This window comes from Chromobacterium sp. IIBBL 290-4 (assembly GCF_024207115.1).
GTDB lineage: Bacteria > Pseudomonadota > Gammaproteobacteria > Burkholderiales > Chromobacteriaceae > Chromobacterium.
Map to the genome: position 1 here is coordinate 2,214,102 of NZ_CP100128.1, position 230,686 is coordinate 2,444,787.

196 protein-coding genes, 7 tRNA genes, 3 rRNA genes and 3 pseudogenes (2 of these 209 only partly in view) are annotated in these 230,686 nt (G+C 59.2%); 139 read left to right on the forward strand and 70 right to left on the reverse strand.

Translation table 11 applies throughout. From position 1 onward, the window contains the following. Window positions 1-980, reverse strand: partial view of an SDR family NAD(P)-dependent oxidoreductase gene (locus NKT35_RS10185; RefSeq protein WP_371926477.1) — the 5' portion only. 40 nt of this gene lie to the left of the window's left edge; the window shows 980 of its 1,020 coding nt (coding positions 1-980); its start codon is at window positions 978-980; its stop codon lies off the left edge, out of view. Window positions 981-1,167: 187 nt separating this feature from the next. On the opposite strand from NKT35_RS10185, the gene NKT35_RS10190 reads away from it, so the two are divergent. From NKT35_RS10190 to NKT35_RS10285, 20 genes are all read left to right on the forward strand, one after another. Further along, window positions 1,168-1,407, forward strand: coding sequence for an acyl carrier protein (locus NKT35_RS10190; protein ID WP_254300979.1), 240 nt, complete (start codon window positions 1,168-1,170; stop codon window positions 1,405-1,407). After that, entirely contained in the window at window positions 1,373-2,605 is a 1,233-nt protein-coding gene (locus tag NKT35_RS10195; RefSeq protein ID WP_254300980.1) for a beta-ketoacyl synthase N-terminal-like domain-containing protein, read from the forward strand. The genes NKT35_RS10190 and NKT35_RS10195 overlap by 35 nt, the downstream gene beginning before the upstream one ends. Window positions 2,606-2,620: 15 nt before the next feature. Beyond that, window positions 2,621-3,889: a hydroxymethylglutaryl-CoA synthase family protein gene (locus NKT35_RS10200; protein WP_256493444.1), complete on the forward strand. Its 1,269-nt coding sequence runs from the start codon at window positions 2,621-2,623 to the stop codon at window positions 3,887-3,889. Beyond that, a complete protein-coding gene (locus NKT35_RS10205) occupies window positions 3,886-4,653 on the forward strand; it encodes an enoyl-CoA hydratase/isomerase (protein ID WP_254300981.1) in 768 nt (255 codons plus the stop codon). The genes NKT35_RS10200 and NKT35_RS10205 overlap by 4 nt, the downstream gene beginning before the upstream one ends. A gap of 63 nt (window positions 4,654-4,716) precedes the next feature. Next, window positions 4,717-5,451, forward strand: a complete 735-nt coding sequence (locus tag NKT35_RS10210) for a polyketide synthase (RefSeq protein WP_254300982.1) — start codon at window positions 4,717-4,719, stop codon at window positions 5,449-5,451. Between the two features lie 17 nt (window positions 5,452-5,468). Then, window positions 5,469-9,113, forward strand: a complete 3,645-nt coding sequence (locus NKT35_RS10215; RefSeq protein ID WP_254300983.1) for a beta-ketoacyl synthase N-terminal-like domain-containing protein — start codon at window positions 5,469-5,471, stop codon at window positions 9,111-9,113. Continuing rightward, on the forward strand, window positions 9,110-9,964 hold the full coding sequence (locus tag NKT35_RS10220) for an alpha/beta fold hydrolase (protein ID WP_254300984.1): 855 nt from the start codon (window positions 9,110-9,112) through the stop codon (window positions 9,962-9,964). Before NKT35_RS10215 ends, NKT35_RS10220 begins: the two co-directional genes overlap by 4 nt. 149 nt (window positions 9,965-10,113) lie before the next feature. Further along, entirely contained in the window at window positions 10,114-13,212 is a 3,099-nt protein-coding gene (ileS, locus tag NKT35_RS10225) for an isoleucine--tRNA ligase (RefSeq protein WP_254300985.1), read from the forward strand. A gap of 49 nt (window positions 13,213-13,261) precedes the next feature. Further along, window positions 13,262-14,113, forward strand: coding sequence for a 4'-phosphopantetheinyl transferase family protein (locus NKT35_RS10230; RefSeq protein WP_254300986.1), 852 nt, complete (start codon window positions 13,262-13,264; stop codon window positions 14,111-14,113). A 61-nt stretch (window positions 14,114-14,174) separates the two neighbouring features. Beyond that, on the forward strand, window positions 14,175-15,542 hold the full coding sequence (locus NKT35_RS10235) for a cytochrome P450 (protein ID WP_254300987.1): 1,368 nt from the start codon (window positions 14,175-14,177) through the stop codon (window positions 15,540-15,542). After that, window positions 15,539-16,495 (forward strand): VOC family protein, encoded by a 957-nt coding sequence (locus NKT35_RS10240; protein WP_371926478.1) that lies wholly within the window; start codon window positions 15,539-15,541, stop codon window positions 16,493-16,495. The genes NKT35_RS10235 and NKT35_RS10240 overlap by 4 nt, the downstream gene beginning before the upstream one ends. Beyond that, on the forward strand, window positions 16,486-17,841 hold the full coding sequence (locus NKT35_RS10245) for an ANL family adenylate-forming protein (RefSeq protein ID WP_254300989.1): 1,356 nt from the start codon (window positions 16,486-16,488) through the stop codon (window positions 17,839-17,841). Before NKT35_RS10240 ends, NKT35_RS10245 begins: the two co-directional genes overlap by 10 nt. Continuing rightward, a complete protein-coding gene (locus NKT35_RS10250) occupies window positions 17,838-18,590 on the forward strand; it encodes an SDR family NAD(P)-dependent oxidoreductase (RefSeq protein WP_254300990.1) in 753 nt (250 codons plus the stop codon). Before NKT35_RS10245 ends, NKT35_RS10250 begins: the two co-directional genes overlap by 4 nt. Beyond that, entirely contained in the window at window positions 18,584-18,907 is a 324-nt protein-coding gene (locus tag NKT35_RS10255; protein ID WP_254300991.1) for an acyl carrier protein, read from the forward strand. The genes NKT35_RS10250 and NKT35_RS10255 overlap by 7 nt, the downstream gene beginning before the upstream one ends. Before the next feature lie 15 nt (window positions 18,908-18,922). Beyond that, window positions 18,923-21,184 carry a beta-ketoacyl synthase N-terminal-like domain-containing protein gene (locus tag NKT35_RS10260; RefSeq protein WP_254300992.1) on the forward strand — a complete coding sequence of 754 codons (2,262 nt, stop codon included), beginning with the start codon at window positions 18,923-18,925 and terminating at the stop codon, window positions 21,182-21,184. A 163-nt stretch (window positions 21,185-21,347) separates the two neighbouring features. Beyond that, window positions 21,348-21,566: a hypothetical protein gene (locus tag NKT35_RS10265; RefSeq protein WP_505190914.1), complete on the forward strand. Its 219-nt coding sequence runs from the start codon at window positions 21,348-21,350 to the stop codon at window positions 21,564-21,566. 12 nt (window positions 21,567-21,578) lie between these two features. After that, on the forward strand, window positions 21,579-21,938 hold the full coding sequence (locus tag NKT35_RS10270) for a Rieske (2Fe-2S) protein (RefSeq protein ID WP_254300994.1): 360 nt from the start codon (window positions 21,579-21,581) through the stop codon (window positions 21,936-21,938). A 21-nt stretch (window positions 21,939-21,959) separates the two neighbouring features. Further along, entirely contained in the window at window positions 21,960-23,552 is a 1,593-nt protein-coding gene (locus NKT35_RS10275) for a class I adenylate-forming enzyme family protein (protein WP_254300995.1), read from the forward strand. A 16-nt stretch (window positions 23,553-23,568) separates the two neighbouring features. Then, complete coding sequence (locus tag NKT35_RS10280) at window positions 23,569-25,629, forward strand: alpha/beta fold hydrolase (RefSeq protein ID WP_254300996.1); 2,061 nt, start codon at window positions 23,569-23,571, stop codon at window positions 25,627-25,629. Then, window positions 25,626-27,005 carry an aromatic ring-hydroxylating oxygenase subunit alpha gene (locus tag NKT35_RS10285; protein WP_254300997.1) on the forward strand — a complete coding sequence of 460 codons (1,380 nt, stop codon included), beginning with the start codon at window positions 25,626-25,628 and terminating at the stop codon, window positions 27,003-27,005. Before NKT35_RS10280 ends, NKT35_RS10285 begins: the two co-directional genes overlap by 4 nt. Here the strand turns inward: NKT35_RS10285 and NKT35_RS10290 are convergent. The 3 genes and pseudogenes from NKT35_RS10290 to NKT35_RS10300 form a co-directional block, all read right to left on the reverse strand. After that, window positions 26,970-27,734, reverse strand: a complete 765-nt coding sequence (locus NKT35_RS10290; RefSeq protein ID WP_254300998.1) for an acyl-homoserine-lactone synthase — start codon at window positions 27,732-27,734, stop codon at window positions 26,970-26,972. The genes NKT35_RS10285 and NKT35_RS10290 overlap by 36 nt on opposite strands. 479 nt (window positions 27,735-28,213) lie before the next feature. Further along, window positions 28,214-28,376: pseudogene (locus NKT35_RS10295) on the reverse strand (IS1380 family transposase); the annotation flags it as partial. Window positions 28,377-28,559: 183 nt separating this feature from the next. Next, a complete protein-coding gene (locus tag NKT35_RS10300; RefSeq protein WP_254300999.1) occupies window positions 28,560-28,715 on the reverse strand; it encodes a hypothetical protein in 156 nt (51 codons plus the stop codon). 1,352 nt (window positions 28,716-30,067) lie between these two features. Between NKT35_RS10300 and NKT35_RS10305 the strand changes: the two genes are divergently transcribed. Next, window positions 30,068-30,946: a helix-turn-helix transcriptional regulator gene (locus NKT35_RS10305; protein ID WP_254301000.1), complete on the forward strand. Its 879-nt coding sequence runs from the start codon at window positions 30,068-30,070 to the stop codon at window positions 30,944-30,946. Window positions 30,947-30,979: 33 nt separating this feature from the next. Then, window positions 30,980-32,494, forward strand: a complete 1,515-nt coding sequence (locus tag NKT35_RS10310) for an amidase (protein WP_254301001.1) — start codon at window positions 30,980-30,982, stop codon at window positions 32,492-32,494. Between the two features lie 857 nt (window positions 32,495-33,351). On the opposite strand, the gene NKT35_RS10315 is transcribed toward NKT35_RS10310, so the two are convergent. The 3 genes from NKT35_RS10315 to NKT35_RS10325 all read right to left on the reverse strand — a co-directional run bounded on the left by NKT35_RS10315 (window position 33,352) and on the right by NKT35_RS10325 (window position 34,776). Then, window positions 33,352-33,428, reverse strand: a tRNA-Met gene (locus tag NKT35_RS10315). A 35-nt stretch (window positions 33,429-33,463) separates the two neighbouring features. Continuing rightward, a tRNA-Met gene (locus NKT35_RS10320) sits at window positions 33,464-33,540 on the reverse strand. A gap of 78 nt (window positions 33,541-33,618) precedes the next feature. Continuing rightward, window positions 33,619-34,776, reverse strand: coding sequence for a class I SAM-dependent methyltransferase (locus NKT35_RS10325; protein ID WP_254301002.1), 1,158 nt, complete (start codon window positions 34,774-34,776; stop codon window positions 33,619-33,621). A gap of 85 nt (window positions 34,777-34,861) precedes the next feature. Here NKT35_RS10325 and NKT35_RS10330 point away from each other — a divergent pair, with 85 nt between their 5' ends. Further along, entirely contained in the window at window positions 34,862-35,620 is a 759-nt protein-coding gene (locus tag NKT35_RS10330; protein WP_254301003.1) for a pteridine reductase, read from the forward strand. A gap of 17 nt (window positions 35,621-35,637) precedes the next feature. Here the strand turns inward: NKT35_RS10330 and NKT35_RS10335 are convergent, their stop codons facing one another. Further along, on the reverse strand, window positions 35,638-36,369 hold the full coding sequence (locus tag NKT35_RS10335) for a hypothetical protein (protein ID WP_254301004.1): 732 nt from the start codon (window positions 36,367-36,369) through the stop codon (window positions 35,638-35,640). A gap of 153 nt (window positions 36,370-36,522) precedes the next feature. Here NKT35_RS10335 and ttcA point away from each other — a divergent pair, with 153 nt between their 5' ends. From ttcA to NKT35_RS10420, 17 genes are all read left to right on the forward strand, one after another. Further along, window positions 36,523-37,488, forward strand: coding sequence for a tRNA 2-thiocytidine(32) synthetase TtcA (ttcA, locus tag NKT35_RS10340; protein WP_254301005.1), 966 nt, complete (start codon window positions 36,523-36,525; stop codon window positions 37,486-37,488). Further along, entirely contained in the window at window positions 37,478-38,278 is an 801-nt protein-coding gene (locus tag NKT35_RS10345; protein ID WP_256493445.1) for a polyamine aminopropyltransferase, read from the forward strand. The genes ttcA and NKT35_RS10345 overlap by 11 nt, the downstream gene beginning before the upstream one ends. Window positions 38,279-38,498: 220 nt before the next feature. Beyond that, window positions 38,499-39,803, forward strand: a complete 1,305-nt coding sequence (locus NKT35_RS10350) for a nucleotide sugar dehydrogenase (protein WP_254301006.1) — start codon at window positions 38,499-38,501, stop codon at window positions 39,801-39,803. A 92-nt stretch (window positions 39,804-39,895) separates the two neighbouring features. Next, entirely contained in the window at window positions 39,896-40,960 is a 1,065-nt protein-coding gene (locus NKT35_RS10355) for a Gfo/Idh/MocA family protein (protein WP_305883474.1), read from the forward strand. Between the two features lie 54 nt (window positions 40,961-41,014). Next, window positions 41,015-41,551 carry a DUF4337 domain-containing protein gene (locus tag NKT35_RS10360; protein ID WP_254301007.1) on the forward strand — a complete coding sequence of 179 codons (537 nt, stop codon included), beginning with the start codon at window positions 41,015-41,017 and terminating at the stop codon, window positions 41,549-41,551. Between the two features lie 14 nt (window positions 41,552-41,565). Continuing rightward, window positions 41,566-42,144, forward strand: a complete 579-nt coding sequence (locus NKT35_RS10365) for an acyltransferase (protein WP_254301008.1) — start codon at window positions 41,566-41,568, stop codon at window positions 42,142-42,144. A 113-nt stretch (window positions 42,145-42,257) separates the two neighbouring features. Further along, window positions 42,258-43,355 (forward strand): DegT/DnrJ/EryC1/StrS family aminotransferase, encoded by a 1,098-nt coding sequence (locus NKT35_RS10370; protein ID WP_254301009.1) that lies wholly within the window; start codon window positions 42,258-42,260, stop codon window positions 43,353-43,355. A 5-nt stretch (window positions 43,356-43,360) separates the two neighbouring features. After that, window positions 43,361-44,632, forward strand: coding sequence for a lipopolysaccharide biosynthesis protein (locus NKT35_RS10375; protein ID WP_254301010.1), 1,272 nt, complete (start codon window positions 43,361-43,363; stop codon window positions 44,630-44,632). Then, window positions 44,629-45,210, forward strand: a complete 582-nt coding sequence (locus tag NKT35_RS10380) for an acyltransferase (protein ID WP_254301011.1) — start codon at window positions 44,629-44,631, stop codon at window positions 45,208-45,210. The genes NKT35_RS10375 and NKT35_RS10380 overlap by 4 nt, the downstream gene beginning before the upstream one ends. Then, window positions 45,203-46,285: a glycosyltransferase family 4 protein gene (locus NKT35_RS10385; protein ID WP_254301012.1), complete on the forward strand. Its 1,083-nt coding sequence runs from the start codon at window positions 45,203-45,205 to the stop codon at window positions 46,283-46,285. The genes NKT35_RS10380 and NKT35_RS10385 overlap by 8 nt, the downstream gene beginning before the upstream one ends. A gap of 3 nt (window positions 46,286-46,288) precedes the next feature. Continuing rightward, on the forward strand, window positions 46,289-47,398 hold the full coding sequence (locus tag NKT35_RS10390) for a glycosyltransferase family 4 protein (RefSeq protein ID WP_254301013.1): 1,110 nt from the start codon (window positions 46,289-46,291) through the stop codon (window positions 47,396-47,398). After that, window positions 47,395-47,823, forward strand: coding sequence for a hypothetical protein (locus NKT35_RS10395; protein WP_254301014.1), 429 nt, complete (start codon window positions 47,395-47,397; stop codon window positions 47,821-47,823). The genes NKT35_RS10390 and NKT35_RS10395 overlap by 4 nt, the downstream gene beginning before the upstream one ends. Window position 47,824: 1 nt before the next feature. Next, window positions 47,825-49,054: a glycosyltransferase family 4 protein gene (locus NKT35_RS10400; RefSeq protein WP_254301015.1), complete on the forward strand. Its 1,230-nt coding sequence runs from the start codon at window positions 47,825-47,827 to the stop codon at window positions 49,052-49,054. A gap of 422 nt (window positions 49,055-49,476) precedes the next feature. Then, a complete protein-coding gene (locus NKT35_RS10405) occupies window positions 49,477-50,640 on the forward strand; it encodes a DegT/DnrJ/EryC1/StrS family aminotransferase (protein ID WP_254301016.1) in 1,164 nt (387 codons plus the stop codon). Beyond that, window positions 50,637-51,305, forward strand: a complete 669-nt coding sequence (locus NKT35_RS10410; RefSeq protein WP_305883475.1) for a sugar transferase — start codon at window positions 50,637-50,639, stop codon at window positions 51,303-51,305. Before NKT35_RS10405 ends, NKT35_RS10410 begins: the two co-directional genes overlap by 4 nt. Beyond that, window positions 51,302-51,769: a GNAT family N-acetyltransferase gene (locus NKT35_RS10415; RefSeq protein ID WP_254301017.1), complete on the forward strand. Its 468-nt coding sequence runs from the start codon at window positions 51,302-51,304 to the stop codon at window positions 51,767-51,769. The genes NKT35_RS10410 and NKT35_RS10415 overlap by 4 nt, the downstream gene beginning before the upstream one ends. A 2-nt stretch (window positions 51,770-51,771) precedes the next feature. Continuing rightward, the gene (locus NKT35_RS10420; protein ID WP_254301018.1) at window positions 51,772-53,652 is read left to right on the forward strand and encodes a polysaccharide biosynthesis protein; all 1,881 of its coding nucleotides are present in this window, start codon (window positions 51,772-51,774) and stop codon (window positions 53,650-53,652) included. 33 nt (window positions 53,653-53,685) lie between these two features. On the opposite strand, the gene NKT35_RS10425 is transcribed toward NKT35_RS10420, so the two are convergent. Continuing rightward, window positions 53,686-54,282, reverse strand: a complete 597-nt coding sequence (locus NKT35_RS10425) for a hypothetical protein (protein WP_254301019.1) — start codon at window positions 54,280-54,282, stop codon at window positions 53,686-53,688. Window positions 54,283-54,360: 78 nt separating this feature from the next. Then, window positions 54,361-55,503, reverse strand: coding sequence for a GGDEF domain-containing protein (locus tag NKT35_RS10430; RefSeq protein ID WP_254301020.1), 1,143 nt, complete (start codon window positions 55,501-55,503; stop codon window positions 54,361-54,363). A 149-nt stretch (window positions 55,504-55,652) separates the two neighbouring features. Here NKT35_RS10430 and NKT35_RS10435 point away from each other — a divergent pair, with 149 nt between their 5' ends. The 5 genes from NKT35_RS10435 to NKT35_RS10455 all read left to right on the forward strand — a co-directional run bounded on the left by NKT35_RS10435 (window position 55,653) and on the right by NKT35_RS10455 (window position 59,592). After that, window positions 55,653-56,561, forward strand: coding sequence for a LysR family transcriptional regulator (locus NKT35_RS10435; protein WP_254301021.1), 909 nt, complete (start codon window positions 55,653-55,655; stop codon window positions 56,559-56,561). 138 nt (window positions 56,562-56,699) lie between these two features. Continuing rightward, window positions 56,700-58,103 carry an aspartate ammonia-lyase gene (aspA, locus tag NKT35_RS10440; protein ID WP_254301022.1) on the forward strand — a complete coding sequence of 468 codons (1,404 nt, stop codon included), beginning with the start codon at window positions 56,700-56,702 and terminating at the stop codon, window positions 58,101-58,103. Between the two features lie 151 nt (window positions 58,104-58,254). After that, window positions 58,255-58,611 carry a hypothetical protein gene (locus tag NKT35_RS10445; protein ID WP_254301023.1) on the forward strand — a complete coding sequence of 119 codons (357 nt, stop codon included), beginning with the start codon at window positions 58,255-58,257 and terminating at the stop codon, window positions 58,609-58,611. Between the two features lie 62 nt (window positions 58,612-58,673). Further along, window positions 58,674-58,913 carry a DUF2164 family protein gene (locus tag NKT35_RS10450; protein ID WP_254301024.1) on the forward strand — a complete coding sequence of 80 codons (240 nt, stop codon included), beginning with the start codon at window positions 58,674-58,676 and terminating at the stop codon, window positions 58,911-58,913. 97 nt (window positions 58,914-59,010) lie between these two features. Continuing rightward, entirely contained in the window at window positions 59,011-59,592 is a 582-nt protein-coding gene (locus NKT35_RS10455) for a YdcF family protein (RefSeq protein WP_254301025.1), read from the forward strand. 93 nt (window positions 59,593-59,685) lie between these two features. On the opposite strand, the gene NKT35_RS10460 is transcribed toward NKT35_RS10455, so the two are convergent. Then, the gene (locus tag NKT35_RS10460; RefSeq protein WP_254301026.1) at window positions 59,686-60,045 is read right to left on the reverse strand and encodes a 50S ribosome-binding protein YggL; all 360 of its coding nucleotides are present in this window, start codon (window positions 60,043-60,045) and stop codon (window positions 59,686-59,688) included. A gap of 119 nt (window positions 60,046-60,164) precedes the next feature. On the opposite strand from NKT35_RS10460, the gene NKT35_RS10465 reads away from it, so the two are divergent. Next, complete coding sequence (locus NKT35_RS10465; RefSeq protein ID WP_254301027.1) at window positions 60,165-60,737, forward strand: HutD/Ves family protein; 573 nt, start codon at window positions 60,165-60,167, stop codon at window positions 60,735-60,737. Window positions 60,738-60,786: 49 nt separating this feature from the next. Here the strand turns inward: NKT35_RS10465 and ubiD are convergent, their stop codons facing one another. Next, window positions 60,787-62,262: a 4-hydroxy-3-polyprenylbenzoate decarboxylase gene (gene ubiD, locus NKT35_RS10470; protein ID WP_254301028.1), complete on the reverse strand. Its 1,476-nt coding sequence runs from the start codon at window positions 62,260-62,262 to the stop codon at window positions 60,787-60,789. A 146-nt stretch (window positions 62,263-62,408) separates the two neighbouring features. On the opposite strand from ubiD, the gene NKT35_RS10475 reads away from it, so the two are divergent. From NKT35_RS10475 to NKT35_RS10495, 5 genes are all read left to right on the forward strand, one after another. Next, window positions 62,409-63,020, forward strand: coding sequence for an OmpW/AlkL family protein (locus NKT35_RS10475; protein ID WP_254301029.1), 612 nt, complete (start codon window positions 62,409-62,411; stop codon window positions 63,018-63,020). A gap of 492 nt (window positions 63,021-63,512) precedes the next feature. Continuing rightward, entirely contained in the window at window positions 63,513-64,598 is a 1,086-nt protein-coding gene (locus NKT35_RS10480) for an ABC transporter ATP-binding protein (protein WP_254301030.1), read from the forward strand. Between the two features lie 3 nt (window positions 64,599-64,601). Further along, on the forward strand, window positions 64,602-65,495 hold the full coding sequence (locus tag NKT35_RS10485) for an ABC transporter permease (protein WP_254301031.1): 894 nt from the start codon (window positions 64,602-64,604) through the stop codon (window positions 65,493-65,495). Continuing rightward, window positions 65,488-66,282, forward strand: coding sequence for an ABC transporter permease (locus NKT35_RS10490; protein ID WP_254301032.1), 795 nt, complete (start codon window positions 65,488-65,490; stop codon window positions 66,280-66,282). Before NKT35_RS10485 ends, NKT35_RS10490 begins: the two co-directional genes overlap by 8 nt. A 159-nt stretch (window positions 66,283-66,441) precedes the next feature. Further along, window positions 66,442-67,506, forward strand: a complete 1,065-nt coding sequence (locus NKT35_RS10495) for an ABC transporter substrate-binding protein (RefSeq protein WP_254301033.1) — start codon at window positions 66,442-66,444, stop codon at window positions 67,504-67,506. 68 nt (window positions 67,507-67,574) lie between these two features. Here NKT35_RS10495 and NKT35_RS10500 read toward each other — a convergent pair whose 3' ends face one another. Continuing rightward, window positions 67,575-68,210 carry a pyrimidine 5'-nucleotidase gene (locus NKT35_RS10500; RefSeq protein WP_254301034.1) on the reverse strand — a complete coding sequence of 212 codons (636 nt, stop codon included), beginning with the start codon at window positions 68,208-68,210 and terminating at the stop codon, window positions 67,575-67,577. A 398-nt stretch (window positions 68,211-68,608) separates the two neighbouring features. On the opposite strand from NKT35_RS10500, the gene NKT35_RS10505 reads away from it, so the two are divergent. The 5 genes from NKT35_RS10505 to rrf all read left to right on the forward strand — a co-directional run bounded on the left by NKT35_RS10505 (window position 68,609) and on the right by rrf (window position 73,812). Beyond that, window positions 68,609-70,144, forward strand: a 16S ribosomal RNA gene (locus NKT35_RS10505). Window positions 70,145-70,236: 92 nt separating this feature from the next. After that, window positions 70,237-70,313: transfer RNA gene (locus NKT35_RS10510), tRNA-Ile, on the forward strand. Between the two features lie 12 nt (window positions 70,314-70,325). Continuing rightward, window positions 70,326-70,401: transfer RNA gene (locus NKT35_RS10515), tRNA-Ala, on the forward strand. A gap of 258 nt (window positions 70,402-70,659) precedes the next feature. After that, window positions 70,660-73,551, forward strand: a 23S ribosomal RNA gene (locus NKT35_RS10520). A 146-nt stretch (window positions 73,552-73,697) separates the two neighbouring features. Next, window positions 73,698-73,812: ribosomal RNA gene (gene rrf, locus NKT35_RS10525) — 5S ribosomal RNA — on the forward strand. The 16S, 23S and 5S rRNA genes sit together here with 2 tRNA genes alongside, the layout of an rRNA operon. A 139-nt stretch (window positions 73,813-73,951) precedes the next feature. Here the strand turns inward: rrf and NKT35_RS10530 are convergent. Both NKT35_RS10530 and pdxR read right to left on the reverse strand, forming a co-directional pair. Further along, window positions 73,952-74,443 carry a 2-thiouracil desulfurase family protein gene (locus tag NKT35_RS10530; RefSeq protein ID WP_254301035.1) on the reverse strand — a complete coding sequence of 164 codons (492 nt, stop codon included), beginning with the start codon at window positions 74,441-74,443 and terminating at the stop codon, window positions 73,952-73,954. Beyond that, window positions 74,440-75,891, reverse strand: coding sequence for a MocR-like pyridoxine biosynthesis transcription factor PdxR (gene pdxR / locus NKT35_RS10535; RefSeq protein ID WP_254301036.1), 1,452 nt, complete (start codon window positions 75,889-75,891; stop codon window positions 74,440-74,442). Before pdxR ends, NKT35_RS10530 begins: the two co-directional genes overlap by 4 nt. Before the next feature lie 90 nt (window positions 75,892-75,981). Between pdxR and NKT35_RS10540 the strand changes: the two genes are divergently transcribed. The 3 genes from NKT35_RS10540 to NKT35_RS10550 all read left to right on the forward strand — a co-directional run bounded on the left by NKT35_RS10540 (window position 75,982) and on the right by NKT35_RS10550 (window position 78,622). Then, window positions 75,982-76,374, forward strand: coding sequence for a rhodanese-like domain-containing protein (locus NKT35_RS10540; RefSeq protein ID WP_254301037.1), 393 nt, complete (start codon window positions 75,982-75,984; stop codon window positions 76,372-76,374). Then, complete coding sequence (locus NKT35_RS10545; protein ID WP_254301038.1) at window positions 76,364-77,101, forward strand: GNAT family N-acetyltransferase; 738 nt, start codon at window positions 76,364-76,366, stop codon at window positions 77,099-77,101. Before NKT35_RS10540 ends, NKT35_RS10545 begins: the two co-directional genes overlap by 11 nt. A 75-nt stretch (window positions 77,102-77,176) precedes the next feature. Beyond that, a complete protein-coding gene (locus tag NKT35_RS10550) occupies window positions 77,177-78,622 on the forward strand; it encodes a hypothetical protein (protein WP_254301039.1) in 1,446 nt (481 codons plus the stop codon). 56 nt (window positions 78,623-78,678) lie between these two features. On the opposite strand, the gene NKT35_RS10555 is transcribed toward NKT35_RS10550, so the two are convergent. Then, window positions 78,679-80,034: an aldehyde dehydrogenase family protein gene (locus NKT35_RS10555; protein ID WP_254301040.1), complete on the reverse strand. Its 1,356-nt coding sequence runs from the start codon at window positions 80,032-80,034 to the stop codon at window positions 78,679-78,681. 154 nt (window positions 80,035-80,188) lie between these two features. Beyond that, a complete protein-coding gene (locus NKT35_RS10560) occupies window positions 80,189-80,986 on the reverse strand; it encodes a LuxR family transcriptional regulator (protein WP_254301041.1) in 798 nt (265 codons plus the stop codon). Window positions 80,987-81,651: 665 nt separating this feature from the next. On the opposite strand from NKT35_RS10560, the gene NKT35_RS10565 reads away from it, so the two are divergent. Continuing rightward, entirely contained in the window at window positions 81,652-82,617 is a 966-nt protein-coding gene (locus tag NKT35_RS10565) for a LysR family transcriptional regulator (protein ID WP_371926481.1), read from the forward strand. 29 nt (window positions 82,618-82,646) lie between these two features. Here NKT35_RS10565 and NKT35_RS10570 read toward each other — a convergent pair whose 3' ends face one another. The 10 genes from NKT35_RS10570 to NKT35_RS10615 form a co-directional block, all read right to left on the reverse strand. After that, window positions 82,647-83,426 carry a GGDEF domain-containing protein gene (locus tag NKT35_RS10570; protein WP_254301043.1) on the reverse strand — a complete coding sequence of 260 codons (780 nt, stop codon included), beginning with the start codon at window positions 83,424-83,426 and terminating at the stop codon, window positions 82,647-82,649. Between the two features lie 67 nt (window positions 83,427-83,493). After that, the gene (ubiT, locus tag NKT35_RS10575; protein WP_254301044.1) at window positions 83,494-83,922 is read right to left on the reverse strand and encodes a ubiquinone anaerobic biosynthesis accessory factor UbiT; all 429 of its coding nucleotides are present in this window, start codon (window positions 83,920-83,922) and stop codon (window positions 83,494-83,496) included. Beyond that, window positions 83,909-84,838, reverse strand: a complete 930-nt coding sequence (locus NKT35_RS10580; RefSeq protein ID WP_254301045.1) for a U32 family peptidase — start codon at window positions 84,836-84,838, stop codon at window positions 83,909-83,911. The genes ubiT and NKT35_RS10580 overlap by 14 nt, the downstream gene beginning before the upstream one ends. 14 nt (window positions 84,839-84,852) lie before the next feature. Beyond that, window positions 84,853-85,857 (reverse strand): ubiquinone anaerobic biosynthesis protein UbiU, encoded by a 1,005-nt coding sequence (gene ubiU / locus NKT35_RS10585; RefSeq protein WP_254301372.1) that lies wholly within the window; start codon window positions 85,855-85,857, stop codon window positions 84,853-84,855. Between the two features lie 91 nt (window positions 85,858-85,948). Then, complete coding sequence (locus NKT35_RS10590) at window positions 85,949-86,317, reverse strand: type IV pilus modification PilV family protein (RefSeq protein WP_254301046.1); 369 nt, start codon at window positions 86,315-86,317, stop codon at window positions 85,949-85,951. Next, window positions 86,314-88,116: a hypothetical protein gene (locus tag NKT35_RS10595; protein ID WP_254301047.1), complete on the reverse strand. Its 1,803-nt coding sequence runs from the start codon at window positions 88,114-88,116 to the stop codon at window positions 86,314-86,316. Before NKT35_RS10595 ends, NKT35_RS10590 begins: the two co-directional genes overlap by 4 nt. Continuing rightward, window positions 88,113-88,721, reverse strand: a complete 609-nt coding sequence (locus tag NKT35_RS10600; protein ID WP_254301048.1) for a prepilin-type N-terminal cleavage/methylation domain-containing protein — start codon at window positions 88,719-88,721, stop codon at window positions 88,113-88,115. Before NKT35_RS10600 ends, NKT35_RS10595 begins: the two co-directional genes overlap by 4 nt. After that, on the reverse strand, window positions 88,718-89,227 hold the full coding sequence (locus tag NKT35_RS10605) for a GspH/FimT family pseudopilin (protein WP_254301049.1): 510 nt from the start codon (window positions 89,225-89,227) through the stop codon (window positions 88,718-88,720). The genes NKT35_RS10600 and NKT35_RS10605 overlap by 4 nt, the downstream gene beginning before the upstream one ends. Further along, window positions 89,224-89,664, reverse strand: a complete 441-nt coding sequence (locus NKT35_RS10610; protein WP_254301050.1) for a type IV pilin protein — start codon at window positions 89,662-89,664, stop codon at window positions 89,224-89,226. Before NKT35_RS10610 ends, NKT35_RS10605 begins: the two co-directional genes overlap by 4 nt. Window positions 89,665-89,769: 105 nt before the next feature. Next, window positions 89,770-90,153, reverse strand: a complete 384-nt coding sequence (locus NKT35_RS10615) for a SirB2 family protein (protein ID WP_254301051.1) — start codon at window positions 90,151-90,153, stop codon at window positions 89,770-89,772. Window positions 90,154-90,286: 133 nt separating this feature from the next. Here NKT35_RS10615 and recC point away from each other — a divergent pair, with 133 nt between their 5' ends. The 10 genes from recC (at window position 90,287) to NKT35_RS10665 (ending at window position 106,240) form a co-directional block, all read left to right on the forward strand. After that, on the forward strand, window positions 90,287-93,484 hold the full coding sequence (recC, locus tag NKT35_RS10620) for an exodeoxyribonuclease V subunit gamma (RefSeq protein ID WP_254301052.1): 3,198 nt from the start codon (window positions 90,287-90,289) through the stop codon (window positions 93,482-93,484). Then, the gene (recB, locus tag NKT35_RS10625) at window positions 93,481-97,032 is read left to right on the forward strand and encodes an exodeoxyribonuclease V subunit beta (protein WP_254301053.1); all 3,552 of its coding nucleotides are present in this window, start codon (window positions 93,481-93,483) and stop codon (window positions 97,030-97,032) included. The genes recC and recB overlap by 4 nt, the downstream gene beginning before the upstream one ends. Before the next feature lie 86 nt (window positions 97,033-97,118). After that, on the forward strand, window positions 97,119-98,603 hold the full coding sequence (gene pap, locus NKT35_RS10630; RefSeq protein WP_254301054.1) for a polyphosphate:AMP phosphotransferase: 1,485 nt from the start codon (window positions 97,119-97,121) through the stop codon (window positions 98,601-98,603). A gap of 13 nt (window positions 98,604-98,616) precedes the next feature. Next, window positions 98,617-99,324 carry a transporter substrate-binding domain-containing protein gene (locus tag NKT35_RS10635; protein WP_254301055.1) on the forward strand — a complete coding sequence of 236 codons (708 nt, stop codon included), beginning with the start codon at window positions 98,617-98,619 and terminating at the stop codon, window positions 99,322-99,324. Between the two features lie 32 nt (window positions 99,325-99,356). Beyond that, complete coding sequence (recD, locus tag NKT35_RS10640; RefSeq protein WP_254301056.1) at window positions 99,357-101,057, forward strand: exodeoxyribonuclease V subunit alpha; 1,701 nt, start codon at window positions 99,357-99,359, stop codon at window positions 101,055-101,057. Between the two features lie 98 nt (window positions 101,058-101,155). Next, window positions 101,156-102,037, forward strand: coding sequence for an NUDIX hydrolase (locus NKT35_RS10645; protein WP_254301057.1), 882 nt, complete (start codon window positions 101,156-101,158; stop codon window positions 102,035-102,037). Between the two features lie 453 nt (window positions 102,038-102,490). Then, a complete protein-coding gene (locus NKT35_RS10650) occupies window positions 102,491-102,700 on the forward strand; it encodes a hypothetical protein (protein WP_254301058.1) in 210 nt (69 codons plus the stop codon). Window positions 102,701-102,840: 140 nt separating this feature from the next. Continuing rightward, a complete protein-coding gene (locus NKT35_RS10655) occupies window positions 102,841-104,703 on the forward strand; it encodes an ABC transporter ATP-binding protein (protein ID WP_254301059.1) in 1,863 nt (620 codons plus the stop codon). Between the two features lie 47 nt (window positions 104,704-104,750). Beyond that, entirely contained in the window at window positions 104,751-105,293 is a 543-nt protein-coding gene (locus NKT35_RS10660) for an NUDIX domain-containing protein (protein WP_254301060.1), read from the forward strand. Window positions 105,294-105,313: 20 nt separating this feature from the next. Then, complete coding sequence (locus NKT35_RS10665; protein WP_254301061.1) at window positions 105,314-106,240, forward strand: LysR family transcriptional regulator; 927 nt, start codon at window positions 105,314-105,316, stop codon at window positions 106,238-106,240. A 1-nt stretch (window position 106,241) separates the two neighbouring features. On the opposite strand, the gene NKT35_RS10670 is transcribed toward NKT35_RS10665, so the two are convergent. The 3 genes from NKT35_RS10670 to NKT35_RS10680 form a co-directional block, all read right to left on the reverse strand. Then, window positions 106,242-107,441 carry an MFS transporter gene (locus NKT35_RS10670; protein WP_254301062.1) on the reverse strand — a complete coding sequence of 400 codons (1,200 nt, stop codon included), beginning with the start codon at window positions 107,439-107,441 and terminating at the stop codon, window positions 106,242-106,244. Continuing rightward, window positions 107,432-108,679: an ATP-grasp domain-containing protein gene (locus tag NKT35_RS10675; protein WP_254301063.1), complete on the reverse strand. Its 1,248-nt coding sequence runs from the start codon at window positions 108,677-108,679 to the stop codon at window positions 107,432-107,434. The genes NKT35_RS10670 and NKT35_RS10675 overlap by 10 nt, the downstream gene beginning before the upstream one ends. Before the next feature lie 331 nt (window positions 108,680-109,010). Next, window positions 109,011-109,087, reverse strand: a tRNA-Arg gene (locus NKT35_RS10680). A 156-nt stretch (window positions 109,088-109,243) separates the two neighbouring features. Between NKT35_RS10680 and NKT35_RS10685 the strand changes: the two genes are divergently transcribed. Further along, window positions 109,244-109,969, forward strand: a complete 726-nt coding sequence (locus NKT35_RS10685) for a c-type cytochrome (RefSeq protein ID WP_254301064.1) — start codon at window positions 109,244-109,246, stop codon at window positions 109,967-109,969. A gap of 268 nt (window positions 109,970-110,237) precedes the next feature. Here the strand turns inward: NKT35_RS10685 and NKT35_RS10690 are convergent, their stop codons facing one another. After that, entirely contained in the window at window positions 110,238-112,262 is a 2,025-nt protein-coding gene (locus NKT35_RS10690; RefSeq protein WP_254301065.1) for a UvrD-helicase domain-containing protein, read from the reverse strand. A 121-nt stretch (window positions 112,263-112,383) separates the two neighbouring features. Here NKT35_RS10690 and NKT35_RS10695 point away from each other — a divergent pair, with 121 nt between their 5' ends. The 4 genes from NKT35_RS10695 (at window position 112,384) to NKT35_RS10710 (ending at window position 116,875) form a co-directional block, all read left to right on the forward strand. Beyond that, entirely contained in the window at window positions 112,384-113,217 is an 834-nt protein-coding gene (locus NKT35_RS10695; protein ID WP_254301066.1) for a symmetrical bis(5'-nucleosyl)-tetraphosphatase, read from the forward strand. A gap of 87 nt (window positions 113,218-113,304) precedes the next feature. Next, the gene (locus tag NKT35_RS10700; protein ID WP_254301067.1) at window positions 113,305-114,708 is read left to right on the forward strand and encodes an MBOAT family O-acyltransferase; all 1,404 of its coding nucleotides are present in this window, start codon (window positions 113,305-113,307) and stop codon (window positions 114,706-114,708) included. A 14-nt stretch (window positions 114,709-114,722) separates the two neighbouring features. Next, window positions 114,723-115,715 carry an SGNH/GDSL hydrolase family protein gene (locus NKT35_RS10705; protein WP_254301068.1) on the forward strand — a complete coding sequence of 331 codons (993 nt, stop codon included), beginning with the start codon at window positions 114,723-114,725 and terminating at the stop codon, window positions 115,713-115,715. Continuing rightward, window positions 115,712-116,875: an SGNH/GDSL hydrolase family protein gene (locus NKT35_RS10710; protein WP_254301069.1), complete on the forward strand. Its 1,164-nt coding sequence runs from the start codon at window positions 115,712-115,714 to the stop codon at window positions 116,873-116,875. Before NKT35_RS10705 ends, NKT35_RS10710 begins: the two co-directional genes overlap by 4 nt. Before the next feature lie 4 nt (window positions 116,876-116,879). Here NKT35_RS10710 and NKT35_RS10715 read toward each other — a convergent pair whose 3' ends face one another. Both NKT35_RS10715 and mutM read right to left on the reverse strand, forming a co-directional pair. Further along, complete coding sequence (locus NKT35_RS10715) at window positions 116,880-117,698, reverse strand: lysophospholipid acyltransferase family protein (RefSeq protein ID WP_254301070.1); 819 nt, start codon at window positions 117,696-117,698, stop codon at window positions 116,880-116,882. A gap of 53 nt (window positions 117,699-117,751) precedes the next feature. After that, on the reverse strand, window positions 117,752-118,567 hold the full coding sequence (mutM, locus tag NKT35_RS10720; protein ID WP_254301071.1) for a bifunctional DNA-formamidopyrimidine glycosylase/DNA-(apurinic or apyrimidinic site) lyase: 816 nt from the start codon (window positions 118,565-118,567) through the stop codon (window positions 117,752-117,754). A 93-nt stretch (window positions 118,568-118,660) separates the two neighbouring features. Between mutM and NKT35_RS10725 the strand changes: the two genes are divergently transcribed. From NKT35_RS10725 to NKT35_RS10775, 11 genes are all read left to right on the forward strand, one after another. Beyond that, window positions 118,661-120,421, forward strand: coding sequence for a tetratricopeptide repeat protein (locus tag NKT35_RS10725; protein WP_254301072.1), 1,761 nt, complete (start codon window positions 118,661-118,663; stop codon window positions 120,419-120,421). Next, entirely contained in the window at window positions 120,418-120,960 is a 543-nt protein-coding gene (gene lolB, locus NKT35_RS10730) for a lipoprotein insertase outer membrane protein LolB (protein WP_254301073.1), read from the forward strand. The genes NKT35_RS10725 and lolB overlap by 4 nt, the downstream gene beginning before the upstream one ends. A 44-nt stretch (window positions 120,961-121,004) precedes the next feature. After that, window positions 121,005-121,859: a 4-(cytidine 5'-diphospho)-2-C-methyl-D-erythritol kinase gene (ispE, locus tag NKT35_RS10735; protein ID WP_254301074.1), complete on the forward strand. Its 855-nt coding sequence runs from the start codon at window positions 121,005-121,007 to the stop codon at window positions 121,857-121,859. A gap of 6 nt (window positions 121,860-121,865) precedes the next feature. Continuing rightward, a tRNA-Gln gene (locus NKT35_RS10740) sits at window positions 121,866-121,940 on the forward strand. A gap of 89 nt (window positions 121,941-122,029) precedes the next feature. Next, entirely contained in the window at window positions 122,030-123,013 is a 984-nt protein-coding gene (locus NKT35_RS10745) for a ribose-phosphate pyrophosphokinase (RefSeq protein WP_254301075.1), read from the forward strand. Between the two features lie 61 nt (window positions 123,014-123,074). Next, window positions 123,075-123,362, forward strand: coding sequence for a 50S ribosomal protein L25 (gene rplY / locus NKT35_RS10750; RefSeq protein WP_254301076.1), 288 nt, complete (start codon window positions 123,075-123,077; stop codon window positions 123,360-123,362). A 94-nt stretch (window positions 123,363-123,456) separates the two neighbouring features. Continuing rightward, entirely contained in the window at window positions 123,457-124,038 is a 582-nt protein-coding gene (gene pth / locus NKT35_RS10755; protein WP_254301077.1) for an aminoacyl-tRNA hydrolase, read from the forward strand. 64 nt (window positions 124,039-124,102) lie between these two features. Next, window positions 124,103-125,194, forward strand: a complete 1,092-nt coding sequence (gene ychF / locus NKT35_RS10760; RefSeq protein ID WP_254301078.1) for a redox-regulated ATPase YchF — start codon at window positions 124,103-124,105, stop codon at window positions 125,192-125,194. 117 nt (window positions 125,195-125,311) lie between these two features. After that, window positions 125,312-126,277, forward strand: a complete 966-nt coding sequence (locus NKT35_RS10765) for an IS1595 family transposase (protein WP_254293992.1) — start codon at window positions 125,312-125,314, stop codon at window positions 126,275-126,277. A gap of 104 nt (window positions 126,278-126,381) precedes the next feature. Next, complete coding sequence (locus tag NKT35_RS10770) at window positions 126,382-127,155, forward strand: transporter substrate-binding domain-containing protein (protein ID WP_254301079.1); 774 nt, start codon at window positions 126,382-126,384, stop codon at window positions 127,153-127,155. A gap of 73 nt (window positions 127,156-127,228) precedes the next feature. Then, entirely contained in the window at window positions 127,229-127,891 is a 663-nt protein-coding gene (locus NKT35_RS10775) for an amino acid ABC transporter permease (RefSeq protein WP_254301080.1), read from the forward strand. Between the two features lie 57 nt (window positions 127,892-127,948). On the opposite strand, the gene NKT35_RS10780 is transcribed toward NKT35_RS10775, so the two are convergent. Further along, entirely contained in the window at window positions 127,949-129,712 is a 1,764-nt protein-coding gene (locus NKT35_RS10780) for an AMP-dependent synthetase/ligase (RefSeq protein WP_254301081.1), read from the reverse strand. Window positions 129,713-129,945: 233 nt separating this feature from the next. Here NKT35_RS10780 and NKT35_RS10785 point away from each other — a divergent pair, with 233 nt between their 5' ends. Together NKT35_RS10785 and NKT35_RS10790 are read left to right on the forward strand one after the other, a co-directional pair. Beyond that, window positions 129,946-131,091, forward strand: a complete 1,146-nt coding sequence (locus NKT35_RS10785) for a trans-sulfuration enzyme family protein (RefSeq protein WP_254301082.1) — start codon at window positions 129,946-129,948, stop codon at window positions 131,089-131,091. A 20-nt stretch (window positions 131,092-131,111) separates the two neighbouring features. Beyond that, window positions 131,112-132,167, forward strand: a complete 1,056-nt coding sequence (locus NKT35_RS10790) for an NAD(P)H-dependent flavin oxidoreductase (RefSeq protein WP_254301083.1) — start codon at window positions 131,112-131,114, stop codon at window positions 132,165-132,167. Here NKT35_RS10790 and NKT35_RS10795 read toward each other — a convergent pair. Then, on the reverse strand, window positions 132,158-133,099 hold the full coding sequence (locus tag NKT35_RS10795; protein ID WP_254301084.1) for an isoaspartyl peptidase/L-asparaginase family protein: 942 nt from the start codon (window positions 133,097-133,099) through the stop codon (window positions 132,158-132,160). The two genes, NKT35_RS10790 and NKT35_RS10795, sit on opposite strands and share 10 nt — an antisense overlap. A gap of 67 nt (window positions 133,100-133,166) precedes the next feature. Between NKT35_RS10795 and NKT35_RS10800 the strand changes: the two genes are divergently transcribed. Further along, on the forward strand, window positions 133,167-133,574 hold the full coding sequence (locus NKT35_RS10800; RefSeq protein ID WP_254301085.1) for an NUDIX domain-containing protein: 408 nt from the start codon (window positions 133,167-133,169) through the stop codon (window positions 133,572-133,574). A gap of 28 nt (window positions 133,575-133,602) precedes the next feature. After that, window positions 133,603-134,394 carry a ferredoxin--NADP reductase gene (locus tag NKT35_RS10805; protein ID WP_254301086.1) on the forward strand — a complete coding sequence of 264 codons (792 nt, stop codon included), beginning with the start codon at window positions 133,603-133,605 and terminating at the stop codon, window positions 134,392-134,394. 3 nt (window positions 134,395-134,397) lie between these two features. Here the strand turns inward: NKT35_RS10805 and NKT35_RS10810 are convergent, their stop codons facing one another. Both NKT35_RS10810 and NKT35_RS10815 read right to left on the reverse strand, forming a co-directional pair. Next, window positions 134,398-135,012 carry a LysE family translocator gene (locus NKT35_RS10810; RefSeq protein ID WP_254301087.1) on the reverse strand — a complete coding sequence of 205 codons (615 nt, stop codon included), beginning with the start codon at window positions 135,010-135,012 and terminating at the stop codon, window positions 134,398-134,400. A gap of 15 nt (window positions 135,013-135,027) precedes the next feature. Then, on the reverse strand, window positions 135,028-135,588 hold the full coding sequence (locus tag NKT35_RS10815) for a GNAT family N-acetyltransferase (protein ID WP_254301088.1): 561 nt from the start codon (window positions 135,586-135,588) through the stop codon (window positions 135,028-135,030). A 135-nt stretch (window positions 135,589-135,723) separates the two neighbouring features. On the opposite strand from NKT35_RS10815, the gene NKT35_RS10820 reads away from it, so the two are divergent. After that, window positions 135,724-136,350: a LysE family translocator gene (locus NKT35_RS10820; RefSeq protein WP_254301089.1), complete on the forward strand. Its 627-nt coding sequence runs from the start codon at window positions 135,724-135,726 to the stop codon at window positions 136,348-136,350. Window positions 136,351-136,479: 129 nt separating this feature from the next. After that, window positions 136,480-137,403, forward strand: coding sequence for a sensor domain-containing diguanylate cyclase (locus NKT35_RS10825; protein ID WP_254301090.1), 924 nt, complete (start codon window positions 136,480-136,482; stop codon window positions 137,401-137,403). A 54-nt stretch (window positions 137,404-137,457) separates the two neighbouring features. On the opposite strand, the gene NKT35_RS10830 is transcribed toward NKT35_RS10825, so the two are convergent. Together NKT35_RS10830 and NKT35_RS10835 are read right to left on the reverse strand one after the other, a co-directional pair. After that, on the reverse strand, window positions 137,458-139,716 hold the full coding sequence (locus tag NKT35_RS10830) for an arginine/lysine/ornithine decarboxylase (protein WP_254301091.1): 2,259 nt from the start codon (window positions 139,714-139,716) through the stop codon (window positions 137,458-137,460). Between the two features lie 405 nt (window positions 139,717-140,121). Beyond that, window positions 140,122-141,630: a phospholipase D-like domain-containing protein gene (locus tag NKT35_RS10835; protein WP_254301092.1), complete on the reverse strand. Its 1,509-nt coding sequence runs from the start codon at window positions 141,628-141,630 to the stop codon at window positions 140,122-140,124. Between the two features lie 282 nt (window positions 141,631-141,912). Between NKT35_RS10835 and gltB the strand changes: the two genes are divergently transcribed. The 6 genes from gltB (at window position 141,913) to groL (ending at window position 152,555) form a co-directional block, all read left to right on the forward strand. Beyond that, window positions 141,913-146,361, forward strand: a complete 4,449-nt coding sequence (gene gltB / locus NKT35_RS10840) for a glutamate synthase large subunit (RefSeq protein ID WP_254301093.1) — start codon at window positions 141,913-141,915, stop codon at window positions 146,359-146,361. Window positions 146,362-146,431: 70 nt separating this feature from the next. Continuing rightward, window positions 146,432-147,850 (forward strand): glutamate synthase small subunit GltD family protein, encoded by a 1,419-nt coding sequence (locus tag NKT35_RS10845; protein WP_305883476.1) that lies wholly within the window; start codon window positions 146,432-146,434, stop codon window positions 147,848-147,850. A gap of 65 nt (window positions 147,851-147,915) precedes the next feature. After that, window positions 147,916-148,773 carry a glycosyltransferase gene (locus NKT35_RS10850; RefSeq protein ID WP_254301094.1) on the forward strand — a complete coding sequence of 286 codons (858 nt, stop codon included), beginning with the start codon at window positions 147,916-147,918 and terminating at the stop codon, window positions 148,771-148,773. Between the two features lie 691 nt (window positions 148,774-149,464). Beyond that, window positions 149,465-150,412 (forward strand): MraY family glycosyltransferase, encoded by a 948-nt coding sequence (locus NKT35_RS10855; RefSeq protein WP_254301095.1) that lies wholly within the window; start codon window positions 149,465-149,467, stop codon window positions 150,410-150,412. A gap of 164 nt (window positions 150,413-150,576) precedes the next feature. Next, window positions 150,577-150,864 (forward strand): co-chaperone GroES, encoded by a 288-nt coding sequence (gene groES / locus NKT35_RS10860; RefSeq protein ID WP_254301096.1) that lies wholly within the window; start codon window positions 150,577-150,579, stop codon window positions 150,862-150,864. A gap of 47 nt (window positions 150,865-150,911) precedes the next feature. Further along, window positions 150,912-152,555, forward strand: a complete 1,644-nt coding sequence (groL, locus tag NKT35_RS10865; RefSeq protein ID WP_254301097.1) for a chaperonin GroEL — start codon at window positions 150,912-150,914, stop codon at window positions 152,553-152,555. A gap of 106 nt (window positions 152,556-152,661) precedes the next feature. Here the strand turns inward: groL and rfbC are convergent, their stop codons facing one another. The 11 genes from rfbC to rfbB (NKT35_RS10920) all read right to left on the reverse strand — a co-directional run bounded on the left by rfbC (window position 152,662) and on the right by rfbB (NKT35_RS10920) (window position 165,665). Then, window positions 152,662-153,207, reverse strand: a complete 546-nt coding sequence (gene rfbC, locus NKT35_RS10870; RefSeq protein WP_254301098.1) for a dTDP-4-dehydrorhamnose 3,5-epimerase — start codon at window positions 153,205-153,207, stop codon at window positions 152,662-152,664. A 61-nt stretch (window positions 153,208-153,268) separates the two neighbouring features. Continuing rightward, window positions 153,269-154,156 carry a glucose-1-phosphate thymidylyltransferase RfbA gene (rfbA, locus tag NKT35_RS10875; protein ID WP_254301099.1) on the reverse strand — a complete coding sequence of 296 codons (888 nt, stop codon included), beginning with the start codon at window positions 154,154-154,156 and terminating at the stop codon, window positions 153,269-153,271. Window positions 154,157-154,172: 16 nt separating this feature from the next. Next, window positions 154,173-155,078 (reverse strand): dTDP-4-dehydrorhamnose reductase, encoded by a 906-nt coding sequence (rfbD, locus tag NKT35_RS10880; RefSeq protein ID WP_254301100.1) that lies wholly within the window; start codon window positions 155,076-155,078, stop codon window positions 154,173-154,175. Continuing rightward, window positions 155,075-156,142 carry a dTDP-glucose 4,6-dehydratase gene (gene rfbB / locus NKT35_RS10885; RefSeq protein ID WP_254301102.1) on the reverse strand — a complete coding sequence of 356 codons (1,068 nt, stop codon included), beginning with the start codon at window positions 156,140-156,142 and terminating at the stop codon, window positions 155,075-155,077. The genes rfbD (NKT35_RS10880) and rfbB (NKT35_RS10885) overlap by 4 nt, the downstream gene beginning before the upstream one ends. Before the next feature lie 72 nt (window positions 156,143-156,214). Continuing rightward, the gene (locus NKT35_RS10890; RefSeq protein ID WP_254301107.1) at window positions 156,215-157,141 is read right to left on the reverse strand and encodes an NAD-dependent epimerase/dehydratase family protein; all 927 of its coding nucleotides are present in this window, start codon (window positions 157,139-157,141) and stop codon (window positions 156,215-156,217) included. 24 nt (window positions 157,142-157,165) lie between these two features. Next, window positions 157,166-160,645, reverse strand: coding sequence for a glycosyltransferase (locus tag NKT35_RS10895; RefSeq protein WP_254301108.1), 3,480 nt, complete (start codon window positions 160,643-160,645; stop codon window positions 157,166-157,168). Next, entirely contained in the window at window positions 160,645-161,979 is a 1,335-nt protein-coding gene (locus tag NKT35_RS10900) for an ABC transporter ATP-binding protein (protein WP_254301109.1), read from the reverse strand. The genes NKT35_RS10895 and NKT35_RS10900 overlap by 1 nt, the downstream gene beginning before the upstream one ends. Beyond that, entirely contained in the window at window positions 161,969-162,760 is a 792-nt protein-coding gene (locus NKT35_RS10905; protein ID WP_254301111.1) for an ABC transporter permease, read from the reverse strand. The genes NKT35_RS10900 and NKT35_RS10905 overlap by 11 nt, the downstream gene beginning before the upstream one ends. Before the next feature lie 40 nt (window positions 162,761-162,800). Continuing rightward, the gene (gene rfbA / locus NKT35_RS10910; RefSeq protein ID WP_254301113.1) at window positions 162,801-163,679 is read right to left on the reverse strand and encodes a glucose-1-phosphate thymidylyltransferase RfbA; all 879 of its coding nucleotides are present in this window, start codon (window positions 163,677-163,679) and stop codon (window positions 162,801-162,803) included. Between the two features lie 16 nt (window positions 163,680-163,695). After that, window positions 163,696-164,601 (reverse strand): dTDP-4-dehydrorhamnose reductase, encoded by a 906-nt coding sequence (gene rfbD, locus NKT35_RS10915; RefSeq protein WP_254301100.1) that lies wholly within the window; start codon window positions 164,599-164,601, stop codon window positions 163,696-163,698. Continuing rightward, window positions 164,598-165,665 (reverse strand): dTDP-glucose 4,6-dehydratase, encoded by a 1,068-nt coding sequence (rfbB, locus tag NKT35_RS10920; protein WP_254301102.1) that lies wholly within the window; start codon window positions 165,663-165,665, stop codon window positions 164,598-164,600. The genes rfbD (NKT35_RS10915) and rfbB (NKT35_RS10920) overlap by 4 nt, the downstream gene beginning before the upstream one ends. Window positions 165,666-165,986: 321 nt before the next feature. On the opposite strand from rfbB (NKT35_RS10920), the gene NKT35_RS10925 reads away from it, so the two are divergent. The 8 genes from NKT35_RS10925 to NKT35_RS10960 all read left to right on the forward strand — a co-directional run bounded on the left by NKT35_RS10925 (window position 165,987) and on the right by NKT35_RS10960 (window position 172,701). Then, complete coding sequence (locus NKT35_RS10925) at window positions 165,987-166,733, forward strand: Nif3-like dinuclear metal center hexameric protein (RefSeq protein ID WP_254301374.1); 747 nt, start codon at window positions 165,987-165,989, stop codon at window positions 166,731-166,733. 113 nt (window positions 166,734-166,846) lie between these two features. Beyond that, window positions 166,847-167,431 carry a ubiquinol-cytochrome c reductase iron-sulfur subunit gene (petA, locus tag NKT35_RS10930; protein ID WP_254301114.1) on the forward strand — a complete coding sequence of 195 codons (585 nt, stop codon included), beginning with the start codon at window positions 166,847-166,849 and terminating at the stop codon, window positions 167,429-167,431. Window positions 167,432-167,445: 14 nt separating this feature from the next. Then, window positions 167,446-168,789 carry a cytochrome b gene (locus NKT35_RS10935; RefSeq protein ID WP_254301115.1) on the forward strand — a complete coding sequence of 448 codons (1,344 nt, stop codon included), beginning with the start codon at window positions 167,446-167,448 and terminating at the stop codon, window positions 168,787-168,789. A 17-nt stretch (window positions 168,790-168,806) separates the two neighbouring features. Further along, a complete protein-coding gene (locus NKT35_RS10940; protein WP_254301116.1) occupies window positions 168,807-169,571 on the forward strand; it encodes a cytochrome c1 in 765 nt (254 codons plus the stop codon). Window positions 169,572-169,712: 141 nt separating this feature from the next. Next, complete coding sequence (locus NKT35_RS10945; RefSeq protein ID WP_254301118.1) at window positions 169,713-170,378, forward strand: substrate-binding periplasmic protein; 666 nt, start codon at window positions 169,713-169,715, stop codon at window positions 170,376-170,378. A gap of 137 nt (window positions 170,379-170,515) precedes the next feature. Beyond that, window positions 170,516-171,118 (forward strand): glutathione S-transferase N-terminal domain-containing protein, encoded by a 603-nt coding sequence (locus tag NKT35_RS10950; protein WP_103318420.1) that lies wholly within the window; start codon window positions 170,516-170,518, stop codon window positions 171,116-171,118. A gap of 9 nt (window positions 171,119-171,127) precedes the next feature. Further along, window positions 171,128-171,556: a ClpXP protease specificity-enhancing factor gene (locus tag NKT35_RS10955; RefSeq protein ID WP_254301119.1), complete on the forward strand. Its 429-nt coding sequence runs from the start codon at window positions 171,128-171,130 to the stop codon at window positions 171,554-171,556. 179 nt (window positions 171,557-171,735) lie between these two features. Then, window positions 171,736-172,701: an IS1595 family transposase gene (locus NKT35_RS10960; RefSeq protein WP_254293992.1), complete on the forward strand. Its 966-nt coding sequence runs from the start codon at window positions 171,736-171,738 to the stop codon at window positions 172,699-172,701. A 66-nt stretch (window positions 172,702-172,767) separates the two neighbouring features. Here the strand turns inward: NKT35_RS10960 and NKT35_RS10965 are convergent, their stop codons facing one another. Further along, window positions 172,768-174,078, reverse strand: coding sequence for an ammonium transporter (locus NKT35_RS10965; RefSeq protein WP_305883477.1), 1,311 nt, complete (start codon window positions 174,076-174,078; stop codon window positions 172,768-172,770). 28 nt (window positions 174,079-174,106) lie between these two features. After that, window positions 174,107-174,445, reverse strand: coding sequence for a P-II family nitrogen regulator (glnK, locus tag NKT35_RS10970; RefSeq protein WP_071112246.1), 339 nt, complete (start codon window positions 174,443-174,445; stop codon window positions 174,107-174,109). Between the two features lie 313 nt (window positions 174,446-174,758). On the opposite strand from glnK, the gene NKT35_RS10975 reads away from it, so the two are divergent. The 6 genes from NKT35_RS10975 (at window position 174,759) to NKT35_RS11000 (ending at window position 178,881) form a co-directional block, all read left to right on the forward strand. Further along, on the forward strand, window positions 174,759-175,046 hold the full coding sequence (locus NKT35_RS10975) for an accessory factor UbiK family protein (protein WP_254301121.1): 288 nt from the start codon (window positions 174,759-174,761) through the stop codon (window positions 175,044-175,046). Between the two features lie 148 nt (window positions 175,047-175,194). Next, window positions 175,195-175,635, forward strand: a complete 441-nt coding sequence (locus NKT35_RS10980; RefSeq protein ID WP_254301123.1) for a GNAT family N-acetyltransferase — start codon at window positions 175,195-175,197, stop codon at window positions 175,633-175,635. A gap of 27 nt (window positions 175,636-175,662) precedes the next feature. Next, on the forward strand, window positions 175,663-177,177 hold the full coding sequence (locus NKT35_RS10985) for a YifB family Mg chelatase-like AAA ATPase (protein ID WP_254301125.1): 1,515 nt from the start codon (window positions 175,663-175,665) through the stop codon (window positions 177,175-177,177). Window positions 177,178-177,240: 63 nt separating this feature from the next. Then, complete coding sequence (locus NKT35_RS10990) at window positions 177,241-178,002, forward strand: SPOR domain-containing protein (RefSeq protein ID WP_254301127.1); 762 nt, start codon at window positions 177,241-177,243, stop codon at window positions 178,000-178,002. A 33-nt stretch (window positions 178,003-178,035) separates the two neighbouring features. Beyond that, the gene (locus tag NKT35_RS10995) at window positions 178,036-178,650 is read left to right on the forward strand and encodes a thiol:disulfide interchange protein DsbA/DsbL (RefSeq protein ID WP_254301128.1); all 615 of its coding nucleotides are present in this window, start codon (window positions 178,036-178,038) and stop codon (window positions 178,648-178,650) included. A 154-nt stretch (window positions 178,651-178,804) separates the two neighbouring features. Continuing rightward, window positions 178,805-178,881: transfer RNA gene (locus tag NKT35_RS11000), tRNA-Met, on the forward strand. A gap of 219 nt (window positions 178,882-179,100) precedes the next feature. On the opposite strand, the gene NKT35_RS11005 is transcribed toward NKT35_RS11000, so the two are convergent. The 3 genes from NKT35_RS11005 to NKT35_RS11015 all read right to left on the reverse strand — a co-directional run bounded on the left by NKT35_RS11005 (window position 179,101) and on the right by NKT35_RS11015 (window position 180,882). Beyond that, window positions 179,101-180,270 (reverse strand): acyltransferase family protein, encoded by a 1,170-nt coding sequence (locus NKT35_RS11005; RefSeq protein ID WP_254301130.1) that lies wholly within the window; start codon window positions 180,268-180,270, stop codon window positions 179,101-179,103. A 32-nt stretch (window positions 180,271-180,302) separates the two neighbouring features. Next, window positions 180,303-180,527, reverse strand: coding sequence for a hypothetical protein (locus NKT35_RS11010; protein ID WP_254301131.1), 225 nt, complete (start codon window positions 180,525-180,527; stop codon window positions 180,303-180,305). Between the two features lie 61 nt (window positions 180,528-180,588). Further along, the gene (locus NKT35_RS11015; RefSeq protein ID WP_254301133.1) at window positions 180,589-180,882 is read right to left on the reverse strand and encodes a hypothetical protein; all 294 of its coding nucleotides are present in this window, start codon (window positions 180,880-180,882) and stop codon (window positions 180,589-180,591) included. A 151-nt stretch (window positions 180,883-181,033) separates the two neighbouring features. Here NKT35_RS11015 and cyoA point away from each other — a divergent pair, with 151 nt between their 5' ends. The 5 genes from cyoA to cyoE are packed head-to-tail and all read left to right on the forward strand — an operon-like array spanning window position 181,034 to window position 185,885. After that, window positions 181,034-181,972, forward strand: a complete 939-nt coding sequence (cyoA, locus tag NKT35_RS11020; RefSeq protein ID WP_254301134.1) for a ubiquinol oxidase subunit II — start codon at window positions 181,034-181,036, stop codon at window positions 181,970-181,972. Window positions 181,973-181,978: 6 nt separating this feature from the next. Then, on the forward strand, window positions 181,979-184,021 hold the full coding sequence (cyoB, locus tag NKT35_RS11025) for a cytochrome o ubiquinol oxidase subunit I (RefSeq protein WP_254301136.1): 2,043 nt from the start codon (window positions 181,979-181,981) through the stop codon (window positions 184,019-184,021). 15 nt (window positions 184,022-184,036) lie between these two features. Further along, window positions 184,037-184,648: a cytochrome o ubiquinol oxidase subunit III gene (gene cyoC / locus NKT35_RS11030; RefSeq protein ID WP_254301137.1), complete on the forward strand. Its 612-nt coding sequence runs from the start codon at window positions 184,037-184,039 to the stop codon at window positions 184,646-184,648. Then, the gene (gene cyoD, locus NKT35_RS11035) at window positions 184,648-184,968 is read left to right on the forward strand and encodes a cytochrome o ubiquinol oxidase subunit IV (protein ID WP_254301138.1); all 321 of its coding nucleotides are present in this window, start codon (window positions 184,648-184,650) and stop codon (window positions 184,966-184,968) included. The genes cyoC and cyoD overlap by 1 nt, the downstream gene beginning before the upstream one ends. Before the next feature lie 11 nt (window positions 184,969-184,979). Continuing rightward, on the forward strand, window positions 184,980-185,885 hold the full coding sequence (cyoE, locus tag NKT35_RS11040) for a heme o synthase (RefSeq protein WP_254301140.1): 906 nt from the start codon (window positions 184,980-184,982) through the stop codon (window positions 185,883-185,885). Window positions 185,886-185,938: 53 nt separating this feature from the next. Here the strand turns inward: cyoE and NKT35_RS11045 are convergent, their stop codons facing one another. The 15 genes and pseudogenes from NKT35_RS11045 to tssJ form a co-directional block, all read right to left on the reverse strand. Beyond that, window positions 185,939-187,513, reverse strand: coding sequence for an ABC transporter substrate-binding protein (locus NKT35_RS11045; protein ID WP_254301142.1), 1,575 nt, complete (start codon window positions 187,511-187,513; stop codon window positions 185,939-185,941). Window positions 187,514-188,190: 677 nt separating this feature from the next. Then, window positions 188,191-188,805 (reverse strand): hypothetical protein, encoded by a 615-nt coding sequence (locus NKT35_RS11050; protein WP_254301144.1) that lies wholly within the window; start codon window positions 188,803-188,805, stop codon window positions 188,191-188,193. A 298-nt stretch (window positions 188,806-189,103) separates the two neighbouring features. Then, window positions 189,104-190,111 carry an ankyrin repeat domain-containing protein gene (locus tag NKT35_RS11055; RefSeq protein ID WP_254301145.1) on the reverse strand — a complete coding sequence of 336 codons (1,008 nt, stop codon included), beginning with the start codon at window positions 190,109-190,111 and terminating at the stop codon, window positions 189,104-189,106. A gap of 1,000 nt (window positions 190,112-191,111) precedes the next feature. Beyond that, window positions 191,112-191,747 carry an Imm43 family immunity protein gene (locus NKT35_RS11060; protein ID WP_254301147.1) on the reverse strand — a complete coding sequence of 212 codons (636 nt, stop codon included), beginning with the start codon at window positions 191,745-191,747 and terminating at the stop codon, window positions 191,112-191,114. Next, the gene (locus tag NKT35_RS24160) at window positions 191,729-193,279 is read right to left on the reverse strand and encodes an AHH domain-containing protein (RefSeq protein ID WP_505190941.1); all 1,551 of its coding nucleotides are present in this window, start codon (window positions 193,277-193,279) and stop codon (window positions 191,729-191,731) included. Before NKT35_RS24160 ends, NKT35_RS11060 begins: the two co-directional genes overlap by 19 nt. Before the next feature lie 123 nt (window positions 193,280-193,402). Beyond that, window positions 193,403-194,149: pseudogene (locus NKT35_RS24305) on the reverse strand (hypothetical protein); the annotation flags it as partial. 40 nt (window positions 194,150-194,189) lie between these two features. Continuing rightward, window positions 194,190-194,753, reverse strand: coding sequence for a hypothetical protein (locus tag NKT35_RS11070; protein WP_254301150.1), 564 nt, complete (start codon window positions 194,751-194,753; stop codon window positions 194,190-194,192). 110 nt (window positions 194,754-194,863) lie between these two features. Continuing rightward, window positions 194,864-195,490, reverse strand: coding sequence for a hypothetical protein (locus NKT35_RS11075; protein ID WP_254301152.1), 627 nt, complete (start codon window positions 195,488-195,490; stop codon window positions 194,864-194,866). Between the two features lies 1 nt (window position 195,491). Then, window positions 195,492-196,190, reverse strand: coding sequence for an AHH domain-containing protein (locus NKT35_RS11080; RefSeq protein WP_254301154.1), 699 nt, complete (start codon window positions 196,188-196,190; stop codon window positions 195,492-195,494). Window positions 196,191-196,205: 15 nt separating this feature from the next. Beyond that, window positions 196,206-197,405, reverse strand: a complete 1,200-nt coding sequence (locus NKT35_RS11085) for a hypothetical protein (RefSeq protein ID WP_254301155.1) — start codon at window positions 197,403-197,405, stop codon at window positions 196,206-196,208. 1 nt (window position 197,406) lies between these two features. After that, window positions 197,407-200,223, reverse strand: coding sequence for a type VI secretion system Vgr family protein (locus NKT35_RS11090; protein ID WP_254301156.1), 2,817 nt, complete (start codon window positions 200,221-200,223; stop codon window positions 197,407-197,409). A gap of 18 nt (window positions 200,224-200,241) precedes the next feature. Beyond that, window positions 200,242-200,718, reverse strand: a complete 477-nt coding sequence (tssE, locus tag NKT35_RS11095; RefSeq protein WP_254301158.1) for a type VI secretion system baseplate subunit TssE — start codon at window positions 200,716-200,718, stop codon at window positions 200,242-200,244. Continuing rightward, a complete protein-coding gene (gene icmH, locus NKT35_RS11100; protein WP_254301160.1) occupies window positions 200,715-201,416 on the reverse strand; it encodes a type IVB secretion system protein IcmH/DotU in 702 nt (233 codons plus the stop codon). The genes tssE and icmH overlap by 4 nt, the downstream gene beginning before the upstream one ends. 7 nt (window positions 201,417-201,423) lie before the next feature. Then, window positions 201,424-202,770: a type VI secretion system baseplate subunit TssK gene (tssK, locus tag NKT35_RS11105; RefSeq protein ID WP_371926483.1), complete on the reverse strand. Its 1,347-nt coding sequence runs from the start codon at window positions 202,768-202,770 to the stop codon at window positions 201,424-201,426. Between the two features lie 45 nt (window positions 202,771-202,815). After that, the gene (gene tssJ / locus NKT35_RS11110; protein WP_254301164.1) at window positions 202,816-203,349 is read right to left on the reverse strand and encodes a type VI secretion system lipoprotein TssJ; all 534 of its coding nucleotides are present in this window, start codon (window positions 203,347-203,349) and stop codon (window positions 202,816-202,818) included. Window positions 203,350-203,725: 376 nt separating this feature from the next. Between tssJ and NKT35_RS11115 the strand changes: the two genes are divergently transcribed. The 22 genes and pseudogenes from NKT35_RS11115 to NKT35_RS11225 form a co-directional block, all read left to right on the forward strand. Next, complete coding sequence (locus NKT35_RS11115; RefSeq protein WP_254301166.1) at window positions 203,726-204,373, forward strand: M15 family metallopeptidase; 648 nt, start codon at window positions 203,726-203,728, stop codon at window positions 204,371-204,373. Between the two features lie 57 nt (window positions 204,374-204,430). Beyond that, on the forward strand, window positions 204,431-208,186 hold the full coding sequence (gene tssM, locus NKT35_RS11120) for a type VI secretion system membrane subunit TssM (RefSeq protein ID WP_254301167.1): 3,756 nt from the start codon (window positions 204,431-204,433) through the stop codon (window positions 208,184-208,186). A 14-nt stretch (window positions 208,187-208,200) separates the two neighbouring features. Then, window positions 208,201-209,214: a type VI secretion system-associated protein TagF gene (gene tagF / locus NKT35_RS11125; RefSeq protein WP_254301169.1), complete on the forward strand. Its 1,014-nt coding sequence runs from the start codon at window positions 208,201-208,203 to the stop codon at window positions 209,212-209,214. Between the two features lie 37 nt (window positions 209,215-209,251). Further along, a complete protein-coding gene (gene tssB / locus NKT35_RS11130) occupies window positions 209,252-209,767 on the forward strand; it encodes a type VI secretion system contractile sheath small subunit (RefSeq protein ID WP_254301171.1) in 516 nt (171 codons plus the stop codon). After that, window positions 209,764-211,242, forward strand: coding sequence for a type VI secretion system contractile sheath large subunit (tssC, locus tag NKT35_RS11135; RefSeq protein ID WP_254301172.1), 1,479 nt, complete (start codon window positions 209,764-209,766; stop codon window positions 211,240-211,242). Before tssB ends, tssC begins: the two co-directional genes overlap by 4 nt. 62 nt (window positions 211,243-211,304) lie before the next feature. Further along, window positions 211,305-211,802 carry an Hcp family type VI secretion system effector gene (locus NKT35_RS11140; protein ID WP_254301173.1) on the forward strand — a complete coding sequence of 166 codons (498 nt, stop codon included), beginning with the start codon at window positions 211,305-211,307 and terminating at the stop codon, window positions 211,800-211,802. Window positions 211,803-211,880: 78 nt separating this feature from the next. Continuing rightward, complete coding sequence (locus tag NKT35_RS11145; RefSeq protein ID WP_254301174.1) at window positions 211,881-212,318, forward strand: OmpA family protein; 438 nt, start codon at window positions 211,881-211,883, stop codon at window positions 212,316-212,318. Window positions 212,319-212,422: 104 nt separating this feature from the next. Next, window positions 212,423-215,176 carry a type VI secretion system Vgr family protein gene (locus NKT35_RS11150; protein WP_254301175.1) on the forward strand — a complete coding sequence of 918 codons (2,754 nt, stop codon included), beginning with the start codon at window positions 212,423-212,425 and terminating at the stop codon, window positions 215,174-215,176. Further along, window positions 215,173-215,967 carry a toxin Tle1 chaperone Tla1 gene (gene tla1 / locus NKT35_RS11155; RefSeq protein ID WP_254301176.1) on the forward strand — a complete coding sequence of 265 codons (795 nt, stop codon included), beginning with the start codon at window positions 215,173-215,175 and terminating at the stop codon, window positions 215,965-215,967. The genes NKT35_RS11150 and tla1 overlap by 4 nt, the downstream gene beginning before the upstream one ends. Further along, a complete protein-coding gene (locus NKT35_RS11160) occupies window positions 215,964-216,512 on the forward strand; it encodes a DUF3304 domain-containing protein (protein ID WP_254301177.1) in 549 nt (182 codons plus the stop codon). Before tla1 ends, NKT35_RS11160 begins: the two co-directional genes overlap by 4 nt. Before the next feature lie 39 nt (window positions 216,513-216,551). Next, window positions 216,552-217,103, forward strand: a complete 552-nt coding sequence (locus tag NKT35_RS11165; RefSeq protein ID WP_254301178.1) for a DUF3304 domain-containing protein — start codon at window positions 216,552-216,554, stop codon at window positions 217,101-217,103. A 39-nt stretch (window positions 217,104-217,142) separates the two neighbouring features. Further along, window positions 217,143-217,694: a DUF3304 domain-containing protein gene (locus tag NKT35_RS11170; RefSeq protein WP_254301179.1), complete on the forward strand. Its 552-nt coding sequence runs from the start codon at window positions 217,143-217,145 to the stop codon at window positions 217,692-217,694. 296 nt (window positions 217,695-217,990) lie between these two features. Continuing rightward, the gene (locus NKT35_RS11175; RefSeq protein WP_505190915.1) at window positions 217,991-219,787 is read left to right on the forward strand and encodes a T6SS phospholipase effector Tle1-like catalytic domain-containing protein; all 1,797 of its coding nucleotides are present in this window, start codon (window positions 217,991-217,993) and stop codon (window positions 219,785-219,787) included. Window positions 219,788-219,856: 69 nt separating this feature from the next. Then, complete coding sequence (gene tssF, locus NKT35_RS11180; protein WP_254301181.1) at window positions 219,857-221,716, forward strand: type VI secretion system baseplate subunit TssF; 1,860 nt, start codon at window positions 219,857-219,859, stop codon at window positions 221,714-221,716. Then, on the forward strand, window positions 221,680-222,699 hold the full coding sequence (tssG, locus tag NKT35_RS11185) for a type VI secretion system baseplate subunit TssG (RefSeq protein ID WP_254301182.1): 1,020 nt from the start codon (window positions 221,680-221,682) through the stop codon (window positions 222,697-222,699). Before tssF ends, tssG begins: the two co-directional genes overlap by 37 nt. Before the next feature lie 15 nt (window positions 222,700-222,714). Then, window positions 222,715-223,431, forward strand: a complete 717-nt coding sequence (locus NKT35_RS11190; protein ID WP_254301183.1) for a tetratricopeptide repeat protein — start codon at window positions 222,715-222,717, stop codon at window positions 223,429-223,431. A gap of 29 nt (window positions 223,432-223,460) precedes the next feature. Then, window positions 223,461-226,100, forward strand: a complete 2,640-nt coding sequence (tssH, locus tag NKT35_RS11195) for a type VI secretion system ATPase TssH (RefSeq protein WP_254301184.1) — start codon at window positions 223,461-223,463, stop codon at window positions 226,098-226,100. 12 nt (window positions 226,101-226,112) lie between these two features. Next, a complete protein-coding gene (locus tag NKT35_RS11200; RefSeq protein WP_254301185.1) occupies window positions 226,113-227,549 on the forward strand; it encodes a hypothetical protein in 1,437 nt (478 codons plus the stop codon). Further along, the gene (locus NKT35_RS11205; RefSeq protein ID WP_021477958.1) at window positions 227,546-227,809 is read left to right on the forward strand and encodes a PAAR domain-containing protein; all 264 of its coding nucleotides are present in this window, start codon (window positions 227,546-227,548) and stop codon (window positions 227,807-227,809) included. Before NKT35_RS11200 ends, NKT35_RS11205 begins: the two co-directional genes overlap by 4 nt. 9 nt (window positions 227,810-227,818) lie before the next feature. Next, window positions 227,819-228,901, forward strand: coding sequence for a type VI secretion system protein TssA (tssA, locus tag NKT35_RS11210; protein WP_254301186.1), 1,083 nt, complete (start codon window positions 227,819-227,821; stop codon window positions 228,899-228,901). A 135-nt stretch (window positions 228,902-229,036) separates the two neighbouring features. After that, window positions 229,037-229,294, forward strand: a pseudogene (locus tag NKT35_RS24170) (contractile injection system protein, VgrG/Pvc8 family); the annotation flags it as partial. 240 nt (window positions 229,295-229,534) lie between these two features. After that, window positions 229,535-230,686, forward strand: the 5' portion of a protein-coding gene (locus NKT35_RS11225) for an IS256 family transposase (protein WP_254293804.1). It continues 75 nt past the right edge of the window; 1,152 of the gene's 1,227 nt are visible here — the first part of the coding sequence; the start codon lies at window positions 229,535-229,537; the stop codon falls past the right edge of the window.

Sequence of the window (230,686 nt, forward strand, 5' to 3'; positions counted from 1 at the left end):
ATGCTCTGTTCGAGTGGCCGGAACGGAATGCGGAATGTGCTTGTGACGCGACTGTCGTCGAATTGGTGACGCACGCCGAGACTTTGTTTTAAGTAGCGCCATGATACTTGGCGATTGAACGGGGTCGATAAGTACATAAGCCAGTCGGGTACGCTGGTGTGCGGTGCCTTCGATTCGGGAAAGTGCTTGCGGATTGCGCATGACAATTCCTGCATCGAGCATGGCGTGCCTGGTACTATGAATCGACCTTGGATAGCCTCGTCCAGGGCCGCGTGGGCGTGCAGTTCTGCAACGTCGCGCACATCGACGAAATGGAAGTGCAGATCAGGGCAGGCGCGAGTTTTGCCGCTGTGAAGGTCTTTGAGGATGCGGATGCTGCCCGTGCCGTGGCGCGCGTCGTGAACCGGTCCGACGATGATGGACGGGTTGAAGCAGACCAAGCGTCGCCCCGCATGGGCCGGCAACTGAAATGCCTTAAAGAGCAGCGACTCGGCGGCGGTTTTCGAATACCAGTAGGGATCGCTCTCCTTCAGCGGCTGATTATTCCAATCGCTTTCGCTGTAATGGTGCCCAGGGAGGTTGCGGCCGGACAAGATCGCTGCCATCGATGAAGTAAATACCAAGGCGCGTACCCGAGACGATTTCTCAATGCTCGACAAAATGTTTTCCGTGCCTTGAATATTGACGGCAAGCGTCCTCCGCCAGATTTCCGAGTCGGGCCGAGCGTTGGTGCTTACCTCGGCCGCACAGTGAATAACGGCGTCGCAATCCGCAAATGCTTGGTCGAAGGCGCCTGGTTGATGCAGATCGGCCTCGCGGATTTCAAGACTGCCGCTTGCTACCGAGGCGGCCAGTCGCTCAAACAGGCCAGTCCTTTTTCTAACAAGCGCAATGACATGACAGTCGCGTGCCAGCAGCGCCAGCACGACATGGCTGCCAAGGAAGCCGGATGCCCCCGTGACGCAGATCCTTCTAGTCAATTTCTTCCCTTCCGATAGTGTGGAGCGCCGGACAAACCAGCTGCAAACAGCTTCACATTTACCTCGAGGGATTGGGGCGTTCTACTAGCAGGTTTCATAGGTTTCGTTGGTCGTGGGATCAAGTAAATTAGTCCGGCTAGAGAGGTCTGCGCGTTGGCGCTGATAATGCTATTCATTGGGCGACGATATGACACAAAATGACGTTTTCAATCTCATGGTCAAGCACACGCGTGAAGTCCTTCCTTGGCTTCAGGAGCATGAGTTTCATAACGACGTTCGCTTGGTCGACCTGGGCGCAAACTCGGTAGACCGCGTTGAGATTGTGGTTATGACGCTTGAAGCTCTTTCTCTGAAATTGCCGCTTGTCGCCACGCAGAAGGCGCAAAACCTCGATGAGCTTGCCGCCTTATTGCATGCGCACTTGTAAGCCGGGTGACGTGCTGGTCAGTGGCGTCGGAGTTACCAGCGCTATAGGTCAGGGGCGAGAAGATTTTCTGAGCGCACTTTTCGAGGGACGCCACGCCTTCGGTGTGCTGAAGCGCACCGGGCGGCAGGAGGGCGATACATGCTTTATCGGCGCCGAAATCGAGGCTTTGCAGACTCTGCCGGGTGTCGATGAGCAGAGAATGCGCGGCATGTCTTTTTCTGCCGAAGTGGCCTTGGCGACCCTGACGGAAGCCTGGCAAGACGCAGCGCTTGACCAAGTTGATCCTGAGCGTATCAGCTTGGTGGTGGGCGGCTCGAATTTTCAGCAGCGCTTCCTTGCGACCTCCATGCCGGGATCGGCGCGTCCGAGCTATGCCCTGCATTTCATGGATACCGACTTGAGCGGTGTTTGTTCCGAACATTTCGGCATTCGTGGTGGAGTCCATACGATCGGTGCCGCCTCGGCCAGTGGCCAGCTTGCCGTGATCCAGGCCGCGCAGGCGATCGTGTTGGGGGGGGTGGATGCCGCGATTGCGCTGGGACCGGTGATGGACCTGTCTCACAGGGAGTGTCGTGCCTTCCGCAGTTTGGGCGCAATGGGGTCTGATCGCTTCGCTGACGCGCCCGATCAGGCTTGTCGTCCGTTCGACCTGGCGCGCGATGGTTTTATATTCGGGGAAGCCTGTGCTGTCGTAGTGCTTGAAAGTGAAGAGAGCGCCGCCCGCCGGAGCGTTCGTCCTTACGGCAGGTTACGCGGTTGGTCCGCGCGCTCAGACGGCAATCGCAATCCCAATCCATCACTTGACGGGGAAATGCGAGTCATCCGCGAGGCGCTGGCAAATGCGGAGGTGCCCGCCCGCTCGATAAATTACATCAACCCTCACGGCAGCGGGTCGGTGTTGGGCGACCGGATCGAGCTAGAGGCGCTTGCTGGTTGTGGTTTGAGCCATGCCCCGATCAACGCGACCAAGGCCTTGACCGGGCATGGCTTGGCGTCGGCTGGCATTGTCGAAATCGTCGCCACCCTGTTACAGATGCGGGCCGAGCGCCTGCACCCGACCCGCAATCTAGAGCGTCCACTTAACGCTTCCTTTGCTTGGGTCGGGCAACATTCCGTTGCCCATCGCATTTCGCATGCGTTGAGCCTGAGCTTTGGCTTTGGCGGCATTAACACGGCCCTGTGCCTCGGACAACCTTGAAAGTGATTCCGCAAAATGAGTGTCACCGAAGTCGGCATTGAAGCCATGAATGTATACGGGGGAGGGGCATTTCTCGATGTGAGACGTCTTGCAGAGCATCGCGGGCTCGACCTCAAGCGTTTCAACAATTTGATGATGGAGCAGAAAAGTGTCGCGCTGCATAGCGAAGATCCGGTGACATTTGCAGTGAATGCTGCCAAACCCTTGGTCGACGTTTTGACCGACGAAGAAAAAAATCGGATTGAGCTGGTGATCACATGCACCGAATCGGGAATCGACTTTGGCAAGTCGATCAGTACTTATGTCCACGACTACCTCGGTCTCAAGAAAAACTGCCGGGTTTTTGAGTTAAAGCAAGCATGTTATTCGGGCACTGCCGGTTTCCATACCGCAGTGCAGTTCGTTCTCTCCCAAGCATCTCCGGGGGCTAAGGCTCTAGTCATTGCCGTCGATCTTTGTCGTTTTCTGATGATCGGGAAAGAAGGTGCCCAAGCCCCGGAATGGGCATTCTCCGAGCCCAGCGGCGGCGCAGGCGCAGTAGCCATGCTCATCAGTGACCGCCCTCGCGTGTTTCGTCTGGATGTCGGTGCCAGCGGATATTACAGCTATGAAGTGATGGACACCTGCCGTCCGGAGCCAGACAGCGAGGCTGGCAGCGCCGATCTTTCCTTAATGTCGTATTTGGACTGCTGCCAGCAGGCTTTTATCGAGTATCAGAATCGTGTCGAAGATGTCGACTATATGCGCGATTTCCAATACCTGGCTTTTCATACGCCATTCGGCGGCATGGTCAAGGGGGCGCATCGGACGATGATGCGTAAATTCGCGCCGATGGCGCCTGGTGAGATCGACGCAGATTTTGAGCGGCGAGTCGCCGCAGGTCTGACTTTTTGTCAGCGCGTCGGCAACATCATGGGAGGAACAGTGTTCCTCTCTTTGGCGGGCATTATTAGCGAAGGTGACTTCAGTTCGCCCCGCCGGATTGGTTGTTTCTCTTACGGCTCCGGCTGCTGTTCGGAATTTTTCAGCGGCTCGGTGACGGCGGAAGGGCAGCGTTTGGTGCGCGAGCGGCTGATCGCTAATCAACTTGACCGTCGCTATGCTTTGTCGATCGAGGAGTATGAGTCGGTTCTCGAGGGCAATCATGCCGTACGCTTCGGCACAAAAAACATGGAAATCGACTGTCCAATCACCAAAAGCGCCTCCATGGCCGGCGCGGTTGCTGGCAAGTTGCTATTGACGAGAATTCAGAATTACCACAGGGAGTATGCGTTTCAGCCGTGAGCTACCAGACGATTGGATTCAGGATAGAAGGGACAGTGGCGTTTTTGACGCTCAACCGTCCGCATGCCGCTAACACCATGAATCGCCTCATGGTCGAAGAATGCCTTGATGCGCTAAAAATCTGCGACGAACGCGCGGTGGTGGTCGTGCTCGAAGGCAGTGACGACGTATTTTGCCTGGGTGCCGATTTTCATGGTCTGCGCGAGCAAGTGGTCGGTGGCGTGGCCGAGGCGCATCAGCCGGAGTTGTTGTACGAAGTGTGGCAGCAGCTGACGCAAGGCGATTTCGTGTCGATCGCACACGTCAGGGGGCGAGCCAACGCAGGGGGCGTGGGGTTTGTCGCCGCCTGTGACATTGTTCTCGCCCGAAGCGATGCACAGTTCAGTTTATCGGAGCTAATTTTCGGGGTGATTCCGGCCTGCGTGTTGCCGTTCTTGATACGGCGGGTCGGATTTCAGCGCGCGCACTTTCTGACCTTATCAACCCAAGCTGTTTCAGCTGAGCAGGCATGTCTTTGGGGGCTGGTGGACGCGGTCGACTCAGATAGCCAGGCTTTGTTACGCAAACAACTGCTTCGTCTGCGGCGGCTGTCGAAATCGAACGTTGCCGAATACAAGTCCTACATGAACCGGCTGGCAACCTTGCCGTCTGATGCCAGGACGATAGCTATCGAACAAAACGTCAAGAGTTTTGCAAGCGGGCAGGTTATCGAGAATATTTGCCGCTACGTGGAGCACGGTACATTTCCTTGGGAAACGCATTGACTTCAATCCGACGCGGCTTTGACGGTGCGTCATGGTGAAAGATGGATCAGAGTGGAACCAGTCGTGAGTTTTGAGAATAGGGGGAGCGGTGTTGTCTTGTTGACGATGCAGGATCGCGCGCACAAGAACACGTTTTCGCCTGCGTTGATCGGGGGGTTGCAAAGTGCTTATCGCCGAATTGAGGAGGAGGACCGGCACAAGGCAGTGGTGTTGACCGGCTACGGCCCCTACTTTTCGTGCGGTGGCACCCGCGAGGGGCTTTTGGCCCTGAACGATACCAATGGCCACTTTACCGATGCGGACGTTTACACCTTAGCCAGCAATTGCAGAATTCCGGTGATTGCCGCTATGCAAGGCCATGCCATTGGTGGAGGCTTGATCATGGGTTTGTTTTGCGACATCGTGATTCTGGGACGGGAAAGCCTTTATGCCGCCAATTTCATGAAATACGGCTTCACGCCAGGCATGGGCGCGACCTATATCATGCCTGAGAAACTCGGAATGAGTCTTGGCCATGAAATGTTGCTTAGCGCGGCCAACTACTCCGGCGCAACCTTGGAGGCGCGCGGGGTGCCGTTTTCTGTGCTGTCGCGCAATCAGGTGCTGGCGCATGCCCTGGGCATCGCGGCAGAACTGGCCGACAAGCCGCGTTTATCATTGATGACGCTGAAACGTCATCTCAATCGCAAGTTGCAAGCGGCATTGCCATCGATCATCGAGCAGGAGCTGGCCATGCACGCGCTCACCATGCACCAGCCCGAAGTGCGCCACCGGATTTCGACCTTATTTGATAGCTGAGAGGAAGAAAAACCGTGATGCCCAAATCCATACTTGAGGCTTTGCGCGACGGGCGGATCACGCTGGATGAGGCCAAGCGCCATCTGAAGGCGGCGACCGAACCGGAGCTGCTTGGGAAGCATATCATCGGACCCGCGCGCGAGGAGCTGGCTGCCAAGCAGGGAGACATCGCCATCATCAGTCTTGCCGGACGCTTCCCGGGAGCGGCGGATGTCGAGACATTTTGGGAAAACCTGAAGGTGGGGGCGGATAGCATCATTCAGGTTCCCAATAGCCGCTGGCGAGAGGCCGATTACTATTCTCCGGACAAACATGCGCTAGGGCGTAGCTATTGCCGTTGGGGCGGATTTATCGAAGATGTCGATCGTTTCGATCCGATATTCTTCAAGATATCCCCACGCGAAGCGATGCTGATGGATCCGCAGGAGCGGATTCTACTGGAGGTGGTATGGACACTGTTCGAACATGTCGGTTACACGCGCGCACGTTTGCATGAACGCTACGACGGCGCAGTCGGGGTGTTCACAGGTTCGATGTATCAGCAGTATCAGGCATTCGACACCGATCCAGACAAGAAGGCCACCCTCGCGGTGTCTTCCCATGCGAGCATGGCGAACCGGGTCTCCCATTTTTTCGACTTGCGTGGTCCCAGCATCGCCGTCGACTCCATGTGTTCCTCTGCGGCGACGGCGATTCATCTCGCTTGCGAGAGCCTCAGGAGTGGCGCTTGCCAACTGGCGGTCGCTGGGGCTGCCAACCTAACTATTCATCCATATAAGTATGTGGCGCTGAGCCAGGCACAGTTGCTGGCCAGAGATCCATCGGTCAGGGCATTCGGCGACACGGACGGTTTCCTGCCTGCGGAGGTTGTCGGTGCGGTTCTATTGAAGCCGTTGGCGCATGCCCTGGCCGACAATGACCCTATCGTGGCAGTTATCAAGTCGACGTCGATCAGCCATAAAGGCTATACCCCCGGTTTCAGCGTGCCCAACTCAGATGCCATGGCCGACCTGATGCGGCATAACCTCGCATCGGCCAGGGTGGCGCCGGAGGCTGTCGACTATGTCGAGTCGTCGACCTCAGGGGCTCCGTTGGGAGATGCGGCAGAGTTCGCTGCGCTACAAGCGGTCTTTGGCGCACGCGACCCCGGTTTGCGTCCATGTGTCGTTGGTTCAGTCAAAGCGAATATTGGACACCCGGAAGCTGCCGCAGGCATAGCCCAGATTATCAAGGTAGCGTTGCAATTACGGCACCGGCTATGGGTGCCGAGCATCCATGCCCTGCCGCTCAATCCGAAAATCCGATTCGACGGCGGGGCGCTGCGTCTGCTCGACCGACTTGAGTCCTGGCCTGCGCCACCAGGCGCTGCGCCACGTCGGGCTGCCATCAATACCTTCGCGGCAGGCGGTTCCAACAGTCATATGATTCTTGAAGAGTACGTCGAGGAAGCGGACCTGGAAGGCGCGGACAAGACGCCCGGCGCGCGCCTGTTGGTGTTTTCCGCGGCAAGCGACGAACGTCTGGTCGCCGTGCTGAGTGCGATGCGTGAACATCTGCAAGCTCGGCCTGAGGTCGACTTTGCTGACTTGGCCTATACCCTGCAACTGGGCCGTGAGTCCATGGTGTCCAGGTTGGCCATGGCCGCGGACGATGTCAACGCGGCGGTCGCCAAACTAGAGGCTAGTATCGAGTGCCTCAAGGGCATACGTAAAGAATGGCCGGCGCGCTGTCACTTTTTTAATGTGGAGAGCGAAGCGGAAGATAGAGATGCGTCAGCGCGGGTCGTAGGTGGGCTCGATGCGCTCGCATATCGATGGGTGCGTGGGGAAGTGGTGGATTGGCAGTCGTGCCATACCGGCTGGAGCGGTCCGCGGGCGCGCCGCTTTCTTTCCTTGCCGACCTATCCGTTCCAGAAAGTACCTTGTTGGGTGCCGGAGGTGCGAAGCGAGTCTGAGCCGACAGTTTCAGTAGCGGCGGAAACACAGCCAGAGCGGCATACCGGCGCGAATCTGACCCAGAAAGCTTCGATTCGCGAACTGGTGCTGTGTCACTTCGGGCAATTGCTGCAGCTCGATCCTCAGACGGTGTCGGTACAGCGTGCGATGACCGATTATGGCCTCAACTCGGTGACCAAACTTGTGCTGGTATCGATGCTGTGCAACACATGCGATTTTCTGGACCTGGGCCGTGATGGTGGTCGCCTCGCTGAGGCCGTGACTGTTGCCGAATTGATCGAATACGTCGGAGCGTTGTACGTGCCCGAGACTTCCTCCAGCAACACGCAGGTGCGCGGCATGGCGGAGGGGCATGGCGAGCTGGGTAAGGAATATCTTGATTACGTCGTGCCAGACATGCTGGGAAATTACCGCTGCAAGGGTTATGCGTTTCAGGTGGCTGACTCGGATTGGCCCGATACGCCAAGCACCTCCTCTCTGGTTGATGGGGCTGTCGTGGTCGGGGGAGGACCGGCCGGGCTGATCGCCGCGCTGGCGCTCAAGCGCGGGGGAGTCGACCAAGTGGCGGTCGTCGAGAAGCGAACCGTTTTCAATCGCATGCAGATGATTACGCTGTATGAGCATACCCTGCCTTATTTGAAGCGCGCGGGCATTTTGGATGCGATTGTGGCGCGCAGCTCCAGTATTGGAAACCACGATTTTTTTGCCAAATTTCTTGGGCAGCGGACGAAATACTATGCGCGAGCGATTTCCCGTGGAGTGCTTGAGCATGTCGATGCAGATATTGACTACACCAAAGAATGGATTCGCAATGGCTTTGTCGGCGAATCGGTGATGGCCATCTCGCTGGCGGATTTGCAGGATGTGCTGATGCAGCAAGCCTTGGCGCAAGGTATTCACTTCATTGCGGATGCGGAGGCTACAGTCGTTGCCCATGATACGGATAGTGAGCGCTACCGGCTTAGGCTCGATCATTCCAGGGGAAGTTCGATCACGCTGGATCCAGAGCTGATTGTAATCGCCGACGGCGTGAGAAGTCGGAATGCCCAGGCTGCGGGAGTGCGCTATCGGGATGTGGCATCGCCGAAAGGAGTCGAAAACTGGTACGTCTTTCATTGCGCTACTGACAGAAGAGAGTCAGCCCTGTGCTACGAATTTGACTTCAATCGCGAAGGAGTGCTTGAAAACTGTGCCTTCGGATTGTTCTATCCGAAACGGAGTGAGTTTGGCGTAGCGCTCTATATGCGGCAAAACGACCCTCCGTCGTTGGCGCTATTGCAAGATAAGGCGGCTTTTTTCGCTGCTGAGCAACAGGCAAGCTTCGAAGGCATTCAGTGGGTCACGAATCGAATTCCCGTGCGATTTACCGCGGCTGACCGACTGGCCATGGGCAACGTGCTATTGGTGGGCGACGCGGCGGGAACTGGCTCGCCCATCGCCGGCTTAGGCACGGGGCTGGCGATTTCTGCCTACGGCTGGGGGGTAGAGGATTATTGCCGCCGTGCGGCGAAGGATAGAGCTGACGCCATCCTCAGCTACCAGGATACCGCCAGCGAGTATGTCACGACTTGGCATGTGCGCTCGCAGCATATTTGGGGGGATATCGACGCATTGCCCGGGGCCGTGACTCGCAAAGCGGACTCCAGTCGAGTGCTGGAAAGAGCCAGTCGGAAGCGATTTGGCATGAATGGAGAAGGCGTGGCATGAAAGTAAAGACTCACGATGGATTGTACCTTGACGTGATGGCGACCGAGCAGGCACATCGGACAACCGTAGTGTTCGTCAATGCCTTGGGAATCGCCAGTGCCGTGACTGAGCACCTGGCCCGGTCACTGTTCGCAAGTGGTCTGAATTTCGTTACCTGGGATCGGCGTGGTCTGCCGGGGCCGTATGACGAACGTTACCGCCAGTATTCCTTGCAAGATCAAGTGTTCGATTTGTCCGCCGTGATATCGCGCCTCGCGCCCAAGAATGTAGTCATTTCTGCATGGTGCACCGGTATTCAGACTGCTTTGGCGTTCGCCAAGGGCAAGACAGAGAAAGAGCTATGTGGACTTGTATTATTCAACAGCCCAAATTACTTCGGTAGCCGCTATAGCGGCGTGTCTGGCGACGCGATCGGCAAGGTGAGTCGTATTCTGGTCGAGGACGAATCCAAGCTTGATTTTCTCTACCACTCGATTTTCGCCAATAACACCGATCAGGTGGGGGCAAAAATCACTGGATTGAGTGACCGTCGCCTGCAACAGCTGGTGGAGGCGCCGTTCAAAAGCGGGCCTGAGGTTTTGCTGCGTTACGCGCACCTGATTCATGGCTCATCGAAGTCCGAGGTGACGAATGAATGGTGCGCCGACATCGTGGCGCCGATCCATATAGTCGGAGGATGCGAAGACTCCATGGTTGCATTCCAGGATTCGGTTTCCTTGGCAGGGATCATGCCATCTGCCACGGTGGAAGTCATTGCTGATTGGGGGCATTACCATTTGTTTAGCGATACGGAGAGGGTGGCGAAGATATTCACGTCTTTCTTGGCCCGTGGCGCCACTACTAGCCACTAGTCTCTATAGAACCGATGTATTGACAAAATAATGCGATGAATTTGTTATTGTGATGCAATGCCCAATTTGGATATGTGTGGAATTTTACGTATGCTTATGAGATTCAGGATATTGTATGGTTACAGTATTTATCTATAGGTAAGAAATCGATGAGTAAGGAAGTGAGCAGTTCAGTGAATTTCCCCAAGATGGAAGAAGCGGTGCAGGCGCGCTGGGAACGCGAGAAGACGTTCGAGAGGTCAATTTCCCAACGCGAGGGCAAACCGGTCTACGTCTTTTACGATGGCCCTCCCTTCGCCACCGGCTTGCCGCACTATGGTCACATCTTGACCTCTTACATCAAGGATGTCATTCCGCGCTACCGAACCATGCGTGGACACCAAGTGCCACGCCGCTGGGGGTGGGACTGTCATGGCCTGCCGGTCGAATTCGAGGTGGAGAAGGCATTAGGCTTTAAATCGAAACGCGAGATTCTCGATTACGGCGTGGGCAACTTCAACCAGGCCTGCCAAAACCTGGTGCTGAAATATGCTGATGAATGGCGTGCTTTCGTGAACCGCATGGGGCGCTGGGTCGATTTCGACGGTGCGTATAAGACCATGGACAACGATTACATGGAGTCCGTGTTGTGGGGGTTCAAAACCTTGCATGATCGGGGCCATGTCTATGAGGGCAGCAAGATCGTGCCGTACTGCGCGCGCTGTCAAACCGTGCTGTCCAATTTCGAGGCGCGTCTTGACGATGCATTCCGGCCCAAGCGTGACATGTCGGCCTACGTCAAGTTTCCTGTGATCGGCGCTGATAAAACCTATTTCGTTGCCTGGACCACCACGCCGTGGACCTTGCCGTCTAACGTGGCGCTGGCGGTGTCGGCCGAGATGACCTATGTTTGCGTCGAGCATGGTGGGGAGCGGCTGTGGATGTCCGAGGAAAGCATTCCTCGGGTGCTTGATGATGATTTCGGCATAATTGAGCGTTGCTCGGGAATGGAGCTGTCTGGGCGGCGCTTCTTGCCGGTGATCGGTCATGCCTATGACCCCGAGGGGCATCCGGTATTGACCGCCGGCTTCGTAGTGCCGGGGGACGGTTCGGGCATCGTTCATATTGCACCCGCATATGGTGAGGAAGACGCCTCGCTTGCCGCGAAACATGGCCTGGCGGCGCCCAATCCGGTACGCGACGACGGTACGTTTTCCGAAGCCGTTGCGGCGTATGCCGGCCAAAATATTTTCGACGCGTCGCCACGCATCCTATCCGATCTGGAGCAGGCCGGAACCCTGTTGAAGCAAACGCTCATCGAGCATAACTACCCGCATTGCTGGCGTTGCGATAATCCGTTGATCTACCGCGCGGTCGAGTCTTGGTTTGTGCGGGTGTCCGCGTTTCGTGATCAGCTGGTTGAAAACAACGCGCAGATCAATTGGATCCCGGAGCATGTGAAGGAAGGGCGCTTCGGTGATTGGCTTCGCAACGCACGCGATTGGGCGGTGTCCCGCAACCGTTTCTGGGGGGCTCCGATCCCTGTTTGGCGCTGCGATTGTTGCAATAGTGTCGAGGTGCTGGGCAGCATCGCTGAGATTGAGGCGCGCTCGGGCAGGAAAGTTCACGATCTGCACGTACCACACATCGACGAGCATCGCTTCGCCTGCAAGTCGTGCAACGGTACTATGAGCCGCGTTTCCGGAGTGTTCGATTGCTGGTTTGAGTCCGGCTCGATGCCTTTCGCCAGCCGGCATTATCCGTTCGAGAACAAGCAGGAATTCGAACAAGCGTTCCCATCCGACTTCATCGTCGAATACCTAGCCCAGACGCGCGGCTGGTTCTATACACTTGTGGCGATTTCCACTGGTTGCTTCGATTCGCATCCATTTAAGAATGCAATGTGCCATGGAGTCATCTTGGCCAAGGACGGACGCAAGATGTCCAAGCGCCTTAAGAACTACCCCAATCCGATGGACTTGATGGATACCCACGGCTCGGACGCGTTGCGGGTGGCGTTGCTGGCATCACCAGTGTGTCGGGGTGAGGACATAAAGTTCAATGAGGAGTCGGTGCGCGACGTGGTACGCCGCTACCACTTGTTGTTCTGGAATTGTATGCATTTTTATCGCACCTTCGCCGAAATAGACGGCTTCAAGCCGCAAGGGTGCTTGGACAAGGCTGGCGATGACGTTCTGGACCACTATCTGCTGCACGAACTGGCATCCATGCAGGCGCAGATAGAGGAATGGATGGAAGAGATCGATTTCGCCAAGATCTATGCGCGCATCGAGCTGTTCATAAATGTACTGAGTACCTGGTATCTACGACTGAACAAGCCACGTATTTGGCGCGAGGGGTTCGACGACGACAAGCGTCAGTGTTATGAGGTGCTGCACTATGCCTTGTCAACCTTCGCCAAGCTGATCGCGCCCTTCATGCCGTTTTTGGCCGAAGCTGTGTATGCCGAACTGGGGTACGAGGAATCAGTTCATTTGCAACATTGGCCCGAGGCTCTCACCGAATACGTATCGCCGAGCCTGGCGGAAGAAATGGGTAGCCTTCGTAGCCTCGTTGGCTGCGTGCGCAACATTCGCGAAACCCATGCCATTTCACAACGGATTCCATTGCAAAGCATCCGCGTCGCCGGCGTGGGGCAATCGGTGCTTGAACGCTATGCGAAGTTCCTCCAGGAAGAGCTAAACGTCAAACAGGTTCATTGGGAGGCGGATGGTTCGGAATGGACCGAGGCCTCCGTGGTGCTGCGTTACCCGCTGCTCGGTAAGCGTTTGGGCGGCAAGATGAAGGAAGTGGCGGCTACCGTGCGCGCCGGCGAATACGTTGAGACGGAACACGGGACGTTGTTGGTGGCCGGAGAGGAAATCCAAGCCGATGAGTTCGAACGGCGTCTGCTAGTGCGACCGGGACGAAGCGGGGTCGGTATTTTCGAAAATGCTGTGGTCTGGCTCGATTTGACCATCACGCCCGAACTGCGGCATGAAGGTGCTGCGCGCGAGCTGAATCGACGACTGCAGGACTTGCGCAAAAAGGCAACGCTCGGCTACTCAGAACGCGTCGAGGTGGCGGTGATCGGCGGTGGAGCGTGCACCGACCAGATACTTGAGAGCCACGAGAGTTGGCTCAAGGGGCAACTGCTGGCGGTCAATATTCACCGTAGTCATATGGAGGATCCGCTGGTGAGTAACCAACTAGAGCTGGTCGATGGCGAGGATGTCATGATCCAGCTGCGGCGGGTGGCATGCAGTTGATCTGGATGGCGGGCGTGCCAGTCGGGCGCCCGCTTGTCCGAGGCGTGGGATGAATGCTGCCCTGGCTTTGCCCGAAAATCACATCCACCTTTGGTTGTGCCTGGACGCATCGATCAACGATCCTGACTGCCTGGAATGCTGCGAGCGCATGCTGGACAAACCCGAGCAAGCGAGGCGGTGGCGTTTTCATTTTCCCAAGCATCGTCATCAGTTTTTACTGACCCGGGCATTGGTGCGTTGCGTCCTGTCTTGCTATACGGATGTGCGGCCAGAGGAGTGGACGTTCATTCAGGACGCCTACGGCAAACCGGCGATTGCTGGACCCGAGCAAGATCAACCGCTGCATTTCAACGTTTCCCATACCGACGGACTGATTGTCGTGGCGGTGGCGCGCCAAGGCACGGTTGGCGTCGATGTGGAGAACCTGCGACGAGAGGGATCAACTTTCGAACTCGCTAACAGCTTTTTTGCTGTTCCAGAGCGCGAATGGCTGCGCGCTTTGCCATCGGCTGACAAGCCCAGGCGTTTTTTCGAGCTGTGGACGCTGAAGGAGGCCTACGTCAAGGCGCGGGGGCAGGGCTTGTCCATTGCCTTGGATTCATTCCATTTCAGGCTTGACGCAGACGGCGGCGACATCCTTTTCGACGCGGCGGATAGCGACCCGTGCCGTTGGCATTTCTGGTCGTGGTCCTTATTCGGCGATTATCGGTTGGCGCTCGCGGCGATGAGTGACAAGGCAAACGTGTTCCAGGTTGAGGTTGCTGGAGCGGTGCCGGCCCTTGCCGGTGACGCCGCTGGACGTGCGTTGGGCGGCGTGCTGCCCGCTACTTCTTTTCCTATTTTTTCACCGTCAGACATGGCTTTGCTGGGCGCATCCAGGCTGCGCGCCTATCAAGAGTGATAGGTTGAAGGGCAAGCGAATTCAGCTATGCTCATCGCGCATTGTCTGATGGAGAACATGAATGTCGTCATGTCCGGGACATGTTACGCTCGAACCCGAGCGTCTCCCCCCACCGGTGGTTAAGGGCTGGCCGTTGTTGGGCTCGGCATTTCCTTTGTTGCGCGATCCGCTTGGATTTCTACGCCGTGCTCACGAAGAGCATGGCGACATTTTCATGGTCAAGGCGCCCGGGATGAGCCTCGTTGTGCTTGCCGGAATGGAGGCCAACCGTTTCATTGCCGAGCGGGGACGGGAGTGCCTGAGTTCCGCCAAGTTCTGGCAAGGAACACTGGATGAGATGGACTGCCCGCATTCTTTTATTGGTGTCGATGGGGAGGTTCATCGCTTCCAGCGCGCGCTGATGAAGCCCTTGTTCGCACGCACGGCCTTCAACGAGCGTATCTCCAAATTGGCCGAGATTTTCATGAGCGAAATCCGCGAGGGCTTCGGCAAGCGCCAGCTCGTGTCGCCGCTATTTCGCTACGTGGTATCGCGGCAGATCGGCGGTTCTTTGCAGGGGTACTTGCCAAGCGCGGAAGAAGTCGAGGCACTGATGCACTATCAAACGACGGCAATGAATGTCTGTTCGTTGAAGAAGTGGCCTCGCTTCATGTTGAAGTTGCCGAAATACCGGCGCGCCAAACGCAAAGTACAAGAGTTGGCTGACCGCATCATTCGCCAGGCCGATCACAACGGCGATTCCACCGGTTATTTTCAGACGCTGCGCGAAAAGGGGCAGAAGGTCAAACCCGAGTGGTTTACTCCGGGCGATCTGCGCAACCACGCAGTAATCTCTTTTCTGGCCGGCATCGATACTGTCGGCGCGACGCTCAGCTTTGCCCTGCTCGAATTGTTCAAGCAGCCCGAGATGGTCCGCCTGCTGCGAGCGGAGGTCGATGAAGTGTTCCAACGTGGCCTGCCCGACGCCGATGCCCTGGAGCGAATGGAAAAAGTCAACAATTTTGTGCGGGAAATCCTGCGTGTCTATCCAGCGGCCTTCGCGCTCAGACGCACTGCCACGCGCAATTTCGATTTCCAGGGTTATACCGTCGGGTGTGGACAGGACATCATCTTGTTCATTACCGCGAACCATACCAATGCAGCTTGGTTTAAGGAGCCGGATCGATTTGACATCGCACGTTACGAGGCACCGCATTGCGAACATCGGGTAGGTGGTGCCTGGGCTCCCTTCGGTCGTGGTCCACACACCTGCATCGGCGCTGGGCTGGCCAATATATTGCTGACGCTGAATCTGTCACTGTTCCTGTTTCACACTGAAATCATTCCCGACTGCGACTTGAGCAAGGTGTCGATGGACTACTCCAACCCGACAGCTGGATTGAGCAAGGGGTTTGCGATCAAATTTACTCCGCGGCGCGCCTCCTCATGAGGCAGAGACAACCCTCGCTTTGCCAGATCGCAATCGTGACAGTCGACGCGGTGCGCAGCAGGCGTTTTTATTGCGCACTGCTCGATTTGCGGCCAACTGGCGAGTTTCCCGTTGTAGGGTCGCGTGCCGCGAGCTTGTTCGAGCTGCCGCACATTCGCGCAACCAATCACTGGTTGGCCGGATCGAGGCAGTTTTTCCAGATCGAATTATTTGAATTCGAGGAACCGGAACCGAGCGCTACTAACCCTGGACAAGGGTACAACTGCATTGTCGTTGAGGTGGCTGACGCCGAATCGACCATATGCTCACTCGCAAGCCAGGGTCTGCTAGCGGCCGAAGGAACGTGGTTGTGTCCATGCACGGGACATGCCTTGTTACGAGATCCAGACGGCGTGTTGATCGAATTGATAGGAGGAGGCAGGCAACGGAGCACGAGTGGCAGGGTGGTTGGTGTCAGGGCCGAAGCCTCGGAGCCTCAGGATGCGCGCCGCTATTTCGTAGAGGCATTGGGTATGCGCCCGGATGGTCCCGAGTCCATGCGGCTGTATGCCGGCGAATACTGGCTCGAATTGTCACCGCGTGCCGCCGACTCGGCTCACTGTTCACAGCCGCCTGCGCTGGCGCGTCCTGGAATAATGAACATCGCTTTGGGCATGCGTCAGCCGGCTGACTTTTGGGCGGTCTACCGTCGAGTGCTGAAGCACGGTTACCGCTCAGCGACGGAGCCGATCGGCAACGGCATTTCCCACGTAGTCTATGTCCGGACCGAGCATGGCTTGTCGGTCGAACTGCTGCAATTACCGGCGTTTCTAGACGCAGTGTGGGGATTCGCCCGCCCAGGCTTGTGCGCACGCCTGGCTCAATGGGCGATTCGCGCGCTTGCGCGCAGCAACGCTGTGTGCGCTCGACCAGCAAATTTCGAGAGCATGCGGAAGGAAAAGGTATGGATGTAAAACGTCAATGGTTGGTGCCGCGCTTACGCTCGTTTAACTCGCGTATGGCGTTGATTGCTGACTGCCGCCACGACACCTACGAGGATATCGCGACGGCGCTGGAACAGTGGCTGACACTACTCGATGCTCAAAAAGTCATGCAGGCCACGGTGGTGGTCAACGGCGATTATTCCTGTGTGGTGATCGGCGCGATACTGGCGCTGTATTTGCGTGGCTGCGTGGTGGTGCCGCTCTATCTCGCAGACCAGGCAAAGATTGATGAAGTCGCTACGCTGACTCGGGCAAGATATGTGATCGGGGAGGTGAATGCCTTCGATTGCCGCTCCATCGAGATGGATGGCTCCGTGCCGCCCTTGATCGAGCGGTTGTTCGCGGCTAATGAGTCCGGGTTGATTTTGCTCAGTTCCGGGAGCACTGGCGTCCCAAAGGCGATGTTGCTCAGTCTCGACCGGCTGTTCGCCCGCTATGTCGACCAAGATGAATTCTCCCCGATGATCACTGCGGCCTTTTTGCTGTTCGATCATGTCGGCGGGTTCAATACCTTGATCTATTCGTTGTTTAACGGCGGCACACTGGTCAAGCTCAATTCGCGTGATCCAGGGCACGTCTGCGCCCATATCGAGCGCCACAAGATCGAGCTGCTGCCTGCGACCCCCACTTTCCTGAACATGCTACTGATCGGCGGTCGTGACCGCGAATACGACCTTGGCAGTCTCAAATTGATCACCTATGGCACCGAGAGCATGCCGCAATCCACGCTGGATAACGCGGTCAAGGCCTTTCCGGGGGTTCGTTTGAAGCAGACCTATGGCATGAGCGAACTCGGCATCTTAGCCACCCGCTCCGAAGCTAACGATTCGCTGTGGATGAAAATAGGTGGTGACGGCGTCGGCACGCGCGTCGTCGACAACGTGCTTTGGGTGAAAACCAAAACCGCCATGCTCGGTTATCTCAATGCCGCGTCGCCGATCGACGAAGATGGTTGGTTGTGCACCGGCGACGTGGTCGAAGTGCGTGAGGAATATTTCAAGGTTTTGGGCCGCGAGGGCGACATGATCAACGTGGGCGGCCTGAAAGTGGTGCCGGCCGAGGTTGAAAGTCATTTGCTGTGCCTTCCGTTCGTCAAGGACGTCGTGGTGTGGGGCAAGCATAGTCCGGTGACCGGCAAGATTGTGGCTGCCACGGTGCTGACCACTGAGCCGATGGACGTTTCTGAGGCGAAGAGGCAAATCGTTCTGCACTGTCGTGAGCGGCTGGAGCCATTCAAGGTGCCGAAATTCATTGAATTCGCCGAAGGGCAGTTGCATAGCGAACGATTCAAAAAAGTGAAGGTGAGACCCCAATGAACACGGAAGCTTTGGCGTCCTACTCTGACCAGGACAAGGGCGTGATCATAGTGAGCGGCGGCAGCCAAGGGCTGGGTTGCGCTATTGTTGAGCGTCTTTTGCAATCCGGGTATCGCGTGGCAACGTTCAGCCGCCGTTGTACGGCAACCGTCGAGCGATTGGTGGATCTCCGCGGTTTTTTTTGGCAATCGGTCGATTGCACCAACTATGCCTCGCTTAAGCGTTTTATCGACGAAACCGAGCAACGGCTGGGCCGACTGTCCGGCTTGGTGAACAATGCTGCGATGGGCGTAGACGGCATTTTGGCAACGATGCCGCTCTCCGACATCGATCGGGCCCTCGATATCAATCTTAAGGGACAGATTTATCTGACCAAGCTGGCCGCGGGCAAGATGCTGAAGGGGCGAGATGGCGCTATCGTCAACATTTCATCGATCAATGCGGTTCGAGGCCACTCGGGGCTCGCGGTTTATAGCGCGACCAAGGCGGCGCTCGACGGCATGACCCGCAGCCTGGCTAAGGAGCTGGGCCCGAAAGGTATTCGCGTCAATTCGGTGTCGCCGGGCTATTTCGCCAGCGACATGGTCAAGACGCTCAGTGAAGACACTCTGCGACGCATTCAGCGTCGGACGCCGCTTGGCCGCCTGGGCACACAAAAAGAAATTGCCGAGCTGGTGCTGTTTCTGATCAGAGATGGTTCGTTTATTACTGGACAGAACATAACGATCGATGGGGGATTCACATGCTAGGAAGTTTTAATTCCAATGATATTTGGGCTGTCGTCGAACGGGAACTGACCACTATCCTGAGAAACAACGGCAGCACCCCGAACGAACTGGAGCCGGATACTCGGCTTGGCGAGATCGGTATCAGCTCGCTCGACTTGGCAGAGCTTATTAGCAATCTCGAAGACGCCTTCGGCGTTGATCCCTTCGCAGCCAAGGTGCCGATCACCAGCATTGTGACGATTGACCAGTTGTGCGCCGCTTATGCTTCATTGCTCGACAGCACCACCGCGCCTGGTGACATGCTGGACGCCGAGTTGCGGGCGTTGCGCGCGCAATGAGGTGGGGAGTGTGCAATGCATGACGCAGACCTAGCGATTGTTGGCATGGCGTGCCGTTTTCCAGGCGCGCGTAACAAGGATGAATTTTGGCGCAATTTGTGTGCCGGTGAGGAGTCGATCCGTACGTTGGACGATGCTACCTTGACGGCTTCGGGCGTGACGCAAGAACAGTTGCAAAGTGCCACCTATGTCAAGCGCAGTCCTGTACTCGACGACATCGACGCCTTTGATGCCCGTTTTTTTGGCATAAGCGGGCAGGAAGCGGCCCTGTTGGATCCCCAGCACCGCCTGTTCTTGCAAGTGGGATATGAGGCGCTTGAAGATGCCGGTTACGTGCAAATGGCACAGCAAGGGCTAACGGGCGTGTATGCGTCCGCGGGCGGCGTCACCACGAGCTACTTACATAACTTGGGGGCATCGTTGAATGGTGTGCCGCAAGGCACTGGAAGTTTGCTCCATCTCGGCAACGACAAAGATTTCCTGGCGACGCGCCTCTCCTTTAGACTGAATTTGACCGGACCTGGCTTGACGATTCAGACGGCGTGTTCGAGCGCCTTGGTGGCGCTGCATACGGCTTGCGGCGCCTTGCGTCTCGGCGAGATCGAGACGGCCCTAGTTGGCGCGAGTTGCGTGCGCGTGCCACATCTTGTCGGTTACGACAGCGCCGAAACCCCTCTGTTGTCTGCGGATGGATACTGCCGGGCATTTTCGGACGAAGCATCCGGAACCGTATTCGGTAGTGGCGTGGCCGCCGTGATTGTGCGGCGGCTCGCGGACGCTTTGCGTGATCGGGATCATGTCTATGCAGTGATCAAGGCGACCTCGATTAACAACGATGGAGCAGCCAAGATCGGTTACACCGCTTCAAGTGTGCCCGGACAGGCACGCACAATGGTGCGCGCCATGGCCAAGGCAGGGATAGACGCGGATCGGATTGGTTATGTCGAATGTCATGGCACGGCGACGCGGGTCGGTGATCCTTTGGAAATCAAGGCATTGGAAAAAGCCTTTCGTTTGGATACCGATGCGAAGCGCATCTGCGCAGTAGGTAGCGTCAAGACCAATATCGGGCATTTGGAGCAGGCAGCCGGCATGGCCAGCCTCATCAAGGTTGCGCTGATGTTAAAGCACCGGATGTTGGTTCCGTCGTTGAATTTCCTGCGGCCCAATCCGGCGATCGATTTCGATACCTCTCCTTTTTGGGTCGTCAATGAGGCCGGCCATTGGGCGGTGAAGGCGGGTGAGGCTCCTGATAGCAGGATTGCCGGGATCAACTGCCTGGGCATAGGCGGGACCAATGCGTTCGCCTTGCTGGCGGAAGCGCCCGATGCCGATGACGTGTGCGTTTCTGATGGTGAGCTCGAGCAAGACGGACTGGTGTGCCTGTCCGCGCGGACTCTCGAGCAGCTGCAACATTATCTGTCGCGTTTGGCCGTGTTTTGCCAGGAGCGTCCGGAGCTCGATAAGGCGGCGTTGTGCCACACCATCAATATCAGCCGCAGCCACCATAAGGTCAGGTTCTGCGGCGTGCTGGGCGCCGCAGACGATGCAGGTGCGTTTTTTAGCCTGGCTGCGCCTAAGGACGACGGACCTGCCCGCCCTAGGGGCATCCGAGAGGCCGTCTATGTCTGCAACCCGTCGCGGGTGTCGAAGGAAAGCGAAATGCACGCTTTCTTGAGTCTCCCGCGCCATGGAGCGCTGCGCGCAGCCTATCACGCTAGCGAACGACTCATGTTGAGCAGGCACATGTGGTGTCAGAACGCGTATGCGCAAGCGGTCTACCGTTCCTTGGCTTTTGAGGCGGCGCTGTATCGACAGATGCAGGGCTGGGGCCTGCGTTTTAACCAGGTGCGTGGTGTCGGTTTTGGGATGTACGTGGCGGAATGGCTAGATGGTAAAACGGAGGCGGACAAGTTGCTGGATCGGCTGGATAAAGAGATCGAGGCGATCAGCCGTGCCGCGTCCGATATCGATCACATGCCGTTGCCAGGGGTGACGTCCGTGGAAGCGGGCGATGTTTCGTACGAAGAAAGCAAACGTTATGTTGTTTATCGCGAAGGTCCTTGTACGAGCGGGGGTGGCGACGGTGTACTGTTGGCGCTTTGCGAGAATGACGGCTGTCTGACGCCGTCGAGCCTGCAAGCTTTTCTGTGCCGGCATCTCGCTTTGGGGTTTGATATTGATTGGCAGGCCTATTACCGTGATGAACCCGCTGACAAAATTCCACTGCCTACCTATCCCTTCAGCACCGAGCGCCACTGGTATGGTTCTGACTGAGCGTACTTGCCGAACACGGCATTATTCCACAGCCCCATGGTGGGTGTGACCTCCTAAGGCTGCTAGCTTGTGGTTCTTTTTTCCTGTTGCGAAGATGAATGCCTAATGAATGATTTGGGCGGAATGTGCAATGGAGATAACACCGGAGATTGTCAGGAGGGCGTTGTCGTTTGTGGTTGATACGCCGGTCGACATCGCTGGGGATGTGCCCTTGATCGAGTCACGACTCAAGGTGAACTCCCTGGCGATGATGGCGTTATGCGCCCAACTGGAGCAGATCGCCCAGGTCAAAATCCCACAGTACGAAGCCATGCGGCTCTACGCTGGCAGCATCGATCAGATTGTGTCCTGGTTCGAACGCAATCGTCGTGAGATGTCTTGAGCGAGGATGAGTATGGATATGCAAGCACAAAGGTTTATTGTGGTCGCGTGCCAAGAGGATGTAGACGAAGGCAGATTGATCGAAGTGACGGTAGGCGAATATCAAGTGCTGCTTGGGCGAACCGGGCAGGGCTACTTTGCTGTCGAGAATCGCTGCCCTCACCAAGGTCGGCCTCTGAGCAACGGCTTGATCCGTAACGGACAGATCATCTGTGCATTCCATGGCGCCAAGTTCGACCTGGATACGGGCGCAGCGCGTGGGCCGTATACCCGCTGCTCCCTGCTGACGTTTGACGTTCGATTGCGAGATGGTGAAATCGCCGTGAGTGACGGTCCAAAGCGAGATGTCACCGCGCAAATCGGAGCGAATTAAGCGCAAAAAGGGGACGAGAAGATGCCGCACTTTTTTCACGGACAAGCAACCAACATCTGTCATCGACTTAAACATATTTGCCAGCTAAACGGCGAGCGCGCAGCCCTATGCTTCCCCGACCGCGATTCGGGACGGTTGAGCTATGCGCAGTTGTTTCGCTCGATCACCGAAGCCGCATACCGGTTACATAGCTTTGGCATCGGTACCGGCAGCCGGGTGATGCTCTGCCTTGATAATCAGCCGGAACTGGTGGTGTTGGCCTTTGCCTGCGGCTATTTGGGTGCCGTGGGGGTGGTGGCCAACAATCGCTTAGGCAAGGACGAACTCGACTATCAACTGCGCGACGCTCAGGTCGGCCACGTAGTAACGAGTTCGGACTATCTCGCGCTTTTCGAGGACCATGCTCACGACCTTGATTATAAGGTAATCGTGTGTGATGGGGAGAACGCACGAACCGCAGGGGCACTGCCGAAACTGCCGCTAGTCGAGAACTTAGCTGCCTCGACGCGAGTATGGCCGATCGTCGAAGTGTCACCTTCGAGTCCAGCGCTGATTTTCTATACGTCGGGGACCACCAGCCATCCCAAGGGCGTAGTAATTTCTCATGCGCTGATCAGCTGGGCTGCCGATCGTAACATCGCAAGCCTGGGGGTGGGGGCGTCGGACGCGACTTTGGTGTTCTTTCCGCTGCATCACACTCTCGGGTTTTCATATCAGTTGCTTACTTCGCTGTTTTCCGGTGGGCTGACGGTATTGCGTCGCGTGTTCAATCCTGCGCGCTTTTGGGATGACGCCGAGCACTTCCAGTGCACCTGGGCGGCGATCTTGCCGTTCGTGTGCCACGCCTTGACCGCCTTCCCGATTCCCGAACGCCATTCCTTCAAGTTTTGGGGATTTCCGAGTCGCAACAAGGAAGTCGAAGTGGCCTTCAAGGTACGCACCACCGGGTGGTGGGGTATGACCGAGCTGTTTGCCATAGGTTGTGTCACAGCACACGACGGCGATGATCCGAATTATTCGGTAGGCTCACCAGTACCCAATATACGTTATCGCTTGGCTGATACGGTACCCGAGGGTGGGCCGTTCGACGCTGTCTTGAGTGGCGAATTGCAGATCGCCGGCGAGTCAGGACAAAGCTTGTTCTCTGGTTATTTGAACAAACCGGAAGAGACGGCTCAGGCTTTCTCCGAGGACGGTTGGTTCCGAACTGGTGACAGATTCTTCCAGAGCGCGGAAGGAATTCTGTTCTTCGACGTGCGCCTCAAGGACATCATCAAGGTCGGCGGAGAAAATGTTTCTTCCGCCGAGATCGAATTTGCTGCCTTCAGCAGCGGCTTGATAAAGGAGGTCGCGGTGATCGCCGCGCCGGACCCCCTTTGGGTCGAGGTTCCAGTGGTCTTTGCCGTGCTTAATGAGCAGGGTCGGAGCGACGAGGCGAGCGCGCGTGTTCGGATCATGGACACCTGCCACCAGAGGCTGGCCGATTTCAAACAGCCGCGTCATGTGTTTTTTCTAGATGACTTCCCGCGAGCGGGCATGGGGAAAATCGCCAAGAATGTGCTGCGCGGCATGGTAGACCCCCAGACTCTGCATTCGAGGGTGGGTGTGGCCTGACATGGGAAACGATGCGATGAGCAAAATCTATCTGACCGGGGGAACGGGGTTTCTCGGCAGCCACTTTATCCGCAACCACCTCTTAAGTGGGGTGTACGAGATCGAATGTTTGGTACGGGGGGCTAGCGACGAAGAATGCATGCGGCGCATCCACGAAGCCGTGCATCGTGCTGATGATGATTATGTAACGACTGAGGTATTCCACTGGGACCAGCTGAAGGTGATCCGGGCGGACATCACGCAGGAGCTGTCCGGGGTCGACCGGGCCTTTCTTAAATCGCGCTCGGGCGCTGCCGGCGCGACCTTTTTTCACTTCGCCTCCTCATTAAATTTCGAGGAAAAGAACCGGGCGGTGATCTACGACCATAACATCAATGGTTTGACCAATGCCTTCAAGGTCGCGGCGGAGCTGAAATGCGCGACCTTCTTTTATATTTCCACCGCTTATACGGTGGGTAGGCATTCGGGCGCGGTTGCGGAGACGCTGCACTACGGCCATATCTTCAACAATTATTACGAGGAAACCAAGTGCGCGGCCGAGCACCTCGTCGACCGTTTGTGCCGCGAGCACGGCATGCGCTTGGTGATTGTCCGCCCCTCCATCGTAATCGGGCCATCACAGACGCAATCGACCGGAGGCAGTAAAACTGGGCTTTACGGTTTCATCCGAGAAATGCATCGACTCAAGCGCACCCTGAGCGCTGGGGGTGAAGTGCGCATCGCAGGCAATCCCGAGGCCGGGGTCAATCTGGTGCCTGTCGACTGCTTATGTCGGGATATTTTCGCCATCTTCAGCGATTTGCCGGATAAGGGTGGAATTTACCATGTAACCGCCGAGAGCAATATCAATATCTCTCGCCTTGCCGATATGATTTCCAGTGCGCTCGACATCAGCGGCTTGCGGGTCGATTGGGTCGATGATGACACGGCGTCGGCGGTAGAAAAGTTGTTGGCGAGAAAAACAGTGTTCTACAACTCGTACATGCAAAGCACCAAGATGTTCGAGCGGAAGCTCGGCAAGGGTTGTTCGCTTTCGCTGGAAGAGGTTGAAAACTATGTGGCACAGGGGGTGGCAGCGCAGACGTCGAAAGGGCCGGTGGTCGAAAAGCGCCACATCGTGGTGACACCGGACCGGGTGCCGCTGAATGTCTGCGTAACCGGCCGTGCCGATGGCGAGGCCGTGGTATTCATCAATGCGATCGGGATGCCGGCGGAAATTTCCGTCAACCTACGCGCGGCGTTGCAAGACAAATACCGTTTCATCACGTGGGAGAGCCGCGGCATACCCAGTGTGGTTGACGATGTCGATCATCTCGATGTCAGCATCGATGCCCATATTGATGACTTTGCCCATTTATTGGCACATTTTGGCATTCGCAAGGCTCATGTGATCGGTTGGTGCTCCGGCGCCTATATTGCCTATCATGCGATCCCGACGCGGCTGATCTCAAGCCTGACGCTGATCAACGGGGCCTTTGGCCTGTCCGATGCGTCTCACCACGAAACTGCTTTCATGCGAAATTTGCGCCAAGTGTTGCCTTTGATCGCGGGGTCGCGCAGCGATGCAGAACGTTATCACTCATCGTTTTTTGCGCGCCCAGTCTCGCACGATGCCGAAGCGAATACCGTCAGCCGACAATCATCGGAAATTCTCGACGCCACAGATCCTGACCTCATCCATCTGACCAGCAGGCCGTTCGAATCACCTGATTCACTTTACCGCTATAGCCGCGTCATTACCGCATTGCAAGTCGGCGGCCGTGCCCTGCATCAGGGCGAGCTAGGCGTACCTTGTCATGTCATCACCGGTGCGTGCGATGCAGCCGTGAGCCCTGAAGAGTCGCGTCGATTGGCCGCCGTTCATGCCGATGCGGTGTATTCAGAGATCGCGGGCATGGATCACTTTGGCGTGTATAACAATCCGGCCCTGATGCAGGCGGTGGCCATTTTCATCGAGAAAGCAGAGGCTCCGGATGCCTTGGATCGCCGCAGACGCTTACGAACGAGCGCGCGATTGACACCTTTGCCGCCAGTGGCTCCAGGCTTACCTGGGATAACGATTGTGAGGGAAGAATGAGCGAACAAGATTCGAGCGCATGTGCTCTACAGCGGCCGATTTCTTACCAGCAGGTGCTGGATGCCGATATGGGTCCCATCCCCGCCGATATGAGGGAGAGTCATCCTTTGGGAGCTGGCGAAATGCATATCGACCGGCACGTGTATACCTCGGTGGATTTCCATCAGCGCGAGATGGACAAGATGTGGAGTAAGGTTTGGCAGATGGCTTGTCGTGAGGAGCAGATACCTGAAGTGGGTGATCTGCTGGTCTACGAACTAGGTAATTATTCATTTATCATTGTTCGGACCGAGGATCGGTCGATCAAGGCTTTCTTCAATAGCTGCCGTCATCGTGGCCGCAAATTATGTTCCGAAGACACCAACATTCGCGAAATCCGTTGCCCAAGCCATGGATTTAGTTGGTCCTTGGATGGCGAACTCCTGCACGTGCCGGCCAAGTGGGACTTCGAACATATGGACAAAGCTTCGCGTCGACTGTTGGAAGTGAAAGTCGCCATCTGGGCGGGCTTCGTGTTCATTAACATGGATCCGGCGTCTGAGCCGTTGGAAGTTTATCTCGAAGTGCTGCCGACCGAGTTGGAAGGCAATCGTTACCAGAGCAAGTATATCGCCGCACATAGCCAGCATATTTTGCCGGCTAATTGGAAGACGGTAATGGAGTCCTTCATGGAGGGCTTGCACGCGGCGGAAACTCATGGGCATGCTTGGGCGCACTTGAGCGACATTCTTCAATACGATATTCGCCCAGGAGCCCGCCACGTCAGCCGCAGTTTTCACGCGGTAGGTTTGCCGGTAGGGGAGGACAAGCCCGCACTGAGCGAACAGCAGATCATCGACCAATTCCACCGTAACGTCGCCAATGGGCGTGCGGTCGGTCCCGCGCCAAGGCTGGTGGAAGGGACGACGGCGCGGCGCTATATGGCGGACGTTATGCGTTTACAGCACAAGCTGAAGACCGGTATCGATTGCGATGACCCTTCCGATGCCGAGGCGATCGATGTGCTGCAATACAGCCTGTTTCCGAATCTCATAATGTTTAGGGGGATTTCGCTGCCTCCGGTCTTGCGCTTTAGACCTAACAAGAACGACCATAACAGCTGCATCTTCGATCTGTTCTATTTAGTGGATGTGCCAAAGGGAGGGATGCGGCCGGCACCCGCCGCGACCATTCACATGGGGCCAGATGATACGTACGAGGCTGCCGGCGTATTGCCCGATTGGTTGGGGTATATCTACGACCAAGATATGGACAACATCAAGAACATGCGCGAGGGACTCAAAGCAGTGAATGACGATCCTTTAGTGCTAAGTGCCTACCATGAATCCCGAATTCGCCATCTACATGCGACGCTGATGTCCTATCTTGAGAGGTAAGGCGTGCAACGACGGGCGGGTCTGTGTGTGCAGCGAGCGGTCGACGTTGATCCAGAGCGCGACCGCCTTGCATGATCCGATGCGCAACGGCGGTCCGATCCGCTCGATAGAGACATTAGCAGATCGCAGCATACGTTCCACAGCCGTTGTCGTTACGGTGACATAGAAATCAATCCCCTTGTCTTGAGCATGACGCAATACGGCGTAGATCGATTGCAAGACAAGTTCTGAAAAACCGAAGCCTTGGGTTGGGGTCTCCGCCTGGACGATAAAGCGGCTTAGTTCCCAGATGTTGGGGGCACAAGGTGCATGTTGACCGGATAGCAGACTCGGAAAGGTGTCTTTCAGCATGTACTCGCCCTCCGTGCTCAGCAAACGCCAACATCCGCTCACGGCATTGTGCTCGTCCCGCATGATCAGATAGTACGAATCATCGTGGTCGTACTGATCTATTTCCATGCTGTCCGTAACCTGGACATCCCATCTTTTGTGTTCGTAGAAAACCTTGGCCCTGAGGCGATACATCTCAGCCAATTCGGTCGGTAGAAATTCGGTTTTCGCCGCGATTCTGATTTTAGTCACCATTTGCATGCATAACGTTGTAAAATATGCAAAATGTATTTTTAAATGTTCGAGCTGAAAACTATAAGAATTGCTAGTGCCAACATCCGCAAAAACATGAAAAAATGCAGTAGTCATATTGCGTGCAGCGCGTAGAAATGCCAACATGCATACTTGCAAAGTTCATGACAATGGCAATAAACATGCCGTTGTCGTTAAATATTCATATGGCATATATATTGCATCTGAACCGATGACTGGAATGTCATGTGTGAAGAGGTGCTCGTTAATTCGTGGATGAACCCCTAATGTTCGGTCGCGTGCGGCAATTTGGCAGGCACAGGCATGTGGCTGCACGCAGCGGTCTGCCGTTTCCCGCTCCTACCCGGTCGGTGAACGTATGCTGCCCGCCGCAAGGCTTCAATAGCTAATGGCAAGCGAGATGACACACTTATTGCAAGCGTGTGCCAATAACGCCTGAATCCAATTCCGCAAGGATCATTACTGCAAGCCCCGGCACCAGGACCAGGTCGTGCGCATGACTGAGCAGCCTTCTGCGCGTAGGAGATTTTCTGCAGAACCGTCTTGATCCAGCGGTGTTTGGAACTGTGGTGCTATGGGGCATTGGATTCCAACAGTGTGCGCTAGCCGTTCAAACGTAACACATTATAGGCCAGCATCGTCATGGTCTGCGCTAGGTCGTTGCTCTGCGAACTTGCGGGAAGGAAGCCGTTCGAGATCCAGATCGGTCTTGAACTCGGAGTGGAACTGCTTGTGTGTGCCGTGCCACTGGACTGGTCGCTGGCAATGATTTCATCATCCGGCCAATCGAGCGTCATCTAGCATCCCTCTAGCTCCGACTAGGGCAACAGAAGTTGCAGGCAGCAGCGGCCGATGGTGCGTTCGTCCAGCCGTATCATGCAGCGTAGCTTGTAAGTTGTTTTGGCGTGACGGCGCTTCAGGTAGTGCTGCGCTTACCGGGGCGTGCTCGACTCAGGAGGTGGCCAGGTCGGCCAGCCAGGCATGGTGGCAAGCATCGGTTCCGTAACCACGTGAGTTCCATAAACGCAGCAAGTAGAAACCGCTGTCGGTACGCTGCAGAAGGCGGTGCTTGGTGAGCGCCTGGGCGCCTGGAAGGACGCGTTGCAAGGTGTAATCGGTCTCCGTTTCCGAGTGCTGGGAACCGAGGCGCAATTCGAGCCCATGGCACAACTTCCTGGGTAAGATAGGCGGCGATCTGAGCATAGTCGTCAAAGCCGGCGTAGGTGAGGCTGACTCCTTCTTTTTTGGTGTCGGAGTTGTAGAGGGTGAACACGTCCTGATCGAGCTGGATGTGCTCGCCTTCGGCGGTAATCAGAGCGCGGGTGTATTTGAGCGACAGTACGTTGGATTCGTCCATTGTGCCAAAGAGGCCGTCGGCGGTGGCTATTGTGTTGATGCGCTGGCGCAGGGGCAGACTTGACGGTGCGCCAGACAGACAACACGCCAGCATGAAGAAGCGGTCGCGTCGTAGCGGCGCGATATCGTTGAAGTCGGATTTGCTGATGCGCAGCAACCGACATCGGCGGTCAGGGCAGAGCCGGGCAACTAACTAGGTACGGGGAACCGAGGGTTGAGGTGTTGGGCAAGCTAGGCGCCGCGCTTGAGATGATGACAGACCAAGGCCAAGCCGGCGTGCGAGGTCGTCGAAAGGCAGTATGCGGACATCCAGTTGCGGCATTCGATGCACCCATTGGGGGAGGCGGCGGAAAGCCAGATGATACAGGTGCCACAAGGCCTCATGACGCGAGGATCACGGGCGGATTCATGTAACAACCGTTCCTGATGATCATTTTTGCGTTCCCAATAGAGGAAGACGGATCACCTGCATCGAAGGTGTTTGAGAATCAAATAAAACTTCCCATTATCCATGATATTACCCGGTTTTTTTGTAGTTGAAATTTATGTGGTAATGGTGTGGTTTGTGCTGAATTTCAGCCTAATACCAGGCTTTTAGGCACTATTAGTTCTGGTCGTGCAATCTGTGTTTGGGAGGGCGTGGGTGGTGGTGTTAGGCGGCAATATTGATCATTGCAAATATTTTTGTGCCATTGGTGTGCGTCACGATTAGTTTATGCCTTTGCTGGGGGTATACCCTTCAGTACTAGGGGCGGTAGGCCTCCATTAAAGGCTTATTTCTAAGTTTTATTGATGCTACTTCTAATGCTGGATACTGTCGATTTTGAATTTCTTGGCCCAAAAAGATATGAAATTTTCAGTGAGGCCGGTTTCTTGCACGCCATACGGGAGGCGTGGTGTTGGCGGCTCGGTCTTCGGGCAAGTGGATGGTGGTGAAGAAGTGATCGAGTACGACCAGCATGGAGAGTATCAAGGTGGCGATCTCAGAACACCAAAGATGCACTCGATGGTAAAGGTAGAACGACGGGTGAAATTAGTGGCTTTATGGCGGTGGCGCTGAGTAAAGCGGTCGGAGGTGATCAGATTTTATAGATTGAGTTGGAATGCAGGGGCTGCACTCATGGGTTATTGATGCCGATGGTTGGATTGGAAAGACGTATTTTAACAGTGGCGCGCATACGAAATGCTGTTCTCTCGGCGATGCGGTGAGAGGGGGCGTTTTGATAGGTCATATCAGGACAAATTTCTTAGGTAAGAAATACATGGAAAGCCTGAATAAGCTCTATGATTTACTGAGTAGCAATGATTTCGGATCTTGGAGCAACAAAATTTCTCTTCTGGGACAGGAGTGCGGATTTCCAAGCTTTTTATTTGGCGTCAAGGCGAACAAGGTGGCCTCTTTTTCCACCTCGTTTATCTGTAGTAATTATTCGCTAGATTGGCGAACTCGCTACGATCAATCGGGGTTCCACGAAGTGGATCTCACGGTTGCGCATTGCTTGAAAAGCGCATTGCCGTTTTTTTGGGACGCGCATGTCTTCAAAAAGCAAAAGCAACGGGAGTTTTATGAAGAGGCGAGTCATCACGGACTGCGCGCCGGGGTCTGCTTCCCGCTTCATGGTGTTCATGGAGAATTTGGCATGATGTGTTTTGCAACCGATACAGATTTAGATGGCGCTCAGCTGAAAAACGGCATGCTGGCGCCTTTATCGCTGATCAGGGATTTTGTGTACGAATCTCATGGCAGATTTCATGCAAAATCCAATTGTCATGGAGAGGTGACGCAGTTAACTCCTAAGGAGTTGGAGTGCTTGAAATGGATCATGATAGGTAAAACATCGTGGGAGATCTCTCGTATCTTCTCTTGTTCTGAGGCGACCATTAATTTCCACGCATCGAATTTGATTAGAAAGTTCGGCGTTCAGTCGCGTCAGCACGCAGTGATCAAAGGCATTCAGCAAGGGCTGATTTCTCTTCCTTAAACTCCTAAATAGGAACAGATTTGGACGAGAGCCATGTTTTTATTTCCCGAATACGAGCAACTGGATGGCGTCGGCTTGGCTTCGCTCATCCGCGAGGGCAACATGTCTCGACAAGAAGCGCTTCAGGCCGCACTGGAACGCATTGAAGCATATAACCCTCTCTTGAATGCGGTTGTACACAGACTAGACGAACATGCGCGCGCGCAATGCACGCAGCCGTTGCCAAAAGGGCCGTTGGCTGGTGTGCCGATTCTGATCAAAGACCTTCTTGCGGACATCGCCGGCTGCCCGACGTGGAACGGCTGCCGTTTGTTCAACGGCTACATTGCTCAGGCTGACACCGAGCTGATCCGGCGCTATCGCCATGCTGGCTTGATCTTTACCGGCAAGACTGCCACCCCGGAACTTGGTTTGCACCCGTACACCGAGTCGGATATGACTGGTGCCACGTATAATCCCTGGGACCTCTCACGCACACCGGGCGGTTCCAGCGGCGGTTCGGCCGCTGCCGTGGCCGCCGGCATGGTGCCGATCGCACATGGCAGCGACGGTGGTGGCTCGATCCGAATTCCGGCTGCCAACTGCGGTCTGTTCGGCTTAAAACCGAGCCGCGGGCGCTCCCCCTGCGGGCCGACCTTTTCAGAGATTTGGCAAGGCCTGGTGAGCGAGCATGTGGTGACGCGCAGCGTGCGTGATAGCGCAGCCATGTTGGACATTCTGATCCAAGGCAAGGATAACGGTGATGCTTATCACTGCCCAGAACCGAGAGAACAGTTCTTGCGGCAATTGGATACACCGCCTCATACCCTGCGCATCGCTTTTACCGCAAAGCCGTTTCTCGGCGGAACGCTACATGATGACTGCCGCGCTGCACTTGAACACTCGCTGAAACTGCTGGAACAGCTGGGGCACCACGTGGAGGAGGCCAGCCCGGAGCTGAGTTGTCCAGAAGAAATGTGCCGGGCCATGTTGGTTCTGGTGTGTGGTGAGATGGCCTGTCTCGTGCGTAGTGCTCCACATCTTTTGAGGCGCAAGGCGGACTATCGAGACTTCGAGCCTGGTAGCTGGTCGCTGGCGTGCTACGGCGAGTTGCTATCCGCCGGCGAGTTCGCTTCCATGCGGGCTTTCGCGCTGCAACAAGGACGTATTATGGCGAACTTCCATCGGCAATACGACGTGCTGGTGACTCCAGTGATCAATCAGCTCCCCGCAACGATTGGCGCATTGCGGTTGCGCCCGCTGGAACAAAAAATAGCTCGTCTTCTGCTCGGCCGGCTTGGTCTGAGCGGCATTCTGAAAGTGGGTGATCCTCTAATAGCAGCCTCGCGTCAAATTATGGAGTACATGGGGTGGACTGTGCCGTTCAATATGAGTGGACAACCGGCGATGAGCGTTCCGCTTTATTGGAACCGGCAAGGCCTGCCGATCGGCACGCAATTTGTCGCCGCTCATGGCCAAGACGGCCTGCTGCTGCGTTTGGCGCGGCAGATGGAAGAACTGCAACCGTGGTTCGAGAAGCGTCCGGATAGGAGCGGAGCGAGCGGTTGACGGGGAGCCTTGCTGCTTGGTGCCTCTGTCCATATAGAAAGCATGTTGAATGGGGCTGACACTATATCTCTCTCCTGAACAGACCCTGAGGTTGAGGTGATCGGAGTACTTTGTCCCCTTTCACGCCAGGCCAGTGCGCCGGGCTTTTTATGCCCAGGAGAGTGTGATGGCTCATCTCATCGAAACCATGGCCTATGTCGACGAAACGCCCTGGCATGGCCTCGGCAACCAACCGATCGCCCAGCAACCCCTCGAAACCTAGCTCGCCGAAGCCGGCATGGCCTGAACCATCAAGCAGAGCGACGTGCTGTTCAAGGTTACGTCCGACGACCTGCACATCCGATCGCATACCGACGCCAAGGTGCTGTATCGCTCGGATACTGACAGGCAACACGCGGCACCGCGACTGCACCGGATAGGCGTCGTATCCTGTCGATTCAAGCGCAGCACCGCAGTATTCACAGAGCCCTCGCGAGCGGCGGATATAGAAAAGTGAGGATTGAGTTGCGTTCCGAAATCTGATGTCTTTGGTGTGGGGGGGCTTGTAGGAGCTGACTGCTTGGGAGGGCAGTCTGGGTCGCATCCGTGCCTTGAATGGCTAGGTCGTGGATGTTGAAAGGCGTTGATGGTTTGCAAGTACATACCAAGTACACGGCGTTGGAAAGACACAAGACGAACGCTGCTGAGTTGACCTCAATCTGCATCGGATGATGGTGAATCAGGACCTTAATTGTGGACCTTGAGTGTGTTCCATGACGTCATTTGAGGGGTGTGGGAGTGGCGAGTTCGTTGCCGTGATGTATGTGCTAAATGTAAAAAAGCCCTTGATTTCACTATGAAAATCAAGGGCTTGTATTTGGTGGCGAATCAGGGACTCGAACCCCGGACCTGCGGATTATGATTCCGTCGCTCTAACCAACTGAGCTAATTCGCCGAGAGAACCCGCTTGCGCGTTTTCTCGTCAAACTGTGGTGGCGAATCAGGGACTCGAACCCCGGACCTGCGGATTATGATTCCGTCGCTCTAACCAACTGAGCTAATTCGCCACGTTTCGATGCGGCTGCACCGAGACGCGAACTATACTGAGCGGCCTTTTCGCTGTCAAGCTAATCTTCGCAATTTTCTCACAGCGTGTAGCAGCGGTCGCCGCGGGCGAAACCGAGCCAGTCGATGGACACATCCTTGCCGAAGCCTATCGCCTTGAAGGTTTCGCCCATTTCCTGCGGCGACAGCAGCCGCTGCGCCGCCTTGGCCACCGGCAGATAAGCCTTCACGTCGTTGGCGTCCAGCGTTTGCAGCCGCTCGGCCAGGCCGCAATTGATCAGGAACTGCGCCTGGCTGGTGTAGCCTATCAGGTCCAGGCCGGCGTCTATGCCGCTTTGGGCGACGGCGCTGAAATCCACGTGGCAGGTCAGGTCCATCAGGCCGGGCAGGTAGAAGGGGTCTTGCACCGTGTGGTGGCGATAGTGGCCCAGCAGCGTGCCCATGCTGCGCTCGGGCAGATAGTATTCGGCGGCGGCGTGGCCGTAGTCGATCATCAGGATGGCGCCGCGCGTCAGCGCGCCGGCCACGGTGGCGATGAAGCCGCGGTTGGCCAGGCTGATTTCGGTTTCATAGCCGGGGATGTCCGGCAGCAGCTCGGCGGCCAGTTCGGCCAGGCGCGTGTCGGCGAAGCCGTGGTCTTCGTAAGCGAGCGCGCCGTCGCGGATGGTGACGCCGCGTTGGCGCAGCTGGCGGTTTTCATCGCGGAACACCATCTCGCAGGGCATGGCGTCCAATAATTCATTGCCGATGACGATGCCGTCTATGCTGTCCGGCAGGCGGCTGGCCCATTCCACGCGGTCGGCCAGCTGCGGCAGCGCGGCGCGGATGTTTTGCCGCTGGCGGCCTATCAAGTCCGGCGACAGGTCCAGGATCACATACTTGCTGGGCAGCTGATTCAGCGCTTCCAGTTCGGTCAGCAAGTCGATGGCCAGTTTGCCGGTGCCGGCGCCGAATTCGTAGATGACGCCTGCTGTCTGCGGCAGCAGCTCCGCCAGTTGCCGGGCCAGGCATTGGCCGAACAGCGGCGTCAGCTCCGGCGCGGTGATGAAATCGCCCTCCGCGCCCAGTTTGCGGCTGCCTGCGGCATAATAGCCCATGCCCGGCGCGTAAAGCGCCAGTTCCATATAATGCGAAAAGGGTATCCAGCCGCCGGCTTCGATAATCGCGTCGCGGATGCGGCCGCACAGGGCCTGACTGGTGGCCAGCGCTTCGGGGCTGGCGGCGGGTAGGGTGGTCATCGGTATCGTCCTGCTACAATGTGGCGGGATTGTGGTGCAAACCGTTCCGTTCGGGAAGGGCGGACGGCCATTCTTTGAGGAAGCCATGCTAACAGAGCAAAAACAAGATGAGCGCGTGATTCTGATTACCGGCGCGGCCAAGCGGGTGGGCGCGGGCATCGCCCGGCAGCTGCACGCGCGTGGTTTGCGGCTGGTATTGCATTACCGCGGCTCGCGCGGCGAGGCCGAGGCGCTGGCCGCGGAGTTGAACGGCAAGCGGGAAGACAGCGTCAGGCTGGCGCAGGGCGATTTGCTGGACGCCGCCGCCTTGCCGGACTTGGCCGCGCGGGCGGTGGCGGCTTTTGGCCGCATCGACGGGCTGGTCAACAACGCCTCCAGCTTTTTTCCGACCGAGCTGGGCCAGATAGACGAAGCCGCCTGGCACGACCTGATGGGCAGCAATCTGAAAGCGCCGCTGTTTCTGAGCCAGGCCCTGGCGCCCGAGCTGACGCGCCGCGGCGGCGCCATCGTCGGCATTTCCGATATCCATGTCGATAGGCCGATGGCGCGCCACGTGGTGTACAACCTGGCCAAGGCCGGCCACGCGCAGCTGATCCGCAGCCTGGCGATAGAACTGGCGCCGGCGGTGCGCGTCAATGGCGTGGCGCCGGGCGTCAATCTGTGGCCGGACGGCGATGAGTCGTTCGGCGCGGCGGTGCGGGCCAAGATAGAGGAGACGATTCCGCTGCAGCGCACCGGCGTGCCGGAAGATATCGCCCGCGCGGTGGCTTTTCTGCTGCTGGACGCCTCTTACGTCACTGGCCAGATCCTGGCGGTGGACGGCGGGCGCGGCATCGTGCTGTAAGGCGGAGTCCCTGCGGCCTACGCCGCCTTGGCGGAGAGGCGGTTTTGACGAGCGCGGCCCCATTCGCGGCGCGCCGCGTTCCAGGTCAGGACCATGCCCGACAGCGCGAAGGCCAGCGCCAGCAGCGAGGCGGCGCGCAGCAGCGCGTTGTTGAAGTCCTCGCCTGCGCTGTAATCCATCACGTGCAAGCGCCAGAAAAAGTCGTGCAGCACCCATAGTTCATTGCGGGCTTTCAGATATTCGCCGCTGGCGCCGTCGAAATACAGGCGGGTGCGCTGCCAGTCGTCGAAGGAGGCCTGCCATACGTTTTTCTGGCCATACAGCTCGTCGACCATGCCCAGCCGCACTTCGCCGGCGGCTATCTTGCGCATGGCGTTCAGCTTGCCCTCGCCGCGATACAGCTGGCGGGCGAAGCGGGAAACGCTTTCAGCGTCGGCGATGGGCAGCGCTTTGCCGCTGGAGGCGTCCAGCAGCAGCGTGGCGTCGCCGACCTTGGCCTTCCAGGCCGGGCCGCGCGCGCTGACGAAGCTGTCGATGTCGCGGGCCTCGGCCGGCAAGGCTTGCAGCGACTGCCGCCAGCCGGCGGGCAGCGCCACCTTGGGCGCGGATACCACCGCGCCGCTTTTGGTCAGGCTGTTGAATGGGATCAGCGCGAAGACCGCGCCGCCCAGTATCCACAACAGCAACTGCGCGAACATCAGGTAGGACAGATAACGGTGCGCCTTGAAGGCGAAGCGGACGAGTTTCATGGTTTCTGGTTCTGAGCGGGTGGGGCGGAAACTATACGGGAGCGGCCAGGGCCGGCCGCTGCGGCAAATTGCCGCAGCGAGGCTGCGATAGCCATGGCGGAGGCGGGCGATTCGTAATAAAATCGCCTGTTTTTCAATTTCTTAGCCGTACCCATGTCCGAACTGAACGCCGCGCTCGACGACAAGGCCAAGAAGGCCGCGTTTGAAGGCAACAAACTGGCCAAGCGCCTGCGCCACCATGTCGGTGACGCCATCAATGATTTCAATATGATCGAAGAAGGCGACCGCGTGATGGTCTGCCTGTCGGGCGGCAAGGACAGCTACACCCTGCTCGACATCCTGCTGGGCCTGCAAAAGTCCGCGCCGATCGACTTCTCCATCGTCGCGGTCAATCTGGACCAGAAGCAGCCGGGCTTCCCCGAGCACGTGCTGCCGGAATACCTGCAGTCCATCGGCGTGGAGTACCGCATCGTCGAGGAAGACACCTATTCCATCGTCAAGCGGCTGGTGCCGGAAGGCAAGACCACCTGCAGCCTGTGCTCGCGCCTGCGCCGCGGCATCCTGTATCGCGTGGCGGACGAGCTGGGCGCCACCAAGATTGCGCTGGGCCACCATCGCGACGACATCCTGCACACGCTGTTCCTGAATATGTTCTACGGCGGCAAGATGAAGGCGATGCCGCCCAAGCTGGTGTCCGACGACGGCCGCCACATGGTGATCCGCCCGCTGGCCTATTGCCGCGAGAAGGACATCATCCGTTACGCCGATCTGAAAGCGTTCCCGATCATTCCGTGCAATCTGTGTGGCTCGCAGCCCAATCTGCAGCGCCAGGTGGTCAAGGAAATGGTCAATGACTGGGACAAGCGTTTCCCCGGCCGCGTCGAGAGCATGTTCCGCGCGCTGCAGAACGTGGTGCCGTCGCATCTGGCCGACACCAAGCTGTACGACTTCGCTTCGTTGAAGACCGGCGACGCGCCGTTCGCCGACGGAGACACCGCCTTCGACAAGGAAGAATTCCGCGACCCGACGCCGGATGCGGACGATGCGGAAGCGGCGCCGAAAAAGCGCACCTTCAGCATCCTGGATTCGCGCGGCAAGGAGAGCGGCTGTGGCGCGTAGGGCCTTGCACCCGTTCCGCCGCCGCGTGCGGCCGGCGGTGGAAGAAATGCCGGAAGTGGAAATCTCGGAAGAGGGCAATATCCGCTCGCTGCACCTGGGCTCGGAAACGATACAAAGCTCGATGGATCTGGAAGATCCGCCGGACCTGGTGCTCAGCTACAGCCGCGCCATGATGGGTTTTCTGTTGTGGAACGACGATCCCAAGCACATCCTGCAGATCGGCCTGGGCGGCGGCTCTTTCGCCCGCTTCATCGATGAATATCTGCCCGATGCGGTCAGCGTGGCGGTGGACATCAATCCGCAGGTGATCGCGGTGGCGCGCGCCTTCTTCCAGTTGCCGGAGGAAGGCGATTTCTTCGAGATCGTCGAGGCCGACGGCGCCGACTACGTGAAGATCTTCCGCGGCTCCACCGACGCCATCCTGGTGGATGGTTTCGACGGCCTGCAGATCGTCGACGCGCTGACCACCGAAGACTTCTTCGAAGACTGCAAGCGGGCCTTGAGCCCCAAGGGCGTATTCGTCACCAACTGGTGGAGCGGCGACAAGCGCTACCAGAATTTCATCGAACGCTTATTGAACGTTTTCGAGGGGCGGGTGATCGAACTGCCTGCCGCCACCCACGGCAACGTCGCGGTGATGGCTTTCCGCCAGAGCCCGAGCCTGACGCAGTGGGAGGCGCTGAGAAAGCGCGCCGACGAGCTGGAAACCCGTTTCGGGCTGGAGTTCGGCGAGTTCGTCAACCGGCTCAAGCAGACCAACCAGCAGACCGCTGGCCATCTGCTGATCTGAGACAGCGCAACTAAGCCTCGAAAACCGCGCGGCGGTTACGTTTGCTTACCTTTCCGGCGCGGCAACGCGGCGTATAATGCGCCATTGCACGCGCCTGGGGCGCAGCTTTCGGGCCTGCGCCCGGGTCAGACGTGGCGGCGTGAACGCGCAAAATTCGAATGACCGGGCGGCAGACGGGCGTCTGCCGCTCAAGCTTTTACATCCTGTTGGGACATTCATCGTGAAGCAGCAACTGCTTAATCGTATCGCGGACAAATCCGCTGTGATCGGCATCGTGGGGCTGGGCTATGTCGGCCTGCCGCTGATGCTGCGTTTCGCCGAAGTCGGCTACAAGGTGCTGGGCTTCGACATCGACAAGAGCAAGGTCGATGCCTTGATGGCCGGCAAGAGCTATATCGAGCACATTTCCGCCGAGAGCATCGCCACCGCCCGCGAGCGCGGCTTCGAAGCGACCACCGATTTCGCGCGCGCCGGCGAAGCCGACACGCTGATCCTGTGCGTGCCGACCCCGCTGAACAAATACCGCGAGCCGGATCTCAGCTTCGTGCTGGACACCATGGACAGCCTGGTGCCTTATCTGCGCGAAGGCCATCTGGTATCGCTGGAATCCACCACCTATCCGGGCACCACCGACGAAGAGCTGCTGCCGCGCATGGAGTCGCGCGGCTTCAAGGTCGGCGAGAATGCCTTCCTGGTGTTCTCGCCGGAGCGCGAAGATCCGGGCAACCCGAATTTCACCACCCGCACCATCCCCAAGGTGTGCGGCGGCTACAGCCCGGCTTGCCAGGAAATCGGCGTGGCGCTGTACAGCGCGGTGATCGACAAGGTGGTGCCGGTGTCGTCGACCCGCGCCGCCGAAATGACCAAGCTGCTGGAAAACATCCACCGCGCGGTCAATATCGGCCTGGTCAATGAAATGAAGATCGTCGCCGACAAGATGGGCATCGACATTCACGAAGTGATCCGCGCCGCGGCCACCAAGCCCTTCGGCTTCGTGCCCTACTATCCGGGCCCGGGCCTGGGCGGCCACTGCATCCCGATCGACCCGTTCTACCTGACCTGGAAAGCGCGCGAATACGGCGTCAACACCCGTTTCATCGAACTGGCCGGCGAAGTGAACAGCGCCATGCCCGATTATGTGATCTCGAAAGTGGCTTCCGCGCTGAACCTGCGCAAGAAGGCCATCAACGGCAGCCGCGTGCTGGTGCTGGGCATCGCCTACAAGAAGAACGTCGACGACATGCGCGAAAGCCCGTCGGTGTTCCTGATGGAAAAGCTGCGCGACCTGGGCGCGGAAGTGTCCTACAGCGACCCGCACGTGCCGGTGTTCCCGAAGATGCGCGAGCACCACTTCGAGCTCTCCAGCGTGGCGCTGAGCGCCGAGTCCATCGCCAGCTACGACTGCGTGCTCTTGGCCACCGACCATGACAAGTTCGACTACGAGCTGATCAAGTCCAAGGCTCAACTGGTGGTGGACAGCCGCGGCAAGTATCTGCAGCCGGCCGACAACATCGTTAAAGCGTAAATCTTTGCCGCGCAATCGGCGGAATGGGCGAGAGGCGGGTTTGGCCTCTCGCGCTTTTCACCGGCTTCGCGGCTGATTCATAAGGTTTCACCATGCACACCCTGCACCTCCCGCCGATCACCGACCGCAAGATCCGCTTCGCCCTGGTGGGCTGCGGCCGCATCGCCAACAACCATTTCGGCGCGCTGGAAAAGCACGTCGACCGCGCCGAGCTGGTCGATGTCTGCGATATCGATCCGGCGGCGCTGGCATCGGCGGTGGAGCGCACCGGCGCCCGCGGCCACAGCAATCTCACCGACATGCTGGCGCAGACCACAGCCGACATCATCATCCTGACCACGCCGTCCGGCCTGCACCCGACCCAGAGCATCGAGTGCTCGGAAGCCGGCTTCCATGTGATGACCGAAAAGCCGATGGCCACCCGCTGGGAAGACGGCCTGGAAATGGTCAAGGCCGCCGACAAAGCTAAAAAATATCTGTTCGTGGTCAAGCAGAACCGCCGCAACGACACGCTGCAGTTGCTCAAGCGCGCGATGACGGAAAAGCGCTTCGGCCGCATCTACATGGTCAACGTCAATGTGTTCTGGACCCGTCCGCAGGAGTATTACGACGCGGCCGGCTGGCGCGGCACCTGGGAATTCGACGGCGGCGCCTTCATGAACCAGGCCAGCCACTATGTCGACCTGCTGGACTGGCTGATCGGCCCGGTGGAAAGCGTGCAGGCTTACACCGCCACGCTGGCGCGCAATATCGAGGTGGAAGACACCGGCACCGTCAGTGTCAAGTGGCGCTCCGGCGCGCTGGGCAGCATGAACGTCACCATGCTGACCTACCCCAAGAATCTGGAAGGCAGCATCACCATCCTGGGTGAAAAGGGCTCGGTGCGCGTCGGCGGCATGGCCGTCAACGAGATCCAGCACTGGGAATTCGCCGAGCCGCACGCGATGGATGAAGACATCAAGGCCGCCAGCTACGCGACCACCAGCGTCTACGGTTTCGGCCACCCGCTGTATTACGACAATGTGATCAAGACCATGCGCGGCGAAGCCACGCCGGAAACCGACGGCCGCGAGGGCCTGAAGTCGCTGGAGTTGCTGATCGCGATGTATCTGTCCGCCCGCGACGGCCGCCGCGTCAGCCTGCCGCTGGATTATTGATGATGGATGGCGGCCGGCTCCTTGGAGCCGGCCTTGTTACGTCGATATGGGTGAATGATGGCGGAAGAAAAGAAAGAACCCTGGCTTAATTATTTGGCGCTCACCACGGTCATCCTGGCGGTGTGCGCCACGCTGTCCACCTTCAAGGGCGGCGGCTATTCCACGCGCAGCGTGATCGCGCAGCAGCAAGCCTCGGACCAGTGGGCCTATTATCAGGCCAAGGGCATCAAGGGCAATCAGTACGAGATCGAGCGCGATCGGCTGAAGCTGGAACGCGATACCCTGGGCCAGGCCGACGAAGCCAAGCGCCAACGTTACCAGGCCGCGATAGACGAAGCCGACAAGCGCGCGCAGCGCTATGCGTCCGAGCGCAAGCAAATCGAGCTGAGCGCCCGCAAGCTGGAGGACGAACGCAATCTGGCGCAGCGCCAGGGCAAGCCCTTCGGCGTGGCGGTGATCTTTCTGCAGGTGGCGATCCTGATTTCATCCATCGCCGGCCTGTTCAAGCGCAAGCGCATCTGGCATGCGGCGCTGCCCGTCGGCGCGCTGGGTCTGCTGTACTTCGCCGACGGCTTTTTTCTGATTTTCTGAGCAAGGTTGCATCCATGGAATACACCGTTCACTCCACCGCCATCGTAGACGAAGGCGCCAGCATCGGCGCCGGCACCCGTGTCTGGCACTGGGTCCATATCTGCGGCGGCGCCAAGATCGGCAAGGGCTGTTCCTTCGGCCAGAACGTGTTCGTCGGCAACGACGTGCTGATAGGCGACAACGTCAAGGTGCAGAATAATGTGTCGATCTACGACGCGGTGACGCTGGAAGACGACGTGTTCTGCGGCCCGTCCATGGTGTTCACCAACGTCAACAATCCGCGCAGCCACGTCAACCGCAAGAACGAATACCGCCGCACCGTGGTGAAGAAAGGCGCGTCTATCGGCGCCAACGCCACCATCGTCTGCGGCCACACCGTGGGCGAGTACGCCTTCATCGGCGCCGGCGCGGTGGTGACGCGCGACGTGCCGGCTTACGCGCTGATGGTGGGCACGCCGGCCAAGCGCATCGGCTGGATGTGCTCCTGCGGCGAGCGGCTGTCCAACGACATCGGCACCCACTCTTGCCCGGTGTGCGCCATCCATTACGAAGTGGGCGGCAATCACTGCACGCCGATCCGCGTCGAAAATTAAACAGCAAGGGCGGATGCCGCGCTGGCGCGGCGGGCGTTCGCCAGGTTTTGCCGCGCAATATGCGCAATCCGCGCGCGACAATTTTCAAAATATTGATTGGGGTTGATCCTCTTATGTCCATCCAGTTCATCGATCTGAAAGCGCAATACCAGCATCTGAAAGCCGACATCGACGCCCGCATCCACGCGGTGCTGGATCATGGCCAGTACATCATGGGGCCGGAAGTGAAAGAGGTGGAGGAGCAGCTGGCCGCCTACACCGGCGCCAAGCACGCCATCGGCGTCTGCGACGGCACCAAGGCGCTGCTGATCGCGATGATGGCGCTGGGCATCGGCGCCGGCGACGAAGTGATCACCACCCCGTTCACTTTCATCGCCACCGGCGAGATGATCGCGCTATTGGGCGCCAAGCCGGTGTTCGTCGATATCGACCCGGTCAGCTACAACCTGGACCCGAAACTGCTGGAAGCGGCGATCACCCCGCGTACCAAGGCCATCATGCCGGTCAGCCTGTATGGCCAGGCCGCGGACTTCGACGCCATCAACGCCATCGCCGCCAAGCACGGCATCGCGGTGATCGAGGACGGCGCGCAGAGCTTCGGCGCCAGCCAGAACGGCAAGAAGTCGAGCAATCTGTCCACCATCGGCTGCACCAGCTTCTTCCCCAGCAAGCCGCTGGGCTGCTATGGCGACGGCGGCGCGGTATTCACCAGCGACGACGCGCTGGCCAAGAAAATCCGTGAAATCCGCGTCCACGGCCAGGACCGCCGCTACCACCATCCGGTGATCGGCTTGAACGGCCGTCTGGACACCATCCAGGCCGCGGTGCTGCTGGCCAAGCTGCCCAGCTTCGCCGACGAAGTGGCCGCCCGCGAACGCATCGGCGCGCGCTACAGCGAGCTGCTGAAGGACGTGGCGCGCGTGCCGGTCATCGGCGCGGGCAATACCCACGTCTACGCTCAGTACACCATCGAGGTGGACAACCGCGACGCGGTGCAGGCCAAGCTGAAAGAGCTGGGCGTGCCGACCGCCGTGCATTACCCGATTCCGCTGCACCTGCAGCCGGCCTTCGCCCATCTGGGCTTGGGCGAAGGCAGCTTCCCGCATTCCGAAGCCGCCGGCAAGCGCGTGATGAGCCTGCCGATGCACCCCTTCCTGACTGAAGAAGCGCAGGATGCGATCGTCGAGGCGGTGAAGAAGGCGCTGGGCTGAGGGGCATGCTGACTTTGTCTTCCCTGCGTTTGCCTAAAAGCGGCTTCCTGCGCCACATCCTCACCCTGGTGACCGGGGCGGCGGTGGCGCAAGTGGTGCCGTTGCTGGCCTCGCCGCTGATCACCCGCTTGTATGATCCGCACGAGGTCGGCATCCAGGCGGTGTATGTGTCGTGGATGTCGACGCTGGCGGTGCTGGCCACCGCCCGCTACGAGATGGCCATAGTCTTGCCGGCCAGCGAAAAGCAGGCCAGCAATCTGATGGGCCTGTCCATTTTGTTCTCGACCGCGCTGGCGATGCTGATCGTATTGCTGGTGCTCAGCGGCGGCCACGCCCACATCGCCGCCCATCTGGGCGCGCCGGAGCTGGAGCCGTGGCTGGCACTGCTGCCGCTGTCGGTATTGCTGGCGGGCCTGATGCAAGCCTGGACCAACTGGAACAACCGCCATCGCCGCTACCAGGCCAACGCCAATGGCCGGATGGCGCAGTCTTTCGGCATGGCCGGCGTGCAGGTGGCGGCAGGCTGGCTGGGCGCCGGCGCGGGGGGGCTGATTCTGGGCCAGTTCGCCGGCCAAGTGGGCTCTTTGCTGGCGCAAGCCTGGACCGATCTGAAATCGCGCTTCGGCTGGCGGCGTGAGCTGAGCCGCCGCGACATGCGCGAAGCGGCGCTGGCCTATATCGAATTTCCCAAGATCAACGCGCCGCACGCGCTGAGCACCGCCTTGCTGGACTCCGCCACGCTGGCGGCGCTGACCGTATTGGCCAGCACCTCGGCGGTGGGTTTCTACGGCCTGATGATGCGGGTGCTGAAGCTGCCGGCGGCCTTGATCGGCCAGGCGGTGGCGCAGGTGGCCTACCGCGAGCTGGCGGAGGCGCGCAATCTGGGCAAGCCCTTGCGTCCCATCTTGCGCAAGATGATGTTGATGCTGTTCGGCCTGTCCTTGTTCCCCTTCCTGGTCATCCAGATTTTCGGCGAGCCCTTGTTCACCTTGGTGTTCGGCGCGAAATGGGCCGAGGCCGGCCGCTACGCCGAAGCGATGTCGCTGTACATCCTGTTCCACTTCATCGCCTCGCCGCTGGGCATGGTGCCGCCGGTGATCAACCGGCAGCGCTTCGCTTTCATGTTGTCGCTGGTGCAGGCGGTGCTGTTCCTGGGCACGCTGTGGCTGGGCTTTAGTTTGTGGCAGGATGCCGTTGCTACGTTCCAGCTGGTGTCGGTCGTGATGGCCGGCTACTTCATTGCTTACTTCACCTGGCTCTATAAGGCGGCGAAATGAATTGGAATGGACTGCTCAGCCGGATCCGCTTCCGGCTGTCGGCTTGGGTGAGGCCGCGCATGGTGTATGGTTTTCGCCGCGGCGACGGGGTCTTCCTCAAGCGCACCCGCGTCTCCAATATGACGCGGATCGAACATATCGACAAACTGATGGTCGAGGACAATGTCTATATCGGCCATTTCAATCTGGTGGACGCCTCCGGCGGCCTGTACATAGGCGAGGGCTGCCAGATCACCAATTATGTGTCCTTGCTGACGCATTCCAGCCATGTGGCCATCCGCTTGTATGGACGCGAGTATCTGGATCGCGGCAACCACGCCGGTTATCTGAAGAAACCGACCAAGCTGGGCAAGTATTGCTTCCTCGGCCCGCACTCGGTGTTGATGCCGGGGGTTACTCTGGGCAAGGGCAGCATCGTGTCGGCGTATAGCTTTGTCCAGGCCGGCGACTATCCCGATTTCGCCATCCTGGCCGGCAATCCGGCGCGGGTGGTGGGCGATACCCGCGACGCCGACGCCGAATGGCTGGCGCAATATCCGGACCTGCATCCGCTGTACGAGGCCTGGGCCAATGACTGACAAGATCGCCCGCCTGCTGGTGGTGGGCTCGGCTTCCATTCATACCTGGCGTTTCCTGTCCGGCATCGCGCCGCATGTGGATGAGTTGTACCTGGCTTGCAATGGCGAGCTTCCCAGCGACAAGCGGCCGGCCAATCTGAAGGGCGAGCTGCGGGTGGATTTCAGCCTGAAGGCGCTGTCCAGCGCCGGCAAGCTCAAGGCCTGGATCGCCGCGGTGAAGCCGGACGCGGTCCATGTCCACCAGGCCAATAGCGTGGCCTGGCATGCGCGCCGCGCGCTGACCGGTTCTGACATTCCCATGCTGTTGACGGCCTGGGGCTCGGATGTGCTGCTGCTGCCGGATCAGAACCCGCTGATGCGCGCCATGGTGCGCGGCAATCTGCAGGCCGCCGCCGCCATCACCTCTGATTCCTTGTACATGGCGGCGAAAATCCGCGAGCTGGCCGGCGATTGCAGGATCTCTCTGCTCAATTACGGCATAGACGCGCTGCCGCCGCAGCCTGTCGTCGCCGCCAAGAAAAAACAGCTGCTGTCCTGCAGGCTGCACAAGCCGCTGTACCGAATCGACGCCATCCTCAAGGGCTGGGCCGAGGTGGAAAGCAGCGGCCGCTGCGGCGACTGGAATCTGGTCGTCGCCGCCAGCGGCAGCGAGACCGACAATCTGAAACAACTGGCGGCATCGCTGGGTCTCAAGCGCATTGAATTTAGCGGTTTTGTCGACAGCGCCACCTTGGGCAAGCTGTATGCCGACTCCCGCGTCTTCGTCAGCGTGCCGCGTTCCGACGCCACCAGCATCAGCCTGCTGGAGGCGATGGGCCATGGCTGCCTGCCGCTGTTGTCCAATCTGCCGGCCAACGGCGAATGGGTTATAGACGGCCTCAACGGCGCCATCGCCGAGGACGTGAGCCGGCTGGGGCCGCAACTGCTGCGCGCCATGGAACAGGCCGAAAACGACGCCGTACTGTCGCGCATCGCCGAAACGAATCGCGGCCTGGTGGCGGCCAAGGCGCTGCATCAGGCCAATATGGCCGGCTTCGCTGATTTGCTCCGCGCGCTGGCCGCGCAAAAGGTTTAAAAAATGAAAATTGCCCACCTGACCTCCGCCCATCCGCGCCACGACATCCGCATCTTCGTCAAAGAATGCTGCTCGCTGGCGGCGGCCGGCCACGAGGTGACGTTGATCGTCGCCGACGGGCAGGGCGAGGAAATCCGCAACGGCGTGCGCATCCACGATGTCGGCCCCAAAACCGGCGGCCGCTTCTCGCGGATGACCGGCACCGTCAAGCGCGTTTACCAGGCTGCGCTGCAGCTGCGGCCGGACGTGGTGCATTTCCACGATCCGGAACTGATTCCCGCCGGCGTGCGCCTGAAGCAGGCCGGCATCAAGGTGGTGTACGATGTGCACGAGGATGTGCCGCGGCAGATCCTAGCCAAGCACTGGATACCGGGCGCGGTGCGCCCGCTGGTGTCCGGCGGCTTCGAGACGCTGGAAGACTGGGCGGCGCGCCGCTTCGACGCCATCGTCACCTCCACCCCGCATATCCGCAAACGCTTTGAAAAGTTGGGCGCCAACGCGCTGGACGTGTGCAACTTCCCGATACTGGAAGAGCTGGTGCGCGACACGCCGTGGGAAAGCCGCCGCAATGAAGTGTGCTATATCGGCGGCATCAGCCGCATCCGCGGCATCGAGCCCATCGTCGCCGCCTTGCCGGACACGTCTACCCGCTTGAATCTGGCCGGACCGTGGAGCGAGAGCGATCTGCGCGCCAAAGTGACGGCTCAGCCGGGTTGGGCGCGCGTCAACGATCTGGGCGTGCTGGATCGCAAAGGCGTGGCCGAGGTATTGGCCAAGAGCAAGATCGGCCTGGTGACGCTGTTTCCGACGCCCAATTACGTGGATGCGCTGCCGATCAAATTATTCGAATACATGGCTGCCGGCATGCCGGTGATCGCCAGCGACTTCCCGGTGTGGCGCGAGATCGTCGACGACGCCGGCTGCGGCCTGCTGGTGGACCCGCAGGATGCCGCCGCCATCGCCGCCGCCGTCAATGAACTGCTCGGCGATGAAGAACGGATGCGCAAGCTGGGCGAATCCGGCAAGCGGGCGGTGTTGAACAAATACAGCTGGGCGGCCGAGGCCGACAAGCTGGTCGGTCTATATCGCCAGTTGGATGGGGCTGGCCGATGAAACCGCGTTCGGTATTGCTGCCCTTGCTGCTGGTGCCTTTGGCCGCCGTGCTGCTGTTTCAAGTTAATCACGCTGTGGCCGGCATTGCAGCTTCGCCGCTGATGATCGCGGCTCACCTGATGTTGGCCGCGTTGTTGCTGCTGCCTTTGTGGTTAAACAAAGTCTGGCTCGGCAATGCACTGGCAGTGGAGGGGTGGCCGGCGATCCAGGCCCGCGGCAAGGCGAGGTTCATTTTGATTTTCGGCGTGCTGGGCCGCGGCGTGCCGCTCACCCTGTTTATTTTCGGCATGTCGTCGGTGGCGCAAAGCAAACCAGCGCTGTCGATGGGCCCGGCACTGTTGTTCTGGCTGCTTTTGGGCGCCTGGTTCGCCCACACTCAATGGCGGCAGCTGGAGCGCGCCAACAAGACTCAAGACAAGCAATAAGATGCGTATTCTCTATATCAATCACTACGCCGGCAGCCCGCGCCACGGCATGGAATTCCGCCCCTACTACTTGGCGCGCGAATGGGTGCAGGCCGGGCACGAAGTGAACATGCTGGCGGCCGATGTGTCGCATCTGCGCCAGACCCATCCGCAGGTGGATGGCAAGTATCAAGACGAAGACATCGACGGTATCCGTTACACCTGGTGCAAGACCCGCCCTTACCAGGGCAACGGCATTGGCCGGGTGCTGAACATCTTCAGCTTCCTCGCCAAGGTGATGGGCCTGTCCAAGCGCTATCTGAAAGAATGGAAGCCGGATGTGGTGATCGCCTCATCCACCTATCCGCTGGACACCGTGCCGGCGGCGTGGATCGCCAACAAGACCGGCGCGCGGCTGGTGTACGAGGTGCACGATCTGTGGCCGCTGACGCCGGTGGAAGTGGGCGGCATGTCGCCCAAGCACCCCTTCATCCGCCTGCTGCAATGGGCTGAGGACTTCGGCTACAAGCGCGCCGACACCGTGGTGTCGATGCTGCCTTGCGCCAGGGATTACATGATGGCGCACGGCATGGCGCCGGAAAAATACGCGGTGATTCCCAACGGCGTGGACGTCAGCGAATGGCAGGGCGAGGCGCAGCCCTTGTCGGCCGAGCACCGGATGCGCTTGGCCGAACTCAAGGCGCGCGGCCGCTTCATCGTCGGCTACGCCGGCGGCCATGGCCTGGCCAACGCGCTGGATTATCTGCTGGAGGCCGCGGCCTTGATGCAGGGCGCGCCGGTGACTTTCGTGTTGGTGGGCGACGGCCCTGACAAGGAAGCGCTGGTGGCGCGCGCGGCCGAACTGAAGCTGAACAATGTGATGTTCCTGCCCGCCATCGCCAAGCGCAGCGTGCCGGCCTTCCTGGCCGAATGCGACGCGCTGTACATAGGCTGGCGCAAGCTGCCGATCTACCGCTTTGGCATCAACCCGAACAAACTGTTCGATTACATGATGGCCGGCAAGCCGGTGATCCACTCGGTGGAAGCCGGCAACGACATGGTCAAGGATGCCGGCGCGGGCTTGAGCATAGGCGTGGAAGACCCGGCCGTGATCGCCGACGCAGTCAAGCGCATGGCGGTGCTGCCCGTGGCCGAGCGCGCAGCGATGGGCGTAGCCGGCAAGGCCTATGTACTGGCCAACCACGATTACGCGGTGCTGGCGCGGCGCTTCCTGGCGGCGGTGAAGCTGTGATTTTGGCGTAGAGCGGAAGCCCGCTGCGCGGGCGTTCCGCCGATGTTGCCATGTAGGATGGGCAATGCTTGCATTGCCCACGCGGTCATGGCAATCCACTCAAACATGGTTTGGTGGCGCGAATAAAAGATTAGCCTTACTCCAGCCTTCATCGCAGGGAGGAGGAAGGGCGTTTGCTCGTTGACTGGGCTGGAGAGGCAGAGTCAGGCCTGTTCAGTGAATAGCCAGAATAGTTAGTGATATGACTCAATGCGCGTGGGCAAGCAGAATCCGCTTGCCCACCCTACGGTCGAGCGATGTAGCGTGGGCAATGTTTGCATGCCCACGCGAGAGACGAGATTTTGCAAGCCGGGCGCGATGGCGCGCGGCGATGGACATGGACGGCGGCCGAGCGTGGCCGCGCTAAGACGAAAGACTGAGAAATGAGCGAACAAAAATTCCTGCCGTTCGCCTTGCCGGACATCGGCGAGGAAGAGATCAACGAAGTGGTCGACGCGCTGCGTTCCGGCTGGGTCACCACCGGCCCCAAGACCAAGCAGTTCGAAGCGGATTTCGCGGCCTTCCTGGGCGACGGCGTCGAGGCGATCGCGGTCAACTCCGCCACCGCCGGCCTGCACCTGGCGCTGGAGGCTATCGGCATCAAGGAGGGCGATGAAGTGATCGTGCCGTCCTACACCTTCACCGCCACCGCCGAAGTGGTGCGCTACCTGGGCGCGCACCCGGTGTGCGTGGACGTGGACGCCGCGACCTTCAATATCCGTCCGGACGCGATTCGCGCGGCGATCACCGCTAAGACCAAAGCCATTATCCCGGTGCACTTCGCCGGCCTGGCCTGCGACATGGACGAGATCATCGCCATCGCCCGCGAGCATGGGCTGAAGATCGTCGAAGACGCCGCCCATGCTATGCCCACCTACTACAAGGGCAAGCTGATCGGCACGCTGGATTCCGACGTGACGGTATTCAGCTTCTACGCCAACAAGACCATGACCACCGGCGAAGGCGGCATGGTGGTGTCGAAACACAAGGACATCATCGCCCGCTGCAAGGTGATGCGCCTGCACGGCATCAGCCGCGACGCTTTCGACCGCTACGTGTCCAAGACCCCGGCCTGGTTCTACGAAGTGGTCGCGCCGGGCTACAAGTACAATATGCCGGACACCGCCGCGGCGATGGGCATCCATCAGTTGAAGAAGATCCGCGGCTTCTATGAAAAGCGCGAAGTCATGGCCCAGCGCTTCGACCGCGAGCTGGCCGGCCTGCCGCTGATCCTGCCGGCGCGCGCCAAGGATGAGGGCAGCAACCACGCCTGGCACCTGTACCCGGTGCGCCTCAAGCCGGAAGCCGGCATCAGCCGCGACGACTTCATCGCCAAAATGGCCGAGAAGGGAATCGGCTGCTCGGTGCACTTCATCCCGCTGCACCGCCAGCCGGTATGGCGCGACGGCTACCAACTGGCCCGCGAGCAGTTCCCGGTGGCCGACGCCGCGTTTGAAGCTGAAGTGACGCTGCCGCTGTACACCAAGATGACGGACGATGACCAGAGCCGCGTCATCGCCGCCGTGCGCGAGATTCTGGGCGCATGAGCGAGCGGCTGGACAAAGAGGGCGGCGAGCTGTTGCCGCCTTGCTGCCGGCCGCGCCGCCATGGCTCGCGCTTGCTGAAGCGGCTGTTCGACATCGCCGCTGCCGGCGCGGGTCTCGCCGTGCTGGCGCTGCCGCTGATGGCGGTGGCGCTGTGGGTGAAGCTGGATTCGCCGGGGCCGGTGTTCTTCCGCCAGGTGCGGGTGGGGCGGGGCGGCGCGCTGTTCCGCATCCACAAATTCCGCACCATGCAGGTGGACACCGAGCGCCAGGGCCAGCTGACCGTCGGCGCCGACAGCCGCATCACCGGCGCCGGCCGCATCTTGCGCAAGACCAAGCTGGACGAGCTGCCGCAGCTGCTGGACGTGCTGTTCGGCGACATGAGCCTGGTCGGCCCGCGGCCGGAAGTGCCCAAGTACGTGGCGCACTATCCGGACGAGGTGAAGGACATCGTGTTGTCGGTTCGCCCCGGCATCACCGACTGGGCATCGATCAAGATGATCGATGAAAACGAGATACTGGGCCGCGCCGCCGATCCGGAACGCGCGTATATCGACGAAGTGCTGCCGGAGAAGCTGGGCTACTACGTGCGCTATGCCGAGACGCATAGCCTGTGGGAAGACATCCGCATCATCGTCGCCACCTTGATGAAGATCGTGAACCGATGACTTATTTCATCCGCAGCGCCGAAGCCCGCGACGCCGACGCGCTGGCAGGCATTTATCTGGACTGCCGCCGCGCCATGGATTACGCGCCCTTGGCGCATGACGATGCGGCGGTGCGCGCCTGGTTCGCCGGCGCTTTGCTGCCCGCCGGCGGCGTCTGGCTGGCGGAGCAGGGCGGCGAGATCGCCGGCTTCGCTGCTTGCTCCGAGCTGGATGGCCAGTTTTGGCTGGATCAGTTGTATGTCGCCGCGAGGCATCAAGGCGCGGGCATCGGCCATGCTTTGATGCAACAGGTGTTGGCGGGGCGCACGCAGTCTTGCCGCTTGCACGTGTTCCAGGCCAATGCCGGCGCGCGGCGTTTTTACGAGCAGCACGGCTTTGCGCTGCTAAGCCTGGGCGACGGCCAGGATAACGAGGAACGCTGTCCGGACGTGCTGTATCAATGGCGGCCGGATGGGAAAGAATGACCATGTTTGAAAAACTGCTAGCCTTCTCCCGACACAACAAGATGGCGATGCTGGCGCTGATGGACACATTGCTGTTGCCGCTGGCGCTGTGGAGCGCGGTGTTCCTGCGCCTGGGTGGTTATTGGGACCCCAAGCTCAATCCGCACCTGTGGATCTTCATCGTGCCGCCCTTGTGGGCCATCCCCATCTTCATCAAGCTGGGCCTGTATCGCGCGGTGCTGAAATACCTCGACGACAAGATCATCCTCACGGTGTTTTCCGGTGTCACCTTGTCGGTGCTGGTGTTGCAGGCGGTGATACAGATGTTCCAGATCTGGGCGATGCCGCGCACCTCGGTGATCATCTTCTGGGTGTTCGCCATGGCCTATATCGGCGGCAGCCGCTTCCTGCTGCGCGGCCTGGTGCGGCGCATCGACGCCACCGAAGCGCCGCGCGATCCGGTGATTATCTACGGCGCCGGCCAGGCCGGCGTGCAACTGATGCTGGCCTTGCAAGCGGGCCGCGAATACCGGCCGATGGCCTTCGTTGACGACAACCCGGATCTGCTGCGCCGAACTTACCGCGGCGTGGCGGTGCATGCGGCGGAAGAACTGCCGGCGCTGCTCAAGGACACCCGCGCCAAATGCATTCTGTTGGCCATGCCCTCGGTCAGCCGCGGCCGCCAGCGCGAGATCCTGGAGTCGTTGGAAAAACTGCGGGTGACGATCAAGCGGCTGCCGGGCATGGCCGATCTGGTGTCGGGCGAAGCGAGAGTGGAAGAGCTCAAGGAAGTGGAGATCGAGGACCTGCTGGGCCGCGATCCGGTGCCGCCCAAGGCCGAGCTCTTGGCGCGCAATATCCGCGGCAAGGTGGTGATGGTCACCGGCGCCGGCGGCTCCATCGGCTCGGAACTGGCGCGGCAGATCGTGCGCAACCAGCCCGCGCGCATCGTGTTGTTCGAGCTGTCGGAGTTCGCGCTCTACAGCATCGACCAGGAGCTGGCGCAGCTGGCGCCTAAGATTCCGCGCACGCCGCTATTGGGCTCGGTCACCGACTATGAGCGCCTGAGCCAGGTGATGCGCGCCTTCCAGGTGGAAACGGTCTACCACGCCGCCGCTTACAAGCATGTGCCGATGGTGGAGCACAACCCGGTGGCCGGCATCGTCAACAACGCTTTCGGCACCGACACCACCGCCCGCGCGGCGGAGGATTGCGGTGTCGACACCTTCGTGCTGATTTCCACCGACAAGGCGGTGCGTCCCACCAATGTGATGGGCGCCACCAAGCGGCTGGCCGAGCTGACGCTGCAAACCCGCCACGCGCGCGGCAGCCGCACCCGCTTCGTGATGGTGCGCTTCGGCAATGTGCTGGGCAGCTCTGGATCGGTGGTGCCGCTGTTCCGCCGCCAGATCAAGGCCGGCGGCCCGATCACGCTGACCCACGCCGACATTACCCGTTACTTCATGACCATACCGGAAGCGGCGCAACTGGTGATCCAGGCCGGCGCGATGGGCGACGGCGGCGACGTGTTCGTGCTGGACATGGGCGAGCCGGTCAAGATCATCGATCTGGCCCGCCGCATGGTGCATTTGTCCGGGCTGGAAGTGAAGGACGCGGATCATCCGAATGGCGACATTGAAATCCGCGTCACCGGCCTGCGTCCCGGCGAGAAGTTGTACGAGGAGTTGCTGATAGGCGACAACGTGCAGGCCACAGACCACGCCAGAATCATGCGCGCCCAGGAATACCACTTGTCCGAAGCCGAGATGGCGTCCTTGCTGTCGCGCCTGCAAGACGCCTGCCGTCAGTTGGACGCGCCGACGGCTTTCGCGCTGATGCAGGAGGCAGTGCACGAGTTCCAGGCGGGCGAGGCCACGCAGGACTGGGTGACGCAGCAAGGCTGAGGGCTTCCCCTCTCCGAAAACGACGGCTGCAAGCTACCACTTGCAGCCGTTGTCTTTATCCAGCGTCTTGTACAGGATGACCGGAATGGCCAGCAGCCCGCCGCTTGAGTAAGCATGGGCGCAGCTGGGTTTTTCGGCGCGGTCGATTGCCTTTGCCAACTTTTCCTTGGCTGGATCGGCTGGCAGCGGTTTGGCGTTGGGATTTTCAGCTTCCAGTTGCCGTATTTGCTGACGTAAGGCGCCCATGGTGAGCCGCGGCTCGCTGGCTGCGGCGCTGGCATCGCTCTTGCCTGGCTTGCCCGCTGCGCTGGGCTCCGCTAATGATGAGCGCTCTTTATGCTGCAAGCGCCGGGCATGATCAGGCGCCGATTTGGGCATGGGCTCGCGCGCCGGCGCGGCTTTCGGTGTCGATAAGGGCGTGGGCGCCGCGCGCGAGGGTTCGGCGGCCGGCGAGGGAGCAAGCGTGATGGGCTCGATCCGCACCAGCATGGGGATCTTGTTGTCAGGCAGGCGCACGCGCAGGCTATCCAGCGCCATCAAGGCGAGCAAATGAGCCAGCAGGCTCAGATAGATGGCGATGGCGCGCGGCGTGAGCGGCGTGAATGACTGTTCGGTGATTCTTATCGGCATGGGGACAAATTATGACTTGGTCATTATTTTGTCAAATATAGCTTGGGGCCGATTAGCTGCTGCAAGTTCCCCTCTGCTTCAACATTCCGCCGCGATCAACCGGTTCCTGCCTTGCTGTTTGGCGCGATACATGCGGATATCGGCGATTTCCACCAATTGCCGCCAGTCCTGGCAGCCTTCCTGCTGCCATTCCGCCAGGCCTATGCTGGCGGTGAGCGGCCGTCCGTCCGGACGCTCGCCCAAGCCGCTTTCCTGCAGCCGCGCGATCAAGGCGCGCGCCTGATGCAGGCTGGTGCCGGGCAGCAACAGCAGAAACTCCTCGCCGCCCCAGCGCACCAGTACATCGCTGCGCCGCAGCTGGCTGTCGAGCTGGGAGGCGAAATGGCACAGCACCCGGTCGCCGGCTTGATGGCCGTAGCGGTCGTTGACGTCCTTGAAATGATCGAGGTCGAAAAAGGCCAGGCTCAAGTCGGGCCGCTGCCGCTGCGCTTGCATCAGGGCCAGGATTTCTTCGCCGCTGCGGCGGGAGAATACGCCGGTCAGCGGGTCGCGCACCGCTTGTTTGACCAGCACGATGATGTAAGCCAGCTGGCTCACGCCGGCGATGGCCGCTACGCCGGAGAGCAGCGCCAGGAGCCATAGCTCGCCTCCCAGCGTGGCCCAGTTGGCGGAGTAGGGCGACAGCAAGTGCGTGAGCAGAAAACCGACCAGCACCGGCAAGGCGAACAGAGCGCTTTCCAGCAAGGCGAGCGGGAACACAGCCAGGCCGGCCAGCAACACGAAGGGCAGATAGGCATAGCCCGCGCCGATGGCGGCGGACAGGCCGCTGAGCTGGAAGTGGAACAGCAGCCAGAGCGAGGCGACATAAAACACGGTGGGGATGGCGAATAGCCAGGCCATGGCGCGATAGGCCGCCATCATCGTGGCGTTGTGATGATGGCTGCGGGCCAGCGCCACAAAGGCCGCGCTAGCCGCCACGCGCAGCAAGGCCAGCGGTTGCCATAGCCCGGCGGGCAAGGTGAGGAGATCGACCAGGATCCACAGCGGCGTCAACAGCGCGAACAGCGTGGCGATCATCCGGACGCGGCCGATCAGGATGTGCCCGCGCCTATGGCTGAGCAAAGGCGCGTGCCCGAACGGCGCAACGAGTTGCAGGCCTTCATCGGCGTCGATTTCGCCGGGAATCAGGCCCAGCAGGGTGTGCCACAGATTGAGCTTCATCGAGTGCGTAAGGGTTGCCGTGTGAATATCATCGCACTTTTTATACTTGTGCGTATTGGGTTTAGTTTAGACCATTTTTTAATCATGGATATTGAGGATGTCGGGCGGGCCGGGTGTAATATCTGAGCCGTTCAAGGAGAGACTCAGGCATGGAAACGCGCTGGCTGGAAGATTTTCTGGTATTGGCCGATACCGGCAGTTTTACCCGTTCGGCAGAATTGCGGCATCTGACCCAGCCGGCATTCTCGCGCCGCATCCGCGCGCTGGAGAGCTGGATGGGCGCGGACCTGATAGACCGCACCACCTATCCGACCAAACTCACCGCCGCCGGCAAATTATTGCAGGAGCAGGCGGTGCCTTTGTTGGCCCAGCTCAACACTACCCGCACCATGCTGCGCGGCCTGCAGCCCTTGCCGCAGGGCACGCTGGAATTCGCCGTGCCGCACACGCTGTCGTTTTCTTATTTTCCCAAGTGGTTGACCGAGGTCGAAGATGGCTTCGGCCAGCTGTCCTGCCGCCTGCAGGCCAGCAATGTGCACGACGCGGTGCTGGCCTTCGTCGAAGGCGGCAGCGATTTCCTGATGTGCTATCACCATCCCAAGCAGCCGGTGGAGCTGCACGACGCGCGCTATGGCGGATTGCGCCTGGGCGTGGAGCGTTTGCGGCCGTACTCGCGCGTGGAGGCCGGCGAAGCGCTTTACGTCTTGCCGGGCCATCCGGATGCACCATTGCCCTTCCTCGGCTACGCCAGCAATGCCTATTTCCGGCTGATGAGCGATTTGCTCTTGGTCAGCGGTCCGCAGCCGGCGCATTTGTCGCTGCGCTATGAAACGGATATGGCCGAAGGGCTGAAGCAGATGGCCCTGGCCGGCCACGGCCTGGCCTTCCTGCCGGAAAGCTCGGTGGCGGCGGAGTGCCAGGCCGGCTTGCTGATGCCCGCCGGCGGCGACGAATGGAGCGTGCAAATGGAGATTCAGCTGTATTGCGATCTGCGCCACGCCAAGCCGGAGCAGGTGGCTTTGTGGGCGTATTTGAGCGAGCGCTACCCCGCGGTGTGAGGCGGGGCCTGGGTTTGGCATGGTTATGCATTTCCTGCATAACCCCATCCGCATTCGGAATTGGTCAAGCCGGCGGGGCAGGCATACAGTGCGGGGCATTCCAGGCCGCGCATGACGGCCGCCCTGAGGAGAACGCAGATGACCACCCGCATCGAACATGACCTGCTTGGCAACCGCGACGTGCCGGCCAGCGCCTACTGGGGCGTGCATACCCTGCGCGCCATCGAGAATTTCCCGATCACCGGCCAGACCATAGGCAGCTACGGCGACCTGATCCGCGCGCTGGCCTGCATCAAGCAAGCCGCCGCCCAGGCCAACCGCGACCTCGGCATCTTGGAGCCCAAGCTGGCCCAGGCCATCGTCGATGCCTGCGAAGAAATCCGCTCCGGCAAGTTGCATGAAGAGTTCGTTGTCGATGTGATTCAGGGCGGTGCCGGGACCTCCACCAATATGAACGCCAACGAGGTGATCGCCAACCGCGCGCTGGAGCTGCTGGGCCACGCCAAGGGCGAGTACCAATATCTGCACCCGAACGAGCACGTCAACCTGTGCCAGAGCACCAACGACGTCTATCCGACCGCGCTGCGCCTGGCTGCCTTCTGGGGCGTGTTGAAGCTGGTGTCGCGGATGGAAGTGCTGCGCAAGTCCTTTGAGGACAAGGCCGAGGAGTTCAAGGACATCCTGAAGATGGGCCGCACCCAGCTGCAGGACGCGGTGCCGATGACGCTGGGCCAGGAATTCCAGACCTATTCCGTGATGCTGGGCGAGGATGAGCAGCGCCTGAAGGAAGCCAGCGCGCTGATGCTGGAAATCAACCTCGGCGCCACCGCCATCGGCACCGGCATCACCGCACACCCGGACTACGCCAAGCTGGTGTGCCTGCACCTGTCGGAACAGGTGGGCTGCAAGCTGATCACCGCGCCGAATCTGATCGAGGCCACCCAGGACTGCGGCGCTTTCGTGCAGCTGTCCGGCGTGCTCAAGCGCGTGGCGGTCAAGCTGTCCAAGACTTGCAACGATTTGCGCCTGTTGTCGTCCGGCCCGCGCGCCGGTTTCGGCGAGATCAATCTGCCGGCGCGCCAGGCGGGCTCGTCCATCATGCCGGGCAAGGTCAATCCGGTGATTCCGGAAGTGGTGAGCCAGGTGGCCTATGAAGTCATCGGCAACGACATGACCATCACCATGGCCGCCGAGGCCGGCCAGCTGCAGCTGAACGCCTTCGAACCGGTGATCGCCTACAGTCTGTTCCGCAGCGCCGGCCATCTGGCCAATGCCTGCGACACGCTGACCGAGCACTGTGTAAAAGGCATCACCGCCAACTGCGAGCGCCTGCGCCAAAGCGTGGAAAACTCCATCGGCCTGGTGACTGCGCTCAACCCGGTGATCGGCTATGAAGCCGCCACCCGCGTGGCCGCCGAAGCGCACGCCAACGGCAGCAGCGTGGCCGAGGTGGTGCTGGCTCATGGCTTGCTGACCCGCGCTCAGCTGGACGACATCCTGCAACCGGAAACCCTGACTCAGCCGCGCTGGGTGACGCTGTAAACCGAATTCGTTTTTCTCCTTTGTTTGACTCGTGATTCCCGGCGCCTGGTGCGCCGGTTTTTTTTGCCTGTTTCACTGACTGCTGTCGATTGCGTTCAAGCGGGCAGGGTCGTATAACATTATGGTGCGGTGCACAATAAAGGAGCGGGTGATGCGCGATCTACTGTGGTGGAGCTGGGGATTTCCCGCGCAGCTATGCAGCAGTCTGCTGCAGCAAGAGCGCTGTCAGCGGCAATATTGGCGTTCCAGCCTGTTTTACGGCGCGCGCGTATGCCTGAGCCCTGCGCCCTTGCCGGATAAGTTGGCGCGCCTGTCTCGACGCGGCTGCGCCGACGGCATCTCTCTTTGGCATGACAGCTGCCCGGCGGGTTTCGAGTTGCTGCGGCAGACATGCGCCCACCTGGACGCCGATGGGAGGAGCCTGGCATGGCAGCATTGTCTGACGCGTTGCCAGCGGATTTGCCAGGACAGTCTGGTTGAGCTGGGGCGCGCGTGGTCGCATTGCTGATCCCGGCGCTAGCCGTTGCGTCGGCCGCTGAGGGATAATCGCTCTTTTTCGTGGAGCGCGACGTGGCCAATTCCTTCAAATTGGGCGAATCTCAGCTGCACTATCTGGCGCCGCGGCTGCAGGCCTATATGAACGAACAGCTGGGCGTGGAGCTAGGCGGTTTCGACGCGCGTTTTCTGCTGGATTTCCTCGCGGAAGAGCTTGGGCGCGAAATCTACAACAAGGCGCTGCAAGACGCGCAGGCCGCGCTGGCGGCCAGAATGGAAAGCCTGCAAGCGGCGATTTGGGAGCTGGAGCAGTAAGAGATGGCATGTTCGGACTGACCATGCAGTTCAATTGCGGTTACAATCGACCATCCTATCTTTTCATGCTGTCGTACCGATGCTCTATCTGCGTTTGATGATAAAAGGTTTTCTATTGGCGGTGCTGGCGGTGGCGCTTGGCTTCGCGTGGATAGCCTGGAGCATTGCCGATTACGGCAACGATGCTGACGAACCCAATGCCGACGCGGCGCTGGTGCTGGGCGCCGCGGCTTGGGGCAACAAGCCCTCGCCGGTGTTCCGCGAGCGCATCAACCATGCGGTCAAGCTGTACCAGGGCGGCAAGGTGCGCTGGATCGTCTTCACCGGGGGCACGCCGGAGCCGGGTTATCCGGCCGAGGCCGATGTGGGGCGCGAGTTCGCCGCCAAGCTGGGGGTGCCGATGACGGCGATGCTGGCGGAGAACCAATCGCGCACCACTTGGCAGAATCTGTCGAACTCCCGCGATCTGGGCAATCAGTTCGGCATCCATTCCTATTTATTGGTCAGCGACCCCTTGCACATGCGCCGCGCGGTGCTGATGGCCAACGATCTGGGCCTGCGCGCCTATCCCGCGCCGACGCAGTCCAGCCGCTTCAAAACCTTTTCCAACTGGTCGCGTTTTCTGGCGCGCGAGACCTGGCTGTATGTCGGTTATCGGGTGTTCCGCCAGCTTTCCTGAGAATTGTGGATAATTTCTGAATTTATCAAAATCTGTGGATAAAACAAAAGCCGGCGTTTGCCGGCTTTTTTGCGTCGAACGGGATCGCTTGGATCAGGCCGCGTGCCACAGGTCGATCAGTTCGCTGGCTTGCAGCGACTTCACTTCCGGACGGCTTTCCAGCCAGGCGACCAGATCGCCGCGCAGCGTCTCGTCGATCTGCACGCCGCTGATCGGGAAGGCCACGCCTTCCAGGCGATTCTTGCCGTCGAAATGGCCGCCGAAGCTGATGCCGGCTTCGTCGAAACGGGTCAGCCAGCCGTCCAGCAGCGCGTCGGCATCGGCCGCGTCATGCAGTTCGGCGATCAGGTGGAAGCCCAGTTCGCGGAATTCGCCGACGCGCATTTTCTTGCGCTGGCGGGCGTTCAGGCGTTTCAGGCGTTGGGCGGAGTTCGGGTTGCGCGGGAGAGCCATGGTGAATCCTTAGTTCTTCAAATCGGGCGATCATAGCAGGTTTTTGCTGGCGTTCCGGTTAAGATGATCTGGAGAAGCCGCGTCATGCGCGCGAACGGGACCAGACGGGAGCCAACCGGATGCAGATTTACACCATAGACGATTTTCGGCCCATGCCCTGGGCCAATGGCGGCGGCGAGACGCTGGAGCTGTTTAGGTTGCCGCATCCGCGCCGCCAGGACGCTTTCGCCCTCAGGCTGTCGGTAGCGGATGTCAGGCAGAGCGGGCCTTTTTCGCATTTTGCCGGCGTGGACAGGCAGTTGGGCCTGCTGGAGGGCGCCGGCATGGAGCTGGCGCTGGCGGATGGCCGCGTTTTGCGTCTGGACCAGGCTGGCCAAGTCGTGGCGTTTACCGGCGAAATCGACATAGCCTGCCGCTTGCTGGATGGCCCGCTGCGCGATTGCAATCTGATGTTGGCGCGGGACTGGGGACGAGGCGAGTTGAGCCATGCGGCCTGCGAGGCAGGCGAAATCCTGGAGTGGGAAGCCTGCGATCTGAGCCTGATCTATCTGCATCAGGGGCGCTGGTCTGCAGAGGGCGGCGAGTTGCCGAAAGAATGTTTGTTGCTGGCGGAACAGGAAACCGTCCGTTTAGAGGCCTTAAGCGCGGCCGCCTATTGGCGAGCGGACGTGACGCTTCATTCCGCAGCCTGAAGAACAAAGCCGGCCGCGAGGGCCGGCTTTGTCGCAGAGGGGGAGAGCGTCATAGCCCCAGCTCGCTCCACAGCGCGTCTACCCGCTGTTTGACGGCATCGTCCATCACGATGGGCGTGCCCCATTCGCGGTTGGTTTCGCCCGGCATCTTGTTGGTGGCGTCCAGCCCCATCTTGCCGCCCAGGCCGGAGATCGGGCTGGCGAAGTCCAGGTAGTCGATAGGCGTGTGGTCGATCAGGGTGGTGTCGCGCACCGGGTCCATGCGGGTGGTGATCGCCCAGATCACTTCCTTCCAGTCGCGGGTATTGACGTCGTCGTCCACCACCACGATGAACTTGGTGTACATGAACTGGCGCAGGAAGCTCCAGCAGCCCATCATCACCCGCTTGGCGTGGCCGGGATACTGCTTCTTGATGCTGACGATGGCCATGCGGTAGCTGCAGCCTTCCGGCGGCAGGTAGAAGTCCACGATCTCCGGAAACTGCTTCTGCAGAATCGGCACGAACACCTCGTTCAGCGCCACGCCCAAAATGGCCGGCTCATCCGGCGGCTTGCCGGTGTAGGTGCTGTGGTAGATGGCATTTTCGCGCATGGTGATGCGATCTATGGTCAGCACCGGGAAGCTGTCCTGCTCGTTGTAATAACCGGTGTGATCGCCGTAGGGGCCTTCCATCGCCATATCGTTGGGGTGGATGTGGCCTTCCAGCACGATTTCCGCGCGCGCAGGCACTTGCAGGTCCGATCCCAGACATTTCACCAGCTCGGTGCGGCTGCCGCGCAATAGGCCGGCGAACTGGTACTCGGACAACGTGTCCGGCACTGGCGTCACCGCGCCCAGTATCGTTGCCGGGTCGCAGCCCAGCACCACCGCAACCGGATAGGGGGCGTCCGGGTTCTGCTGGCGGAATTCGCGGTAATCCAGCGCGCCGCCGCGGTGGGCCAGCCAGCGCATGATCACGCGGTTCTTGCCTATCACCTGCTGGCGGTAAATGCCGAGATTCTGCCGTTTCTTGTTCGGCCCGCGCGTGACGGTTAGGCCCCAGGTAATCAACGGCGCTACATCGCCCGGCCAGCAATGCTGAATGGGTAATTTTTCCAGATCGACTGCCGCGCCTTCCCAGACGATGTCCTGGCAGGGCGCTTTTTTGACTTCTTTGGGCGCCATGGACAGCACCTGCTTCAGCAGCGGCAGCTTGTCCCAGGCATCCTTCAGGCCCTTGGGCGGTTCCGGCTCTTTCAGATAGGCCAAGGTCTTGCCTATCTCTCTGAGTTGCATCACATCTTCGGCGCCCATACCCATCGCCACCCGCTCGGGCGTGCCGAACAGATTGGCCAAAACCGGGAAGCCATAGGTCTTGCCATCATGGCTCGCTTGCTCGAACAGCAAGGCGGGGCCGCCGGCTTTCAATACCCGGTCGCCGATTTCGGTCATTTCCAGATGCGGCGAGACCGGCGTCCTGATGCGCTTCAGCAGTTGTTTTTCTTCTAGTTGGGAGATGAATTCCCGGAGATCGGCATATTTCATGATTGTTTCATGATCTGGCGCAAAGTTGGAATAAGGGGGCTTGGCTAATCTGCCTTCGGAGGTCGCACGCTACTGCCGGCGGGGGAAGCTGTCAACGCTGGGAGCGCATCAGGCGGCAAATTTTTGTATGTAATGGAGAACAGAACATGAAGAAGCTCGCACTCGCCGCCATGATCGGCATGATTTCCGCCAGCGCGTTTGCCGCCCAAGGCGACATTCTGGCTCGTTTCCGCCTGATCGACGTGGATCCGTCCGCCAGCTGGAGCAATTCCGGCGCGCTGCCTGGCTTGTCTGTGGATGCCAAGAGTTCGGTTGCACCTGAATTAGATTTCACCTACATGATCACCAACAATATCGGCGCGGAGCTGATTCTGGGCACTTCCCGGCACAAGATCACCGCCAATGGCGCGGATATCGGCAAAGTCTCGGTGTTGCCGCCGACGGTGACGCTGCAATACCATTTCGCGCCTGAGGCTACGTTCCGTCCCTATGTCGGCGCAGGTCTGAACTACACCCGTTTTTATGATAATGGTTTGAATGCAGGCGGTTCCACTCCGCTGAATGTGAAGAACAACAGCTTTGGCCCGGCGCTGCAAGCTGGCGCGGATATCGCCATCAACAAGAGCTGGTTCTTCAACGTCGATGTGAAGAAACTGTGGGTGCAGACCGATGTGACCGTCGCGTCGAATGGCGCCAAACTGGGCACTCTGCACGTAGATCCGTGGGTCTTCGGCGTGGGCATCGGCACCAAGTTCTGATTCGGATCCAAAAGGATAGCCAGGACGCCTGCGGGCGTCCTTTTTTATTTTCTGGAAAGGGAAATTCTGAATATTGAAATGCTGTTGACATTTATTGCGAAGCGGCGAATGCTGGGATGTGAAGCAAACGCCTGTATGGCGCAATGCGCTTGGCTTTGAACATTCGCACGCCGGGCGTGGCATATTCTGCCAAGCCTCAGTCCCGCTTAGGGCGGCAAAGCTGGCTGGGAAGTTGGCGCAAAGATTGTTCTAGATATATTTGTTGTCAAAATACATCATTTTTGATGACAAAAAAAATTGATTTTTCATGCGCTCCACCTACATGTTTCGCTCTTTTTTCCATTGAAAAGAGCAACTTATCCCGAATAAATCTGTCCGGATTCGATAGGTGGGGAAAAATGCGCTGAGGTCTTGAATTTACTAGGGATTTCGGCGGCCCCGAAAACGGTTTTTTTGTTAAAATGGCGCCCTTTTTCGTGGCGGGGAAGATCAATGGCTCTCCTGGAAATCAAAAATGTGGTCAAACGCTTCGGCGACTTCACGGCTGTCAACGACGTCAGCCTGTCGGTCGAAGCGGGCGAGTTCTTCACCCTGCTGGGACCTTCCGGCTGCGGCAAGACCACCTTGCTGCGCATGCTGGCCGGTTTCGAGCAGCCTGACGCGGGCCAGATCCTGCTGGATGGCAAGGACATGTCGCAGGTGGCGCCGGAGAAGCGCCCGGTGCATACCGTGTTCCAGAGCTATGCCTTGTTCCCGCACATGACGGTGCGCGAGAACATCGCTTTCCCGCTGAAAATGGCTAAATGGGATAAGGCCAAGATCAATGCCCAGGTGGACGAGTTGTTGGAGGACGTGCGCCTGACTCAGTTTGGCAGCCGTTATCCGCATGAAATGTCCGGCGGCCAGCGCCAGCGCGTGGCCATCGCCCGCGCCCTGGTGGATAGGCCCCGCCTGTTGTTGCTGGACGAGCCCTTGTCCGCGCTCGACGCCAAGCTGCGCGAGGAAATGCAGATCGAGCTGATCAACCTGCAAAAAGAAGTGGGCATCACCTTTGTCTATGTCACCCATGATCAGGGCGAGGCGCTGGCGCTGTCGCACCGCATCGCGGTGATGAGCCACGGCAAGGTGGAGCAGTTGGATGCGCCGGAAAAGCTGTACAGCTTCCCGAAGAACCGTTTCGTCGCCGACTTCCTCGGCCAGTGCAATGTGCTGGACGGCGTGGTCAAGGCGCTGCATGGCGATACCATGACAGTGGCGATCAAGGGCTGCGGCGACGTGAAGTGCCAGGCTGTGGCCGGCGTCAAGGAAGGCCAGCAAGGCTGGCTGGCGCTGCGTCCGGAAAAAGTGAAGCTGGACAAGGAATTGCCGGACCTGCCGGACGAGGCCTATTTCAAGGGCCGCGTGCACGATTGCCTGTATCTGGGCGACGTGACCCTGTATGTAGTGGAAGTGGCCGACGGCGTGATGGTGGAGGCGATGCAAGCCAACAATATTCCCGGCGTCGCCAAGTTCTTCGATAGCGGCGATATCGTCGAAATCGCCTGGCGCTTCGACGCCGGCAGCTTCCTGACGGAGTAAGCGATGGCCATCCGTGATCGTTTCGGCAAGTGGGCGCTGTCCTGGCCCCCCTTGCTGTACTTGGTATTGTTCTTCCTGATTCCGTCGCTGATCATGCTGGTGGCCGCGTTCCGCCAGCCCGGCGACTACGGCGGCCTGGCGCCTATCTTCACCATTGAAGACGGCCAGCGCGTCTGGCAGCTGACGCTGGACAATTTCCACCGCCTGGTGGAAGAGCCGCTCTACCTCGAGCTGTTCGTCAAGTCGGCCGGCTATGCGCTGACCACCACCGTGGTGTGCCTGCTGATGGCTTATCCGCTGGCCTGGCTGATCGCCCGCTCCGGCAAGAAGTACCGCGACCTGATGCTGCTGTTGGTGATCCTGCCGTTCTGGTCCAATTTCCTGATCCGCATCTACGCCTGGATGATCATTCTCGGTCCGCAGTCGGCGCTGACCAAGGCGCTGAACACGGTGTTGACGGCGCTGGGCTTCGAGCCGGTGCGCCTGCTGTTCACCTCGTTCGCGGTGATCGTCGGCCTGGTGTATGTGCATCTGCCCTTCATGGTGCTGCCGCTGTACGCCAATCTGGAAAAGCACGACATGGCCTTGCTGGACGCGGCGCAGGATCTGGGCGCCAACGCCTGGCAGCGCTTCTGGCGCGTGACCTGGCCGCTGAGCCTGCCCGGCGTGTTCGCCGGCTCGGCGCTGGTGTTCATCCCGGCGCTGGGCATGTTCGCCATTCCAGACATCCTGGGCGGCACCGAGTCCATCATGATAGGCAATCTGATCAAGCAGCAGATTCTGGATACCCGCGACTGGCCGTTTGGCTCGGTGCTGTCCATCATGCTGACCGGCGGCGTGTTACTGATCGCTGCCTTGGGGGCCGTGGTGGCCAGAAGGGGGAAGGGCCGTGGCTAAGAAACAATCCAAATGGCTGTGGGCTTCCGCTTCGCTCACTTATCTATTCCTGTACCTGCCGCTGATCATCGTGGTGTTGTACTCCTTCAACGATTCGCGCCTGAACGCCGAATGGGTGGGCTTCACGCTCAAGTGGTACCAGAAGCTGTTCCATAACGAGAAAATGCTGACCGCGGCCGGCAACTCGCTGCTTATCGGCATCATCGCCAGCTTCTTCTCCACCATTCTGGGCACGCTGGCCGGCATCGCGCTGCATCGCTACAAGCTCAAGCTGCTGCCTTTCCTGGTGCTGACGCCTATCGCCATTCCGGAATTGCTGATGGGCGTGTCGCTGGTGATCTTCTTCGTCATCGTCAATCAGCTGATCGGCATTCTGGAGCTGGGCTTCATCACTATTCTGCTGTCGCACATCGCCTTCTGCATAGGCTTCGTCGCCATCGTGGTGCGGGCGCGGATGCAGGGCATGGACGACAGCCTGGTGGAAGCGGCGCGCGATCTGGGTGCCACGCCGTTCCAGGCTTTCCGTCTGATCACGCTGCCGGTGATCAAGCCCGGCATCATCGCCGGCGCCTTGATGGCCTTCACCTTGTCCATCGATGACTTCGTGATCACCTTCTTCACCGCCGGCGCCGGGGCCAGCATGTTGCCGCTGGAAATCTATTCGATGATCAAGATTTCGGTGACGCCGGAAGTGAACGCGGTATCCAGCTTGTTGATGCTGCTGACGCTGGCTTTGATCGTCATCGCGTCCAAGGTCTCGCCCAGCGCGCTGCGGGCAAACAGTTAAAGGGTGGAGGTTGCCACCCGGCCGAAAGGCCGAATGGGCGGCAAGTTTGTGTTGCGATGCAATATGATCTTGCCGTCGCCGCCGGGGCTGGACGGCTCTGAGGGGATGCCGTCCGGTTTGTAGCAATACTCACATGCTGTGCAATACAAAGGAAACAAGATGAAGAAGATTCTCGCCGTGATGGCATTGGCAGCCTCGACCCAGGCATTTGCCGCCGAAGAGCTGCATCTCTACAACTGGAACAACTATCTGTCCGAAACCGCGGCCAAGAACTTCGAAGCCTACTGCAAGTGCAAACTGGTGCAGGATTACTACGGCGACAACGAAGAGCTGTTGGCCAAGCTGGCCGCCGGCGCCAAGGGCTACGACATCGTGGTGCCGACCGGTTTCGCGGTGGAGGCGCTGATCAAGCAAGGCAAGACGCAGCCGCTGGACAAGGCGCAGCTGCCTAACTTCAAGAACCTGAACCCGGGTTATCTGAACAGCTTCTTCGACAAGGGCAACAAGTTCTCCGCGCCGTACGCCTTCACCACCACGCTGATCGGCTACAACGAAACCAAGATCAAGCAGCTGGGCCTGGGCGACAAGGTCAACACCTGGGCGCTGATTTTTGATCCGGCGCTGCTGTCCAAGGTCAAGGGCAAGGTTACCGTATTGGATTCGCAGCGCGAGCTGGTGTCCGCCGCGCTGATGTATCTGGGCAAGCCGGCCAACTCCACCAATCCGGCTGACTGGAAAGCCGCCAAGGACGTGATCCTGAAAGCCAAGCCGTACTGGGCCGCTTTCAATAACCAGTCCTATATCAAGGAGCTGACGGTCGGCAACATCTATGTCGCCTTCGGCTACTCCAACGATATGTACCAGGCGCAGCAAGATGCCAAGAAGGCCAAGCGCGCCTTCGCGCTGAACTTCAGCCTGCAGAAGGAAGGCAATACCTTGTCGCTGGATAACTTCGTGGTGCTGAAGGACGCCCCGCGCAAGGATCTGGCCTACAAGTTCATCAACTTCATGCTGGATGGCAAGAACGCCGCCGGTCTGACCAACGAGATGGGCAACGGCAACCCGAATGCTGCCGCCGGCAAGTTCATCAAGACCGAACTGACCAAGATCCCAGGCATCCTGCCGACCGCCCAGGATCTGCCGCGCCTGCAGCAGCTGCATGATCTGAACGCCAAAGACCGCCGCGAGCTGAACAAGGTCTGGTCCGAAATCAAGCTGAAGTAAGCTGCGCCGCTTGTTAAATGAAAAGCCGGGAGAAATCCCGGCTTTTTCTATAGATATCGACGGCAGGCTCAGCTTAGATTGAGGCGCTGCAGTTGCGCAATCTTGTCTATCCGGTAATCCACATGGGCGGGCTTGCGCGCTTCCTGGCTGACCCAGACCGTGGTCATGCCCATTTCCTTTGCGGTGAGCAGATTGGGCAGCGAGTCTTCCACCATGATGCAGCGGGCAGGATCAAGCCCCTCCTTGCTCAGCACTGTCTGGAAGGCATGCAGATGGGGCTTGGGAATATAGTTGAGCCGCTCCACGCCATAGATGGATTCGAAATGATGCTGGATGCGCATCTTGTCCAGAATCCCTTCCACATAATGTTGCGGCCCGTTGGACAGAATGATCTTGCGGCCGGGCAACGCGCTCAGGCTCTCGGCCAGCCGCTCTTCGAATTGCAGCCATTGAGCCAGCACTTCCAGAGGGTGGGTCTCAATCAGGAAGTGCTGCGGATCGATGCCATGGTTGGTGGACAAGCCATGCATGGTCGCGCCGTATTGCGCCCAGTAGCGGGAGCGCAGCGCGGTGGCCTCCTCTTCATTGATGTTGAGGTGGCGCATCATATAGCGGGTCATCAGCAGATTGATGTGGGCGAAGATGCCGCCGCTGGCATGGTGCAGGGTGTCGTCGAGATCGAAAATCCAGGTTTTATGACTCACGGTAAGGCCAAATCTGCCAAAAGGTGGGCTGACGATTATCCAGCGACTGCGGTTTGCCGGCTAGGGGAGAGGCTTCAGTAAAATTCTTTGACTTCAGTTTCTTTACAAATCAGTAGCTTGTCGCGCTTGTGCGCAGAAAGTTCATTTTTTCTCGCAAAAGGTGTTGACGACCCCAAGGCTCGGGCGTATAGTTCGCCTCCTCAGCTGACGCAGCGAACGAAACAGCGGAAACGAAACGGTTTCCGAGGTGACGAAAACTGCACCGGCACTGCTCTTTAACAGAACGAATAACCGATAGGTGTAAGTGCTTGGTGAAAGCCAAATACTTGCACTGCAAGAGACAAGAGATACTTGTTTATTTCTTTGAACTTGCGTGCCAGAAAATTTGCTATGAGATTGAACTGAAGAGTTTGATCCTGGCTCAGATTGAACGCTGGCGGCATGCTTTACACATGCAAGTCGAACGGTAACAGGGTGCTTGCACCGCTGACGAGTGGCGAACGGGTGAGTAATGCATCGGAATGTACCGTGTAATGGGGGATAGCTCGGCGAAAGCCGGATTAATACCGCATACGCCCTGAGGGGGAAAGCGGGGGATCGAAAGACCTCGCGTTATACGAGCAGCCGATGTCTGATTAGCTAGTTGGTGAGGTAAGAGCTCACCAAGGCGACGATCAGTAGCGGGTCTGAGAGGATGATCCGCCACACTGGGACTGAGACACGGCCCAGACTCCTACGGGAGGCAGCAGTGGGGAATTTTGGACAATGGGCGCAAGCCTGATCCAGCCATGCCGCGTGTCTGAAGAAGGCCTTCGGGTTGTAAAGGACTTTTGTCAGGGAGGAAATCCCGCTGGTTAATACCTGGCGGGGATGACAGTACCTGAAGAATAAGCACCGGCTAACTACGTGCCAGCAGCCGCGGTAATACGTAGGGTGCAAGCGTTAATCGGAATTACTGGGCGTAAAGCGTGCGCAGGCGGTTGTGCAAGTCTGATGTGAAAGCCCCGGGCTCAACCTGGGAACGGCATTGGAGACTGCACGACTAGAGTGCGTCAGAGGGGGGTAGAATTCCACGTGTAGCAGTGAAATGCGTAGAGATGTGGAGGAATACCGATGGCGAAGGCAGCCCCCTGGGATGACACTGACGCTCATGCACGAAAGCGTGGGGAGCAAACAGGATTAGATACCCTGGTAGTCCACGCCCTAAACGATGTCAACTAGCTGTTGGGGGTTTGAATCCTTGGTAGCGTAGCTAACGCGTGAAGTTGACCGCCTGGGGAGTACGGCCGCAAGGTTAAAACTCAAAGGAATTGACGGGGACCCGCACAAGCGGTGGATGATGTGGATTAATTCGATGCAACGCGAAAAACCTTACCTGCTCTTGACATGTAACGAACTTGGTAGAGATATCTTGGTGCCCGAAAGGGAGCGTTAACACAGGTGCTGCATGGCTGTCGTCAGCTCGTGTCGTGAGATGTTGGGTTAAGTCCCGCAACGAGCGCAACCCTTGTCATTAGTTGCCATCATTTAGTTGGGCACTCTAATGAGACTGCCGGTGACAAGCCGGAGGAAGGTGGGGATGACGTCAAGTCCTCATGGCCCTTATGAGCAGGGCTTCACACGTCATACAATGGTCGGTACAGAGGGTTGCCAAGCCGCGAGGTGGAGCTAATCTCAGAAAACCGATCGTAGTCCGGATCGCACTCTGCAACTCGAGTGCGTGAAGTCGGAATCGCTAGTAATCGCAGATCAGCATGCTGCGGTGAATACGTTCCCGGGTCTTGTACACACCGCCCGTCACACCATGGGAGTGAGTTTCACCAGAAGTGGGTAGGCTAACCGTAAGGAGGCCGCTTACCACGGTGGGATTCATGACTGGGGTGAAGTCGTAACAAGGTAGCCGTAGGGGAACCTGCGGCTGGATCACCTCCTTTCTAGAGAAGGCGATTGCCAAGTACTTACAGCCTATCGGTTATTTGTGTTAAGGGCATTGAGGTTGTGGAGTCCACGATCTCTAAAGTCAACTGGGTTTGTAGCTCAGCTGGTTAGAGCACTGTGTTGATAACGCAGGGGTCGTAGGTTCGAGTCCTACCAGACCCACCATTTGACCTGTTTGGGGGATTAGCTCAGTTGGGAGAGCACCTGCTTTGCAAGCAGGGGGTCGTCGGTTCGATCCCGTCATCCTCCACCACTCCAGTGCAAACATAATCACTCTTGAGAGAGTGTGATTTTGTTTGCGTTGAAAATACGCCCGATCTTTAACAAACTGAAGAAGCCGAATATATATAGACGGCGAGATGAAAACATGGAGTTAACTCTTCATGTCGACAGATCGTCATCTTGGGTATTTGATTGTATCTAAGGCTGCGTCGCCATATCAAAAGGGGCGGTGCAGTCGTCGCACAAACACTCTCTATTGTCGCAGTAATTTAGGTTACTGAAATGATAGGGTCAAGCGACTAAGTGCATCTGGTGGATGCCTTGGCGATCATAGGCGATGAAGGACGTGTAAGCCTGCGAAAAGCGCGGGGGAGCTGGCAATAGAGCTTTGATCCCGCGATGTCCGAATGGGGAAACCCACCGTTTAGGCGGTATCCCAGACTGAATACATAGGTCTGCGGAGGCGAACTCAGCGAACTGAAACATCTAAGTAGCTGAAGGAAAAGAAATCAACCGAGATTCCGTAAGTAGTGGCGAGCGAACGCGGAACAGCCTGTATGTGTTATGAGTTGCGTTAGTGGAAGGTTCATGGAAAGGACCGCCGTAGTGGGTGATAGCCCCGTACACGAAAACGCATCGCAAGAACTAGGCATACGACAAGTAGGGCGGGACACGAGAAATCCTGTCTGAAGATGGGGGGACCATCCTCCAAGGCTAAATACTCATGATCGACCGATAGTGAACCAGTACCGTGAGGGAAAGGCGAAAAGAACCCCGGGAGGGGAGTGAAATAGAACCTGAAACCGGATGCATACAAACAGTGGGAGCGGACTTGTTCCGTGACTGCGTACCTTTTGTATAATGGGTCAGCGACTTACATTCAGTGGCAAGCTTAACCGAATAGGGGAGGCGTAGGGAAACCGAGTCCGAATAGGGCGTCTTAGTCGCTGGGTGTAGACCCGAAACCGAGTGATCTATCCATGGCCAGGATGAAGGTGCGGTAACACGCACTGGAGGTCCGAACCCACTAGTGTTGCAAAACTAGGGGATGAGCTGTGGATAGGGGTGAAAGGCTAAACAAACTCGGAGATAGCTGGTTCTCCCCGAAAACTATTTAGGTAGTGCGTCAAGTATCACTTCCGGGGGTAAAGCACTGTTATGGCTAGGGGGTCATTGCGATTTACCAAACCATGGCAAACTCTGAATACCGGAAAGTGCGAGCTTGGCAGACAGACAGTGGGTGCTAACGTCCATTGTCAAGAGGGAAACAACCCAGACCGCCAGCTAAGGTCCCAAATGATCAGTTAAGTGGTAAACGAAGTGGGAAGGCCTAGACAGCCAGGATGTTGGCTTAGAAGCAGCCATCATTTAAAGAAAGCGTAATAGCTCACTGGTCGAGTCGTCCTGCGCGGAAGATGTAACGGGGCTCAAACTGATAACCGAAGCTGCGGATGGGCGCGTAAGCGTCCGTGGTAGGGGAGCGTTCTGTAGGTCTGTGAAGGTGTGTCGAGAGGCATGCTGGAGATATCAGAAGTGCGAATGCTGACATGAGTAGCGATAAAGCGGGTGAAAAGCCCGCTCGCCGAAAGCCCAAGGTTTCCTACGCAACGTTCATCGGCGTAGGGTGAGTCGGCCCCTAAGGCGAGGCTGAAAAGCGTAGTCGATGGGAAACGGGTTAAAATTCCCGTACTTTTGTGTAGTGCGATGTGGGGACGGAGAAGGTTAGGTCAGCAGACTGTTGGAATAGTCTGTTCAAGCCGGTAGGCGTGAGGGGTAGGCAAATCCGCCCTTCTTTAACGCCGAGAAGTGATAACGAGGGTCTACGGACCTGAAGTGACTGATACCACGCTTCCAGGAAAAGCCACTAAGCTTCAGCTACACAAGAACCGTACCGCAAACCGACACAGGTGGGCAGGATGAGAATTCTAAGGCGCTTGAGAGAACTCAGGAGAAGGAACTCGGCAAATTGATACCGTAACTTCGGGAGAAGGTATGCCTGTTGGGGTGTAGTGATTTACTCACGAAGCTTTGACAGGTCGCAGAGAATAGGTGGCTGCGACTGTTTAACAAAAACACAGCACTGTGCCAACACGAAAGTGGACGTATACGGTGTGACGCCTGCCCGGTGCCGGAAGGTTAAGTGATGGGGTGCAAGCTCTTGATCGAAGCCCCGGTAAACGGCGGCCGTAACTATAACGGTCCTAAGGTAGCGAAATTCCTTGTCGGGTAAGTTCCGACCCGCACGAATGGCGTAACGATGGCCACACTGTCTCCTCCTGAGACTCAGCGAAGTTGAAGTGTTTGTGAAGATGCAATCTCCCCGCTGCTAGACGGAAAGACCCCGTGAACCTTTACTGTAGCTTTGCATTGGACTTTGAACAGACTTGTGTAGGATAGGTGGGAGGCTTTGAAGCCAGGACGCTAGTTCTGGTGGAGCCGTCCTTGAAATACCACCCTGGTGTGTTTGAGGTTCTAACCTTGGTCCGTGATCCGGATTGGGGACAGTGCATGGTAGGCAGTTTGACTGGGGCGGTCTCCTCCCAAAGTGTAACGGAGGAGTTCGAAGGTTACCTAGGTACGGTCGGAAATCGTGCTGATAGTGCAATGGCAAAAGGTAGCTTAACTGCGAGACCGACAAGTCGAGCAGGTGCGAAAGCAGGACATAGTGATCCGGTGGTTCTGAATGGAAGGGCCATCGCTCAACGGATAAAAGGTACTCCGGGGATAACAGGCTGATACCGCCCAAGAGTTCACATCGACGGCGGTGTTTGGCACCTCGATGTCGGCTCATCACATCCTGGGGCTGTAGCCGGTCCCAAGGGTATGGCTGTTCGCCATTTAAAGTGGTACGTGAGCTGGGTTCAAAACGTCGTGAGACAGTTTGGTCCCTATCTGCAGTGGGCGTTGGAAGTTTGACGGGGGCTGCTCCTAGTACGAGAGGACCGGAGTGGACGCACCTCTGGTGTACCGGTTGTGACGCCAGTCGCATCGCCGGGTAGCTAAGTGCGGAAGAGATAACCGCTGAAAGCATCTAAGCGGGAAACTTGCCTGAAGATGAGACTTCCCTGGAGGCTTGACCTCCCTGAAGAGTCGTTCGAGACCAGGACGTTGATAGGTCGGGTGTGGAAGCGCTGTGAGGCGTGAAGCTAACCGATACTAATTGCTCGTGAGGCTTGATCCTATCATTTGAGTGGCTTAGCGTACGGATCTTGGATTCGTATGATACTGAGCGACGAGATAGAGTGTGTGCGACACAATTAAATACCGAATATTCAGAATCAGAGAGCTTCTCTGGTTCAGGCTTCTTTAAGTTTGTACAAGTTTATGTCTGGTGGCCTTAGCGAGATGGTCCCACGCCTTCCCATCCCGAACAGGACCGTGAAACATCTTAGCGCCGATGATAGTGTGGCCTTGGCCATGTGAAAGTAGGACACCGCCAGACGCCCCATTCGAAGCCCAGCTCAATCGAGCTGGGCTTTGTGCATTAGCGCGCCGGAAGCGCGATGCCTGCCATGCCATTCTCGACGTGCCCGACGCTTGCCCAACAAAAAGCCCCGCTGATCCAGCGGGGCTTTGGCGCTTCAGTTTCGAACGTTTTGGGCAAGCAGCTCTTGCCATTCCTCTTCATTCCATACCCTCACGCCATTTTCTTCCAGCAGGGCAGCGGTGACGCCTTGCCCTGAGCGCAAGGTCTTTTCAAAGTTGCCATTGTAGATTTGGCGATTGCCGCAGGAGGGGCTGTTGGCCTTCAGCAGCGCGGCATGGCAGCCATGCTGTTGCGCGATGGCTAGCGTCTGCTCCGCGCCGGATATAAAGGCCAGGCTGATGTCTTCGCCTGCGGCGGTTTTGACTCGCGCTTGCCGTTTCAATACTTGGCAACCGCTGCCGCCGCTTATCTCGGCTGGCGGACGCGGAGTGGGGAGGCCGCCCAGGCATTCCGGACAGACTGGAATCAGTTCGAAAGCTTGTTGCAACGCCGCCCATTTCGTCTCTGGCATGGGTTTGGATTGGCCATCATAGCGGACGGGCTGGCCAAGCAGACAGGCGCTGATCAAAAGCTTGGTTTGTTTCATTTCAACCGTGTTTCCAATAGTTGGGCCAGCGTTTGCGTAGCGGGAAGAATGCGCTCATCGGGCACGCCCGCATAGCCCAAGACTAAGCCATTTCGGTCCGGCGCGCTCTGGTAGTGCCTGGCCAAAGGTCTTAGCCATAAGCCTTGCTGCGCCGCGGCCAGTTGCAACTCCCATTCATCGAAGTGTTTGGGCAAGCTGGCAAGCAAGTGCATGCCGGCGCCGCCGCCTGATAGCGGCAAGGAATCGCCCAGCAGGCTCTGAACGGCATGTCGCAACAACTGTTGGCGGCGCGCATAGATTTCCCGCATGGCGCGGATATGATGCGCGAAATGGCCGCGTTCGATAAAGTCCGCCAAGGCGGCTTGCTGCAGATAATGGGTCTCTCCGTGCAATCTGGCCTGGCATTGCCGAAATGGCTCGACTAATTCCGGCGGCAATACCAGATACCCCAGTTTGAGCGCGGGAAACATTACTTTGCTGAAGGTGCCGAGATAGATCACGCGGTTATCTTGATCCAGGCTTTGCAAGGCGGCCAATGGATTGGCTGAATGGCAGAATTCGCCATCGTAATCATCTTCGATGATCCAGCAATCGTGTTGCCGCGCCAAGTTGAGCCATGCTACCCGGCGAGATAGGCTCATGACTGCGCCGGTAGGATATTGGTGGGCCGGCGTGGCATAGATCAGGCGAGGAGTCGGCGCTCTGCTTGGAAGCGCCATGCCCTCCTCATCTACGGCTATGGGATGACTGATCAGTCCGGATTCCAGCATGGCGGCTTGGGCGCCGGCATAGCCAGGTTCCTCCAGCCACACGGCGTCGCCGGCATCGGCCAGCAATTTTGCGATGAGGGCAAGGCCGGCTTGGCTGCCGCTGGTAATCAATATTTGTTCCGGCTTGCATTGGACCGAGCGGGTCAGGAATAAATATTCGGCCAGAGCGTGGCGCAGCGCGGGCAGTCCGCCTTCACGCTGATAGTGCATCCATTCTTGCGGCGCGGTCCGTTGGCTGCGCGACAGGCACTTTTGCCATTGTTCGATGGGAAATAGCGCCAGATCTGGCTGGCCAGGAATGAAGGCGCCCATCTTGTTATGGGGAAGCCTGCTGGCTTCATGCAGGCTTGCGCCGCGGCGGGAAAGGGGGCGGCGCGGCGCTCTGAGCGCGCTTGGCGCCCGTGTCGCCGCAAAGGCCTGGCAGACATAGGTGCCGGAGCCGTGCCGGCTTTCCAGATAACCCTCGGCGCTGAGTTGCTCATAGGCGGCCAGCACGGTATTGCGGCCTAGTTTCAGCTCCTCGGCCAGCTGTCGGCTGGCCGGGATGGCGCTGCCGGCTTGCAATCGGCCATGCCGTATCAACTCCTTCAAAAGGCGATACAGTTGGCGCGACAGATTTTCAGTCAGCTTGCGCTGCAGCTTGGGTTTCAGGAAGGCGGAAAGCCAGTCTTGATTCAAAGTGGTTCCATTCGATTTTCAAATGTGGCGCTTTTTGATGGACATGCTCAGGCGTAGGATAACAGCATTTCCAGCGCAAGGAGCGATAGCATGATCAGTCAGGAAGCATTTTACGCAGCCAAGCTGGCGTATGAGATTGATGCGGCGGATGTGGCCTACGCCTTGTCGGAGGGCGATGCAAGCCTGGTGTTGGTGGATGCGCGCAGCGCCGAGGCCTATGCGCATGAAACCATTCCCGGCGCCCTCAGCCTGCCTCATCGCTTGATGGCCGCGGACAGCACGGCGCACTTGTCGCGAGAACTGACCTATGTGACTTTTTGCGACGGCATAGGCTGCAATGGCTCAACCAAAGGGGCGTTGAATCTGACGCGGCTGGGCTTCAAGGTGAAGGAACTGCAAGGCGGCATCGATTGGTGGAAGCGCGACGGCTACGCTACCACCCGCGATGCCGGTTGCGGCAAGGAGGTATGCGATGTTTGCTGATTGGAAACAACTGGTCCAGCCCGGGGAAATGAATGCGGCTGGACAGATGGTCGGTCTGCCCGTTCCTGGCTGGAGTGGCGCGCAGCGGCCGGAGCGAGTTGCGCTGGATGGCGCTGCTTGTCGAGTGGAGCCGCTGGATATGTCCAGGCATGGCGCGCAGTTATATGGTGCTTTGCACCAGTTGCCCGGCGGCGCCAACTGGACCTATCTCAGCCACGGCCCGTTTTCTCAGCAGGAATGGCTGGCCTGGGTAGAGGAAAACGCAAGACTGGACGATCCGCTGTTCTATGCGATTGTGGATAAGCGCGATGGCGTGGCGATAGGTTTGTGCAGCTATCTGCGCATCGCACCGGCGGACGGCAGCATTGAAGTCGGTTTTCTTAACTTCTCTCCGCGCTTGCAGCGCAGCCGCCTGGCGACGGAGGCGATGTATCTGATGATGCGCCACGCTTTCGAACTAGGCTACCGCCGCTACGAGTGGAAATGCGACGCGCAGAACGCGCCTTCGGTCAAAGCCGCCTTGCGCCTAGGTTTCACATTTGAGGGGCTGTTCCGCCAGGCGCGCACCAATAAAGGCCGCAATCGCGATACGGCTTGGTTCTCCATTCTGGATCATGAGTGGCCGGCGCGGCGGCAGGCCTTGGAAGCTTGGTTGCGCGATGATAATTTCGATGCGGCAGGATGCCAGCGCCACAGCTTGGCGCAGATTGTCGCTTCTCTGTCCTGAAATCCGACACTAGGCTTCAAGGCGATGTGTTGCGGCGCTACAATAGATGGCTGTAAACGTAGATAGTGTCGCCTGATGAAATCTTTGCCGCGCAATGCCCGAGTGAGGGGCGAGCCCTTTTTGCCCAACCGCTTCATTTTTGGTGACGCGGTGGATGATCAGGGCCTGGAAAACACCGAGTACTTGGTGCATACCGAGTCTCCCGCCTTTGTTTGCCGTCTGATCGGCAACGACGATACCGACTTCCCCGGCCGGGAGAAGGAAGACCTCGCCAGCGCCATGCTGTATGACGAGGAAGAGAGCCTGACCGTCTATGTTTGCAATCTGCGTTTGCGGCTGTTCGATTTCAATTTTTACGATGAGGTCGAGCCCAGCGTGGGCGAGCTGCAGGATATCTGCGACGAGGCGATGCGCGTGTATCAGCAATTGCACAAGGCTTATGCCGAGCGCGACGCCTCCGGCCCGCCGCCGCGGGAAATGCGTTCAGGCCCCACCAAGCCGCTGCCGCCGGGGGAGCGCCAGCAGGCGATCAGCAAGCTGGTGGACCAGGCGCGGCAAGCGGTGGGCAAGCCGGTAGAGGAAATGCAGCTGGGAGCAGCGGTGCAGTTGGCGTTGTTGCAAGGCGACCAGGCGGTGTTCACCGAATCGCAGCTGCAACTGGTGTCCGAACCCGCCGCGCGTCAGCTGCTGGTGAATCGCGCGCGCGACGCTGTCGCCTTCCCCGAAGTGTTCCGCAAAGACGGCACGGTGGTGTCCTTCGAGCTATGGGCTTTGCCGTTAGCCTTCACGCGCGCCCAGGGCGGCGTGTGGTGGCACTTCCCGCGTTTGGAGCAGTTGGAGGTGGCGCTGGCCGATGCGCTGGAGGTGCCGGAGAAGTCCATCTTGTGGATTTCGCCGACGCTGTTCACCGTGGACATGTTGAATGAGCGCGGCTGCCAGGATTTGGTGCAGCTGGCGCCGGTGATGGATGCGGGCTGCGATTTCGCGCCGCTGGATCCGGAAGCTTCGCGCGCCACCTATGAGGCCGCCCGCAAAACCCAGGATCCGCAGCTGGTGATGTCCTGGATTCCTTTCCTGGTCGAACGCGGCGCTTTGCCCATGGATAAGGCGAGAAAGCTGGCGCGGCGCGCGCTGGATGCGTCGATGCCTTTGGTCCAGCAGGCCATCGCGGCGGAAATGGAATACGGCGAGGCGGAGCTGTTCGCGCCGCTGCCGTGGTGGGAAGCCTTGAACAGCGGCATGCGCGCCTGGAACCGCAAGCGGCTGGGCGTGTCGGTCGCCTTGTTGGCGGCCACTCAGGGCGGCATCGAGAAGTTGGAAGCCATTGCCGAATACCAGCCGGAAATCCAGGGCTTCGAAGTGGCGCTGCGCGTGAAGGGCAGCGAAGAGATCGCATCCCGCGTGCCCTGGCTGCTGGTGCCGGATGTAGCGCCGGACAAGGATGCCGCTTGGCGCGATCTGTCGGACTGCCTGAAAGAGGCTGGCATGCCGCTGTCGCAAAGCGTGGCGCGCTTGCATTGAGGCGAAGGTGTTGTCTAAGCGAGAAAAGGGGCCGTCTGGCCCCTTTTGCTTGATGCCTACTTCTGCCAGTAGGTTTTGATGTTGACGAACTCATATAGCCCGAACTCAGACAGCTCGCGGCCATAGCCCGATGCCTTGACGCCGCCGAAAGGCAATCTCAAGTCGGAACTGGTATGGCGGTTGATGAAGACGCTGCCGGCCTCGATCTGCCGGGCTAAGGTCCAGGCGCGCTCCTGGTCTGCGCTATAAATGCTGGCGCCCAGGCCGAAGGGCGTGTCGTTGGCGATGCGAATGGCGTCGGCTTCGTCTGTCGCGCGCAGAATGCTGGCGACCGGGCCGAACACTTCCTCATGGTAGACGCGGCAAGCCGGATTCACGTGGTCCAGCACGGTTGCGGGGTAGAAGAAGCCCGGCGTATGCGGCATCTGGCCGCCCAGGCGCAGCGTCGCGCCGTTCTGGCAGGCATCCAGCACTTGGGCGTGCAGCGCTTCGCGCAAGTCCGCGCGGGTGAGCGGCGACAGCGTGGTGGCCGGATTGCGCGGGTCGCCGGAGCGCAGCGCCGCCGCCTCTTGGCAGAAGGCGTCGACAAAGGCGTCTGCGATCTCCGGCACGACAATCATGCGCTTGGCGGCATTGCAGCTCTGTCCGGCGTCGCGAAAGCGCGAATTCGCGGCATCGCGCGCGGCGGCGGCGACATCGGCGTCTTTCAAGACGATGAATGGATTGCTGCCGCCTAATTCCAGCACGGTCTTCTTCAAATGCTTGCCTGCCAGCGAGGCGATGACGCGGCCGGTTTGCGTCGAGCCGGTGAAGGCGACGGCATCGCTCGCGCGGATGGCATTCTCTACCAGGTCGGGCGTTATCCACGCCATATCCAGCACTTTCAAGCCGGTCTGATGGGCGATGTCGAGCAGCAACTGGCTGCTTTGCGGCACGGAAGGGGCGGGCTTCACCAGGCAGGCATTGCCAGCCATCAGGGCGGGAATGGCGAAGCGCAATACCTGCCAGACGGGATAATTCCAGGGCATGACCGCCAGCACCAAGCCCAAGGCTTCGAAGGCGACGCCGCTGCGGCTGGCCTGAGTGGGAATGTGCAGCGCTTGGAGCAATTCCGGTGCCAGCTCGGCGTAGTAGCGGATCAGCTGCACCGACTTGTCAATTTCCGCTAAGCATTCCGCCGTGCGCTTTCCCACCTCCTGGGTGACGAGATCGGCAAGTTGCGCCCTGTGGGCCGCTAAATGATCCGCTAGCCTCAGCAGGCTTTCTGCCCGGCGTTCGACCGATAGCGATGCCCAGGCGCTTTGCGCCTCGCGGAGCTGCCGCAGCGAAGCGCTCAGCGGGACTTCCGTCCAGGCGGTTCTGGTATAGGAGACATCACCGGTATTGGGGTCGCAACTGATAAAAGCGGACATGTTCAGGAATGGGGAGATGACTAAATGTCAGTTATTTTAACCTTTGCGGAGCGGATGGGCGCAAATGGGTGAAGATTGTTTGATATGCCAAAACAGCAGTTCAAGAACGCGCCAGGCGTGGCTTGCGCTGGATGCGCGCGCGGCAGACGGCTGTTTACTCGTTGATGACCAAGGCCGGGCTCAGCGCAAGATGCATGCCCAGCACGATCGCATGCGTGCGGTTATTGGCGTTAAGCTTTCGTATGACGTTGGCGACGTGGAATTTAACCGTTCTTTCGCTGATGTCTAGGATGGTGGCGATTTCCCAATTGGTTTTGCCGCGGCTCATCCAGTGGAAAATATCATATTCTCGTTGCGACAGCGGCATGTTGCCCGGGGAGGCTGGCGGGAGGTTGGCAACGCGCACCGCGGCTTGATGCAAGTGCGGCGTCAGGCTGTTCAGCATGGAGATCAAGGTTGCGTTGCGGCCGGATTCTCGGCCGGCTAGGCATAAAATGCTGCCCAGACGGTTGCGCTCAGAGGCGGCGCTGAAGGTCACGCCGTTGGCCATGCCATGATGAGTGGCCTCGGCGATGAAGCGTTTCTCATTTTCTCCCTTCGCCCTGCTGAAACGATCTTCCCAGATGACGGGGCCTTGTCCCAGGTGCAGGCGCAGCACCGGGTCGTGTTGCGCGTAGTTTTCGTTGATGTATTGATCCAGCCACTCGGCGGGGTAGCTGACGTTGATTATCCTCTCAAGCCTTTGCAGCTGGTTCTGGCTGTTCAAGCGGCCCAACGCCAGCAATAAGCGTTCAGCGGTGGCTGGGGCCAGGACTTGCTCCAGAAAGGCTTTCAGCTCTTGTTCTGTCTCGATGTGTCCCACCAAGTGGATCCATTCCAACAAGGTCCACTGCTGCGACGAGGTCAGGCCGGTCGGGAGCGGTCGAGCATTGATGGTTTTATTGATCGCCATATGAGGGATTCCTTGAGGAGGATATGCATGGGTTGCATAGTAACGCACATGCTGGGCGCATGTAAGAATTCCGCCAGCAAATGCATAGTGCATTGTTGTTTTTTTTGCATAAATTATACCTAAGACCAATCGAAATAGATCCTAGGAAAAATACTGATAATTCATCAGCTTGTTTTCGTGGCGATCATTTGTTACAAGTTGTTACGTGGATGCTGATTGAAATTGTTTGACTTTTTACTGTCTGTTCTTGCTATTGTTGCTATTTTAAATAAGTGCTTACTTTAGCGTGAAGTTGTTTGATTCTTCTGCTAAGGGCCTGCCGGATTTGTGGCGCAAGCTCAAGGAATTCAGGCTAAGTTGTAAGCAATAACTAACAAATGCTGGCACCGCGGCGCTTTAAAGCGCATAATTGGAAAGCATAAAACATATAACAGTATCCTGGAGCCTCCGCTTGGAGAGCCAGGTGTGGTGGGGAAGTGGGATCGACAGGCGGCGTGAGCAGAAAACTGAGCAAAATTTAAATTTAAATATATCCTTCAATATTGAACAGGGTTCGTGTAAGCTTTTTTAAGAAAAACAACACAATCCTGGTGATGGGATTAAGGCTGCTTGCTGGCGCCGTTCATGGCTGAGCCAGCATGGCCCGTTCAGGAATCGTTCCGCTTATGGATACCTTAAAAGCACTTATGGTCTTCATGACCACGGCTGAAAACGGCAGTTTTTCCGATGCCGCCCGCAAGCTCGGCGTATCGCCGGCAGCCATCAGCCAAAGCATCGCTCGTTTGGAGCAAGAGCTTGAAGTCCGCCTGTTCAACCGGACGACGCGGCAATTGACCTTGACCGAAGATGGACGCCGTTTCTACGCCCAGTGCCGCGGGCCGGTCAACAATCTGGACTCCGCGATCAACCAGCTGAAGGCTAGCCGCGATGAGCCGGCAGGCCATTTGCGGGTCAGCATGCCCAATTCCTTTGGCCGGCGCTTCATTCTCCCCATCATGGGCGAATTCTGTGAGCGCTATCCCAAAGTACGGGTGTTTTTCGGTCTGGATGACCATTTCAGCGATCTGATCGAAGACGGCTATGATGTCGGCGTGCGCACCGGCATGATGCCGGACAGCCGGATGGTAGCGCGCAATCTGGCGCAGATGCCGCTTTACGTGGTGGCTTCGCCCGAGTATTGGGACAGGCATGGCCGTCCGACCTCGCCGGAAGAGTTGTCAGGCTACGACTGCATCAATTTCCAGTTCCCGACTTCGGGCCGTTTGTTCAAGTGGGAGTTCGACCGCAAAGGTGAGCGCATTCCGTTGGAAGTGAATGGCACTTACACGCTGAACGATATGGAAGCCGTGGCCGAGTTGGCCAGGCTGGGCATGGGCGTGGCGCAGCTTCCCGGCCATGAGGTGGTGAATTTGATCCGCAGCGGCGAGCTGGAACCGGTGCTGACCGATATGGTATCGCTGGAGCGCTCCATCTATATCTGTTTCCCGCACCGCGATCATATCGCGCCGCGCACCCGCGTTTTCGTCGATTACGTGGTGGAAAAGCTGTCCGATCATCCGGACATCCTCTGCGATCTGCCGGGGCTGGATTTGTCCGCCAAGCGCAGCGCGATCCTGCAAGGCGCGCTGTAAAACAGGAAAGCATGATCGAAAAGCCGGCTTCAGCCGGCTTTTTTGTATGGCGTCGTCGAAAACGCCGCTTCGCCGTGGAGTTCGCCCAGCGCGCGATTGCGGCCGCTCTGTTTGGCGGCGTAGAGGTAGGAGTCGGCTCGATGGACCAGGCTGTCCGGCGTGTCGTCGTCGCGGTAGGTGGCGACGCCTATGCTGGCTGTGACTTGCGCGACCGGAACAAAACAGGTCGCCGCCAACATTCTCAGGATATCGTCGGCAAACGATAAGGCGCCTTCCTGGCTGGTTTCCGGGCAGATGACGATGAACTCCTCGCCGCCCCAGCGCGCCACGGTATCCAGTTGGCGGGCCCGGTGTTGCAGCACCTGGCCGAAGTTGTGCAATACCTGATCGCCGATCAAGTGCCCATGCTGGTCATTGATGCTCTTGAAGTGGTCCAGATCGATCAATAGCACGGAATAGGCGCGCCCCGAGCGCAGGCTGCGCTCGGTTTCCTTTAGCAGCATGCGATTGCCGCGGCGGCGGTTGGCCAGGCCGGTGACATCGTCGCGCTCGGCCTGGCGGTGCAAAGCCTTGAGCAGGACCCTGGCCTCGCGCAAGCGCCGGACGGCGAAAACCGACATTGAAATCGCCAGCGTGAAACTGAGCAACATGAGCTCGTCCATCTGCGATTCCGGATGGTGGTGGAACCAGGCATCCAGCTTCTCGAAGAGGTCCAGATCGCTGAAGAGCCAGAAGCTGGCGAGATTGATCAGCAGGATGACGGCCAGCTCCATCCAGATCCGTCGCTTGCTGTACGGCCAATGTTTCATGATGCCCCTGCGCGATGCCAGCCTAGTTTCTTGCTAGCCCATCGCGGCTATCGGGGCAAGGGATGGTTCAGACGGCCATCATCGACGCCAGCGGCGTCTGGCTCCAGTCCACGCTGTCCAGCAGATTCTTGACGATCAGCCCCAGCTCGGTGTCGCCTTCAATGCTCAGCTTGCGTTGGAAAAACAGCGTGTCCGGATCCTCCTCGCGCCGCAGCATGCGGACAAAGTCGCAGCATTGAGCCGACAGCGTCAGGTCCGCCGCGCCGGCGCTGGAGGCGAACTTTACCGCATCCGCCGTGATTTGCAGCGTGACGCCGGCATCGCGAAAATGGATGGCGATGCGTTTGCCGGCCAGCGTCTCCATGTCGGCGGGCAGCGCGCCGCGCTTGAGCAGCAGGTTCAGCGTTTGGGCCAGCAGCCAGCTGGGCGGCAGAACGGGCAGGCGGCTAAGCAGCGAAGCCGCCATCGGCGGCAGGGTCAGATCAGGCGTGCGCATGGGGTGAGCTTTCCTGTGGTTGGATGCCGGCTTGGCCGCGCCAGTAGCCGTCTATCAGCCCCTCCGGCGCCAGATGGCTCAGCTCGGGCGCCGGGGCGCCGGTTTCGTCGTCAACTGCGAGACGGAAGGCCTGGGCGATAGCGCCGGTGCCTTGCGTTTGCGGACTGATGCGCGCGCGGCCCACGCCCATCTCCCGCATCTCACGCACATGCGGCAGCAAGGACTGGCAGCCGCCGGACAGCGTCTGGATGCCGTTCAGCGCCAAAAACGGCTGGCCCTCGCGGGTGGCCAGCGGCAAGCCGTCAGGATGCTCCAGGCAGCGGAACTGGCAGTCGTCCTTGTTCAAGTTGTAGTGGCGGGCGGTGAAGCAGCGCGAGGACAGCGCCAGCGGCAGCTTGCCCCAGGCGAAGACCTCGGTCTCCAACGCCAGCTGTTGGCGGTCCGCTTCCGCCAGCACGCCTCGCAGCGTGTCGCGATTCATTTCCACCGGCGGCAGCCAGCGATAGGCGCCCAGTTTTTGCATGACGGCCAGCGAGTCGGCGTTGTAAAGATTGAGATAAGGGCCGGCGACGAAGGGCAGCCGTTTTTCATGCGCCAGGCGGGCCGCGCCCAGGTCATTGGCCTCGATGGCCAGCGCGCCGTTGTCCACCAGCTTGCGCAGCCGTTTCAGATCAGACTCGCTCTCCAGCAGCGCCTGGCAGGACAACACCACCTCGCGGCCGGTCGTCGCCAGGTCGGTGGCCAGCGACAGCCAATCCTGGCTGCGCATTTGCTGGCGGCGGCTGCAGACGACCTCGCCCAGATATATAGTGTCCAGCGGCCACTCGGTCGCCTCGGCGTAAAAGCGCAGGATATCGTCCCGGCTCCAGAAGAACAGCACCGGCCCCAGGGCCAGCTTGAGGGGAAGGGCGGACATGCGGTTTTCCATGATCATTTCCAGGGGCGGTCGAAAGCGCCCAGCGTCTGCTGGTGTCCTTCCGCCACTTTGTCCAGCGTCTGCTGCCAGACCGGCAGCGGGCGGAAGCGCTGGCCGTCGCGGCCGGCGGCGTTCAGCGCCTCGCGCAGTGCGCGCGTCACCTGGGCGACATAAGCCGGGCTGCGCTGCCTGCCTTCCACCTTGATGGCGGACACGCCGATCTCCAGGAGCTGCGGCAGCATGGCCAGCACGTTCAGGCTGGTGGGTTCTTCCAGCGCGTAGTAAGTGTCGCCTCGCACTTCGAAGCGGCCTTTGCACAAGGTGGGGTAGCCCGCTGGCTGGTCCGGTTCGTAGCGGTCGATCAGGATGCCGCCCAGGCGGGCGTCCAGCCCCTTGGGCTGGCTCTGCCATTGCACGAATTTAGCCGGCGAGCAGACGCCGTGGGAGTTGGGCGATTCGCCGGTGGCGAAGCTGGACAGCAGGCAGCGGCCCTCCACCATCACGCACAGGCTGCCGAAACCGAATACTTCGATTTCCACCGGGCTGTTCTCTATCACCCGGCGCACCTGGTCCAGCGTCAGCACGCGCGGCAGCACGGCGCGGCGGATGTCGAACAGCTCATGGGCGAGGCGGATGGCTTCGTAATTGGTGGCCGATCCTTGCACCGACAGGTGCAGGCGCAGCTCGGGATGGCGTTCGCGGGCGTAGGCCATCAGCCCCATATCGGCCAGGATGACGGCGTCCACGCCCAGATCGGCCGCCTGGTCCACGGCGCGATGCCAGCGCGACAGGTCGGCGCCCTGGGCATAGGTGTTGATGGCCATCAGCACTTTGCGGCCGCGCTCATGGGCATAGCGTATGCCGGCGGCGGCGCTGGTTTCGTCGAAGTTGAGCCCAGCGAAGTTGCGGGCGTTGGTATCGTTTTTCAGGCCGAGATAAACGGCGTCGGCGCCGTGGTCGATGGCGGCCTTCAGCGCGGGCAGATTGCCGGCCGGGCACACCAGCTCCGGCAAGGGCAGGCTCGCGGACATGGCAGGGGTAGAGAGGGTGAGAATGGCGCGACAGTAGCAGAGCGGGCCGGTGCGGCTTTTGTCCTGGGTCAAGCCGGTTTCAGCCGCCGCTGAGCTTGCTCGGCGCGGCAAGGCTCAGCGTATTGGTTTCGCCCTGGCTGTCCACCCATTGCACTTCCACCACGATCTGGTCTTTCTTTTGCAGGCTGCGGCATTGATAGCGCGCCAGCGTGCCGCTGGCCCGGGCCGGGGCGAAGTCGGCTTGCCGGCATTCGCCGCCGCTGTCGCTGTAGCGTTGTTCCAGCGCGGCCTGGGCCAGATTGGTGGCGGTGTTGTAGTCGTTGGCTGAAATCTGGCTGTGCAGCAGCTCGGTTTGCAGCCTGAGCAAGCCCAGCGCGCCTATGGCCAGCACCAGCAGGCTGATCATCATCTCCAGCAGGGTGAAGCCCCGCATGCGGCCGGCGGTCATTCGTCGGCTCCGCTGTCCATCCAGCTGTAAGGCAGCACGGCGACGCCCTGGCCGCCTTGGCCGCCGCCGTTCGAGTCGGGCGTGGAGGGCTGGAACGAGTCCGGCAACTGGCGCAGGTCTATGGTGGTGCTGGCGCCCCAGCGATGCGGCTGGCCGCTGCCGCCGGCTTGCAGCGCCACCGCCACATAGCCGTGTATGGTGGTGTTGCCGCTGCTGAACAGCATATTGCCGGCCCAGACATTGCCGAATACCTCGCTGGACGCGCCCAGGGTGATGTTGCCGCCCTGAAAGCGGTTCTTCGAATAACTGCCGGCCAGCAGGGCCGCGTTGCCTATGGGGCGTCCCTTGAAGAGCCCGTGGGAGCAGTAGTTTTCGGGATACAGCTGCGGAAAGTCGGTGTTGCGGCAGATGCCGGCGGCGCCGGCGTAGTTGACGGCATAGGTGGCGTGCTGGCCGCTGGTGGCGATATGGCCGGTGGCGAGAAAACTGTTGTGATAGGTGCCGTTGCCGACCTCCAGATCGCCTTCGAACCACATGACGCCCGGCGCCAGCGTGATGCCGTTGATTTTCCATTTGCCGGCCTGGCTGTCGGCGAAGCAATCGTTCTGCGGCGAGAAGCCTTTGCAAATCAGCTGCGCCGGGCCGGGTTTGCACACCCCCTGCGCGTCGGTGTCCAGGCACAGATAATTGGGCAGCCGCGTGTCCGCCGCCAGGCCGAGCCGGTAGTCGCCGTCCTTCATGCCGTGAATCTGCCGCACCGACACCAGGACGCGGCCGGCTTTGTCGCGGCTGAAGCGATAGTGGGCTTCGCCGCGGTAATCGTAGGCGTCGATCTTGGCCCGGCCCACGGTCAGCAGCGGCACCGGTTCCAGTTTGACCTGCAGCTTGGGGGTTTCGGCGATGCGGATGTCCGGGTTGTTGCGGTTGTAGCCGGCGCGGCCGCCGATCTCGCCGCTGATCGGCGCGCCCCAGCCCTGTATCATCAGGTCGCCTTGCGCCCGCAGCGCCTCCATGCCGCCCATCTGGGCGATGTCCACCTTGCCGCCGCTGTCCAGCCGGCCGAAGCGCGCGCCGCCCATATTGATTTCGACATTGCCTATCACCTCGGCCTGGGCGACGGCCGGATTCGCGCCGGAACTGTTGAAGAATTTAGCGTCGCCGTTGACCCGCGCCAATCTGGCGATGGAGGCCGCGCCGCTCAAGGTGAGGTTGCCTACGGCCTTCACCGTTTGATATTCGCCGTTGGAGAGGTCGATATTGCCGTTGGAGTGCAGGGTATTGATCGCCTGCGGCCCGCTGACGCGGATATCGCTGGTGCTTTGCAGCGTGGCGATGCCGATCACCGAGCCGCTGAGATTGACCTTGCCGTCCACAGTCATGTCCACCGGCTTGTCGCTGAGCAGGTTCACCGACCCGCTCAGGTCCAGATCGCCGATGAAGGATAGCGCCGCGCTTTTGTCGGGATTGCCGCCGCCCAGCCTGACGACGCGCTGCACGGTCACCTGATGGCCATCGTACAAGCCGGTGCTGTACAAGCGGACCACTTGCGGCGTGATGTCCTGGCGGCCCAGCCGGTAGTCGGAGGTGTCCTTGAACGGTTTGCCGGCGGCCAGCGCGGCCAGGGCCTGGTTCAGGCCGTCTTCGGCATGGTTCAGGGCCTGATGGTAGCGGTGCTGGTTTTGCGCGTTGGCGTGGGCCAGCAGCAATTGGCGCGAGGCGGCCAGCATCACCAGGCTGGCGATGGCGAGCAAGGTCAGAACGGCGAACAGGGTGGCCAGGCCGCGCGCGCGCCGCGTCATTTCTTCACCAGCGCCGGATGGTTGCGCAGGGCGATGCTGGTGTGGATGTCCAGCGTCGCCTGATCCGGTCCCGCCGGCGTGTGCGCCTCCACTTGCAGCAAGATGGCCTTGCCGGAGGCATCGGGGCTGAACGCCAGAGTTTTGACCACGCCGATGTCGGGCTTGCTCAAGTCGTCCCAGCGATTGTCCGGCGCGGCGCAGCTCCAGCTGGCGGGATCGTCGGTGGCGGAGGACAGCCTCTGGATCTTGCCTTGCGCGGCGGGTTCTTTCAGCCGGAAAGCGAAGAAGCGCGGCGTGCCGGCTTTTTGCGCCGGCGGCGTGTCGTAGCCGTAGCGCAGGCAGCGGCCGTTCTGTTCGATATAAATGCGGCCGTAAGGGTTCTTGGCCGGATCGTCAAAGCCTTGCCAGTAGCCGGCGCGGCGTATCTCCATCGCCATCAGCGACAGCGAGGCGTCCACCATTGCGCCCAGCTGCGCCTGGCGGCGGTCGCGCGCCTGATTGCCCAGCAGCCCGGCCAGCAGGCTGGAGACGGCCAGCAGGATCAGCAGCCCCACCGTCATGCCCACCAGCAGTTCCAGCAAGCTCATGCCGCGTGGCGCTCTCATGGGCATACGCTGCTTCCTATGCTGACCACGCCGGTGGCGAGCAGGCGCAACTCGGCGGGTTGGCAAGGCGGCCGGCTGACCTGCACTCGCAGCTCGTTCAGCAGGCTGCCGTGCTCATCCTGGGGCATGCCGCGCAGCGGCGAAAACGCCAGCTTGTAAGGCAGGGCGCGGTCTGGCAGGGCCACCTCCACGCCGGAATGCTGCTCCGAGCCGATGCAGCGCAAATCCAGATTGGCGTCGCAGCCTTTGCCGTCCCGCGCTTCCGAGACTCGCAACAGCCAGCCGGCGGTCTGCCGGCTGAATTCCACCCACACCCGCTTTTGGCGAGTGACGGCGGTTTTGCGCGCCAGCGCCAGGCTGTGGCTGATGTCGTCCAGCGCCCCTTGTTGCTGCTGGCGGGCGATCCAGCGCCCCATCGCCGGCAGGGCGAGGGAAAGAAACAAGATGGCGAGCGCGATCACCATCATCAGCTCGATCAGCGAAAGTCCGGCCTGGCCGCGCTTCATCGCTTTCCCCAGCAGGCGGTCGGGCTGAGATTGACAGTGTGCTGCCTTTGGCTCAGGCGGATGCGCTGGCATTCGCTATCGCCTGCCTGCATGCCGCCGGCCTGGACATCGGCCTCGACAAAATAGCTGGAGCGCTCGTCGCCGTCGACGCCGGTGGACAGCCGGTAATAGCCTTGCCGGCTGGCGGCGTCGAATTTGGGCGTCAGCTCGGCCAGATCCTTGGCGTAGCCGGGGTGGAAGCCGCGATAACGCAGCTGCGCCTGTTGCAGGCGGTACAAGGCTTCCAGCGCGTCGCTGCGGCGGCTGCGCTGCATATAGTGTTGATAGCCCGGTATGGCCAGGCCCAGCAGCAAGCCGATCACCGCCATGACGATGATCAGCTCGATCAGCGAGAAACCGCCTTCCCGGCAGCAAGAAAAACGGGCGAAGCGGATCATCTGGCCATGGCTCCGGTTTGGAAACAGGGGGAGCGCCCGGCGGCGGCCCTTACTGTTTCCTAGCGGTCGCGGCGCGGACAGTCAAGCCGCAGCCGGTTGCGGGTTTCAGAGCAGGGGAAGCGGACTCTTGGCGACGGCGACCAGCGCGATATAGGCCACCACCGCCAGCGCGGCGATAAAGGCGAGCAGACGGCCCCGCGCGGTGGCGCCGCGCAGCGCGATGCTGCCGAGCGCGACATAGGCGAACAAGCCCGCCACCTTCACCAGCAGCCAGGGACTGTGCAGGATAGGCCAGCCGCCCATCACCACCAGGGCGATGGCGCAGCCCAGCAACAGGGTATCGATCAGATGCGGCAGGATGCGCAGCGCCTTGTTTCGCAGCAGATGGCCGCGGCCGCCCAGCACCAGCGCGCCGCGGGCGGCGAATAAAAGCACGGACAGCAGGGCGAAGCCCATATGGGCGTGTTTGACGATCAGATAGGGGTACATGTTTCCCTTGGGGCGAAAGGGCGCACGGCGCCGATGTCCGCCATGGTACACGAGGCGGCGGCTGGGTTTATAGATGGGCGGCGGATGCTACAATCCGGCCATATCCGCACTCGCTAAGCGTTCACGTCCATCCATGCTGTTTCTCTACCAATCCAACCGCCTTGAGCAACTGGGCGAACTATTCTGCGGCATGACTCAGTCCATGCCGCTGGCCGACCCCTTCGCCGCCGAAACGGTGATCGTGCAGAGCCGCGACATGGGGCGCTGGATCACGCTGGACGTGGCGCGCAAGGCCGGCGTGGCGGCCAATATCGATTTCGTGCTGCCGGCGGCCTTCGCCTGGCGGCTGATGCAGAAAGTGATGCCGGACCTGCCGCGCAAATCCGCCTTCGTGCCCGAGGTGCTGACTTGGCGTTTGCTGGCGCTGCTGCCTGGCCTGGAGGGCGAGCCCTTCGGCCCGGTGCTGCATTATCTGGAGGGCGGCGAGGGCGCGGCCTTTGAGCTGGCCGGCAAGATAGCCGACATCTTCGACCAATACCTGGTGTTCCGCCCGGAGTGGATACGCGCCTGGGAGGCGGGCGAGCTATTGGGCCTGGGCGAGGACGAAGCCTGGCAGGCGGCGCTGTGGCGGCGGCTGGCCGCGAGCGACCCGAGCCGCCACCGGGTGCGCATGCTGGACCAGTTCTTCGCCGAGTTGAAAACCGAGCACCTGCCGCCGCGGGTGACGCTGTTCGGCATCGCCAGCCTGGCGCCCATGTATCTGGCCCTGGTCAAGCGGCTGTCCGAGCTGACCGACGTCTGCCTGTTCACGCTCAATCCCTGCGAGGCGTATTGGGGCGATATCGTGGACGCGCGCCGCTTGCTCAAGCTCAGGCAGAGCGGCGACCTGTTCGCCACCCAGGGCCATCCGCTGCTGGCATCGCTGGGCAAGCAGGGGCGCGACTTTTTCGAATTGATCGCCGAAGACGCCGAACTGGACGCGCGGCCCTTGTTCGCCGCGCCCAAGGGCGGCAGCCTGCTGTCCCGTTTGCAGCGCGACATCCTGGAGCTCAACGATCCGGCGCAGCTGCCGCGGCCTGTCGACGCCGGCGACGATTCGGTCGAGGCGCATGCCTGCCACGGCCCCATGCGCGAGCTGGAGGTGCTGAAGGACAGGCTGCTCTCGATGTTCGCCGCCGATCCCAAACTCAGCCCGGCCGACGTGGCGGTGCTGACGCCGGACATCAACGCCTACGCGCCCTATATCGATGCGGTGTTCGGCCGCCGCGACGACGCGCCCAATATCCCCTACAGCATCGCCGACCGCCGCATCGAGCGCGAGCAGCCCTTGCTGTCCACCTTCGCCGCCGCGCTGAAGCTGGCCGATTCGCGCTTCGCCGCCGACGCGGTGCTGGCGCTGCTGGATTGCCCGGCCTTGTTGGCGCGTTTCGGCCTCGCCGACGCCGACCTCGCCTTCATCCAGGATTGGGTGCGCCAGGCCGGCATACGCTGGGGGCGGGACGCGGCGCACAAGGCGGCGCTGGGGCTGCCGGCCGAACCGCTCTACACCTGGCGCTGGGGGCTGGACCGCCTGCTGTTGGGCACGATATTGCCCCCGGCCCTGGCAGGCGACGACGCTGGCTTGTTCGGCGGCCTGTTGCCGCATACCTCCGCCCAAGGACAGTTGGGCGAGATCCTGGCGCGTTTCGCCGATTTTTACGATGCCTTGGACGCGCTGGCGCGCGAATGGGCGCGGCCGGCCGCGCCGGCGGAATGGGCGCAACGCTTTCACCTGGCCTGCGACCGGCTGTTCCTGGCCGAGGGCGACGACGAGGCCGCGCTGGAGCTGCTGCGCGAAGCCTTCGCCGAGTTGATCGAAGACGCCGAGCTGGCCGGTTTCGAGCAGGCCGTGGGCCTGGGCGTGGCGCGCGACTGGCTGCTGCGCAAATTGTCGATCTCGTCCAGCCAGGGTTTTCTGTCCGGCGGCGTGACTTTCTGCGCCATGGTGCCGATGCGCTCGATACCGTTCCAGGTGCTGTGCCTGGTCGGCATGAACGACGGCGCTTACCCGCGCGACGAGCGCCCGGTCAGCTTCGACCTGGTGGCGCGCCACCCCAAGCGCGGCGACCGTTCGCGCCGCTTCGACGACCGCTATCTGTTCCTGGAAGCCATCCTGTCGGCGCGGCGCAGGCTGTATCTGTCTTATGTCGGCCAGTCGGCGCGCAGCGGCGAGCCCTTGCCGCCGTCGCCGCTGTTGTCCGAACTATTGGAGACGCTGTCGGCGATGTGCGGCGATGACATGGCGGCGCGGCTGATCCTGCGCCACCCGCTGCAACCGTTCGCGCCGCAGGCTTATGACGGCGCCGACGCGCGGCTGGCCAGTTTCGAGCCCGCCTTCGCCGCCGCGCTGGCCGCGCCGTCGGCCGAGCCCAAGCCCTTCGTCGCGCCGCTGCCGGACGAGGACATCGCCGTAGTGATCAATCTGCATGACTTCATCCGCTTCTGGCAGAACCCGGCGCGCGCCTGGCTGGCCGACCGCCTGGCCTTGCAGGTAGGGCGCTGGGACGAGGCTCTGCCGGCGCGCGAGCCCTTCGCGATGGAGCGCGACGCCAGCCAGGCGCTGCGCCGCCAGCTGGTGGACGCGATGCTGCATCGCAAGCCGCCGGAGCCGGTGCGGCAGCGAGTGGCGGCGGCCGGACTGCTGCCTTGCGGCGAGCTGGGCCAGGCCTGGCTGCAAGAAGAGGGGCGGGCCAGCGTGCGGCTGGCCGGCCGTTTGCCGCGCGCATTGGCCGAGGAAACGCTGCCGCCGCAGCCGGTGCATCTGGAGATAGGCGGTTTGACTTTGGTGGGCGAACTGTATGGCCTGCGGCCGGAAGGGCGCTTGCACTTCATTGTCGGCAAAATGAACGCGGCGCAGCGCGTCGAATTCTGGCTGACGCACCTGATCTTGTGCGCGGCGCGGCCGGAAGGCATCGCCTGTCACAGCGCCTGTTACGACGACGCCGGCAGCATCGTGCTGGCGGACGAGATTGACGCCGCCGGTCTGCTGGCGCCGTGGCTGGCGCGCTGGCGGCAGGGCCAGGCCCAGCCCTTGCCTTTCTTCGGCCGCACCAGTTGGGCCTATGCCGAGGCGCTGGCCAAGAACCCGGAGGCGCTGGACAAGGCGCTGGCCGCGGCCTGGCAGAAATGGGAGCCCAATTTCATTCTCGGTGACGGGGTGGCGCAGAAGGACGAGCCGGCGATCGCGCTGGCCTTCCGCCATCAGTCGCCATTGGAGGACCCCTTGTTCGCCCAATTGGCCGAGACCCTGCTGCTGCCCTTGGCAGAGCGACTGCTGGGAGGAGAGGCATGAACGCGCCGCTTGCGCTGGACGCGCTGCATTGCCCGCTCGCGGGCGTCAATCTGATCGAGGCTTCGGCCGGCACCGGCAAGACCTGGACCATCGCCGCCCTGTTTGTGCGGCTGTTGCTGGAAGAGCGCGACGGCGCGCCGCCGCCGGCGATAGACCAGGTGCTGGTGGTGACCTATACCAAGGCGGCCACGGCGGAATTGCGCGAACGGCTGCGCAAGCGGCTGGCCGAGATGCTGGCCGTGCTGGAGGGCAAGGCCGACGGCGATGACTTTCTGTGCGCCTTGGCTGAGCGGATGCCGGAAGGCCCGGCGCGCGAGCTGGCGCGGCAGCGTCTGACCGCGGCGGTGAATGGCTTCGACGCCGCCGCCATCTACACCATCCACGGCTTCTGCCAACGGGTGCTGACCGACGCCGCCTTCGAGAGCGGCCAGACCTTCCAGGCCGAGCTGGTGGAGGATGATGCGGCGCGCTTGGCTGAAATCGTCGACGACTTCTGGCGCCGCCGCATCGTCGCCGAGCCCTTGCTGGCCCAGGTGCTGGTGGAGCAGGGCGAAACGCCGGAAGCCTGGCTGGCCGAGATCCGCCCTTATCTGTCCAAACCCTATTTGCAGCTGCGCGCGCCGGACGCCGCCAGGCTGGATACGGCGCAAAGGCTGGCTTTCGAACGCTGGCAAGCACTGGCGGGAGACACTGCGGCGGTGGAGGAGGGGCTGGCGCTGTTCCTGTCCCACCCCGGTTTCAAGGCCAATATCTACCGGCCCGACACCATGGCGCGCGTTGCCGATAATCTGCGCGGCTGGCTGGCTCAGCCTGCCGCGTTGCCGGAGCTGGACAGCGACAGCCGCAAGCTGTTGGACAGGCTGCGGCCGGAGGCCTTGGCCAAGGGCATGAAGAAAGGCTGCGAGTCGCCATCCCATGTCTTGTTCGAGCGGCTGGAAGACTGGCTGGCGGCTTGGGACCGCTATATGGAGCAAGTGGCCCACTCCCTGGCCGGGCTGAAGCTGGAGCTGATCGCCTGGACCAATGAGGAACTGGCGCGGCGGCGCGGCGCGGAGCGCAGCCGCAGCTTCGACGATCTGTTGACCGACCTGGGCGCGGCGCTGGCGCATCCGGCCACCGGGCCGCTGCTGGCGGCGCAGGTGGCGGAGAGTTTCGCGGTGGCGCTGATCGACGAATTCCAGGATACCGATCCGACGCAATACCGCATCTTCCGCCGCTGTTTCGTCGAGGAGGGGCGGCCGGTGTTCCTGGTGGGCGACCCCAAGCAGGCGATCTACAGCTTCCGCGGCGCGGACATCTTCGCCTATCTGGCGGCCCGCCACGACGCCGAGCGCCACTACACGCTGGACACCAACCGCCGCTCCGACGAGCCGCTGGTGGCCACCGTCAACGCGCTGTTCGGCCGCGAGCTGCCTTTCCTGCTCGACGGCATCGCCTATCAGCCGGTGGCGGCCCAGCCTTCGTCCGGCGGCCGGCTGGAGGTGGATGACGATCGCGCGCCGTTCAATGCGCAGTGGCTGCAGGCCGGCGACAAGGCGATGAACAAGGAAAGCGCCGAGCAGGCGGCGGCGGAGGCCTGCGCCGACGAAATCGCCCGGCTGTTGACCTTGGCTCTGGAGGATAAGGCCGCCATCGTCAAGGGCGCGGCGCGGCGGCCCTTGGCCGGCGGCGACATCGCGGTGCTGGTGGCCACCCACTCGCAAGGCGACCGGGTGCGGACCGAGCTGCGCGAGCGCGGCGTGGCCAGCGTGGCCTTGACGCAGGAGAGCGTGTTCGCCAGCCGCGAGGCGGAGGAGCTGCAGGCCTTGTTGTCCGCCTGGGCCGAGCCCGTCAACGAGGGCCGGCTGAGGCGCGCGCTGGCCACCGAGCTGGCCGGCCTGGACGCCGCCGAGCTGAAAGCCGAACTGGAGGATGAAAGCCGCTGGGAGCGCCATTTGGCGAAAAACGGCGACGATCATCAGCAATGGCGCGAACACGGCTTCATGTCCGCCTGGCGGCATTACCTGGCCCGCGAGCGCGTGGCCGAGCGCCTGCTGCCGCTGCCGGATGGCGAGCGGCGGCTGACCAATCTGGGCCATCTGGCCGAATTGATCCAGCAGGAGAGCGAAAGCCGCCAAGGCATGGCGCCGCTGTTGGCCTGGTTCGCCGGCCGGGTGGCGGATCCGCCGCGCGGCGAAGACGCGGTGCTGCGCCTGGAAAGCGACGCGGCGCTGGTGAAGATCGTCACCGTCCACACTTCCAAGGGTTTGCAGTACCCGGTGGTGTTCTGCCCGTTTTTATGGAATGGCGCGCTGGAGCGGCGCGGCGCGGCGTTCTGGAGCTATCACGTCGGCGAGGAGCCGTGGCTGGCGCCGGAAGTGACGGCGGACGAGCGCGTCAGACTGGCGGCGCGCAGCGAGATGCTGGCGGAGAAGCTGCGGCTCTTGTACGTGGCGCTGACCCGCGCCCAGTATCGGCAATACATCGCCTGGGGTTGGGTGAAGGATTTACCGACGGCGGCCTTGTCCTGGCTGCTGCACGCTGCGCGGGCGCGCAGCTTGGCGGAACTGGAGACGCTGGAGCTGGACGCGCCGTTGGTGGAGGCGCAGCTGCGCGATTTCCTAGTTGGCCGCGGCGAGGCGGCGCGCTGGCTGGCCCACGAAGGCCGGCAGGATTTGCGCGCGCCGGGCGGCGGGGAGCGGAGCTATGCCGCGCAAGCTTTCAGCCGCAAGTTGTTCACGCCATGGAAAATCGCCAGCTTTACTTCGCTGACGCATGCCGCCGGCAGCCATCTGGCGGAAGCGCCCGATTACGACCGCTCGGCCGCGGCGAAGCCGGAGGAGGCCGCGCAGGAGCCATGCTTTGACCGGTTCCGCTTTCCGCGCGGCGCCAAGGCCGGGGTGTGCCTGCATGAGATATTCGAAAAAATCGGTTTTGGCGATGAAGAGCAAACCATACGCGACGTCACCGCGCAGGTATTGCAGCGCCATGGTTTTGGCGAGGAATGGCTGGAAGCCGGCTGCGATCTGATTCTGGGCTGCTTGAACGCCGAGCAGGCACCCGGCGCGCGGCTGCGCGACGTGGCGGACAGCAAGCGGCTGATCGAGCTGGAATTCACCCTGCCGGTGAAGCAACTGGATGTGAAGGCGCTGATCGCCGCGCTGCAAAAGCCCGAGCATGGCTTGGCCGAGCCTTTCCGCCTGGCCGCCGCGGGTTTGGAGTTTGCTTCGGTGCGCGGTTTTCTCAAGGGCTTTGTCGATCTGGTGTGCGAAATCGACGGACGCGTTTATTTGATCGACTACAAGTCCAATCACCTGGGCGATGCCTACGATGATTATCATGAGGATAATCTGGCCGCCGCGGTAGCCCGCGAGCATTATTATCTGCAATACCTGATTTACTTGGTGGCGTTGCGCCGTTATTTCGCGGCGCGCGGCGTGGATTGGGAGGGCCGTTTCGGCGGCGTGCGCTATCTGTTTTTGCGTGGCATGGGCGCGCAAGGGGGCGGAGTGTGGGCGGATGCGCCCTCGAAAGCGCTGTTGGACGCTTTGGATGAATTGTTGGCATGAGCAGGATCAGGGACGCTCGGTAGTTTTACGCAGTGATGGCTGCCGGGGTTGGCAACTAAGCTAAGAAGTGGATAAGGATGTGAGACATGTTTGAATCCGCCGAAATCGGCCACAGCATAGATAAAGAAACCTTTCGCAAAATGATGCCCGCGCTGCGCGAGGCTTTGCTGGACACGCAGTATGACTTGAAGGAAAAAGCCGATTTTCCGGTGCTGATCCTGATTCACGGCTTCGACGGCGCCGGCCGCGGCGAAACGATGAATCTGATCAACGAATGGCTGGACCCGCGCCTGATCGACACCGTCGCTTTCGACAAGCCCAACGACGAGGCGCGCGCGCGGCCGTGGATGTGGCGCTACTGGCGCGAGCTGCCGGCCAAGGGGCGCATCGGCATGTTCTTTGGCTCCTACTATTCCGACACCTTGTTCGAGCGGGTGTTCAGCCGCAGCGACCGCGACGCCTTCGACAAGCAGATTTTCGACATTCTGCGCTTCGAGCGGATGCTGACGCTGGACGGCGCGGTGGTGCTGAAGTTCTGGTTCCATCTGAGCAAGGACAAGCAGAAGCAGCGGCTTAAGCTGCTGGAGCAGGATCCGGCCACCAGCTGGCGCGTCACCAAGACCGACTGGGAGCATTACGAGCGTTACGACAAGATCCGCAAATACGGCGAACACATGCTGCGGCTGACCAATACCGCGCACGCGCCGTGGATCGTGATCGACGGCGAGGACGCCAATTACCGCAGCCTGACGGTGGCCAACACCATTCTGGAGGCGATCCGCAACCGGCTGGGCCAGCCCATGCTGACGACCGACCGGGTGGAGGCCCCGCCGCTGCTGGCGCCGATAGACAACAAGCTGGTGCTGGACGCGCTGCAGCTGGATCAGAAGCTGGACAAGGCCGGCTACCAGAAGAAGCTGGACCAGCTGCAGGGCCGGCTGAGCAAGCTGACGCGCGATCCGCGCTTCGGCGGCCATTCGCTGGTGCTGGTGTTTGAGGGCAATGACGCGGCCGGCAAGGGCGGCAGCATACGCCGCATCACCCAGGCCCTGGATGCGCGGCGTTACCGCGTGGTGCCGGTGGCGGCGCCGACGCAGGAGGAAAAGGCCAAGCCGTGGCTATGGCGCTTCTGGCGCAATGTGCCGGGCAAGGGCGGCATCACCATTTTCGACCGCAGCTGGTATGGCCGCGTGCTGGTGGAGCGGGTGGAGGGTTTCGCCGAAGAGGCGGACTGGATGCGCGCCTATTACGAGATCAACGACTTCGAGCACCAGTTGAGCGAGAACGGCGCCATCGTGCTGAAGTTCTGGCTGACGATCAGCAAGGAAGAACAGCTGGAGCGTTTCAAGGGGCGCGAGGACACCGGCTTCAAACGCTTCAAGATCACCGACGAAGACTGGCGCAACCGCGACAAATGGGATCTGTACCGCCAGGCGGTCAGCGATATGGTGGACAGAACCAGCACCAGCAAGGTGCCGTGGACGCTGGTTGAGGCCAATAACAAGTATTTCGCCCGCATCAAGATTTTGACCACGGTTTGCGACGCATTGGAGGCAAGGTTGAGTGAATAGAGCATGGAGGGGAGTGCTGCTGTTGCTGCTGTGCCGGCCCGCGCTGGCGCAGGAGACGCTGCGCGCGGGCGTGGCGCTGGACAGCAGCGAGCCGCTCAGCCAGTCGGCCGACGCCAGTTTGACCCAGCGCTACCGCGAGGCCCTGGCCATGATCACCCGGCAAAGCGGCATCCGCTTCCAGTTGGATTACTATCCCAGCCAAAGGCTGGAGCAGCTGTTCGTGGTCGGGCGGCTGGATGTGGAGGTGGGCGTCAACCCCTCCTGGCGCGCGTTGTCGCCGGTGTCCGGCTTTTATACCCAGACGATAGGCGAAGTGTCCTACCAGCTCTGCCTGCCGCCGGGCGGCAAACCGCGGGTGGCGGGCTGGGCCGATCTCAAGGGCAAGCGCATCGGCCTGCTGGCGGCGCAACGGCTGCCGCAGCTGGAGCCGGTGTTCCAGTCGCAGCGCTTGACCGCGGATGTCGCCGGCAATGAAGAGGAATTGCTCGATCGATTGCGGCAGGGACGGATTCAGGCCGTGGTGCTGGAGCAAAGCCGGGCCGGCTACTGGGCGCGCCCCGCCATGGGCGGGCGTTGCCAGCCTGGCGCCATGGTGGCCAGTTTGCCGGTGATGCTGCGCGTGCATCCGCAGCATCGAGACTTGGTGCCGCGGCTCAATCAAGCCATCCAGAATTTGTCGATCCAGGGCAAATTCAAATCTTTGTTTACCGATGCGCGTTAAACCGGGCCCTGGTCCGGATACAGGTCGAATGGATGAATACCGATACCCCGCTGCTGCCTGATCAATTGAGCAAGCTGTTCCATAGGCTGGATCCCGATGCGGATCCGGCCGCGCTGGCCTTGATCGCCGAATTGAGCGCGGCCAACCAGGCCGGGCATGTCTGCCTGCCCTTGGCGCATCGCGCGGAGCTGTCGGCCCTGCGCGCCTGCCGTCTGGTGGGCCGGCCTGGCGAGTACGCGCCTTTGATTCTGGACGAGGCCGGCAGGCTTTACTTCGCCCGGCACTGGCATGACGAGGATTGCCTGTCTAAGGGCTTGCTGAATCTGGCGCGGCCGGTGCCAATGGCGGATGAGGCCGCGCTGGCGGACTTGCTGGACAGGCTGTTTCCCGGCGATGGCGAAGCGGATCGCCAGAAAATGGCGGCCGCGCTGGCGGCGCGGCAGCGGCTGATGGTGATATCCGGAGGCCCCGGCACCGGCAAAACCACCACCGTGGTGCGCTTGCTGGCTTTGCTGGCGGCGCTGTCGCCGCGCCCCTTGGTGATGGCGATGGCGGCGCCGACCGGCAAGGCGGCGGCGCGGCTGTCGGAGTCGGTGCGCGCCGCGCGCGACCGGCTGGACGTGGAGGAATCGGTCCGGCGCCAATTGCCGGGGCAGGCGGAAACCCTGCATCGGCTATTGGGCTTGCGGCCGGGGGCTGAGGCGCCGCGCCACCACGCCGGCAATCCCTTGCCGCTGGACGTGCTGGTGGTGGACGAGGCTTCGATGATCGACTTATCGCTGATGGCGCGGACGGTGGAAGCGCTGCCTTCGCAGGCGCGGTTGATTCTGTTGGGCGACCGCGACCAGCTGGCCTCGGTGGAGGCCGGCGCGGTGTTGGGCGAGCTGTGCCAGCGCATCGCCTACCGCGAAGTGACGTTGCAATGGCTGTCGCGAGTGTGCGGTTTCCCGGTCGATCTGGACGAAGCGGAAGAGGCGATGGGCGGCGGTCTGGTCGATTGCGTCGCCCTGCTCACCCGCAGCCACCGCTTCGGCGCCGATTCCGGCATCGGCGCGCTGGCCCGCTTCGTCAACGCCGGCGAGGTCGAGCCGGCCCTTGCGATATTGCGCGCGGAAGGCTATGCCGATGTGGCCATGTCGGCCGCCTGGTCCGACGCCGAACTGGTCGGCCGGCGGCGCGGCTATCTGCAGGCGGTGGAGTCCGGCGCGTCGCCGGACGAGGTGCAGCGCGCCTTCTCGGCCTTCATGCTGCTGGCGGCGGAAAGACGCCAGGTGGCCGATTGCAACCAGCGCTTCGAAGCGGTGCTGGAAGAGCGGGGCATCAAGCAGCCGGGGCGGGATTGGTATCCGGGGCGGCCGGTGATGATTTCAGAAAACGATTATGGACTGGGCTTGTTCAATGGCGATATCGGCTTCACGCTGATGCGGCGCGATGGCCTGCGGGTGTTGTTCCCATCGTCTGATGGCGGCTGGCGCGAGTTCGCGCCTGGACGCCTGCCCGCGCACGATACCGTTTTTGCGATGACGGTTCACAAAAGCCAGGGCTCGGAGTACGAGGAGGTATGGCTGCTGCTGCCGCAACAGGCCGGCGCCAGCCTGAATCGGGCGCTGCTCTATACGGCGATTACGCGAGCCCGGCAACGCTTCGCCGCGATCGGCGCGGACGAGGTGTGGCGCGAAGGCATGCAGCGCGCGCCGCAGCGTTTGTCCGGGCTGGCGGATCGTCTGCGCTGAGGTCGGCGCAACACTTTTCCGTCTTGTGCGGGCAAGGATAGTCAAGCGACATCAGACATCCTAATATGCAGCCTTCCCGAAAAAAATCAGGGGGTGTCATGCAGTTGGATGCGGTATTGAGCTATCTGGACAAGATCAGCCGTTACGATGCTAGGCCATTCACACCGTTGTTTTTCGGCGGTGAGCGCATGGGCTGGGTCAATGTCCAATGGAAAGAGCGCTTGTTGCAGCATGAGTCCGCCCTGTTCGAGGAATCCTATCAAGGCCTGGTCTGCCGCCTGAGCGGCAGCTACCGCAGCATCAGCCATGCCTTGGCGCAGGCGGCTAGGCGCTGGCAGCAGGCCGGCTGGCTCAATGGCTGGCGCAATGAGAATTTCACGGCGTTCCGTCCAGACGGAACGCCGTTTTTCGAATTGGAGCGCGCGGCATTCCGTCCGCTGGGCCTGACCAGCCGGGCAGTGCATGTCAATGGCCTGTGCCGCTTGGAGAGCGGCGAAGTCCGGATGTGGGTGGGCCGCCGCAGTCCGCACAAGGCGGTGGACCCGAACCGGATGGACAATCTGGTGGGCGGCGGCGTGGCGGCGGGCGAAACGCTGGATCTGGCATTGGAGCGCGAAGGCTGGGAAGAGGCCGGCATTTCCCGCGACGCCTTGCAGGGGCTGAAACCGGTCTCCGTGTTGCTGGCAGAGCGGCCGGTGGCGCGCGGCCTGCATCGCGAGTGGCTGCATGGCTACGATTTGTGGCTAGGGCAGGAGCAGCGGCCCTGTTGCCAGGATGGCGAAGTGGCGGAGCATGTGCTGTTGCCCCTGGCCGAGGTGGAGCAATTGCTGGTGGACGAGCGCTTCATGATAGACGCTGCCTTGGTGGTCGTGGACTGTTTGTGCCGGCTGGAATATTGGGGCGCGCGCAATCCTGAGATGTCCACGGCCTTGTCCCGCATTCGCTATGCCAAGCAGGGGCCGCTGGTGTCCTCGGTGTAGTTCCCATTCTTGAGCGGCGGCCTAAGCCGCCATCGTTCTTGCGCAAAGCCCGGCCAGACCGGGCTTTTCTCTTTTTCTATCTTTGCATCCCATTTATTCATCCCACTTACGCCGGCAGGGGCCATTCGCTATCGCAACTTGGCCTGGAAGGTGGCGGACATCCAGGCGCTGTTGCTTTTTTTTTTCGCTGGCCGCCTGAGGGCGAGGCCTGTGCCGACCGGCATGGCATATACGATTTGGCTGGGTGATTCGGGTTTTGTTGTTTGCTCGCGGGCATTGTTGAATTTGTATGCTTATGGACTGAATTATATAGATTGTCATTGATGGATCTATTTGTGAGGCATGCGCGGAAGTCATTGCAGAGCAGTGGGAAATCTCATGTAGAATCAGTTTATCCGTGATGCAAATAGTATAAAAACTCAAATCGGATTCAACTGTAAACAAGAGATAAAAATGTACCGCTTGAAACTGATTTCACCCGATTTCGGGATCGATGACAGCGGCCCGCTCCATCCCACCCAGGAGCAAGCGCGTTGGGCCGCTGAACTGATGTTGCACGTGTACAAGGGCCGGATAAGGGCCGAGGTCCACAAAGTCGACGTCAAGACGCGCAAGAGCGAGAAACTGGAAGAGGTGTATATGAAATTGGAGCCAATGGCATAGGCTGGGCAGAGCCGCTGGAGGAGCCACTTTCGCCTGGCTCCAACAATACCATTGCCGATCGATGCCAGATGAGCTAACGTCATTGCTCCACTTAAACCCCAATCGGAACGGTTCCTGTTTCCGAGAACGGAGCGATCTTTATGTTCGGCTGGTTCGAAAGCCGCGTATCCCCCTATCCGGATGCGCCCCCCGCCCAACCTCCCCAGGGCTTCTTTTCCTTCATTTGGTACTGTACGCATGGCCTGCGCGGATTGATCCTGTGCATGACCGTGCTCACCGCCGGCATCGGCGCCTTCGAGGCTTTGCTGTTCTCGATGATGGGCTCGGTGGTGGATTGGCTATCCAAAACACCCGCCGCGCTGCTGTGGCAGAACGAGCGCGCCCACCTGCTTGAGTTGGCGGTCATCCTGCTGGGCAGCATAGGCCTGGTGGCCTTGCAGGCGATGAGCAAATACCAGGGCCTGTTTTCCAACTTTCCCATGCGCTTGCGCTGGAATTTCCACCGCCATCTGCTGGGCCAGAGCCTGAGCTTCTATCAGGACGAATTCGCCGGCCGGGTGTCGGCCAAGGTGATGCAGACCGCGCTGGCAGTGCGCGACACGGTGCTGATCATCACCGACATCCTGGTGTTCGTGGTGATCTATTTCGTCACCATGATCGCGGTGCTGGGCCATTTCGACCTGTTTCTGCTGCTGCCCTTCATGGCTTGGCTGGTGTTCTATATCGGCACCTTGTGGTTCTTTGTGCCGCGCCTGGGCAAGGCCGCCAGCCGCCAGGCCGACGCGCGCAGCCTGATGACCGGCCGCATCACCGATGCCTACACCAATATCGCCACGGTGAAGCTGTTTTCCCACGGCCAGCGCGAGGCGCGCTTCGCCAAGGGCGCGATGCAGGAGTTTCTGAGCACCGCCTATCGCCAGATGCGGCTGGTCAGCGGTTTCGAAATCGTCAACCATTTCAGCAGCATGCTGCTGATAGGCATGACCACCGGCTCGGCGCTGTGGCTGTGGGGCCTCGGCGAGGTCAGCGTGGGCGCGGTGGCCGCGTCTGCCGCCATGGCTTTGCGGCTGAACGGCATTTCGCACTGGATCATGTGGGAGATGTCCAGCCTGTTCGAGAATATCGGCACGGTGCAGGACGGCATCAACACCTTGTCGCGCTCGGTGGCGGTGGTGGACAAGCCGGCCGCGGCCAAGCTGGAAGTGCCGCGCGGCGAGGTCCGTTTCGAGAATGTCGATTTCTCCTATGGCGGCGCCAAGACGGTGATCGATGGCCTGGATCTGACGATACGTCCGGGCGAGAAGATAGGCCTGGTCGGCCGCTCCGGGGCCGGCAAGTCCACCATCGTCAATCTGCTGCTGCGCTTCTACGACCTGGACGGCGGCCGCATCCTGATCGATGGCCAGGATATCGCCGATGTGACGCAGGACAGCTTGCGGGCCAAAGTGGGGATGGTGACGCAAGATACCTCGCTGCTGCACCGCTCAGTGCGCGAAAACCTGCTGTACGGCCGGCCGGATGCCGGCGACGAGGACATGATCGCCGCGGCGCGCAAGGCCGAAGCGGATGACTTCATCGGCACGCTGAGCGATCCGAAAGGCCGCACCGGCTACGATGCCCATGTCGGCGAGCGCGGCGTCAAGCTGTCCGGCGGCCAGCGCCAGCGCATCGCCATCGCCCGGGTGATGCTGAAGGACGCGCCCATTCTGCTGCTGGATGAGGCCACCAGCGCGCTGGATTCCGAAGTGGAAGCGGCGATTCAAAGCAGCCTGTACCGGCTGATGGAAGGCAAGACCGTGGTGGCGATCGCCCACCGGCTGTCCACCATCGCGGCGATGGACCGTTTGATCGTGCTGGATCGCGGCCAGATCGTGGAGGAGGGCTCGCATCAGCAATTGTTGTCGCAGGGCGGCCTCTATGCTCGCTTGTGGTCGCATCAGAGCGGCGGATTTCTTGGCGAGGAAGACGGCGATGAAGGCGCCGAGTTGTCGCTGATGGGTTGATGATGTCCCCGCCTTTGGGCGGGGATTTTTTTTGCGGGAGCGCAACGATGAGCGATGCCGGCTGGACGGTGCTGGATACCAAGGTGGAGCATGCCAACCCGTATTTCCAGGTCTGGAACCAACAGGTGCGTTTGCCGGATGGGCAACTGATCCATTATTTTTCCGCGCGCCATGACCGCTCGGCGGTGGGCGCGCTGGCGATAGAAAACAATCGCGTGCTGCTGGTGCGGCAATATCGTTTGTTGATAGACCGCGAAGTGTGGGCGATTCCGGCTGGCGGCGTCGAGATTGGCGAAGCGCCTGCTGGCGCCGCAGAGCGCGAGCTGCGGGAGGAAACCGGTTACGCCGCTCGTTCCATCCGGCCTTTCATCGCCTATCATCCCACTTTCGGCAGCAGCACCCAGTTGTTTGAAATCTTTCTGGCCGAGGGGCTGGATCAGGTGAGCCCGGACATTGACGGCAACGAGGTTCTGCAAGTGCGATGGTTCGATTGCGCGGAGCTGCTGCGTTTGATCGCAAACGGGGATATGCCGGACAGCCTGTCTCTGGTGCCGATTCTGTTGGCGATGCAGCGGGGCTTGTTGTCGTAAGGAGGATGACTGGGGGATGGGTGAATAATTTTCAGGCCGTGGTTTCCTTTCTGCAGGCGGCGGAAGCCGGCAGCTTCAGCCAGGCGGCGCGTCGTCTGGGCGTGACGCCGGCTGCGGTAAGCAAGCATGTCAGACAGCTGGAGGATGAACTGGGCGTGCGCCTGGTGCATCGCAATAGCCGGGCGCTGGCTTTGACGGCATCCGGAGAGGTGTATTTTCAGCGCATGTCGCGGCTGGCGGCTGACATCCGCCAATTGGAGGAAGAGGTCAAGGGCCGGGATGAGGCGATGCATGGCCGCTTGCGCTTATCGCTGCCAAACGGCATCGGCCGCAATGTCTTCCTGCCGGCCTTGGACGAGTTTTCGCGCGATCATCCCGAGCTGAAACTGGAGCTGCATTTCGAAGACCGCGCCGTGGATTTGGTGCGCGATGGCTTCGACGCCGCCATCGGCGAGCGTCTGTCGCCGGACAGCAGTTTCATCGCCCGGCCGCTGCTGCCTTTGCAGCGCGTCGTGTTCGCCTCTCCGGCCTACTTGGCCCGCGCCGGCAGGCCGGAGACGCTGGCGGATTTGCAGCGGCATGACTGCATCCGGGTCATCAACCAGAACAGCGGCCGGCTGATGCCCTGGGAGTTTCAAACCGACAGCGGCTTGAGCCGGCTGGAGACTGATGGCCGCCTGGTGGTCAACGATCCTTTCGCCGCGTGCGAGGCCGCTTTGCTGGGAGCGGGGCTGGTGATGATAGGCACGGTCCAGGCTCATCCTTATCTGGCAACGGGACGGTTGATTCCCCTGTTGACCGCCTTCGCCCCGCCGCCCCGGCCCCTGTATTTCTATTACGCCGAGCGTCGCTTGCTGCCGCCCGCGCTGGTCCGGCTGCAGCGCTTTCTGCAGGCGCGGATGAGCCAGGGCGGGCCGCCGGTGTACGGAAACTACCGCTGGCCCTGAGTCAGGCCGGCGTCGCCCGGGCGGTGATGGCGCGGGGGCGCAAATAAGCGCTAAGCGGCAAGCCGAGCGCGCCGGCGAGCAAGGCGGCGGCGTAGAACAGCATTTGCGGCGCGATGCGGTTGCCCAGCGCGGCGACCAGCAGTCCGGCCAGCGGCAGGCTCAGTTGGTTCAGCAGCACGATCACGCTGATCGCCCGGCCCAGTTGATCGCGCTCAATCCAGTGCAAGCGTTCGGTGCGGATGAATACATTGAACAAGCCGCACAGGCCGAAGCTCAAGGCATAGCCCATCGCAAACAGCCAGAACTGGCGGGCGGCGCCCATCAGCAGGCCGCCGCAGACAATCAGCGCAAAGGCGGCGATGCCTAGCTGGTAGACATTGGCTTTTTTCAATAGCCAGGGAATGAGCAAAAAGCTGGCGATGGAGAGCGCGCCCATGCCGGTTTGCAGGCCGGCATAGGTCTGGTCGCCTTGGCCAAACGCGCCTATCGTCAGCGCCGCTCCGGTGGACAGCGCCAGGCCGATGATCAGATTCACCAGCATGGACAAGGCCACCAGCGCTTGCAGGGGGCGGGCGGTCCGCAATAGGCCGAATCCCTGCCGCAACTGATATGGCTTTCCGGGCGAGGCAACATTGGCGGCCGCTCCAGGCGTGGCCAAGGCGGCGAGGGCGCTGAGGCCGAATGCCAGCGCCGCGATGATGGGCAGGCGCGAAATCGGCAGCCACAAGGCCAGCGAACCGGCCAGCGCCGGACCGAGCAGACTGCTGGAATAGTCCATCGCCTGCAACAGGCTTTGCGCTTTGGGCATGCGCTCGGGGGAGACCAGCCGCGGAATCGTGCTTTCCAGCGCGATGAAGGCTTGGGCATAGCAGGCGGCGCAGACGGCCATCAGCATGGCGCATAGCGCAAAACTCCGTTCCGGCCATGCGGCTAGCGTCAAGGCCGCCAGCAGGCAAGCCGCGGCGCGGATGCCGTCGGCGAATAAATAAACGCGCCGTCCGCCCATCTTGTCCGACAGGGCGCCGGCCACAGGCAAAGACAGCACGCGCGGCAACCATTCGCAAAGAAAGGCCAGGCCGGACATCGCGGCGCTGCCGGTGGTCCGGAATACGATCAGGGGAATGGCGAACAGCAGCAATTGGTCGCCCAGGGTGGAGGCGAAACGGCCGGCCAGGAATAGCCGCAGTCGGATCATCGGCATGCGGCCTCCTCCGGCGAAACGGACGTAGAGAGCTGGACGCTGGCGAACAGACTTTCCAGCCAGGTTTGCAGCGCCTGGTGGCTGCTCCCCGAGATGATGCCCGCAAATGGAGATTCAAAAGCCTGATAGCTGGGATGGCCGGGTCTGGGCGCATCCGGCGCCAGCAGCGAATGGCGGAGCAATAAGGGAGAGTCGAGAAAGGGTTGGTGGCCGGTCAGTTGAAACGGCCCATCCGGCAGGCGATGGCCGGGGAAAACGAACCAGCCGTGAAAAACCGGCTGGGCGGGGGAGGCGGGAGCGGGGAGCGGCTCTCCGCATGCCAGTGCAAGCTCGGCGGATGGCAGATGAAGGCCGGTTGTTAATTGGAAGGTATCGACCACATCGGCGCCGCCGACCCGGTTGGCGATTTCCAGAAAGACCCATTCGCCGCCGTCATCGATGACTTCCAGGTGAAACGCGCCGGAGCGCAGCCCTATCGCCTGCGTAACGGTTTGCGCCCATTGCGTTTGCGCATCCGATAGCAGGAATTGCGCCGATCCCAGCGGTTCGCCCTGGGCGAAGCCCAAGCAGGTGCCGACATAGCGGCTGCCCAGCAAGGCGACGATGCGGCCATCGCGGATCAGGCCATCCAGATGCAAGATGGGGCCAGCGATAAAGGCTTCGGCCTCGAACCGGTCAGCATGGCTTTCCTGCTCTTCATCCAGCTTGCGTATGCCTGAGAGGCGATTCCGCAGCGCGGCAAGCATGGCCTGGACGAAGGGGAAGATCTGGACATCTTCGCTGGACGCGCCATCCACGGGTTTGAGCACAGTCGGCCCCGCCCAGCTTGCTTGACGGCGTGCCAACAGGCTGGACAACGGCATGGCCTCCGGCACGCGTATGCCCGCGGCCGCGACGAGTCGCTTCATGATCAGCTTGTCCCTCACCACCAGGACCTCGCTTTCGCTGGGGCCTGGAATGTTCAGCGCTTGGCGAATCCGGGCGGCATCCATCAGCTCGTATTCGGAAAGGGAAATCACCCGGTCGAAGCGTTTGGCGTGCTCGGCAAGCAGGCTGAGCGTTTCGCTGGCGGCATCGGCAAGCCCTGGCCGCGCCAACCGGGCCGCGCGCAGGTCTTCTGGCAAGTTGGCTAGTTGCGATGGCGTGCCGACGTAGGTGACATTGTGTTTCTCGTGATCGATGCCGAGGTGGTATTGAATCTTGTGATAGGGGATGCGGTGCAATATCAGAATGTCCATGATGGCGCGCGTTCGACGAGTGGCGATGCGCCATCATAGGCAGCGGCGAGATGGACTAGAATCCTGAAATAGGTAATGCAGCTTCAACGATCTGGAAAAGCGCGCTCGGCCATGAGCGACGTGTTGCAGAACAACATCATTTAATTTTGCAAAAAAGTTGTCGATTGATGATCTATATCAAAAGTATGGCTTAAAAAAATTGCGCCAAAATGCCGATGGTTTGAAAACGGTCTGAAGAAAACGAGCAGGGACGGGGCGATGGGGCAAGGAAGGGCGGGGCTGGAAAAAACAAAAGGCTCGCAGCGTATCGCTTGCAAGCCTTTGATTTGACTGGTGCACCCGACAGGGATCGAACCTGTGACCTTCAGCTTCGGAAACTGACACTCTATCCAACTGAGCTACGGGTGCACTGCAACTTGTCATCAAGTTTGCGAATCATACTATAAACATCTATTCCGAGTCCAGAGTAAGGTTTTTTGCTTCGGATGGATGCATACTTTATAATTTACCGGTTTTAATTGTCATTATTTTCAGGCGAGGCTTGGGATGAGTAATGAGAACGGAATGGCTCCTAGCCAGATCGTGAAGGTTCTGGTTAGCGTCGTTGTCTTTCTGGTCGTAGCGATCTGGCTCCTGGCCAAGCTCGCCACCAGTGGTTTCAATGTGGACGCCGAGGTAATGACCAAGGAGGCCGTGGCCGCTCGTCTGAAGCCGGTGGGCGAATCCAAGGCCAGCGATGCGCCGCCGGGAATGCGCACCGGCGAGCAAGTTTACAAGGGCATCTGCATTTCCTGTCACGGCACTGGCCTGGCGGGCTCGCCGAAGTTCGGCGATGCCGGCGCTTGGGGTCCACGCGTAGCCAAGGGGTGGGATACGCTGGTGAGCCATGCCCTGCAAGGTTTCAACGCGATGCCGGCCAAGGGCGGCTCGCCTGATCTGACCGATGACGAAGTGAAGCGCGCGGTGGCCTATATGGGCAATGCCGGCGGCGGCAAGTTCACCGAGCCGGCGGTCGGCGGGGCCGGCGGCGCGACGGCAGCGGCCGATCCAGCCGTGGTGGGCAAGAAAATCTATGAGAGCGTGTGCGTGGCTTGCCATGCGGCTGGCGTAGCCGGCGCGCCTAAGTTCGGCGACAAAGCCGCCTGGGCCGCCCGCCTGAAGCCGGGCATGGACGAAGTGGTGAAGATCGCCACCAAGGGCCTGAACGCCATGCCGCCTAAGGGCGGCTACACCGGCAGCGATGCCGAGTTCCGGGCGGCGATCGAATACATGGTGAACAACGCCAAGTAAGCTTCTTTGGGACGGCTGTCCACAACAAAGCCCCGCCGCATGGCGGGGCTTTGTCTTGCAGTCAAGGCCGGGCCGCTTACGTTATGTCAACCAGTATGACTGTATAAAAAGGACAGGTGGCAGTGTCTACAATATACGGCATGATAGGCGCATCTGATCGATCTGCCAGTTCACTGACGGATCGGGCGGGGTTCCCCAGTCCCGCTTCACCCAGAGATGTTCCTCATTCTTCTTTATGGCGCCCTGCGGCGCCATTTTTCTTGCCTGCTCATCCCTGCGGCGTTTCGCCAGACTTGTCCTTGCTGGCCAGCATGGCGGTCAGATTGGCCAGCCGGGATTTTCCCTCGCTTTTGCTGACCAGCGGTTCCGCGCCGGGTTTGCCGAAGTGGCGCAGGTCTTCTCCGTCTATCTCGCTGATGAAGCGCGAGGGTTCGATGAATTGCCATTCGCCGGCTCGCCGGCGTTTGACGCAATAACTCAGCGTCAGGCTGCGCTGGGCGCGGGTGATGCCGACATACATCAGCCGGCGTTCTTCTTCCACCATGCCGTTGTCCACCGATTCGCTGTGCGGCAGGATGCCTTCTTCGCAGCCGACCAAGAACACGTGCGGGTATTCCAGCCCTTTGGAGGCGTGCAGCGTGGACATTTTCACCGCGTCCACCTCGCCCTCGTCGCGGCCTTCCAGCATGGTGATCAGCGCGATGGTCTGGGTCAGCTCGATCAGGTTCTTGCCGTCGGCTTCGCCCTTTTTCGCCAGCCAGGCCACCATGTCCAGCATGTTCTTCCACTTGGTTTCGGCGATCTTGGGGCTGTCCTCGCTGTCGTACAGCCAGGCTTCGTAGCCTATCGCCTGCAATAGCTCCAGCGACAGCTGGCCGGCCGGCTCGCGGGTGGCGCGGTATTGCAGTTGGTTGATGAATTCGCAGAACTGTTCCAGCGGCGCCAACTGGGCGGCCTGAATCTGCACGCGCAAGCCGGCGTCGTGGGCGGCGGCGAACAGGCTCTTGCCGTATTGGCCGGCCCAGGCGCCCAGTTTTTCCAGCGTGCCGGCGCCGACACCGCGCTTGGGCGTGGTGAGGGCGCGGATGAAAGCCGGGTCGTCGTCCGGATTGGCGATCAGCCGCATATAGGACAGCAGGTCCTTGATTTCCGGCTTGTCGAAGAAGCTTTGGCCGCCGGCCATCTGGTAAGGGATGCGCTGATTGCGCAGCGCCTGTTCGAAGATGCGGGCCTGGTAGTTGCCGCGGTACAGGATGGCGTAGTCCTTGAACTCGGTGCGGTATTCGAATTTATGCGCCAGCAGCCGTTGCACCACCATTTCGGCCTCGTGCTCTTCATCCTTGCATTGCACCACATGGATGGGCTCGCCCAGACCCAGCTCGCTCCACAGCTGTTTCTCGAACAGCTTGGGGTTGTTGGAGATCACGCTGTTGGCGGCGCGCAGGATGCGGGCGGTGGAGCGGTAGTTCTGCTCCAGCTTGATCACTTTCAGCGCCGGGAAGTCCTGTTGCAGCAGGCGCAGGTTTTCCATATTGGCGCCGCGCCAGGCGTAGATGGACTGGTCGTCGTCGCCCACCGCGGTGAACAGGCCGCGCACGCCGGCCAGCAGCTTCACCATCTGGTACTGGCAGGTATTGGTGTCCTGGTATTCGTCCAGCAGCAGATAGCGCAGCTTGCCCTGCCATTTCAGCAGCACCTCGGGGTGGGTGCGGAACAGCTGCACCGGCAGCCGGATCAGGTCGTCGAAGTCCATGGCCTGGTAGGCGTTGAGGGTGTCCTGGTAGGCGAGATAGGTGCGGGCGCAGACGCTTTCCCATTGGCCGACCGCGCTCAGCATCATGTCGTCCGCGGTTTTCAGATCGTTTTTCCACAGCGAGATCTGGCTCTGCACCTTGCGGATCTCGTCCTTGGAGGTGGTGTTCAGGATGTCGGCGATGATTTTGCCGGCATCGTAGGAATCCAGGATGGAGAACTGGGTCTTGTAGCCCAGGTGCGGCGCTTCCTGCCGCAGGATGTGCATGCCCAGCGAGTGGAAGGTGGAGACGGTGATGCCGCGGATCTCGGCCGGGGTCATCAGCTTGCTCACCCGTTCCAGCATTTCGCGCGCGGCCTTGTTGGTGAAGGTGATGGCGGCGATGTGGCGCGCCGGAATGCCGCCTTCGCGCACCAGATGCGCGATCTTGTAGGTGATCACCCGGGTCTTGCCCGAACCGGCGCCCGCCAGCACCAGCAAGGGGCCGTCTAGATAATGGATGGCCGCGCGTTGCGGCGGATTGAGCAGGGGAGCGGACATGGCGGTGAGGCCCGGGACGGGCGTAGCAATTCGGTAATCAAGGCCGTGCATTGTAGCATGGGGTATCATGGCTTAAACGCGGATGGAAATCGACGCCCGATCCGCATCACAAGGAAAGAAAATGGCCATCTACGCTATCGGCGACATCCAGGGCTGCTTCGAGCCCTTCCAGCAGTTGTTGCGTTTGATCGATTTCAATCCCGGAAAAGATACCTTGTGGCTGACCGGCGACCTGGTCAATCGCGGCCCGCAATCGCTGGAGGTGTTGCGTTGGGTGTTCCAGCATCAAAACCAGGTGGAAATGGTGTTGGGCAATCACGATCTGCATTTGCTGGCGGTGTCGGAAGGCTTCGGCAAATTGCATCGCGACGACACCATAGACGATATTCTCAACGCCGCCGACGGCAAGGTGCTGTTGGATTGGCTGCGCTGCCAGCCCTTGATGCTGGAGGGCCAGGGTTATGCGATGGTCCATGCGGGCTTGTTGCCGGAGTGGACCATTTCCAAGGCGCTGCGTCTGGCGGAGGAAGTGGAGTTCGGCCTGTCCGGCGCGCGCCACCGCGAGTTCCTAGGCCGTTTATACGGCAACAAGCCTACGCGCTGGAGCGATGATCTGAAAGGCGCGGATCGGCTGCGCTTGATCGTCAATGTGATGACGCGGATGCGTTTCCTCACCCGAGACGGCGAAGTGGATTTGAGCTACAAGGGCGAACTGGACGGCGCGCCGGCTAATTTGATTCCCTGGTTCGAGGCGCCGAGCCGCCGCCATGGCGGCACGCCTATTGTTTGCGGCCATTGGTCGGCGCTGGGCGTGCATCTGGATGAAGACGTGCTGGCGATCGATTCCGGCTGCTTATGGGGTGGCAGTTTGTCGGCCTTGCGGCTGGATGACAAGCAATTGTTTTCCCTGCCTTGCCAGGCTTATCGCGAAATAGCGGTAGCGGCAGGCAAGTAAGCATAAAATTAAAATAAACGAGTGCTGGAATAAAGGTGGCGGACTTGTCATAATCGCGGCTTCCGCCAGCTTGCCTTTTTTGTCAGCATGACTTATCTGTCCATTGAATTCGCCTTGGCCTTCATCGGGTTTTTCGCCGTTTATTGGGGCGCCCGCCGGGTGCAAGGATTGCAAAATCTATTGCTGTTGCTGGCAAGCTATGGGTTTTACGCCAAGCTGGATTGGCGGTTCGCGGCGATTCTCGCCCTCTATACGCTTTGCCAATATGGCCTGACGCGCCGCATGCTGGCGTCGGAGCGTCCCAAGCGCTGGCTGCAAGCCGCTCTGGTTTTGGCGGTCGGCAATCTGGCCTTGTTCAAGTATTTCGACTTCTTCCGAGAAAGCGCTCAGACGGCGCTGTATGCTTTGGGCGTACAGGCCATGTTGCCGGCGCTGGATATTCTGATGCCGGTCGGCATTTCCTTCTATACCTTTCAGTCCATCAGTTATCTGGTATCGGTTTATCGCAAAGAGATCAAACCGGCGACTTTGCCGCAGTTCGCCTTGTTTCTGGCGTTTTTCCCCACTTTGCTCGCCGGTCCCATTTGCCGCGCGCAGGATTTATTGGAGCAGTTGCGCAGCCGCGCGCCGCGCATGGTGAAACAACTTGATCGCGCCCTCGGGCTGATCGTGCTGGCCTTGTTGAAAAAGCTTTGGCTGGCGGGCTGGCTGGCGAGCGCCTGGGTGGATCCGGTTTTCGCCGCGCCGGACAGCTTTAATATCCTGGAGGTTTGGGCGGCTTTTTATGCTTACGCCCTGCAGATTTATCTCGACTTCTCCGGCTACACCGATTTGGTGACCGCCCTGGCGCTGTTATTGGGCATTCAATTGCCGCGCAATTTCGATGCGCCGTATCTGGCGCTGAATTTAAGGGATTTCTGGCGGCGCTGGCATATATCGCTGTCCAGCTGGATTCGCGATTATGTCTATATTCCGCTGGGCGGCAATCGCCAAGGCTTCGCGCGCGCGCAGATCAATCTGCTGGCCGCCATGCTGTTGTCGGGTTTGTGGCACGGCGCCAGCCTGAAATACCTGGTATGGGGCGCGATGCACGGTTTGGGCGTGGTCGGCCTGAATGTCGGCGACAAACTCTGGCGCCGCGATGCCGTCAGTTCCGTGTCCCCGTGGTTGGCGCGTCTGCTGACCTTCCATTATGTTTGCCTGGCATGGGTGTTTTTCCGGGCGCAGTCCCTGGATGAGGCCGTGGATTTCCTGCGCGCGATGTTTGTGTCTTCCAATCAGGAACTGACCTTGAACGCGCCGGGCTTGCTGGTTCTGTTGGCCTTGTGGCTATGGGCGCTGCCCAAGCTGTCGGTTTTGAAAGAACGCAGCTTCGTTCGCCTGGCCGTTTTGCCGTGGTGGGGCAAGCCCTTGCTGTTGAGCCTGTGCGCCTTGCTGGTGATTTCCGTGTCGCCATCCGGCATACCCGCATTTATTTACTACCAATTTTGAGCAGAGCCCGCGCCATGCTAGCCCCGTATTCGCATCGCCGCATTTTGGCCATTCTGTTCGGCAGCATGCTGCTGCTGTTCTGGGTGGAGCAAGCCGCCATCAATTCGTACTGGCGGCAGACTTTTCATCAGCCTAGCTTGCTGGAGGGTTTGGACGCTTTGCCGCCCTGGCGGGAGGGCGGGGCCTTGGGCGTTGGGCTGCGCATGGGCAGCGAGGCGCTGCAGCAAAGGGTGGGGCAGTGGGATAGGCGCATGATAGACAGCCTGAACGCCTGCTGCCTGCGCGAGCAGCCCGCGAAGCGGGAGAGCGCGGCCATCGCGTTGGCAAAGCCGGCCGCGCAGGCCTCCGCTCCTGCCGCTGCGGCGTTGGATCGCCGCTTGCCGGTACGCGAGGGGCTGCCGGTGCTGCTGGCGGGAGATTCGATGATGCAGGGCGTGGCGCTGCATTTGCTGCCGCCCTTGTATCGCCAGCATCAGATCAAGGCGATTGATGCGAGCAAGCAAAGCACCGGACTGACCTATCCAGACTTCTTCAACTGGCCGGCGACAATCGAGCGGCAGCTGGCGGCCAATCCCAAGGTGCAATTGCTGGTGGTGTTCATCGGCGCCAACGACACCTGGGACATGGTCAGCGGCAATCGCTACATCCGTTTCGCCTCGCCGGAGTGGGAGCAGCGTTATCGCGAGCGCATCCGCAGCATTCTGGCCAGCGCCGGCAAGCGCAGGGTGCAAGTGTTGTGGCTGGGCTTGCCCAATATGAATCGCGATAAGCTCAAGGATGGCGTCCATTATTTGAATGGCTTGTATCGCGAAGAGGTGACGGCGGCCGGCGGGCGCTTCCTTTCCACCCGCGAAACGCTGGGCAGCCAGGATGATGCTTTTACTAAATTCATGACTTTGCCCGGGCAGGGCGAGGTGGCGGTGCGTACCGCGGATGGCGTGCATTTCACCCGACAGGGTCAGGTGCTGCTGGCGCGGCGGGTGCTTTCGGAATTGAGGTTTGAATGACGAGAAATATTTGGGCTCGCGTCGCGGGCTGCTGGATGGCGGCGGCCTGGATCGCCCAGGCGCAGGCGGCGCCGGTGCAGGATTTCGGCGAGCCGAACCTGGCTAGGCTGGCCGCGCGCTTGAGCTTGCAGGATGGCAGCCAGCCGCCGGTGCGCATCATGCAGTTCGGCGATTCCCATACCGCCGCCGATTATATGAGCGGTGAGCTGAGGGCCCAGTTGCAGGGGCGCTTCGGCGATGCCGGCATAGGCTGGCTGCCGCCGCTGAATGTCTCGGGCCAGCGCAATGCCCTGGCCTATATCCGCAGCGAGGGCTGGACTTTGCGCAACAGCCGCTTCGACGCCGATGCCGCCTATCCGCTGGGCGGTTTTGTCGGCGTGGCGCAGCGCGTCGGCGCGCAATTGCGCGTGGCGCCGCGCGCGGAAGAGGCCGGATTGTGGCGAGTGCGCGTATGGATGCGGCAGCGCGCGGACGGCCAGGCGCTGACGGTGGATGACGGCAATGGCGCTCGACGGGCGCAAGTGTCGGCGAGCGGCAACTGGCAAGCGGTGGAAATGAAGCTGAGGCTGCCGTTTTCGATACGGGCGGAAACCTTCCCCGCCCCGGAAGTGGGCGGCTACGAGCTGGAAAAGCTGGCTCCCGGCGTTGTGCTGGACAGCGTGGGCAGCAATGGCGCAGAGCAGTCTTTGTGGCGTCGCTGGGGTGAGGAATGGGGGCGTCAGCTAGGCGCCCGCGAGGCGGATCTGGTCCTGCTGGCGTATGGCACCAACGAAGCTTTCGACGCCAAGCTCGATCTGGATGAGTACCGCGCGACCGTGCAGGGCGCCATCAGGCTGGTGCGAGCGCAATTGCCCCAGGCGGCGATACTGCTGGTGGGCGCGCCGGATTCGGCTCGGCGCAAGGGCGCGGTCAGCCGCGAGTGCGCCGGTCCCGGCCGTCCGGCCATGCTGAGCGCGGTGCAGCAGGCGCAGCGCGAACTGGCGCGCGACAATCATCTCTTGTATTGGGATTGGGAGCAGGCGATGGGCGGGCCCTGCAGCATGCCGCAATGGCAGCGCAGGCAGCTGGGGCGGCCCGATCTGGTGCATTTCACCCAGGCCGGCTACACCCGGCTGGGCGATGATTTGTATCAGGGATTGCTGCAGCGTCTGGCGCGCTGAAGGTTCAGACCCGCGTTTCATCAGCCGGCGCTGGCGTCGGCTGAGTAGGCGCTTCCAGTTTCAGACCCAGGCCGCGCGCCACTTCTCCGCGGGCGGCTTCCGACAGCAGGAAGCGATTCTCCAGCCCTTCCGCGCCGGCCTTCAGCGGGCGGCCATAGCAAAGCACCACTTCCATTTGCGGCACGGCCAGCACTTTGCGCAGGCTTTGCAACAGTGAAATCTCGCCGATATAGGCGGCCTCCAGCAGCAAAGTGCCATCCGGCAACTGATAGCGCAGCGAAACCGGCTGCACCGTGCCATCCGCCAGCAGCGCGGCTTCGAACAACGAGGCCTTGAACGGCAGCAGGCCCTGGCCGTCCGAGGTGGTGCCTTCGGGGAACACCGCCATGCAGCCGCCGCTTTTCAGCGCGTCGGCCAGAATCTGGTTGACGCGGCTGGCGTCGCGCCGGCTGCTGCGATCAATGAACAGGGTGCCGGCCACATGCGCCAGCCAGCCAATAACCGGCCAGCCGCGGATTTCGCGTTTGGCGACAAAGCGCGACACCGTGCAGCTGTTCAGCACGATGATGTCCAGCCAGGAGACGTGATTGGCCACCAGCAGGGTATTGGGCGGGTAGAAGCCGGGATTGACGCCGCCCAGCTTGATTTCGACGCCGAGAATCCTCATGGCTTGCTGCGCCCAGCGGCGCGTCACCACGGCGCGCTCCGCCTGCGCCAAGCGCGAATAGCGGGTAGCGATGATGAAGATGCCCACGGCCAGATGGCTGAGCAGGCGGAAGATGCGGCCGCAGCGCGTCGCGAATGAGGTAGTGTTTGACTTCAAGATTGCGCGAAATTTAAAAGTTCGTGGCAGGGGAATGACAGTCCGCCACTCTATCACGGCTGGCACAAGGGGCAAAAGTATGTGCTGCGTTGTCCCTGGCGAATCTGGCGGATCGGCGTGCCGCATTGGCGGCAAGGTTCTTCCTGGCGGTCGTACACCATATAGGTTTGCTGGAAGTAGCCGGGCTTGCCGTCGCTGGCGACAAAATCGCGCAGGGTGCTGCCGCCGGCTTCGATGGCTCGCCGCAAGACTGTCTTGATTTCCTGAGCCAGCCGGTCGCAATCGGCGCGGCTGAGGGCATTGGCCGGCCGGGTGGGCGCGATGCCGGCGTGGAACAGCGATTCATTGGCGTAGATATTGCCGACGCCGACCACGATATGGTTGTCCATGATGGCCAGCTTGATGGCGATGCCTTTGCGCCGTAGCGCCTCGTGCAAGGCCTTGCCGTCAAAGGCGTCGGACAAGGGTTCGGGGCCCAGGCTGCTGATCAGCGGGTGCAGTTCGATCGGCCCGGCATGCCACAATATGGCGCCGAAGCGCCGCGGATCGCGGTAGCGCAAGACCTGGCCGTCATCCAGCAGCAAATCGACATGATCATGCTTTTGCGCCGGGGCGTCCGCCGGCATCAGCCGCAGGCTGCCCGACATGCCCAAGTGGACCAATAGCGTGCCGCGCTGGCATTCCAGCAGCAGGTATTTGGCGCGGCGGCGCACGGCCGACACGGTCTCGCCGTCCAGCAACGCGGATAGATTCGGCGGAACCGGCCAGCGCAGACCCGCATGGCGAACGACGGCGCCGAGCAGTCGGCGGTTTTGAAGATGCGGTTCGACGCCGCGGCGGGTGGTTTCAACTTCCGGCAACTCTGGCATGGCGGTCAGGCGCTTCGGTAAATGGGGTTAATAAATAATCCGGGCATGCTATTCTACGCCTTCGACAGGCTTTGAGCAGGCACTCGAATTAATATGCGATTGAAACCGCTGAACCTCACACTCCCCTTGCTGTTGGCTTTGCTGTTGCCGGCATGCGCCACGACCAAGCCTGCGGCGCCTGTCGCCGCTCAGAATGCCTCTGCACCTGCGGCGGAAGAGGATGTCGCGGCTAAGGCGGACGAGGCCAAACTGCCCAAAGTGGCGTTGACGCCGGAAATCTTCTATGGCGTGTTGGCCGGCGAGATCGCCGCTCAGCGCGGCGGCGCCGGATCGGCAGGCCTGACCTATCTCGATCTGGCCAAACAGACCCGGGATCCGCGGCTGGCTCAGCGCGCGGCGGAGTTTTGCCTGCTGTCCGGCCAGTTGAAGCCTGCGATCGAATCGCTGAAGCTCTGGATCGAACTGGATCCGGATTCGCTGCAGGCGAGGGAGCAGCTGTTCGTCGCCCTGATGCGCAGCGGCAATTTGCAAGAAAGCCAGCCCCTGCTGGAAGACCTGCTCAAGCGCGAGCCTTCGCGGGCGCCGGCTGCCTTCGTCCAACTGGCTCGGTTGAGCTCCAAGCAAAATGGCGGTTCGCCTGAATCCTATCGAGTCGTCAGCGAACTGGCCGCCCGTTATCCGGATTTGCCGGAGGCGCGTTTCGCCGTGCTGGCCGCGGCGGCGGATAATAATGACCAGGCCGCGGTGCAGCGCGAGCTGGACAAGCTGGCGCAAATCGCGCCGAAATGGGACCTGCCGGTTGCCTGGCAGGTGGACCGTCTGCGCCGCGCCGATGTTTCCGCGGCGGTGGATTTCTTGAAAAATGAATTGGCGCGCCGTCCCGACGCCGGGATGGAGCTGCAGGCGGCTTATCCGCGCCTGCTGGTGGCGGCCAAGCGTTTCGCCGAGGCGCGGGTCGCCTTCGAGAGTTTGCTACTCAAGCAGCCGGACAGTCCGGACCTGTTGTACGCGACCGGCTTGCTGGCCTATCAGATGCGCGATGTCAAAACCGCTCAGCAAAGGCTGCAAGCGGCCTTGCAGCGGCAATATCCCGAACAGGATTTCGTCCGTTACACCCTGGGCCAGATCGCCGAGGAAAGCCATGAGCCGGCGAAGGCGATGGAATGGTATCGCCAGATCGGCCCGGGCGCGCAGTATCTGCCGGCCCAGTCCCGGCTGGCCATCCTGGAGGCCGGCGATGGCCAACTGGAGGCCGCGCTGAACCGTCTGGGCTCCTTGGGCTCCTCCGAACAGGAAAAGACTTCGGTGGCGCTGTTGCAATCGCAATTGGCGCGGGACGCCGGCAAGCCTCAGCGCGCTTATGAGCTGCTGACTCAGGCCTTGAAGGCGCAGCCCAAGTCGGGCGAGCTGCTGTATGAGCGCTCGCTGGTTTCGGACATGCTGGGCAATGTCGGCAATTCGGAACGGGACTTGCGCCAGATTCTGAAAGACAAGCCGGACGATACCCAGGCACTCAACGCTTTAGGCTATACGCTGGCTAACCGCACCACGCGTTATCGCGAGGCCTTGGGCTTTATCGAGAAGGCGCTGAAGGCCGAGCCGGAAAATCCGGTGATTCTGGACAGCATGGGCTGGGTGCAGTTCAAGCTGGGCAAGCTGGAGGCCGCGCGCAAGAATCTGGAAAAGGCCTATTACGCGATGCCGGACCCCGAGGTCGCGGCCCATCTGGGCGAGGTGCTGTGGAAGCTGGGACTGTATCAGGAAGCGCAGGCCTTGTGGGATAGAGAGCTGTCTTCGCATCCCGGCCATGAAGTGATTACCGAGACGGTGAAGCGCTTGGGCGGCAAGTTGTGAGTCGTTTCCTCGCGTTGATTTTCGCCGCCGTCTTGCTGGTGGGCTGCGCCAGCGAGGCGCCGTTCCGCGCGCCGGTTTCCAGCGCTTCCGCTGTCGACACGCCATTCAATGTCAGCGGCCGTCTGTCCGCTACGCTGGATGGCAAGGGCCATGTCGCCAATTTCGATTGGCGCCACGCGCCGGCGCATGACGAGGTGGCGATCAATTCTCCGCTGGGCAATACCGTGGCCAAGGTGTTGCGCGATCCGGGCGGCGTCGCGCTGTTGGCGGACGGCAAGCGCTGGGAGGCGGACGATGTGGAAGGCCTGACCCAGCAAGTGCTGGGTTGGCCTCTGCCTTTGTCCAACCTGGCCTGGTGGATACGCGGCCTGCCCGCTCCAGGCATGGATAGCCGGATGGATGCCGATGGCACCTTGGAGCAGCAGGGCTGGCGCATCCGCTTCATCCGCGATGCCGACGAGCAAAGCGCGCATCCAAAACGGGTGGAAATGCAGCGCGAAGGGCTGATTGTCAAAGTGGTGGTGCAGAGTTGGCAATAAACGCCAGTTTCACATTTTCAATGTTTAATCGTTTTTGAATCATTATGTCGCAAGCTTTCCAATCTTTTCCGGCGCCGGCCAAACTCAATCTATTGCTGCATGTGGTCGGCAAGCGCCCGGATGGTTATCATCTGCTGGAGACGGTGTTTCGCTTCATCGATTTTGGCGATGAGCTGCAGCTGGCGGTGCGCGACGACGGCGAGATAGCGTTGTTGACGCCGACTGAGGGCGTGCCGCCGGAGCAGGATCTGACGGTGCGCGCGGCGCGTCTGCTGCAGCAGGAAAGCGGTTGCCGGCAAGGGGTGAGCATCAGGCTGGAAAAGCGCACGCCCATGGGCGGCGGACTGGGCGGTGGCAGCTCCGACGCCGCTACCATGCTGATTGCCTTGAATCGTCTGTGGGGGCTGGCTTGGCCGAGGGAGAGGCTGCAGCAGCTGGGTTTGCGGCTGGGCGCGGACGTGCCGGTGTTCATCTTCGGGCGTAACGCCTTGGCGACCGGCGTGGGCGAGGTGCTGGAGCCGATTGACTTGCGTCCGGCTTGGTATTTGGTAATTCACCCACAGGTTCATGTGCCGACTGCGGCGATATTTAAAAATTTCTCGCAAAGCATGTTGACAGAGGTGGGGCGCGTCGGCATAATGCGAATCCTCGAAACAACGCAGCAGCGGCGAAATGACCTGCAAGCGGTTGTTTTGGAAAAGTTTCCAGCGGTGAATGAAGTGCTGAGCGAACTGAAAAAATATGGTTCGCCGCTGATGACAGGCTCCGGATCCTGCGTGTTTCTGGAGTGTGAGTCGAAAGACGAAGCAGATAAAGTTTACCAAGCGTTGTCGGAAAAATATAAAGGTTTCGTAGCGAAAGGACTTGATGTCCATCCTTTGTTCGACAGCGCTGAATAAGGTTACTGGGGAGTCGCCAAGTGGTAAGGCACCGGATTTTGATTCCGGCATTCGTAGGTTCGATCCCTACCTCCCCAGCCAGGACTTTCTCCGAATAAGAGAGAGCATGAAAAAAGCGTGTAAGAATGCCTTACACGCTTTTTCTTTATCCAGCTAAGGCAATGCGAATCATGGCGGCATACGACAGTTTGATGGTATTTACCGGTACGGCTAACCCGGAACTTGCTCAAAACGTAGTCAAACATTTGGATATCTCGTTGGGACGCGCCGATGTCGGCAAGTTCAGCGACGGCGAGGTGGCAGTGGAACTGCTGGAAAACGTTCGCGGCCGCGACGTTTTCATTCTGCAATCCACCTGTTCCCCCACCAACGATAACCTGATGGAAATCCTGACCATGGCCGATGCGCTCAAGCGCGCGTCCGCCGGCCGGATCACCGCGGCTATTCCGTACTTCGGCTATGCCCGCCAGGACCGCCGTCCGCGCTCGGCCCGCGTGCCGATCTCGGCCAAGCTGGTGGCCAATATGCTGACCAGCGCCGGCATCGACCGCGTATTGACCGTGGACTTGCATGCCGACCAGATTCAAGGCTTCTTCGACATCCCGGTGGACAACGTTTACGCCACCCCGGTATTGCTGAAGGACATCCGCGCGCAGCGCTTCGACGACCTGATCGTGGTCAGCCCGGACGTCGGCGGCGTAGTGCGCGCCCGCGCGGTGGCCAAGGCCCTGAATACCGATCTGGCGATCATCGACAAGCGTCGCCCGAAGGCCAATGTGGCCGAAGTGATGAACATCATCGGCGACGTGTCGGGCCGCACCTGCCTGATCGTCGACGACATGATCGATACCGCCAACACGCTGTGCAAGGCTGCCAGCGCGCTCAAGGAGCGCGGCGCCGAGCGCGTGCTGGCTTACGCGACCCACGCCATCTTCTCCGGACAGGCTGTGGACCGCATCAAGAATTCCGACATCGATATGGTGGTGGTGACCGACACCATCCCGTTGACCGCCGCGGCCAAGGCCTGCCCGAACATCCGGGTGGCCTCGATCGCCGGCCTGCTGGCTGAAACGCTGCGCAGGATCAACAACGAAGAATCGGTGTCCTACCTCTTCAATGAGGAACTGGTTGCGACGGGCGCTTGCCTGCCGTAAACATCTGGCCTGCTGGTCGCGGCGGGCCGGGTGCTTTTAATCTGAAAACTGGAGTTTTGACATGTCTTACGAACTGATTGCTGCCAAGCGTGCTGATCTGGGTACGGGTGCGAGCCGCCGCCTGCGCCACGCTGGCAAAGTGCCGGCCGTTGTATACGGCGCCGGCAAGGAAGCCGTTTCCCTGGAACTGGACCACAACGCCCTGTACCACTCCGTCAAGCACGCTGATTTCCACACCTCCGTGCTGGATCTGGTGATCGACGGCCAGAAGGAACAGGTTAAGGTTGCCGCCTTCCAGATGCACCCGTACAAACAGCAAGTGATGCACATCGACTTCGCTCGTGTGTAATTGTTGCTGCCGTCGCCATTCGTGGTGACGGAGAAGAGCTCGTTGTGCGCCCATGAGGCGGGCAGCGAGCTTTTTTCATTTGGAATGCGAAGACATGTCCGGTATCCGCCTGATAGTGGGCTTGGGCAATCCCGGCCCGGATTACGAAAAAACGCGCCATAATGCCGGTTTCTGGCTCGTGGATGAATTGTGCTGGCAGTTCAAGGGCAACTGGCGCAGCGAGGGCAAGTTCCACGGCGATGTGGCGCGCGTGAGCATAGACGGACAGGATGTCTGGCTGCTCAAGCCGATGACCTATATGAACCTGTCCGGCCAGGCCGTATTGGCGCTGGCGCAGTTTTACAAGATTCTGCCGGATGAGATCCTGGTGGTGCATGACGAGCTGGATCTGGCCCCTGGCGTCGCCCGTTTCAAGCAGGGCGGCGGCCATGGCGGCCACAATGGCCTGAAAGACATCGCGTCGCGGCTGAGCTCGCCGGCGTTTTGGCGTCTGCGGCTCGGCATCGGCCACCCCGGCGACAAAAAGGAAGTGGCCAACTTCGTGCTGAAGAAGCCGCGCGCCGAGGAGCAGCAGGCCTTGGACGAAGCGATCCTGGCCTCCCTGCGCGAACTGCCGCGCGCCGTCGCCGGCAAGATGGCCGAGGCGATGAAGACGCTGCACACCGAAGCGAAGTGATTAAGGGCAGGCAGCCCGACGGGCGGCCGCCATAATGGATTGAAAAGAGTTTAGGAAGACAGCCATGAGCCTGAAATGCGGAATCGTCGGCTTGCCCAATGTCGGCAAGTCCACCCTGTTCAACGCCTTGACCAAGGCCGGCATCGAAGCCGCCAACTACCCGTTCTGCACCATCGAGCCGAACGTCGGCATCGTGGAGGTGCCGGACCATCGCCTGGGCGAGCTGGCCAAGATCATCAACCCGCAGAAAATCCAGCCGGCCATCGTCGAATTCGTCGACATCGCCGGCCTGGTGGCGGGCGCCTCCAAGGGCGAAGGCCTGGGCAACCAGTTCCTGGCCAACATCCGCGAAACCGACGCCATCGTCAATGTGGTGCGCTGCTTCGACGACGACAACATCGTGCACGTGGCCGGCAAGGTAGACCCGATCGCCGACATCGAAACCATCCTGACCGAGCTGGCGCTGGCCGACCTGTCCGCGGTGGAAAAGGCGATGCAGCGCGAAGGCAAGAAGGCCAAGGCGGGCGATAAGGACGCGCGCGCGCTGATCGCCGTGCTGGAACAGCTGGTGCCGCACCTGAACGAAGGCAAGCCGGCGCGCTCGCTGGGCCTGTCCGACGAAGACAAGGCATTGATCAAGCCGCTGTGCCTCTTGACCATCAAGCCGGCCATGTATGTGGCCAACGTGGCGGAAGATGGTTTCAGCAACAACCCGCTGCTGGCCAAGGTGGAAGAATACGCCGCCAAGGAAGGCGCGCCGGTCGTCGCGCTGTGCGCGGCCATCGAGTCCGAAATCGCCGAGCTGGACGATGCCGACAAGACCGAGTTCCTGGAGACGCTGGGTTTGGAAGAGCCGGGCCTGGACCGTCTTATCCGCGCTGGTTACAAGCTGCTGGGCCTGCAAACCTACTTCACCGCCGGCGTGAAGGAAGTGCGCGCCTGGACCATCCACGTGGGCGACACCGCGCCGCAAGCGGCCGGCGTGATCCACACCGACTTCGAACGCGGCTTCATCCGCGCCCAGACCATCGCCTACGCCGACTTCATCGCGCTGGGCGGCGAATCCAAGGCCAAGGAAGCCGGCAAGATGCGCGCCGAAGGCAAGGAGTATGTGGTGCAGGACGGCGATGTGATGAACTTCCTGTTCAACGTCTGATTTTTCCGCGCGCTGAATGCAGCAAGCCCCGGCTTTTGGCCGGGGCTTTTTTATGGCTATGTCCCAATTCCGTGTTGGGAGCTATGCTGAATACAGTAGCAGACCGGGAGTCGCGCCATGGATGCCCAGAGTTTTCAGCGTTTTCTTGCCCAACTGGATCAGCTCACGCTCAAACAGAGGAGCTTGCTGTCTTCTGCGCTTAAACATCCCACTCACCATGACGCCATTCAGGACGCCTTGCCTGACCTGACGGCTTGCCCACACTGCCAGGCCGAGGCCAACCAGTTGGCGTTATGGGGCTGGAGCCGAGGCCTGCGGCGTTATCGCTGCAAACAGTGCCACCGGACCTGCAATGCCTTGTCGGGCAGTCCATTAGCCAAATTGCGCAAGGCCGATCGCTGGCTGAGCTACGCCCAAGCACTGCAGGATGGCTTGACCGTGCGAGCAGCCGCTCGTGCATGCGGCATCAGCAAGAACACGGCTTTCCTATGGCGGCATCGCTTCTTGCATCGCGCATCAGACCATCTGGCGGCGCAAGCCCGAGGCATCGTCGAAGTAGATGAAACCTTCATTCTGGAATCATTCAAAGGGCAGCGGTGCCTCCCCCGCGCGCCGCGCCAGCGGGGTGGCGTCAGCCAAACACGGGGAACCGGGCCGGATCAGATTCCCATCATGGTGGTGCAGGACCGAGAGGGACATATAGCGGACTTCAAGTTGAAGAAGCTCAATGGCGCTCATGTGGAAGCGGCTTTAGCCCCGTTGGTGGATAGCGACGCCATCCTGTGTTCGGACGGCGCAGCGGTGTACTCGACCTTTGCCAGGCAGCATGGCATTACCCATCGAGTCGTGCATGCCAAGACGGGACAGCGGGTACGCGAGGGGGCGTTCCATATCCAGCATGTGAATGCCTACCATAGCCGCTTGAAGCTTTGGATGGCTCGATTCCACGGGGTTGCCACCAAATACCTTGAAAACTATCTGGGGTGGCGACGGATGCTGGAGCGCTATCAGCAAACCATGCAGCCTTGCCACTGCTTGCAGGAGGCAGTGGGTCGTCCCTTGCAACACATTATTGGGACATAGCCTTTTTTATTGCGCTTGCTTGATATCAAGATTTACTGATATTCTTGCTTCTAATATTTTATCAAATCTAAATTATTTTTAGTTATATGAATATGCGCAAAATCATGGCAGCGGCGCTGCTGGCTGGGATGAGTGTCCACGCGATGGCGGCGGACCTGATGGATACGGTAAAACAGCGCGGCACGCTCAAGATTGCGCTGGAAGGCACTTACCCGCCGTTCAATTTCAAGGATGCCAAGCAGCAACTGACCGGCTTCGACGTGGAAGTGGCCACAGAGATCGCCAAGCGGATGAAGGTGAAGCCCGAGTTCACCACCGCGGAATGGAGCGGTTTGCTGGCGGGCCTGCAGAGCGGCAAGTTCGACATCGTGGTCAACCAAGTGGGCTTGACCGAACAACGCAAGGCGGTGTTCGATTTCAGCCAGCCTTACACCTATTCCAGCGCACAGCTGATTGTCCGCAAAAATGAAAGCCGCGCCTTCAAGGGCCTGGCGGACTTGAAGGGCAAGAAGCTGGGCGTGGGCCAGGGCAGCAACTATGCCGATATGGCCAAGGCCGCCGCCGGCGTGGAGGTCAAAACCTATCCGGGCGCGCCGGAGTATCTGCAGGATCTGGCTACCGGCCGTCTGGATGCGGCGCTGAACGACAGCCTGTTGATTCCCTTCGCCATCAAGCAGGCCAAGCTGCCTTTGAAGGCCGGCGCGCCGGTCGGCGACGTGGCGACGATGGCGATTCCATTCGCCAAGGGCAATCCGCAGTTCAAGGCCTCGATCGACCAGGCCTTGAGCGGCATGAAGGCCGATGGCACTTTCAAGAAGATTTCGATGAAGTGGTTCGGCATCGACGTGTCCAAGGCTCCGGCCGCGGCGAAGAAGTAATCCGGTTTGTGATAGCATGAATCGACGCCCCTGCATTGAGCGGGGGCGTCGGTTTTTTTGAGGAAGGGAAAGCATGGGCGATTGGATGACGCTATTTGAGGCAGCCTTGCCGGTGATGCTGAAGGGCGCAGGCTATACCTTGGCGTTTGCTTTGGTGGCCATGGTGCTGGGCTTGGCCTTGGGCTTCGCGGTGGCGATGGTTAGAGTGGCCAAGTTGCCGCTGCTGTCGCAATTGGCTGCCTTTTACGTCAGCGCGATGCGCGGCACGCCGCTGCTGGTGCAGATTTTCGTCATCTATTACGGCTTGCCCGGCATTGGCCTGGAATTGGACCCGGTGCCGGCCGGGGTGTTGGCATTGACGTTGAACGTGGCGGCTTACCTGTCGGAAAGCCTGCGCGGCGGCATCGCCGGCGTGGCCAAGGGGCAGTGGGACGCGGCGTTTTCGTTAGGCCTCAGCTGGTGGCAGACCATGCGCCACATCATCGCGCCGCAGGCTTTGCGCTTGTCGGTGCCTAGCTTGTCCAATAGCCTGATTTCGCTGATCAAGGATACTTCGCTGGTCTCGGTGATCACGGTGACCGAATTGATGCTGGCGACCAAGGAAGTCATCGCCCAGACCTTCCAGCCCTTGCCGCTGTATCTGGCCGCAGCGGCCATCTACTGGCTGCTCAGCGCCTCGTTCGAGCGGCTGCAGCGCCGGGTGGAGGACAAGCTGAACCTGGCGCATCAGCGCTAAGACGCAGCATGCCCTGAACGGAAAAGAAGAAGCCCCGCGATTGCGGGGCTTTGTTTTTTACGCCGGTTCCGGCATGCCGTACATGCCGTCTATCAGGTTGCGGCAGCGTTCGGTGATGACCTTGCGGCGCAGCTTCAGCGTCGGCGCCAGTTCGCCGGCGTCCACGCACCAGGGCTTGTCGAGCAAGGAGAACTTCTTGATGTGCTCCCAGCTGCCGAAGTAGCGGTTGAAGCGCTTCACCTCGCGGTCGATCAGTTCGACGATCTTGGGGTGGCGGCTCATCTCGCTGTCGTTGGTGTAGGCGATGCCGTGCTCCGAACACCATTCCTTCAGTTTTTCAAACAAGGGCACAATCAGCGCCGCAGCGTATTTCTGGCCGTCGCCCACCACCATGATCTGGTCGATGAAGGCAGACTCTTTCAGCTTGTTCTCCAGCGCTTGCGGCGCGATGTACTTGCCGTTGCTGGTTTTGAACATTTCCTTCTTGCGATCGGTGATGCGCAGATAGCCGCTTTCCAGCACGCCGATGTCGCCAGTGTGCAGCCAGCCGTCCTTCAAGGCGTCGGCCGTTTGTTCCGGTTCTTTGTAGTAGCCGACCATGACGTTGTCGCCGCGCACCAGGATTTCGCCGTCGTCGGCCAGGCGCACTTCCACGCCGGGCAGCGGCAAGCCCACGCTGCCTATGCGCACGCCCTTGGCGTTGAACGGGTTGGCGGAAATCACCGGCGAGCTTTCGGTCATGCCGTAGCCTTCGCCCACGGCGACGCCGGCGGCCCAGAACATCTGCGCCAGCCGCGGCTGCAGCGCGGCGGAGCCGACGTTGATGGAGATCAGTTCTCCGCCCATGCCGGCGCGCCATTTGCTGTACACCAGCTTGTTGGCCAGCGCGTGCTTGACGCTTTCCAGCGGCGACAGGCGGCGGTTGGGTTCGAAGCGTTCGGCGCGGGCCAATGCCCATTGATAGATGCGCTTTTTGGCGCCGGACAGGTCGCGGGCTTTGCCCACCAGTTTTTCATGCACTTTTTCCAGCACGCGCGGCACGGCGCTGAAGGTGTGCGGCTTGACGTCGACCAGCGCCGACGACAGGCATTCCACGCTGGTGAAATAGATGCCGGTGCCGCTGTAGAGATAGTAGAACACGCCGGCACGTTCGAAGATGTGCGACAGCGGCAAGAAGCTCAGCGCGCGGCAGCACCCCTGCGGCAAGCCGGTGAACGAGGCGGTGGCCACCACGGTGCTCAGGACGTTGCGATGGCTCAGCATTACGCCCTTGGAGCGGCCGGTGGTGCCGGAGGTGTAAATGATGGTGTAGACGTCGTCGGCGCGCACGGCCGCGCTCAGCGCTTCCAGCTCCGGCAAACGTTCCAGGCGGCCGGCATCGTGGATTTCGCGCCAGGAGGGCACGCCTTCGATATCGTTCAGGCCATAGATGGGGCAGGCCAGCTTGCCGAGCGCTTCGTGCAGTTTTCGTTGCAATGCAGCACTGCCGGCGAAAGCCAGCTTGACCTCGGCATGAGAGAGGATATAGCGTGCATCATCCAGCGTGATGGTTGGATACAAGGGCACGCTGACCGCGCCGATTTGTTGCAGCGCGATGTCCACCAGCACCCATTCGATGCTGTTGTCGGCTGCGATCGCCACCTTGTCGTCGCGCTGGATGCCCATCTCGAGCAGGCCCAGGCTGACGCGGTTGACGGCATCCCGCACCTCTGCGGTGGACAGCTGACGCCATGCCTTGCCGGATTTTGCCGCCAGGCAATCCGGACGAGGGTGGGCGGCGAGCTGATGGGATAGGATGTCAAATACGCGTTCTAGCTTCATGCAAACGATGGTTTAAATGCGAAACGCTGCAAAATAGCCCTAAAGTTCGTCTGTGTAAAGTAAAAATCCGCGCTTACTTGGTGAAGATCAGCTCAATTTGCCGAGATTTGCTCGCAATTACGCTGATTTTTTGGCAAGGTGATGAAAAGGGCATGGCAAATGCATGGTTTGGCCTGCGTTGCGGTAGGATTGTCCGGCAATTTTAAGCAAGTACATGATTTTGAGGAGTTTTTGTGGAATTCGCCACTCGCGCCATTCATATCGGCTATGACAATGCCGATCACAACCGGTCGGTGATGCCGCCCTTATACCAGACTTCGGCCTTCGCCTTTGATCATGTCGGCGAGGATTTGCGCTTCGCCTATGCCCGCACCGGCAATCCCACCCGCAGCGCGCTGCAGGAATGCTTCGCCAGCCTGGAAGAGGCCAAGCACGGCCTGGCCTTCTCCAGCGGCATGGCCGCCATCGACGCGGTGCTGCGCGCCTGCCTGAAGCCGGGCGACGAAGTGGTCGCCGTGGCCGATTTGTACGGCGGCGCTTATCGCCTGCTGACCCGTTTGCTGCAGCCGATGGGCATCAAGGTTCGCTTTGTAGACCTGACTCAGCCTGCCAATCTGGAGGCCGCGCTGACGCCGTCCACGCGCGTCCTGTGGTTGGAGTCGCCGACCAACCCGTTGTTGGGCATGGTCGATATCGCGGCCTTGTCGGCCATCGCCCATCGACATGATGTAAAGGTGGCGGTGGACAATACCTTCGCCACGCCGTATCTGCAGCGGCCGTTGACGCTGGGCGCGGACATCGTGGTGCATTCGGCCACCAAGTATCTGGGCGGCCACTCCGACGTGCTGCTGGGCCTGGTGGCGGTGAGCGATGACAAACTGTTCCATGATATCCGTTTTGTGCAGAACGCCGCCGGCGCGGTGCCGGGGCCGCAGGATTGCTTCTTGACGCTGCGCGGCATCAAGACCCTGGCGCTGCGAATGGACCGGCATTGCGACAATGCGGAGCAGGTGGCGGCGTGGCTGACTCGCCAGCCCGCCATCGCCAAAGTGTATTACCCCGGCCTGCCGGAGCATCAGGGCCATGCGCTGGCGAAAAGGCAGATGAAGCGCTTCGGCGGCATCATTAGCATTCGCCTGGCGGATAACAGCCGCGAGGCGGCCAGCCGCTTCGCCCAGCGGCTGAAACTGTTCGCGCTGGCCGAGTCGCTGGGGGGCGTGGAGTCGCTGGTCAATCATAGCTACACCATGTCGCATGGCGGCATGCCCGCGGAGCAGAAGGCGATATTGGGCATTGAGGATGGCGGGCTGCGGCTATCCATAGGCATAGAGGACATCGGCGACATCCTGGCGGATCTGGAGCAGGCGCTGAATGGCTGACCTTATATAAGGATAAAGGCATGTCTACCGCGTTATGGCAGCGATGGCATTTGAAGTTGCCCGTCATTCAGGCACCGATGGCGGGCGGCGCGACGACGCCGCAATTGATTTCAGCGGTGTCGGGCGGTGGCGGGCTGGGCTTTCTGGCGGGGGCGCTGCTGTCGCCGGAGCAGATCCGGCAAGAGGCCGCTGCGATCCGCGCTTTGGGCAGCCGGCCATTCGGCATCAATCTGTTTGTGCAGCAAGAACCCATGCCCGGCAAAGCGGAATTGGAGTTGGCGCTGCAATTGCTGGCGCCCTGGCATGCCGAGCTGGGTTTGGCGCCGCCCGTGGTCCCCGAGCGGTTTTGCCAGCCTTTCGAACGCCAGCTGCAGGCCTTGATCGAGGTGAAGCCCTTTGTCGCCAGTTTTGCTTTCGGCATTCTGGATAGAGAGCAATTGCGGGCATTGAAGCAGGCGGGAATCTCGGTGATCGGCACCGCCACCAACCTGGCGGAAGGCTTGGCCTGGGCGGAGCTGGGCGCGGATGCGGTGTGCGCGCAGGGGCGCGAAGCCGGCGGCCATCGCGGCACCTTCATCGGCGAGCCGCAGCAATCGCTGCGCCCCATGCTGTCCTTGGTCTACGAACTGGCGCAAAACTTGCCGGTGCCGGTGATAGCGGCCGGCGGCATCATGAACGGCGCGGACATGGCCGCGGCGATGCGGCATGGCGCGCAAGCTTGCCAATTGGGCACCGCTTTCCTCCGCTGCGCCGAATCCGGCATTTCTCCGCTGTGGAAGCAAGCGCTGGCGGAGGCGAAGCCGGGAGACACCAGCCTGACGCGGGCGTTTTCCGGCCGTTATGCCCGCGGCCTGGCTAACCGCTATATGCGCGAAATGGAGCCATGGCAGGAGCGCTTGCCGGCCTATCCCGTCACCAATGCCTTGACCGGGCCGCTGCGCGCGGCGGCGGCGAAGGCGGAGCGCGTCGAGCTGATGTCGCTGTGGGCGGGAGAAGGGGTGGCCGACGCGCGCGAGCTGCCGGTTTCCCAGTTGCTGGCCCAGTTGCAGTCGGAGTGGCAGGCGGCTTACCGCTGATTTTCGTCGCGATAGATGGCGATCAGTTTGCGGCCTTCGCCATCTATCGCCGCCCGGTACATCCCTTCGCAGTTGAAAGGCAGCGCCACGCGGCCGAAACGGTCCACCGCCGCTACGCCGCCGGTTCCGCCCATGGGCGTCAACTGGCCATGCACCACCGCGTCGCAGGCGCTGGCCAAGGTTTCGTCCAGATAGCGCAGGCGGGCGGAGATTTCGTGGCCGACGGCGGCGCGGACGAAATATTCGCCATGGCCGGTGCCGGACACCGCGCAATGGGCGTCGGCCCAAGTGCCGGCGCCTATCACCGGCGTATCGCCGATGCGGCCGGCCCATTTGGCAGTGCGTCCGCCCGTGGAGGTGGCCGCGGCCAGCCGGCCCTGCGCATCCAGCGCCACTGCGCCGACGGTGCCGTGCTTGCGGTCTTCAGGGATATCGTCGTCGCCGCCGCCGTTGGCGATTCTTTCTTTTTCCAGCTGCAAGGCTTGCCAGCGTTTGTCGGTATGGAAATATTCCGGCGGCTGCATGGGCAAGCCAATGCGGCGGGAGAAGTCTTCCGCAGCGGCGAAGCCCAGCGTCACATGCGGCGTATTTTCCATCACCGCGCGGGCCAGCCGCACCGGGTTTTGCACCTGAGCCAGGCCGGTGACGCTGCCGGCATCCTGGCGGCAGCCATCCATCACCGCCGCTTCCATTTCCTGCTTGCCGTCCAGGTTGTATACCGAGCCGCGGCCGGCGTTGAACAGCGGGTCGTCTTCCAGGGCGCAAACGCTGGCGCAGACGGCGTCCAGCGCCGAGCCGCCGGCGCGCAGGATGGCGTGGCCGGCCTCCAGCGCGCGCTCCAGCCCTTGGCGATAAGCGTCCTCCAGTTCAGGGTTCATGTCGCTGCGCCGCAGTGTGCCGGCGCCGCCGTGCAAAGCCAGGGCGATTGTCATTACGTTCTCCAGTGCGGGGTGGGCGGAATGGCTGTTAGCATGAGGCTTTTTGTCGGAAAGGGCCAGCATGGAGACCTCGCCAGCCAGCAGCGCTTTGATCTTGCTGTGGGACAAGAAGAGTTATTGGTGGCAGCGCCGCGCGCTGGATGACGACAGCCATCCAGCATGCCTGGATTTCGCCGCCGGCGGCGGCATCGAGCCGGGCGAGACGCCGGCTCAAGCCGCAGAACGGGAGTTGGAGGAAGAGCTGGGCGTGACGGGATTGACGCTGGAAGCGCTGGGAGCGAGGGTGCTGGATGGCGAGGTGTGCGCCTTGTTTGCCGCGCCTCTGCCAAAGGCCTGGCGCTTGGGGCCGGAGGTGGCGGAATTGCTGCCTTTGTCATTGACAGCCTTGATGGCCTTGCCCCGCGAGCAATTGCATCCGCAATTGGCACAGTGGCTTGGCAGCTTGCCGACGCAAGCGCATAATTGTTGAGTAAATTACTCAACAATTGGACTGTCAGATGGACGCTGCCCTGGAAGCCGAAATTCAACAGAAGCACACCGCTGAAACCATACTCGCGATGCGGCGCTGGACCGACAAGCTGATCAGTTTTCGGCTGACCCGTCCGGCCGCGTACCGTTTCGCCGCTGGCCAGTTCGCCAGGCTGGGGCTGCCGCTGGAGCAGGGCGGCCAGGTGTGGCGGGCTTATTCGATGTGCTCGGCCGAGCATGACGACTTTCTCGACTTTTACTCTATCGTGGTGCCGGAAGGGCAGTTCAGCTCGCGCCTGGCTCGGCTGCAGCCGGGCGGGCAAGTGATGCTGGACAAGCGGGCGATGGGCTTCTTCCAGGCAGACCGGTTGCCGGATGGCCGCGATCTGTGGCTGTTGGCCACCGGCACCGGCATCGCGCCCTATCTGTCCATCCTGCAGCAACCCGAAGTCTGGCGGCGCTTCGAGCGCATCGCGCTGGTGCATTGCGTCCGGGAAACGGCCGAACTGTCGTTCCAGGACGAAATCGCCGCTTTGCGCGATCACCCGCTGTGGCATGAGCATGGCCATAAACTGCAATACCTGCCGGTGGCGACGCGCGACGCGCCTGCCGGCATGCTGGGCCAGCGCATACCCGCTTTGCTGGACAACGGCGAATTGGCGGCGCGCGCCGGCATGGCGATGACGCCCGAGCACAGCCGCTTCATGCTGTGCGGCAATCCGAAGATGGTGGAGGACACCCATCGCCAGCTGATGAAGATGGGCTACCGGATGACCCGGCAGAATGCGCCGGGCCACATCGTGCTGGAAAACGGCTGGTGACACTCAGCGATTGGACGCGGCCAGCAGGGTGCCGAACAGCAGGAAGCTGGCGCCGCTGGCCTTGTTGACCAGATGCCCGCCGCGCTCATTGTTCAGCCAGCGGCGCATGGCATGGGCCAATAAGGCGTAAACGCTGTGGATCAGCACCAGCAGCAGGCTGTAGCTGCTGACCAGCAGCAAGAACTCGCGGGTGTAGTGCGCGCTGCCGGCATCGATGAACTGCGGAAAAATGGCCAGAAAGAAGAAAATCGACTTTGGATTGCTCATCTGCAGCAACATGCCGGCGGCGAACTGCCGCCAAGCGGGCTGGCGGCTGGCTTCGGGCGCGTCGAATCGAAACGCCGGCGCGCGCAGCAGCTTGATGCCCAGGTAAAAGAGATACGCGGCGCCCAGCCACTTCAATACCGTGAAGGCCAGCGCCGAGGCGGCCAGCAATAGTCCCAGCCCAGTGGCGGACAAGGCCGCAACGATGAAGCTGCCGCTGGCGACGCCGAGTATGCCGGGCAGGCTGCCCTTCAGGCCGAAGCGAAGCGCATTGCCCAGCGAATTGAGCACGCCTGGGCCCGGCGTCAGGATGGCGAGGCTGGCCATCAGCAGGAACAAGGGGTAGTGGTGCATGGGTTTCTTCCCTATTTATGTGGTTGTCGCGGCCAACGCGCTTTCCTCGCGCAGCAAGGATAGATTGATCAGGTCCTGGTGGCGGCCCAGCCAGAAGCCGGCCTGGCGGGCTCGGCCTTCCGTCTTGAAGTCCAGCCGTTCCAGCAGCGTCAGCGAAGCCTGGTTGTCCGGATGGACCTGGGCCTCGATCCGGTTCAATTCCATGTGGACGAAGCCCCAGGCCAGCGCGGCGCGCAGCGCCTCGCTCATCAGGCCTTGCCCCTGCCGGCCGCGCGCCAGTTCGTAGCCCAGCGCGCAACTGCGCCAGCCCCGATTCCATTTGAACAGGCCCAGGCTGCCGATTAGCGGGCCGCCGCCGCTAAGGGCCAGGCCCCAGCGGATGCCAGGGGCGGGCAGTTGTCGCCAGCCGGCGAATGTTTCCACCATCTGCCGAGCCTGTTCCAAGGTGGCGAGCGGGTTGGTGCCGTACCAGCGCATCGCTTCGGCGTCGCCGTGGATGTCCAGCAGCGCTGGCGCGTCGTCCAGCGTGATCTCGCGCAGGATCAGGCGCTCGGTGCGAAGAGTGGGGAAGTCCATCGCGGTCTCAGTCTGATTAGGACAAATAGCTATACCGGAAATCACGACGAGTTTCAAACCCGCTGTGCATGGTTGTTTGATTCCTGATGATGTCGGTATGATGAATGCCTTCGTGACCCATTGCGGAGCCTCGCCATGCCCACCTTGTCCACCCTGCTGTTGTTCTCTCTCGCCTGCCTCGCGCTAGCCGCCACCCCCGGTCCCGACATGCTGTTGATCGCCAGCCGCAGCGCCGGGCAGGGAATGCGCGCCGGTTTCGCCACCTTGTTCGGCATCCAGCTCGGCACCTATTGCCACGCGCTGCTAGCGGCTTTGGGGCTGGCCCAGTTGTTCGTGCTGGTGCCGATGGCCTACGACGCGGTGCGCATCGCCGGGGCGGTTTATCTCTTGTATTTGGCCTGGACCACTTTGCGCAGCAAGAGCGTTCTGCGCGCGGCCGAATCCGGCGCCGACGGCAAGCCATTGGCGCGCGTCGCGCTGCAGGGGCTGACCACCAATCTGCTCAATCCCAAGATGGCGCTGTTCGTGCTGGCTCTGTTTCCGCAGTTCGTCGAGCCGCAAGCCGGTCCGGTGGCCTTGCAGATCATGCTGCTGGCCACGGTGCTGAACGCGGTGGGTTTCGGCGTCAACGCGCTGGTGATTATCGCCAGCAGCCGCATGGGCCGGATGCTGGCCGGCGGCGGAGGCGGGCGCTGGCCGCAGTATTTGCTGGCGACGGTGTTCGGCGGCCTCGCCTTGCGGCTGCTGACCGCAGAGAAGTGAGCCCGCCGCGTTTGAGCGACGTCGTTTATCCCGCCCGCAATTTTGCTCTACCATGGCTTATGACCGCCGTCCGCCAGGGGCGGCGGCGGGCCGATGCGTTTCGGCCCGGATGCCGCCGGATGCCAGTGTATGAAGCCTGCCGATGAAGACGAAGACATCGCCTCCCGCCTGATGTCGCTGCAAGGGGATTGCCCGTTGCTGATTTCCCTGTTCGATGAACAAGACGGCTTGCGCTACGCCAATCCGGCCTTTTGCGCCGCGCTGGGCGTGGCGCCGGACGAGCGCATCAGCTGGGAGCAACTGATGCGGCGCAATTATCGCAATCGCCAAGGCACGCAGATCGAGACCCGGGATTTCGAATCCTGGCTCGCCTCCGCGAAGTCGCGCCGCGCCAAGCTGCCGTTCCGCGCCTTCGAGACCGATTTGGCCGACGGCCGCTGGATCTGGATGACCGAGACCACGCAGCAGGGCGGCTGGATGCTGTGCGTCGGCAGCGAGATCACAGAGCTGCGCGTCGGCGAGCGCGAGCTTCGGCAGGCGCGCGACCTGGCGCAGCGCGCGGCCTTGACCGATCCTTTGACCGGCATCAGCAACCGCGGCCACATTCTGCAGCAGATGGAGGGCATGCTGGCCCAGTTCGGGCACGGCGCCTGCCAGGCGGCGGCGGTCGCGATTCTGGATCTGGATAATTTCAAGCTGATCAACGATGTGCAGGGCCATCTGGCCGGCGACGAGGTGCTGCGGGATTTCGTGCGTCGGCTGCATCCCTTGCTGAAGCCGCATGACAGCCTGGGGCGGCTGGGCGGCGAGGAGTTCCTGCTGTTGCTGCCGGGCAGCGGCCTGGAGCCGGCGGAGGCCTTGCTGCAGGCCATCCTGGCTGAGGTGCAGGCCTCAAGGCCCTTGGTCGATGTCCCGGCTTTCTCCTATACCTGCTCCGTCGGCATGACCTTGCTGCGCGAGGTCGACGATCTGATGGCGGCGCTGGGTCGAGCCGACGAGGCGCTGTACCAGGCCAAGGCCGGCGGGCGCAACACCTGGCGCGTGCGCTTGTAGCGGACATGAAAAAAGGCGGGATCGCTCCCGCCTTTGCCATTTCCGGTTGCCGCCTTATTGCTTGACGCAGTCCACGCAGTAAACCTTGCGGTCCTGCACTTCCACCGCTACCAGGCCGTGGACATCGGTTTCGAAGCCCGGCAGCTCGCGGTTGAAGGCCTGGGCGAAGCGCAGGTAGTCGACGATGGTCTTGTTGAAGCGCTCGCCCGGGATCAGCAGCGGGATGCCCGGCGGGTACGGCGTCAGCAGCACCGCGGTGACGCGGCCTTCCAGCTGGTCCACCGGCACCCGTTCGATCTCGCGGTGCGCCATCTTGGCGAAGGCGTCGGCCGGGCGCATCGCCGGCTCCATGTCGGACAGGTAGATGTCGGTGGTCAGCCGCGCCACGTCGTGCTTGGCGTACAAGCCGTGGATGCGTTGGCACAGGTCCTGCAGGCCGACGCGCTCGTACTGCGGGTACTTGGCGACGAATTCCGGCATCACCCGCCACATCGGCTGGTTCTTGTCGAAATCGTCCTTGAACTGCTGCAGCAGCGAGATCAGCGTGTTCCAGCGGCCCTTGGTGATGCCGATGGTGAACATGATGAAGAAGCTGTACAGGCCGGTTTTTTCCACCACCACGCCGTGTTCGGTCAGGTACTTGGTGACGATGGCGGCCGGGATGCCCATCTCTTCAAAGCTGCCGTCCACGTCCAGGCCCGGCGTCAGCACGGTGGCCTTGATCGGGTCCAGCATATTGAAGCCGTCCTCGATGCCGGCGAAGCCGTGCCAGCGCTCGTTCGGGCGCAGCGTCCAGTCGGTCTGGTCGCAGATGCCGTCGTCAGACAGGTCGTCCGGGCCCCACACGCTGAACCACCAGTCGCGGCCGTATTCCTCGTCCACCTTGCGCATGGCGCGGCGGAATTCCATCGCTTCCACCAGCGATTCTTCCACCAGCGACTGGCCGCCTGGCTGCTCCATCATCGCGGCGGCCACGTCGCAGCTGGCGATGATCGAGTATTGCGGGCTGGTCGAGGTGTGCATCAGGTAGGCCTCGTTGAACCAGGCGGTGTCCAGCTGGCGGTTCTGCGGATCCTGCACCAGGATTTGCGAGGCCTGGCTGATGCCGGCCAACAGCTTGTGGGTGGACTGGGTGGAGAACACCAGGCTGTCTTCGCAGCGCTGGCGGCCTTCGCCTATGGCGTGGAAGTCGCGGTAGAAATCATGGAAGCAGGCGTGCGGCAGCCAGGCTTCGTCGAAGTGCAGCGTGTCCACTTCGCCGTCCAGCAGGCCCTTGATCTCCTCGACGTTGTACAGGATGCCGTCGTAGGTGGACTGGGTCAGCGTCAGGATGCGCGGCTTGCGGTTGGGGTGCTTCTCCAGCATCTCGCGCGCGAACGGGTTGGCCAGGATCTTCTTCTTGATGGTGTCCGGCTGGAATTCTGACTTCGGAATCGGGCCGATGATGCCGTAGTGGTTGCGCGTCGGCATCAGGAACACCGGGATGGCTCCGGTCATGATGATGGCGTGCAAGTTGGACTTGTGGCAGTTGCGGTCCACCAGCACGATGTCGCCGGCGGCGACGCAGTTGTGCCAGACGATCTTGTTCGAAGTCGAGGTGCCGTTGGTGACGAAGAACAGGTGGTCGGCGTTGAAGATGCGTGCGGCATTGCGCTCGGAGGCCGCGATCGGACCGGTGTGGTCCAGCAACTGGCCCAGTTCGTCCACCGCGTTGCAGACGTCGGCGCGCAGCATGTTCTCGCCGAAGAACTGGTGGAACATCTGGCCGACCGGGCTCTTCAGGAAGGCGACGCCGCCGGAGTGGCCGGGGCAGTGCCAGGAGTAGGAGCCGTCATGCGCGTAATCCACCAGCGCGCGGAAGAACGGCGGCGCCAGGTTGTCCAGATAGCTTTTGGCCTCGCGGATGATGTGGCGGGCGACGAACTCCGGCGTGTCCTCATGCATGTGGATGAAGCCGTGCAGCTCGCGCAGGATGTCGTTGGGGATGTGGCGCGCGGTGCGGGTTTCGCCGTACAGATACACCGGGATGTCCGGATTGCGGCGGCGGATCTCGGCGACGAAGCCGTACAGATTGCCCAGCGACTCCTGGGCCGAATCCTCGGTCTGGAATTCTTCGTCGTCTATCGACAGGATGAAGCCGGCGGCGCGGCTTTGCTGCTGGGCGAAGGAAGTGAGATCGCCGTAGCTGGTGTAGCCGATCACGCTCATGCCTTCCGCCTCCATGGCGGCGGCCAGTTCGCGAATGCCGGAGCCGCTGGTGTTTTCCGAGCGGAAATCCTCGTCGATGATCACGATGGGGAAATGAAAACGCATACCTGAGTCCTTGTTGCTGTTAACTCGGACACTGCGGCGGGGCCGGGGGCGGATGGGACGCCTGGCGGCCTGCGGTCGCTGCAATGTCGCACGGTGCGCGTGGGGCGCAGATCTGTACGCACGGGCTGAAGAACGAGTCTTCGCCGCCGCCCTGGAGGCTGGCCTTAAGGCGCGAATAAAACGGGTCGCTTTGCGCCGCGGTCCGTACCTGGCGACCAGTGGTCGCTTCACGTCAGCCGGCCTGGAGAACATCCCAAGAAGCGCGCATTGTAGACCTTTTGCTTGTCATGCGCTTGGGCATTGCGGCGCTGCGGCGAGAAAAATTCCGGTCAGAACCAAAAGCCTTGGCCGGCGCGGGCGGCGCGTCCATCGGCAAGGTGGTTGGCAGGTCTTTAAATCGCTGTTTTATTTGGGCTTACCGGGCGGCGGCGCATCCTCTTCCACGCTTGGCGCCGCGAGGCGCGACTGTTGTTTTTTCCTCATTTTTCGCCAGTACAGCCCCAGCGATTTCAGCGCGATGCCGATGCCGGCCATGCCCAGCATCAAGGCCAGCGGCCAAGCGGCCAGCCGTGGGAAATATCCCACCAGCGCGGCGATCAGGCACAGCGCCACGCCTATGCTGAGGAAGGCCGGGGCTTCGCTGCTTTCCACGCTGCGGCCGCCCCTCACCACCGCGCCCAGCGCGTCGCCGATGCGCGCGGCCTGGCGGGCGGCGGAATGGGCGCTGCTCAGCGCCATCTCCTTGGGCGTGCCGCGTTGCCGACGCTCGCGCCGCATGGGTTCCGCTACGGTTTTGCGTCGAGCATGGCGCAGCACGATCTCGGTGGCGTTTTCCAGGTCAAGCAAAAATCGCTGTTCGAGCTCGCCGGCCAGTTTGTCGTCTTCCAGCGCGATGTCCAGCTCGCGATTCACCAGCCAACTGGACAGGTTCAGATTGGTGGAGCCGATGCGCGCCCAGCGGCCGTCGGCCACCGCGGTCTTGGCGTGTATCATCGGCCCGTTCCATTCGTACACCCGCACGCCGGCTTCCAGCAGCGGCCGATACTGGGTGCGCGAGACGGCGGCGATCCAGCGGATGTCGCTGGAGCGCGGCACCAGCAAGCGGACATCGACGCCATCGCGCGCCGCCTGCTTCAAGGCTGACAGATAGAGGCTGGTGGCCATGAAGTAGGCGTCGGTCAGCCACAGCGTGCGGCGGGCGAAGCTGGCCACCAGCAGGTCCAGCCGCATCATCCGCGCGGTGGAGGGCGTGGTGGCGATCAGGCGCGCGGCGGCTTCGCCGCGGGCTTGATGATCGGCGGGCGTCAGCCAGCGCCCATCCAACGGCTCGCCGCAGTGAGCCCAGCTGTCGGCGAAGGCGGCCAGCGCGGGTTCCAGCAAGGGTCCTTGCAAGGCGAGACCGGTATCGCGCCAAGGGGGCATGTCGGGGCCGCCCTCCCAGCTGGAGCTGATGCACAGGCCGGAGACGAACAAGAGCCGCCTATCGACGATGATCATCTTGCGGTGGTTGCGGCCCAGCAGACTCAGTCCGCCGCCCAGGCTGGGGGGATGATAGGCGCGCGCCTGGCCGCCGGCCTGAATGAGCGGCTGGAAAAAGCTGGCGAGATGAGCGCGCCAACTGCCCAGCCAGTCATAGAGCAGGCAAACTTGGATGCCGGTTTTAGCCTTCTGTATCAACAAATCTCGAATTTTCCAGCCAAATTGGTCATTGGCGAAAATATACATTTCAATGAAGACAGAATCCTGGCTGTCGGCTATCGCTTTTTCCCAGGCCGGGAAGTTGTCGGCGCTGTCATATAGCAATTCCACTTGGTTGCCGGGCATCAGCGGCGCGCCGGCGGAGCGCGATAGCGCCTGTTCCGCGAGCTGGCGGACCAATTGCAAGGTGGCTTGAGTGGAGTCTTCTTGTTTCATGTTAATAATGAATTTTGTCTGACAGAATACAAAATATTGCTCAAAAAGGCGCTTTGTATCTGTTTTATTTGTCAAAAAACTGTCGTATTTTTGAAAATTAATGTCTCAAAAAATCAAAATTATAGATGTTTTTAGGTAGCAAAATTACATTGAAAATCAATCCATTGTGCGGTAAATGGCTGAAATTAAATGATTGTTGCGCCGCGGTAAAACGGCTTGCCGCTCCGTCGATCTTGCCCTTAGAATCGAACGCATCACTACAAAGTATAAATGGGCAGAGAAATGGACAGACAGCGCTGCTTGCAAGGCACATTGTATAAACCCGAATTCGAACAGGACAGCTGCGGCTTCGGCCTGATCGCGCAATTGGACGACAAGCCCAGCCACTGGCTGGTGGCCACCGCCATTTCGTCGCTGGCCAAGCTGACCCACCGCGGCGCAGTGGCGGCGGACGGCAAGTCCGGCGATGGCTGCGGCCTGCTGTTCAAGAAGCCGGATGGCTTTTTGCGCGAAGTGGCGGCCGAGGCCGGCATCGCCTTGAAGTCAGTGTACGCCGCCGGCCTGGTGTTTCACCACTCGGACAGCGCGACAGGCGAGCGCAGCCTCGCGCGCCTGCGCGAGCATCTGGAAGCGCAGCAGCTGGAAGTGGCCGGCTTCCGCACCGTGCCGGTGGATGTGTCGGCCTGCGGCGAAACCGCGCTGGCGTCCTTGCCGGCTATTTCGCAGGTGTTTGTGAACTGTCCGTTCGGCATGGATGAGCTGGCTTTCCAGCGCCGGCTCTATATGGGCCGCCGCCTGGCCGAGAAAGCCAACCGCGGCGATGATTCCTGTTTCTATCTGCCCACGCTGTCGCCGCACACCATCTCTTATAAAGGTTTGGTGACGCCGGAGAACCTGCCGCGCTTCTTCCTGGACCTGGCCGACCCGCGTTTCGAATCCAGCCTGGCGGTGTTCCACCAGCGCTTCTCCACCAATACCTGGCCGCAGTGGAAGCTGGCGCAGCCGTTCCGCTTCCTCGCCCACAACGGCGAGATCAACACGGTGCAGGGCAACCGCAATTGGGCGCGCGCGCGCGAGCGCATCATGGCCTCGCCGCACCTGGACATGGATGCGGTGCGTCCCATCGTCCAGACCGACGGCTCCGACTCGATGAGCCTGGACAATATGCTGGAAGGGCTGCTGATGGGCGGCATTCCGCTGTTCCGCGCGCTGCGCCTGTTGGTGCCGCCGGCCTGGCAGAACGTAGACAGCACCGACAAGGACCTGCGCGCCTTCTATGAATTCAACTCCATGCACATGGAGCCTTGGGACGGCCCGGCCGGCATCGTGCTGACCGATGGCCGCTACGCCGCCTGCATGCTGGACCGCAACGGCCTGCGCCCGGCGCGCTGGGTGCTGACCCGCGACAATATCCTGACCATCGCTTCGGAAGTGGGCGTCTGGGACTACCGCGCCCAGGACGTGGTGAAGAAAGGCCGCGTCAAGCCCGGCCAATTGTTCGGTGCCGACTTGCAGAGCGGCGAACTGCTGATGCCGGAAGACATCGACGCGCAACTGAAGAGCGCCAAGCCCTACCGGCAGTGGATCAAGGACAGCGCCAAATACCTGGAGCTATCCATAGAGGATGATGCCGGCGTCGAGCCGCTGTCCAAGGACGAGCTGGCCAAGCTGCAGAAGATGTTCAATCTCAGCCGCGAGGAGCGCGACCAGATCCTGCGCGTGCTGGCGGCGGATGGCCAGGAAGCCGTCGGCTCCATGGGCGACGACACGCCGATGGCGGTGCTGAGCCAGAAGGTGCGCTCGCCGTTCGATTATCTGCGCCAGCAGTTCGCCCAGGTGACCAATCCTCCTATCGATCCGATCCGCGAAGCCGTGGTGATGTCCTTGAACACCGTGTTCGGCCCGGAGCGGAATATGTTCGAGGAGAGTGCAGAGCACGCCAAACGGCTGGAGGTGCGCAGCCCGGTGCTGAGCCACGAGAAGTTCACCCGCGTCACCACCCGCCCGGAGCCTTATCTGAAGGCTACCAATTTCGACCTCTGCTATGACCCGACCGAGACCACGCTCAGCGAGGCCATTTCCTGTCTGAGCCGCCATGTGGTGGAGGCGGTCCAGGAGGGCACGGTAGTGGTGGTGCTGTCCGATCGCCACGCCACCGGCGAGCGCCTGCCCATCCATGCGCTGTTCGCCACCGGCGCGGTGCATCATGCCTTGATAGATGCCGGTTTGCGCTGCAAGACCAATATCGTGGTGGAAACCGCCACCGTGCGCGACGCGCACCAGATGGCTTGCGTGCTGGGTTACGGCGCCACCGCGGTCTATCCCTACCTGGCCTATCAGACCATCATCGAGCTGGTGAACAACGGCGAAGTGCAACTCAAGCCGAACGAGGCGCTGCAGCACTACCGCAAGGGCATCAACAAGGGCTTGCTCAAGGTGCTGTCCAAAATGGGCATCTCCACTATCGCGTCTTATCGCGGCGCGCAGTTGTTCGAGGCGGTCGGCATCCATGAAGAAGTGGTGGGGCTGTGCCTGAAGGGCACGGTATCGCGCGTGTCCGGCGCCAATTTCGCCGATTTCGAAGCGGATCAGAAACAGCTGGCCAAGCTGGCCTTTAATCCGATGCGCGGTCTGAGCCAGGGCGGCTTGCTGAAATATGTGCATGGCGAGGAGTATCACGCCTATAACCCGGACGTGGTGCAACTGCTGCAGAAGGCGGTGCAGAACGACGATTACGGCGCTTACCAGCAATACGCGGAGACCGTGAACACCCGTCCGGTGGCGATGCTGCGCGATCTGATGCAGGTGAAACTGGCCGCCGAGCCGATACCGCTGGACGAAGTGGAACCGGTGGAGGCCATCGTCAAACGCTTCGATTCGGCCGGCATGTCGCTGGGGGCGCTGAGCCCGGAAGCGCATGAGGCGCTGGCCATCGCCATGAACCGCCTGGGCGGACGCTCCAATTCCGGCGAGGGCGGCGAAGACCCGGCGCGCTACGGCACCGAGAAGATGTCCAAGATCAAGCAGGTGGCGTCCGGCCGTTTCGGCGTCACGCCGCACTACCTGGTCAACGCCGAGGTGCTGCAGATCAAGGTGGCCCAGGGGGCGAAACCAGGCGAAGGCGGCCAGTTGCCCGGCGACAAGGTGTCCGGCCTGATCGCGCGGCTGCGCCACGCCAAGGAAGGTGTCAGCCTGATCTCGCCGCCGCCGCATCACGACATCTATTCCATCGAAGACCTGGCGCAGCTGATTTTCGACCTTAAGCAGGTGAACCCGTCCGCGCTGGTGTCGGTGAAGCTGGTGGCCGAGCCGGGCGTCGGCACCGTGGCCGCCGGCGTGGCCAAGGCCTATGCCGACCTGATCACCATCTCCGGCTATGACGGCGGCACCGGCGCGTCGCCGCTTACCTCGGTCAAGTACGCTGGCTCGCCATGGGAACTGGGTCTGTCCGAGGCGCAGCAGGTATTGCGCGCCAACGGCTTGCGCGGCCGGGTGCGGGTGCAGACCGACGGCGGCCTGAAAACCGGCCTGGACGTGGTCAAGGCCGCCATCCTGGGCGCGGAGAGCTTTGGCTTTGGCACCGGGCCTATGGTAGCGCTGGGCTGCAAATACCTGCGCATCTGCCACCTGAACAACTGCGCCACCGGCGTGGCGACGCAGGAGCTCAAGTTGCGTTCCAAGTACTTCACCGGCCTGCCGGACATGGTGGTCAACTACTTCCTGTTCATCGCCCGCGAAACCCGCGAGTGGATGGCCAAGCTGGGTGTGCGCAGCATGGAAGAGCTGATCGGCCGCATGGATTTGATGGATATCTTGGAAGGCGAGAGCGAGCGCCAGGGCCGCTTGGATCTGCGCCCGCTGCTGTCGCAAGGCACGGTGCCGGACAGCGAGCCGCGCTTCTGCGTATCGGACAGCAATCCGTCTTTCGACAAGGGCGAGTTGGCTGAGCAGATCTTGCAAGACGCGCTGCCGGCCATCCACAATAAGCAGATGCTGGAGTTGGCCTACCCGATCGAAAACACCCACCGTTCCATTGGCGCGCGGCTGTCCGGTGAAATCGCCCGCGTCCACGGCGCGGCAGGGCTGCCGTTTGGCTGCCTGAAGGTGAAGTTCACCGGCAGCGCCGGCCAGAGTTTTGGCGTGTGGAACGCGGCTGGCCTGCACCTGGAGCTGGAAGGCGATGCCAACGACTACGTCGGCAAAGGGATGGCCGGCGGCCGCGTCACCATCTACCCTCCCAAGGATGCCGGTTATGCGGCGGGCGAATCCATCATCATCGGCAATACCTGTCTCTATGGGGCGACCGGCGGCCAGCTGTTCGCGGCCGGCATCGCTGGCGAGCGCTTCGGCGTGCGCAATTCCGGCGCGCTGGCGGTGATCGAGGGCGCGGGCGACCACTGTTGCGAATACATGACTGGTGGAACGGTCGTGGTGTTGGGCGAAACCGGCTACAACTTCGGCGCCGGCATGACCGGCGGCTTCGCCTTCGTTTATGACCCGAGCGAGAAGTTCGCCTACCGCTACAACAACGAGCTGATCGACATTCATCTGATCAACGGCGAGGCGATGGGCATGTACCGCGCCTACCTGCTGGAAAAGATCGCCAAACATGTGGAGCTGACCGGTTCGGAAACCGGCCGCGCCATGCTGCAGAACTTCGACGATTACGTGGACTATTTCTGGCTGGTGAAGCCCAAGGCCGCCAAGCTGGAAAGCCTGCTCAAAGACTAAGCGCCGCTTGCGCATTCATATATATATAGGGCGGCGCATGGCGCCGCCCTCCCTCGCGGGAGAGATCACAATGTCCGATGTATTCCAGTTCATGAAGCTGTCGCGCAATCCCGGCGACAAAGTTGAAGCGTCTGTACGCAAAATAGAATTCAAGGAAATCTACCAACCGCTACATGCGGTAGATGCCGCCGACCAAGCCGGCCGCTGCTTGTCTTGCGGCAACCCATACTGCGAATGGCAGTGTCCGGTCCACAACTACATACCCAACTGGTTGAAGTTAGTAGAAGAGGGGCGCTTGTTTGAGGCGGCTGAACTGTCGCACCAAACCAACAGTTTGCCGGAGATCTGCGGCCGAGTCTGTCCGCAAGACCGATTGTGCGAAGGCGCCTGTACCCTGAACCAGGGAGGCTTCGGCGCGGTGTCGATCGGCAGCATCGAAAAGTACATCACCGACGAAGCGTTCAAGGCGGGCTGGCGACCGGATATGTCCAAGGTTGTTTGGACTGACAAAACCGTAGGCGTGATAGGGGCGGGCCCCGCAGGTCTTGCCTGTGCGGATGTATTGGTCCGCAATGGCGTCAAGGCGGTGGTGTATGACCGTTACGAGGAAATCGGCGGCCTGCTGACCTTTGGTATCCCGGAGTTCAAGTTGGAAAAAGACGTGATTCGTCGTCGCCGAGCCATCCTCGAGGGCATGGGCGTTGAATTCGTACTGAATACCGAGATCGGCAAGGATGTGTCGATTGAAACTTTGCTCGAGAAGCACGATGCCATCTTCATGGGGATGGGGGCTTACAAGTTCATGAAGGGCGGCTTCCCTGGAGAGGACAGCCCTGGCGTGCTTGAAGCTTTGCCCTATTTGATCAACAATGTGCGCCAATCGATGGGAACCCTGCCTGGCGACGAGACTCATATCTCGATGAAGGGCAAGCGAGTGCTTGTGCTTGGTGGCGGAGACACCGCCATGGACTGCAACCGCACTGCGATACGCCAAGGAGCGAAGCGTGTGATTTGCGCCTATCGCCGCGATGAAGGCAATATGCCGGGCTCCAAGCGCGAGGTGGCCAATGCCAAGGAAGAAGGCGTTGAGTTCTTGTGGAACCGCCAGCCTGTTGCGATTGAGCCGATGATAGGTGGAACCCTCGCAGTAAAATTGGCTGAAACTCGTTTGGGAGCTCCTGATGCCAAAGGGCGTTGTAACGCTGAATTAGTGCATGGCAGCGGGGAAATCATTGAGTTTGATCATGTGATTGTTGCGTTTGGCTTTCAGGTGGAGGCCGCTGATTGGTTCGAGAGACAGGGAATTACTGTTGCTTCTAATGGTCGAACATTGGTGTCAGGGGCTATGGGAAAAAGATATCAGACTGATAATTCAAGAGTTTTTGCTGGCGGAGATATGGTGCGAGGGGCGGATTTAGTAGTCAGGGCTGTTTTTGAAGGTAGACAGGCTGCTGATGAAATGCTTGATTTCCTATCTCAGCCGAGATGATTTTAATGCCTTTTGCATGGTATCTGGTTTGTTAGAGCAGAGGTTACTTATTCAAAAATATTTGGTTGATAATTTTTTTATCAAAAATTATTAAAGGCTTTGATTTGATGGGATTTGGTGATTTGGACGTGAAAGTTAGCGCTTCTTTAGTGATTTTCAATAATTCACCAAGTCAAATTGAACGACTACTGCGTAGCGTTGAGCAGAGTAGACTGCCTATCGATTTGGTAGTTGTAGATAATTCTCCAAGTAATTGTTTGGCAAGTTATTTCTCCAATCATACCTATAGACATTTCGGCAATAATATTGGTTTCGGTGCAGCGCATAATCAAGTAATCAGAACTGTTTGCAGTGATTACCACGTTATTATAAATCCTGATGTGGAGTTTGCTGCTGAAACTGTTTTTAACCTGATTCAGCCTATGGTAAGTGATAATGGTGTTGTTGCTTGCGTTCCATTGGTACGCTATCCAGATGGTAGATTGCAGCGGCTGAACAAGTTATTGCCGACACCAATGAATCTTTTTTTTAGACGTTTTTTCCCGTTCTTGGCTAAACGTCTTGATTTTCATTATGAAATGCAATGGTTTAAATATGACTCAGAGATGCCCCTGCCTAACGCATCTGGTTGCTTTCTCGCAGCAAGGACAGCTCTTCTAAAGGAGTTGGATGGGTTTGATGAGAGATTTTTTATGTACTTGGAAGATACGGATCTCACTAGAAGATTAAATAGGCACGGAGTTGTTTTGTTTAACCCCAAGGCTGTAATTACTCATGAGTTTGGACGCTCCTCATACAAGTTTGGGAAGCTCTTTTTTATTCATATTCAATCGGCTATCAGATATTTTAATAAATGGGGGTGGCTTTTTGATTTTGAGCGTAGGCGAATAAATAAGAGTTATTTTAAGAGAAAAATAGATTAGCTCTGAAATTTTCCGCTTCAGCTTGGATTGTTTGTTGTAGTGCTTGATGGAATTTCCTGAGCGAAGCTAAGTGACTCTTTTTTGAGAGTCACTTTTGGTTTTTGTATATATTTGATACGTTATATGTTTTGCATTGTTTAATTTCTCCTATTGAGATTGTTCGCCTATAAGTTAGATTGATTGAGGACAATTTTTTAAAATATTTCCTTTGTTTTTTGTTGTTGGTAGCTGTTGAAGTGTAATGTTTTAATACTTTCCTCCATTAGTTAATGGCTATGATGTTTTCCTGCTTATATTGTGCCATGTGGATGGCTTTGAAAGTGCTGGGTTGTTCTTGGATTAAATCTAAACATAGTCCATATTTTAGAGCGAGTAGCATTTGCATCAAATTATCCTGTGGCTATTTATCCCCATGTGAGTCCTCTAAGTATGTAGTTTAAAAAACTATTCGCTTTTTAGTTGAGGATCGTATTTTTGAGGGGATTTTTAGTATGTGTCTGATTAAATATAAAATTGTCAGATAGGCTAGTGGTCAATTATGTTGCTAATTTTATTGATTTCTTTGTTTTCCTCGTTGATGGTAGGGGGCGCACTGATCCATTATGCTCATCTACACCAACATCTATCTGCAGACCATGATCTAAATGGTGTGCAGAAGTTCCATGCATTGCCTGTCCCCAGGATTGGTGGATTGCCTTTACTGCTGGGCTTGGCTTTCGGTTGTTGCTTAATATTTTTTTTGCTTCATTCATGGGTGCCCATTCAACTGTTGATTGCCTCTTTGCCTGCGGTTGGGATGGGGCTGCTGGAAGATGTAACAAAAAGAATTGGCCCTAAGCCAAGACTGTTAGCAACTTTCGTAGCAGCAATTATTGCCTATTTCTGGTTCAATGCCGCATTGTTGAGATTGGATATTCCTTGGGCTGATAGCTTGCTTGCACAATCAATGATATTTTCATTATTGATAACTATTGTCGCGGTCGGTGGGGTTGCGCATGCCGTCAATATTATTGATGGCTATAATGGACTGTCTGGTGTTGTTGCGATATTTGTTTTTCTTGCAATGTCTTACGTAGCTTTCAAGGTGCAGGATCCAGAATTGCTTGGAGTTTGTTTTGCCATGGTTGGTGCTGTCGCTGGCTTTCTGTTTTGGAACTTTCCCAGAGGTTTGATATTTGCTGGGGACGGTGGTGCTTATTTAGTTGGATTCATGATTGCTGAAATTTCTGTACTACTTGTTCAACGGCACCCTAGCGTATCTCCTTGGTTTCCTCTTTTATGTGTTATTTACCCAGTTTTTGAAACCATGTTTTCAATTTATAGAAGAAAGTTTTTACAGAATCGAGCTGTCGGATACCCTGATGCCTTACATCTTCACCAAATCATTTATAAACGAGTAGTGCTGTGGATGGTTGGTTCGAAAGATGCGGGCCACTTGACCCAGCGAAACAGCCTGACTTCACCCTATCTATGGGCACTTTCATCGTTTTCGGTAGTGCCAGCCATGCTGTTCTGGAACAAGACGCCTGTTCTTATCGGCTTCGTACTGGTCTTCATGTTCACTTATGTCCGCTTGTATCGGATGATCATTCGATTTCGGACGCCCCGCTGGTTGCTGTTGCGCAAGACACCGCGTTGATGATGTTCTGAAGGGCTTGCCGAAATTTGCTTTCGCAAGCTCTTGAAAACCCTCTCTCTCGCCCCTATTATTAGCACTCGCGACGGTCGAGTGCTAAGGCCTCGGCTGACAACCATAAATTTCTGATGTTCAACTCTCAACAGCCAAAGTAATAGGAGAGATCAATGGCAATTCGTCCTCTGCACGACCGTGTTGTTATCAAGCGCCTCGAGGCTGAAGAAAAGACCGCTTCCGGCATCGTTCTGCCGGGCGCCGCCGCCGAGAAGCCGGACATGGGCGAGGTTCTGGCCGTGGGCAATGGCAAGATCCTGGAAAATGGCGAACGCCGTCCGCTGGAACTGAAAATCGGCGACAAAGTGATTTTCGGCAAGTATTCCGGCCAGACCGTCAAGGTTGACGGCGACGAAGTCCTCGTGATGCGCGAGGAAGATGTAATGGGCATCGTTGAGTAATCCGACCCTTACCTGTACTTCATCAATAGATTCTGGAGATTTCGAGAATGGCAGCTAAAGACGTTAAATTTGGTGATTCCGCTCGCAGCAAGATGGTTGCTGGCGTCAACATCCTGGCCGATGCCGTCAAGGTAACCCTGGGTCCTAAGGGCCGCAACGTAGTGCTGGACCGCTCCTTCGGCGCGCCGACCATCACCAAGGACGGCGTATCCGTCGCCAAGGAAATCGAACTGAAAGACAAGTTCGAGAACATGGGCGCGCAGATGGTCAAGGAAGTGGCTTCCAAGACTTCCGACGTAGCTGGCGACGGCACCACCACCGCTACCGTTCTGGCGCAAGCCATCGTGCAGGAAGGCATGAAGTACGTCGCCGCCGGCATGAACCCGATGGATCTGAAGCGCGGCATCGACAAGGCCGTCGTGTCCCTGGTCGGCGAAATCGCCAAGATCGCCAAGCCATGTGCGACCACCAAGGAAATCGCCCAGGTCGGCTCCATCTCCGCCAACTCCGATAGCGACATCGGCGAAATCATCGCCAACGCCATGGAAAAAGTGGGCAAGGAAGGCGTGATCACCGTTGAAGACGGCAAGAGCCTGAACAACGAGCTGGACGTAGTTGAAGGCATGCAGTTCGACCGCGGCTACCTGTCCCCGTACTTCATCAACAATCAGGACAAGCAGATTGCCGCTCTGGACAATCCCTTCATCCTGCTGTTCGACAAAAAGATCTCCAACATCCGCGACCTGCTGCCGGTTCTGGAGCAAGTGGCCAAGTCCGGCCGCCCGCTGCTGATCATCGCTGAAGACGTGGAAGGCGAAGCGCTGGCTACGCTGGTGGTGAACACCATCCGCGGCATCCTGAAGGTTGTGGCCGTCAAGGCTCCGGGCTTCGGCGACCGCCGCAAGGCCATGCTGAACGACATCGCCGTGCTGACCGGCGGTACCGTTATCGCTGAAGAAGTGGGTCTGACCCTGGAAAAGGCCGGTCTGGAACTGCTGGGCCAAGCCAAGCGCGTGGAAGTGGGCAAGGAAAACACCACCATCATCGACGGCGCCGGCGAAGCTGCATCCATCCAGGCTCGCGTGGGTGAAATCCGCAAGCAGATCGAAGAAGCCACTTCCGACTACGATCGCGAAAAGCTGCAAGAACGCGTGGCCAAGCTGGCCGGCGGCGTGGCCGTGATCAAGGTTGGAGCTGCCACCGAAGTGGAAATGAAAGAGAAGAAGGCTCGCGTGGAAGACGCGCTGCACGCGACCCGCGCCGCGGTTGAAGAAGGCGTGGTTGCCGGCGGCGGCGTGGCCCTGCTGCGCGCTCGCGCTTCGCTGGACAGCCTGAAGACCGAAAACGTCGAGCAGGAAGCCGGCATCAAGATCGTGCTGCGCGCGATCGAGGCGCCGCTGCGCCAGATCGTCAAGAACGCCGGCGACGAGCCGTCGGTCGTGGTGAACAAGGTGCTGGAAGGAAAGGGCAACTTCGGCTACAACGCCGCTACCGGCGAATACGGCGACATGCTGGAAATGGGCGTGCTGGATCCGGCCAAGGTAACCCGCTCCGCTCTGCAGCATGCCGCTTCCGTAGCTGGCCTGATGCTGACCACCGACTGCATGATCGCTGAACTGCCGGAAGACAAGCCGGCTGCTGGCGGCATGCCGGATATGGGCGGCATGGGCGGCATGGGCGGCATGATGTAATCAGTCTCTGATGAGCCGGTTGCGTTTACGTCGCCGGCATCATAAGAAAACGGCCTGGACAGCATTGTTGTCTAGGCCGTTTGTCTATTTAAAACGCTACAGAAGTTTAAGTATGGGACAAAGTAGAGAAGAGGGGTGAGCTCTGATCCTTGGCGGATAGTTGAGGCTGTTGCTGCAGTGGCCAGGTTATCGCCAGTGTCGGATCATTCCAAGCAATGCTGCGCTCCAGATCCTTGAACCAGTAATCAGTAGTCTTATACAGAAACTCAGTGTTGTCGCTCAAGGTAAGGAAACCATGGGCGAAACCGGCAGGGATCCACAGTTGGCGTTTGTTCTCAGCCGAGAGTTCCACACCTACCCATTGACCGAAAGTGGGCGATTGCGGGCGGATATCGACAGCCACGTCATAAACTGCCCCAGCTACTACGCGGACCAGTTTGCCTTGAGCATGCGGGTCCAATTGGTAATGTAGGCCGCGCAAAACGTCTTTACTGGAGCGGCTGTGGTTATCCTGTACAAAGTCGACGGCATAACCGACGGCTTCTTCAAATTTTTTCTGGTTGAAACTTTCAAAGAAAAAACCGCGATCATCGCCAAAGACGGCCGGTTCGATGATTTTCACTTCTGGAATGGCGGTATCAATGATATTCATGTTGCCAGGTCCTGTCGCAGCGGGTAAGTGGCCCCGCTGCATTATCGGATTAGTAATCGAGTTAGTAAGTAGTTTGCTCAAGCATGTCTAGCAAATATCGGCCATAGCCTGTTTTTTGCAACGGTTGCGCAAGAGTTTTGACTTGTTCGCGGTCAATCCAGCCACTGCGATAGGCGATTTCCTCTGGGCAAGCCACTTTCAGGCCCTGCCGACTTTCAATGGTGGCAATGAATTGGCTCGCTTCCAACATCGACTCATGAGTGCCGGTGTCCAGCCAGGCATAACCACGGCCCATGGTCTGGACATCCAGAGAGCTTTGCTGCAGATATACGTTGTTGACATCGGTGATTTCCAGCTCGCCTCGAGCGGACGGCTGAATGGTTTTGGCGATGTCGACGACTTGCTCATCGTAGAAGTATAAGCCGGTAACCGCGTAATGAGATTTGGGCTGTTTGGGCTTTTCTTCGATCGACAGCGCTTTGCCGCTGGCATCGAAATCGACCACGCCGTAACGCTCAGGATCGTGCACGCGATAAGCGAACACGCTGGCGCCGTTCGGCTTGGCGTTGGCGGCTTTGAGCAGGCCTGCGAAATCGTGGCCATAGAAGATGTTGTCGCCCAGCACCAGCGCGGAGGGCGCGCCATCCAAAAAGTCTTCGCCAATCAGGAAAGCCTGGGCCAGACCATCCGGACTCGGTTGAACCGCATACTGCAGACGAATGCCCCACTGGCTGCCATCGCCCAGCAACTGTTCGAAGCGGGGAGTATCTTGCGGGGTGGAGATGATCAGAATGTCCTGAATCCCGGCCAGCATCAGCGTGGTCAGGGGATAGTAGATCATCGGCTTGTCGTAGATCGGCAGCAGTTGTTTGCTGACGGAGATGGTGGCCGGGTAGAGGCGGGTGCCAGAGCCCCCAGCGAGGATGATGCCTTTGCGAGCTTTGCTCATGAATATTCCTTTAATACTATTCTGCTTCACGTTGCTGCCATAGCGCAGCGAGAACGGTGTCCACGCCGTCTTGCCATGCAGGAAGCGTGATGCTGAAATCGGCTTTTAGTTTGGCGCAGTCCAGACGCGAGTTGGCAGGGCGCTTGGCCGGCAGCGGGTAAGCTTCGGTGGGAATGCCCAGTACGGCATCGGGAGCCAGCGTCAGCGGAAAGCCGAGCTTGCTGGCTTGACCGATCAGATATTGGGCGTAGCCGTGCCAGCTGGTTTCACCAGAGGCGACCAGATGGTAAGTGCCGAAGGGGCTGCGTTCGCCGTCGCTGAGATAGCGTTGAATCAGTCGCGCCGTGGTGTTTGCGATCAAGGCGGCGGAAGTGGGCGCGCCGACTTGGTCGGCGACCACCTTCAGTTCCGAGCGTTCGCTGGCCAATCGGAGCATGGTCTTGAGGAAGTTCGCGCCATGCGCGCCGAATACCCAACTGGTGCGCAAGATCCAATGGCGCGGTGCTGTCGCCCGCACGGCTTGCTCACCCAGCCATTTGCTTTGACCGTACACGGATTGCGGGTCTGCGGCATCCTCTTCGCGCCATGCGGACTCTCCCCGACCATTAAAGATGTAATCGGTGGAGTAATGAATCAGCAAAGCGCCATGTTTCGCCGCCCAATGCGCCATCGCTTCGGGCGCCGCGGCATTGACCGCTTGGGCGACATCGGGCTCGCTTTCTGCTTTGTCGACGGCAGTATAGGCGGCGGGATTGACGATGATGTCCGGGCGGTGCGTCTCCAGAACGGTCTGGATGGCATGGGCGTCGGTAAGGTCCATGCCTTCGCGGTCCAGCGCGATCAGCTCGCCCAGCGGCGCCAGCGCGCGTACAAGCTCATGTCCGACCTGGCCATTTTTGCCGGTGATCAGAATGCGAGTCATGCAGGTCGACCGTATTGTTGATCAATCCAGTCGCGATAGTGGCCGCTGGTGACGTTGTCTACCCACTGAGGATTGTCCAGATACCACTGCACGGTCTTGCGAATGCCGCTTTCAAAGGTTTCCGCTGGTTTCCAGCCCAGTTCGCGTTCGAGCTTGCGCGCGTCGATGGCATAGCGGCGGTCGTGGCCGGGACGGTCTTGCACAAAGGTGATCTGCGATGCGTAGTGCTCGCCGTCGGCACGGGGCTTGAGCTCGTCCAAAATGGCGCAAATGGTTTGCACCACGTCGAGATTGGCTTTCTCGTTCCAGCCGCCGACATTATAGGTTTCGCCGAGTTTGCCGGCTTCCAGCACGCGGCGGATGGCGCTGCAATGGTCTTTGACGTACAGCCAATCGCGCACTTGCTGACCGTCGCCGTAAATTGGCAACGGCTTGCCGGCCAGGGCATTGAGAATGACCAGCGGGATCAGTTTTTCAGGGAAATGGTAGGGGCCGTAATTATTGCTGCAATTGGTGGTCAGCACCGGCAGACCATAGGTGTGATGCCAGGCGCGCACCAAGTGGTCTGATGCCGCTTTGGAAGCGGAGTAGGGACTGTTCGGCTCATAGCGGTTGGTTTCTGCGAAGGGCGGGTCTTCCTGCGACAGCGTGCCGTAGACTTCGTCGGTGGAGACGTGCAGGAAGCGGAAGGCGGTTTGACGCTCGGTATCCAGGTTATTCCAATAAGCGCGCACGCTTTCCAGCAGGTTGAAGGTGCCGACGATATTGGTCTGGATGAAGTCGCCGGGGCCGTGGATGGAACGGTCGACATGGCTTTCCGCCGCGAAGTTGACGATGGTGCGGGGTTGATGTTCGTTCAGAAGCTTCTCAAGCAGGGTGCGATCGCCAATACTGCCATGCACGAAGATGTGTTTGGCATTATTTTTGAGGGATACGAGCGTATCAAGATTGCCTGCATAGGTCAGGGCGTCGAGATTGATAACGGTTTCATTGTGTTCGGCTAACCAGTCGAGTACGAAGTTGCCGCCGATGAAGCCGGCGCCGCCGGTGACGAGAATAGTCATAATGATCTCAATAAATATAAAAAGGTGTGATTTGCTTGAAAAATAATAGCGATCACATGTATTAGATGCTTTTTAATTGGAACCAACAACCCATGCCATCGTTGATTTGATTCCATCTTCGATTGCTATTTCTGGTTGCCAGAGAAGCTCAGTCTTTGCAAGCTTATTGCATAGTATGTTGCTTTTAACATCAAATGATCTCTGTTCAAGATAATTTACGGTTATTTTACGTCCTAGTGCTTTTTCAATTGCTAATGCAAGATCAGTAAGGGTAACACCACTCCCTGAGCTAATATTGAATATTGAAGCATTGCCAGAATATTTAATAGCCTTGATTACTGATTTTGCAACATCTCTTACGTGTATGTAGTCCCTGCAAATTAGACCATCGCCCCAAATCTCAATTGGCTGATCATTTATTGCTTTATTTAAGAAAACACCAATGGCTCCTTGCATGGAACCGATTTGCTGACGTTCACCGTAGGGGTTTGAAACTCTTAGTATGATAGGTTTTATGTTAAATAATTTACAATACATTAGTAAATATTTCTCAATGGCTAGTTTAACTATTCCATAAGAAACAATAGGATTGGTTGGGTGTTTTTCATCTATGGGTAAGTATGTGGGCTCACCATAGACAGTTCCTCCCGAGGAAATAAATATAACTCTCTTTACAGAGGATTTTTCTAATTTTGATAGTAACTTTACTGTGTTAATCAGGTTTGACTCTATATCAAATATAGGGTCCTTGTTAGAAGTGCTTGGATGAGTTGTCGATATTAGGTGAATGATAGTTTCCACGCCGTCAAGACACTCAATATCTTGATCAAGACTGTGAAAGTCACCAGAAAACCATTTTATGTTTTCAGATTCTAAAAAATTTCGATAGGGTTTGGTTTTGTAATGTTCGAATACATTTACGCCGTATCCATTGGATAAAAGCTGATCACATATAGCAGACCCAATAAAACCTCCGCCGCCAAGTACTAAGCATTGCATAAGAGTTCACCTAATAAATTAAAGTTATAGTTTATTATCATTCTGGATAAGGTTTTGATAGATTGAGTTGTATTTGTTGAACATAATCTCAGGGTTGAATTTCTCACTTGCGGAAATTACATTCTCTATAATCGGGGCAAAATAATCTTTATCGTTTGCAAGCTTTACAATTTCATTGGCAAAATCCTCTACAGGTATTTCCCAATTGTCCAATTGAATTACTTTTCCAGCAAGCCCATTTTCTGCACTTAGCATTTCTTCAACTTGACCAACATTACTGGCAAGAACTGGTCTTCCACTAAGTAGGCAATCTATCAATGCTAGAGGGTAGCTCTCTCCTTTGAATCTGCTCGGTAGAAGACCCATGTCTGCCATTGAAAAATAGCTTCTTATATTGCTTCGAAAACCAAGCAAATGGATATATGGAGGTAAGTCATTTTTTAACCTATCATGCTCCGGGCCATTACCAATAATAATGAGGTGAATTTCTCGCTCAGATTTTGAGTGTGCAATTTTAACTGCGTTGATGGCTTCTTCCCACCCCTTTTCGGGGACGCCACGAGCAACCATACATAACAAAAAAGCATCATCAGGGATTGAGTAAATGGCTCTATTCTTTTTATCTACTTCATAAACAGGTAATGCATTTTCAATTTTCCTAGCATTTTTTTGATCAAGAAAATCTCCAGAAAAAGCAGATTTATTTTTCTCTGCTGTGTAAACAAGATGATCCAGTTTATTTTTCAGAATCGGCATGATTTGCTTGAGATTGTCTTTCTCCATCATCTCATACATCCCATGGGTGGTGATGACTAGCTTTATATTGGGGCTTCCATTTAGTAAGCTAGATAATAAAACATCTACCCATGCATGGTGAGAATGCGCAACATCAATTGCAAGGTCATTCAACTGAGGGTAAAGATCAGTCCAATTCTCAACCTCTAATACAGGAATATCTTTTTTTAACAATGCTAGAATATCATTATTGGTTTTTTCTTGATTACAATTTAAAAATGTTACACTATAGCCATGATCTTTTAATATATTCGCAAGTGTAATTGGAAATGTTTCACCTCCACCAGGTATTATGGCATAGCCAGCCATTAAGATATTCCCTTTGAAAGGAATAACTTCAGACCGAATAGTGTCTGGATTGTAAAGGCTTAAGAACTCAGTCTCTGTATTTTGGCCTCGTTTGGTTATCCAGTGGTGATAAAGTCTTTCATGCTGAGCTTTAACTGCTTCAGGAGATATCCAATACTTTTCAAGTAACGTCTTCAGAACAAGAGAGTGTTCTTGGTAATATATATTTTCAGACTGAGCTGTGACTGATGTGTTTTTACTATGTTGCCTGTAATAGTTGGTTGAATTCTTTGAGTATGCGACTAGACCACCTTGTGCGATAGTTAGATAAAATATCCAATCGCCGCATAAGCGCATGCTTTTCCAATTTTGATCATCAAATAGGCTGATACTCCCGCTGTTTCTAAAAATAGCGCTACTAACATTGGGGATGATATTTAGCACACCCCATGCCTGATTTACTAGTGTATGCGCTGATTTGATGAAATTATTTTCAGCAATGTTGATGTTGGCGCTTTGGAAATATGATTCAATCGACCATGCAATATCTCCATTTTTACCATTTACAAAATCAGTTCTACAAAATGCAATATTGACTGCTTTGTTCTCAAAGTATGGTACTAAATCAGAAAGAAAATTTGGAGTGCAAAAGTCATCGCTTTCAGCAATCCAAATAATATCGCCCTTTGCTATCTCAATGCCTTTTTTCCACTGATTAAAAACACCGCCTGAATTCTTCTCATTTATGACTAATTTTGTTTGGTTAGAGTACTGATCGGCATAGGCTTTTAATACTTGGATGCTGTCGTCTTTTGAGCAGTCGTCCAGTAAAATTACTTCAAAATTCTTATAATCTTGAGCGTAGATTGATTTAAGCCTACTTTCCAAATACTGAGCATGGTTATAGTTGGGTACAATAATTGAAACTAGTGGGCAATATTCAATGTTATTTTTTATATTGTATAGTGGGTCTGATATTTCGCTAAGTTTGGCATTGTTGGTTTTTTGCTGAAGTCCAGAAAAAAAGCGGACTTTTTTTATAATCCCAGAGATGCCTTCTATTTTATAAAGAGAGCGTGTCTTTTTCAGAACAGTATAAAACGAGCCATAGTACTTTATCGCTTTAAGCCCTGATGCAATAAATATCCTCGATGAGGAGGCTATTCTTTTAATTCTTTTCATTTTATTCTTGAGGGTGTTCCATGGCGTTGTAGATATGTCCTGCAGTTCATTTTGCAAATCGACAATCGTTTTATTAAGCTTGCCAAGATGAGAAATAAGGTTATTTTTTTCAGCAACTGTAAGCGTTAATGAGTCTGTTGTGTTTGTTAATGATTTTTTTAATTCATTGGTTTCAGTACTTACTAGATTAAGAGTGCTTTTTATTGAGTTGTTATGTTCTTTTAATTGCGAGATTTCCTCATTTTTTAAATCTAAAATTGTTTCATTTTCATTTATTATATTATTTATTTTCTTGGTTAGATCTTGTATGGACGCTTGGCTTGCAGTGATAGTTTCATCTCGTATTTGTATACCTTTTTGCAAATCTTTCGTCCAGCTAATGATTTCATCAAGTTGTGTATTTATATTTTCAATGTATTGAATTTTTTGACTAATTTCTGAGTCGCGCTGATCAATTCCTTTTCTCAAATCGCTTGCCCAATTTGTTAGGATACGGTTTGACGTAATAAGATCATAATGATCTGAAATATATATGGACGATCTGTGCTCTGGTAGAGCGTTTTCTGAGGAAGCGCAAAGAGCAATGTAATATACAGGTTGGTGTATATTTAAGCCTGCCTTGGGAAGCTTCTCTTTTTCTTCGTGAACTGCAAAAAACTCATTTTTAGCCGTATTTAAGTCAGATATAAATGAGGCGGCATTAATTCTTTGAGAAAGATATTTTATGCTTGAAAATTCGTTTGCTAACAGGTCGTTGAATTCGTCAAGATCTAATTCTTTTAAATGGTATTGGTTATGCTCTGGATTTATTTCTGAAAAAATAGTCCTATTCGGAGAGGAAATGCAAGCAAACCCCTCTGGCCGAAGCACTCTGGATATTTCAGAAAGCATTTCTTTTTGCTCAAGCAAGTGCTCTATTGTTTCATAGGAGACTACGATGTCGAAATAATTGTCTGGAAAAGGAATCTTCGTAACACTACCCTCGATGAAGTTAATATTTTTTTCATCAGAAGTATAGTGCGTCTTGGCATAGTCTACAGCTTCGCTGGAAATATCTACGCCGAAAACCATTTTCGCACCTGCATGATAGAGTACATTACTCCCATAACCAGTGCCGCAGGCTATATCCAGTACTACTTTATCTTTAACAAACGGTGAAATTAATGCGTAGCGATGATAGTGTTCGAGACGGATCTCTCCATCAAGATTTGGTACGAAACGTTCTCCAGTAAATTCCATCAAATAACCTCAATTTCTATGTTTTTCATATCTAGTCCAATGATGCCAAGGCATACTGAACTCGCATGAACTTTAAATATTAACGCATCATGCATCCAATTAAGCTGGATGTGGCTTTCTTGTGTACCTTCCGCAATAGCAGGTGATATCGAATAGTCGCCTGTTGGGAGAATTGGTAGTCTAAATGAGAAATTAGCCATGAAAGTAGAATTATGGTTAATTTCGATATTGGTATCCATGTACTTTAGATAAGTATTATCAGCAAATATTACTTGGCCAAGTCTATCTTTTATTTGGAATCCTACGATTGGATTAAGTAGGTCGCGCTCAGCCAAGCATTCAACGACCAAACAAACAGAGTCTCCCCCTGTTAGGGTCGATATAATTTCACCTGCAGAGTTCTTGAAGTACGTGTTGATTATTTTCGCACCACCAGCACCAAAATAGCCAACTTCCTCTTTGAATTTGAAAACCTTAATATCATTTCTCAGTGTCGAATTTTCATAGAGACTCTCTCTGCAATCCCGACTATCTTCCTCTTCTTTTTCCGTTGCGGTAGTGTTTATATTTTTACTCTTATATTGAGTGTTTTGATCATAAAGTGATGCTAGATAGTTTTGGGTGACCTCTTTGGGCGTGCCTATTTGTCGGATCTCTCCGCGATCTACCCAAATGGCTTTATTGCATAAGTTTGTAACGGCACCAGTGTCATGGCTACAAAAGACAAGAGTTCCGTCATTGGAAATGAATTGCCGTAAAAATCTCATGCATTTTTGTACGAAGTATGCATCACCAACTGATAAGGCCTCATCAATAATGAGAATATCTGCCTTTACATGAGCAACAACTGAAAAGGCTAGTCTTACAAACATACCGCTAGAGTAGGTTTTTACTGGTTGATCTATGAAATCATGAATTTCAGAGAAATCAATAATGCTTTGAAAAGCATTGTCAGTTTCTTTTTTAGTAAGACCATAAAGTGAAGCTGCTAGATAGACATTTTCACGTCCAGTAAACTCGGGATTAAATCCAGCACCTAGCTCTAATAATGCTGCAATTTTGCCATTGGTTACGACGCTACCTTGAGTAGGGCTAAGGGTGTGGCAAATTAGTTGCATTAAAGTGGATTTTCCACTTCCATTCTTCCCTACAATTCCTACTGTTTCACCCTTATTTATGGTAAAGCTTGCACTTTTTAACGCCCAAAATTCTTTGGAATTGGCTTTTCTTTTTAATATTGGAAATAAAGAAAAGAATCTATGTGAAGCACTTTTGTAAAGTGTGTAGCATTTTCCAAGGTTTGATACTTGAATTAATTCGTTATTAGATAACATCGGAAAATCCTACTTTTGTCTTTAAAAAAAACTTATGCCCCAGAAAGGCTAGTAAAATGGATGCAAAAAGATATATGAAGTAGCTTTCTGGGTTTGGAGCGACACCCCAGTATAATGCGCTTCTGAGCTGATCAACAGGTATGGTCAGCGGGTTTAAATATATGTAGGAAGCAATATCCTTTGGCAGTACTTGAATGGGGTAGAATATTGGAGATATAAACATCAACCCTGTCAAAAACACCCCGAGAAATTGATTTACATCTCGGAAGTAGACTCCGACGGCGGCGAGAAATGAAGTAACGCCATAAGTCAACAAGGCAATCGGTATGAGGATTGCTGGTAAAAAAAGTACTGTAAGCGGGGGTAAACCTACCAACAAAATATAAAAGAGAATCCAAACGCCGATTGCGATAACCATATTTATAAATGCGGATACTACAATCACGAGAGGAAGCAGCTGCAATGGAAAAATTACCTTTTTAACGTAATTTGTATTGCTTATTATTACGGATGGAGCTTTAGATAAGCACTCTGATACAAAGTTGAAAATTATCAAACCGGCAAAAAGTATTAGAGCATATTCACCGTGAGATGTGCTTTTCACTCCCCATTTTGCTTGCAAAATACTACCAAATACAAAGGTGTATATTACAAGCATTAAAATGGGCTGCAGAAAAATCCATGCAGCGCCTACGGTAGACCCTCGATACTTTGTAGCTATCTCTCGTGTTACAAGAGATTTTGTTATATAGAAGAAATTAGATTTTCCATCTAATGCCATTTTTTTTCCTTGCTGCATTAAATATTATCAGAGTGAATGATCAGTGCTTGATCATGTCTAGCAAATATCGGCCATAGCCTGTTTTTTGCAACGGTTGCGCAAGAGTTTTGACTTGTTCGCGGTCAATCCAGCCACTGCGATAGGCGATTTCCTCTGGGCAAGCCACTTTCAGGCCCTGCCGACTTTCAATGGTGGCAATGAATTGGCTCGCTTCCAACATCGACTCATGAGTGCCGGTGTCCAGCCAGGCATAACCACGGCCCATGGTCTGGACATCCAGAGAGCTTTGCTGCAGATATACGTTGTTGACATCGGTGATTTCCAGCTCGCCTCGAGCGGACGGCTGAATGGTTTTGGCGATGTCGACGACTTGCTCATCGTAGAAGTATAAGCCGGTAACCGCGTAATGAGATTTGGGCTGTTTGGGCTTTTCTTCGATCGACAGCGCTTTGCCGCTGGCATCGAAATCGACCACGCCGTAACGCTCAGGATCGTGCACGCGATAAGCGAACACGCTGGCGCCGTTCGGCTTGGCGTTGGCGGCTTTGAGCAGGCCTGCGAAATCGTGGCCATAGAAGATGTTGTCGCCCAGCACCAGCGCGGAGGGCGCGCCATCCAAAAAGTCTTCGCCAATCAGGAAAGCCTGGGCCAGACCATCCGGACTCGGTTGAACCGCATACTGCAGACGAATGCCCCACTGGCTGCCATCGCCCAGCAACTGTTCGAAGCGGGGAGTATCTTGCGGGGTGGAGATGATCAGAATGTCCTGAATCCCGGCCAGCATCAGCGTGGTCAGGGGATAGTAGATCATCGGCTTGTCGTAGATCGGCAGCAGTTGTTTGCTGACGGAGATGGTGGCCGGGTAGAGGCGGGTGCCAGAGCCCCCAGCGAGGATGATGCCTTTGCGAGCTTTGCTCATGAATATTCCTTTAATACTATTCTGCTTCACGTTGCTGCCATAGCGCAGCGAGAACGGTGTCCACGCCGTCTTGCCATGCAGGAAGCGTGATGCTGAAATCGGCTTTTAGTTTGGCGCAGTCCAGACGCGAGTTGGCAGGGCGCTTGGCCGGCAGCGGGTAAGCTTCGGTGGGAATGCCCAGTACGGCATCGGGAGCCAGCGTCAGCGGAAAGCCGAGCTTGCTGGCTTGACCGATCAGATATTGGGCGTAGCCGTGCCAGCTGGTTTCACCAGAGGCGACCAGATGGTAAGTGCCGAAGGGGCTGCGTTCGCCGTCGCTGAGATAGCGTTGAATCAGTCGCGCCGTGGTGTTTGCGATCAAGGCGGCGGAAGTGGGCGCGCCGACTTGGTCGGCGACCACCTTCAGTTCCGAGCGTTCGCTGGCCAATCGGAGCATGGTCTTGAGGAAGTTCGCGCCATGCGCGCCGAATACCCAACTGGTGCGCAAGATCCAATGGCGCGGTGCTGTCGCCCGCACGGCTTGCTCACCCAGCCATTTGCTTTGACCGTACACGGATTGCGGGTCTGCGGCATCCTCTTCGCGCCATGCGGACTCTCCCCGACCATTAAAGATGTAATCGGTGGAGTAATGAATCAGCAAAGCGCCATGTTTCGCCGCCCAATGCGCCATCGCTTCGGGCGCCGCGGCATTGACCGCTTGGGCGACATCGGGCTCGCTTTCTGCTTTGTCGACGGCAGTATAGGCGGCGGGATTGACGATGATGTCCGGGCGGTGCGTCTCCAGAACGGTCTGGATGGCATGGGCGTCGGTAAGGTCCATGCCTTCGCGGTCCAGCGCGATCAGCTCGCCCAGCGGCGCCAGCGCGCGTACAAGCTCATGTCCGACCTGGCCATTTTTGCCGGTGATCAGAATGCGAGTCATGCAGGTCGACCGTATTGTTGATCAATCCAGTCGCGATAGTGGCCGCTGGTGACGTTGTCTACCCACTGAGGATTGTCCAGATACCACTGCACGGTCTTGCGAATGCCGCTTTCAAAGGTTTCCGCTGGTTTCCAGCCCAGTTCGCGTTCGAGCTTGCGCGCGTCGATGGCATAGCGGCGGTCGTGGCCGGGACGGTCTTGCACAAAGGTGATCTGCGATGCGTAGTGCTCGCCGTCGGCACGGGGCTTGAGCTCGTCCAAAATGGCGCAAATGGTTTGCACCACGTCGAGATTGGCTTTCTCGTTCCAGCCGCCGACATTATAGGTTTCGCCGAGTTTGCCGGCTTCCAGCACGCGGCGGATGGCGCTGCAATGGTCTTTGACGTACAGCCAATCGCGCACTTGCTGACCGTCGCCGTAAATTGGCAACGGCTTGCCGGCCAGGGCATTGAGAATGACCAGCGGGATCAGTTTTTCAGGGAAATGGTAGGGGCCGTAATTATTGCTGCAATTGGTGGTCAGCACCGGCAGACCATAGGTGTGATGCCAGGCGCGCACCAAGTGGTCTGATGCCGCTTTGGAAGCGGAGTAGGGACTGTTCGGCTCATAGCGGTTGGTTTCTGCGAAGGGCGGGTCTTCCTGCGACAGCGTGCCGTAGACTTCGTCGGTGGAGACGTGCAGGAAGCGGAAGGCGGTTTGACGCTCGGTATCCAGGTTATTCCAATAAGCGCGCACGCTTTCCAGCAGGTTGAAGGTGCCGACGATATTGGTCTGGATGAAGTCGCCGGGGCCGTGGATGGAACGGTCGACATGGCTTTCCGCCGCGAAGTTGACGATGGTGCGGGGTTGATGTTCGTTCAGAAGCTTCTCAAGCAGGGTGCGATCGCCAATACTGCCATGCACGAAGATGTGTTTGGCATTATTTTTGAGGGATACGAGCGTATCAAGATTGCCTGCATAGGTCAGGGCGTCGAGATTGATAACGGTTTCATTGTGTTCGGCTAACCAGTCGAGTACGAAGTTGCCGCCGATGAAGCCGGCGCCGCCGGTGACGAGAATAGTCATTGAAGCTTCCTGTGATAACGATTCGGCAAATGTGCTATGCCGTGTTCTGTGTAATCCATGTTTTCCACATCTTCAGTAGCATGAGTGGATAGCATTCAATCAAGTTCCGCAGCCTGATCGATGTCTGTGACCATGTCAGCCTGCTCGTATGCGAGGGTTGGACATGGAGCATCATGGGCTGCTTTTGAAACAACCTTATAATTTTATAGGCTTTGAAAGAGTAGGGCAAAAATTCAGTGAGTTAGATGAGAGTGTGAGGAGAGGAGTCGCATGCATAGTGACAAATATGATCCCTTCGTCAATATTGAGGAAATGAATTTGATGCAATTGAATGAACTGACCCAAGCCTTGGACGCCTTGCTGGAGCCTTGGCGCTACAAGGACTACGCGCCAAACGGCTTGCAAGTGGAGGGGCGAGGCGAGGTGCGCAAGATCGTGTTGGGTGTGACGGCTTCGCAAGCCTTGATCGACGCGGCTATCGCGCGCGGGGCCGACGCGATCCTGGTCCACCATGGCTATTTCTGGAAGGGAGAGGACGCGCGCATTTGCGGCATGAAGCGGCAGCGCATCCGCAGCCTGCTGCAGCATGATATCAGCCTGATCGCTTACCACCTGCCTTTGGACGGCCATCCCGAGCTGGGCAATAACGCGGCCCTGGGGAGGGTGCTGGGTTTAAAAGCCGAAGGCCAAGCTGGGGAGCAGAATCTATTATGGCATGGCGGATGGGAGGGAAAGGGCGATGCCGCTGAATTCGCCGCACATGTCGGACAAAGCTTGGGGCGCGATGCGCAATTGCTGGGCAGGAAGGATAAGCCGATTCGGCGCGTGGCCTGGTGCACCGGCGGCGCGCAGGGCTTCTTCGCAGACGCGATCGCGCTGGGCGTGGATGCCTTTATCACCGGCGAAGCATCGGAACAGAATTACCACATGGCGATGGAAAGCGATGTTGCATTCATCGCCGCCGGTCATCATGCCACGGAACGCTTTGGGATCCAGGCTTTGGGCGAGCATTTGCTGCGTTCCAACGGCATAAACGTCGAATTTGTTGACATAAATAACCCGGTTTAAGCATCTAGCCGGCGCCCTGGCCAATTTATTTGCATAGAAGCTTCAAGTCCCTACTAGTAATCGGGTAAAATCCTGCGTTTAGGGCTCGATTTCCACGATTGAGGATGACTGTAATGAGTGAACAACAAGTCGATACGGGGCGCCGTCGGTTCCTGACGGTCGCTTCCAGCGCTGTTGGGGGTGTCGCGGTAGTCGGCGCTGCCACGCCTTTCTTCTTGAGCTTCTTCCCGTCCGAAAGGGCGAAAGCGGCCGGGGCGCCTGTCGAAGTCGACATCGGCAAAATTGAACTGGGGCAAAAGATCAACGTTGAGTGGCGCGGCAAGCCGGTCTGGATTCTCAGCCGCACGCCGGAGCAGCTCAAGAACCTGCCCAAGAACGACCCCAAGCTGGTCGATCCGCAATCGGAAGTCGAGCAGCAACCGAAGTATTGCCAGAATGAGCATCGCTCCATCAAGCCCCAGTACTTGATCGCAGTCGGCATTTGCACCCACCTGGGCTGTTCGCCGACCTTCCGGCCGGATCTGGCGCCCGCCGATCTGGGACCGGAATGGCTGGGCGGCTTCTATTGCCCCTGCCATGGCTCCAAGTTCGACCTGGCCGCCCGCGTATTCAAGGGCGTGCCGGCTCCTAAGAACTTGGAAATTCCCCCGCACAAGTATATGTCCGACACTCGCCTGTTGATTGGCGACGACAAATAAGCTGAGGGCGCAAAATGAGCAAAGCACAAAAGCTGCTTAACTGGGTGGACGAGCGTTTCCCGCTGACGGCCTTGTGGGAAAGCCAATGGGGCAAATACGTCGCGCCCAAGAATTTCAACTTCTGGTATTTCTTTGGTTCGCTGGCCATGCTGGTGCTGGTGCTGCAGATCGTCACCGGCATCTTCCTGACCATGAACTACAAGCCGGACGGCACATTGAACGCCGCCGGCGTGCCGGTCGCCTTCGCCTCGGTGGAATACATCATGCGCGACGTGGCGGGCGGCTGGATCATCCGCTACATGCACTCCACCGGCGCCTCGATGTTCTTCGTCGTGGTGTATCTGCACATGTTCCGCGGCCTGATCTACGGCTCGTACAAGCAGCCGCGCGAGCTGGTGTGGGTGTTCGGCACCTTGATCTTCCTGTGCCTGATGGCCGAGGCCTTCATGGGCTATCTGCTGCCTTGGGGCCAGATGTCATTCTGGGGCGCGCAGGTGATCGTCAACCTGTTCGGCTCCATTCCTGTGATCGGTCCCGACCTGTCGGTGTGGATCCGCGGCGACTACGTGGTGTCCGACGCCACGCTGAACCGCTTCTTCGCGCTGCACGTGATCGCCGTGCCGCTGGTGCTGCTGGCGCTGGTAGTCGCCCACTTGATGGCGTTGCACGAAGTGGGTTCAAACAACCCGGACGGCGTGGAAATCAAGCAACAGCCCAAGGACCCGAACACCGGCCTGTACCTGGATGGCATTTATTCGCACCCGTACTACTCCATCAAGGACATCCTGGGTGTAGTGGTGTTCATGATCGTGTTCTCGGTGATCGTGTTCTTCCTGCCGGAAATGGGCGGCTACTTCCTCGAGCACCCGAACTTCGACCAGGCTGACCCGTTGAAGACGCCGCCGCATATCGCGCCGGTATGGTACTTCACCCCGTTCTACGCCATTCTGCGCGCCGTGCCGTCGTTCGCCGGCACCCAGGTGTGGGGCGTGCTGGCGATGGGCGCGGCGGTGGTGCTGATCGCCTTCCTGCCGTGGCTGGACCGCTCGCCGATCAAGTCCATCCGCTACCGGGGTCCGAAGTTCAAGGTCGCGCTGATCCTGTTCATCGCCGCCTTCATCGGTCTGGGCATTCTGGGCGCGTTGCCGCCGACTGGTTTGCGCACCGCGTTGTCGCAAATTTTCTCGGTGGTCTACTTTGCCTTCTTCCTGGGCATGCCGTTCTTTACCAAGAACGACGTGGGCAGCATCCCGGTGCCGGATCGCGTGACCGATACCAATGCCAAGCGCCAGATCCAGTTCCTGGTGATGGTCGCCGTGACCGTGTTCCTGGCCGCGCTGTTCGCCATGAACGTGTAAGCAAGGGGATAAGGAAAATGAACAACAAGATTCGAAACCTGATCGCCGCCGTCGCGTTGCTGTTGCCGTTCTCCGGCGCCGCGCTGGCCAATGAGGGCGGTCCCAAGCTGGATAAGGCGCCGATCGATCTGCAGGATACCGAAAGCCTGCAGCGCGGGGCGCAGATCTTCGTCAACTACTGCCTGTCCTGCCACTCGGCCAGCATGATGCGTTACAACCGTCTGGAGGATATTGGCCTGACCGAAGATCAGATCAAGTCCAATCTGCTGCCGGAAGGCGCCAAGATCGGCGATCAGATGAATATCGCGATGAACAAGCAGGACGCCAAGGCCTGGTTCGGCGCCGTGCCGCCGGATCTGTCCTTGATCGCCCGCTCGCGCGGCGCGGATTATCTGTACGGCTATCTGCGCGGCTTCTATCGCGATCCATCCCGTCCGACCGGCTGGAACAACCTGGTGTTCGACAAGGTGGGCATGCCGCACATCTTCTGGGAATGGCAGGGCGAGCAAGCGCTGAAGACGGTGAAGGATGCCGAAGGCAACGAGGAGCACAAGCTGGAGCTGGTCAAGGCGGGTAGCTTGACCAAGCTGGAAAACGGCAAGGCCAGCACCGTCGAGTACGATCGCCGGATGGCCGACCTGACCAACTTCCTGGTATTCATGGGCGAGCCGGCGGCAGTGAAGCGCCAGCAAATCGGCTATGTGGTGCTGATGTTCCTGGGCCTGCTGCTGTTCCCGCTGGTGTACTTGCTGAAGAAGGAATACTGGCGCGACGTGCATTAAGCACTGGATGCCGGATGAGAAACGGAGCCTGCGGGTTCCGTTTTTTTATAGTCAGACGACGCGGTTTGGCTATAGTGGGCAGGTCAAGCCGTGGAGCGACATGGAATGCGTGGGGGATGGTTGGGTCGGGCGGGGCTGTCGTTGTGGCTAGCGTTCCTGTCCTGGGGCGCGATGGCTGAGACTTTGAGGTTGGCGGCGACATGGCCGCCTTATTGCGGCGCCAAGCTGCCTGGCGGCGGCGTGCTGGTGAGCCAGGTTCGGTCGGCGATGGCCGCGGCGGGATTTCGAACCGAGGTGCTGTTCATGCCATGGAAGCGGGTACTGGCTAGCGTGGCATCGGGTGACGCGGATGGCGTGATAGGCGCTGAGTTGAGCGGCGCGACCCCGCCCAATGTGGCCGTCAGCGTCAAGCTGATGGAGGATAGGGAGTATCTCTTTCGGTTGAAACAAGAGACTTCCGCTCAATATGCTGCCTTGACCATGTTTCACGGCAAGCATGTCGGGGTGATGCGGGGCTCGGCAGTGCCAGAGTTGCGCGCCGCGGGCATGGTCATTGAAGAAGCGGATGATGACGCCGCCAATATCCGCAAGCTTGCGCATGGCCACCTGGATTTGATGCTGGCCAATGACGTGGTGATGGAAAAACTGGGCCGGGAAAAGCCGGATATCGCGCAGCGCTTGCAAAGGCTGGAGCCGCCGGTGTATCGCGATCCCTTATACCTGCTGCTATCCAAGCGGCTACGCGATTGGTCGGATGTTATGACCAAGTTCGATGCGAAATGGGTGGCTGCGGCAATTAGACGTTGAGATGTAAAATAGTGAAAATGCTGAAAATTTCTTTTAAAACATAATGTTATGTTGTTTTTGTGGAAACTGTTGATTCGAAAGTGATATACTTCAGCTCAATTTGACAACTTCTAGTCTTGCAAGGATTTCTAGCAATCATGATGACTCTTTACTCCGGAATCACCTGCCCGTTCAGTCAGCGCTGTCGCATTGTGCTTTTCGAAAAGGGAATGGATTTCGAAATCATTGATGTGGACATCCATAACAAGCCGGAAGATCTGGCTGTGATGAATCCGTACAACGAAGTGCCGGTGCTGGTCGAACGCGACCTGATCCTGCACGAGTCCAACATCATCAATGAATACATCGACGAACGTTTCCCGCATCCGCAGCTGATGCCGGCCGATCCGGTGATGCGCGCCCGCGCCCGCTTGTTCCTGCATCGTTTCGAGAACGAGCTGTTCATCCACGTGAAAACGCTGGAAGCCGGCGCCACCGGCAAGGAAGCCACCAAGGCTCGCGAAGCGATCCGCGACGGCCTGACCACCATCGCCCCGATCTTCGCCAAGCAGAAATTCATGCTGGGCGACGACTTCTCGATGATCGACGTGGCCATCGCGCCGCTGATGTGGCGCCTGGAGCACTACAACATCGATCTGGGCAAGAGCGCCGCGCCTATCCTGAAGTACGCCGAGCGCATTTTCCAGCGCCAGTCCTTCATTGATTCGCTGACGCCGTCCGAAAAGGCGATGCGCAAGTAAGGGAACGCGATGAGCTCCAGCACCAAGCCCTATATGATCCGCGCGCTGCATCAATGGTGCAGCGACAACGGCCATACGCCCTATATCGTGGTCTGGGTGGACGACAAGACCGATGTGCCGCGCGAATTCGTCAAGAACAACGAAATCGTGCTGAACATCGCCTACTCGGCCACCAAGAATCTGCAGATCGAAAACGACTGGATTTCCTTCTCCGCCCGTTTTGGCGGCGTGTCGCGCGATCTGTGGGTGCCGGTGGGCAATGTGATGTCCGTCTTCGCCCGCGAAACCGGCGAGGGCATGGGCTTCGAGGTGGAGCCGATGGCGGAGTCCGCCGGCTTGCATCCAGTCGAGGCAGAGGCCGTCAAGGACGAGCAGGGCGGGAACGATCCCGATCCGAATCGCCCCAGCGGCAGGCCCAGCCTGCGCATCGTCAAGTAAGCTTTGCTTGCTCTAGCGAGAAACCGGCGTTCGCGCCGGTTTTTCTTTGCCTGCTGTTTGTTGGCCGGCGCGGCAGCTTCCAGCAGCGCGTCTGATTGGCGCGCAGGCAAAAAAAAGGCTATGTCCCAATTCCGTGTTGGGAGCTATGCTGAATACAGTAGCAGACCGGGAGTCGCGCCATGGATGCCCAGAGTTTTCAGCGTTTTCTTGCCCAACTGGATCAGCTCACGCTCAAACAGAGGAGCTTGCTGTCTTCTGCGCTTAAACATCCCACTCACCATGACGCCATTCAGGACGCCTTGCCTGACCTGACGGCTTGCCCACACTGCCAGGCCGAGGCCAACCAGTTGGCGTTATGGGGCTGGAGCCGAGGCCTGCGGCGTTATCGCTGCAAACAGTGCCACCGGACCTGCAATGCCTTGTCGGGCAGTCCATTAGCCAAATTGCGCAAGGCCGATCGCTGGCTGAGCTACGCCCAAGCACTGCAGGATGGCTTGACCGTGCGAGCAGCCGCTCGTGCATGCGGCATCAGCAAGAACACGGCTTTCCTATGGCGGCATCGCTTCTTGCATCGCGCATCAGACCATCTGGCGGCGCAAGCCCGAGGCATCGTCGAAGTAGATGAAACCTTCATTCTGGAATCATTCAAAGGGCAGCGGTGCCTCCCCCGCGCGCCGCGCCAGCGGGGTGGCGTCAGCCAAACACGGGGAACCGGGCCGGATCAGATTCCCATCATGGTGGTGCAGGACCGAGAGGGACATATAGCGGACTTCAAGTTGAAGAAGCTCAATGGCGCTCATGTGGAAGCGGCTTTAGCCCCGTTGGTGGATAGCGACGCCATCCTGTGTTCGGACGGCGCAGCGGTGTACTCGACCTTTGCCAGGCAGCATGGCATTACCCATCGAGTCGTGCATGCCAAGACGGGACAGCGGGTACGCGAGGGGGCGTTCCATATCCAGCATGTGAATGCCTACCATAGCCGCTTGAAGCTTTGGATGGCTCGATTCCACGGGGTTGCCACCAAATACCTTGAAAACTATCTGGGGTGGCGACGGATGCTGGAGCGCTATCAGCAAACCATGCAGCCTTGCCACTGCTTGCAGGAGGCAGTGGGTCGTCCCTTGCAACACATTATTGGGACATAGCCAAAAAAAACGGGGCGCGAACGCCCCGAAAGTCCCTTACACAACAAACTTTGTCTGGCTGCGGGTTTATTCCACCCGCTCGCCGTGCAGCACTACGTCCAAGCCTTCGCGCTCTTCGTCTTCGGCCACGCGCAGGCCCAGGACCGCGCCCACCAGCTTGAGCAGAATGAAGGTGACCACGCCGCAGTAGACGATGGTGACGCCCACGCCCAGCGCCTGGGTGGCCAGGCTGCCGTCGGCGCCGCCGATGTCCTTGACGGCGAACACGCCGGTCAGCAGCGCGCCCAGAATCCCGCCCACGCCGTGGACGCCGAAAGCGTCCAGCGAGTCGTCATAGCCCAGCATGTGCTTCAGACCGGTGGCGCCCCAGAAACACACCACGCCGGCGGCCAAGCCGATGATCAGCGCGCCCTTGACGTCTACAAAGCCGGCTGCCGGGGTGATGGCGACCAGCCCCGCCACCGCGCCGGAGGCGATGCCCAGCACCGACGGCTTCTTCTTGGTGGCCCATTCGGCGAACATCCAGGCCAACGCGGCCATCGCGGTGGCCACCTGGGTGGTCACCATCGCCATCCCGGCGCGGCCGTCGGCGGCGCCGGCGGAGCCGGCATTGAAGCCGAACCAACCCACCCACAGCATGGACGCGCCAACCAGGGTCAGGATCAGGTTATGCGGCGGCATGGCTTCCTTGCCGAAGCCGACGCGCTTGCCCAATACCAGCGCGGTCACCAGGCCGGCCACGCCGGCGTTGATGTGCACCACGGTGCCGCCGGCGAAGTCCAGTACGCCCTTGTCGCCCATCCAGCCGCCCGGCGCCCATACCCAGTGCGCCACCGGTACGTAAACCAGCAGCGACCACAGCGCCATGAAAACCAGCATCGAGGAGAACTTCATCCGCTCGGCGAAGGCGCCGGTGATCAGCGCCGGGGTGATGATGGCGAAGGTCATCTGGAAGGTCATGAACACCGATTCCGGAATGGTGCCGGCCAGCGGATGCACGGCCAGCTTGCCGGCATCTTTCATGAACACCATGCCGTCCAGCAGAAAGCGGGACAGATCGCCGAGGTAGGGCGTGCCCACGGTGAAGGCCAGGCTGTAGCCGACCACGACCCACAGCACGGTCACCAGCGCGGTGATGGCGAAACTTTGCATCAGGGTGGCCAGCACGTTTTTCTTGCGGACCATGCCGCCGTAAAACAGCGCCAGGCCGGGGATGGTCATGAACAGGACCAGGGCGGTAGAGGTCAGCATCCAGGCGGTATCGCCGGAGTTGATGACTTTGACGGCGGCCACGGCCGGTCCCGCGGGCGCGTCGGCCAGCACGGGTAGAGACAGGGCGGAAAGGCCGGCAGCGAGTGCAGCGAGTTGCTTTTTCATTATGGTTTCCCCAGTGTGCGGCGGCGTGTCAGACGGCGTCGGCGCCGGTCTCGCCGGTGCGGATGCGGATCACTTGCTCCAGCTCGTAGACGAAGATCTTGCCGTCGCCGATTTTGCCGGTGCGGGCGGACTTCTCGATGGCTTCCACCACTTGGTCCAGCAGCGCGTCGTCGATGGCGATTTCCAGCTTGACCTTGGGCAGGAAGTCGACGACGTATTCGGCGCCGCGATACAGCTCGGTATGGCCTTTCTGGCGGCCAAAACCCTTGACTTCGGAAACGGTGATGCCTTGCACGCCGATGGCGGACAGGGCTTCTCGAACTTCATCCAGCTTGAACGGCTTGATGACGGCGGTGACGAGTTTCATGGCGGCTCCTTGGGTAGGGACGATGGCGGATGACTCCGTGCAAATGACTTACGCAGGAATCGTGCCAGGCGTGGGAGAACTCGCTAGGAAGTATGGTGCAGCGCAAAAAATAGTTGGGCTGTCCTTTGTAGCACTTTCCTTGTGCACCGGCCTGTTCTAGTCTGCACCTCTTTGGTGCGCGTTTTGCGTTGCATCATGTTCTCGTACTGGCGAGGCGGGATGGCCGAGGCGAGCGTAATGATCGGCAAGCGCGAGTTTCACGGCGGTTTTTGCTACACTCCGCATGACGTCTAGACACCGCAGGAGCGAAACCATGTTGAGCCAGAAACTGTTCGAAGAAATCAGCGCCAAAATCAGCGAAACCATCGCCGCCAGTCCGGCCAAGGACATTGAAAAGAACGTCAAGGCCATGATGGCGTCCACCTTCGCCAAAATGGATCTGGTCACCCGCGAGGAGTTCGATGTGCAGCAAGCGGTATTGGCCCGCACGCGCGAGAAGTTGGCGGCCCTGGAGTCGCGCTTGGCTCGCCTGGAAAGCGAGGTGTTTCCGGAAGAGGCCGCCGCCAATGTGGAGGCGCAGTCCGAGCTGGGCCATTCCTGAGCAAGGCCGGTGGCTTGAGGGGTGCGCCGCAAGGAGCGCGCTGGGGCTGCTTGCATGGCCTGGGCGATATGGCCGGCCTTTGCCATGCCCAGGCAGCTGAGCGCCGCGGGTGCGGTTTGGCGCCGCCTCGGCGCAAAGGGAATCCCGCATGACCGCCATTCATTTTGAGCCCGCCAGGGAGCAAGATGCCGAGGCCTTGGTGAGCTTGAGAATTGAAGCCATGCGCCCCAGCCTGGAGCGCATAGGCCGCTTCGACCCGCTGCGGGCCCGCGCTCGTTTTTTAGACGGCTTTGTTCCGCCCTGCGCCAGGCATATCGTGTGTGATGGCGAGCGCGTCGGCTTCGTGGTGGTGAAAGAGGGAGTGGGCGAGTGGCTGCTCGACCATCTGTATATCCGCCCCGACCGCCAGGGGCAAGGCATCGGGCATGCGGTATTGCAAAGCCTGTTCGCCGAGGCGGATGCGGCCGGGCGGCCGTTGCGGGTGGGCGCGCTGCGCGGCAGCGATTCGAACCGCTTTTATGTCAGACATGGCTTCAAACCCGTGGGGGAGTCCGAATTTGACATTTACTACCTCAGGCATCCAGGCTAGGACGACGCGCGCGAAAGAGGCGGCCTGATGTCGCTCGCCATTTTATACTGCCGTGCCCTGCAGGGCATGCAGGCGCCGGAAGTGACCGTAGAAGTGCATCTGGCCAATGGGCTGCCGCAATTCACCATCGTCGGTCTGCCCGAAACCGAGGTCAAGGAAAGCCGCGACCGGGTGCGGGCAGCCATCCAGACCAGCGGCTTCGAATTCCCCGCCCGCAAGATCACCGTCAATCTGGCCCCGGCGGATTTGCCCAAGGATTCCGGCCGTTTCGATCTGCCCATCGCCATCGGCATTTTGCTGGCGGCTGGGCAGGTAAAACATGAAGACATCTCCCAATTCGAATTCGCCGGCGAGCTGGCGCTGAGCGGCGCCTTGCGCCCGGTGCGCGGGGCTTTGGCCATGGCCTGTCATTGCCATGGGGCGGGGCGAGCCTTCATGCTGCCGACGGCCAGCGCGGCGGAGGCCGCGGTGTTGGGGAGCGCGATCATTCATCCCGTGGCGACGCTGGCGCAAGCATGCGCATGCCTGAATGGCTTGGAGACCATGCCGGTCTGCCGTTTGGCGCAGCCCGCAGAGGAGGCGGCGCTGCCCTTGTACCCGGATTTGCAGGATGTCAAAGGCCAGCATCTGGCCAGGACCGCATTGGAGGTCGCGGCAGCCGGCGGCCATAGCCTGCTGTTGATGGGGCCGCCCGGCACCGGCAAGTCGATGCTGGCCTCTCGGCTGCCGGGGCTGTTGCCGCCGTTGTCGGAGCGGGAGGCCCTGGAGAGCGCGGCGGTGCAGTCGCTGGGCAGCCAGGGGTTCGCCGCCGAGCGGTGGATGCAGCGACCCTTTCGCAATCCGCATCACACCTGCTCGCCCGCGGCCTTGGTGGGAGGCGGCAGCGATCCTAGGCCGGGAGAGATCAGCTTGGCCCATCACGGGGTGTTGTTTCTTGACGAACTGCCGGAGTTTGATCGCAAAGTTCTGGAGGTGTTGAGGGAACCTCTGGAGAGCGGCGTGATCCATATCGCTCGCGCGGCCCGTCAGGCCACCTTTCCCGCGCGCTTCCAGTTGGTGGCGGCAATGAATCCCTGTCCCTGCGGCTATTACGGCCATCCCTCCGGACGCTGCCGCTGCACGCCGGATCAGGTGGGGCGCTATCGCGGCAAGATCTCCGGTCCATTGCTGGATCGCATCGATTTGCAGGTGGAGGTGCCGGCTTTGAGCGTGGAGGAGCTGCAATCGGCGGCGCCGGGCGAGAGCAGCGGGCAGGTCAGGGCGAGGGTGGCGATTGCCAGGGAGAGGCAGTTGGCGCGGCAGGGATGCTTGAACGCCGCCTTGCAGGGACGGCAGCTGGAGTTGCAAACGGGCTGCAGCCAGGAGGCTCAGGCCGAGCTGGCGGCCATAATCCATAAGCTTGGCTTGTCGGCGCGGGCGTATCATCGGATACTGCGGGTTTCGCGCACCATTGCCGACTTATCGGGCGAAGAGCAAGTGAATCGGGGGCATGTTCTGCAAGCGATTCAACTGCGCCGCGTCATGCAAGCCAAGACTTGTTAAAATAGCGATAAAACACAACCCGGACGGCAAGATGCGTCCGTTTGACAATAGCGGTAACGGTGAATGGCTAATCGAGATCTGAAAAACACCCCACGTCCGGCCCGCGGGCGCAGTGGCTCCTCTTCTACTTCGTCGCGCAGCGGCGGCGGCGGGATGATGGCCGGCATCATCATCGGCTTGATCGTCGGCGTCGCCGTGGTGCTGGGGCTGGCGATGTTCCTGAACCGTTCGCCGGCGCCGTTCCAGTCCAAGAACGAACGCAAGGCGGAGACCTCCCAGGCGCCGACCGAAGTGCTGGCGCCGGGCACGCGCATTTCCGAGGCGTCGGCCTCGACCGCGCCGGCCCCGCAGGCTAAGCCCGCGCAGCAGCAGGCGACGCTGGACTCCACCGATACCGTGTCTTTGCCGCCGCCGGCCCCGGCGCATCCTGCTGAGGCCAAGCCCAAAGCTCAGGCCCCGTCGCAGCCGGCCAAGGCGGACAAGAACGACCAACGTTTCGATTTCTATAAAATCCTGCCCGGCCAGGTCGATGCGGTAACTTCCGATGCGAAAGGCGTAAAAAGCGGGGAACAAACCGCCTCGGCGCCTGCCAAAAAGGTTTATCTGCAACTGGGCGCCTTCCAGAACCAGGACGATGCAGACAATCTGAAGGCCAAGTTGGCGCTCTTGGGTGTCGAGGCCAAGATCCAGTCGGTCACCGTGCCTGACAAAGGCATGGTGCATCGCGTGCGCGTTGGTCCGTTGAGCCGGCAAGACGAAGTGGATCGCGTGCGCGCCCAGTTGAAGCAGGATGGCATCAACGCCAGCGTGGTCAAGGCCGAATAAGGCATATCTGAATACAGGGGACGGAAAGTCAAAATGAAGAAATGGTTGCTGATGATGTTGCTGGCCGCCAGCGGCATGGCGAACGCCGCGATTGAGCTGGGCAAGGATTACACGCTGCTGGCCACTCCGCAGCCGGTGGCGGATCCGAAGAAGGTGGAAGTGATCGAGTTTTTCTCTTATCACTGCATTCATTGCTACGATGACGATGCCACCATCAACGCCTGGGCCAAGAAGCAGGCCAAGGACGTAAGCTTCCGCAAGGAGCAGATCGTTTGGCAAAAGGGCATGGAGGGCTTCGCCCGCATGTTCGCCACCTTCAAGGCCACCGGCACCTTCGACAAGCTGCATGGCCCGGCATTCGACGCGCAAATCAAGCAGCGCGCCAATCTGGCCGATCCCGAGCAGTTCACCGCCTGGATCAAGCAGCAAAAAGGCGTGGATAGCGCCAAGCTGCTGAAGACTTACAACTCCTTCGGCATCAACGCCCAGGTGGCGCGCGCGACGCAGATCACCCGCGACTACCGCATTGAAGGCACGCCGACCGTTATCGTCGATGGCAAGTACGTGGTTGTGACCGGCAAGCCGGAGCGCATGACGCAAGTGATGTCCGAGTTGATCGCCAAGGTCCGCAGCGAGAAAAAGCTGTAAGCGAGAGCGCTGAGGCATGACTGTTGCGGCGGCCCGAAAGGGCCGCTTTTGTTTTGGAGCGGGCGAGCTGGGAGGAAAAATAAGATTTATTGCATTTTGATGTAAAAAAGTCTTGACGGCCGATAAGCTCTAACGTACTATGCAATCTCTCTGACGCGGGGTGGAGCAGTCTGGTAGCTCGTCGGGCTCATAACCCGAAGGTCGTAGGTTCGAATCCTGCCCCCGCAACCAAATAAGTACGCAAAAAGCCAACTCTTTAGGAGTTGGCCTTTTGCATTTCTACTCGCGGAATGCTGATTGAATTGTCCAGGTTAGATAACTTGGGAGGTGTTCTGGTTTGTTTGTAGGCCGCCTTGGTTTCTGGGAGTCGGCCTCGCTTGAAGTGCAGCAAGGAAAATGCCAATCACGGGGGTGATTGGCATTTTTCATATCAGGCTTTAGTTTTTAGTGTTACGGGTTTGCTATGGCCTGTGGTTGCTGTGACTTACGTTGCTTCGGTTGGCGTCCTCTTTCCATCATGGGTCGTTCGACCAGAATGTGTAGGATGGCTGCTATGGCTGAAACCAGAATGGCGGCGAGACCGGTCGCGGCCCAGAAATTCAAATTGGAGCTGGCGATGAGCGGGCGAAGCAGTAAGTTGTCAAAGCAAATAGCCAGTGTGAGCCCGTGCAGCAGGTAGATGCCGTAACTCGCGTGTCCGAGTCGGATGGCGGGACGGGATGATAGGAGCCCGAATAGGCTGGCGCCGTTGGCGATCAGCATGAAGGCAAGTCCCAATGGAAGTGATTGCATTATGCTATATGGTGTTTTACTTCCATTTATTACAAATATAATGATGAGGGCGGCGAGAGTGGAGGCGATGTTGTTAGGAATAGCGAGTATCAGCTTTTCGCGTTGCAGCGAGGCGGTGAGCATGCCGATGGCGAAGAGCGTGCAATATGACCAGTTGTCTGATTTCAATGAATAAGAACAGATGGCGGCGATGAGCAGCAAGCAGAAGGATGCTGCCAAGTGCAGACGAGGTCTGGCGAGTAGAGATGCAGGCATCAAGGCGAGGTAGAACTTCCATTCATATTTCAGGGTCCATAATACGCCAGCAGTCAGGATCCAGACATTTTGGTAGCCGTTGAAGTCATGTTGTACAAGCAAGCCGACGGCATACCAGTGGACTAACTCCGCCATCAGCTCATTGGGCGCTTGGTTGATTTGAAATCCGCTGCGCGCGAAAACGATGAAAACGACGCAGCTTACGGCAATCCAGTAGAGCGGCGCGATGCGATACAGGCGGCCGATGTAGAGTCGTTTCCAATCCATTCTACCGTTTCTGCTTAGCAATTTCCCCCAGAACAGATAAGCCGTAATCATGAAAAAGACACTGACGGCAATGCTGCCCAGTTGAGCGTAAAACCAGTCGGGCGGCAGGCTCCAGCGCCCAGTGTTCAGCCACTGACGTGCAATGACGGCATGATGCAGCATCACGCTAAGAGCAAGGTAGCCGCGCAGCCCGTCCAGGCTACTGGCACGTTGCCGGCTATCGGAGTCTGGCGTATCGAGAAAGCCCCATAACTTGTTCGAAAAAAACAAGGTGACCAGGGTGAGGATTGCAAGATAGATAGCCATGAAGAGTGGAGGAATTGTGGCAATCTACAATGTTAACATTTGTTGGCGGCCTGGTTGGCAATATGATGAGTAGGTATCCCTGCTCCGGCTTCGAGCTGACTGTGTATTGTTAGTGCATAAATGTTTCGGGCGAAGACCGAGTCTGCAGCTTTGGATGGTCCTGTGGCGGAGGCTGTTTGTGCTCGTGAGATCAAGTTATTTTTTGTTGTTTTGAATGTAACGATTTGCAACATCGCAGATATTTGTAGTTTCTTCATGACAATGTCCCAAGCCCTTGTGCGGGCTACTGTTTTTATCCCAGCCTTACGTTGATCTTCATCAGGCGAAATGCATAATTTGCCATTCGCCAGTCTTGATCATGGTCAAGACTCTTGAAATATCAGGCAAAAATGTTTCTAATACGCCCGCTCGACTCGTGTCCTGCGGCGTTTTGCCGCAGCAGGGCAGGGGGCGGAGCAGATGTTTGTGCTTGCCGAATGCTTGTCTCTCCGCGTCGGGTCCCGGCGCTTCACTCGGACTTGTGTTTTCAGCCGTCACGTCATCGATCGGAAGCGATTGTGGAATCGCTTCCCCGGAGCGGGTCCGCCGTGGAAACGGATGCGCGCCGGTCATTCGCGGAACCCGCGAGCCCTAAAAGTCTGTTGTTTTGCCTGGCGGCGCCGCAAAGCCCGTCTGCCGAACATTTCGCTGGCGTTGGAGCATGGCTCGCAACGCCTGTTGCGCATCGTCGCGAAGAAAGATTTTTAACCTGTAAAGTCGTAAGATGAGAAACCATAGACCCTCCCGCCTGTTGTGGGGACTGGCTCCGCTCGTCGCGCTGCTCTCGGGATGTCAAGGCGGTATCCTTGACCCCAAGGGCCCCGTGGCCGCCGGACAAAAGTCCCTGATCATCACGGCAACCGCGCTGATGCTGCTGGTGGTCATCCCGGTAATCGTGATGACCCTGATGTTTGCCTGGAAGTACCGGGCTAGCAACAAGGACGCCGCCTACGAGCCGAAATGGTCGCATTCGACCAAGATCGAGCTGGTGGTTTGGCTGATTCCTTGCGTCATCATTGCCTTCCTGGCCACGCTGACCTGGAAGACCACCCACGAGCTGGACCCCTATCGTCCGCTGGAATCGGCGCAGAAGCCCATCCAGGTGCAAGTGGTCGCGCTGAACTGGAAGTGGTTGTTCATCTACCCTGAGCAGCAGATCGCCTCCGTCAACGAACTGGCCTTCCCGGCCGGCACGCCGGTGAGCTTCAAGATCACCTCCGACGCCGCGATGAACTCCTTCTTCATTCCGCAGCTGGGCGGCCAGATCTACGCCATGGCGGGCATGCAGACCCAATTGCATCTGCTGGCCAATGAGCCGGGCACCTACAAGGGTTTCTCGTCCAACTACAGCGGCGCCGGTTTCTCCGGCATGAAGTTCAACGCCATCGCCACCAAGACCCCGGAAGAGTTCAACGCCTGGGTCGCCAAGGTGAAGGCCTCCAGCCAGAAGCTGGATGCCGGCAACTATCTGCAGCTGTTGAAGCCGAGCGAGAAGAACCCGGTGGCTTACTATTCCGCCACCACGCCGTATCTGTTCGAAGCCGTGCTGCATAAGTACATGGCGGGCCGTCCGTCGCTGGCTGAGAGCGACGACGCGATCAAGCTGGCCAAGATGACCAAAGAACTGTGCGCCGCGATCACCCCGCCGGTCGTCAAGGAGTAACGATTAATGTGGTTAGGTAAACTGACTCTGGACGCGATCCCGTACCATGAGCCCATCATTATGGGGGCGCTGGGAGGCGCCGGCCTGATGGGGCTGATGCTGTTCGCGCTCATCACCAAGTTCGGCAAGTGGGGCTATCTCTGGAAAGAGTGGCTGACCTCGGTCGATCACAAGAAAATCGGCGTGATGTACATCATCGTCGCCATGATCATGCTGCTGCGCGGCTTCGCCGACGCGCTGATGATGCGTACCCAATTGGCTGTCGCCACCGGCGGCGGGCACGGCATTTTCCCGCCTGAACACTACGATCAGATCTTCACCGCCCACGGCGTGATCATGATCATCTTCATGGCGATGCCGTTCATGACCGGCCTGATGAACATCGTGGTGCCGCTGCAAATCGGCGCGCGCGACGTGGCCTTCCCCTTCCTGAACTCGCTGAGCTTCTGGCTGCTGGTGTCCGCGGTGATCCTGGTCAACCTGTCGCTGGGCGTGGGCAACTTCGCCCGCACCGGCTGGGTGGCTTATCCGCCGCTGGCTGAGCTGGGCTTCAGTCCCGACGTGGGGGTGGATTACTATATCTGGGCCTTGCAGCTATCAGGCCTGGGCACGACGCTGACGGCCATCAACTTCCTGGTGACCGTGATCAAGATGCGCGCGCCTGGCATGAAGCTGATGGAAATGCCGATCTTCACCTGGACCTGCACCTGGGCCAACGTGCTGATCGCGACCTCCTTCCCGATTCTGACCGGCGCGCTGGCTATGCTGACGCTGGACCGCTACCTCGACTTCCACTTCTTCACCGCGGAAGCGGGCGGCAACGCCATGATGTACCTGAACCTGTTCTGGGCCTGGGGCCACCCCGAGGTTTACATTCTGGTTCTGCCGGCCTTCGGCATTTTCTCGGAAGTGGTGTCCACTTTCGCCGGCAAGCGCCTGTTCGGCCACAAGTCCATGATCTACGCCAGCGGCGCCATCTCGGTGCTGGGATTCATGGTTTGGCTGCACCACTTCTTCACGATGGGCTCCGGCGCCAACGTGAACGCCTTCTTCGGCATCGCGACGATGATCATCTCGATCCCGACCGGCGTGAAGCTGTTCAACTGGCTGTTCACCATCTACAAGGGCCGCCTGCGCTTTGAAACCCCGATCCTGTGGACCCTGGGCTTCATGGTGACCTTCTCGATCGGCGGCATGACCGGCGTGCTGCTGGCCGTGCCGGGCGCTGACTACGTGCTGCACAACAGCCTGTTCCTGATCGCCCACTTCCACAACACCATCATCGGCGGCGCCGTGTTCGGCTATCTGGCCGGCTTCACCTTCTGGTTCCCGAAAGTGTTCGGCTTCAAGCTGGAGCCCAAGCTGGGCAAGGCTGCGTTCTGGTTCTGGCAGATCGGCTTCATGTTCGCCTTCATGCCGCTGTACGTGCTGGGCTTCATGGGCATGACCCGTCGCCTGAACTACACCAACAACCCGGAATTTGAACCGTGGCTGTACCTGGCCCTGTTCGGCGCGCTGCTGATCGCCGCCGGCATCGGCTGCCAGCTGCTGCAGATCGTGGTGAGCGTGATCAAGCGCAATGAGCTGAAGGACGAAACCGGCGATCCGTGGAATGGCCATACCCTGGAATGGTCCACTTCTTCCCCGGCCCCGTTCTACAACTTCGCCAAGCTGCCGCACGTGCACGACATCGACGCCTTCACCGACATGAAGGAAAAGGGCGTGGCTTACGCAGTGCCGAAGTCCTACGAACCCATCCACATGCCGCGCAACACCTCGGCTGGCGTATTCATCGGTCTGTTCTCCACCGTGTTCGGTTTCGCGATGATCTGGCACATCTGGTGGCTGGCCATCGTTGGCCTGGTAGGCATCATCGGCAGCATGCTGGCCCGCGCCTACGACAACAACCTGGACTACTACGTGCAGCCGGATGAAGTGGAAGCGATCGAGCGCGCCCGCTTCGAAAAGCTGGGCATCGATGTGGACAACTACACCGAGCGCGATCAGAGCAAGCCGAAAAAGGCCGCTCGTCCGACCACGACCGCGTAACAGGCTGGATTCGACATGACGACAATTGTAAAAGATGCGCATGACGCGCATGAGGATCACGAGCACCACGACAGCAGTTCGCAGACTGTCCTGGGCTTCTGGTTCTATCTGATGACCGACTGCATTTTGTTCGCGACCGCGTTCGCGGCCTATGCAGTGCTGTTCCGCAACGTGGCCGAAGGCGTTTCCGGCAAGGAAATCTTCGAACTGCCGTACGTGCTGGTGGAAACCGCGGCGCTGCTGCTGTCGTCCATCACCTATGGCTTCGCGATGATCGCGGGTCAAAAGGGCAACAAGTCGGCCGTTCTCGGCTGGCTGGCTGTCACCTTCTTGTTCGGCGCGGCGTTCATCGGCCTGGAAATCAATGAATTCCACCACCTGATCGCCGAGGGCCACGGCCCGCAGAAGAGCGCCTTCCTGTCGGCCTTCTTCGGCCTGGTGGGCCTGCACGGCCTGCACGTGACCGCCGGCCTGATCTGGATGGGCGTGATGATGGCTGAAGTGGTGAAGACTGGCCTGACCAGCCGCGCCATGACTCGCCTGAACTGCCTGTCGCTGTTCTGGCACTTCCTCGACATCGTGTGGATCTGCGTATTCACCGTCGTCTACCTGAAAGGAGCCATGTGATGAGCCACGCGCATGAGCATGCTAGCCACGGCAGCGTGAAAAGCTATGTGATCGGCTTTGTGCTGTCGGTGATCCTCACCGCCATTCCGTTCTGGATGGTGATGGGCGGCGCCTTCACCAAGCAGGCTACCTTCATCGGCATCTTCGCATTGGCGGTGGTGCAGATCTTGGTGCACTTGAAGTATTTCCTGCACCTGGACTTCAGCAAGGAAGGCAAGCTCAACAGCTTCTCCTTCCTGTTCACCGGCATGGTGATCGTGTTGCTGGTGGGTCTGTCGATCTGGATCATCTACACCGCCGACGCGCTGATGATGCGCTGAGGAAGGCTGAATTGAAGTTCAAGCGTTATCTTCAGGTCACCAAGCCGGGCATCATCTTCGGCAACCTGATCTCGGCCGCCGGCGGTTTCCTGCTGGCGGCGCAGGGCTCGGTTGACTGGTGGCTGCTCGCGGCCACCGTCATCGGCTTGTCGCTGGTGGTGGCTTCCGGCTGCGCGATCAACAACTGCATCGACCAGGACATCGACGCCAAGATGGCCCGCACCCAGAAACGGGTGCTGGTCACCGGCGCGATGAGCACCAAGGCGGCGCTGGCGCATGGCGTGGTGCTGGGCCTGGCGGGCTTCGCCCTGCTGTGGTTCGGCACCAACCCGCTGGCCACCGGCTGCGTGCTGTTCGGCTTTGTGATCTATGTCGGCGTGTACAGCCTGTATATGAAGCGCAATTCGGTATACGGCACCGTGGTGGGCAGCCTGTCCGGCGCCGTGCCGCCGGTGGCCGGCTACTGCGCCGTCACCGGCCGCTTCGATATGGGCGCGGCCATCCTGCTGCTGATGTTCAGCTTGTGGCAGATGCCGCACTCTTACGCCATCGCCATCTTCCGCTTCAAGGACTACGAAGCGGCGGGCATTCCGGTGTTGCCGGTGGTGAAGGGCATTTCCGCGGCCAAGCAGCAGATCGTGCTCTACATCCTGGCTTTCGCCGCGGCGACGGTGATGCTGGCGTTCGGCGGCTATGCCGGCTACGGCTATCTGGCGGTGGCTTGCGCCACCAGCCTGTGGTGGCTGAAGATGGCGCTGACCGGCTACAAGCGCGAAGTCGATGACCGCGCCTGGGCGCGCCAGGTGTTCTTCTTCTCCATCATCACCATCACCGCCTTGTCGGTGATGATGGCGGTGGACGGCAAGAGCCCGGCAGCCGGCGGACAGCGCGTCATGATGGCCTCCAGCCAGTATTGACCGCGTCAAGGCGCAAGCAAAAGGCATCCTTAGGGATGCCTTTTTTCATGGTCTCACGGCCGCCATACGTCCTCGAAATCAAAAGAGCCGTTCGGGTTCATCGCAAAGCCCCGCACATCGCGCCGCACCGGAATATCGATGCGCGAATGGGCGATGGTGATCCAGGGCCGTTCGCGCTTGAAGATTTCCTGCGCCTTCAGGTAATAGGCCGCGCGCTGCTTTTGCTCGCTGGTCTGCCGTCCCAACTCCAGCAGATGGTCGAACTCGGCATTGCAGAAGCGTTGCCCGCCCTTGCTCACCGAGCAGGACAAGCTGTTCCATAGAAAGTCATCCGGATCGCCCGAGGTGCTGGTCACTCCCGACATATACACATCGTGCTCGCCGCTGGCGGCGCGCTTCAGGTACTCGCCCCATTCATAGCTCTGGATGGTGGCTTTCACGCCTATCTTGGCCCAATCCTGCTGGATCATCTGCGCCATCAGCTTGCCGTTGGGATTGGTGGGGCGTTGCACCGGCAAGGCCCATAGCGTCACATTGAAGCCCTTGGGGTAGCCGGCCTGCGCCAGCAAGGCTTTGGCCTTGGCCGGGTTGTATTCATTGCGCGTCTTGCTGTTCCAGCTCCAGGTGGTGGGCGGGTAGGGGTTGATCGCCTGGGTGGCGCCGCCCTTGGGAAACAGCGCCTTGAACAGCGCGTCGCGGTTGATGGCGATATCCAGCGCCACCCGCACCTCGCGCTTGGCGAATTGCGGCCGTTTCAGGTTATAAGCCAGGTAGGAGATATTGCTGGCGCCGGTGGAGACGACGCGCAGGTTCTTGTCCGCGCGCAGCGCGTCCAGATCATCCTCGCGCACCGCCGCGGCGATCTGGCATTCATTGGCCTTCAGCTTCTGGATGCGCACCTGGGGATCGGCGGCGATGGCGTAAATCAGGCTCTGCGTTTTTTGCGGATGGCGCCAATACTGCGGATTGGCCTCATAGCGGATCACCGCGTCCTTGGCATAGCTCTTGAAACGATAGGGTCCGGTGCCTATGGGCTGCTGGTTGATCAGCTGCGGCTTGCCGGCTTTGAGCAATTGATCGGCGTATTCGGCAGACTGCATGCCGGCAAAGCCCATGGCGAAGAAGCTGAGAAAAGTGGCATTGCGCTCGGTCAGCCGGATCTTCATGGTCCGCTCATCCACCTTGCCGACCGAAGCGATCAGCTTGGACAGGCCATAGCCATCCGGCCCCGCCAACGGAGTCTTGAAGGCCTGGTTGAACGGCAGCTGCGGCGTGATCCAGCGCTGAATGGTGAACACCGCGTCATCGGCATTGAAGTCGCGGCTGGGGTGGAAATAGGCGGTCTGATGAAAGCGAACGCCGCGCCGGAGCTTGAAGGTATATTCCAAACCATCCGGCGAAAGGCTCCAGCTCTCCGCCAGCGCCGGCTTCAATTTCACGCTGCCGCGCTCGAACTCGGTCAGGCCCTGGAAGATGGGGCGAGTGGCATTGTAAGTGGAGGCGCTGTCCCACATCGCCGGATCAAAGCCCTCAGGCGAGGTTTCCGCGCAGAAAATCAGCGGTTTGGCGGCAAAGGCGGCTGGCGCGGCCAGGCAGAGCAGGGCGGTGAGGCGAAGTCTTATTTTCATGGCGATGTAGGCTCATCGTGGCGCAGCAGCCCAAGCATGGACCTGCGCGCGTTTTGTGGATGAGCCATTCTCATACGAATGCAGCCGCGCTGAGAAGATGATGATCAAGATATTTGGAATTTAGTGCTATTCAGAAGCTTACCCAAACCCTCGCCGCTTAGGGGCAAGGACTCTTAGCTGTCCCGTCTCGGATGATTGCTTTGGGGTTACATCTTATTATCATTATGCAGGCTCATGAATGGCGAGCGACATAGGCACGTGCTACAAACTGGCTTGAGCTTTTCTAGAATGAAGTTTATCTGCTCTTCATCCTCAATGGTAATGGATGTATTTTCAAAGATGATTGAACTTAAAATTTCATTTTTCCGGCAAAAAAAGGGAACTCAATCTCATCCCATATGATGCTGGTTTCAAATATCTCTCCTTCTATTTCTTTCTTGAAAATGGAGTATGCCTGAGGGGTTAGGTTTTCGGTCCCGGACCAGAGATGCTTATCACACAGTATCATTCCCATTTTTGCAATTTCCTTGGTTTCAACGAGATTCTATTTTTGTGGTGTTTCTTGCATATAAAGGTTTTTAGCCATAAATGAATGGCTTCCTGCATTATGGAAATTTCTGTAATGAAGCAACTGTGTAAAGTTGGGGCGATATATTTAATTTATATGCCACAGGGTTTTATGGGAAAAAGCTTGTGCCAAAATCTCTTATAAGCACTAATTCAACACCGGATATTTTGAAAAGGTTAGCAATGCTCTTGTGGGCAACAATCCATCCCTCTGTGGATGCTCCCATTTTGAAAAGCCTGCGATCATCTATTTTTGTCTTCTCCAATATCTTGCTGTTTAGATGGTAGTTAATCACTTCATGCCGAATATCACCAAAGCCGGTTAAAGGATCTGGAGCATAAAATGATCTGTCGCGGTCCCAGCAGTCAAATTTTTTGGTAAAATTTAAAAACCAATAATCTCCATGTTTGGCATCGTTTTGATCAATGTATATTGCAGGGTGTGTAACTAAATTTGGAATATCTAATGCTTTAATTTCTTCATGAGTATTGCCTTTAACAACAATATCTGAGCCATAAAATAGAATGTCTGGTGGTGTTTTTTTGAAGAGTGACTTATTGGTTTCATTTGCTGTGCCATTGAAAAATCTCATCGATATTTTCTTGTTGGAATCTATTTTTGAGATGTCGGTTAGCGTGGCCGTATTTTCTTGCGCTGCAAGCACAGGCCTGTCCTCTGCGCTTTTGTAACAAATGAAATAATATTCTTCATCATAACTATTCATGTCGAATGAGTGTCCTCGAGCTAGTTTCCTCCAAGCTACGGCGATGAGATGGCGGTTGTAGTGTGGCCCGGACTCGTCGTCATGATACTGCCCTTGGAAGCGGTTGTGGATGCCGGATTTTTAGGCGGCGTCGGCGATGACTTCGCGCACTTCGCCCCAGGCTTTGTAGGAAAGCTCTGATGAGAGAGCATTGCCAACCCTGAGTATAGGCGGGTTGGCACTATTCGAAATGATCGAATTGATTCTTACTGAGCCTGGAGCGGCACTCCGGATGTGGAGCCACGCCAGGCTTCAAATCTTACAGAAGCTGCTTACGCAGATCGGCTGGTACTTTCTGTTCGCCCAGAAAGCCTTTTCCTTCCGTTTTCAACCATTGCCTCAGGGTAAGCGTTTTGCCATGTGTATCGAATGCCGCGGGCATATCGGGTGATGCCCCCTGCTTGAGCAGTTCGCGCACGCAGTCTGGGTTTTTCTCATGCAGTGCCATATATAAAGGGTTGCCCAGTGCACTGACACCTTGTTGCGTAGGCATGCCGTTTATATTTAGGCCGACGCTTTTCAGCAAGTGGATACGCTCTGCCGCGTCTTTGTCCGGCGCATTGGCTACCGTTTTAAAATAGCGTGTGCAGACAAAGTGCATGGCATTCTGTCCGTAATTATTCGGTTTCTTTACGTTAGCTTTCGAGGACAGCATCAACTTGATGATGGCCAGGTTACTGGCTCCCATGGAAGTGAGCGGACCATCACCGTAGTCATTACGCGCGTTGACGTTGGCGCCGTATTTTAATAGCTCGTTGAAGTGCTCAAGATTGGGTTGCTGAGTCTGTACGACACCGCCCGCTATCATCAAGGGGGTATTGCCATCCTCTGATTTGACATTGGGATTGGCTCCATGGGCTAGCAAGTCCTTGATGATGGTATGGCGTGCTTCACGCTGTTTTGCTGTCATTTCGGTCGGAATCATTGCATACATCAGTGGCGCCATATTCCAGGATACCGAAATAGGCAAAGCCAAATTTGGTTTGGCTTCCAATAACTTGTGCGCTAGCGTTGGGTCATTGATATAAATAGCCAGTCCCAAGGGGGTGGCAATTTCCGGCCCATCCTCATTCATAGGGAAGGCATAGTGCGGTTTTGCGCCTTGAGCAAGCAATTTATCAATCACTTGCATTTTTTTGGCAGAAGGCTTGTCTGCGTAAGCGATGGTGGCATCCAACAGCTTGTCATCCAGAGACTTGGGCTTAGCGAAGGCTGGTTGAGTAAGTATCAGAGCGGTGGAGAGAGAAAGGGCTATTTTATTGAACATGTTTTCTTTTCTGTTGACTATTAGTGGTGATGCTTATATGCAGTAAGGACTAGAAAAAGGGAACCTCTCCAAGTCCATATTCTATTATTTCTAGATTGCTGCCATTTATTTTTAATCCGCGACCGTGCTCAATATCGCCATTCGCACGAAATAACAATCCAAATATCGGGGCGTTATCATTCTGTTCAGATAGTACATAAACTTTCATTAGTCGAAATTCATCCCCTTTACAACTATTTTTTAAGAATGTCAATACATTATGATATCCATACGCTGGACTCATTTATGAAGTCTGATATGGTTGACAGGTATGCCTTGGAGATAGTTTCTTCGTATGTATCTTAAGAGTCGGATAGTTCTACTAATATTTTTCATATTGGAAGTGTATTTTTGAAATTGCTATTTTTCTTCATAAAAAAATTTAGTTTCCCCATGGTAAAATTGTCTTTGGTTAGCTTGATTTACATTTTTTTACTGCATGGTTTTGTAAATATTTATATTGAAATCGCTCTAAATTTCACTCGCAGATTCATGCCATAGGTAATCTGTGCAGATGTCCTGTTGTACTGATTTGGTTCGATATGGCAGCACGAAATTACAGCTCAGCCACTTGTTATAAAATCGCCAAGCTATCACCCTCTCACTGTCGGTTGAAGTAATATGGAATGGTTTCCACCTAACTGCAGCTATGTTAGCCGTTCAAGCACACTCCAAAATGTCTTGTCTAATCGCGTAGTTGCTCAGAGGCTTACAAGTAAACCTTGCGAACTTCCTTTATTTGGCATTATTTTACACGCACCGGAAGTACCCGACTTCGCTAAATCGCAGTGCTGGACTTAAAGAGGCCAATCGTGGGTTTTCTGAAAGTTTGGATTACTGAATTATGGTAATAAAAAACGTTAACCTAGTTGTACCTAGTTATTATCAAATGATCGACTATTTTCTGTTTTATCATCGCATTAAATTAATCATCATGTATTAACTGACTCTTTTTGTTAGGCTAAGCAAATCGTGCATTCCCAATATATTCAGAGGAAATAAATTCAAAGCCGCCCCATTTAAAATCGCAAGCTGATTGATAAAACCTTTCGCTAAAAAAAACAAAACCAGTTAGAGCGACTTCTGTTGAGTGAAAAATATCTGGTAGGTCGCAGTTTTTTATTGATAGAGACCAGATTTTTTTTATCTCGCCATTTTTTCTTGTGTCAATTTTTGATTTTTCTAGATTTATAATGTCTTTTTCCCAAAAGGATCTGCTCTCTCTTATAAAATAATATTTCTTTTCAGTGATACTTTTACCTTTTTGGTCTACGACATTAAGTTCAGACTTTTCCCATCTCGAAATATCGAAGGTGTTCATTAATGATAGAAATTCTTCGGATACAATGTGTCCATTGAATGTGGTGGCGAAGTCAAAGTTATATTTTTTGTCTTTTGATATTAGCCACAAGCTATTCGGCAAAGGTTTTGTTTTTTCTGGTGGTGGAGCAAAGTTCCAGTCATACTCCATTGGGACATCGGCCCCTTTTTCGATAAAACTCTCATGCATCATCGCATTGATGAACGGAGGGCGGCCTAAGCCATCTTTTCTGTCTAGGATGTAATACATAAAATTCCTTATTTTAATCTGCCACATGATGCTTTGGTTGATATGCGGCCATTATTAATCTTTTTCCTCAAACTAATCTGCAGGGATGAAATTTGGTTTTTTGCCTCCGCACTAGTGATTGCCCCTGATTCATACCTGTTTTGTATTCTTGAAATTTTTTCTTCAACTAGTTGAGAGTAGTTTGCATGGCTTCCACAGTGATATACTTTTTTACCCATTGCTTGAGCAGTTTTTTGGCTGTCAGGAACTAATACGCCATTCGCAGATTTGTCACGCTGCCCCTGGTAGCCAATGGCATCGAGGAATGATTTTTTCTTTCCCCACACCTCTTCTGGAATTACATGGTGAGCTTGTAAATTGTCACCAACGCTTCCTCCAAGATCTTTATTCAGTACCGTACTACTCAGGCCTAATGGATCAAGCCAATCAATGGGATTTGGTGCGTAAACATGAATATTAAGCCCACCCATCAACCCAATCGGATCCCGAGAAATAAACCGCCCGATCTCCGGATCATAGTAGCGATGGCGGTTGTAGTGCAGTCCAGACTCGTCGTCATGATACTGTCCCTGGAAGCGGAAGGGGTTGCGGATGCCGGCTTTGTTGGCGGCGTCGGCGATGACTTCGCGCGCTTCACCCCAGGCTTTGTAGTCCATTTCCAGCGCCAGCGCACCTTGCTCGTCGGTCAGCGCTTGCGGGGTGCCCAAGTGGTCGGTGTGGTAGTAGTACACCGCCTTCGGCGCTTGCGGCTCCGGGCCGGCCTGGCGCAGCGGGTCCTTGTCCGGATCGTAGGGGTTGTGCTGGCTCCAGGCGGGTACTTTGACGCCGCGAATGGCTTCGGTATGCACTTGGGCCAGCGGCACGAAGCTGTCCGGTTCGAACAAGTAGTGCACCGCGTCCTCGTCGCGGGTTTCGAAGGCCAGCACGTCGCCGTCCCAGCCGTACAGCGTGGCCTGGCCTTGGCTGATCTTGGCGATGCGGCGGCCTAGCGGGTCGTAATGGTAGTCGGTGCGTTGTCCGTCCGGCGCGGTGAGGCGGGAGAGGCGGTTGTGGCTGTCCCATTCCAGCTTGGTAAGGCTGCCGTTTACGCGCTTTTCCACCAGATTGCCGCGGCTGTCGTAGCGGTAGTGGCGGCCGGCGTATTGGCTGAGCAGGTTGCCCATCAGGCTGTTTTCCTGATGGTCATCGGCGGCCGGGGCATTGTCCAGCAGGTTGCCGGCGGGGTCGAAGTTGAAGCTTTCGATTCCCTTGGGGGTGGAGGCTTCCAGCAGGCGGCCTACCGGGTCGTAACGGTAGTTGAGCGTGCCGCTGCGGCTGTCGGCGATGCCGGTCAGCTGGCCGGCGGCGTCGTATTGGTACTGGCGGCTCCATTGCGTGGCGCCCGCCAGCCGCTGGCTGGATAAGCGGCCGGCCTTGTCGTAAGCCAGGGTCTGTTGCAGCGTGTTGCCCAGCACGCGCTGGGTTTCGCGGTGCAGCTTGTCGCGCTCCAGGTTGAAGATATCGCGCTGGCCGAACAGCAGGCCGTGCACGTGGCCGCTGCCGTAGTTGAGCACGTCCACGCGATGGCCGTCCGGGCGGATGGTGGCGATGCGATTGCCCAGCTTGTCGTATTCGTGCTGCCAGCGATAGGTTTCCTTGACGCGGGCGACGTGGTAACCGTGGTGTTCTTCAGTAACGTTGCCGACTGCATCGTATACCCAGCGCAGATTGGCGTAGCGGTTCTTGGCTTGGAACAGGCGGCCGGCCGGGTCGTAGCTGAAGCTTTCCTTGCTGTTCGGCGCGCTGCGCTCGACCAGGCGGCCGGCGCGGTCGTAGCGGTAGTCGGTGGTGACATCGCCTTCCAACTGTTGAGCCAATCTGCCGGCGTTGTCGTAGACAAAGCGGGTGGCGCTGCCGTCGAAGCCGGTTTCGGCAGTCAGGCGGCCGCCGTCGTCGTAGTCGAAGCGGTAGTAACGATGATTCTCGTTGCGCAGGGCGGTGAGGCGGCCCAGCTTGTCGTATTGGTAGCCCAGGCTGTGGCCGTTGGCGTCGGTGCGCTTTTGCAGCCGGCCGGCTTTGTCATACTCGTAGTGGGTGCCGCGGCCTAGCGGGTCGGTGATCTTCAGCAGGCGGGCTTCGGCGTCATGTTCCAGCTGGGTGGCTTGGCCGTCTGGCTGGACGATGGCTTGCAGCGTGCCATTGGCGGCGTATTGGTAGCGGGTGGCATTGCCCATGGCGTCGACGATTAGCAGCGGACGGCTGCGCTCGTCGTACTGCCACTGGGTGGCGCTGCCGGAGCAGTCGGTATAGCTCTCCAGCAGGCCGTCCGGACGGTAGGCGATCTGCTTGGCGCCGCCCTTGGCGTCGGTGATGGCCACCGGCAGACCTTGCTCGTTGTACGCGTACTTGGTCTTGTGGCCGAGCGGGTCGGTTTCTTCGACCTGCTGGCCCTTATCATTATTGGTGCATTTGTCTGTCTACAAGTTTAAATCAATGATAGAAGCTTACTCCGTAATCTGCGATTGGTACAAGGACGGCGCCATCCATATTGTTTGTCCTAAAGATTGAAACAATGGACTTGTGTACAACTATATGGCCTGATAAATCACCACCCATCTTGAAAAGTAATCTATCGTTTAGATTTGTATTTATTAATATGTCTTCATCTAGTTGATAGTTGTAGATGGAGAAATAGTCTTTGCCATTTAAATTCATAGGATCTGGGTCGTATTCCGATTTGCCTCTGCTCCAGCAGTCATACTCGGATGTGAATGTTAAATACCAGTAATCTTCATGCCAATTCTCGTATGAGTCTATATAGATTGTAGGTTGTAAAATTAGATTTGGAATATTTAATTCTGCTAGCTTTTGATAAATGTGGCCGGATACAATAAAGTTAGAGCCGTAAAATATTATGTCTGGAGGGATTGGATTAAACTTCGCGTTCTTGTAAACTTTGGCGGAGGTGTTTATGAAGAAAAGTGGCCTTCTGAAATCGCTTGTTACATTTTCCGTGTCGAAGTTTAATAGATCTGTATCTTCGTCAGGTGCCAATGTAGGACGTCCTTCAGTTGATTTGAATGTGATGAAAGAATATTCGTCATCGCAGTTAGTCATGTTGGTGATTGATGGAATTTCGGGTGGCAGTTTTTATCAAGGTAGTTTTAATGGAAAAAATTCACGCCATAGTCTTTTATAGGGACTAGTTCGGCATCTTTTATGTTGTTTGTCCGAAAAAAGGGTGCAATAGATTTGTGCACGACAATGTGGCCAGACAAGTCGGCATCCATTCTGAAAAGAAGCCTATTTTTTAGTTCAATTTTTTGTAAAAAATCTTCATCCAATTGGTAATGTGTTATTGAGTAAAAATTTTTCCCATTTAGCTCAATGGGGTCTGGATCGTACCGTGACTTAGCTCGATCCCAGCAGTCAAATTTTTCAGTGAATGTCATGTACCAGTAATTTTCGTGCCAAATTTCCTTCTCATCAACATAGACACACGGTTGTAAAATTAAATTTGGAATTGCAGTTTCGACTAATTTTTCGTAAATTTTACTCTCTATAATTACATCAGATCCACAAAATAAAATATCAGAAGGTGTGTGGTGGAATTTTGCTTTTTCGTATACCAAGGCTGCAGAGTTAATAAAGAATAGGGGGCGCCTAAATCCGCTAGTCACATCTTGAGTTTCAAATCTTAGAGCATCTGTATCCTCATCTGGACCTAGTATTGGGCGCTGGTCAGATTCTTTGAATGTAATAAAATAGTATTCGTCGTTGTAGTTTTTCATTTTAATTTCCAACCTGTAATTTGTAGGCAAGTAGAGGCTTTTTATAGGTGATATTTTCTTTGGCTTGTCCTTTTCCTTGCGCCATATAATGGTTGCGATGCACGGTGCAAATATGCTTCTCCGTATATTGAACGACTTCACCCTTTTCGCGTTTTGGAATGTTATCCACCCCGCCACATCCGGCTAATCCAGGCAGATAGTAATCTGCGACCGCACTGAGTCTCATAAGGTGTGGGGTTGTTTGGATTTTATGTAATATTTTCTCACTCAAGTGATTCATTTTTTCATTAAGCTTATTTAGAGCATCTTGATCGTTTCCGAAACAAAGTGATTGTATTTCAGCTTTGAGTACTCGTAACTCTCTTGCAACCAATGCATGATAGTCCTTGGGATGCATATCATCATCGTCAGTCTCTTCCATTTCAGAGGCAATGGTATGCCCGCTCTTGTGAGGCTGAACACCTAAATGACAAGCGCCTTGTAGTGTGCTTGGTATTAGTGCTAAGTTTGGCAAAAGATTTATATTGTATCCCATCTTTTCGAGCCAGTTTCCCGTCATGCTTATTTTAACCCCACTGGCAGAGATTAAGTGATGAGCCTGCATTGCAATTCCAGAATGAATTGGATGCTCTTTTTTCAGGGCCACATGGCGAAGTATTAGCTTTCTATATTTTGAGTCTCTGGCTGATTTGTTTGTCATTTCTTTTACTCTATTTTACTGGTAAACAACAATGCCTTTGCTGTGATGGGGAGTGTTGTGCGTGCTTGAGCCACAGCATTGACATTTTTTATCGCGAGTATGTATTTTGTGCTTGATTGCGATTTCTGTTTTACTGCCACCTTTGGCCACCACACTTCTATTTCGGCTCGCAATCACTTTCTTGGTGTACTCACGTAGCCGTTTTCCTATATTAAAGAAATCTTGAATCATACTAATAATAGCGTCGAATGCGGCTTGGGCATGCTCAATGGTTTTGATCACCTTGCTAACCTTTTGACTACTTGCCGCTATGCGAGCGATTAGCAGACTTATTCTGGCCTCTAGTGCAGCACCTGCTGTGAAAAAAGCCAAGATCAAAGTAGTTATCAAGTCTATGGCTAAATAGGAACCGCCACGTGTGGCAAGGTAAGCATAAAAATTAGGTGGTATCGCTTCATAGCAAAGCATCGCATAGGTTATATATGCTGGTCCTGCATCTTTATCTTGTAGTAGCGCAATTGCTTGATGGAATTCAGGGCTGTAGCGAATTGATTTTGCTAATTCTGGATCAATATCCATCAGCGAGGTTTCAACAAACTTCTGAACAGGCTCTGGGTTTCCTGCTGCAATGGCGCCAGGCAAGGCTAATATTTCTTGACGATATTTATAGATTTTTTTTGCTTTTTCTATATCTTTTTCAGTTGTTTTGACAGTTGATTTTGCATTGGCAATGACAGCATTTACTTGGGCATCAATTGCATTTTGCATGTCAGCATATTTGTGATTGTACCAAGACCAGTTTAGTAGCTGATCACTATCTTTTATTGCACCGTTGATACTTTCTTTTATTGATTTCCCTGTTTTTATGGCATTGCTCGACAAAAGATCCCAAGTGTCGCCGGCAGCATTTTTTACCCCATGCCCCATGTTTTGCCATGTTTCTGCTTTAAAAAAGTCTGCAAAATCTTCTCCCCAACCTGAGACGCCAGCTTTGGCTCCATCATAAACAGCCTCCGCCAACGCTAGCTTAGGACCACTAGCCCAGGCTTGCTGAAATGGTTCCATTTTTTTTACAACACGATGGTAAGTGGCATCAAGATCACGAATGATGGCATTTCGGGTTTCTTCTATTTCTTTTTCTGTGACTCTAGAATTACCTGAAATCGTAACATTGCCGTCTTTATGCAAGTTAACCTTGGTGGTTTTGTCAGCCATGTTAATTACTCTTCCGGTTGTCTATGCTCAGGGCATTGCTTAGGGTTTTGCCAGATGACTTTATTTTCATGTCATCGAGGGGGAGCGGTGTATTCCAGCGATCTTCATAGTGCGATGTGACTTTTACCCAAGAGCCTTCATCATTTGGCATGGCTGGCATCGGGGTGTCGAGTGAGGCTGGGCCGCTCAGTGCATGGCTGGCGCCCTTGACGCTAACCTCGCTGGGGCAGTGCACTTCGATATTGCCGCCGGCGATGCGGATGTAGCCGCCGCCACTGGTCAGCAGCACTTCTTGGCTGGCGGCGATCTGCACCTTGCCCTTGACCGAAGTGATGGTCAGCTCTTTATCCGCTGTCAGCTCCATGGCGTCGCTCTGCGCCTGCACTTGCACTTTGCCTTTGGCGGCGATCAGCTTCAGCGCCACCTTGTCTTTCACCCCGGCCACAAACAGGCTGATGTGCTGGCCCACGTTGTGGATCCAGCGCCGGCCGGTGGTGTGATTGGCGTCGCGCTGGGCGACCAGGTTCAGGTTCTGGCCGGCGGAAACGGTCTGGCTTTGTTCGGTCAGGCTGGCGATGCCCGCCGGGCCGGACAGGATCAGCAAGGGCTGTTGGCCGGCTTGGTCCTTGGCCGTTTTGCCGTCTTTGTCGGTGTTCGATCCGGCTTCCCAGGCTTTGAGGGCGTCGGCGTGGTGATGCAGGTGGCCGTCGGCTTTCTTGGCCGCTTTGGCGTTGTCCGGGCCGATTTCTTCGGGGCCGGTTTCCATGGTGTCGGCCAGCTGCCCGGTGGCGGTTTCCGCCAGCGCCTGGCTGAGGCTGAGGGCGGAATCAAGCTGGCTCTGGGCGTGCTCGCGCGCCAGCTGTTTGCCGCCGGCGCCGTTTTGCGCTTCGGTGGACAGCAGCAGGCCGTGCGCGGCGCGGATGGCGCCGTGGCTGTCGGTGCGCAGTTCGAAACCGTCGCCGCGCGGCTGGGCTTTGCCGTTGCTGCGCGGGTGGGTCAGGAAGCCCTGGTTCAGCTGGGTCTTGCCCGGTTCGCTGCTGAGCTTGGCGCGCACTTCGCCGGGGGTATCGTCGAACAGCAGCTCGTTGTAGCCACCGCCCTGGTGTTCCTTGGATTTGATGCCGGACAGGGTCTTGTTGGCCGGCAGCGCGCCTGCGCCGCTGAAGTCCGGCGTGGCGTGGCTGCCGTTGTACAGCACGCCGGTGATCACTGGGCGGTCGATGTCGCCTTCGATGAAGTCGACCAGCACTTCCTGGCCGATGCGCGGGATGAACTGGTGGCCGAAACCGGCGCCGGCGCTCGGCATGGCCACGCGCAGCCAGCACGACGATTTGTCGTCCAGACCGGCGCCTATGCTCGGATGCTCGTCCGGCCGTTGCCAGTGGAATTGCACCTTGATGCGGCCTTGGGCATCGGTGTAGATCTCGTCGGCGGTCTGGTCTGTCGGGCTGGCCGGGCCGACCACGGTGGCGGATTGCACGCCCAGGCTGGTGGGTTTGGCGCGATCCGTGCCGGCGTAGGCCGGGGTCAGCGGGATGCCGCGGCGCTGCGCCTGGATGCGGGTGGTGAAGGGGCTCCCCCTCTCCCCCTGCCCCTCTCCCGCGAGGGGAGAGGGGAGGAAACTGTTCTGACTGGCGCCGTTCTCTTTCAAAACGGCGTCAGTGGCGAGTCCCGCCGCCAGCAGGCCCGGCGCGGCCAGGCTCAGTTGTTTGGCCAGATCTTGCGGCAGGTTGTTGCGCGCTTGCAGCGTCTGGCCGGTGACCACGAATTCGCGGTTCTCGGGGCTGTCGGTTTCGTGCGCCGGATGGTCGTCCAGGCGGAACCATTGGCCGGCGGCCAGGCCGCGGATGGCGCCGCCGCCTTCGAATTGCTTGGCTTGCAGATCATGCGCCTGCTGGCGCAGCTGGGCGTAGCGGCTCAGCTGTTCGCCATCGCCGGCGTAGTACAGGCCTTGCGGGTCATAGTCCTGCAGGCTGGATTGCAGCGCCGCGCCGTCTTTGCCTTGTTCGATGCGGCTCTGGTCCGCCCCGTGCTGGGTGGAGACCGGCTGGTAGTCGAAGGTGGCCAGCGCCACATTGCCGGGGACGATCTGGCGACGGCTTTGCCAGTGGGTCAGGCCGTCTTCATCTTCGGTGGCGTCGGCGCGATGAAAGCGCACGCGTTCCACCTCGGCCGGCGGCAGGCTGTAAACATCATCGAACACCACCAGCTTAACCTGGGGCGTGTCGCCGTCCACATGCTCGAAACGCCAGGCGTAGCCTTCTTCGTGCAGCAGGCGGACGATGAAGTCGTAGTCGCTCTCGCGGTATTGCAGACAGTAGCTGCGCGGATCGGCGTGGCCGATGTGCAGCTCCAGCGCCTGGCCGCGGGCGAAGGCCGGGTTGGCGGCCTGATGCTCCTGCAGGATCTGCTGGACGATTTGCGGCACCGTCAGGTCCTGGAACACTCGCGAGGTGCGGCGGTGGCGCAATAGCGCGAACGGCGGTTCGATGCTGAGCCGGTACTTGGCGAAGCCGCCGTCGGCGCCCACCAGCTCGGCCTGGCTGACCACGCCGCAGCGCAGCGTCTCGCCGCCCTGGGCGTCGGCGATGCCGATGCGGGCGCTCTGGCCGAGCAGGGTCTTGAGTTCGATGGCGCCGTCCGGCGACAGGCAGCTCAGGGCAAAGCGATAGGGCCGGGACACGCCTTCCTCGCCGTCCAGCGTCAGCGGCAGCAGCTGTTCGGCGGCGATGCTGCCGTCGCCGAGCGACAGGCTCAGCTGGCGGCGGTCCTGGGTGAAGGCGGAGGCGAAACTGGCGAGGAGGCTGTTCAGGTCCATGGCTTAATCAAGGGGCGTTTAGCCCTGTACTTTGTATACGTTGGAGGAAAGCTGCAGCGTGGCGTCGAAAGTGACCGGCGGCTTGTGCGGATGCACTTTCAGCACCGCGTCCACGCGGAAGCGCAGGTGGCGTTCCATTTCGCGCGGCGCGTCCAGGCTCACGCGCACGCGCGACAACCGCGGTTCGTGCAGCTCGATGGAGCGGCGCAGCTGTTCGCGCAGCAGTTCGCGGTCGTCCGGATTGAGCAGGCTGATGCCGGACAGATCCGGGATGCCGAAGCTGAGCAGGCTGTCGCGCGCTTGCGGGAAGGGATCCAGCGCGTCCAGCGGCATCAGCCGCGTGTTCAGCAAGGCTTCCATATCGCGCGCCAAGGCCTGCTTGAACTGGGGAAGTTCAAACAGGCTGATGGATTCGATATGGCTCAGGTCCGGCTCGTCATCCAGCAGGCGGTCCAGCACCGAGGGCAGGATCTGCGCGTGGCGGTTCAGGCTCATAGTCCGAATGCGGCGGCCACCTGGCGGCTCAGCAGCCAGCGGAAGGCGACGAAAATGCCGGCGCCGGCCACCGCCAGCAGCGCGAAATACAGCCACAGCGGCAGTTCATGGCGCACATAGGCCTGGAAGCGTTGCGGCAGTTGCCAATTGGGCGCGAACTCGGCCTTGCCGCCGCGCGCCTGCTGGATTTCCTGGCCCAGCTTGTGCACCAGATAGCCCAGCTTCTCCTGGCCTTCCAGCAGGTACTTGCCCTGGAAACCCAGCAGCAGGCAGGTGTAGAACACTTCCAGCGCCTCCACATTGGCGGCGGAGGCGTCGCGCAGCTGCTCCAGGCGGTTGAAGAAGCCTTCGCCGGCCAGATGCTCGCCGAACAGGCGCAGTTGCAGCGGCATCCGCTCCCACTCATCGCGCAGGGCGAAGTCGGACGAGAGGATGATTTCGTCCATCAGCGCGCAGAAGGCGTACTTGGCGTGGCCCACGGCATTGATGTCCTTGCCGAAGTTGCGGGCGTTGCGCTCGAACTGGCCCAGGAACTGGTCCACGCGGCGGTTGAATTCCACCGCGCTGCTGGGCGGGTTGCCTTCTTTCAGCAGGAACAGCAGATAGATGCCGTCTTCCAGCATCTCGCGCAGGGAAGGGGCGGCGGGGGCGGCCACGTCGATGACGCGCTCCGCGGCTTGGGTCAGAGTTTGGCTCATGTCGTCGTTAGCGGAAGACCGCGATCAGTTCAATGGAAAGATTGGCCAGGGTTTGCGGCACATAGATGCAGATGCTGCGCGATTGCAGCATGCGGCTGTAAATCTCGCTGTGCGGCTCCAGGGCGAAATAGTGGTTGCCCACCCGTACCGGGATGGCGGACGGGGTTTGGGCGGCATAGTTGACGCTGACGCCGCGCATCGCCGAGTTGAGGATGCGCTCCACGTCGTCGGGAGCGCCGATCTTGAGCTTGAGCGGCACGCTTTCGATGATTTGCGCGGCCGGCAGCTCGCTTTGCACCGACAGGTAGAAGTCCACGTTCTCCAGCAGACGGTCGCTTTCCAGGCGGCCGATGTGGAAGGACGGGCGCGGCGAATGCAGCGGAATCACCTTGTAGCGGGCGGACACCACGGTTTCCAGCAGCTCGCGGATTTGCAGATCCAGCGGCGGGAATACTTCATGCAGCCTGTCGTGGCGATAAGCCGGGATATCGGACAGCGAATACAGCGTGGCGAAGGTTTGCAGCTCGCCGCAGAACTCGGCCAGGGCCATGTACAACTCTTCCGGATGCAGCGGCTGGCATTGCGACAGGTGGCGCAAGCGGGCGAAGTTGCGGTTGACCGTGTGCAGCAGCCAGAAGGAGCTGATGTCCGCCGAGCCGAACTCCATCACGCTCTTGGAGCGCTCGCGGTGAGCGCCGGCCAACGCCTGGCTTTTCACCAGCAGGATGTCCAGCAGGCGGCGCAGCATCTGCATCATCTCGCTGGAGCCCTCGATGGCCAGCAGCGGCGGCAGGTAGCCGTCGGAGACTGTCCATTGGCCGGTGGCGTCCTTTTCCAGCTGGCACAGCGGAACGGCGTCATAGCCGTCGCGGTTTTCTTCTTCCAGCATCAGCTTCACGTCCAGCTGCAGCGTCGACAGATCGGCAGCCAGGGCCTGGGTGTAGAGATCGGCTGTTTCGCAGTGGTCGCTGTGGAAGCGGGTGGGGCGCACGCTGGCTTCTTCGCCGCGGGAATTGCCGCCGTAAGGCTGCAACTGCGCCAGGCAAGCGTACAGCGTGGTGCGGATGCCCAGCTGCGGCAGCGCGGACAGATCGCGGCTCAGCGGCAGCGGCCCCTGGCTGGGGGCTTGGTACAACGTGCCGTCGCGAAACAGCAAGGCCAGCTCGTCGACGCGGATCAAGCCGCCCTTGAGAGCCGCTTCGTCCAGGCGGAGGCGATGGATGCCCCAGGCGTGGCGATGGGTCAGTTGCAGCAGGTCGGTCTGGATTTGCTCCTGGAACAAAGCCTGTTGCTGGAAATGCTGCGGGCGAAGGAACATGCCCTCGCCCCATAATATCCGTTTTGCATGAAACATTGCTGGGTAAACCTTAGCGGATGATTTTGGATAATGCTGATGTGATTAATCGCGGGAGGGGCGGCAATCTATTTTCCCGGTTTGCGGCTGATCTGGCAGCGCGATGGCTTCGGGTTTTATCGCTTGCAAATAGCAATCGCCGACCTTGAATTTAAGGTCTTTGCTGCGCACGCGTCCGGCGGAATATAGCAAGCGCCAGTAGTGGGAATCAGGCTGGCGGAAATAGCCAATCATGCCGATATAATTTGCCTCTTCCAATATAGCTATCTCTATATCCTTTTTTTCGCCGGGAACAAACATCAGTTCTTTATTGGCGATCACATCCGCGCCAAGCACGTCTTGAATAGGCTTGCCACTGGACAAAAGGTCAGGTGTGAGTAATTTGAATGCCTGGTCGCTCTTTAGCTGATAGAGCTGCACCACCACGGATAAAGGCTTTCCGTGCTTGTCCTTGTTGAGCGCGCTGCTGGCTTCGCCATTGATTTCAATGCTTTTCGGCCCAGCGCAACCTGTGAGAAAAACTAATGCCATCGCAAATGACAGCATTATTGTCTGGCGTGTGATGAGTTTGTTTTTCATACGTCCGGGTGTGAAAATTTCACATGCGAATTAAATGGATCCATCCGGAATTATCCTGTGTTTACAGTATTGCTTCCAGTCGGACATTGAATAGGGGACTTGACTTCTGAGCGAATCAAATTAAGCATATCGCGTTATTTGGATTCTCATCAATCGTTTTAATCAATTTCCAATGATGGTTTTAGCGCCGCTGGCGGTCGTCTGCGTCGTGCTGCTTTTGCTGTGGCTAGGTTGGCGGTATTTCCTTGGCGGAGCCCAGCTCCGAGTAGAGCAGTCATCGATTGCGACCCCCTTGAACATGATTACCGAACCCGTAGAAATGCCGCGGGAGGGGAGGGCTATTTCTCGCGTTTTGACCGAGAAAATAGCGCGCGCCATGGCCTGGGTCGCTCGGTCGTGGCTTTGGCTGCTGCCGCTGTTGTCGCTGGCATTGGTCAGCGTAGTTGTTGCAATTACGCTGCACTTTGCCGATCGCCACAAGAACCAGCAATTTCGTGCCAACGAGCTGGCGCATGGCGAGCAGATCCGGCAGACGCTGCAGGAAGAAAAACTGGTGCCGCCGCCGCCGCTGCCGCCGGAAGCCTTTGTCGACGCTGTAGCGCAAATGCCGCAATTGGCGCTGGATAAGGCGGACCGGGACTGGAACAAGATGGACCCCGCGTTTGTGCAGGATGTGCTGCGGGTGATGGCGCGGATGAAGGCGCGAGGCTTCCCGATGGTGCTGCTGGAGGGTTATCGCAGCGCCGAAAGACAAAACCGCTTGGCGGGCGGCTCCGCCAAGGTGACGCAGGCCAAGGGCGGCGAGAGCAAGCATCAGTACGGATTGGCGGCCGATTTGGCGCCGGTCCGCAATGGCAAGGTGGTGATTTCGGAACGCGATCCCTGGGCGATGCAAGCCTACAACGCGCTGGGCGAAGAAGCCCAGGCGCAAGGCTTGGGCTGGGGCGGGGTCTGGAGTTTCCGCGATTACGGACATATCGAGCGAGCCGGCTCGCTGCGCGCGCTGCTGGCGCGGCGCGCGTAGAAATGAAACGTCATTTAATTCACGGGGAAGGGTGATTTGGTGTCTAACAAGGGGTGGTTGCGCAATGCCAAAATTGCGTCGGCGATTGGGTTTCTGATCCTGATCGCGCTGATCTGGTGGGTGGGCCCCTGGCTGGGCTTGCAGTCGCTGGAGTCCCGGCTGGGCTGGATCGTCGCGGTGATGGTGGTCTGGGTGCTGGCTTTGCTGGTAGGCCAGGCGCTGACCCGGCGGGCCGGCGGCCTGCTGGAAGGCATGCTGCGCCGTCAGGCTGACGACGCGGTGATCAACGCCAGCGCCGACAAGCGCGCGGAAGTGACGCTGCTGCGCCAGCGTCTGCTGGGCGCGATCGATACGCTGAAAAAGTCCAATATCGGCAGCGCCCGCGGCAGCGCGGCGCTGTACGAACTGCCGTGGTACATGATCATCGGCCACCCGGCGGCGGGCAAGAGCTCGGCCATTCTGCAGTCGGGCCTCAGCTTTCCGTTCAGCGACAAGAGCGGCATCCAGGGCATAGGCGGCACCCGCAACTGCGACTGGTTCTTCTCCACCGAAGGCGTGCTGCTGGATACCGCCGGCCGCTACGCCACCGAGAGCGAGGACCGCGGCGAATGGCTGGCCTTCCTCAAGCTGCTGAAACGCTACCGCGCCAAGGCGCCGGTCAACGGCATCCTGGTGGCCATCAGCCTGCCGGAGCTGGCGCAGCACAATAGCGAAGGTTTCGTGCTGTATGCGCGCCAGGTGCGCGAGCGCATCCATGAGGTCTGCAACACCTTTGGCCTAATGGTGCCGATCTATCTGGTCTTCACCAAGCTGGACCTGCTGGGCGGTTTCGCGCCCTTCTTCGCCGATGCCGATGAAGAGGCGCGCGCCCGCGTCTGGGGCGCGACGCTGTCGGCCGACCAAGGCACCGGCTTCGATGCCGCCGCCGTGGCGGGCAAGCAATTCGAACAGCTGTACCGCGGCCTGGTGCAGATGGGCGAAGAGAAACTGGTTGGCGCGCGCGGCGATGGCGTGAAGTCCGCCCACTTCGCCTTCCCCATCGAGTTCCATGGCTTGCAAGAAGCCGTGGTCAAGTTCGTCCGCCTGCTGTTCGAAGACGATCCTTACCATTCCCGCCCCTTGCTGCGTGGTTTCTATTTCACCAGCGCTCTGCAGGAAGGCGTGCCGCGCATCGTGACCGCCGGCCGCGTGCAGGGACAGTTCGACCTGTCCTCCTCCAACGCGGACAAGCAGCAAGCGCCGGCATCGTACAGCTACTTCCTGCGCGGCCTGTTCCGCGAGGTGCTGTTCCCCGACCAGCACCTGATCTTCCAGCAAACGCGCCCCAGCGGCAGCCGCTGGCGTTTGATCGGCATGGCGGCGGGCGTGCTGTCGCTGGCCGCGGTGGCGGGCTTGTGGACCTGGTCCTATATCGGCAACCAGCAGATGGTGGCCCAAGTGGCGGCCGAGCGCGCGCAAGCGAACAAGCTGGCGGCGTCCGGCCAACTGTATGACCGCTTGAACAGCCTGCTGATCCTGCAGCGCCGCATCGAAGAGCTGCAGGCTTACCGCCGCAACGGCGAGCCGTGGCAGATCGGCCTGGGTCTTTACCAGGGGACGGAGATCGAGCGCAATCTGCGCAAGGCTTACTTCGCCGGCGTGAAGGACTTGATGCTGCAGCCGGTGCAGAAGAATCTGGAAACCACGCTGGCCGCGCTGAAGCCGGGCGCGCCGCAACCCGCGCCAGCGCCCGCTCCGGAGCCGAAACCGGTGGCCAAGCCTGAGCCGGCTCCCGCGCCTGCGGCCGCGCCGAAACCGGCCAAGCCTAAGCCGAAGAAACACGGCGGCGGCTTGCCCAATATCCAGCTGAGCTGGCTGGATCTGCCGCAGCGCGCCACCGCAGCCAAGAGCGATGCGCCGCCGGCCGCCGGCGAGCCGGGCCAGAAAACGCCGCTGGACGTGTCGTACAACGCCTTGAAAACCTATTTGATGCTGCACGATCCGAAGCGGATGGAAGAGGCGCATCTGGCCGATCAGCTGCCGCGCTACTGGCGTCCGTGGCTGGAAAGCCAGCGCGGCGAATACCCGGTGGGCGAAGTGATGGGCCTGGCCGAGAAAGTGCTGGCCTTCTACATCAGCCAGATCAAAGAGGCCGACCTGCCGCTGATCGACAACGATCCCAATGTGGTGGCCAACGCCCGCGACGTACTGCGCGGCTCGTTCAAGCAGCTGTCGGCGCAGGAGCGCGTGTTCAACGAGATCAAGGCGCGCGCCAACACCCGCTTCGCGCCGCTGACCGTAGCCCGCATCCTCGACAACCGCGACATGGACATCATGGCCAGCAGCCAGATGGTTGAGGGCGCTTACACCCGCGAAGCCTGGAACGGCTATGTGCGCAACGCCATTGACGAAGCCAGCAAGGGCACCATCCGCAGCGACGACTGGGTGCTGGCGTCCAGCTCGCAGGATGATCTGAGCAAGGATGGCAATGTCGAGAAGAACCGCGCCGCGATGGAGGCGCTGTACCGCGCCCAGTACATCGCCGCCTGGCATAAGTTCCTGGCCGGCGTGGTGGTGCGCGACATCACCAACCCGGCGCAGTCCGCCTCGGCGATGACCCGCCTGTCCGACAAGCAGAACTCGCCGATCAAGCTGATCCTGGCGCGCGCGGCTCAGGAAACCTCCTGGGACAACCCGTCCGAGCTGAACCGCACGCTGGACAACGCCAAGCGCTCGGTGCTGGAGAAAACCACCGAGTTCTTCAAGAGCGGCGACACCCAGCCGGAAGCCAAGGGCGAGAAGCAGTTCGGCGTAGTCGGCGCGCACTTCGCCGGCGTGGCCGCGCTGGTGAAGGGCGACAACGCGCCCATCAACGGCTACCTGGACCAGTTGGGCAAGCTGAAGGTGAAGATGGCGGCCATCGCCACTACCGACCAGCCGGGCGCGCAGGCGCGCACCGCGCTGCAAGCGACGCTGAACGGCTCCGGCTCCGAGCTGGGCGATACCCAGTCCTTCGTCGACAACAGCCTGTTGGCCGGCGCCAGCTCGGACACCATCGAAATGGTGCGCCCGATGCTGGTGCGTCCGCTGACGCAATCCTACGGCGCCTTGCTGGGGCCGGTGGCGCAGGACATCAACCAGGCCTGGGCGGCGGAAGTGCTGCCGCAATGGAAGCAGCTGGCGGGCAAATATCCGTTCAGCGATTCCAGCACCAGCGCCTCGGTGGCCGATATCAGCCGCTTCGTCAAAGCCAATGACGGCACGCTGGACAAATTCATCAACAAATACCTGACCGGCTTGGTGCAAAAGCAGGGCGATGCCCTGGTGCCGCGCGCCTGGGGCAATCAGGGCGTGCGCTTCAATCCCGAGTTCCTCAACAGCGTGGGCCGTTTGATGGCGCTGGCGAATACCCAGCTGCAGGACGGCGAAAACAGCCGCTTCGAACTGCAGCCGCTGCCGACGCCGGGCTTGTCCGAGATCGCGCTGAGCGTGGATGGCCAGGAGCTGCGCTACCGCAACGGCCCGCAGCCGTGGCAGCCGTTCAACTGGCCGGGCAGCGGCAGCGAGGGCGCGCGCATCCAGGTGGTGAACTACGCCGGCGCCAGCACTGTGGTGGGCAATCAACAAGGCCGGATGGGCCTGATGCGCCTGCTCGCCAGCGCCAAGATCAGCCAGGACGGCGACAGCGCCGCGCAGCTGACCTGGACGCTGCCCAAGGGCAGCGGCGCCGACGGCCAGACCGTGCGTTTCAATTTCCGCATGCTGGGCGGCGTCAACCCGCTGCAGCTGAATCGCCTGTACAAACTGACGTTGCCTGAACGCGTGACGTTGTAAGGGAGAACAAGGGCATGGCGTTCAATTTCAAGCGCGCGCCGGAGACGCCGCCGCAATTCTGCATTTTCGGCAAGCTGCCGCGACGCGGCGATTTCGTCCGCGTCAACGCCACCCATCCTGCTGCGATGCAGCTGGACCAATTGTTGGGGCAAAGCCTGCAAAAGCTGGAGGCCGGCGAAGAAGCCACACTCCGCTATCTGGCGATGCCGCCGACATCGTTCGTGTTGAAGACCCGCGATCAGCAATGGCTGTCGCTGGGCGTGATCCAGCCCAGCCGCGACGAAGGCGGCCGGCTGTATCCGTTGGTGGCGGCGTCCTTGGTGCCGGCGGATGCGGCGCTGTCGTCCACCGCCATCCTGCTTTTGGCCAATGAGCTGTTTTTCAGCGGCCTGAAAGAGCAACTGGCCAGCGCCATCGACAACTCGGTGGAAATGCTGGCTTGCAAGCAGTTTCTGGAGGAGCAGCTGCATTTCGGCTCCTCCTCCGCCGCCGACATCGAGCTGGCGCAGCAACTGCTGGAGAAGCATTTGTCGGTGACTTCGGTCTCCGCGCTGGCGCGCACGCTGAGCGCCCACGGCGGCGATCTGGAAACCGTGCTGCTGGCTTTCGTGTTCCATCACCGGCTGCTGAAGAAATTCCGCGACAGCCTGCCGGTGCAAGCCTATTTCCTGCCCTTGCCGGCGGTGGAGGGCGAGAACGTGCTGGCCGCCGTCACTTGGCTGTCCCTGTATCGCGCAGCCATCGGCGGCGAGGGGGATCTGGAACAGTGCCTGATCCTGCGCCGTCCGGAAGGCCATGTCCTGGCCTTGCTGCCGGCGGGCTTGAACGAAGCCATCGCGGCGCAGTGCTGGGGCGTGGCGCTGGATGCCAAGCATGAAGTGGATGTCAACGACGCCAAGGCGCCGTGGCGCAGCCACCAGTCGTACGCGGAGGCGGCCTATGTATTGGGCCGCCAGCTGAACGATCCCGGCCTGTCGCTGGCGCAACTGCGCGGCGTGCTGGCCAGTCTGTCGCGCAATATCGCGTAGTTGTTTTGAACCTTTTTGAACATTTTAGAGATGAGCCATGGCTAAAGAGAGCACTCAGAAAAAATTGTCGAGGGTCCGCCCGCCGCGCGTGCAGATCACCTATGACGTCGAAATCGGCGACGCGATAGAAACCAAGGAACTGCCCTTCGTGCTGGGCGTGCTGGGCGATTACTCCGGCCACAGCAAAGAGCCGCTGCCGAAGATGAAGGAACGCAAGTTCGTTCAGATCGACCGCGACAACTTCGACGAAGTGCTGAAAGGCATGGCGCCGCGTCTGGCGATGAAGGTGGACAACGCGCTGAAAGACGACGGCAGCCAGCTGGGCGTGGAACTGAATTTTGAAAACCTGGCCGATTTCGAACCGCAGAACGTGGTGCGCCAGATCGACCCGCTGAACCAATTGCTGGAAGCCCGCACCCGTCTGGCCGATCTGCGCAACAAGCTGTCCGGCAACGACAAGCTGGAAGAGCTGCTGGACGAAGTGGTGCGCGACACCGAGAAGCTGCGCCAGATCGGCCAGCAAGCCGGCAAGCAGGAAGGGGGCGAGCAATGAGCGCGGAACTGCAGCAACAGGCGGCCCCGGCCGCGGCTGAAGCGTCCAGCCTGCTGGACAGCATCATCGAGCAAAGCCGCATCGCCAGCAATGAGAGCGAAAAAAGCCACACCCGCGATCTGATCGGCGAACTGGTGGACCAGGTGCTGCAAGGCAGCGTCACCATCTCGCGCGACCTGTCGGCCAGCATCGACGCCCGCATCGCCGAAATCGACAAGCTGATTTCCGATCAGCTGAATAATGTGATGCACCACCCGGACTTCCAGAAGCTGGAAGCATCCTGGCGCGGCCTGAACTACCTGATCATGCAGTCCGAAACCGGCACCCAGCTGAAGATCAAGGTGCTGAACGCGTCCAAGAAGGACCTGGTCAAGGACTTCAAGGCCGCGGCCGAGTTCGACCAAAGCGCGCTGTTCAAGAAAATCTACGAAGAAGAATACGGTACCTTCGGCGGCGCACCGTACGGCGCGCTGGTGGGCGACTACGAGTTCACCCGCCACCCGGAAGACTTCTACCTGATGGACGAGCTGTCGCACGTGGCCGCTTCCGCCCACGCGCCGCTGATCTCGTCGGCCGATCCGGGACTGTTCGGCCTGGAAACCTTCGCCGATATCGGCAAGCCGCGCGATCTGTCCAAGATTTTCGACACCGTCGAGTACGCCAAGTGGAAATCCTTCCGCGAGTCGGAAGACTCCCGCTATGTCGGCCTGGTGTTGCCGCACGTGCTGGGCCGCCTGCCGTATGGCAAGGACAATGTGCCGGTCGAAGACTTCGACTTTGAAGAGAATGTCGATGGCAGCAACCACGACAAGTATCTGTGGACCAACGCGGCCTATGCCTATGCTGCGCGCCTGACCGACGCCTTCGCCCAATACGGCTGGCTGGCGGCCATCCGCGGCGTGGAAGGCGGCGGCCTGGTGGAAGGCCTGCCGGCCCACACCTTCAAGACCGACGACGGCGAAGTGGCGCTGAAGTGCCCGACCGAAGTGGCCATCACCGACCGCACCGAAAAGCTGTTGTCCGACCTGGGCTTCATCTCGCTGGTGCACTGCAAGAACACCGACTACGCGGCCTTCTTCGGCGGCCAGTCGGCGCAGAAAGCCAAGACCTACAACACGGATTCGGCCAACGCCAACGCGCGCCTGTCCACCCAGCTGCCCTACATCTTCGCGGTATCCCGCATCGCGCATTACATGAAGTCCATCATGCGCGACAAGATCGGCAGCTTCGCCTCGCGCCAGAACGTGCAGGACTACCTCAACACCTGGCTGGCCCAATACGTGTTGCTGGATGACTCCGCCAGCCAGGAAGCCAAGGCCAAGTACCCGCTGCGCGAAGCGCGCGTGGACGTGGTGGAAGTGCCGGGCAAGCCGGGCGTGTACCGCGCCGCGGCCTTCCTGCGCCCGCACTTCCAGCTGGATGAGCTGACGATTTCCTTGCGTCTGGTCGCCGAGCTGCCGCAAGCGGCCGGCTGACGCATTGCTCGCTTGGGGGCATGAGGCCCCCTGTTTTTGAACCTTGTTAAGGAGAAGTACTAATGGCTTTTGATGCATTCCTGAAGATTGATGGCATTCCGGGCGAGAGCGGCGACGACAAGCACAAAGACTGGATCGAAATCCAGTCCTTCAAGCACAAGATCGAACAGCCGGCTCAGGTTTCCGCCAGCACCGCCGGCGGCGCCACCGCCGAACGCGTGAACCACGACATGTTCGAAATCACCCACTTCCTGGACAAGTCCAGCCCGAAGATCTACGAAGCTTGCTGCACCGGCAAGCACATCAAAGAGATCACCATCGAGCTGTGCCGTTCGGGCGGCGACAAGCAAACCTATATGGTCGTCAAGATGGAACAAGTCTTGATCTCCAAGGTTGAGCCGCAAGGTTCCGCCAACGACGCCGGCTTCCCGGGCGAAAAGGTGAGCTTCAGCTACGGCAAGATCAAGTGGACCTACACCCAGCAGAAGCGTGCCGACGGCCAAGGCGGCGGCAACGTCAGCGCCGGTTGGGACCTCACCGCGAACAAGACCATCGCCTAATTCCATTTTTGGAATGACGACCCGCCCGGCTCCGGGCGGGTTTTTCGCCTTATCACTGTCTCTTGGGAAAAAACTGCCATGAAACGTTTGTTCAGCGCCTTGCTTGTCTCCTTGTTGTGCTCTGCTTGCGTCACCACTCCGAAAGCGGACTCGACCACTAGCCAGGCTGAAGCGGCTGCCGCCAACGATCCCAAAGTACAAGCCGCAAAACAGGCCGCGGTCAATTACGCCGCCGACGCCACGCTGATTCCGTTTGAAAAAATGAGCGCCAAGCTCACCCCGGTAGGCGAAGCCCAGCTTGATCTGCTGGTGCCCAAGCTGAAAACCGCCAAATCCATCGTCATCCGCGGCCATTGCTATCGCCGCGATATCGGCAACGCCAAGGCCGCCGCCCAAGCGCGCGCCGCCAGCGTTCGCCAATACCTGCTGGTGGCCGGCGTGCCGTCCAGCAAGATCGATGTCCGCTACGACACCGAGCGTTCGCTGCATGGCGTCCGCCTGGTTGTGGCCGACTGATAGCCGCACCGCCTTGCCTTCCGCCGCCATGCCGCTGGCTTTAGCCGCGCATGGTCGGGGAGGGTGGTTTTCGACTAGTTTTCGACCGAATTCGATTGCCCGCCATGGACCTTAGCAGCCTCCTCGCCAGTTTCGCCTCCGCCTTTACCCAGGACCGCCGCCAGCTGAGCCTGTCGCTCGGCGACGGCAGCATCGCCGCCGAACAGCTGCTGCCGCTGACGCTGGACGGCGAGGAAGGCGTGTCCCGGCCCTATCGCTTTGCCCTGAGCTGCCTGTCGCCGGACGGCGCCATCGAACTCAAGACCCTGCTCGGCCAGAGCGCCCGCATCGGCATCGCCGACGCCCAGGGCGGCGAGACGCTGCGCTGCGGCGTGGTCAGCCAGGCCGAGCTGGTGGGCGCCGACGGCGGCTTCGCCAAGTACCGGCTCAGCATCGAACCGCCGTTCGCGCTATTGCGCCACCGCCGCACCTCGCGAGTGTTCCAGGACCTGACGGTGCCGCAGATCGTCCAGCAGATCTTGCAGGAACATCAGGCCGCCAACCCGGCCTTCGCCCGCGGCCAGGCGCTGGAGCTGCACATCGGCCACGCCGATCCGCGCAGCTACTGCCTGCAATACCGCGAAAGCGATTACGACTTCATCGTCCGCCTGCTGCACGAAGAAGGCTACGCCTGGCGTTTCGAGCATGTGGACGGCGACACGCCCCAGGTTAAGCTGGTGGTGTTCGATGATGTTTACAGCCTGCCGCCGGCCGAGGTGGAACGCGTGCGCTTTCATCGCGCCGACGCCACCGAAGATGAAGACGGCCTGACCCACTGGCAAAGCCGTCGCCAGATCGTCCCCGGCAATGTGGCGCTGGCCACCTTCGACTACCAGCCGGTGTCCACCCAGCACGGCGCGGACCAGAGCCGCATCGAACAAGGCAAGGACGGCGCGGCACTGCAATCCAGCCTGCAAGACTACGACCCGCAAGGGCTCTACTACGCCGGCGATGGCGAACAGCTGAGCCGCTACGCCCAACTGCGCCAGCAGGCGCACGATCTGCAGGCCAAGCAATTCGAAGGCGGCGGCGCCATCCGCGGCCTGGCCGCCGGCCAATGGTTCCGCCTGGACGACCATCCGGCGCACGAAACCGACAGCCCCGAGAACCGCGAATTCGTGGTCACCGGCCAGACGCTGCAAGCGCGCAACAACCTGCCGCAGGACCTGGCCAAACAGCTGAGCCTGGCCGCACCGGGGCTGCTGGCCGCCGGACTCGCCACGGGATTGAGCACCGATGCCGCGCCCTTTGGCCCCACCGCCACCTCCAACGCCTCGTTCCCCTCTCCCCTCGCGGGAGAGGGGCAGGGGGAGAGGGGGAGCCCCTTCACCACCCGCATCCAGGCCCAGCGCCGCGGCATCCCGCTGACCCCGGCCTACGCCGGCACGGATCGCGCCAAGCCCACCTCGCTCGGCGTGCAAACCGCCACCGTGGTCGGCCCGGCCAGCCCGACAGACCAGACCGCCGACGAGATCTACACCGATGCCCAGGGCCGCATCAAGGTGCAATTCCACTGGCAACGGCCGGACGAGCACCCGAGCATAGGCGCCGGTCTGGACGACAAATCCTCCTGCTGGCTGCGCGTGGCCATGCCGAGCGCGGGCGCCGGTTTCGGCCATCAGTTCGTTCCGCGCATCGGCCAGGAAGTGCTGGTCGACTTCATCGAAGGCGACATCGACCGCCCGGTGATCACCGGCGTGCTGTACAACGGCAGCCACGCCACGCCGGACTTCAGCGGCGCAGGCGCGCTGCCGGCCAACAAGACCCTGTCCGGCATCAAATCCAAAGAACACCAGGGCGGCGGCTACAACGAGCTGCTGTTCGACGACACTCCCGGCGAAGTACGCGCCAAGCTCAGCAGCGAACCGGGCAAGACCCAGCTCAACCAAGGCTTCCTGACCCACCCGCGCAGCAACGGCAAAGCCCAGCCGCGCGGCGACGGTTTCGAACTGCGCACCGACAGCCACGGCGCCATCCGCGCCGCCCACGGCCTGCTGCTGTCGACCGAAGCGCAAAACGGCGCCGGCGGCAAACAGCTGGCGCGCGAACATGCGCAAAGCCAGCTGGACGCCGCGCTCAGCCTCAGCCAGGCGCTGGCGGAAACCGCCGCCGGCCAGCTGGCCGACACCATGGAAACCGGCCCCGAGGAAATCGGCCCGGACAACGCCAAAGCGGCCAAGAAGCCCGATGGCCACCTGCAGCACCACGTCGACGCGCTGAAAGCCTGGGAAGCCGGCAGCAACACCGACAAAGACGGCAAAACCGCGAAAGAGCAAGCCGGCCAGCAGCCGCTGCTGATCCTGTCCGGCCCGGCCGGCATCGCGTCTTTGACAGAACAAAGCCAAACCGTTTCCGCCGGCGCCAACCTGAACCTCGTCGCCCAACGCGACGCCAACCACACCACCGGCCGGCGCTGGATCCACAACGTGGGCCAGCACATCAGCCTGTTCGTGGCCGGAGTGAAAGACAAGGTGGCGCTGAAGCTGATCGCCGCCAAAGGCAAAGTGCAAGTGCAGGCGCAGAGCGACGCCATGGAGCTGACGGCGGATAAGGATGTAACCATCACCTCGGCCAAGCAAAAAATCCTGATCAACGCCAAGCAGGAAATTCTGTTGACCTCGGGCGGCGCTTACATTCGCCTGAAGGACGGCAAGATCGAGCTGCATGCGCCGGGCACTGTCAGCATCAAGGGGGCGAGCCATAACTTTAGCGGGCCGGATCAGATGAATCCGCCGTTGCCGCGCTTCCCCAATACTGTGTGCAAGCAATGCATGGCCCAGGCTTTCAGTCAGGCCAACCCGCTGGTGGCCGCCAAATGAAACCGCAAATAGTGATGACCGCTCCCAGCCCGGAGGCTTGGCTGGAGATGCTGCTGCAGACGGCAAAAGCCTTGGAGCTGTCATGGTTGGACCTGATTGTCGATCAAGCCGAGCTGGGTTCGCGTTGGCAAAGCCGAGTCGCCGCCCTGCATTCGCCGCGCATGTTGTTGCAAGGCACCCCGCATGCCGAGGCAGCCGACGAAGGTCCGGTTTTGCTGCGCCTGGACGCCAATCAGCCGCAAACGCGCTTGCTGAAGCTGTTGCGGCAATGGCAGGGCCAGCCGCGGGTACTGGCGCTGTTCAGTGGTTGGGACTACGACCAACTGGCCGAGCGGCTGACGCTGTGCATGCAGGCCTCCTGGGACAAAGGCTTGCAACAGGGCGTGCTGAGATATCACGACCCGCGTTTGTTCGCCGCCGTAGTGGACGCGCTGGATGAGCCGCGTCGCCAGTTGCTGCTGGAGCCGGCCGCGCAATGGCATTGGCTGGACCGCGACGGCAATGCCCGCATGCTGGATGCGGTGGCGATTCAGTCGCTGCCGCCGCTGGAGTGGAGGAATGACACGCTGACGCTGGAGCAGGAGCACATCGACGCCTTGAGCAGCTGGCATCTGGCGGAAACCTGGCGGCAAAACCATCTGCTGGTGCCGGAGAGTTATGGCCTGGATTCAGAGGAAGAGATGATTCGCCGGCTGGCCCTGGCCCATCAGGCCGCCGACAAAGCCAAGCTGTGGTCGGAGGTCGAGCGGCTGCCCTTGGTGGAGCGCTACCTTGGCCAGGAGCCGGCGTGAGGCGGCTATTCGGTTTTGCTGCAGCTTGGATATGGCTGAGCTTGAGCGGCTGCCAAAGCCTGGCTGGTGAGGAGAAGATTGGCATTCCAGCCAGAGTGGTGAATGCCGATAAAAGCATCCGGATTATTTGGGCCACCTTTAATGGGCAAGGGGTGAGTGGCGGCGGTGGAGATGAATGCTGCATGAGCATACCTGAAAAATGGAAGCCGGGCATGACGGCTGAGATTACTTGGAAAAAAGATCCGAGACCCAAAAAAAATCTAGATGGATCGTCCCCGCCACAATGGAAGAATGGTGAGCCGACTAGGGAATGGGACGAATGGGTGCGAATCCATCAGTCTAATTACAAGACAATGAGCAAAACTATCAATGTGCCAAAGTATGGTGATACTTGCGGCGTGACGCTTGTTTTTCTGCCATGTGATGATGTCAGAGTGATTCTAGATTGTGATCAGAAGCGTGAGGCTTTTCGCAATTTGCCAGGTGGGGAAATGTTTGACACAGAGTTGATTCGCCGTTTGGGTGGCAAGCAGGCCTGTCAGTAAGCGCTATGGCAGTGATCAAATAGATTGTGGAGAAATCGGATGCAAAAACGATGGTTGACCGCCTTGATTTTATCGATGCTGGCCTTGTTGGCCGGCTGCCAAAGCCTGGCCGGCGAGGAGATGAAAGGCGCTCCGGCTCGCGTTGTCAATGCCGATAAAAGCATCCGGGTTATTTGGGCCACCTTTAATAGCCAAGGGGTGAGTGGCGGCGGGGGAGATGAATGCTGCATCAATATCCCAAGGAAATGGCAACCAGGTATGACGGCCGAGATTACTTGGAAAAAAGACCCGAGCCCGGATAAAAATCCAGATGGATCGGCTGAACCTGCTTGGAAAAATGGAATGTCAACTCCAGAATGGCGTGAATGGATGCGTATTCATAAGTCAAGCTACAAGACACTGAGAAAAACTATCAATGTGCCAAAGTATGAGAGAACATGTGGAGTATCATTTATATTTCTCCCATGCGACGACCCAAGGGTGATTATTGACTGTGATCAAGATCTAGCAATTATGAATAATTTGCCGGGTGGGGAAAAATTCGACTCAGAGTTGATTCGCCGTCTGGGTGGCAAACAGACCTGTCAGTAAGCGCTATGGCAATTATCAAACAGATTGTGGAGAAATAGGATGCAAAAACGATGGTTGACCGCCTTGATTTTATCGATGCTGGCCTTGTTGGCCGGCTGTCAAAGTCTGGCGGGCGAGGAGATGAAAGGTGTTCCGGCTAGAGTAGTGAATGCCGATAAAAGTATCCGGATTATTTGGGCCACCTTTAATGGGCAAGGGGTGAGTGGCGGCGGTGGAGATGAGTGCTGCATCAATATCCCAAAGAAATGGCAACCAGGTATGACTGCTGAGATAACATGGAAAAAAGACCCCAGTCCTAAAAAAAACCCAGATGGGTCATCGCCTCCACCTTGGAAAAATGGTGAGCCAACTCGTGAGTGGGATGAGTGGATGAGAGTTCATCAGGAAAATTATAAGACAATGAATAAAATAATAAATGTCCCTAAATATGATCGAACTTGTGGTGTGACCTTTATATTTCTACCATGCGACGATCCAAGGGTGATTATTGACTGTGATCAAGATCTAGCAATTATGAATAATTTGCCGGGTGGGGAAAAATTCGACTCAGAGTTGATTCGTCGTTTGGGCGGGAGGCAATCATGTCGGTAAGCTTGGCGCCAGCCTACCCTAGCGCAGGGTATTTCCCCGCCGAAGTTTCAACAGTCTTAAAGCAGCGCCGTTTGCAACAACAGGAAATTGCAGAAAGTTGTATGGCGGAAAGGGCCGAAGGGAAGCCTGCGCCTTGCAGTCAAGTATTGAACATTAGCCTGTTTTTTGATGGCACGAATAATCACGGCGATTCCGATGACAAGGCTAGCCCTGTTAGTAGTAGTAATGTGCGACGCCTTTTTCATGCAACCATAGGGGATGCAAAAACAATTGCTAGTGGTTATTTTAAGCACTACATGCAGGGCGTAGGGACTACATTTAAAGAAATCAAGGAAAATGGCCCTTCCTCATCCGGCCTGAGTTTTGCGACTGGCGGCGAGCGGCGCATTCTATGGGGCTTGACCCGGCTGATCGACTCGCTGCAAAGAGCGGTGGGCATCGGTAAATATGATGATGACAAAGCCTTGGGTGTCATCCAGAAAATGGAATTCACCTATGAAGAGGCGGAAAACGGCCTGAAGGTGAAAAAGCCCACCAGCCTGTCAGATCGGCAAGCCGCCATGCAGGAGGGCATGGCTGAAGTCCTGAACAAGCTGGCCCAGCCGGACTTCAAACCGCAGGTGCTGAAGATCAAGCTGTGCGTTTACGGCTTTTCGCGTGGGGCGGCCGAGGCGCGCGCCTTTTTGTGGCGGCTGAACGAACAGATGCCCGACGAGACCTTCTTCGGCATCCCGTTGGAGGTGAAATTTCTCGGAATATTCGATACCGTGGCCTCGGTGGGCCTGACCGAGCTGGCGCCGGGCGCCAAGGGCCACTTCGACTGGGCCGATGGCACCATGGCGCTGCCGGACAAGGCCTGGTTGCAACACTGCGAGCATATGGTCAGCGCCCATGAGCAGCGGCTGTGCTTTCCCTTGGACTCCGTCGGCAACAGCGCCTCCGGCGGCTACCCAAGTTGCGTCAAGGGCGAATGGGTGTATCCCGGCATGCATAGCGATGTCGGCGGCGGCTACCCGCCCAATGACCAGGGCAAGGCGCGCGGCGAGCAGGGCCTGTTGTTGTCGCAGCTGCCGCTGAATCATATGTACTGGCTGGCGTTTGATGCCGGCGCGCCCTTGAAGATCAATGCCGAAGCCTTGACCGAGGGCACCGCCGCGGACAAGGCGAAACTGGCGTTGCTGCAGAAGCAGGAGCCGTGGAGATTTTTAGATGACGATACGATTAAACTATTCCGAGTGCTGCCAGAGCTCAAAACAAGGTTCAACTCCTGGTGCACCGCCTCCAAAGCTTCCGGCTCGCTGACCGCCATCCTGCAGGAGCAAACCGCCCAGATCAACGCCTGGCGCATCGAGCGCTACGCGGGGGGCCTGCAAGGCCGGGGCGGGCAGGGCCAGCAGAACGCCGATTATTTCAAATACGCGCAATCGCAACGCGAGACGCCGTCCTGGGCCATAGATCAGGAGAAAGCAGCCTGGAGCCGGCAAAGCCGCAAGGGCAGCGCCAGCGAGGTGGCGATGGAGCCGCCGACTAGCGGAGTCTACTCGACACAGGACAAGCGATTCGTGCAAGTGCCGATTCCGCAGGACAAGTTGAGCGAGATGGACAAGGCCTATATCGGCAAGCCATTCACCCCCAATCTGTCCAAAGAATATGAGCCGACGCAGGACGGCACCCAGTTGCAAGTGGGTGCCAAAGATTTCAGCGATGACTACCAGGGCAAAATCAGCGTGGAGCTGAACCCGGTAGGCTGGCTGGTGACCTTGTTCTCAGCTGTATCACGGCCTTTTAGCAAGGATTGCACCGGCAAGGAGCGGGCTTTGCTGATAGACAAGAGCGAAAAACTCTACCCGGATGTGAAGGTCGATACAGCATTGATGGCGCTATACGACGAACATGTGCATGACTCGCGCGCCTGGTTCATGTATTCGGCGCTGGGCAAATTGGAACCGCATGGCTCGTATTGGCGCTATCGCACGATTTTCTTTGTCCACGACGATAACAAGAAGCTGATTTGCGAATCGACAGAAGCCAATGAAGCCTTGGAAAAAGAGTTGCAGCGTAGGGAACAGGTGAAGGCTTTTACTCAGCGATGAGTTTGCCGCGAATGAATTTGTTGACTGGAACATCCGTATCGCGCCAAGAGCCGAACCGACGATTGAAATATGCTTGAATCCTTACTCCCCTACTACGAACGCGAATTAGGCCAGCTGCGCGAGCTGTCCGGCGAGTTCGCGCGCCGCTATCCCAAGATCGCCGGCCGGCTGCAGATGGAAGGCGACCAGTGCGCCGACCCGCACACCGAGCGGCTGATCGAGGCGTTCGCGCTGCTGGCTTCGCGCATCCACAAGAAGCTGGACGACGATTATCCCGAGGTGGCGGAGAGCTTCCTCGATGTGCTGTATCCGCATTATCTGCAGCCGATTCCATCCGCCACCATCGTGCAGTTCGAGTGCGATCCGGCGCGGCCGGAGATCGCCAAGCGCTATTGCGTGGAGCGCGGCCAGGCGGTGCATGCGCCGGCCATCAACGGCGTGGTGTGCAAGTTCCGCAGCGCCTACCCGGTGGACCTGTATCCGCTGTCTTTGAAAGACGCGCGGCTGGAGCTGACCAGCGGCTCGCCCTATCTGCGCCAGCTGGCGCCGGACGCGGCGGCCTTGTTGACGCTGGAGTGCCACACCCACGGCGGCCTGGCGCTGAACAGCATTGGTTTGACATCCTTGCGCTTCTTCCTGGATGGCGAGCCGGCGTTGATGCATCTGCTGTACGAACTGCTGTTGTCGCAAGTGCTGCGCGTGCGCGTGGGCGATGGCAGCGACGATCCATCCCGGACCATCACCTTGCCGGCCAAGGCCATCCGCCCGGTGGGCTTCGGCCGCGACGAGGGCATGCTGGAGTATGACGAGCGCTCCTTCATGGGCTATAGGCTGCTGACCGAATACTTCTGCTATCCGGAAAAATTCCTGTTCATCGACATCGCCGAGCTGGACAAAGCCGCGGCGCGGCTGAACGGCGAAAAGCTGGTGTTGCAACTGGCGCTGGGCGATTACCCGGACAGCGAGCGCCATCACCGCTTGCTGACGCAGCTGCAGCCGCAGCATCTGAAGCTGGGCTGCACCCCGGTGGTGAATTTGTTCAATCAGCCGGGCGAACCGATCCGCGTCAGCCATCAGAAAAGCGGCTATTCCGTGCTGGCCGATGGCCGCAAGCAGCAGGCTTACGAAGTGATCCAGATCCGCAAAGTGGTACGGGTGGAGAAGTCCGGCGAAGGCGAAAGCAGCGAGGAAGTGCCGCCGTTCTACGCCACGCGCCACGGCAGCGAGCGCGAAGCGCCGCGTTTTTACTGGCATGCCAGCCGCGAAGGCTCGCCGCGCGCCGGCGACAAGGGCACCGATCTGGAGCTGCATCTGGTGGACTTGCAGTTCAATGCGGTGCGCCCGGCGGCGGAAGTGCTGAGCCTGGACCTGCTGTGCAGCAACCGCGATCTGCCGGAGCAGATTCCGTTTGGCGGCAGCCAGGCTACGCAGCGCACCGACTTCGCCCTGCCGGGCCACTCGGTAGTGAAGCGGGTGCGCCTGTTGCGCAAACCGTCCGCCAGCCAGCGCAGCCCGCTGGGCCGCGCGGTGCAGTGGCGGCTGATCTCGCATTTGTCGCTGAACTATATGTCCATCGTCGATTCCGGCGTGGCCGCGCTGCAGGAGATGCTGGCGTTGTACAACCTCACCGGTTCGCCGGTGAATGTGCGGCAGATCCAGGGCGTGGTGGGCATTCATAGCGAGGCGGCGGTGACGCGCGTCACCGGCCGCGATTTTGCCGGCTTCGTGCGCGGCAGCGATATCCGGCTGAAGCTGGATGCCGATTACTACGTGGGCGGCAGTGTTTACCTGTTCGCCTCGGTGCTGGAGCGTTTCTTCGCGCTGTATTGCGCGCCCAATAGCTTTACCCGCCTGAAGGTGGAAACCGTGCAACAGAATCAGGAGGTGGCGGCATGGCCAGCCCGAGCAGGCGAAGCCCTCGTGATCTGAGGCAGGAGCTGGCCGCCGACGCCAGCCAATTCGGCTTCTTCCAGGCGGCGCGCATTCTGGGCCTGAGCGGCCACAGGCGCGCCGGGGCCAAGCGCGGGCGGCTGCCGGAGCGGCTGCGTTTCCGCACGCTGGCGTCCCTGTCGTTTCCGGCCAGCGAGCTGGCCGGCTACAAGCCGGCAGAGGAGGGCAGCGAGGCGGCGGACGAGATGACCATCAGCTTTCTCGGCCTTACCGGGCCGAGCGGCGCGCTGCCCACCGCGTATACCGAGTTGTTGCTGGAGCGCAGGCTGCGCCACCGCGACGACACCATGCACGCTTTTTTCGACTTGTTCAGCCACCGCGCCGCCTCGCTGTTTTTCGAGGCCTGGTGCAAGTACCGCAGCTGGATCAATGTCGAGGCCGGCGAGCGCGATGGCTTCACCCACAATCTGCTCGATTTGGGCGGCGTGGGCCTGGGCCAGCTGCGCCAGCAGATGGGGCCGGGGGCCGAGCTGGACGAGCGCATGTTCGTCTATTACGCGGGCCTGCTCAGCCAGAAGCCGCTATCGGCGCAATCGCTGGTGACGCTGGTGGAAGGCTTCTTCGGCGTCACCGCCAGCCTGGAGCAGTTTGTCGGCCAATGGCTGCAAGTGCCGCATGCCGAGCAAAGCCAGCTGGGCATGGATGGCTGCGAGCTGGGCCTGTCGGCCTTCGCCGGCGAGCGCATCTGGGACCGTCAAACCAAGCTCAAGCTGCGGCTGGGGCCGTTGCGCCGCGCGCAGTTCGACGCGCTGCAGCCGCACGCCGCCGGCGCGCAGGCCTTGCGCGCGCTGATGCATTTCGCGCTGGGCCACAGCCTGGCGGCCGAGGTGTGCCTGGTGCTGGATCAGCGCGATGTGGCGCCGGCCGTGCTGGGCTCAGCCGCGCTGAGCCTGGGCGGCGATAGCTGGCTGGGTCGCCCGCAGGGCCACCCGGACGATATGCGTTACACCCTGTTGAACTGATAGGAACGATGGATCATGGGCATCATCAAGCGACTATTGGGACGAAGCAAGACTGCCGAGCTGAGCGCCGTGAAACCGGCCGGGACGCCGCCGCAGCTGGCGCCGGCCGTGGCCGCGCTGCAAGGCGAAGAGTGGGCGGCGGCGGTGCGGCTGGCCCAGCCTTATCTGGAGGCCAAGGAACCGGCCTTGCGCGCCGATGCCTACCGCTTGTGCGCGCTGGCCACCAGCCGCCAGGGGCAATGGGGCACGGCGTTTTCCTGTTGGCTGAAGCTGTTCGAGCTGGAGCCTAACGCGCACAACGCGCTGCAACTGGCCAGCGTGTCGGTGATGGCCGGCGAGATCGCGCGCGGCCAGGCCTGGATGATGAAGTTCGACGAACTGAACCGCCAAAGCCGCGAGTTTTCCTGCGCCATGGCCTATGCCAATTTCGCGTCCGCGCTGGCCCAGGCCGGCCACGCGGCTGAAGCCCTGCCTTACCTGACCTGGCTGCGCGAGCTGTACCGCGAGCTGAAAATCACCGACGACATGTTTCTGCATCAGCGCGGCGTGCCGTTTTTCGGCGCGTTTCTGGAAAACAGCTTGCCGCTGCTGCAAACCTGCCTGGACGACGGCGAGCTGCTGGCCTGGTATCGCGCCATGCTGGACGATCTGGACGACGCAGGCCGCGCCCGCTTGAGCGGCTGGCTGGCCGACGCCATGCCTTACGCCGCGGCGAATGAACAAACTGAATAACATTTCAAATCACAAGTATTGGGAAAACCATGTCTGTTTCGCTGAAATCGCTGATTGACCGTCTGACGCCCACCGCGCGCCAGGCCATCGAACAAGCCGCCAGCCGCGCGCTGGCCCGCACCCATTTCGAGATCGAGATCGAACACGTGCTGCTGGCGATGTTCGATCAGGACAACAACGCCGCCTTGGCGGCCTTGCGCGCCTTGGGCGCCGATTTGGGCCGCGTCGAGCGCGAGCTGGACGCCGCGCTGGATAATTTCCGCAGCGGCAACACCCGCAACCCGGTACTGTCGTCCTGGCTGCCCAAGTGGCTGGAAAAGGCCTGGCTGCAAGCCAGCGCCGAGCATGGCCAAGACGATGTGTCCACGCTGGACCTGATGCTGGCGCTGTGGCTGGACGACGCGCTAAAGAGCGCGCTGCAGTCCGGCTCGCCGGCCTTGGCTCGTCTGGATGCCGGCCGGCTTGGCAGCGCTTATGCGGCGCTGCGTCAGCATGGCGGCGAGGCTGCCGGCAATGCGGCGGCGGCAGAGAGCGGCGAAGAGGCGCAGGATATGGCTCCGGCCGCGCCGCAAGGCAAGCGCGGCAGCCCGGCGCTGGACAAGTACACCATCGATCTGACCGCCCAGGCGCGCGCCGGCAAGATCGACCCCATCCTGGGCCGCGATGTCGAAATCCGCCAGATGATAGACATCCTGATGCGCCGCCGGCAGAACAATCCCATCCTCACCGGCGAGCCGGGCGTGGGCAAGACCGCGGTGGTGGAAGGCCTGGCGCGCAAGATATCGTTGAATGAAGTGCCTCCGGCCTTGGCCGGCGTGACGCTGCGCACGCTGGACCTGGGCTTGCTGCAAGCCGGCGCCAGCGTCAAGGGCGAGTTCGAAAACCGGCTGCGCCAGGTGATCGACGAGGTCAAGGCCAGCCCGGTGCCCATCATCCTGTTCATCGACGAGGCGCACACCTTGATCGGCGCCGGCGGCGCGGCTGGCCAGAACGACGCGGCCAACCTGCTGAAGCCGGCGCTGGCGCGCGGCGAGCTGCGCACCATCGCTGCCACCACCTGGGCCGAGTACAAGAAATACTTCGAGAAGGACGCCGCGCTGGCGCGCCGCTTCCAAGTGGTGAAGGTGGAAGAGCCGGCGCCGGAAATCGCCGTGCAGATGGTGCGCGGCTTGACCGACGCCATGGCCCAGCACCACGAGGTGGAAATCCTCAATGAGGCGGTGGCCGCGGCGGTGCTGCTGTCCAGCCGCTACATCGCCGGCCGCCAGTTGCCGGACAAGGCCATCAGCGTGCTCGACACTGCCTGCGCCCGCGTGGCGCTGTCGCGCGCCGGCAAGCCGGGCCCGATCGAAGACGTGTCGGTGCTGATCGAAAACATCGACCGCGAAATCGCGGCGTTGCAGCGCGAAGATGGCCACGCCGAGCGCATCGCCGAGCTGGAGGCCCAGCGCGCCGAGCTGGAGCAGGACCTGGCCGCTTTGCATGAGGCTTGGGAAGCGCAACGCAAGCTGATAGAAGAAATCGACGAAATCAAGGCCAAGCGCGGCGAAGCCAAGCCGGCCAAGGGCAAGAAGCTCAGCCCGCTGCAAACTAAGCGCAAGGAGCTGCGCGAGCTGCAGAAGCACCAGCCGCTGGCTTTCGAATGCGTGGACGAGAGCGTGATCGCCGACGTGATCTCTGGCTGGACCGGCATTCCGCTGGGCCGCATGGTCAGCAATGAGCTGGAGCAGGTGCAGAAGCTGGCCACGCTGCTGGCGGAGCGCGTCATCGGCCAGGATCATGCGCTGGAGCAGATCGCCGAGCGCGTGCAGATCGCCAAGGCCGGCCTGGAAGATCCGGGCAAGCCCAAGGGCGTGTTCATGCTGGTGGGCCCGTCCGGCGTCGGCAAGACCGAAACCGCGCTGGCGCTGGCCGAGGCGTTGTACGGCGGCGAACGCAATCTGATCACCATCAATATGTCGGAATACCAGGAAGCGCACAGCGTGTCCGGCCTGAAGGGCTCGCCGCCGGGCTATGTCGGTTACGGCGAGGGCGGCGTGCTGACCGAGGCCGTGCGCCGCAAGCCTTATTCCGTGGTGTTGCTGGATGAAGTGGAAAAAGCCCATCCGGACGTGCTGGAGCTGTTCTTCCAGGTGTTCGACAAGGGCGTGCTGGAAGATAGCGAAGGCCGCGAGGTGGACTTCAAGAACACCATCATCCTGCTGACCTCCAATGCCGGCACTGACCTGGTGATGCGCGCTTGCGAGCACGGCGTGACGGTGGAAGAGGAAACCCGCGACCCGACGGCGGAAGACCTGGTGGAAATCCTGCGTCCGACCCTGCACAAGGCTTTCAAGCCGGCCTTCCTGGGCCGCCTGACCATCGTGCCTTACTTCCCGATCAGCGACGAGGTGTTGCGCGCCATCGTCGAGCTGAAGCTGGAAAAAATCCGCCGCCGCATCGCCGACAATCATGGCGCGCAGGTGGAGTTCCCGGCCGATCTGGCCGAGCAGATGGCGGCGCGCTGCCTGGACGTGGACAGCGGCGCGCGCAACGCCGACGCCATCCTCACCCGCACGCTGCTGGCGCAGATCTCCAACGATCTGCTGGCGCGGATGGCTAGCGGCAAGCCGGTGAAGAAGATCGCCGTCGCGCTGAAAGATGACCAAGTCAAGGTCAAGGTGAGCTAAGGAGCCATCGACATGTGGAGAATGTTGGGCCTGTTCGGCGGCGTCACCCTCAGCTGGTGGGCGCTGCTGTGGCTGGTGTTGCCGCCGAGCTGGCAGCGCATCAGCCCATCGGCCATTTTGCTGCTGCATCTGGGGCCGCCGATGCTGTTGAGCGTGGGCGTCAAGGTGTGGACTTTCTTGAAAGAGAAAAAGGCCAAGGCCGAGGCGCAGCAACAAGAGGCGCAGGCGGAAGCCGAGCGGAGCGGCAAGCGCGAAGCGGCGCATGCCCAGCACCTCGTCGCGCTGCAGGAGCGCCAGCGTTCGATTAGCTGCCGCTGGCTGTGGGCGGCGGCGGTGCCGGCGAAGGACGAGCCGGCCTGGCTGGCCGAGAGCGCCGACGGCGCCTGGTGGGCGGCGTTGGATAAAGAGGACGTGGAGCCGGGCGAGCGCTTGGACGCGGTGGAGCCGCACATCGCCGAGATGTTGGCCAGCCTGTATGCGGAAGCGCCCGGCGCGGCCTGGCTGCCGATGTATCTGGAGCCGATGCGCGAGGTGGCGGGCGTGGAGCAGCTGACTCGCATCAAGTCGCTCAAGCAACAGGCGGCGGCCGAGGCCTTGGGCGCGGACGCCCATGTGTCCGGCGACTGCCGCTTCCTGCCCGGCAGCGGCCAGCTGGCCGACCGGGTGCTGCAGGCGCTGCAGCAAGATCCGGAAGCGCCGGGCCTCTTGGTGTTGGCGGCCGACGCGCCGCTGGCGGCGCAGGACGAGGACGACGATTGGGGCGACATCGACCCGTCGGCGCGCGAATTCCGGCGCTGGCACGGCGAGCCCGGCATGGCGGTGGTGGCGATGCTGTTCCTGCGCGATGGTTTGGCCGCGCCGGCCGAACTGGAGCAGGAGGCGGCAGACGCCGATCCATACCAGCCGTACTGGGAAAAAGACTTTTCCGGCCCATCCGCCGGCTGGGGCGTAGTGCCGTCCAGCCGTCAGGCCAGCCTGGACTCGCTGCCGGTGCTGGCGGCGCTGGCGCAATCCAGCGCCATCAGCCTGCCGCAGGACAAAGCCTTGCAGCTGGCGCGCAGCTTGCAGCCGGTATTGGACAACGCCTTGGTCAACGCCGCGCTGCTGGACTACCCGTTCAGCCCGGAAGAGGCCAAACCGGAAAACAACCAGGCCGCCACGGTGGCCTGGCTATGCCACAACAGCGGCCAGATCGACGTCGGCGGCGTGCGGCTGGCGGCCATCGCCACCGCCTTGTCGCGCCACGAAGTGGAACTGCATCCGATAGACGAGGCCAGCAATGTGGTGCGCGAGTGGGGCGATGCCGGCTCGGCCACGCCGCTATTGATGGCCGCCACCGCGGTCAGCCGCTGCGCCAGCTTGCAAGCGCCGGCGGTGATCACTCATTTCCATGACGAGCTGGTGTCGCTGGCCTTGGCCAGACCGCCGGCAGAGGAGGCCAGCGCATGAAAGCGGCGATTCGATTAGGCGATCCCACCGACCACGGCGGCAAAGTAGTGAGCGCCGCCTCCAGCACCACCTTGTTCGGCAAGCAGGTGGCTTGCGTCGGCGATTCCGTCACCTGCCCGCAGCAAGGGCATGTCAATTGCACCATCGTCGAAGGCGACGGCGGCTGGCTGGTGGGCGGCAAAGCCGTGGCGCTGGACGGCCACAAGGTCAGCTGCGGCGCCACCCTGATTTCCACGCTGCCACAGGTCAGCAAGGGTTAAAGAAAAGATATGGATCAGAATATTGAGCATTTGATGCAGCCGATCAGCCCGGCTGCGCCGGCCGGCGAAGACCTGGCGTACTCGGCGGTTTTCGACCAGATCCGCGAAGCGCGCCGCCGCGACGATCCGTCGCTGTCGCAGGGCGATTGGGAGCAGGCGCTGAAAACGGCCGACTGGCCGCTGGTGATCCGCCTGTGCGAGGCCGCGTTGCAAAACCAGAGCAAGGATTTGCAGCTGTTGGTCTGGCATGCCGAGGCGCAAGCCCAGGTCAATGGCGTGCAGGGCTTGTCCAAGGGCCTGGCGCTGGTGAACGGCTGGCTGGAGCGCTATTGGGAAAACGGCTTCCCCGAACTGGATCCGCATGATCTGGACGAGCGCGTGGCCAAGCTGGAGTGGATGAACCAGCAGCTGGGCAACGCGCTGCGCAATGTGCCGCTGACCAAGCCGGAATTCGGCGGCTACAGCTGGCACCAGTGGCAGCAGTCGCGCGATGTGGAGAATCTGGGCTTGAAAGACAGCGAGGCGCGCGAGGCGGCCATCGCCGAAGGCAAGCTCAGCGGCGACGCGTTCGAGAAAGCCGCCGTGCAGTCCGGCCTGAACTGGTTCCAGGCCAAGGCCGAGGAACTGGTGGCGCTGCTGACCGCGTACGAAGAGCTGGATGGCTGGGCGGACCAGCGCTTCGGCGCGGAAGCGCCCAGCCTGGCCGACATCCGCAACGCCATCTACGCCTGCCAGGATTTGGTCCTGCGCTACCGCCAACAACTGGGCGGCAACAAGCCGGCGGCCGCGCCGCAAGCCCAGGTCGTCGAGGAACGCCCCGCCGTGAGTCCCGCCATGCCCAGTCCAGTTCACACCGCCGCGCCGGCCACCACCTTCAATGGCCAGATCCGCAGCCGCCAAGAAGCGGTAACCGCTTTGACTGAAGTGGCGCGTTATTTCCGCCACAACGAGCCGCACAGCCCGGTGGCGCTGCTGGCCGAGCGCGCCGCCCGCTGGGCCGAGATGAGCCTGGAGGAATGGCTGCAGCATGTGGTGAAGGACAGCGGCACGCTGAGCCAGCTGCAAGAGCTATTGGACGTCAAGCAAGACTAAGCGGGTAGCGAACGGTTAGTGGGGACGCGGCTGTCGAATGAGCCGCGTCCCTTGTTAATTTTGGAATGAAAATGGATTTGAACGCATTGCTGGCGAGTTTCGCCTCCGCCTTCACCCAGGACCGCCGCCAGCTGAGACCAGCAAGGCCTGTACTACGCCGGCGGCGGCGAACAGCTGAGCCGCTACGCCCAGCTGCGCCAGCAGGCGCATGATCTGCAAGCCAAGCAATTCGAAGGCGGCGGCGCCATCCGCGGCCTGGCCGCCGGCCAATGGTTCCGCCTGGACGACCATCCGGCGCACGAAACCGACAGCCCCGAGAACCGCGAATTCGTGGTCACCGGCCAGACGCTGCAAGCGCGCAACAACCTGCCGCAAGAGCTGGCCAAACAACTGAGCCTGGCCGCGCCGGGCCTGCTGGCCGCCGGACTCGCCACTGACGCCGTTTTGAAAAAGAACGGCGCCAGTCAGAACAGCTTCCTCCCCTCTCCCCTCGCGGGAGAGGGGCAGGGGGAGAGGGGCATCTCGTCGAAAGCGGGAGCCTGAAGCGCGGCGCGAAAATTGAGCGCCGGGCGTGTACTGAATTTTGTGTAAACGGACATTTGGCAGGAAACTGCCACCTAGTCTGGAGACACAATGAGCTCAAAGAAACACGACGTACCTGACACACTACTGGACAGCTTGCTGGCCGACTATCAGAAGCCCGAAGACCTCATCGGTGAGAACGGCCTACTCAAGCAACTGACCAAGCTGCTGGTCGAGAAAGCACTGGATGCTGAGATGGCCGCACACCTCGGCCATAGCAAACACGAGCCGGTGCTCAATCCAGCCGGCAACACCCGGAACGGCAAGAGCCGCAAGACCCTCAAGGGCGAGTTCGGCGAATTGCCTATCGAAGTGCCACGAGACCGCCAGGGTACCTTCGAGCCGCAACTCATTCCCAAGCACCAGACCCGCTGGACCGGCTTCGACGACAAAGTCATCTCGCTTTACGCCCGTGGTATGACTGTTCGGGAAATCCAGGCCCATCTGGAAGAGATGTACGGCACCGAGGTCTCGCCCAGCCTGATCTCCTCCATCACCGATTCCGTCACAGAAGAGGTCAAGGCGTGGCAGGCTCGCCCCCTGGACTCGCTCTATCCGATCATCTACCTCGACTGCATCCACGTGAAAGTACGTGAGGGAGCTGTACGTGTGAAAGCCGTCTATCTCGCCATCGGTATTACCCTGGCTGGAGAGAAGGAGGTTCTGGGGATGTGGCTGGCTCAGACGGAAGGAGCCAAGTTTTGGCTTCAGGTCGTGACCGAGCTGCGTAACCGGGGCGTACAGGACATCTTTATCGCCTGCGTCGATGGTCTGAAGGGTTTCCCGGAAGCGATCGAGGCGGTCTTCCCGAAAGCAGCGGTGCAGTTGTGCATCGTGCACATGGTGCGACACAGCCTGAACTACGTGTCGTGGAAGCGGCGTGCTGAAGTAGCCGCCGACCTGAAGCGAATCTACCAATCGGCCACCCTCGACGAAGCTGAGCAGCGGCTAGGTGAGTTTGAGGCCAAGTGGGATGACGAGTATTTGCCAATTGGTCAGTCCTGGCGGCGCAACTGGGCTCGGTTGACGCCATTCTTCGACTACCCGCCGGAGATCAGGAAAGTGATCTACACCACTAATGCCATCGAGTCGGTGAATATGAGTCTGCGAAAGCTGACCAAGAATCGGGGCTCGTTCCCGAGTGATGAGGCATTGCTGAAACTGTTCTATCTGGCGCTAAGGAACATCAGTCAGAAGTGGACC

Bases quoted from the DNA above. Each gene is read 5' to 3' on its own strand.
- NKT35_RS10410 (WP_305883475.1), top strand. From the start codon at position 50,637: ATGAGCGAGCGGCTGGACAAAGAGGGCGGCGAGCTGTTGCCGCCTTGC.
- NKT35_RS10980 (WP_254301123.1), top strand. From the start codon at position 175,195: ATGACCGCCATTCATTTTGAGCCCGCCAGGGAGCAAGATGCCGAGGCC.
- NKT35_RS10800 (WP_254301085.1), top strand. From the start codon at position 133,167: ATGGAGACCTCGCCAGCCAGCAGCGCTTTGATCTTGCTGTGGGACAAG.
- NKT35_RS11170 (WP_254301179.1), top strand. From the start codon at position 217,143: ATGCAAAAACGATGGTTGACCGCCTTGATTTTATCGATGCTGGCCTTG.
- NKT35_RS10425 (WP_254301019.1), bottom strand. From the start codon at position 54,282: ATGCCGATAAGAATCACCGAACAGTCATTCACGCCGCTCACGCCGCGC.
- NKT35_RS10260 (WP_254300992.1), top strand. From the start codon at position 18,923: ATGCATGACGCAGACCTAGCGATTGTTGGCATGGCGTGCCGTTTTCCA.
- tssE (WP_254301158.1), bottom strand. From the start codon at position 200,718: ATGAGCCTGAACCGCCACGCGCAGATCCTGCCCTCGGTGCTGGACCGC.
- NKT35_RS10675 (WP_254301063.1), bottom strand. From the start codon at position 108,679: ATGGACATTCTGATATTGCACCGCATCCCCTATCACAAGATTCAATAC.
- NKT35_RS10330 (WP_254301003.1), top strand. From the start codon at position 34,862: ATGCTAACAGAGCAAAAACAAGATGAGCGCGTGATTCTGATTACCGGC.
- NKT35_RS10195 (WP_254300980.1), top strand. From the start codon at position 1,373: ATGAGCTTGCCGCCTTATTGCATGCGCACTTGTAAGCCGGGTGACGTG.
- NKT35_RS10780 (WP_254301081.1), bottom strand. From the start codon at position 129,712: ATGAAGCTAGAACGCGTATTTGACATCCTATCCCATCAGCTCGCCGCC.
- NKT35_RS10595 (WP_254301047.1), bottom strand. From the start codon at position 88,116: ATGACGCGGCGCGCGCGCGGCCTGGCCACCCTGTTCGCCGTTCTGACC.
- NKT35_RS10365 (WP_254301008.1), top strand. From the start codon at position 41,566: ATGGAATACACCGTTCACTCCACCGCCATCGTAGACGAAGGCGCCAGC.
- NKT35_RS10235 (WP_254300987.1), top strand. From the start codon at position 14,175: ATGTCGTCATGTCCGGGACATGTTACGCTCGAACCCGAGCGTCTCCCC.
- tssH (WP_254301184.1), top strand. From the start codon at position 223,461: ATGTCTGTTTCGCTGAAATCGCTGATTGACCGTCTGACGCCCACCGCG.
- NKT35_RS10610 (WP_254301050.1), bottom strand. From the start codon at position 89,664: ATGATCCGCTTCGCCCGTTTTTCTTGCTGCCGGGAAGGCGGTTTCTCG.
- NKT35_RS11075 (WP_254301152.1), bottom strand. From the start codon at position 195,490: ATGAAAAACTACAACGACGAATACTATTTTATTACATTCAAAGAATCT.
- NKT35_RS10545 (WP_254301038.1), top strand. From the start codon at position 76,364: ATGTTTGCTGATTGGAAACAACTGGTCCAGCCCGGGGAAATGAATGCG.
- rfbB (WP_254301102.1), bottom strand. From the start codon at position 165,665: ATGACTATTCTCGTCACCGGCGGCGCCGGCTTCATCGGCGGCAACTTC.
- NKT35_RS11140 (WP_254301173.1), top strand. From the start codon at position 211,305: ATGGCTTTTGATGCATTCCTGAAGATTGATGGCATTCCGGGCGAGAGC.
- NKT35_RS10395 (WP_254301014.1), top strand. From the start codon at position 47,395: ATGAAACCGCGTTCGGTATTGCTGCCCTTGCTGCTGGTGCCTTTGGCC.
- cyoC (WP_254301137.1), top strand. From the start codon at position 184,037: ATGACGACAATTGTAAAAGATGCGCATGACGCGCATGAGGATCACGAG.
- petA (WP_254301114.1), top strand. From the start codon at position 166,847: ATGAGTGAACAACAAGTCGATACGGGGCGCCGTCGGTTCCTGACGGTC.
- NKT35_RS10985 (WP_254301125.1), top strand. From the start codon at position 175,663: ATGTCGCTCGCCATTTTATACTGCCGTGCCCTGCAGGGCATGCAGGCG.
- NKT35_RS10670 (WP_254301062.1), bottom strand. From the start codon at position 107,441: ATGCCGATGATCCGACTGCGGCTATTCCTGGCCGGCCGTTTCGCCTCC.
- NKT35_RS11015 (WP_254301133.1), bottom strand. From the start codon at position 180,882: ATGACCGGCGCGCATCCGTTTCCACGGCGGACCCGCTCCGGGGAAGCG.
- NKT35_RS11175 (WP_505190915.1), top strand. From the start codon at position 217,991: ATGCAGGGCGTAGGGACTACATTTAAAGAAATCAAGGAAAATGGCCCT.
- NKT35_RS11205 (WP_021477958.1), top strand. From the start codon at position 227,546: ATGAAAGCGGCGATTCGATTAGGCGATCCCACCGACCACGGCGGCAAA.
- NKT35_RS11200 (WP_254301185.1), top strand. From the start codon at position 226,113: ATGTGGAGAATGTTGGGCCTGTTCGGCGGCGTCACCCTCAGCTGGTGG.
- NKT35_RS10495 (WP_254301033.1), top strand. From the start codon at position 66,442: ATGAAGAAGATTCTCGCCGTGATGGCATTGGCAGCCTCGACCCAGGCA.
- NKT35_RS10960 (WP_254293992.1), top strand. From the start codon at position 171,736: ATGGATGCCCAGAGTTTTCAGCGTTTTCTTGCCCAACTGGATCAGCTC.
- recB (WP_254301053.1), top strand. From the start codon at position 93,481: ATGAACGCGCCGCTTGCGCTGGACGCGCTGCATTGCCCGCTCGCGGGC.
- NKT35_RS10805 (WP_254301086.1), top strand. From the start codon at position 133,603: ATGGACGCTGCCCTGGAAGCCGAAATTCAACAGAAGCACACCGCTGAA.
- tssB (WP_254301171.1), top strand. From the start codon at position 209,252: ATGGCTAAAGAGAGCACTCAGAAAAAATTGTCGAGGGTCCGCCCGCCG.
- NKT35_RS10605 (WP_254301049.1), bottom strand. From the start codon at position 89,227: ATGAAGCGCGGCCAGGCCGGACTTTCGCTGATCGAGCTGATGATGGTG.
- NKT35_RS10825 (WP_254301090.1), top strand. From the start codon at position 136,480: ATGAAGCCTGCCGATGAAGACGAAGACATCGCCTCCCGCCTGATGTCG.
- tssG (WP_254301182.1), top strand. From the start codon at position 221,680: ATGGCCAGCCCGAGCAGGCGAAGCCCTCGTGATCTGAGGCAGGAGCTG.
- NKT35_RS10400 (WP_254301015.1), top strand. From the start codon at position 47,825: ATGCGTATTCTCTATATCAATCACTACGCCGGCAGCCCGCGCCACGGC.
- NKT35_RS10275 (WP_254300995.1), top strand. From the start codon at position 21,960: ATGCCGCACTTTTTTCACGGACAAGCAACCAACATCTGTCATCGACTT.
- NKT35_RS11055 (WP_254301145.1), bottom strand. From the start codon at position 190,111: ATGTTCAATAAAATAGCCCTTTCTCTCTCCACCGCTCTGATACTTACT.
- NKT35_RS11090 (WP_254301156.1), bottom strand. From the start codon at position 200,223: ATGGACCTGAACAGCCTCCTCGCCAGTTTCGCCTCCGCCTTCACCCAG.
- NKT35_RS11085 (WP_254301155.1), bottom strand. From the start codon at position 197,405: ATGGCTGACAAAACCACCAAGGTTAACTTGCATAAAGACGGCAATGTT.
- NKT35_RS10255 (WP_254300991.1), top strand. From the start codon at position 18,584: ATGCTAGGAAGTTTTAATTCCAATGATATTTGGGCTGTCGTCGAACGG.
- NKT35_RS10385 (WP_254301012.1), top strand. From the start codon at position 45,203: ATGACTGACAAGATCGCCCGCCTGCTGGTGGTGGGCTCGGCTTCCATT.
- NKT35_RS10280 (WP_254300996.1), top strand. From the start codon at position 23,569: ATGAGCAAAATCTATCTGACCGGGGGAACGGGGTTTCTCGGCAGCCAC.
- NKT35_RS11150 (WP_254301175.1), top strand. From the start codon at position 212,423: ATGGACCTTAGCAGCCTCCTCGCCAGTTTCGCCTCCGCCTTTACCCAG.
- NKT35_RS10430 (WP_254301020.1), bottom strand. From the start codon at position 55,503: ATGAAGCTCAATCTGTGGCACACCCTGCTGGGCCTGATTCCCGGCGAA.
- NKT35_RS10900 (WP_254301109.1), bottom strand. From the start codon at position 161,979: ATGTTATCTAATAACGAATTAATTCAAGTATCAAACCTTGGAAAATGC.
- NKT35_RS10560 (WP_254301041.1), bottom strand. From the start codon at position 80,986: ATGGCGATCAATAAAACCATCAATGCTCGACCGCTCCCGACCGGCCTG.
- NKT35_RS11045 (WP_254301142.1), bottom strand. From the start codon at position 187,513: ATGAAAATAAGACTTCGCCTCACCGCCCTGCTCTGCCTGGCCGCGCCA.
- NKT35_RS10690 (WP_254301065.1), bottom strand. From the start codon at position 112,262: ATGTCCGCTCCCCTGCTCAATCCGCCGCAACGCGCGGCCATCCATTAT.
- NKT35_RS10455 (WP_254301025.1), top strand. From the start codon at position 59,011: ATGATAAAAGGTTTTCTATTGGCGGTGCTGGCGGTGGCGCTTGGCTTC.
- NKT35_RS10820 (WP_254301089.1), top strand. From the start codon at position 135,724: ATGCCCACCTTGTCCACCCTGCTGTTGTTCTCTCTCGCCTGCCTCGCG.
- NKT35_RS10990 (WP_254301127.1), top strand. From the start codon at position 177,241: ATGGCTAATCGAGATCTGAAAAACACCCCACGTCCGGCCCGCGGGCGC.
- recD (WP_254301056.1), top strand. From the start codon at position 99,357: ATGAATACCGATACCCCGCTGCTGCCTGATCAATTGAGCAAGCTGTTC.
- NKT35_RS10895 (WP_254301108.1), bottom strand. From the start codon at position 160,645: ATGGAATTTACTGGAGAACGTTTCGTACCAAATCTTGATGGAGAGATC.
- NKT35_RS10335 (WP_254301004.1), bottom strand. From the start codon at position 36,369: ATGAAACTCGTCCGCTTCGCCTTCAAGGCGCACCGTTATCTGTCCTAC.
- NKT35_RS10905 (WP_254301111.1), bottom strand. From the start codon at position 162,760: ATGGCATTAGATGGAAAATCTAATTTCTTCTATATAACAAAATCTCTT.
- NKT35_RS10550 (WP_254301039.1), top strand. From the start codon at position 77,177: ATGAAATCTTTGCCGCGCAATGCCCGAGTGAGGGGCGAGCCCTTTTTG.
- icmH (WP_254301160.1), bottom strand. From the start codon at position 201,416: ATGAGCCAAACTCTGACCCAAGCCGCGGAGCGCGTCATCGACGTGGCC.
- NKT35_RS10190 (WP_254300979.1), top strand. From the start codon at position 1,168: ATGACACAAAATGACGTTTTCAATCTCATGGTCAAGCACACGCGTGAA.
- NKT35_RS10685 (WP_254301064.1), top strand. From the start codon at position 109,244: ATGGCTCCTAGCCAGATCGTGAAGGTTCTGGTTAGCGTCGTTGTCTTT.
- NKT35_RS10325 (WP_254301002.1), bottom strand. From the start codon at position 34,776: ATGACCACCCTACCCGCCGCCAGCCCCGAAGCGCTGGCCACCAGTCAG.
- NKT35_RS10555 (WP_254301040.1), bottom strand. From the start codon at position 80,034: ATGTCCGCTTTTATCAGTTGCGACCCCAATACCGGTGATGTCTCCTAT.
- rfbC (WP_254301098.1), bottom strand. From the start codon at position 153,207: ATGAATATCATTGATACCGCCATTCCAGAAGTGAAAATCATCGAACCG.
- NKT35_RS10695 (WP_254301066.1), top strand. From the start codon at position 112,384: ATGGCCATCTACGCTATCGGCGACATCCAGGGCTGCTTCGAGCCCTTC.
- NKT35_RS10600 (WP_254301048.1), bottom strand. From the start codon at position 88,721: ATGAGAGCGCCACGCGGCATGAGCTTGCTGGAACTGCTGGTGGGCATG.
- NKT35_RS10995 (WP_254301128.1), top strand. From the start codon at position 178,036: ATGAAGAAATGGTTGCTGATGATGTTGCTGGCCGCCAGCGGCATGGCG.
- ispE (WP_254301074.1), top strand. From the start codon at position 121,005: ATGTCGCAAGCTTTCCAATCTTTTCCGGCGCCGGCCAAACTCAATCTA.
- cyoA (WP_254301134.1), top strand. From the start codon at position 181,034: ATGAGAAACCATAGACCCTCCCGCCTGTTGTGGGGACTGGCTCCGCTC.
- NKT35_RS10925 (WP_254301374.1), top strand. From the start codon at position 165,987: ATGCAATTGAATGAACTGACCCAAGCCTTGGACGCCTTGCTGGAGCCT.
- NKT35_RS10480 (WP_254301030.1), top strand. From the start codon at position 63,513: ATGGCTCTCCTGGAAATCAAAAATGTGGTCAAACGCTTCGGCGACTTC.
- NKT35_RS10940 (WP_254301116.1), top strand. From the start codon at position 168,807: ATGAACAACAAGATTCGAAACCTGATCGCCGCCGTCGCGTTGCTGTTG.
- rfbD (WP_254301100.1), bottom strand. From the start codon at position 164,601: ATGACTCGCATTCTGATCACCGGCAAAAATGGCCAGGTCGGACATGAG.
- NKT35_RS10950 (WP_103318420.1), top strand. From the start codon at position 170,516: ATGATGACTCTTTACTCCGGAATCACCTGCCCGTTCAGTCAGCGCTGT.
- NKT35_RS10245 (WP_254300989.1), top strand. From the start codon at position 16,486: ATGGATGTAAAACGTCAATGGTTGGTGCCGCGCTTACGCTCGTTTAAC.
- NKT35_RS10830 (WP_254301091.1), bottom strand. From the start codon at position 139,716: ATGCGTTTTCATTTCCCCATCGTGATCATCGACGAGGATTTCCGCTCG.
- NKT35_RS11050 (WP_254301144.1), bottom strand. From the start codon at position 188,805: ATGAATAGTTATGATGAAGAATATTATTTCATTTGTTACAAAAGCGCA.
- pap (WP_254301054.1), top strand. From the start codon at position 97,119: ATGTTTGAATCCGCCGAAATCGGCCACAGCATAGATAAAGAAACCTTT.
- NKT35_RS10965 (WP_305883477.1), bottom strand. From the start codon at position 174,078: ATGAAAAAGCAACTCGCTGCACTCGCTGCCGGCCTTTCCGCCCTGTCT.
- NKT35_RS10220 (WP_254300984.1), top strand. From the start codon at position 9,110: ATGAAAGTAAAGACTCACGATGGATTGTACCTTGACGTGATGGCGACC.
- NKT35_RS10615 (WP_254301051.1), bottom strand. From the start codon at position 90,153: ATGTACCCCTATCTGATCGTCAAACACGCCCATATGGGCTTCGCCCTG.
- tssA (WP_254301186.1), top strand. From the start codon at position 227,819: ATGGATCAGAATATTGAGCATTTGATGCAGCCGATCAGCCCGGCTGCG.
- NKT35_RS10540 (WP_254301037.1), top strand. From the start codon at position 75,982: ATGATCAGTCAGGAAGCATTTTACGCAGCCAAGCTGGCGTATGAGATT.
- tssJ (WP_254301164.1), bottom strand. From the start codon at position 203,349: ATGAAAAACAAACTCATCACACGCCAGACAATAATGCTGTCATTTGCG.
- NKT35_RS10700 (WP_254301067.1), top strand. From the start codon at position 113,305: ATGACTTATCTGTCCATTGAATTCGCCTTGGCCTTCATCGGGTTTTTC.
- rfbA (WP_254301113.1), bottom strand. From the start codon at position 163,679: ATGAGCAAAGCTCGCAAAGGCATCATCCTCGCTGGGGGCTCTGGCACC.
- NKT35_RS10845 (WP_305883476.1), top strand. From the start codon at position 146,432: ATGTCCGATGTATTCCAGTTCATGAAGCTGTCGCGCAATCCCGGCGAC.
- NKT35_RS11080 (WP_254301154.1), bottom strand. From the start codon at position 196,190: ATGACAAACAAATCAGCCAGAGACTCAAAATATAGAAAGCTAATACTT.
- rfbD (WP_254301100.1), bottom strand. From the start codon at position 155,078: ATGACTCGCATTCTGATCACCGGCAAAAATGGCCAGGTCGGACATGAG.
- NKT35_RS10890 (WP_254301107.1), bottom strand. From the start codon at position 157,141: ATGCAATGCTTAGTACTTGGCGGCGGAGGTTTTATTGGGTCTGCTATA.
- NKT35_RS10710 (WP_254301069.1), top strand. From the start codon at position 115,712: ATGACGAGAAATATTTGGGCTCGCGTCGCGGGCTGCTGGATGGCGGCG.
- groL (WP_254301097.1), top strand. From the start codon at position 150,912: ATGGCAGCTAAAGACGTTAAATTTGGTGATTCCGCTCGCAGCAAGATG.
- NKT35_RS11005 (WP_254301130.1), bottom strand. From the start codon at position 180,270: ATGGCTATCTATCTTGCAATCCTCACCCTGGTCACCTTGTTTTTTTCG.
- tssF (WP_254301181.1), top strand. From the start codon at position 219,857: ATGCTTGAATCCTTACTCCCCTACTACGAACGCGAATTAGGCCAGCTG.
- glnK (WP_071112246.1), bottom strand. From the start codon at position 174,445: ATGAAACTCGTCACCGCCGTCATCAAGCCGTTCAAGCTGGATGAAGTT.
- NKT35_RS10215 (WP_254300983.1), top strand. From the start codon at position 5,469: ATGCCCAAATCCATACTTGAGGCTTTGCGCGACGGGCGGATCACGCTG.
- NKT35_RS10405 (WP_254301016.1), top strand. From the start codon at position 49,477: ATGAGCGAACAAAAATTCCTGCCGTTCGCCTTGCCGGACATCGGCGAG.
- rfbA (WP_254301099.1), bottom strand. From the start codon at position 154,156: ATGAGCAAAGCTCGCAAAGGCATCATCCTCGCTGGGGGCTCTGGCACC.
- NKT35_RS11165 (WP_254301178.1), top strand. From the start codon at position 216,552: ATGCAAAAACGATGGTTGACCGCCTTGATTTTATCGATGCTGGCCTTG.
- rfbB (WP_254301102.1), bottom strand. From the start codon at position 156,142: ATGACTATTCTCGTCACCGGCGGCGCCGGCTTCATCGGCGGCAACTTC.
- mutM (WP_254301071.1), bottom strand. From the start codon at position 118,567: ATGCCAGAGTTGCCGGAAGTTGAAACCACCCGCCGCGGCGTCGAACCG.
- NKT35_RS10390 (WP_254301013.1), top strand. From the start codon at position 46,289: ATGAAAATTGCCCACCTGACCTCCGCCCATCCGCGCCACGACATCCGC.
- NKT35_RS10770 (WP_254301079.1), top strand. From the start codon at position 126,382: ATGGCAGCGGCGCTGCTGGCTGGGATGAGTGTCCACGCGATGGCGGCG.
- NKT35_RS10955 (WP_254301119.1), top strand. From the start codon at position 171,128: ATGAGCTCCAGCACCAAGCCCTATATGATCCGCGCGCTGCATCAATGG.
- ubiD (WP_254301028.1), bottom strand. From the start codon at position 62,262: ATGAAATATGCCGATCTCCGGGAATTCATCTCCCAACTAGAAGAAAAA.
- NKT35_RS10460 (WP_254301026.1), bottom strand. From the start codon at position 60,045: ATGGCTCTCCCGCGCAACCCGAACTCCGCCCAACGCCTGAAACGCCTG.
- NKT35_RS10655 (WP_254301059.1), top strand. From the start codon at position 102,841: ATGTTCGGCTGGTTCGAAAGCCGCGTATCCCCCTATCCGGATGCGCCC.
- NKT35_RS10305 (WP_254301000.1), top strand. From the start codon at position 30,068: ATGCAGGGGCTGCACTCATGGGTTATTGATGCCGATGGTTGGATTGGA.
- tagF (WP_254301169.1), top strand. From the start codon at position 208,201: ATGGCGTTCAATTTCAAGCGCGCGCCGGAGACGCCGCCGCAATTCTGC.
- NKT35_RS10705 (WP_254301068.1), top strand. From the start codon at position 114,723: ATGCTAGCCCCGTATTCGCATCGCCGCATTTTGGCCATTCTGTTCGGC.
- NKT35_RS10795 (WP_254301084.1), bottom strand. From the start codon at position 133,099: ATGACAATCGCCCTGGCTTTGCACGGCGGCGCCGGCACACTGCGGCGC.
- NKT35_RS10270 (WP_254300994.1), top strand. From the start codon at position 21,579: ATGGATATGCAAGCACAAAGGTTTATTGTGGTCGCGTGCCAAGAGGAT.
- NKT35_RS10240 (WP_371926478.1), top strand. From the start codon at position 15,539: ATGAGGCAGAGACAACCCTCGCTTTGCCAGATCGCAATCGTGACAGTC.
- NKT35_RS11115 (WP_254301166.1), top strand. From the start codon at position 203,726: ATGGCCTGGGTCGCTCGGTCGTGGCTTTGGCTGCTGCCGCTGTTGTCG.
- NKT35_RS10570 (WP_254301043.1), bottom strand. From the start codon at position 83,426: ATGAAACATTGGCCGTACAGCAAGCGACGGATCTGGATGGAGCTGGCC.
- NKT35_RS10580 (WP_254301045.1), bottom strand. From the start codon at position 84,838: ATGTCCGCCCTTCCCCTCAAGCTGGCCCTGGGGCCGGTGCTGTTCTTC.
- NKT35_RS10815 (WP_254301088.1), bottom strand. From the start codon at position 135,588: ATGGACTTCCCCACTCTTCGCACCGAGCGCCTGATCCTGCGCGAGATC.
- NKT35_RS11010 (WP_254301131.1), bottom strand. From the start codon at position 180,527: ATGAAGAAACTACAAATATCTGCGATGTTGCAAATCGTTACATTCAAA.
- NKT35_RS10765 (WP_254293992.1), top strand. From the start codon at position 125,312: ATGGATGCCCAGAGTTTTCAGCGTTTTCTTGCCCAACTGGATCAGCTC.
- aspA (WP_254301022.1), top strand. From the start codon at position 56,700: ATGACCACCCGCATCGAACATGACCTGCTTGGCAACCGCGACGTGCCG.
- NKT35_RS10835 (WP_254301092.1), bottom strand. From the start codon at position 141,630: ATGAAACAAGAAGACTCCACTCAAGCCACCTTGCAATTGGTCCGCCAG.
- groES (WP_254301096.1), top strand. From the start codon at position 150,577: ATGGCAATTCGTCCTCTGCACGACCGTGTTGTTATCAAGCGCCTCGAG.
- ttcA (WP_254301005.1), top strand. From the start codon at position 36,523: ATGTCCGAACTGAACGCCGCGCTCGACGACAAGGCCAAGAAGGCCGCG.
- NKT35_RS11145 (WP_254301174.1), top strand. From the start codon at position 211,881: ATGAAACGTTTGTTCAGCGCCTTGCTTGTCTCCTTGTTGTGCTCTGCT.
- NKT35_RS10380 (WP_254301011.1), top strand. From the start codon at position 44,629: ATGAATTGGAATGGACTGCTCAGCCGGATCCGCTTCCGGCTGTCGGCT.
- NKT35_RS10810 (WP_254301087.1), bottom strand. From the start codon at position 135,012: ATGCACCACTACCCCTTGTTCCTGCTGATGGCCAGCCTCGCCATCCTG.
- NKT35_RS10310 (WP_254301001.1), top strand. From the start codon at position 30,980: ATGTTTTTATTTCCCGAATACGAGCAACTGGATGGCGTCGGCTTGGCT.
- NKT35_RS11190 (WP_254301183.1), top strand. From the start codon at position 222,715: ATGGGCATCATCAAGCGACTATTGGGACGAAGCAAGACTGCCGAGCTG.
- NKT35_RS11060 (WP_254301147.1), bottom strand. From the start codon at position 191,747: ATGTGGCAGATTAAAATAAGGAATTTTATGTATTACATCCTAGACAGA.
- NKT35_RS10445 (WP_254301023.1), top strand. From the start codon at position 58,255: ATGCGCGATCTACTGTGGTGGAGCTGGGGATTTCCCGCGCAGCTATGC.
- NKT35_RS10200 (WP_256493444.1), top strand. From the start codon at position 2,621: ATGAGTGTCACCGAAGTCGGCATTGAAGCCATGAATGTATACGGGGGA.
- NKT35_RS10415 (WP_254301017.1), top strand. From the start codon at position 51,302: ATGACTTATTTCATCCGCAGCGCCGAAGCCCGCGACGCCGACGCGCTG.
- NKT35_RS10290 (WP_254300998.1), bottom strand. From the start codon at position 27,734: ATGTTGGCATTTCTACGCGCTGCACGCAATATGACTACTGCATTTTTT.
- NKT35_RS10285 (WP_254300997.1), top strand. From the start codon at position 25,626: ATGAGCGAACAAGATTCGAGCGCATGTGCTCTACAGCGGCCGATTTCT.
- tssC (WP_254301172.1), top strand. From the start codon at position 209,764: ATGAGCGCGGAACTGCAGCAACAGGCGGCCCCGGCCGCGGCTGAAGCG.
- NKT35_RS10375 (WP_254301010.1), top strand. From the start codon at position 43,361: ATGCTGACTTTGTCTTCCCTGCGTTTGCCTAAAAGCGGCTTCCTGCGC.
- NKT35_RS10725 (WP_254301072.1), top strand. From the start codon at position 118,661: ATGCGATTGAAACCGCTGAACCTCACACTCCCCTTGCTGTTGGCTTTG.
- NKT35_RS10775 (WP_254301080.1), top strand. From the start codon at position 127,229: ATGGGCGATTGGATGACGCTATTTGAGGCAGCCTTGCCGGTGATGCTG.
- NKT35_RS10790 (WP_254301083.1), top strand. From the start codon at position 131,112: ATGTCTACCGCGTTATGGCAGCGATGGCATTTGAAGTTGCCCGTCATT.
- NKT35_RS10590 (WP_254301046.1), bottom strand. From the start codon at position 86,317: ATGACCGCCGGCCGCATGCGGGGCTTCACCCTGCTGGAGATGATGATC.
- NKT35_RS10935 (WP_254301115.1), top strand. From the start codon at position 167,446: ATGAGCAAAGCACAAAAGCTGCTTAACTGGGTGGACGAGCGTTTCCCG.
- NKT35_RS10250 (WP_254300990.1), top strand. From the start codon at position 17,838: ATGAACACGGAAGCTTTGGCGTCCTACTCTGACCAGGACAAGGGCGTG.
- gltB (WP_254301093.1), top strand. From the start codon at position 141,913: ATGGACAGACAGCGCTGCTTGCAAGGCACATTGTATAAACCCGAATTC.
- ychF (WP_254301078.1), top strand. From the start codon at position 124,103: ATGAGCCTGAAATGCGGAATCGTCGGCTTGCCCAATGTCGGCAAGTCC.
- NKT35_RS10975 (WP_254301121.1), top strand. From the start codon at position 174,759: ATGTTGAGCCAGAAACTGTTCGAAGAAATCAGCGCCAAAATCAGCGAA.
- tssK (WP_371926483.1), bottom strand. From the start codon at position 202,770: ATGTTTCATGCAAAACGGATATTATGGGGCGAGGGCATGTTCCTTCGC.
- NKT35_RS10465 (WP_254301027.1), top strand. From the start codon at position 60,165: ATGCAGATTTACACCATAGACGATTTTCGGCCCATGCCCTGGGCCAAT.
- pth (WP_254301077.1), top strand. From the start codon at position 123,457: ATGTCCGGTATCCGCCTGATAGTGGGCTTGGGCAATCCCGGCCCGGAT.
- cyoB (WP_254301136.1), top strand. From the start codon at position 181,979: ATGTGGTTAGGTAAACTGACTCTGGACGCGATCCCGTACCATGAGCCC.
- ubiT (WP_254301044.1), bottom strand. From the start codon at position 83,922: ATGCGCACGCCTGATCTGACCCTGCCGCCGATGGCGGCTTCGCTGCTT.
- NKT35_RS10565 (WP_371926481.1), top strand. From the start codon at position 81,652: ATGGATACCTTAAAAGCACTTATGGTCTTCATGACCACGGCTGAAAAC.
- NKT35_RS10475 (WP_254301029.1), top strand. From the start codon at position 62,409: ATGAAGAAGCTCGCACTCGCCGCCATGATCGGCATGATTTCCGCCAGC.
- NKT35_RS10485 (WP_254301031.1), top strand. From the start codon at position 64,602: ATGGCCATCCGTGATCGTTTCGGCAAGTGGGCGCTGTCCTGGCCCCCC.
- NKT35_RS10650 (WP_254301058.1), top strand. From the start codon at position 102,491: ATGTACCGCTTGAAACTGATTTCACCCGATTTCGGGATCGATGACAGC.
- ileS (WP_254300985.1), top strand. From the start codon at position 10,114: ATGAGTAAGGAAGTGAGCAGTTCAGTGAATTTCCCCAAGATGGAAGAA.
- NKT35_RS10645 (WP_254301057.1), top strand. From the start codon at position 101,156: ATGCAGTTGGATGCGGTATTGAGCTATCTGGACAAGATCAGCCGTTAC.
- NKT35_RS10360 (WP_254301007.1), top strand. From the start codon at position 41,015: ATGATGGCGGAAGAAAAGAAAGAACCCTGGCTTAATTATTTGGCGCTC.
- rplY (WP_254301076.1), top strand. From the start codon at position 123,075: ATGTCTTACGAACTGATTGCTGCCAAGCGTGCTGATCTGGGTACGGGT.
- tla1 (WP_254301176.1), top strand. From the start codon at position 215,173: ATGAAACCGCAAATAGTGATGACCGCTCCCAGCCCGGAGGCTTGGCTG.
- NKT35_RS10420 (WP_254301018.1), top strand. From the start codon at position 51,772: ATGTTTGAAAAACTGCTAGCCTTCTCCCGACACAACAAGATGGCGATG.
- NKT35_RS10435 (WP_254301021.1), top strand. From the start codon at position 55,653: ATGGAAACGCGCTGGCTGGAAGATTTTCTGGTATTGGCCGATACCGGC.
- NKT35_RS10745 (WP_254301075.1), top strand. From the start codon at position 122,030: ATGGCGGCATACGACAGTTTGATGGTATTTACCGGTACGGCTAACCCG.
- NKT35_RS10355 (WP_305883474.1), top strand. From the start codon at position 39,896: ATGCACACCCTGCACCTCCCGCCGATCACCGACCGCAAGATCCGCTTC.
- NKT35_RS10530 (WP_254301035.1), bottom strand. From the start codon at position 74,443: ATGAAACAAACCAAGCTTTTGATCAGCGCCTGTCTGCTTGGCCAGCCC.
- NKT35_RS10370 (WP_254301009.1), top strand. From the start codon at position 42,258: ATGTCCATCCAGTTCATCGATCTGAAAGCGCAATACCAGCATCTGAAA.
- NKT35_RS10230 (WP_254300986.1), top strand. From the start codon at position 13,262: ATGAATGCTGCCCTGGCTTTGCCCGAAAATCACATCCACCTTTGGTTG.
- cyoD (WP_254301138.1), top strand. From the start codon at position 184,648: ATGAGCCACGCGCATGAGCATGCTAGCCACGGCAGCGTGAAAAGCTAT.
- recC (WP_254301052.1), top strand. From the start codon at position 90,287: ATGCTGTTTCTCTACCAATCCAACCGCCTTGAGCAACTGGGCGAACTA.
- NKT35_RS10660 (WP_254301060.1), top strand. From the start codon at position 104,751: ATGAGCGATGCCGGCTGGACGGTGCTGGATACCAAGGTGGAGCATGCC.